The sequence below is a fragment of the Undibacterium sp. SXout7W genome, from assembly GCF_049339385.1.
In the GTDB taxonomy this organism is placed as follows: Bacteria; Pseudomonadota; Gammaproteobacteria; order Burkholderiales; family Burkholderiaceae_D; genus Undibacterium.
Genome location: NZ_JBMPPF010000003.1, coordinates 1 through 230,686, shown reverse-complemented (window position 1 = coordinate 230,686; position 230,686 = coordinate 1). Strand labels below are relative to the sequence as shown.

Here is a 230,686-nt window from a genome sequence, read left to right as displayed (position 1 = left end):
AATGAATTTGTCCAGCCACATTTTGGCAGTTTAGAATTCAGCGTCGATGAGGGATCTGGTCGTCAGGTATTAAAGATTGTTGATAAAGAAACGAACGATGTGCTGATGCAATTGCCATCCAAAGAAGCATTGGCCTTGTCTAAATACATCGGTAAAAACAATGGCAATCTGATCCGCGAATCAGCCTGAGGCTCACTTTCATCCGCTGATATAAGCGTGTCTGCGGTACATGCGTCATCATCTTGCAACAGTGCAGACATAGCGTACCAGGTAGATCTCATCAGCCAGGTACCACACCCATCCAAGTGATCAATGTTGTTTTAGCCGCCATGAGTTGATGCATCTTATGCATCTTATGCATCTTATGTATCATATGAGCCGCTTTTCCAATCACGACTGACACAACATCATCCCAGCTTGGTTGTGACTCCTTGTTGTCCAAGCTGGGACAAAGTTCCTTACCAGCACCGCTGTAATCCCGCACCGCCTTCATCGTCATGCTTTACTCAGACAATATTGCGTCAGTTTTTGTATGCCAACGCCTCAATGAGTTCCACCATTCTGTCGATGGCGACGATGACATTCTTCAGAATCATGCTTGCCTGCTCTGGTTGTTGTGCCGCCACTAATAACGGCGCACTCAGACAGAGCCGCAGCGCGCTGACCGGAACACCATCGCGCTCCCCGCACAATACCGGCTGGCCGAGTGCAATACCGGGGCGTGCAGGTTCTGAGGACGGCTGTTGCAGTTGCAGATATATCCGTTGTGTGTCCTGACGGCTGAGCGGCTTGCGTAGCTTTTGCTGATACATGCAGTCTGGCGTACTCGGTGCATCCAGTGTGCCTGTTGTACTTGCCACGCCAGGGCGGTCTGGTTGATATAGCACGAAGGAAAAAATCGTTTGTTCTTCGTCCCAGCCCGTGTGTGTGTGTAGTGCGGAGCGCCGTAGTGACGTGGTTGGCAACAGGGAAAAATGGGCATCTTCTGCGAGACGCCGACGAATGGTGTCACCAAATTGCCGGATAAAACGGATCGCTGCTGGTTCATCGATTTGCTGAAATGCCCGCAACTCTGCCAGTGCGGCTTCCCAACGCAGCAATAAACCAAAGTTATGACCGGACATCAGCGATTGCGCGGCCGGTAGCGATTCCGGCCAGTCAGCGGCATTGGAATAGGCGCGCACTCCTTCTGGCAAACCTTGTAATTGATAGCGCCGGACGAGAGCCTGCGGCAAGAGCAGGGCGCCTGAAAATGTCGGTCCCGTCATAAATTTTGATCCAGTCAGCGCCAGCATGAAACCTTGTGCCAGATAGGCGCGGATGGTGTACGGTGCGATACGGAATTGACACGCATCCACCAGCACATGCACTTGCCCGGGCCAGCGTTGCTGCAACGCCAGAACAGTGCTGATATCCGGGAAAATCAATCCGGTTTTGCTGACATCCGTGAGAATCAGCAGGACATTTTTTCCAGCATTGGCGGCATCGTCGGTCAGTTGCCGCAAACGTGCGCTGGTCTGCGCGGCATCTGCCAGATCGCCATTCAGTTGTCTGGCAGGTAACAGGCAAAGTTCTGCCTGCCACGTGCTGACCAGATCATGCGCCGGAGCCTGACCGTTGCAGGTGGATTCCTGATTAAAATGTCGTCCCTGCAATGCCGCTGCCAGCCCGCTGCCGGTTTCGCAGCTGTCAATCATGATAGTGCGCTGCACTTGCAACCATTGCGCCAGAATCAGATGAATATCGGTACCCGATGCCGCGATCAGCACTTCTGCTTCGTCTGACGCAGACAAACCGCAACTGGCGGCGATCTCACTCCGCAGTCTGCTCGCATGCTGGCGATAAACAGCCTCTGCATCAGATGAGGGTGTTGCTTGCAATTCCGATGTCAGGCGCTGCTGCAACGCAGTCGCTGCGACCATGCCTCGTTCGGAGATAGTTGATGCGGTCGATGAGCCGAAAGCCAGCACCTGTGGTTCCGGGATATTGCGACAACCATACTTACTTTTGCCCGTCACCGGATCAGGGATGATTCTGGAATCTCCCCCGGCAATCAGCAAACTGGCAGTGTCTGGCAACGTGAATGTCGTCATGAGATGGTCGTCCACATCGTGCATGCGCTCAGGCCCCAGCTTGTGTAACTGATGATGCATCCGTTGTTTGTCGCGCATGTTCGAGCAACTGGCGGAAGGCATCAAACACTTTTTGCATGGCCGGTTTTTTGTACGGATACATATCGATTGGATCCATCGCATGCACGATCATGGCGTTGTCGATTTCAAAAATCAGTAACTCGCCGTGCTGTGTTTCAGCGCAATCAATACCGATATAAGGCAACTGCATACGTTCATCGATGGTTTGCAATGCGGCCGCGTGTCGGGTGGCGAAGGTCTCATCAAAATGCGCCATGCAATCAGCTTCTTCTGCGCGTTTTACTGCACTTTCATTCATGCCCGCGTTCAGATAATGAATCATCCAGTGCGATGACACTGCAAAATGGCAAAGATAAGCCCGACCTTCGATCAGGGCAATTCTATATTTACGGAAGAGGCCATCAGCATTTCTGTAATCGACAAAACGGGATACATAAAAACGATCCGCATCGACCTGTTGCAGATAAGTATGCAATTCCTCAGGTGTTTCTATTTTCTCCAGGTTGGTACCAGCGTGTGATCCTGTCGGGCGAACGATGATAGGAAACTGGTCACCCGGTAGCAGCGCTTCCAGAGTGATTTGTTGGCTGGCGAGTTGTTCCAGCGCGTATCTGTCAGCACGGGCTGTGACTGGCATATCGATACCACGACATTGTTGCAGCGCAGCGCAGACACCATCACGTGACAATTGCGCAATATGCTGGGGCAGATTAATGACCGGACGCGGCCAGTGTTCGACCAGCAAGGCAATCTGCGCCAGTAATGCTTGATTGGCGTCAGATTCTGCCGTTGCCACCAGCATTACGTCGTGATCAGGCACTAATTCTGGCCAGGCAGAGTCCAGTGTCAGATATAAAAACTCCAGTGATACATCAGAGTTTTCGACTAAGAACTCTATCGGTGTGTTCGACATCAGATCGCCAGGACCCATGATAACGAGCAGCTTCAGTCCGGAAGCGCCTTCTTTTTTTGCTGGTAAAGAATACAGTGCCTGCATCTCGATGGCTTGTGCCTGCATGGCCAGTGCTGCATCACGCTGACCGATCAGTTGCAAGACCGTTGAACAGTCCAGATAGGCATTGGCATCGGTTGGATTTTCCTGCGCGCGCTTGAGCAATACGGCACCCAGCGGCTTTAAGTCTTCGTTGGCAAATGCGCGACGCATCAATGGCGCCAGGCCGATCAGCGGTGAAAATGCCACGCTGGCAGTATCAAGTATCTCGGACATGATTTTTCCTGTGAATGTCAAATGCGGCGGGATATCGACGCACGAATATTGCCATGGTGGAGGACTGCGGCAATCAGTGCATCGATATCCTGCTGCATCGTACGATGATTGACGATGGCAGCGCGTATCGCTGCTTTGCCCTGTATGGTGGTGGTCGATGGTGCTGCAATACCTGATTCATGCAGGTCTGCGACGATATCGCGATTGAGTTCGTCGAGTTGTTCCGCCGTGATCTGATGGTTTGGGTGATCTGTACGGTCTGGATGGTAACGAAAACAGACAATATTCAATGTCACCGGCGCGAGTAATTCAAGTTCTGAATGTGCAGCGACTTGTGTCGCCAGATAGCGTGCCAGATAGCAGGTGTGCGCCATGCTTCTGCCCATCTTTTCGGTACCGAATACGGTGATCGTGAACCAGGTTTTGAGCGCCCTGAACCCACGCGATAAATCGGGGCCAAAATCACAGGGCCACGGCGAACCGCCAGCAAGCCCGCGGGTTTCTCGTCGCAGATACGTCGCCGGCGCTGCAAAGGCATCCATATGCAGACTGGCATCGCGTACCAGCAAAAAGCCAGCGTCATATTGTACTTGCCCCCATTTATGAAAATCGAAAGCGATGGAGTCTGCGAGTTGTATGCCTTCCAGTAACGGCGCTATCTCCGGCGACATCATGCCCAGAGCACCATAAGCACCATCGACATGAAACCAGATACGTTCGGTGTTGGCGATGCGGGCAATTTGCGCCAGATCATCAATTGCACCGGTATCGACCGTACCGGCAGTACCTGCAATAAAGAAGGGAAGTAATCCGGCCGCACGATCAGCCTTGATGGCTGCTGTCAGGGCAGTAAGATCCATCTGGTGCTGTTCATTGGTTGGAATCCGGCGCAGGGAGGCGATACCCAGTCCGGACAAATCCATGGCCTGCGCAATGCATCCATGCGCTGCCGCAGACGTATAGGCAACGCAGTGATGACCATTTGCCAGCAGGCCTGTCTGTCTGACAGCCTGTCCCAGGGCGGTTGTTCTGGCAACCAGTACGCTCATCAGATTGGCCATGGATGTACCGGTAACAAACACACCACTGGCGGTATCCGGAAACTGAAACAGTTCACGCATCCAGCGCACGATCTGTCGTTCAACTTCGACGGGCATCTGGTTGCGACCACCCAGATTGGCATTCAATCCTGCTGCGAGTATCTCTGCAGCCATACCAACCGGTGTGCCGCCGCCATGCACCCAGCCCATAAAGCCCGGATGCGCATTGCCCACAGCATACGGCAGAATGTCATGCATAAACTGTGCGTGTGCAGCTGCCAGGTTGCCTTCCTTCTGAGGCAATGGGGCGTGGAAATGAGTGCGAATTTCATCGGGAGCAGCTTGCCATACCGGACGCTCACGAATGTGCTCTATGTAATCGAGCATGTCATCGAGCATGCGATGACTTTGCTGACGGAATGCAGGCCAGTCATCCGGGTCCAGGGTATCTTCGGGCAGCTTGTTCATTGATGCGGCAAGTGAATATCAATAGTTGATTATCGCACCTCGAAAAGCGCTTGAGCAAATTTTCCCGTGGGATGGCCTTGGTCGTGTCTTGTGATGATGCCGATATGGTCGGTTGTTCTTGGTTATTGCTGGTGTTGATGATATGAAAAAAGCCACGCGTTCTGCGTGGCTTTCATTGCTGATCAGATATTGGCTACTGACTTATTCAGCGCTCATTTCTTTGATCAGGCGATCGGCTTTATCAACGTGCTTCATTTGCCATAGCATGTAACGCAAATCGACTTGAATAGAGCGGGTATTGGCTTTATTGAAGTCCCAGTCAGAAATAATGGAATCCAGTGTTCCGTCAAAGGCTAATCCAATCAATTCGCCTTTGGCATTTAACGCCGCTGATCCTGAATTGCCGCCGGTGATATCCAGCGTCGCCAGAAACGCCAATGGTACTGCTTTGAGCGTCGGGTCGATATATTTGCCAAAGTCTTTGGCTTTAATTGCGGCCAATTGTGCTGCTGGAGCATTGAACTCACCGGTGCCCGTCGCTTTGGGCGGAATGCCATTGACGGTCGTGAATGCTGACCATGCAAGTCCATCTGCTGTACCGTGATCACGTCCGGCGACTTTGCCAAAAGTCACACGCAAAGTGCTGTTGGCATCCGGGTATACGGCTTGACCTTTGCTCTGCATGAAGGCGATTTTTGCTTTCATGTAGTTAGCGTAACTTTGCTGGATTTTTCCGCTCAGTTCTTCTTCCTGCGCCTCGCGTTGTCGCCCGCTGTCATAGAGTGCGACCGCCGCCTGAATGAAGCGATCATGGCTGGCCTGGAATTCTGCTGGCGTGCGGCTCAGCCAGACAGCTCGCTGCGCTTTGTCATTCAACTGACTGCCTGCATAGAGTTTGCTGATCAACGCACGGAGTTCGCTTTCAGACATACCCGCTGTCAAACCGAGAACGCGATCAAATTCTGTATAGTGCTCTGCCGCAGGCTGTGCATTGTATTGTGCAAGAAAATGCAGTACCAGCGCCTGATCCACTTTTTCATCGTAATTACGGTCGATTGCATCCACACTGGCTTTGAAGCGCGGCAAATCCCGTACCTGATAACCTGCTTTACGTTCCGTATCTGGTTTGGTGCTTTCGATGGCAAGGCGATACAGGTTGCGTGCCGTGTTTAAAAAGCGCGGTGTGGCGCGATCCAGATAAAAATCTCGCTTTGCCTGAGCATCGCGGCTGGCAATCAATTGTTCTATCTGGCGAATGTCAGCACCGAATTCCCGGGTACGGGCCGGATCAGCGTGGACCCAGTGTTTTAATGCGTCATGTTCGGCAGTTTTACGAGCAAGGAAATCACTTTCTGCATAGCTGTCGAGCATACCCTGGCGGTTTTTGTAGTAATTGTTGATGCCTGCGACCTGACCTGCATATTTGAGACGTGTATCCGGATTGTCTTTGGTTTCTTTGGCGATGATCGACAAGCTTTCACCGGAGGCTTTGACGAAGGCTGGGTAGTTCCAGTCAAACGTATAGGCAACTTCTGACGGCAAACGATGGCGGTTAGTTCTGCCTGGATAGCCAAGTACCATGACGAAATCACCTTCTTTCAGGCCATTTTTTGCCAGTTTCAGATAATGCTTAGGTACGTAAGGCACATTATCCTTGCTGTAATCTGCTGCTTTACCGTCTTTGCTGACATAAGCACGATAAAAACCGTAATCGCCGGTATGACGCGGCCACATCCAGTTGTCGGTATCGCCGCCGAACTTACCTACGCCCTCGGCTGGGGCATGAACCAGCCGTACATCACGGATTTCCAGTTGCTTGATCAGGTAGTACTCAAGACCGCCATAGTACGGATAGACATTGCAGCGATAACCAGCCTCTTTTTCACATTCAGCTACCGTCGTCTTGGAATTGTTTTCGATCGCATCCAGGCGCTGTTTTCCGGTTAATCTTGCCACTGCCGGGTTAATAATCTGCGCGGTGACATGGCGTACTTCACTGGTGACAAAAACACGGGAGCCGGGTGCTGCCGGTAATTCTTCTGCCAGTGTATGTGCGAGAAAGCCATTGGCCAGCAGATTGCGCTCAGGCGTGGAGTTGTGGGCAACACTGTTGTAGACGCAATGATGGTTCGTTACGACCAGACCTTGTGGCGAGACAAAGGATGCTGAGCATCCACCCAGGCTGACGATTGCGCCCATCGGAAACTCCGTCAGTCGCGTCAGATTCGCCGGATCAAGCTTGAGTCCGGCGGCGTTGAGTTGCTGCGCTATTTGTGGCAATTGTTGCGGCATCCACATGCCTTCGTCCGCGTACACGGTCTGGCTCAGGGTGAGAATCGCCAGCGTCATCAGTGTTTTTTTCATTCTTTTTTGAGTAATTTCTGAGTAATAAATGGGAAAATCAAGGTACATGCATCTTGTGAAGCACGTTATTCTGGCAATATCCGGTGGTATCGGTGCGCAGTCTGATGTTATCAGGCACGTTAGTGCGATGCCGGTCTGAAAAGTTCCCGGTGGGCGTTGTTGGCGAAGCGCTTTGTGATGACATTATGCCGCGTTGAGCTGGAGCGGCTGCAAAAAACGATGCAGCTTGATATTTCACAAATCATCTGGGCGATGAAAAGCCAATCATGAAACATCTGACAATAGAATTACTTACATAGTGTAAACTTCCGGTATGCATATTTATCTACCATTGTTAGCCGCTGTACTGTATCTCAGCGCTATTTTGATCCCACCTTCGCAGCGTAAACTGCACTACGGCCTGACGGTATTGGGCTGGTTGTTACACGGCGCGGCGTTATGGTTACTGGCATTTCCTTCTGGCTCTCTCCGGGTAGGTTTTGCGGTCATGCTGTCATCGGCCTTATGGGTATCGGTGTTGGTCTATCTGATTGAAAACCGCAATTTTTCTCTGGATGGATTAAAGTTATTACTGTTGCCACATGCCGCAGTCATGACTGTCTTGCCGGTATTTTTCCCCGGGAGTCTTACGACACTGGCAGGGAAGACTACGATGTTTCCGTGGCATGTCGGTATTGCGTTATTGGCATATAGTACGCTGACTATCGCAGCTTTTCATGCGGTGGTGATGTCAATACAGGATGCACATTTGCATAAGCTCCGCGCCAAACCGCAGCAAAGTTGGATGCATGCGGCGATAGACCGTTTGCCCGCGCTGATGACGATGGAGAAAGTGCTGTTTCGTCTGATTTCATTTGGTTTTGTGTTGCTGACCTTGACGGTTCTGTCCGGAGTCGTCTTTTCTGAGCAGATTCTGGGTGTCGCTTTCAAGTGGGATCACAAGACTATTTTGTCCTTGCTGTCCTGGATACTGTTTGCAGTGCTGTTGGCGGGACGCCACTGGCGTGGCTGGCGTGGAAAAACTGTATTGAGTTTTACCTTGTCGGGATTCATGACGCTGTTGCTGGCCTACGTCGGTAGCCGTTTTGTTCTGGAAGTATTACTGCACAGGAGTCTCGCATGAGAGCCTTGATGTGGCTGGGATTGCTCGTACTGGTGATCCTTGCATTGAAAAAAAAGAGTCAGCCATCCAATCTGCATCAGCAGACCACTCAGAATAATAGTGCCGATGTGCCACGACCAGGTCCGGCGTCGGCCGGTACCATCGAAACTATGGTGTGCTGCGCCCATTGCCAGATTTATCTTCCGGCTTCCGAAGCAATTTATCGCGGTCAACAGGTCTATTGCTCGACGGCGCATGCCGATTTGCATTGACCTCCCACTCACCTTCCGACACTGTGGATCATCCTACCGCCAGCGCTTTGCATTCTTCCCAGGAGATCGCCGCTGACTCGTTGTCGTTTGCACCTCATCCGGGATCTTCATTCTGGCGTTCTTTGCAGACGCTGAATATTTCGCGGATTTTGGTCGCGATCACCTTACTGCTGTTACTGAATTTAAAAAGCACCCGGGAACTCTGGATAGCGGAAGGGGTGTTGCCGGGTGATATTTGTCTGGCCTATGTGCTGGTGAGTATTGGTTTTTTTGTCCTGGCATATCGCTATAAACAGCGTTTTCTGCTGCAACTGATGACCCAGGTCTGGTTTGATATCGTCATCATTTCTTTGTTGTATCTGGCATCTGGAGGCGGCAAGAGCGGTTTTGGCATTCTGTATCTGTTTCCGCTTGCTGGTGCTGCGATCCTCGCGCCATTGTTGTTGGCATTTTTTGTTACGGCATTGGTCACGCTGGTGTTGCTGTCAGAGAGTGTTTTCCACATTCTGGAAACCGGTGATGTTTCTTCTATTTCGCAATCGGGTTTGTTTGGTGCTGCCTTTTTTGCTGTTGTTTATGTAGTGAATCGCCTCGCCAAAAATCTGATCCGGCAAGAGCAGTTGGCAACTCGTCGTGGTGACGAATTGTTGATGCAGCAAGCAATCAACCGGCTGGTGATTGCAGATATGGGCGATGGTATTGTGGTACTGGATCAGGAAGGTTGTCTGTTTGAAATTAATCCTGCTGCGGAACGCATGCTTGGAAGAAGCCTCACTAAGGAGATGGCGGGTGTCCGGTTGGCGGAGGTTGCATCCTTGCATCCTGTCAACGAGACCCTGAATGCGATCCAGAAAAAAAACGAACCCATTGAAAAAATGGATGATGCCATTTCTTTTGTTTCTATTCCTTGTTATCCGGACGCCTCTGAGGTCGAGTTGGGGGAGGGTGCGCTCCGAGCAGAGCGCCCGCATTTTATGACGCATCTGAAATTACGGTTTGTCTTTGTGAATGAGGCAGATATTGGCCACACTGGTGAACAAAAGAGCTCGTATATCATTATTTTTATGCAGGATGTCTCGGATATCGAAAATCAGGCACAGCAATTGAAACTCGCGTCTATGGGACGCCTGACAGCCAGCATCGCGCATGAGGTGCGTAATCCCTTGTCTTCTATTTCGTACGCAGCATCCTTGCTCAGTGAGGACGTAGAAAGTCTGGGTAATAATCCGACGCAGTCCGGACGACTGTTAAAAATCGTTGATGACAATGTACAGCGATTAAATCAGTTGATCGAAGACATTTTAAAGCTGTCTCGCAAAGCGAAAAATGATGTGGAACCCTATTTTTTGATGGGGCAGGTGCAAAGCGTGGTACAGGATTTTATCGAAACCAGATCGCTCGATCATGAATTGATTGTGCTGGATGCAAAACAGGACTTTAAAGTCAGTTTTGACCCTGACCATTTAAGAGAAATTATTTTTAATTTATTATCGAATGCAACACGGTATGCCAGTGGCCAACCTGCCAGTATCAAATTAATATCGCTGATCACAACGAACGGCAGGCACGAGTTACACATTCAGGACGATGGTCCCGGTATTCCTTATGATGTCAGGGCGCATTTGTTCGAACCGTTTTACACCACATCAAGAATGGGCACCGGATTGGGGTTGTACATGGCGCGCGAGCTTTGTCTGAATAATCAAGCTTTGCTTGACTACGAATACCGGAGCGAGGAAGGTGATTCCGGCATACGTGAGGCCAGCGGCCGGTTTGTGATCAATTTTTCAGGGTACAGCACATGAGTACGAATGAGTCTGCAGCTTGTCCACGCATTCTGGTGGTAGATGATGAAGCGCATTTACGTGAATTGCTGGAAATCACCTTGATTAAAATGGGCCTGGATGTGGATAGTGCGGCGTCTCTGGATGCCGCACGCAAGTATCTCCTCAAACACAATTATTCACTGGTGCTGACCGATATGCGCTTACCCGATGGTTCGGGTTTAGAACTGGTACAGGAAGTCGGGGTCCACTATAAAACGACACCGATCGCCGTGATTACCGCGTTTGGCAGTGCAGGAAATGCGGTGACTGCATTGAAAGCTGGTGCTTTTGACTATGTTTCTAAACCGGTGGCACTGGACCAGCTACGCAAACTGGTACGTTCTGCACTGGACGCCAATACCGTTGCGGCGATTGCCACAACAACGCCAATGCAGGATCAGCCCATGCGTACCAGCGCATCTTCCCTGATCGGTCAGTCTGCCGGAATGCAAGAAGTACGTTCGCAGATCCATCGCTTGTCACGTAGTATGGCACCCGTGATTATTACTGGTGAGTCTGGTTGCGGAAAAGAACTTGCTGCGCGTGAAATACATACCAGTAGTGCGCGTGCGAGCAAGCCGTTTATTGCCGTCAACTGCGGTGCCATCCCGGAAACGTTGATGGAGGCAGAATTTTTTGGTTACCGAAAAGGTGCTTTTACAGGTGCTGCCGATGACCGCGAGGGTTTTTTTCAGGCTGCGAATGGTGGGACGCTGATGCTCGATGAGGTTGCAGATTTACCTCTGGCAATGCAGGTCAAATTACTGCGGGCCATACAAGAGCGTCGCATTCGCAAAGTGGGGGCAACGGCTGAAGAAACTGTGGATGTACGTATTATCAGCGCCACACATCAGAACCTTGCTGCCTGCGTGGAAAGTGGTAAATTCCGGCAGGATCTGTATTACCGTTTAAACGTGATTGAATTACATTTGCCACCACTGCGCGAGCGCTTGCAGGATGTGTCTGAGTTGTCTGCTGGCATCTTGAAAAAACTCACTGGTAACGATGTCACTGTGTCTCATAGTGCCTTGAATGCTTTGTTAGCCTACGATTTTCCGGGTAATGTACGAGAACTGGAGAACATTCTCGAACGCGCGATTGCCTTTGCCAACGACGATTGCATCGAAGTACAAGACCTGGCCTTGCGTGGAGCACGTCGGTTTGTGGAGGCAGTTGATCCGCCACCTTCACCAGCAGCCAATACAGGGATTGATCTTGCCATTAAGGACTTACCTGGCAATATTTTTTCTGCTCCGGAACTTCCATTTTCTTTGCCGGAATATCTTGAAAATGTCGAGCGTGAACTGATCCGGCGTGCCTTGGTCAGGACATGCTACAACCGGACACAGGCCGCAGAATTGCTTGGCGTCAGTTTCAGGCAATTACGATATCAAATACAAAAATTGAAAATTCAGGAAACTGAATAGAAACCGAACAAATCCCTCGATTCTCCTTCTCTTTTTCTGCATCGATGATGCACGTCTGACTTAATTGTGTCAGAATCGCGCCCCCGACCCGTGAGGGTGACGATGCGTCATCGACCAGTATCAAAGCCTCTGCTTGCAATATTAGTCAGTATTGTTAATAAATATTTATATTTAAACCATAAAATGTTAGTACTTACTTTCAATATCGCTCCGCGTTTTAGCGGTTTGAAAAAGTCAACTCTGTTACGTTAATTTTTAATAAAAAAACAGGTTGCATCCCCTTATTGGTCGCACTAGAATTAGTCAAAATATTTTTTGTTGCACTATATGTAGTGGTTTTCTTTCGTTATGCGTCTTGCATTAATTTTCCAAATTGAGTAGTAAGTAAATAAAGAAATACGAAAAAAATACGCTGTTTGTGCTGTATTGCGCCTGTTTCCTGACAGGTGCTGCGTAATACCCATGTGTCATCTTCGCCTCGGATAGTGGCGGCGGGATGGCGAATCAAGATATCACTGACCCGGAGGCTTAATGCACTCTTCAATTGACACACCACTTTCCAATCATCCAGACGCGGGTTCCATGCTGAATCCGACAACTCACCCGACAATGACGACAGCGGCGATATACAGCGAATACCGCATCATTCGTCGTAATGGTGCTGTAGTGGGTTTTGAGCCAAGCAAAATCGCTGTGGCAATGACAAAAGCATTTCTGGCGGTGAATGGCGGACAAGGCGCTGCTTCAGCCCGCGTGCGTGAGTTGGTAGAGCAATTGACAGCGAGCGTGGTTGCAGCTTTGATGCGCCGCCAGCCCGCCGGTGGTACGTTTCATATCGAAGATGTACAGGATCAGGTTGAACTGGCGTTGATGCGTTCCGGTGAGCATGATGTGGCCCGTGCTTACGTACTGTACCGCGCCAAACATCAGGAAGAGCGCCGTTTGCAACGCGAAGCGCAACAGGCGACACAGGCGTTGCTGCCTCAGATCCATGTGGTGATTGATGGTGTTCGTACATTATTGGATGTGGAGAAAGTCCGTGCTCTGATTACTGCGGCCTGCGTTGGTCTGGATAAGCTGGCCGATGCGGAAGCGATTCTGACCGAAACACTGAAAAATTTGTACGATGGCGTACCGGTCGAGGAATTGCATAAGTCTGCGATTCTGGCGGCACGTGCGCTGATGGAAAAAGAGCCCGCATATAGTCAGGTAACTTCACGCTTGTTACTGCACACAATCCGTAAAGAAGTCTTCGGCAAAGAAGTGGCACAGCAGGATGCCGCTGCGGCATACATCACGTATTTTCCAGAATTTATTCAAAAAGGGATTGCAGCGGAATTATTGGATACAAAATTAGCAGAATTTGATCTGGATCGTCTGGCTAAATCGTTGGTAGCTGACCGTGATTTGCAGTTCAGCTATATTGGTTTGCAAACATTATATGATCGGTACTTCCTGCATGTACGCGGTACCCGTATTGAAATGCCGCAAGCTTTCTATATGCGTGTGGCCATGGGATTGGCGCTGGAAGAAAAAGATCGTAATGCCCGTGCGATTGAATTCTATAACCTGCTGTCCAGCTTTGACTTTATGAGCTCGACACCAACATTGTTTAATTCCGGCACGCTGCGTTCGCAACTGTCTTCCTGCTACCTGACGACTGTGGCAGATGATCTGGGCGGTATTTATGATGCATTGAAAGAAAATGCCTTGCTGGCGAAATATGCGGGCGGTCTGGGAAATGACTGGACACCTGTACGTTCGCTGGGTGCGCACATTAAAGGAACTAACGGCAAATCCCAGGGGGTGGTGCCGTTCCTGAAAGTGGTGAATGACACTGCTGTGGCAGTCAACCAGGGCGGCAAGCGTAAAGGCGCGGTCTGCGCTTACCTCGAAACCTGGCACATGGATATCGAAGAGTTCCTCGACTTGCGTAAGAATACGGGTGACGACCGTCGCCGTACGCATGACATGAACACCGCAAACTGGATTCCTGATCTGTTTATGAAGCGCGTGATGGAAAAAGGTGACTGGACACTGTTCTCACCTTCCGACGTGCCTGATCTGCATGATAAATTCGGCAAGGCATTTGAGCAGGCTTATCTGGCTTATGAAGTGAAAGCCGCTTCAGGCGAACTGGATTTGTTTAAAAAAATACCGGCGCTGGATCTGTGGCGCAAGATGTTATCGATGCTGTTTGAAACCGGCCACCCATGGATTACATTTAAAGACCCGTGCAATATCCGTTCACCACAACAGCATGTTGGCGTGGTTCACTCCTCTAATTTGTGTACAGAAATTACACTGAACACAAATGAAAGCGAAATCGCGGTATGTAATCTGGGTTCGGTGAACATGCCTGCGCACATGAAAGATGGTCAGCTGGATCATGTGAAACTGCAAAAAACCATACGTACCGCGATGCGGATGCTGGATAACGTCATTGATATTAACTACTACGCTGTAGAAAAAGCGCGTCAGTCGAATCTACGCCATCGTCCGGTCGGTATGGGTATTATGGGTTTCCAGGATTGTTTGCACATGATGCGCGTACCGTACGCCTCGAATGAGGCAGTGCAGTTTGCTGACACGTCGATGGAAGCCGTTTGCTACTACGCTTACCTTGCTTCGAGCGAACTGGCCGAAGAACGTGGCACTTACAGCTCTTACCAAGGCTCGTTATGGGATCGTGGTATTTTGCCGCAGGACTCTCTGAAGCTGTTGGCGGAAGAGCGCGGCGGTTATCTGGAAGCAGATTTCTCCGAGACAATGGACTGGAGTATCGTGCGTAATCGTATCAAGCAATTCGGTATGCGCAACTCAAACTGCGTAGCGATTGCTCCGACGGCGACGATTTCCAACATCATTGGTGTATCAGCCTGTATCGAACCGACATATCAGAACCTGTATGTGAAATCGAACCTGTCTGGTGAATTTACTGAGATCAATGAACATCTGGTGCGCGATCTGAAGGCGCGCGGTTTGTGGGATGAAGTCATGATTTCTGATCTGAAGTATTTTGATGGCAGTCTGGCCAAGATTGATCGCATTCCTGAAGATCTGCGTGAGTTGTATGCCACCGCGTTTGAAATCAGCCCTTCATGGTTGGTAGAGGCGGCATCCCGTCGCCAGAAGTGGATCGATCAGGCGCAATCCCTGAATATTTACATGGCTGGTGCATCAGGTAAAAAGCTCGACGAAACCTACAAACTGGCTTGGTTGCGTGGTTTGAAAACGACGTATTACCTGCGCACGATTGGTGCTACCCATACAGAAAAATCAACATCCAAAACAGGTGCTTTGAATGCTGTTGCAGTTGACGGCGGTAGCAGTTTCAATGCCGCCGCTGTCGCGGCAAGCCAGGTTGCTCCAGAAGCAGAGGGCGCAGCATGTTATTTGCGTCCTGGTGATGCAGGCTTTGAAGAGTGTGAGGCTTGCCAGTAAGCGCTTAGTAAAAGTTGATAAGCGTTCGCCAGATATCGTCTGACAAACATCAAGTGACAGCCGGTGGGCTGTCACTGACATCAAGAAACCGGATGACCAAAGTAGTAAGGCAGCAAACAAGCAAGCGGATCTGCAAATATCCAGCTTCATGTTCGGTTTCACATAATGATTTATCTAATAAGTAAGGAATACCATCATGCTTTCATGGGATGACGAGGAAGTCGCGCCAGTTTCAGCGCCAGCGACATTGCCAAAATTGGCGCAAACGCCAGAGCATATCGACGCGGGTCTGAGCTTGCGAACACAAGAACTCGCCCTGAATCCAGCGGTCGTTACAAAATCTGCCGCTGCTGCACCGGAAGAAATCGCACGCCGTGTCAATGCGGCTGACAAGCGCATCATCAATGGCCAGACAGACGTGAATCAACTGGTGCCGTTTAAATACAAATGGGCATGGGATAAATATCTGGCAGGGTGCGCTAATCACTGGATGCCGCAAGAGATCAACATGCAGCGTGACATTGAACTCTGGAAAAATCCTAACGGACTGACCGAGGATGAGCGTCGTCTGGTCAAACGTAACCTTGGTTTTTTTGTGACTGCCGATTCACTGGCGGCAAACAATATCGTGCTAGGTACGTATCGTCATATTACTGCGCCGGAATGTCGTCAGTATTTACTGCGTCAGGCGTTTGAAGAGGCGATTCATACGCATGCATATCAGTACATCGTCGAATCTCTGGGATTGGATGAAGGCGAGATATTTAATGCCTACAATGAAGTAGAGTCGATTCGCGACAAGGATCAGTTCCTGATTCCGTTTATTGATGTGCTGACGAATCCAGAATTCAAGACTGGCACGACCGAAGCAGATCAGACTTTGCTGCGCTCCCTGATCGTATTTGCCTGCCTGATGGAAGGCCTGTTTTTCTACGTTGGCTTTACCCAGATTCTCGCATTGGGACGTCAAAATAAAATGATGGGTGCGGCAGAACAGTATCAGTATATTTTGCGTGATGAATCGATGCACTGTAATTTTGGAATCGATCTGATTAATACGATTAAGATGGAAAATCCGCATTTGTGGACACCTGCATTTCGGGATGAAATTAAATCGTTGTTTTTGCATGCGGTAGAGTTGGAATATCGTTACGCAGAGGATACAATGCCGCGTGGAGTACTAGGATTAAATGCGCCAATGTTCAAAGGATATTTGCGCTTCATCGCAAATCGGCGCGCACAGCAAATTGGTCTGGATACTTTGTTTCCGCAGGAAGAAAATCCTTTTCCCTGGATGAGTGAAATGATCGATTTGAAAAAAGAACGCAACTTTTTTGAAACGCGTGTAATTGAGTACCAAACTGGCGGAGCGCTCAACTGGGAATAAAAGCTGTAGTGAGCATGCCGTATTCCAGACAAATGGAATCTCATAGTTTGGGCAAGAAATAAAACACGAGAGGCCTCACCAAACTGAATGAACAGTCATCGATTAAATTGCTTTGAACTGTTAGTGCCGCAATACCTGGCAATACCGGGTATTGCGGCTTTTGGTCTTGAACTGCGTGTTTTACAAACAGATACCAACGCCGGCTTGTAATAGCAGGCGTTTTTGAGACTGCAGGTTCATCACAATATGAACGGCAGTCATATGGCTGAAGCGCTGCATCTACTGAGGGGGCGCAGCAGTTCAGCCGGTGCCGGATTCATTAGCGCAAACAACTTTTATGTTTGCGCCGATGAATAATCCGCTTGAATGGATAAAGCGGATTTAATTAATAGAATTTTTTCCATCTCAATTGAAGGAGAAACAAAATGGCAACAGCACCAGATGCCGCAGTAGCAAAAAAAGCGACTGCGAAGAAGGCGGCAGCAAAACCTGCTGCGAAAAAAGCAGTAGCAAAACCAGCAGTAAAAACAGCAACTAAGGCAGCAACGAAAGCAGTTGCAGCAAAGCCAGTAGCGAAAAAGGCAGTAGCGAAGCCAGCAGCAAAAACGGTAACGAAAGCAGTTGCAGCAAAGCCAGTAGCGAAAAAAGCCGCAGCGAAGCCAGCAGCAAAAACGACAGCGAAAGCAGTTGCAGCAAAACCAGTAGCGAAAAAAGTAGCAGCGAAGCCAGCAGCGAAAGCGACAGCGAAAGCAGTTGCGGCAAAACCAGTAGCGAAAAAAGTAGCAGCGAAGCCAGCAGCGAAAGCGGCAACGAAAGCAGTTGCAGCAAAACCAGTAGCGAAAAAAGCAGCAGCAAAACCAGTAGCGAAAAAAGTAGCAGCGAAGTCAGCAGCAAAAACGGCAACAAAGGCAACAACGAAAGCAGTTGCAGCAAAGCCAGCAGCGAAAAAAGTCGCAGTGAAGCCAGCAGCAAAAGCTACAGCGAAGGCAGTTGCAGCAAAACCGGTAGCGAAAAAAGCAGCAGCGAAGCCAGCAGCAAAAACGGCAACTAAGGCAACAACGAAAGCAGTTGCAGCAAAGCCAGCGGCGAAAAAAGCAGCGGCGAAGCCGGCAGCAAAAACGGCAACTAAGGCAGCAACGAAAGCGGTTGCAGCAAAACCTGTAGCGAAAAAAGCAGCAGCGAAGCCAGCAGCTAAGAAGGCTCCAGCAAAAGCAGCGACGCCAGATGCAAAAACAGTCGTGAGCCCAAATGCAGCATGGCCATTCCCGACAGGTGCTCGTCCTGAGTAAGTTGAATTACTTGGAGGCCTGATTTTATTCAGGCACAATACCCACTGCGTGCTCCGTCACCCGGTGGGTTTTTTTTGAGGAATTCTCGTGCTACATGGAATTATTACCTTTGTTATCGATACCGTTACCGGTTTGTTCGCGGGGTTTTTATTACTCCGTTTCTGGATGCAGGTGCAGCGTGTCAGGCCACCACTTGGCCTGGCGCAAGCTATATTCCAGATTACTGACTGGCTTGTGCATCCTATCCGGCGCATTGTTCCCGGATTTGCGGGGTATGACTGGGCTACGCTGATCGGCGCTTTTTTGGTCGCCTTGCTATCCATGTTAGTTGACGTCTGGCTGTTGTCACAGTTTTCTGTGCAGACGATATTTTTACTCGCGATATTCCGGATGTTGCAATGGATCTTGTATGGGTTGATGGCGTTGCTGGTGTTGGAGGCCGTGTTCAGTTGGGTCAATCCGCATGCCCCATTTGCTCCATTTGTCAGGGCCTTGAACGAACCAGTGCTGTCGCCTTTTCGTAAGCTGATCCCACCGCTTGGCGGCTTGGATTTTTCACCACTGGTTGTCTTGATCGTATTGCAGGTTCTGAGCAAAGTGTTGAATGAACTTTTGCTGAAACTCTTTATGCTTTAATCTGGTGCAGCAGAACTGGATTCTCTGATAACGAGTCGTGATGTCAGCATTTCCCTGCGCAAAGGGGCATCCGGATGCGTAATTCGGTTGACCAGAATTTGCGCTGTCATACGCCCGATGTCATGTTTGGGTTGAGCAATCGTTGTCAGCGGTGGCGTACTAAAAGACGCCAATGCAATATCGTCATAACCGACAACGGACAGTTCTTGCGGCACTTTGACGTTTGCCTGATTTGCTGCACACAAGCCGCCAATCGCCATCAGATCATTGCTTGCAAAAATCGCGCTCGGGCGGTGTTCTAACGCCAGTAATGCCTGGAATGCATTAAATCCACCTTGGCTGGTGAAGTCGCTGTGTATCAGATATGCGGGGTTAAATTCCAGACCGGCTTCTTTCAGCGCTCGTAAATAACCCGCAACGCGATCCCCGCTAGGGAGCAGGCTTTCGGGGCCGGCAACACAGGCGATTCTTTTATGACCAAGTTCCGTCAGATAGCGAGTTGCTTCGTAGCCACCTTGCTCATGATCTGCTTCAATAAAGTCGGCGAGTACGCCACTGACTTCCCGGTCTACCAGTACTTTGGGAATGCCTTCATCTGCCAGTAATTGAGTTAATTCTGTATCTGATCCTGATGACACCAGAATCAGTCCATCAATCCGTTTTTCCATCAGTACGCGAATGTAGGCAGCCTGTTTTTTCGGATCATCGTAGGAGTTACACAAAATGATGTTGTAACCAAGTTTGAACGAGGCGTCTTCTATCCCTTGTATGATTTCTGCAAAATAAGGATTGGAGTTATTGGGAATCATCATGCCCAGAGTATGGGTGCGATCATTCTTGAGGCTACGTGCCACCGCGCTGGGGATATAACGCAATTCCCTTATTACAGAGAGCACACGCTCTCGCGCATCATCGCTGACGACCCGGGTATTGTTGATCACATGGGAAACGGTGGTGGTGGAAACGCGTGCTTTCTCTGCGACCTGCTTCATTGTTGCCATAAAGTTCCTGCCTTTCTATGGCAAGATTATGACGCAGGATACTCACCGCAGTAAAATTTTCTGCACCCTGCTTTATTCTTATTGAAAAGGACAGGTATGACAGATCTGATCATTCGTAATGCGCGTTTACCCGATGGACGTAGCAATATTGATATTGCGATTGCAGATGGGCGCATATTCGCGCTTGCCCCGCGTTTGCCTTTGACTGCAAATGCAGAGTTGGATGTTGCCGGAAATCTCGTCACGCCGCCTTTTGTGGATGCTCATTTTCATATGGATGCCGTGCTGAGCTATGGTATACCGAGGGTGAATCAGTCTGGCACGTTGCTTGAAGGCATTGCTTTGTGGGGAGAGTTAAAGCCGCAGTTGACTCAGGATGCCTGGATTAAGCGGGCGTTGCGCTATTGTGACTGGGCTGTAGCGAGAGGTTTGCTGGCGATACGCTCTCATGTGGACATCTGTGATGATCGTTTGCTGGCCGTAGAGGCATTGCTTGAGGTTCGCCGGCAGGTGGCGCCTTACTTGGATTTGCAACTCGTCGCTTTTCCGCAGGACGGTTTATTGCGTAGTCCAACGGCAATGGACAATTTCAGGCGCGCCATCGGGATGGGTGTTGACGTTGTGGGCGGCATTCCTCATTTCGAGCGCACCATGGCAGAGGGCGCCGAATCTGTCAGGTTGTTGTGTGAGTTTGCGTCTGCGAAAGGTTTGCGTGTAGATATGCATTGCGATGAGTCCGATGACCCATTGTCGCGACATATAGAGACGCTGGCGTTTCATACTCAGCGCCTTGGTTTGCAAGGGCGAGTTGCTGGATCGCATTTAACGTCGATGCATTCAATGGATAATTATTATGTCAGTAAGCTATTACCCTTGATAAGGGAGGCTGGTGTGGCAGTGATTGCCAATCCTCTGATCAATATTACCTTGCAGGGACGACACGATAGCTATCCCAAACGACGTGGAATGACCAGGGTGCCAGAATTGATCGCGGCTGGGATTGATGTCGCCTTTGGGCATGATTGTGTATTGGACCCATGGTATAGCCTGGGGTCTGGCGATATGCTGGAAGTGGCGCAAATGGGCTTGCATGTAGCGCAGATGACGGGACAGCAAGCAATGCAGCAGTGTTTTGCTGCCGTAACGGATGTCTCCGCACGTATCTTGGGTTTGGAGGGGTATGGTCTGGAACCCGGGTGTTTTGCCGATCTGGTCGTGCTTGATGCTGGGAGTGTGATTGAGGCCTTGCGCCTGCGATCTGCACGCAGATATGTATTACGTCGTGGTCAGATCATTAGTCAGGCACCGGCACCACATGCACAGCTGTCATTACCCGGTCGCTCTGGTATTGTCGACTTCCGAATATAAATACAGACTGAGTAAATACAGGCTGAGTAAATACAGGCTGAGTAAATACAGGCTGAGTTCAGTCTGTATTTAATGCATATGGCCTGCCTAAGTGAATACACAGGCCATATGGGGGATCGCAAAATGACGGCACTGGGAACATATTTGGCCGCCAACGACGTAATTGAATACCTATCAGAGTTCTGCAAATGCCTTTGCTGCTGCTGCAATGGTGTCCTGAATAATGATGTCGTTATGGCTTGCAGACACAAAACCTGCTTCAAATGCAGATGGCGCCAGATAAACACTCGCATCCAGCATCAGGTGGAAGAAACGGTTAAATGTTTCTTTGTCGCTCGCCATGATTTCAGCATAGGATGTTGGTACTTTGTCAGAAAAATACACGCCAAACATGCCGCCGACGGCATCGGCACTGAACGCCAGACCTGCTTGTTTCGCTGCCGCAGACAAGCCATCAGCTAATGTCCGTGTTTGCTTGGTCAGGTATTCATAAAACCCAGGTGCCTGAATGAGTTTTAATGTCGTCATTCCTGCGGCAACTGCAACCGGATTACCCGATAAAGTGCCTGCCTGATAGACACCGCCCAATGGTGCCATATGCGCCATTAAATCTGCACGTCCACCAAATGCCGCAACCGGAAGTCCGCCACCGATCACTTTGCCCAGACAAGTCAGATCGGCTGAAATGTTGTATAACGCTTGTGCGCCGTGCAGGCCAACGCGGAAGCCGCACATCACTTCATCAAAAATCAGCACGCTACCGTGTTTTGTACACAGATCGCGCATGGTCTGCAGGAATTCCTGGGTAGCGCGGATCAGATTCATGTTGCCGGCGACGGGCTCCACAATCACACAGGCAATCTGATCGCCGATCGAGGCGAATACATCTTCCAGTTGTTGGCTATTGTTATAGTCAAGAACCAGCGTATGTTTGCTAAAGTCCTCTGGCACACCCGCAGACGTGGGATTGCCAAATGTCAGCAAGCCACTACCAGCTTTGACCAGCAAGGAGTCGGCGTGGCCGTGATAGCATCCTTCGAATTTGATGATCTTGTCGCGTTTGGTGGCGCCGCGAGCCAGGCGCAATGCGCTCATTGTTGCTTCGGTTCCACTCGAGACCAGGCGCACTTGTTCAATACTCGGAACAAGTTTGCAAATTTCTTCCGCCATCAGGATCTCACCTTCGGTAGGTGCACCGAAGCTCAGGCCGCGGCTGGCAGCTTCCTGCACTGCCTGAACGACGGCCGGATGAGCATGGCCAACAATTGCTGGGCCCCATGAGCCGATGTAATCAATGTAGCGTTTGTCTTCTGCATCCCAGAAATACGCACCCTCGGCGCGGGTAATGAAGCGCGGTGTGCCGCCCACGGAGCGGAAAGCGCGTACAGGGGAATTGACGCCACCCGGCGTGGTTTTTTGTGCGCGGGCAAACAAGAGATCGTTTTTATCTGTCATGTTAAGAGCTGAAAAGTAAGTTGATAGAGCAAATAGAGAGGTCGGGTATGTCTGCCTTGTCATGTACGGGGCGCACCAGACATTGTTTATTTATTCTGGCTCGCGTGCCCAGAAATAGCGATCTGGAATGAATTTTCCCATTCCCAGACGTTGCGCGTGGCTAATCGCGGCATGTGTGAATTCCTGTGCTTCCATAACTGCATCTGGAATCGGGAGTCCATTGGCTAGCAGCGCCGCAATGGCTGCTGACAAGGTAGAACCGGCACCTGCATGTGAACCAGGAATACGTGCCCAGCGATCATTACGCACCAGACCGGATTCGTTGTAAAGACTATTGGCAATTTCACCGCTGTCACTCGGTGTTCCTGTGACAAAAACATATTCGCAGCCAGAGTCGATAATCGTCATTGCACTGCTCAGCAAATCTGGTGTATCAGCTGCGTCTTCCCATGTTTCTGCTAGCCGCGCTAGTTCGACAGAAGAAATCAACAGGAGTGTTGCCTGCGGAATCAAGAGTTCGCGAATAGCCAGCACCAAATCTTCTGCATCCGGATTTTGTTCGTTAATTGCAGCGTTGAATGGGTCGAGAATCAGAGGTACATCTGGATAGTCAGAAATGATTTCAGCAATGGTAGCGACGTTTTCCACACTGCCGAGTTGACCAGCTTTAAATACCATCACCGGCATATCTTCGAGTACGGTACGTGCTTGCTCATCGACAAGATCGGCATCGAGCGCATGAAGATCGTCAATTTGCGAGGTATCTCCCGTGAGAATGGACGTCATGACCGGCAGACCGTGACAACCCATGGCAGCAAATGTGGCGAGATCAGCATGAATGCCTGTTGCCGCAACAGGATCGGATGCGCCAAAACTTAAAACAAGAGGAGAAATTTGGTTTTGCACGATGGGTAGATTAATATAGCTGACTTCGCTTGACTTGGGGGCTGGATGCTGTCGTGACCATGCTGTCTGGCCTTAAGTTTTGCAGCAATTTTACATTTTACTTGATTGAAGGGTTTTAGTCGTGAGTGATAATGCAGCGGGCAATATGGAATACAAGACGTGGATGTGTCTGATTTGCGGATGGGTCTATGAAGAGGAAAATGGATTACCGGAAGACGGTATTCCTGCCGGAACAAAATGGGAAGATGTGCCGATGAATTGGACTTGTCCTGAATGTGGCGCTCGTAAGGAAGATTTCGAAATGACAGCTATTTGACACGAATAGCAGCTTTTTTGACAATTTGGATGTTTATTCAAGGAAAAAAAGCGCAAAAGTGTTATTTTTTGTTACAGTGGTAAGTGACTTTAATTCTGCCGGGAAGAGATGATTTTATGTCAGTGATATCAGGCAACGAGAATTTGAAAATCATGGTGATCGATGACAGCAGTACTATTCGTCGGTCTGCTGAGATATTTCTTGGACAGGCGGGCTATAAGATAGTTCTCGCTGAAGACGGCTTTGATGCGTTGGCAAAGATAAATGACTCTCACCCGGATTTGATTTTTTGCGATATTTTGATGCCTCGTCTGGACGGTTATCAGACATGTGCGCTGATTAAGAAAAGTGCCAAATTCAGAGAAACTCCGGTTGTCATGCTGTCGTCTAAAGACGGATTATTTGACAGGGCACGCGGCGCCATGGTCGGCTCAGATGAATATCTGACGAAACCATTTACAAAAGACAGCTTGCTCAAAACAGTGCGTAATTACACTGCGGCAACACAGGTTGAATAAATCAGTTAAGTTAATGTGAGGTATAGACAGAATGGCTATTCAAAAAATTTTAGTAGTGGATGACTCTCCGACCGAGCGTTATTTTTTAACCGATGTCTTGGTTAAAAATGGCTTTTCTGTTTCCACGGCAGAAAATGGCGAAGAAGCGATGGGCAAAATCAAAGCAGACAAGCCACAGCTGATTCTGATGGATGTTGTCATGCCAGGACAGAATGGTTTTCAGATTACACGTGCGATTGCCAGAGACCCTGAAACACAGGATGTACCTGTCATTATCTGTACAAGCAAAAATCAGGAAACCGATCGTATCTGGGGATTGCGGCAAGGCGCACGTGATTATCTGGTCAAGCCGATTGACCCGCAGGAATTGCTGGCAAAAATCGCTGCTCTTGGTTAATTATTCTCAAGGTTTTCTACCTATTTTAGATATTCCCGGATTGCCTCATGACCCAGACTTTGAGTGACACCGTTGCGACCAACCTTGAAACGGTTAAATCTGATAGCGGTGTAAGACGTACACGTCTGCGCGAATTCCAGGCGCAGCTGGTTGAGCGTATGCAAGTGGCTCAGCGTGGCGGTTACACAAAAATCAGTCAGCTTGGAGTAATGATCGGTCAGACCCGTTACCTGGTTGACTTACGAGAGTCAGGTGAAATTGTCGGTGCAACGGCAGTCACCAAAGTGCCGTTGACCAAAGACTGGTACATTGGCTTATCTAATATTCGTGGTAATTTGACCAGTGTTGTTGATTTGCCACGATTTCAAGGGCAGGAATCAACAAAACTGGATTCTTCGTGTCGCATCGTCGCATTTGCTCCTGGTTTGGCATTTAATAGCGGTCTGTTAGTTTCCCAGGTTTTGGGGCTGCGCGATGTCGCAGAAATGACAGAAGTGCATGCAATGGTTAACGAGCACACCATTGAACACCCAGGCTGGCTGCAGAAAACTTATCAGGATCGCGATGGTAATGTCTGGCACTCCCTGAGCCTGGCGTCACTGGTGCAGGATCAGAATTTTTTGCAGATAGGTTTATAGTCGGTTTGCCCACATGGTAAAACTGATTGCTTTTCAATCGTTTAGGAGACTCAGTAATGGCATTTAAACTACCGTTCTTGTCCAAAAGAAAAGAAGATACGGAAATTGACGGGGCAGTGGCTGCGGCAAGGTCGTTCGGAAGTGCTGATTCGATTGGAGTTGAAGAAGCAAGTAATGTCAAAATGTTGACGCCAGCTTCACAGGCAGAAGATTCCGCGAAGCCAACAGTGGTCGCTGGTTCAGACGACCACGCCGACGCGACCTTCATTGGTGATGCGCTCGAAAAGGGCGGTGACATTCGTTTGCCATTGATCGGACATCTGTCATTGCAGCAGCAGATGCGCGTTTTGTCGATGACGATGGGTCTGGCCTTATTATTTGGTGCCATATTTGTTTGGTTAAATGCTAGTCAGTCCGCACTGATTTCAACACAGGTGCAGATTTCTGGTGAAGCGCTGATGCACTCGCAGCGTATCGGTAAGGCAGCGCCAAATGCGATTCAGGGTAACGTCGAAGCGTTTAAACAATTGGAAGACAGCCGCAAGGAAATGAATTCCGATCTGAACATTCTGTTAGTCGGTGGTAACTATCAGGGTCGTAATGTGGATAAAGCCGATTCTACGCTGGAACCCGTGTTGAAAGACACGCAAAAAGCATGGAAAAATTCTGATAAGGCAGCTGAAACAATTTTGATGCGCCGTAAAGAGCTGACCGGTTTCGGACAGACATTGCAAAAATTGAATGCCTTATCCCCGGTATTACTCGAATTGACTGAGCAGATTTCGACATTAAAAGTACAGGGCGGTGGTTCTGCACGTGAGATTAATGCTGCTGGTCAATTGGTGATGTTGACTCAGCGTCTGGGTCGTAGTGCGAATGAATTCCTGACATCTGAAGGTGTCAACCCTGAAACTGCATTCTTGCTGGGTAAAGACACGAACACTTTCCGTGATCTGGTTGAGGGTTTTCTGAATGGTAGCGATGTCTTGCGACTGACCGCCACCAAAGATGTCGATACGCGTGACAAACTCACTGAATTACAAAAAGCTTTTAGCGAATATCAGGTATCCGTTTCCAGCATCTTGGGTAATTTGCAAAATTTTATTGCTGCGAAACAATCCGAACAGCTGGTTTTTAATGAAAACGAAGAACTGAAAACCAAGTTAACCAAACTTCAAAAAACATATACCGAGCAGCAGGATTCTTCCAGTATTTATTTCTGGTTAATGCTGGTGAGCGCTGCTACAGCGCTGGCTGGTGCGGTTGGTGTTGCTCTGGTGTTGTTGCAGGATAGCCGTAATCGTGCAAAAGAAGCGAATGAACGCCGTCTGGAAGCGGGCGCGCAGATGATGCAAGCGCAGAAACAAGAAGAAGAGGCGAAAGCTGCGAATGATATGAATCAGGCTGCTATTTTGCGTCTGATGAATGAGTTGCAAGAAGTGGCGGATGGTGACTTGACCGTGCAGGCAACGGTTTCTGAAGATATTACTGGTGCGATTGCCGATTCTGTTAACTACACCGTGGAAGAGTTGCGCGGTCTGGTTGGTCGTGTGACGGCTACGGCGCAGCAAGTTACTTCAGCATCTACACAAGCGCAGGATATTTCTAGCAATTTGCTGGACGCATCTGAGCAGCAATCGCGTGAAATTACCGATGCCGGTCAAGTGGTTCTGACGATGGCAGCTGAAATTACCGACGTTTCCCGTTCTGCGAATGAGTCCGCAGAGGTTGCGCGTCAATCGGTTGCTGCGGCGGAACAAGGTGCGCATGCGGTGGAAAACGCGATCAAGGGTATGAACGAGATTCGTGAGCAAATCCAGGAAACATCCAAACGTATTAAACGACTGGGTGAATCTTCACAAGAAATTGGTGAGATCACCGAGCTGATTTCTGACATTACTGAACAAACCAACGTACTGGCGCTGAATGCGGCGATTCAGGCTGCTTCCGCCGGCGAGGCGGGACGCGGCTTCTCGGTGGTTGCGGAAGAGGTTCAGCGACTGGCGGAACGTTCAGCTGAAGCGACCAAGCAGATTGGTGCGCTGGTGCGTACGATTCAAACGGATACCCATGACGCGGTTGCCGCGATGGAAAAATCCACGCAGGGTGTGGTTGAGGGAGCCAAACTGTCCGATGCGGCTGGTACGGCGTTGTCTGAAATCCGTAGCGTTTCTAACCGTCTGGCTGAACTGATTCAGGGCATCTCGCTGGCGACGGAGCAACAAGCTACTTCCGCTAACGGCGTTGCACAGAATATTCAGCATATCTTGACTATCACGGAACAAACGCAGAACGGTACCCAACAAACGGCAGAGTCCATTAAAGAATTGTCAATGTTAGCTGAGGAACTCAAGAACTCAGTATCCCGTTTCCGGGTTACTGCCTGATTCCCCAGTCCTGGACTGTACATTTTCAGTCTTGCCTATATGCATAATGATGGCCTTCGGGCCATCATCCTTTGAGTTTGCGGAGTACGCATGACGTCCGATTTTTCAAATTCACCCCAACATCCGCAAGAGCAGTTCGATACCGGACCTTTGTCTTGGGTCATGACGGAAGTACGCGAAGCAATCAGCAGCGCAGGAAAAATGTTGACCGATGCACTGGGTCAGGATGATGACACACGTTCCACCAGTCTGTTGCACGCTAAAAGCTATTTGCATCAGGCGCACGGTGCATTGCAGATTGTTGATATTGATGGCGTTTCTATTGTTACGGAAACCATAGAAGAATTACTTGAACGCTTACAAAATAAGCAGTTAGCAATGACGCAGTCCAATGTGGACGTCATTGTCGATGCGTTTCATGCGGTATTGCGTTACCTGGAAGATTTGTTGTCAGGTGCTGCACATCAACCCGTACGTTTGTTTCCATATTACCGTGCACTGCTTGAGATCAAGGGCGCCGAACGAATTCACCCTGCCGATTTATTTTTTCCTTCTCTCGTTGCGCAAGAACAGATTCCGGAACTCACCGTCACAGGACAAGCACCGGCCATCAGTTATGCAGCAGTACGCCAGCGTTTTGAGAAACTATTATTACCGGTTTTAACAGCGAAAGATCCGCTACTGCAGCGGCAGGCTGTACAGGCAATTCATGACTTAATTCTTGAAGTCGCACACGCTCAACCTACTTCTCAGACCAAGGCCTTCTGGGTTGTGATGCAAGCATTTTCTGAGGCAGTTGCTTCGGGTGATATTCCGAATCAGCCTTATGTTAAACAGATATTTGGACGCATTAATTTACAAATCCGTCGCTTGGTTGATGGTGCGACAACTCTCCCTGAGCGACTCTTAAGAGACGCATTATTCTTTTTGGCGCAGGTGGAAACTCCGTCTCCATTAGTGTCGCGAGTGCGTACCGCTTACCAGCTTGATAATCAGGTTCCTGTCGATTATGACCAGAAAAATTATGGAAAAATTGCCGCCGGCGCTTTAGCGACTGCAAAAGAACAGCTATCCGCTGTTAAGAATTTCTGGGGGCGGATTGCGAACGGAGAAAATGGCCTGGCAGAGAAATTCTCCCAAAAAATTAAAGATCTGGCAGATACTGGTTCCGAACTCAATTCTCCTGCGTTAGCTAAATTGTTACGTGAATTAAGTGGCATTGCGCGCCATGTTGCTCATTCACCGGACGGAAGTAAATTAGGCCTGGAGCTGGCGACCAGCTTGCTGTTTGTTGAAAACGCGCTCGACCAGATTTCCAGATTGCCAGCACATTTTTCTGAACGTGCAGATGAAATTACCTCGCGTTTATTGTCCGTTGTATCGGGTGATGAGCCTCAGGCGCAGGCGGCTTGGATAGGCGAAATCTCGCGTGAAGCGCAGCAACGGCAGACGATGGGAGTGTTGGTCTCAGAAATGCAGGCCAGTTTGCGTCAGGTAGAGAAAAATCTGGATGAATACTTCCGTGATCCTTCCAATACTGACAGCTTGAAACCAGTCGATGGTATCTTGCATCAGATTGGTGGTGCTTTGGCGGTACTGGATCAGGATGATGCCATGTTGGCCGTAGAGCATACGCGCAATATGGTGCATCAGTTTGCGAATGCCCCAGCAGGTGCTGTGGATGCAGATAGCGCTGCGGACAGTGTACGGAATGCGAAAGAGCATCATTTGGTGGCGCAAAACATCGGTGCCTTATCTTTCTTTATTGAAACGATGCAAGCGCAGCCCGAAACTGCCAAGAAAAAATTCACGTTTGATCAGGATGCAGGCGTATTCCGTTCAAACTTGCTCGAAGTTCAGGCCAGTAAAGAACTCTTGCCGACGACCAATATCACGGCAGCGCCTGGACATCCGGACGCAGACATGGTGTCGCCAGAAGCTGCCCATACGACCGAACAAGAGTTGCATCAGCAACAGCAGGAATCTGCTCGCTTGGCCGCATCACTTGCTGAAGCGCCGCATAATGAACATTTACAAGCGCAGCTCAAAGAGTCACTGGAATCTGAGCGTGCCGCAGCAACATTGCTCGACGATGCTGATGCCAGCGACAGAGCAAAAGCTGCTATTGATATCTTAGGTAAAACAGATTTTGCCACCGCTCCGCAATCGGCACATGACATTGTCGTTGCAACTTCGTCGGTAGCAGATACTCGGCTCGCCAGTCCGGTGGTTGCGTTACCGCAGAGTGATGAAGCGATTGATGCTGAATTACTCGAAATTTTCCTGTCGGAAGCGGATGAAGTACTTGCATTTGTCCAGCAGACCTTGCCTGCATCGCGACATGATCCTGACAATCAAGAGTATCTGACTAGTCTGCGTCGTTCTTTCCATACACTGAAAGGCAGTAGCCGTATGGTTGGATTGACTGTGTTCGGAGAAGCCGCATGGCACATCGAACAGGTGATGAACATGTGGTTGTCAGAGTCCAGAGATGGCACCGAGACTTTGTACACATTGTTGTCCCGTACCGCTGATGAAATGTTGGTTTGGGTGGATGAACTTAAACGTTATGGCCATTCAGCGAGAACTGGTGCAGCACTCATTGCAGCAGCAGAAAGAATCAAAGCAGGGTTGGATATCGATGATGCCGTTGCTGATGCTTCAGAGTTGCCAACAAGTGTCATACCTGAGTCTTTGACTGAGGTTCTGCCAGAACCAGAAACACAGCTTGCAACTGAATTTTCCGAGGCAGACTTGTCCCTGGATGTTCCTGAGCTCGATTTTTCTTCATCGGAGACACCAACAGTCGATGCCAATACGGATTCCACAATCGACTATATCGCGATTGATGCACCTGAACTTGGTGATGTTGAATCCGTAGTATCCCAGGCTCCAGTACTGCCTGAATTGAACACGGAAACGGTCAAAACAGATTTGGTACTGGATTTTGAGGATGAGTTAGCGCTTGAGCCAGAAGCAGGTGCTGAGAATATTGTTGCTGCTATTTCTACCGAGCTTGCTCCATTTGACATATTGGGTGAAGAGATACCGGGTGATTTGGCGATGTCTGACATACTGACCGATGCGGTCACGAATGTAGGAGAGGAGCCAAGTGCCGTAACGGAAGCAATAGAAGCGGAAGAAGCACCGATAGAAATCACGGCAGAAGTACCGGACATAACAAACGAAACAGTCGAATCAGACGAGTTGATACCTGAATTGATTCCCTCTGAAACAATCGAGGCAACTGTTCCTGACATCGATGTTACAGGTGAGATTGAAGAACTCGGCTTACCGCCAGAAACGCCGCCAGAAACCGGGTTAAAGACAGAATCTATTACTGAATCTGCGCCGACTGTCGTGTCAGGTGATGAGCTGATTGCATCCCTGAATGAAGCAACGCCTGATGCCGGTTTGTTACTGGATGGATTGCCGCTGGTAATCGCTGCCGGCTCAGATGCTACTACTCAAATAACCGTTCCTGATGTTGAGACTGCCGATGTTTTGTCTGATGATCTCGTGTCGGAGATAGATGCGATAGACGTGACGTCTGCCGTGCCGTTGCCAGATCAGGTTGCTGAAACTCTTGCTGAGACTGTAGTCCCAGAAATCACAGAAGGGCGTTCGTCTGCCAAGATTATTGAGTTCCCTGACCTGACCAAGCCGACAGTCTTGCAGGATGACAATGTTAAACGTATCGGTAACATCGAAATCAGCCTTCCTTTGTATTCTATTTACATGGCTGAAACTGATGAAATCGTGCGTTTCCTGGGGCAAGATTTTTCAGAGTGGAGACACGAGCCACATCGCCATGTGTCTACGCATGCGATACATGCGACGCATACGCTGGCAGGCAGTTCGGCTACCGTTGGCCTGAAGCCTTTGCAGGAATTGGCGCATAGTCTTGAATTAGTATTGCAGCGCCTTGAACGGCATCCTGTGCCGCTATTGGCCAGTGAATACGATGTGCTGGATAAGGCATTGGATACCAGTAAACGGATGCTGCAAAAATTTGCTTTATCCGAGATGGCACCTTCGGCACCGACTGAAATTTATTTACTTGAGGCTTTGCTGCAAGAAGTGATTGAACGTTCGGATGCCGGTGCCGATGAAGAATTCATTACCTCGACGAACGAAGCATTGAATTTGTCCGATTTAGCAGATATTTCTGAAGTTGCGTCCGATGTCGCCACCGAAGTTGCCTCTCCAGCTGATATCGCATTGCCCGCTAATGTTGCGGCTCCAGAAGTATTAACGCCTGAGCATGTTGTCGATTCGCATATTCAGATCAAAGATGATCTCGATATGGATTTGTTGCCCGTTTTTATCGAAGAGGGTAACGATTTACTGCCGATGGTCGGGCAATTACTGCGCTCCTGGCAAGAACAACCAGATGACACTGCGACACCTCAGTCTATCGCCCGTCTGATGCATACCATCAAGGGAAGCGCCAGAATGGCCGGTGCGATGGCACTAGGTCAGCATATCCATGACATGGAAACCAGGATTGAAAGTCTGGTACATACCGGCGGCATCGCCAAAATAGCATTACTCGAAGATTTATTGGCACGCCACGATTACAGTATGCAGCTGTTTGATCGTTTGCAAAATCCGGATGCGTATGTTGCGCCACCGCAGGAACAAGCACTGACGGCGGCGCAAGAACTGGATCAGTTCCAGGAAGCAATGCTGGGTAACGAACATACAGCATCGGTTGCGGAGAAGGAATTGATCAATCTGGCTCCAGTCATGCCTGTGATTGACAGAAATGCGCTCAGGACTGTTACTAATACCTCTCTCAGTAATACGGGAAAATCGGGGATAACACCTTCGACTTCAGCCACTTCTGCAACTCCGACGCCGACAGCGCCTGTGCCCTTAGTTCGTGTGCGAGCCGATATTCTGGATCGTCTGGTCAATCAGGCGGGTGAAGTATCGATCTCCCGTTCACGTCTGGAAAATGAGGTTGGTACATTACGCAGTTCATTGACAGAACTGACTGAAAACGTGAATCGTCTGCGTGATCAATTGCGTGAAGTCGAGATTCAGGCAGAAACCCAGATTACGTCACGGATGGCACATTCGGCTGACCGCGAATTTGACCCTTTAGAATTCGACCGATTTACCCGTTTGCAAGAACTCACTCGCATGATGGCGGAAAGTGTCAGCGACGTCGCCACGGTACAGACGAATCTGACCCGGACGATCGACGGTGCAACAAACGATTTGCACATGCAGGCGCGTCTGACGCGTGAATTGCAACAGGATCTGATGCGCGTTCGTATGATTCCTTTCGCCAGTATTTCTGAGCGTTTGTATCGCGTGACTCGCCAGACTTCCAAAGAGGTTGATAAACGGGTGAATCTGGATATCCGTGGTGCGGGAGTTGAGATGGATCGTGGCGTTCTCGAAAAAATGGTCGGACCGTTTGAGCACTTGCTGCGCAATGCGATTGTGCATGGTATTGAGAGCCGTGATGAGCGTCGTCAGCATCATAAAGATGAAACAGGTGAATTGCTGATCGAAGTACGTCAGGAAGGAAATGAAGTTGTTATCCGTTTTTCGGATGACGGTCAGGGACTGGATTTACCCCGGATTCGTGAAAAGGCGAAGGTAGCCGGACTGATTGGTCATGATGCTGAACCGGCAGACATAGAGTTGGCACACCTGATTTTTGAACCAGGTCTATCCACCGCAAATGAAGTGTCGGAACTTGCTGGGCGCGGCGTGGGAATGGACGTGGTTCGTTCCGAGGCGGCGTCGCTGGGTGGGCGTGTTGAGGTCAGTACCACTGATGGCAAAGGCGCAGAATTTACCATTCGCCTGCCATTGACATTAGCAGTGACACAAGTTGTGCTGCTCAATGCCGGTGGCCGTACTTATGCCGTGCCTTCCGTATTGGTCGAGCAGGTACAGCAATTAAAATCCAGCGCGCTTGTCAGTGCATACAATGATGGCGCGGTGATGTGGCAGGGGCAGCGGGTCCCGATGTATTTCCTGTCCACCATGCTGGGGCAGTATGATGTGACGCCAATGACGCAACAATATACGCCATTGCTGATTCTTAAGAGCGGTACTGATCGTGTAGCGATACATGTTGATGATATTGTCGGTAACCGAGAGGTCGTTGTGAAAAACATCGGTCCGCAATTGGCGCGTATGGCAGGTATTGCGGGTGCCACGGTGCTTGGTTCCGGTGAGATTGTCCTGATTTTGAATCCGGTACCTTTGGCACAAAAAATGGAGCAGGAGCATGCTCGCCTGCAACCGCTCGGTATCGACATCAGCCCGGAAATGGGCGCTGTTGCTGATCTGCATAGCAAGGCAAAAGGGGACGACACCAAAGCAGAACCAGTGCAAGGTCTGCGCACCCAACATACGGTGATGGTCGTTGATGATTCATTGACGGTTCGCCGTGTCACGCAGCGTCTGTTGACGCGTGAAGGCTATCAGGTGATTCTGGCTAAAGATGGTATCGATGCACTGGAGCAATTGCAATCGGTGACTCCGGATGTGATGCTGGTTGATATTGAAATGCCACGTATGGATGGTTTCGATCTGACACGTAACGTTCGCAGCGATGCCCGTACTGCGCATATTCCTATCATCATGATTACTTCACGGACAGCGGATAAGCATAGAAACTATGCGAAAGAGCTGGGAGTTAACGAGTATTTTGGTAAGCCTTATCGCGAAGATGATTTGCTGGAGGCCATTACTGGCTTTATTGGCGCCGATCAACTTGTGATTGTTTGAAAACACGATATGTTGTTCATCTGATTTGGATCTGATCTTCAGGTGTTACACAAAAGGCGGGGATAGTTTCCCGCCTTTTTCTGTTTACGTTTTCTTCTTTGTTTGCGTCACTCCGATATTGTTGAAGTGTTGTTGGTATATCGCTCAGGTGTCACTTGTTATTTCTGATTTTTTAACGACGGCGTAACGCATCAAGGTTTGTTTGCGAGCACTGTCGTGATCGATGATGGGATGAGGATAATTGCCGCCTAATATCACTCCGGCCTGCTGCAGGAGTAAGGGGGCTGCTTTCCAGGGAGCATGTATCGAACGTTTGTCCAGTTTCGCTAATTGCGGTAAATAGCGCGCTATGAATTTGCCTTCGGCATCAAATTTTTCTGATTGAGTGACGGGATTAAAAATCCGGAAATAGGGTTGCGCGTCGCAGCCAGAAGATGATGCCCACTGCCATCCACCGTTATTGGCGGATAAATCAAAATCATTTAAATGCAACGCAAAATACGCTTCGCCCCGACGCCAGTCTATCCCTAAATCTTTGATCAGGAAGCATGCGGTGACCATGCGCAGACGGTTATGCATATAGCCTGTCTGGTTGAGTTGCAACATTGCGGCATCCACCAGCGGGTATCCAGTTTTTCCTTCACACCACGCATGAAACAGAGCATCGGCCTGTTCGCCGCTTTCCCATTGAATAGCGTCATAGGCAGGTTTAAATGACGACTGGCAGACATGGGGATGGTGGTACAAAATCATGAAATAAAAATCCCGCCAGATAAGTTCTGCGAGCCAGATTTCTGCACCGTGATTACTGCTGGTACGTATTTGTTGCATGGCTTCACGCACCAGATGGCGAATGGATACCGTGCCAAAGCGCAGATGCACCGACAGATAAGACGGCCCCTTCACCGAAGGATAATCGCGCGCTGTGTCATAGCGTCTCATGCGGTGTATAAAATCCTCCTGCAAGAGTGCTCCGCCGGACATTCCTGCCTTGATTGGCATATTGCTTTCTGATGTGTCTTCAAACCCCATTTCCGCCATAGTCGGGATGCTGTCATCGAGAGCTTGATGCAGCTTATGCGCATAGGTCTCGATAGGATACGGGCGCGCATAAAAATCGCTGCCTTCTGCATAAAATTTCTTCAGCCAGGCATTTTTGTACGGGGTGAAGACAGAAAAAGGCGTTCCGGCCTGAGACAGCACTTCTGATTTTTCAAAGATGACCTGATCTTTGTAGCTAAGCATGTCGCATTGCATCTCCTGCAATCGCGTTTTGACCGCCTCATCACGCAGCAGAGCCTGAGGCTCATAATCATGATTGCAAAATACAGCATTGGTATGCAGTTCCAGTGCTAACGTCGGAATGATCTCTTCGGCATTGCCATAGCGTACGATTAAGTTTCCTCCCAGTTTTTTCAGCTCCTGTTGTAGTTCAAGAATGCTGCGATAGATGAAGGTGACTCGTCTGTCCTTGGCAGGTAAGTGATTCAGAATTTGTTGATCAAAAACAAAAACACAATTCACGGAGTTGCTTTTGCGTAATGCATGATACAGAGCGGCATGGTCAAAACAGCGCAAATCGCGCCGGAACCAGACCAGTGAGCGTTCAAATGGTGAGAGTTGTTCTGGCATGTGAATGAGAATAAGGAAGAGTCAATAGGAGGCGATTACATGACCGCAGAACGACGACGCGTGACTATCTCCGCAATCATCGTAGCAACCGCAGCACTGGCAACCATAGCAACAATCGCAGCGTACGTGCAATGTATGCACAGCGCTCAGCAATCAGCAGGCATTGCTCGCGTATAAAGCTGGCGCGCAGCGAACGTCATACGAGTACAGCACAAGCGCAGCACCTTAGCACACATCGAAAAAGCACGCTAAAAATGCTAAAATGTCGGCATGGCGAAGCAAACAAAATCCCTCCACTCAAATTTGCATGACGATGTATCGGCGTCGGCAAATCTTATTTCCGATATGAAGCCAGCAGACAGTGAATCAAATGATGCATCCTCAGAGTTAAATCTGACACATCATTTCCTGATTGCAATGCCGTCCATGCAAGATCCTGTCTTTGGCGGAACGGTGATCTACCTCTGTGAGCATAGTCCACGTGGCGCAATGGGCGTCGTCATCAACCGTCCTACCGACATGACCGTATCCGGATTGTTCGATCGTATCGAGCTGAAACTGGAAAATATTCCTGACTCTCATCCTATGGGCAAACATCTGGTGCTGTTTGGCGGCCCGGTGCAGGACGATCGCGGTTTTGTTCTGCATGCACCGGCGGGGCAATATACGTCTTCACTCAAAGTTACAGACAACATTGCATTTACCACATCGCGCGATGTGCTGGAGGCTGTTGCCGCGGGTGATGGACCGGAACGGGTTCTGATCAGCGTTGGTTACGCCGGCTGGGGTGCCGGGCAGCTGGAAAAAGAAATTCTGGCAAATGGCTGGCTGACAGTCGCCGCTGATGAGTCGATTTTATTTGATCTGCCGCTGGAAGCGCGTTTTAATGCGGCAATCAAGCTGCTTGGTATCGATCCCCTGATGCTGGCGGCCGAAGCGGGGCACGCCTGATGACTGTTCAGGCAGATGCGCTTCCTGAGGGATCGGTACTCGCCTTCGATTTTGGTTTAAAGCGCATTGGTGTCGCAGTTGGTAATACCGTATTACGACAAGCAGAACCTCTGAACATTATTCATGCTGCGACGAACGACGGTAAATTTGCCGAAGTCGCGGCGTTGATACGCAACTGGCAGCCGGTGTTATGTGTTGTCGGCTTACCGATGCATCCCGATGGTATTCCCCACGAGATGACGCAACGCTGTCAGCGTTTTGCCAACCAGTTACAAGGCCGTTTCAATGTCCGTACCGTGCTGGTGGATGAACGTTATTCGTCCGCTGTGTTGAATGCCCGACGCGGTGAATACATCGACGATGACTCTGCCGCACTGATCCTGCAACAATATTTTGACGAGTCCCTATGAGTACAGTCACTTCTTCTCTCAATGCCGAAGCTTTGTATCAGCAGCTTCTGAACCAAATTAAGCCCCATGTCTTCAATAATGACAAATTAGCCATCATTGGTATTTATTCCGGCGGTGCCTGGATTGCCGAGCGTTTGGTGAATGATCTGGGGCTGAAAAATAAAGCTGGTCTGATCGACGTTTCATTTCATCGCGATGATTATGCCGCCAAGGGATTGCATGCCGATGTCAAACCAACGCATATCCCGTTTGAAGTGGATGGCGCTCAGATTATCCTGGTCGATGATGTCTTGAAAACCGGTCGTACAACCCGCGCCGCGATCAATGAATTATTTGATTATGGTCGTCCGGCTCGCATCATGCTGGCGGCGCTGGTAGATCGTGGTGGCCGGGAGTTGCCGGTGGCCGCGGATTTCGTTGCTCATATTGCCTCTTTTGAACCCGCTGTCTCTGTCAATCTGCAACGTGCAGAAGATGGCACACTCAGTTTTTCTATTGACCATGCATAATCCACAACTCAATAAACACGGAGAGCTTCAGCATTTGCTGACGATTGATGGCTTGCCGAAATCTATCGTGAACCATATTCTCGATACTGCTTCTTCGTTTGTCAGTATCAGCGACCGTGAAGTAAAAAAAGTGCCACTGTTGCGCGGTAAGAGCGTGTTCAATCTGTTTTTTGAAAACTCTACCCGTACCCGCACCACGTTCGAAATCGCCTCCAAACGCCTGTCGGCGGACGTGATCAACCTGAACATCGCAGCGTCCAGCACCAGTAAAGGTGAATCGCTACTCGATACGATTGACAATCTGGCCGCCATGCATGCCGATATGTTCGTGGTGCGCCACGCGACTTCCGGCGCGCCTTTCCTGATTGCCAAACATTTGAACGACACCAAACAGCATCATGTGCATGTCGTTAATGCTGGTGATGGTCGCCATGCACATCCGACCCAGGGTTTGCTGGACATGTACACCATCCGCCACTACAAAAAAGACTTCACTAATTTAACGGTAGCGATTGTTGGCGACGTGTTGCACAGCCGTGTTGCACGCTCCGACATCCATGCATTGACTACGCTGGGCGTGCCGGAAGTGCGCGTGATCGGGCCGCATACGCTGTTGCCGGGCGGGCTGGAGCAGATGGGTGTGCGTGTGTTCACTGACATGAATGAAGGGCTGAAGGGTGTTGACGTGATCATCATGTTGCGCTTGCAGAACGAACGCATGAGCGGTGCGCTGCTGCCATCGGCGCAGGAATATTTCAAAAGCTATGGTTTGACACCAGAGCGACTGGCGCTGGCGCATCCTGACGCAATCGTCATGCATCCGGGGCCGATGAACCGTGGTGTGGAAATTGACTCTGCCGTGGCGGACGGCCCGCAGGCGGTGATTTTGCCGCAGGTGACGTTCGGGATTGCGGTGCGCATGGCCGTGATGAGTATTGTTGCTGGCAACAGTGGCAGCGAGGCTTGAGGAAGACAAGATGAAAATACAGATTAAAAATGGTCGCGTGATCGACCCCGCCAGCGGCATGGATAAAGTGCAGGATGTATTTATTGCTGCCGGAAAAATCCTCGCATTTGGTACTCCGCCAGCGGATTTCAGCGCAAACAAAGTGCTGGATGCCACCGGTCTGATCGTAGCGCCAGGACTGGTGGATCTGAGTGCACGTCTGCGCGAGCCAGGCTTTGAATACAAGGCAACGCTGGAGTCCGAGTTGCAGGCAGCGATGCGTGGCGGCGTTACCAGTCTGGTGTGTCCGCCGGATACTGATCCAGTGCTGGACGAATCCGGTCTGGTGGAGATGCTGAAACAACGTGCCCGTACCCAGAACAAAGCACATGTATATCCACTGGGAGCTCTGACGGTGGGCTTGCAGGGAAAATCATTAACGGAAATGGCGGCATTGACAGATGCTGGCTGTATCGGCTTTTCACAGGCAGAAGAGCCAGTGAAGGATACTAATACTTTGCAACGCGCATTGCAGTATGCCGCCACGTTTGGTTATACAGTTTGGCTGCGACCGCAAGATGCTTATATCGGCAAGGGAGGGGTAGCGCACAGCGGGCCTCTGGCATCGCGTCTGGGCTTGTCCGGTGTGCCAGTGATGGCAGAAACGATTGCGTTGCATACCCTGTTTGAACTCATGCGTGCCACAGGCGCCAGAGTGCATTTGTGCCGCATCTCTTCGGCTGCCGGAATTGAGTTGGTGCGTAAAGCCAAGCTGGAAGGCTTGCCGCTGACCTGCGACGTCGGCGTTCATCATGTCCATATGACTGATGCCGATATCGGTTTCTTCGATTCGAACGCCCGTTTCGATCCGCCGCTACGCAGCCAGCGTGACCGTGATGCCATTAAAACTGCATTGCAGGACGGTACGATTGATGCCATCTGCTCAGATCATACGCCAGTCGATGATGATGAAAAATTACTGCCGTTCGCAGAAGCCTCTCCCGGTGCTACCGGACTGGAATTACTGTTGTCGCTGACTTTAAAATGGGCAGCGGACAGCCGTGGCGAGATCAGTCTGCAACAAGCACTGACTAAAATCAGCCATCATGCCGCCAGCGTTGCTGGCATCGATGCGGGTCGTCTTGAAGTCGGTGGTGCCGCAGACCTTTGTTTGTTTGATGCAGCAGCACACTGGAAAGTAGAAGCCAGTGCGTTGGTCAGTCAGGGCAAACATACACCTTTCCTCGGCTATGAATTGCCCGGCATGGTGAAGGCCACGATTGTGTCCGGACACCTTGCTTTTGAGGCATTACACAGAGCCTAGTATTGCCGTACCACGACCGCTCACCAGACTCGATCTCCGTGAGCGGTCATGTGTATTAAGTACCTACGCTGATGCACTGACGGCAATTTCAAAAGAAATAGAATAAAACAGGGAGTATCGGTATATGTACCTGTTCAGTGCTTTATTTCATTGCGACACATGACAATTTTGATAGATACTCGGTGGGAGTATCTGATGGGGTCAGTATGATAGTTTGGCATTTTTTTCGGGTTTTTGTCCATCTGATGGCAGGATTGATCACATGCGCTCTGGTTTTTCCTTTGACGGGAACGGCGCAACATGAGCGACTGATCCGCCGCTGGTCACACAAATTATTGGCCATTTGCACCGTGGATGTGAACTTCATTGATGCCAGTCAAGGCGCGGTGGCTGAGCGTGCATTGATTGTGTCGAATCATATTTCCTGGTTGGATATCTTTGTGATTAACACCCTGCATCCATGCCATTTTGTAGCGAAAGCCGATATCCGGGGCTGGCCTCTGATTGGCTGGCTATGTGAGAAAGCCGGAACGATTTTTCTGGCACGGGGCAAGCAGCGTGAAGTTCGCCGTATTTACGAAGGTCTGGTACATCAGATCGAGGCGGGTAAGCGGATTGCTTTTTTCCCTGAAGGCACAACTGCACCACAAGGCACGATACAGGCTTTTCATGCCAATCTGTTTGAGGCGGCGATTGAGGCCAAGGTGCCGGTACAACCATTCGTCTTGCGCTATGTTGATGCACAAGGACAGTTTCATCCGGCTGCGGATTTTATTGGTGATATGACGTTCGTGGAAAGCATGCGGATTATTCTGAAAGCACCACGCATGACAGCCGAATTAATTCGCTTACCCTCAGTGTCGACAGACGGTGCGCATCGGCGCGATGTAGCGCAGAAAACGCGTCAGATGGTAAGGCAGCAGCTAGGACTTCCTCAGGATTGAGATGCGCTTTATCCAGAGCCAATCTTCATTGGAAACTGCTGTACGTTCAACTTGCTGATTGTTTTATTGATTGGGATTGATCGGTGGCGATCCTGAGTAATTTGAAATAATTTGGAGTCAATTCTGAAACAAGTCTGTTGTTTCAGAATTCAAAATTCAGGAAGGCAAGCAAACGCTGGGGTAGTCGGGTCAGCCGGGCTTTTGCTGCTGAGGACAGTCAATCTGTACCATCCTGCGTTCGTGCATACTGATGGCGGTGAGTTGTCCGCCCCAGATGCAGCCGGTATCAATCGCCATCAGATTGTTTCTGATCAGCAGACCCAGTGTTGACCAGTGGCCAAAGACGACAGTGCAATCTTCGCTCCGTCGTGGCAAATCAAACCAGGCAGAAAAACCCACCGGTGCGGCAGCGGCACCATCCTTGATCGCGAAATCCATCGTGCCATCAATGCTGCAAAAGCGCATGCGTGTCAGCGCATTCACAATGCAGCGCAGGCGTGCATTGCCTTGCAAGTCATCGCTCCAGGCCGCGGGTGTGTTGCCATACATCTCACGCAAAAATGTCAGCCATTGATCGCTACGCAGCATGTGTTCGACTTCTTGCGCCAGCGAGATGGTCTGTGCTGCTGACCATGTGGGGAATAATCCGGCATGTATCAATAAATGCTGTTCCCGCAAAATCGCCATCGGGCGGTGCCGTAACCAATCCAGCAATTCTTCTCTGTCTGGCGCATTCAGAATTGCTTCCAGAGTATCGCTTTTGTGTGCCGGACGTATTCCATATGCCACTGCCAGCAAATGCAGGTCATGATTGCCGAGTACGCTTTCTGCACGACCAGCCTGCTGTAACTGTTTGATCAGTCGCAGGGTTTCCAGTGATTTGGGCCCTCGGTTCACCAGATCGCCAGCGAAAAGATAGTGGTAATTACCCGGCGTTTTTTCTATCTTAGAAAGCAGTGTGAGTAACTGATCGGCACAGCCCTGAATATCGCCGATGAAGAACGCGGTTGTCATAGTGATAGATAGTGAATGACGATATCAGTGTTCCGCACCCAGACGCTTGGCTTCCGTCTTACTGGTCAATGCCTGCTGTTTTTGTGCCTCGCGCAGGCTGCCTGTCAGCATGGTCGGCCAGCCGATCAGATGTTGCTCTGCAATTTCCGCCATCGCTCGCATCCATGTCGGTGACTCGTTCAGGCAGGGGATATAGTTGAACTCCTTTCCTCCAGCATGTAAAAATTCTTCCCGGACTTCCATCGCGATTTCTTCCAGTGTTTCCAGGCAATCGGCGATGAAACCAGGGCAGATCACATCAATATGACGAATGCCATCTTTCGCCAGTTGCGCCACTGTTGGTGCAGTATAAGGCTGCAGCCATTCTGCTCGCCCCAAGCGCGATTGGAATGTGACGATGTACTGGTCTTTATTCAGCCCCAGTTTTTCGGCCAGTAGCCTTGCGGTTTTATAGCATTCACAATGATAAGGATCGCCGCGCAATAAAAAGGCTTTTGGCAAACCATGAAAACTCATCACTAGTTTTTCAGGACGACCATTGATCAGCCAGTGCTGGACAACCGATTGTTGCAGCGCTTCGATGTACGCGTCATGGTCATGATAATTTTTGACCAGCCGCAATTCCGGAATATTGCGTACTTGCTGAAAGTGACTGAATACCGCATCAAAATTGGATGCCGTGGTGGTTGCCGAGTATTGTGGATAAGCCGATAAAATCAGCAGTCGCTCATAGCCCTCTGCCTTGAGTTGTTGTAAGACGGAAGGGATGGAAGGCGTTCCATAGCGCATGGCATAGCAGACATGGACTTCATGCCCACGCTCCCCCAGATAGCCTTTCAGTAGCGCAGCTTGCTTCATGGTGTGGACTTTAAGTGGCGAGCCTTCTTTGGTCCAGATGGAGGCATATTTTTTGGCAGATTGTCCTGAGCGAAACGGCAGAATAATGCCGTTGAGGATGAGCCACCAGATAGCACGTGGAATTTCTACCACGCGTCTGTCCCATAAGAATTGTTTCAGATAACGGCGCACAGCCGATCTGGTTGGCGCATCCGGCGTACCGAGGTTGATCAGAACGACGGCTGTTTTGCTGATTTTGCCGTGGGAAAATTCGGGTTCTTTGAGGAAGCTCATTGTATGCGTCTGCTTTTGCGTTGTTGTAGCGTTTGTTATTACGTCTATTTTTACGTTTGTGCTTCTTGGTATCGTCGCGTTGACGATGACGTCTCCATTATGACGCCAGCAGTTCTCTGGCATGTTTGCGCGTGGTGGCAGTGATCTCGATACCGCCAAGCATGCGGGCAATTTCCTCCACTCTTTGTTTGTTGTCGAGCGCATCAATGCGGGAGACGGTTTTGCCCTGTTGCTGAGATTTGCTGACCTGAAAATGCTGATTCGCCTGGCTGGCTACCTGTGGTAAATGCGTGACGCACAGGACTTGTCGATCTTGTCCCAGTCGTTTTAACAATCGCCCCACCACTTCAGCCACACCGCCGCCGATGCCACTGTCTACTTCATCAAAAATCAATGTCGGTGTTGCTGTTGCAGAGGAGGTGATGACTGAAATGGCGAGTGAAATCCGGGCCAGTTCGCCACCAGAAGCGACTTTGGACAAAGGTCTTGCCTGCACTCCGGCGTGGCCTGCAACCAGAAATTCGACTTGTTCCAGGCCATAAGCCGCAGGTTCGCATGGCGTCAGGCTGGCAACGAAGCTACCGCCGCTCATGCTCAGATCCTGCATGGCTGTGGTCACCGCCAGACTGAGCGTTTGCGCAACGCTCACCCGCGCAGCACTCAGATCATGGGCGGCCAGCAGATAGTGTTGTTGTGCTTTGTCTTCCTGTTTTTTCAGCGCGTCCAGATCGGTGGCGTCGGCCAGTTGTCTGAGTTGTTCTGAGAGTGACGCGCATTCTTCATGCAATTTGTCTGGCGCGACATGGAAACGGCGTGCTGTAGTATGAATAGCATCGACCCTGTTTTCCACTTCGCGCAAGCGCGCAGGGTCCAGTTCGGTGCGACTCAGGTAATCGTTGATTGCATAGGTTGTCTCTTGCAAATGAATGCAGGCTGATTCGAGTGCATCGGTCACGGGTTTCAGTGCGACATCATAGTCGAGCAGCTTGAGTAGTTTTTGCTGTACGGTGGACAACTGGGACAGCAGTGGATGTTCGGATTCAGAAATCAGCGCAGCGGCTTCTTGTGCTCCATCAAGCAGGCTCGCAGCATGAGCCAGGCGGCTGTGTTCCTGACTGATTGCCTCCCATTCGCCAGCGCGGATTTGCAGCTTGTCGAGCTCACCCACTTGCCATTCCAGTCGTTCTTTTTCCTGTAATACGCTTTTGGCATTGTTTTCAAACTCTTCACGCTGCCTGCGCAGATTGCGCCAGACCTTATGGCGTGTGGCAACTTCAGCCGCCTGATCCTGCAAGCCTCCTTGCATGTCCAGCAAGTTGCGTTGCGCTTCCGATTTCAACAACGACTGATGTGCGTGTTGTCCGTGAATATCAACCAGCAAATCACCGAGTTCGCGCAGTTGGGTGGCAGTGGCAGTAATGCCGTTGATCCAGGCTTTTGAACGCCCGGCATTGTCGATGGTTCGGCGCAGAATGAGTTGCTGGTCAGGATCGTCAAACTCTTGCGCCCTGAGCCATTCGCCGACCGTAGCATGAATGGAAAACTCAGCACTGATGTCGGCTTTACTGGCGGATTCACGCACCATGCTGGCGTCACCGCGCCCCCCCAATGCGAGTGTTAATGCATCTATCAGGATTGATTTTCCGGCACCGGTTTCTCCGGTCAGTACACTGAATCCTGAAGAAAACTCCAGTTCCAGCGTATCAACAATCACAAAATCACGAATGGCAAGCGTACGCAGCATAGAGCAGTGAAAGAAATAAAAAGTGAAAATTCAGAAAATGGCAAATCAGTCTTATGCCGGATTTGCCAGCGCAGACCAATCCGCAGACAAAGCCGATATCTTAGCGGGTATCTTATATCACAGCCACGAGAGCCACCGAGAGCAGATATCGTACCCTCATCGTATCCTGTTTATATGCAGCGTTGATTACATGGTGGTGTCAGGGAAGCTGAATATGGTGAGTATTCGCTGATTGCTGTACGCTGTGCATTCCTTGCGATGATGCCGGTTATCTGTTTGTCGTCTGATTGCTGGTAAGTGCTGCTTAGTTGCTGCTAATTGCTGCCAGGTACTGATCTGTGTTGAGCAGCAATTTTTTGACATCAAAACGATAGCGATATATTGGGCAGCAATATTGTTAACAGAGATCAGTTCAGCGCACCCTCAACGGACGGATACTCATTCCAGTGTAATTTTTCGCGCAAGGTATCGTAATAGTTCCAGCCACGCGGATGTAAAAACGTGACCGTATGGGCGGAGCGTTTGACGATGATCCTGTCGCCGTACATCAGGCTGGCGAATGACTGCATATCAAAATTAACGCTGATATCTCTTCCTGCCACGATCTCGATCACGATTTCACTGCTATCGGGCAAGACAATCGGACGATTGGACAGCGCATGTGGTGCAATTGGCACCATGACAATGCCGCCCAGACTTGGGTGGAGCAGCGGGCCTCCAGCGGACAGCGAGTAGGCGGTGGAGCCCGTTGGAGTGGATACGATCAGACCATCCGAGCGCTGGTTGTACATAAAGTGCGAATCGACATCGACACGCAATTCCACCATGCCAGAGCCGGCACCGCGTGACACCACAATATCGTTGAATGCAGTGCCGCTGAAAATCTGGTTGCCGTCCCGGATCACGATCGCCTGCAACAGACTGCGTTGCTCCGATACGTATTTGCCTTCCAGCATTTCTGTGATGACAGGGATCATCCTGTCCAGCGGAATGTCAGTGATGAAACCCAGACGTCCCTGATTGATACCGATCAGTGGCACTTTGTAAGGAGCCAGCTGGCGGGCAATGCCGAGCATCGTGCCATCGCCGCCGACGACAATTGCGGCATCAGCATATTTGCCAATTTCAGGGACTGGCATGCTGACAAAGCCATGTAAATCAATGTATTGCGCTGTTTCGGATTCCAGTACCACATGATGTCCAGCCTGATCCAGAAAGCTCGCCAGTTCACTCAAAGAGGCGTTAATACCCGCAGCGTTAAATTTACCAACAAGAGCAATAGTTTTTGCCTGAACTGTCATAAGGAACGGAGATGTAACATGATTCACCAGATTAGACCATAATTAGCGTCACAATGAATCAGGACTTACGAAAAATTGTCCCAGCAAGGCATGGCGACGAAGGCAGTACGTGCTTGTACGGCAAGGCGCCATAACGCCGCTGGGGCGGTTTTGCGTAAGTCCTATGAATGAACTGAGTGCTATTTATGACAATTAAAGCAGTGTTGCTGGATCTGGATGATACTTTGTGGCCGGTTGCACCGGTGATCAGGAATGCAGAGGCAGCGTTACAGGACTGGTTGCAGGTACATGCACCGGCAGTGGCAAAAAAATACGATATGCAGACCTTGCGTCAACACAAGGATGATCTGGTGGCAACCAATCCACGTTTTCGATATGACCTGTGGGCGCTGCGCCATGCTTTGCTGAGTAAGGTGCTGGCGGAGCACGACGAAGACGTATCCAAGGCAGATCAGGCAATGGCTGTGTTCGCGCATGCGCGCAATCAGGTGACTTTGTACGACGATGTGGTACCGGCGCTGGAGCTTTTGGGCGGACGTGTGACTTTGGGAACCATCTCTAATGGGTTTGCCGATCTGGGCGCGATTGGTCTGGCCGCGCATTTTCAGGTATCGATTGCAGCGCACAGCTTTGGCTGCGCGAAGCCAGACCCGCGAATTTTTCATGCGGCATGCGATGCCTTGCAGCTATTGCCTGAGCAGGTGCTGTATGTGGGGGACGATTTATTGCTTGACGTGCAAGGTGCTCAGCAGGCTGGTTTGCGTGGCGGGTGGATGAATCGGCATGGGAAAATACCTGATCAGCCGGCATTGCAACAGATCAGACCGGATGCTGAATTTCGCCATCTGCATGATTTGACACAATGGTTATAACTCTTTCTATATTCATGCTGCCTCTGGTCGCATAAAATGAAACCATGCAACTCGATATTCGCGCCCAAACTCTGTTAAAAGCCCTCGTAGAACGCTACATCGCTGATGGTCAGCCTGTAGGTTCGCGGGCACTGTCTAAAATCTCTGGTCTGGAACTCTCGCCAGCGACCATCCGCAATGTCATGGCTGATCTTGAAGATATGGGATTTGTTGCCAGTCCCCACACGTCGGCTGGCCGCATCCCCACCCCCAGAGGCTACCGCGTGTTTGTGGACGAGCTGCTGACGGTGCAGGATATTGACGAGACCGATCTGGAATCGCGCATGCAGCCAGCATTGCTGTCACAACCACCGCAGAAAATTATCGCAAATGCAGCGCAGATATTGTCTTCGTTGTCACAATTTGCCGGTGTGGTCATGACGCCGAGGACAGAATCAATTTTTCAGCAGGTAGAATTTTTACGCCTATCCGAGAAGCGGATACTACTGGTGGTGGTAGCGCCAAATGGCCAGGTACATAATCGTCTGCTCTTGACGGACGTTGACTACAACCTCTCGCAATTGACGCAGGCAGCGAATTATTTAAACCAGAATTTTGGTGGTGTCAGCTTTGAAGAAGCACGTTTGCGTATCAATATCGAATTGCGTCAGTTGCAAAATGACATGACGCGCCTTATGCAGGTTGCGGTGGAGGCGGGCAGTGATGCAATGGCAGAACACGGCGATGAAGTGGTGTTTTCCGGTGAGCGTAATTTATTGAATGTGCAGGATTTGTCGTCGAACATGAACTCCCTGAGAAAATTGTTTGATATGTTCGAGCAAAAGAGCAGCCTGATGCAGTTGCTGGATGTCTCCAGTAAGGCAACAGGGGTACAGATATTTATCGGTGGTGAATCACAACTCGTTCCTATGGATGAAATGAGCATTGTCACTGCGCCATATGATGTGAATGGCAAAATTGTCGGAACGCTGGGAGTGATCGGGCCGACGCGTATGGCTTACGAAAGGGTGATTCCCATTGTCGACATCACCGCCAAATTACTCTCTAATGCTTTGAGTCAATGAACATGAATCCCAACAATCAAAATATTTCTATCCTGCTGGTGGACGACAACGACGTCACCAGAGAAGTACTGCGCGTCGTGCTGCGTAGCGAGGGATATCATGTGGTAGGTGAGGCGACAGATGGCGGGGCGGGGCTGGAAATGGCGCTCAAGCTGAAGCCCAATATTATTTTATTGGATGTCGTCATGCCCAAGGTCAGCGGCTTGGAAATCCTGCCACGGCTCAAGGAACTGGTGCCAGATTCCAGAGTGTTGCTGGTGACCGGCAATAAAGATCAGGAGACCGTGACCGAGGCAGTCCGGGCGGGTATTCATGGATTCATTCTGAAACCGTTTAATGCGCAGAAAATTCTGGATACAGTAGCGGGTATCGTTGCCAAGTTACCCAAGTAAAAGCAGGAATAAGCTTGTAGCTTGTATCTTCTACGCCAATGACCGACACAAGGCGTTACTGTCGTTTAGTTCTTGTGTTCGCAGTTAATTTTGGTGCAGTTGCCGTAAATAGCCAGTGCATGATCGGAAATACGGAAACCGCGTTCGCTGGCAATAGTCTGTTGCCTTTTTTCTATTTCCTCATCGTAGAATTCTTCTACTCGCCCACAGTCCAGGCAAACCAGATGATCGTGATGTGAGCCTTCGTTGAGTTCAAAAATAGCCTTACCAGTTTCAAAATGATTGCGATGCAGCAAGCCTGCCTGCTCGAATTGTGTTAACACACGATAGACGGTTGCCAGACCAACATCCATATTTTCGTTCAGCAGAATCTTGTATACGTCCTCTGCTGTCAGGTGGCGCACTTTGCTGCTCTGAAAAATTTCCAGGATTTTCATTCGTGGCAAGGTCGCTTTCAGGCCGCTTGCTTTCAGGTTTTGGGTGCTGTTTGTCATGTTTTCAGTCAAAAAAGTGCTATCTGCTTTATGATATCGGGTTTTAGGGCATGTTGCTCGATTACTGAGGTACCTATGCGATTGTTGTTATCAGAATCTCTTCAGGGTAAAGCTGGCCGCTTGGCAGGATGTCTGCTGGTTGCATGCTTGTCCGCTTGCGCATCCAAAGCACCATTGCTGGCAGAGACGACAGCACAGCCAGCGGCAGATGCGTCAACCTCCGGCACGCAAGTGATCACGCCGACTGGCGTGAAAAAATTTCTTGGATATATTTCCCCTTATCGCGTCACGATTCAACAGGGCAACTTCGTGTCTCAGGAAATGGTGTCGCAGTTAAAAGTTGGTATGACGCGTGAACAAGTCAGATTTTTGCTCGGTACCGCGTTGCTGACAGATATGTTCCATGAGGATCGCTGGGATTATCCTTTCCGTCTGACAAAGCCCAAGGGCGAGCAAATTGTCAGTTTGGTGACGGTGACGTTCAAGAACAATATTGTCGATAAGTTTGAAGGCGGCAATTTGCCAAATGAAAAAGATTACCTGGCACGTATTACGGAGTCGGCGCTGGGTGTGAATCGCGTCGAGTCAGTCATTGGTGTAGATGGCCCGGTCAAGAAAAAAGACAGTAAATAAGGATTTGGACGTATGACAGTATTAAAAATAGCGGTAGCCGGTGCGTCTGGTCGCATGGGGAAAATGTTGATCGAAGCGATTACCAATGCCGATGATACGGTGTTGGCAGGTGCACTGGATGTTGCTGGGGCCGAGTCCCTCGGAACGGATGCCGCTGCATTTCTGGGTAAGCCTTCCGGTGTGCTGATTGAATCGGACCTGTCAACAGGCCTGGTGAACGCCGAGTATCTGATCGATTTTACCCGTCCCGAAGGAACGCTGAAGCATCTTGCCTATTGTGCTGAGCATGGTATCAAGATGATTATTGGCACGACCGGATTTGATGAAGCTGGCAAGGCGGCGATTGCCGCTGCGGCGCAAAAAACAGCGATCGTTTTTGCACCTAACATGAGCGTTGGTGTCAATGTCACCATGAAATTGCTGGAAATGGCAGCAAAAAGTTTTGCTACTGGCTATGACATCGAAATCATCGAAGCGCATCATCGTCACAAGATCGACGCGCCATCGGGTACGGCATTAAAAATGGGTGAAGTGATCGCTGATGCGCTGGGGCGTGATCTGAATGAAGTGGGTGTTTTTTCCCGTGAAGGCGTGACTGGTGAGCGTGATCCTTCTTCGATAGGTTTTGCGACTATTCGTGGTGGCGATATCGTTGGCGATCACACGGTGTTGTTTGCCGGTATCGGAGAACGGGTCGAAATTACGCACAAATCCTCAAGCCGGGTGACGTATGCGCATGGCAGTTTGCGCGCTGCACGGTTCTTGTCCGATAAAACCACGGGCCTGTTTGATATGTACGATGTACTGGGTCTGAATCACTGACATCAGCATGCCGACTGCGATCAGCCATTACTGGGAGCAATCAGATCAGTTCGGACATCTGATTGCGTATCTGTTGTTGTTGATGTCGATCGTCAGCTGGACGCTCTTGCTCTCAAAAGCGTGGTTTTTCCTTCGGATGCGTCGCGCTTCCGCGATACTTCCGCATTTCTGGGCAGCGCCCGGATTACCTGAAGCACTGGCGTTGTTGAGTGAAGCTGACAGCGAAGTTATTTTTATACGTCTTGCCACTTCAGCAGCAGAGGTCGCCGATGTTACCCCTGCCACCCCGTCCTCCGGATTGTTTGTCAGCCTTGGCGCTGGCACCAGCGTCGAAGCACTGTTGACCCGGCAATTACGACAGGAGTTGCAAGCGCTGACTACTCGACTGGAAAGTGGTCTGAGCATACTGGCATCGGTAGCGGCGACGGCTCCTTTTGTTGGTTTGCTCGGAACGGTCTGGGGAATTTATCACGCGTTGACCGCCATTTCTGCGACCGGAACCATACAAATAGATCAATTGGCGGGCCCCGTGGGGGAAGCGCTGATCATGACGGCATTTGGCCTGATGGTCGCTATTCCTGCCGTATTGGCATACAACGGATTGTCCCGTCGCTGCCGTATTGTTCTGGCGGAACTGGATGGCTTTGCGCATGATCTGCATGCCCATTTTTCGCAAGCATCGAATCATGGCGGGCGTGCAGGTTCGAGGGTGTTGTAATGGCATTTGGTCAGTTTCACTCATCTTCTGCGGAGACCAAGCCACTTGGCAGTATTGCCGATATCAATGTCACGCCGATGGTGGATGTCATGCTGGTATTGTTGGTCATCTTTATTATCGCAGCGCCGCTGATGACATCCGCCATACGTCTGGACTTGCCAAAAACACCCCTGTCTTCACCTGTTCAAACTCCGTCCATCGCACCTTTGCGTATAGCGATTGATGCTACTGGTCAGCTCTACCTGAACGAACAATCCCTTACGCCGGAGGTGCTGGAAAGTCGTCTTGCTGTCATGTCTAAACAAGCAGTATTACCAGAAATTCAACTTCGTGCAGACCAGCAGACACGCTATGAAATCATTGCCAGAATCATGGCGATGGCACAGGCGCAGGGCTTGACCAGTATTACGTTTGTCACTGAATCCGCCGCGCAGCCCAAGGCTGTGTACCCCTGATATCCCAGTCATTGCTCAATATCACCCCTGAACCAGTTATAATCTAAGGTTCTGAGTCATTCCCGCATCTACTTCTGGTCACGTCATGCAAGAAAAATACACGCCCTCCGACGTCGAGCAATCGGCGCAATCCCATTGGAAAAAAATCGACGCCTATAAGGCCGTAGAAAATAATCCACGTTTCCCTAAAGGCAAGTACTACGCCTGCTCCATGCTGCCTTATCCTTCCGGTAAGCTGCACATGGGCCATGTGCGTAACTACACCATCAACGACATGCTGGCCCGCCAGCTGCGTATGAAGGGTTACAACGTGTTGATGCCTATGGGCTGGGATGCGTTTGGTCTGCCCGCCGAAAATGCCGCGATTGCATATAAAAAATCACCGGCAGAGTGGACTTACGCGAATATCGAAGACATGAAGTCGCAGATGGAACCGCTGGGGCTGGCATTCGACTGGTCGCGTGAAGTGGCGACCTGCGATCCCGATTACTACCGTTGGAACCAGTGGCTGTTCCTGAAGATGCTGGAAAAAGGCATCGCTTACAAAAAGACGCAGGTTGTGAACTGGGATCCGATTGATCAGACCGTGCTGGCGAATGAGCAGGTGATTGATGGTCGCGGCTGGCGCTCTGGAGCGCTGGTGGAAAAACGTGAAATCCCCGGTTACTACTTCGGCATTACCCAATACGCCGAGGAATTGCTGAGCAGTATTGATACGCTTGATGGCTGGCCTGAACAAGTGCGCACTATGCAGCGTAACTGGATAGGCAAAAGCGAAGGCGTGCGCTTTGCGTTCAGTCACGAGATCAAAGACGACACCGGTGCGTTGGTACAAGACGGCAAAATGTATGTCTTTACGACTCGTCCTGACACCATCATGGGCGTGACGTTCTGCGCCGTGGCGGCGGAGCATCCGCTGGCGACTGTTGCTGCAAAAAATAATGCGAAACTGGCAGCGTTCATCGAAGAATGCAAAGCCGGTGGCACGACCGAAGCCGAAATGGCGACCAAGGAAAAAGAAGGTTTGCCAACGGGCTTATTCGTCACGCATCCGCTGACCGGTGAGCAAGTCGAAGTCTGGGTCGGCAATTATGTGCTGATGACTTATGGCGACGGCGCTGTGATGGGCGTACCTGCACATGACGAACGCGATTTTGCTTTTGCTAAAAAATACGGCATCACGATTAAACAAGTCGTTGCGGTGGAAGGTGAAACGTTTACGACGGATGCCTGGGCTGAGTCTTACGGTGATAAGCAACGCGGCGTGATGATTAATTCCGGCAAATACGATGGTTTGAATTTTAAAACAGCCGTCGATGCCGTTGCCGCTGATCTGGCCGCGAAGCAACTGGGCGAGAAAAAAACCACCTGGCGTCTGCGTGACTGGGGCATTTCGCGTCAACGTTACTGGGGCACGCCGATTCCTATCATTCATTGCGAATGCTGCGGTGATGTACCTGTGCCTTACGAGGATTTGCCGGTGGTATTGCCAACCGAATGTATTCCTGATGGTTCCGGTAATCCGCTGAAAACGCATGCAGCGTTCCTGAATGTGCCTTGCCCTAAATGCGGCAAGCCAGCGCAGCGTGAAACCGACACCATGGATACCTTCGTCGATTCCAGCTGGTATTTCATGCGTTATACCTGCCCGGATGCGACGACGATGGTCGATGAACGCAATGATTACTGGATGAGTCCTAAGGGAATGGATCAGTATATCGGCGGCGTTGAACATGCAGTATTGCATTTGCTCTACGCCCGTTTCTGGACCAAAGCGATGCGCGATATGGGTCTGGTCAAGATTGACGAGCCATTCAAAAATCTGTTCACGCAAGGCATGTTGCTGAACGAATCGTTCTACCGCGAAGATGCCAGTGGCAAGAAGACCTGGTTCTATCCGAATGAAATCGAAGTCCAGCACGATGACAAAGGCCGTCCGGTATCGGCGAGTCTGAAGTCTGATGGTCAGCCTGTACAGATGGGCGGCATAGAAAAAATGTCGAAATCCAAAAACAACGTGGTTGAGCCAAAAGACATCATCACCCAGTTCGGTGCTGATACGGCGCGTCTGTTCACGATGTTTGCAGGCCCTCCGGATCAAAGTGCGGCCTGGAGCAGCAGCGGTGTTGAAGGTGCCTCGCGTTACCTGCGCCGCTTGTGGGCATCGGCATTGAAATTGTCTGCGACGATTGCCACTGGCGCTGCTAGTGTTGCTGCACCGGCGAATTACGCGGCGGATGTGAAGGTATTGCGCCGTGAAGTGCATCTGACACTCAAGCAGATTGATGCCGATTACGATCGCCTGCAATACAACACCGTGGTCTCCGGTGCGATGAAGTTGCTCAACACGATAGAGTCATTCAAATCGGAAGCGGAAGGCTCGGCTGCAGCATTGCGTGAAGCGTTCAGCGTTTTGTTGCGCGGCCTGTATCCGGTTTGCCCGCACATCACGCATGCGCTGTGGCAAGAACTTGGCTTTGCCGCCGAGCTTGGCGAGCTGATTGATGCGCCATGGCCGCAGGTCGATGAAGCAGCACTGGTGCAGGATGAAATCGAACTGATGGTGCAGGTGAACGGCAAACTGCGCGGCAGCATCAAGGTCAGTAAAGATGCGGATAAAGCCACGATAGAAGCCACCGCACTGGCCAGCGAAAGCGTGCAGCGTTTCATCGAAGGTGCGCCGAAGAAAATTATTGTTGTACCGGGTAAACTGGTCAATATCGTCGCCTGATCAAGAAGTAAAAGGAGAAACTGCATGCGTTCATGGATCACTCACCGAAAAACCTGCTTGCTGGCGTTGTTGGCGATGATGACGTTGTCTGCATGCGGTTTCGCTTTGCGCGGACCAGTCAGTTTTCCGTTTCATAGCATCTATATTGGCTTGCCGGATGCGTCTCCGCTGGGTGGTGAACTCAAGCGCCAGATCCGTGCCAACGGTCAGACGCAGATTGCCAGCGATGCCAAAGATGCAGAAGTGATTCTGGATGTACTCAGTGAAGCGCGTGAAAAACAGATTCTGTCGCTCAACAGTCAGGGGCGTGTCCGTGAATACAGCCTGTTGTACCGGTTTAATTTTCGCTTGCGCAGTGCCGAAGGCAAGGAATTTATGGAGCCAGTCACGATACAGCTGAAACGTACCATCACCTTCAATGAGTCGCAGGTGCTGGCGAAGGAAGCTGAAGAAGCCTTACTGTATCGCGATATGCAGACCGATCTGGTGCAGCAGGTGATGCGCCGCCTGTCAGTTGTGAAGATGGATCAATAAATGCAGTTGCGCTTTGATGCCCTTGACGGCCATCTGGCGAAAACGCTGGCGCCGCTGTATGTGGTGACCAGCGATGAACATCTGCTGGCGCTGGAAGCCGCGGATAAAATTCGTCGTGCGGCCAAAGCGCAGGGGTTTTTCGAACGTGAAATTCTGACGGTAGAGCGCAGCTTCAAATGGGGTGCGCTGCTGGCGGCAAATCAGTCGCAATCGCTGTTCGGCGATAAAAAACTGATTGATCTGCGTATTCCGACTGGCAAGCCGGGCAAGGATGGTGGTCAGGCCTTGCAGGATTATGTTACGCATTTATCGCCTGATAACCTGACGCTGATTACCCTGCCCAAGCTTGATTGGGCAACGCAAAAAGCCGCCTGGGTCAATAGTCTGCAACAGGCGGCGGTGTATATTGATATTCCTCTGGTAGAGCGCCATCATTTGCCGAACTGGATCAGCCAGCGGCTCGCCTTGCAGCAACAAAGCGCAGACCGTCAGAGTCTGGAATTTATCGCTGAACGCGTGGAAGGCAATTTGCTGGCTGCGCATCAGGAAATCCAGAAACTGGCTTTATTGCATCCGGTGGGTAAGCTCAGTTTTGAACAAATCCATGATGCGGTGTTGAATGTGGCACGCTACGATGTCTTCAAACTCAATGAAGCCATGCTGGCAGGCGACGTGAAGCGTTTATCGCGGATGCTCAATGGGCTCAAAGGCGAAGGCGAAGCGTTACCGCTGGTGCTGTGGGCGATGGCAGAAGAAATTCGTACCCTGCTGAAGCTGAAAGCGGGCATGAATCAGGGGCGGCCATTATCCGCCTTGCTAAAAGAGTATCGTATCTGGGGGCCGCGAGAGAAACTCATGAGTCCTGCGCTCAACCGCGTCAGCCAGCAGACTTTGCAGACTGCGCTGCAAGAAGCTGCACAAGTCGATAAGATGGTCAAAGGTTTGCGTGCCCCAGCATTTGCAGGCGATGCGTGGGATGCGTTGTTGCAATTGGGTCTGAAAGTCGCGGCAACGACTGCTTTACGTCGCTGATATGCTGGCATGAGCTGACATCATTTGCCGGCATTTGCGATGTTCTGAAGCGATCAACTGCGCATGAACACGAATGTGTCGCGCTCTCCTGATCAAAAAACAGGGGAGTATCAGTAAAATCTGCTTGTTTCCCGCCATAGAATAAGGCGGCTTTAAAAATACACGGGGGAGTATATTTGCACCTAATTTGCATCTATATTCCCGGTATGGAAAGTGATAGTGAATCATGACGACGATGAACATGAAACAATACATGAGTGATCTTGGCGCCCGCGCCCGCGTTGCTTCGCGTGCGATGGCAAAAGCCAATACCGCAGCAAAAAACAAAGCGCTCAGTCTGATCGCAGCGGCCATCCGGCGCGATGCAGCAGCCTTGCGCGCTGCCAACGAACTCGATCTGGCGGCTGCGCAAGCCGCTGGTATGGAAGCCGCGATGCTCGATAGGCTGACTTTGTCAGATAAGGCAATTGCCACGATGGCCGAAGGTCTGGAGCAGATCGTCAGCCTGGCCGATCCTATCGGTGAAATCTCGAATATGAAGTATCGCCCGACCGGCATACAAGTCGGGCAGATGCGTGTGCCGCTCGGCGTGATCGGTATTATTTACGAAGCGCGTCCGAATGTGACAGTCGATGCGGCGGGTCTGTGCATCAAGAGCGGCAATGCGACGATACTGCGCGGCGGCTCGGAAGCAATTCACTGCAATCAGGCATTGGCAAAATTGGTCAAGGAAGGGCTGGCTGGTGCCGGCTTACCTGCTGATGCAGTGCAGATCGTCGAGACCACTGACCGCGCTGCGGTTGGCGAGCTGATCACCATGCCGCAGTATGTGGATGTGATTGTGCCGCGCGGTGGCAAAGGGCTGATTGCCCGCCTGATGCAGGAAGCGACTGTGCCGATGATCAAGCATCTCGATGGCATCTGCCACGTCTATATCGACGACAAAGCCGATCTGCAAAAAGCACTGGATGTGGCGTTCAATGCCAAATGTCATCGCTATGGCACCTGCAATACGATGGAAACACTGCTGGTCGCGCAGGGTATCGCGGCGCAGGTGTTGCCGCCCCTTGCTGCGTTGTACGAAACCAGGCAGGTCGAGCTGCGCTGCGATCCTGCAGCGGCAGCAATTTTGTCCGGCTATCCTCATCTTGCCGCCGCAACGGAAGAAGACTGGAGCACCGAGTATCTGGCACCGATACTGGCCGTCAAAGTGGTCAGCGACATGGATGAGGCGATCAACCATATCAATGATTACTCTTCCAAACATACAGAATCGATCATCACCGAAGATTACACGCGGGCCATGCGATTCCTGCGCGAAGTAGACTCCGCATCCGTGATGGTGAACGCCTCCACACGGTTTGCGGATGGCTTTGAATATGGCTTAGGTGCTGAAATCGGTATTTCAAATGACAAACTGCATGCCCGCGGCCCGGTTGGTCTGGAAGGGCTGACTTCGATGAAATATGTTGTGTTTGGTCACGGCGAAGTCCGTCAATAAGATAGAAAGTTCGTTGAACCTTCATTGAAATGAGGAAAGTGAGCCATGCTCTGGATTAAAGCGTTTCATATACTCTTCGTGACTTCCTGGTTTGCCGGTTTGTTTTACCTGCCGCGTATTTTCGTCAATCTGGCGATGGAAACCGAGATCGCCACGACCGAGCGCTTGCTGCTGATGGCACGCAAACTCTATCGTTTCATGACGATACTGATGCTGCCCGCCATTGTGCTTGGCGGTATTTTATGGCTGGGTTATGGCATCGGCAAAGGACCCGGCAATGGCTGGATGCATGCCAAACTTTTGTGCGTTGTGTTGCTGATCGGCTATCACCATGCCTGTGGCAGCATCTTGAAAAAATTTGAACAGGCGCGCAATCAGCGCAGCCACGTCTGGTTTCGCTGGTTCAATGAAGTACCAGTCATATTGCTGCTGGCTGTATTGATACTGGTCGTCGTCAAACCATTTTAATTGGCGACACGAGGGAGGCAACACCAGCGTGTTAGCGTCCCGGTTTCAGGGTGAGCAATGCTCGCCCTGTGTTTTTTTGAATGATCACGGATAAAAGGTACCCCATGACACGTCACTCTTATTTTTGCCCTTGCCCGCGCGGCCTGGAAATTGCACTTGCTGAAGAACTCGGCGAAATCGCTGCGATGGACAGCACCATGAGCGTCCATAATCAGGTTCCCGGCGGTGTGCATTGCTCCGGTAGCCTGCATGACGGCTGGCGCATCAACTTGCACTCTCGTATTGCTTCCCGCGTTCTGATGCGCATGGCGCATTCCAGCTATGCTAATGAAAACGATATTTATGATCTGACCCTCGAACAACCGTGGGAAGACTGGTTTGGCTATCATCACACCATACGCGTTGATGTCACAGCAGTGAAATCGCCGTTAAAGAGTCTGGATTTTGCGACCTTGAAGATCAAGGATGCGATCTGCGACCGCTTTCGTGACCAGTTCACGCAGCGTCCTTCGGTGAACACCAAAAATCCGGATATGCGTATCGTCGGTTTTCTGGATGCACGCAATTTCACCCTGTATCTCGATTTATCCGGCGAGCCTTTATTTAAACGTGGCTGGCGTCTGGAAACAGGCGATGCGCCGTTACGCGAAAACCTCGCTGCTGGCTTATTGCGTACTTCTGGCTGGAAACCAGGCGTACCGCTGTTCGATCCTATGTGCGGTTCCGGTACGATTCTGATCGAAGCTGCGCAGATTCTGGCAGGTATTCCTCCTGGTCTGAAGCGTGATTTTGCGTTTGAAAAAATGCATCAGTTCGATGAGGATGCATGGCATGCCATCATGGCCAAAGCGAAGCCGCATCCATTGCCGACAGAGCCGACGATTTTCGGTAGTGATATTTCCGGCGATATGATCGTCATGACCCGTAACAATCTGAATAAGGCGGGCATTCGTTTTGATGTTCCTCTGAAACAGATTGAGGCACAGGAAGTCAAAGCGCCGACGGCACAACCCGGCATTTTGCTGACCAATCCTCCTTACGGTGAACGTATTGGCGTGCGTGGTGACAGTACGCTGGAATCGGATGATCTGGCAAAAGAGTTTTTCAGTGCCTTCAGCACGACGCTCAAGCAACGTTTCGCTGGCTGGAGCGTTTTCCTGTTTACTGCTGATCTGACGTTGCCAAAAATGCTGCGTCTGAAAGAATCGCGTAAAACCCCGTTTTTTAATGGCGCACTGGAATGTCGTTTGTTCCGCTTTGACATGGTGGCCGGATTTAACCGTCGGGAAGAAGCAAAACCCAAAGATACTCCGGCACAGAACTAAGTTAAATTTATTCATGTGAAAAAACAGCCAGGTCAAAGCAGACTTGGCTGTTTTGCTTTAGGCTTCACGGTATTCGTCAATCAACAGGAGACTTAGTCATGTCGTCAGCACAGACAGCCACACCACTTCATTTAAAAGATGCCAGCTTGTTACGGGACGCAGCGTACATCAATGGCGCATGGGTGAGCGGAGAGCATCGCTTTGATGTCAATAATCCTTCGACTGGTCATGTGCTCGGCACCGTTCCCAACCTGACAACACAAGATGCAGCTGATGCAATTGCCGCAGCGCAAGCCGCTTTTCCTGCGTGGGCTGCAAAAACAGGCAAGGAGCGTGCGGCAATCATGCGCAAATGGTTTGATCTGCTGATCGCCAATGCCGATGATCTGGCTGCCATCATGACTGCTGAACAGGGCAAGCCACTGGCCGAAGCCAGAGGCGAAGTTATCTATGGCGCCAGTTTTATCGAGTGGTTTGCCGAAGAAGCCAAACGTGTTTCAGGTGATGTCATGGCATCCACCTGGACAGACAAACGGATGGTGGTGCTCAAACAGCCGATCGGTGTCTGCGCATCGATCACGCCGTGGAATTTTCCTATCGCCATGATTACCCGCAAAGTGGCTCCGGCGATTGCCGCAGGATGCTCCATCGTCATTAAACCCGCCGAACAAACACCATTTTCAGCACTCGCACTGGCAGAACTGGCACATCGTGCTGGCATTCCTGCAGGTGTGATGAATGTTCTGACTGCTGATTCTGAGCAGTCTATCCAGATAGGTAATGTCTTGTGTGACAGCCCTGTGGTGCGCCATTTGTCTTTCACAGGTTCAACGCCAGTCGGACGCATATTGATGCGCCAGTCTGCTCCGACCGTGAAAAAACTGGCGCTGGAACTCGGCGGGCACGCACCATTCATTGTATTTGACGATGCAGATATTGATGCCGCAGTTGAGGGAGCAATTGCCTCCAAATACCGTAATTCTGGCCAGACATGCGTGTGTACTAACCGCTTTTATGCCCACGAATCAGTATATGAGGAGTTTGTACGCAAACTGGCAATCGCCGCTCAGCAAATCAGGGTAGGGGATGGCTTTGCCAGCGGTATTCAACAAGGACCGATGATCGACGCACAGGCAATTGCAAAAGTGGAAGAGCATGTGGCAGATGCGTTGGCAAAAGGCGCGACCTTATGTGCCGGAGGCAAAACACACGACGCCGGTGTCTTATTTTATGAGCCCACAGTGCTGTCGAATGTGGATGCATCCATGCTCATCATGAATGAAGAAACCTTTGGCCCTGTGGCCGCAGTCGTCTCATTCCGCACCGAAGATGAGGTGTTGGCGGCGGCAAATAACACTGATTTCGGTCTGGCATCGTATTTTTATGCCCGCGACATTGGCCGTGTCTGGCGTGTTGCCGAAAAACTCGAATACGGTATGGTCGGCATCAATACTGGCTTGATTTCAAATGAAGTCGCTCCTTTTGGCGGTGTGAAACAGTCAGGCCTTGGGCGCGAAGGATCGAAATACGGTATCGACGAATATCTGGAAATGAAATACCTGTGCATGGGCGGTCTGTAATTTTTCGATCGCAGTTGGCAGGCTGGTACATCATGCGGTGAGGAGCAAGCCAATCATCACGTAATCACGATTGATTCGTTGATTTGCTCTATGCCGCAAGATGCCTGATATTGGACGCGTTTGCCAGCTATGTTTATCGGTTGTGTATTGGTCATGTATCGGCTTTATTTTTCAGCTGAGTTTAGCGACCAAATTTAGCAATCACATTACTGGCTTTGCTGTTGTTATTTACCCCAGGCGCTGCGGCGTCTTTCTCACTTATGTCATCTACTACAAAATTGTCCAATGCCGGATTGGCGACCCTTCTGGCCGGACTGGCCATGTTGGGGCCTTTTGCAATCGATACCTATTTGCCCGCTTTTCCGAACATTCAGGCAACGCTGCATGCAACGCCGCTGGAAGTGCAGCAGACATTGACGGCGTATATGCTGTCTTTTTCGGTAATGACGCTATGGCACGGCGCGCTATCTGACTCTTTCGGGCGCCGTAATGTCATTCTGGTATCGCTTGGCATCTTTGCGGTCGCCAGTTTTGGTTGTGCGTCTGTACACAGCATTCATTATTTGTGGGGCTTCCGGATTTTGCAGGGCGTATCGGCTGGTGCTGGGCTGGTGGTGGGACGAGCAATTATTCGCGATATGTATGCCGGCGCACCTGCTGAGCGTTTATTGTCGATGGTCACGATGATTTTTTCTATCGCTCCTGCTATTGCACCAATACTGGGCGGATGGGTCGTGAGCGCGTTTAGCTGGCGCATGATTTTTTTATTGTTGTTCGCTTATACCGTTCTCTTGTGGTGGGCATGCCTGAAGCGATTGCCAGAATCCTTGCCGGTCGAGCAAAGACAGCCCTTCAGTGCTGAATTTCTCTGGAGCAGCTATAAACGCATCTTGAAATCACCACTGTTTCATCTCAAGGCTGGTACGATTGCATTCAATTTCGCTGGACTATTCCTGTATGTGTCAGCCGCACCTGCATTTATCACCCAGCATTTAAAGCTCGGTCCTGATCAGTTCGGATGGCAGTTTGTTCCCTCGGTCGGTGGGATTTTCTTTGGAGCATTGGCCGCCAATCGACTGGCTGGCAATATATCGGTCTGGAAGCAGGTCAACATAGGCTTTGTTTTCTTATTGAGCGCCTCGATTTTTAATGTGACTTTCCATTTTTTCTCGCCACCGGTGTTGTTGTGGTCTGTTGCGCCGTTGTTTTTTTACACATTTGGAATGTCTCTTGTCGCGCCGGGAGCGACTCTGCTGGTGCTGGATTTGTTTCCGCATATTCGTGGCATTGTCGCCTCTTGCCAGTCTGCTACTGTCACTTTGCTTGGCGCCGTCATCGCCGGGACGGTCGCGCCTGCGCTGGATCACTCGGTATTAGCGTTGGCTTCAGGGCAACTTGCATGTGCAATCATCGCCGCTATACTGTGGTACACAGGCCGTATGTACTGGCGCTCCATGACCGCACAACATCAGAATGCCTGGGAAACGATAGGCTAGACGCAGATTAAGACGATGTGAAAAAAACGGTATAAGCATCGACAATGACATAAGATCACTGCGATATGCCTAAATTTTTGGTGCTCTGCACCATTTTGCAAAAGTGCTTATAATATGTCGCTCACCGTAGCCTCTAAATAATGAATTGATATAAGCATATAGCGATTGAATTATGTATTTCTGCCGCAACATTCGTTAGAGTCCGTGACGGCTTATTACTGATTTCATCAAGTTGTCACTTTCGGCAGGTATCGTGAAACTTGTCATTGGATCATTTTTTGATTCAAGGCTTTAAATTGACCTGCAATCCTGTTTTTGCGTTGCGTTTTTTGTACTGCAGCAAAAACTTAACATTCATTTTTGGATACTAAATAATGAAAAAATCATTCCTTGCGCTTGCTCTGATGGGTGCGTTCTCTGGCGCGGCTTTCGCTCAGTCTTCCGTTACCATCTACGGTATTGCAGATGTCGGCTTCCAAAGTCTGGACAACGGTACAGCAGCTGGTCGTTTCAATAAACTGCAAAGCGGTCAACAAAACGGTTCCCGTCTGGGCTTCAAGGGTACTGAAGATCTGGGTGGCGGTTTGAAAGCTAACTTCGTTCTGGAACAAGGCCTGAATCTCGATGACGGTTCTTCCGCTCAAGGTCGTACATTTGGTCGTCGTTCCACAGTTGGTCTGGCTGGCGACTTCGGTGCTGTTGATCTGGGTCGTGATAAAAGCCCGACATTCAAGTTCTTTGATGCGTATGATCCATTCGGTTCTGGCTACATCAACAGTGGTAATGGCCTGAGCAACCTGTACTTCATCGGTGGTTCTTCCACAGTTGCTGGTACAGCAGCTGGTAGCACTGGTCGTCCCAGCAATTCCATTTTCTACTACACACCAGGTAACCTGAATGGTTTCTCTGCTTCCGCACAATACGGTTTTGGCGAAGCAGCTGGCGATAACACAGCAGGCCGTTCTTTGGGCTTGAACCTGGGTTACACAGTTGGCGCGTTGAACGTTGGCTACAGCTTTGTAAAAGACAATGCACAAGCATTGGCAGCTGGTCCTATCAATGCTAAAAAAGCAAACACAGTTGCTGCTTCTTATGATTTCGGCGTAGCAAAACCAGTCTTTATCTATCAAAAAGTAGAAGACGAAGCAGCATTGGCTCTGGATCAGAAGATTTTCACATTGGGCGTAACAGCACCAATCGATGCTTCTAACCAAGTTATCGCTACATACACAAAAATCAAAGATTCCACACGTTTGTCTACTGCTAACCTGAGCACTGTTGGCGATGCTAAACAGTTCGCAATCGGTTACAGCTATTCATTCTCCAAGCGTACAAACTTGTACGCAGCATATGCAAACACAACACAAGACGCTAACTCTCAAAAAGCTGGCGCCGCTGTTAAGGGTGCAGACGTAAAAGAACTGACTTTCGGCGTTCGCCACCAGTTCTAATGATTGCCGGGCTTAGTGCCCGGTGAAATCATTTGTATAAAAATGGAGTAGCCGTGAGGCTTCTCCATTTTTTTATGACCTACAGTTACCATCTGCATCTGAAGTTTTATTTCTTTAGTTATCTTCCTAAATCCACAGAATTATTGATTTTCAGTTGGCGCGTGAGGATATTCCTGTCCGCTGATGCAGGGCTTTGCTACAATGCAAGGCTACCTAAGCTCATAAAGTTTTAATCATGAAAACGATGTCAAACTTTCCTCCTGTGTTATTCGCGCTGACTATGTTGGTTGCATCGGCAAGCAGTTTTGCGCAAGCGCCAGCAAAAGTCGATCCAGTACCGCCCAAGCTGGAAAAGCTGGAAGAAGGTCCACCTGAGCCTGCTTTGGGAATCAGCAAGCCTGAGCCTAGGAATAAGGTTAGCGAGAAGCGTAATAACGCTGGCAAAGTCACAGAAGTACAGGTGAAGTCGGGTAAGAGCAATTACACGGTCAAGGCAAATCCTGAAGTTGGCAATGCTCCCAAGGGAACTGTGCAAGGTGATGCTAATCGCGCCGCGCAATGGACTATATTAGAATTTGGCGGGAAAAAAGAAGGTAAAGAGGCTGAGCCCTTACCCGTTTTGCCACCTGCGCCAGCAAAAGCTGCTGCATCAGCCAGTTCTTCCGCAAAATAATTTTTGTATTTATCACATTTAATAACATGGCAGTTTTTACACCGGTAACACTGGACGATCTTACGTCCTGGATGCAGCAATTTCCGCTTGGAAAAGCACTTGCAATCAAAGGAATTGCTTCTGGAATTGAGAATAGTAATTTTTTTATTACGACAGAGACCGGTGAATACGTACTGACCATTTTTGAAAATCTGAATTTCCAACAATTGCCGTTTTACCTGAAATTAATGCGCCACCTGGCTGATCGTGGCGTGTTGGTACCAGCGCCTATCGCCAATGATCAGGGTGAGTTGGTAGTGGCTTTGCATGGCAAACCAGCCTCTGTGGTGACTAAGCTGGAAGGGGCATCGCAAATGTCACCACAGCCTGTGCATTGCGCAGAGGTCGGTAAAATGTTGGCAAGTATGCATTTAGCGGCACAAGACTTTACTATTCAACAGCCCAATTTACGTTCGCTGGACTGGTGGCATGAAACTACTCCGAAGGTATTGCCATTTTTAACCGATGAATTGCAGCATTTGTTGCGGGCAGAAGTACATTTTCAGGATGCCTTCGACAGTACGCCGATTTATCAGGCTTTGCCACGTGGCCCGGTTCATGCCGATTTGTTCCGTAACAATGTCATGTTCGACGGAGAAAAACTGACAGGGTTCTTTGATTTTTACTTTGCTGGCTGTGATACCTGGCTATTTGATGTTGCAGTCACCGTCAACGACTGGTGTATTGATATTGAAACTGGTGAGCTTGATTTGGCACGTGTTGACGCGATGCTCAACGCTTACCACTCTGTACGACCTTTTACGTCAGAAGAGCAGGTTGCATGGCAGCCAATGCTGCGTGCCGCAGCGTTGCGATTCTGGTTGTCCCGACTGTATGACTATTATCAGCCGCGTGATGCAGAGATGCTGACGCCACATGATCCTGGCCATTTTGAACGTATCCTGCGTTTGCGGGAATCTCGTCCTGTCCCAGCATTGCCATAATGACTACCGTGACTCCGAAAGAAGGTTGGCATTGGGTTAAGCGAGGATTTCAGTTATTTCGGAAACAACCTGCTGATATTCTGACCTTATTTTTCCTGTATATGTTTGTGAATATGGGAATTGGCTTGATCCCATTTGCGGGACAGTTTTTGCCTTTTATTCTGATTCCTGTCTTTGCGATGAGTTTTATGCAGGCATGTCGCCAGCTTGATGCTGGTCAGCGGGCATATCCGAATGTGCTGTTGTCCGGATTCCGTTCGCGGGCATTGCATCGTTTAGTAGGTTTGGGTGTGTTGTATCTGATTGCCGCAACGCTGGCAATTTTTGCATCCAATTTGGTTGATGATGGTGCGTTCTGGGAGTTTGTCACTAGTCAGAAACCTGTTGACGACAATAGTTTGCCTGAGTCTGGCTTGTTTTTGGGGATGTTATTCTCAGGACTGATGTATCTGCCCGCATTGATGGGGTTTTGGTTTGCGGCACCGCTGATTACCTGGGGTGATATGTCCGTTGGCAAGGCGATTTTTTATAGTTTCTTTTCTGTTTATCGTGCCGGAAAAGCGTTTCTTGTTTACGGTATCTCGTGGCTCTGCATAGGCGTGATCATACCGACGATCATTAGTCTGTTGTTGGCAATTATTGCTGGAAAGGCCATTGTCGTTGTATTGGCGATGATGCCAGTGTCGGCGATTCTGACTGCCGTTATGTATTGTTCGTTTTATCCGACTTACACAGATCTTTTTGGTAAGCCGGATAAGATTGATCAGCTTGCCTGATCGTGTTCAGATGCGAGACTGAGATCATCAATGATTTCGTAGGTATGCGTCATTGAAGCAGTTTTTTCCAGCATGATAGAGGCTGAGCAGTATTTTTCGTGCGATAACTTGATGGCACGTTCTACCAAGTTCGGTTTTAAATTACGTCCGCGAACGATGAAGTGAAAATTGATTTTCGTGAATACCTTGGGCTCCGTCTCTGCGCGTTCTGCACTGAGTTTGACCTCGCAACCACGAATATCCTGTTTGCTTTTACGTAAAATCAGTACAACATCGTAAGCCGAGCAGCCGCCTGTCCCCAGTAATACCATTTCCATCGGACGAGGCGCCAGATTGCGCCCACCTCCATCAGGCGCGCCATCCATTAGCACCGCATGACCAGAGCCTGTTTCGGCCAAAAATGACATGCCCGATAATCCTGTCCAGCGTACCGTTGCTTCCATTGTTACTCCCTAAAAAAATAATAGTGACATGTGCAAGATTGTAGCGCATCAGCTAAAAATCGGCGTTTTGACAGGAATTTAAGAAATTATCTTGCACTGCACCATTTCTTATCCTAATATTGACTCGTCGGTTAGTTATTGATGGTGTTTCATCATATTAACCAAGCAGTTTGTCTCCTCCACCTACTCCTTTGGTGGATTCAACCCGAAGCCAGTCTTCGGGTTTTTTTTGTTCAAACAAGAATCGTTTGCTCAAAAATTAAACAGTTCTTGCACTAAGTCTTTGAAAATACTATAATTTCCGACTCCCTATCAGCCCAACAGGGAAGTTACAAGGCAGAGTCTGTCATATTTACTGACAGAACCACCAAAGAACACAGATTACTGGGCGTTTTTAACTCTTTTAGGATTCAACATGAAAACCTTTTCCGCTAAGGGCCATGAGGTTCAGCGCGACTGGTTCGTGATTGACGCGACAGATAAAGTACTCGGACGTGTTGCCAGCGAAGTGGCACTCCGTTTACGCGGCAAACATAAACCAGAATTTACACCACACGTAGACACAGGCGATTTTATCGTTGTTGTCAATGCAGGCAAACTGCGCGTGACAGGCACTAAAGCTCTGAACAAAACATACTACCGTCACACTGGTTACCCAGGCGGTATCTATGAAACAAATTTCACGAAAATGCAACAGCGTTTTCCAGGTCGTGCACTCGAGAAAGCAGTTAAAGGCATGTTGCCTAAAGGCCCTCTCGGCTATGCAATGATCAAGAAGCTGAAAGTATATGCAGATGCAACACATCCGCACACAGCTCAGCAACCACAAGTACTCGACATCTAAGGATTAGCCATGATCGGTAATTACAACTACGGAACTGGCCGTCGCAAGAGCGCAGTTGCTCGTGTATTCCTGAAATCCGGCAGCGGCAAGATCGTTGTCAACGGCAAACCAGCTAACGAATATTTCTCTCGTGAAACTGGCCTGATGGTTATCCGTCAACCTCTGGAACTGACTAACAATCTCGAAACATTCGACATTATGGTTAACGTTCACGGCGGCGGTGAATCCGGCCAATCCGGTGCAGTTCGTCACGGTATCACTCGTGCGCTGATCGACTACGATGCAACTTTGAAATCTGAATTGTCCAAAGCTGGTTTCGTTACTCGTGATGCTCGTGAAGTTGAACGTAAAAAAGTTGGTCTGCGCAAAGCACGTCGCGCAAAACAATTCTCCAAGCGTTAATTCATTTTCGCTGGAACAAAAAGCCGCCTGGATGGGCGGCTTTTTTATTGCCTGCTGGATATGTAACGAGTTTTATATGAATCCTCTTGTAAGATTCGAGTGCTGTTAAAATGAGAACTAAATTTCTTGCAAGGAACGATCATGATTAAAGTTGGTATTGTTGGCGGAACGGGTTACACAGGGGTGGAACTGTTACGCATATTGGCAACGCATCCTCATGTGCAATTAACGGCAATTACTTCCAGGAAGGAAGACGGGTTGCCGGTGGCGGAGATGTATCCATCTTTGCGCGGACGCGTAGACATTGCTTTTTCATCACCGGATAAAGCCCAATTGACGGAATGCGATGTCGTTTTCTTTGCGACGCCACATGGTGTCGCGATGGCGCAGGCACCTGAATTGCTTGCCGCTGGTGTGAAGGTGATTGATCTGGCGGCTGATTTCCGTATGAAAGACGTTGCACAGTTTGAAAAATGGTATGGAATTCCACATACCTGTACGCACGTGTTGGAAGAGGCTGTCTATGGTTTACCTGAACTGAACCGTGCTGCGATCCGGGATGCGCGTGTCGTTGGTAATCCAGGATGTTATCCGACGACAATGCAACTGGGATTTCACCCCTTGCTCAAAGCCGGAGTGGTAGATGCTGGCAATTTGATTGCTGATTGCAAATCCGGTGTTTCTGGCGCTGGACGCAAGGCAGAAATAGGGATTTTATTCTCAGAATCCAGCGATACATTTAAGGCCTATGCTGTTTCTGGGCATCGTCATACGCCTGAAACGGTGGAGCAATTGCAAAAAATGACAGATCAGACTGTCGATTTGCTGTTTACGCCTCATTTGGTACCGATGATACGCGGTATGCACTCTACTTTGTATGCACGTTTGACGCAGGATATCAGCAATGAAGCTTTGCAAGCATTGTTTGAAGATGCTTATAAAGACGAAACTTTTGTAGATGTGTTGCCATTCGGTTCTCATCCAGAGACGCGTTCTACACGCGCGTCGAATATGCTGCGCCTGGCCTTGCATCGTCCCGGCAATGGTAAGACGGTGGTTGTCTTAGTTGTTCAGGATAATCTGGTGAAAGGGGCATCTGGACAGGCGGTTCAGTGTATGAATCTGATGTTTGGTCTGGACGAAACCACAGGGCTGATGCACGTGCCAGTGTTGCCGTAAGCTGATGCCAAAATCACGTTTCTGGGGGAGGCGTCATCTCGCCTCTAAAATGACAATCACGCACGAACAGCCGTGGCCAGTGCGCTTGGCGATGACTGGTGTCGTGATTGGGATTGCGGCAGCAGTTGCCTGGTGGACTTACGACTTGGGGCGTAGTTTTGCATTTGGTCCAAAAATTGATGAAAAACAGGTAATTGCACTCCAGCAACAGCTCGAACAAGTGACTGCAGAACGGGATAAGCTGGCATCTGTTGCCAATACGATAGAGAGTAAAGTCAATATCGACCGTTCTACGCAAAAACAGCTGGCGGATCAGGTGAAAAGTCTGACATCTGAAAACCTTAAGCTGAAGGATGATCTGGCTTTTTTTGAGAGTACGATGCCATCGGCAGTGGGGCCAGATGGTATTACCCTGCAAAATCTGAAAATAGAACTGGCCGCACAAGGACAAGTTCGTTACCGCGCTTTGGTGATGCAAGGGGGCAAGGGTGGACGTGATTTCAATGGGGAATTACAGTTCAGCCTGAATCTGGTGCAGGCCGGTAAACCTGCTATGATGCAGTTCCCAGATTCCAAGCTCGGTGATGCTGGAAAATTGAAATTATCGTTCAGGCACTATCAGCGACTTGAAGGTGTGATTTCCTTGCCGGATGGTGCGATAGTGAAAGCAGTACAGGCCAAAGTGATGGATAAAGGTCAGGTTCGCGCCCAGCAAACCGTGAATTTTTAACGCTCCAGGAGCATGATGCATAGCATGACGCGCCAGATATCCTGATTCATTCCTCAAAAAAAGGAGTATTCATGTTTAGTCGCAAAAGCAAATCCACCATAGACAGCCTGATCGGTGCTACGACTGTGATTGAAGGCAATTTGCATTTTAAAGGTGGCTTACGTATTGATGGTCATATTAAAGGCAATGTCATTGCTGATACTGAAGCATCGAGTATGTTGGTGATTTCAGAGCAGGCAAAAATTGATGGCGAAGTTAAAGCTGCACATGTTGTGGTGAACGGTTCGATTAACGGGCCTGTTTTTTCCAGCGAATTGTTAGAATTGCAACCGAAAGCCAGAATTTCAGGTGACGTTCACTATAAAACACTGGAAATGATGAGTGGCGCCTTGGTATCCGGGCAATTGACCCATGATCTGACGCAAGAGCCAATGCTGAAACTAGCAGCCTCCAATGCATAGTTTTGCAGTCAGGTCTATAATGGAAGTATCTCAGATTGAAGGAGCATGAAATGAACGCAGTAGCAGAAATGCCAGCACCGATTGTTTTTACTGATAGCGCTGCTTCCAAAGTAGCTCAGTTAATTGAAGAAGAAGGTAACCCAGACCTGAAATTGCGCGTGTTTGTGCAAGGCGGCGGTTGCTCAGGTTTTCAGTATGGTTTTACTTTTGATGAAATCACCAATGAAGACGACACTACCATGACCAAAAATGGTGTGCAGTTATTGATTGATTCCATGAGCTATCAATACCTGGTTGGTGCAGAAATCGACTATAAAGATGATCTGGAAGGTGCGCAGTTTGTGATTAAAAATCCAAATGCCACGACAACATGCGGATGCGGGTCTTCTTTCTCCGCCTGATCTGATTTGTTGTCATCAAGAAGGATGCAAAAGGACGCCATGGCGTCCTTTTTTTCTGCCTGAAAACAATTCAGGTACATCTGATGAAACTATTCATGCCAAGCGCAAGAAAGCTCATTACACTAGAAGAAAATATACGGAGGCGGCTATGGAGCAAGCGAATTCAGGTGTCGTGAGCAGTCAGCATCAATTGGAAGTGGTGTCAGCATTGAAGGCGGTCTTGCCTGCCCATTGCGTGTTATACCAAGAAGAAGATACTCGTCCTTATGAGTGCGATGGATTAGCTGCTTTTCGCCAGCTACCAATGGTTGTTGCCTTGCCGGAAAATGAAACTCAGATCGTCGCGATCATGCATGTGTGCCGTCGGCTGAATGTCCCCATTGTTCCTCGCGGAGCTGGGACGGGTCTGTCAGGTGGTGCTATGCCGATTGCAAATGGGGTCGTGGTTTCAACGGCGAAATTCAATAAAATTATCGAAGTCGATGCCTATGCCCGCACTGCCACAGTTCAGCCAGGCGTGCGTAATCTGGCGATTTCTGAAGCAGTCGCGGTTCACGGTTTGTATTACGCTCCTGATCCTTCGTCGCAGATTGCCTGCACAATCGGCGGCAACGTGGCAGAGAATTCTGGTGGCGTGCATTGTCTGAAATACGGCTTGACCGTGCACAATGTCATGCGTGTCCGTGCTATCACGATAGAAGGCGAAATGATTGAGTTGGGCGGTACTGCACTTGATGCGCCTGGTCTCGATTTGCTGGCTGTTTTCATCGGTTCGGAAGGCATGCTTGGTATTGTGACTGAAGTCACTGTCAAACTGGTTCCTAAACCGCAGGTAGCACGAGTGATCATGGCGTCGTTTGATGATGTGGTCAAAGGGGGGAATGCCGTGGCGAATGTGATTGCTGCCGGCATTATTCCAGCTGGGCTGGAGATGATGGATAAAACGTCCTCCCGCATGGTGGAACCTTTTGTGAAGGCTGGTTACGATATTGATGCCGAAGCCATACTCTTGTGCGAGTCGGATGGCACGATAGAAGAAGTCGAAGAAGAAATACAGCGGATGAGCGCGGTGCTGGAACATGCGGGTGCAACCGCCATTGCTGTGTCGCAGTCAGAGGCGGAGCGTTTAAGGTTTTGGTCCGGTCGCAAAAATGCATTTCCGGCGGCAGGACGTATTTCCCCGGATTATTACTGTATGGATGGAACGATTCCACGCAAACGTCTGGCCGAGGTCTTGATCGGTATTACCAAAATGGAAGCCCGGCATGGCCTGCGTTGTGCCAACGTATTTCATGCGGGCGATGGCAATTTGCATCCCTTGATTTTGTTTGATGCGAATCAACCGGGTGAATTTGATCGTGCTGAAGCATTTGGTGCAGAAATTTTGGAATTATGCGTAGAGGTCGGCGGTACGATTACTGGCGAACATGGTGTGGGGATAGAAAAAATCAATTCCATGTGTGTACAGTTTTCACGCGAAGAACTCGATGCATTTTTTGCGGTGAAGCGTGCTTTCGATACTGCATTTTTACTGAATCCGGACAAAGCCATCCCGACACTGCATCGTTGTGCTGAATATGGTCGTATGCATGTCAAAAAAGGACAACTGAAATTCCCTGAGTTGCCGCGCTTTTGAGTGTATTTCTAAGCGTATTGTTCGAGCGTATCAACAGAAGAGTGCTGTTTTATTCCTCTCTGGATAGCAGCAACAAAGCAGCAACACAGCAACAACAAGCTTCACAGAGAAAAAGACAAGATCATGGAGACTGCAGTGGAAGAAATCGTACAGTCATTTCGAGAGCGCATTCTGGATGCCGGAAAAAATGCAACCCCACTATTGATACAGGGTGGTGGCACTAAACAGTGGTATGGGCATGACGCACAAGGCACTTTGCTTGATACGCGTGCCTATTCCGGCATTTTGGCATACGACCCGACGGAGTTGGTGATTACTGCCAGATGTGGCACACCGCTGGCCGAGATAGAGGCCGTGCTGTCAGAAAAAAATCAGATGCTGGCATTTGAACCGCCTCACTGGGGTGATGCTGCGACGATCGGCGGCACGATTGCTGCTGGTTTGTCAGGCCCGCGCCGGCCTTATGTCGGTGCCGTGCGGGACTTCGTTCTGGGCGCCACACTGATGGATGGCAAGGGACAAACCTTGGCATTCGGTGGACAGGTCATGAAAAATGTTGCGGGCTATGATGTCTCCCGCCTCCTGACCGGATCCATGGGTACTTTGGGACTGATATTGGATGTGTCTGTCAAAGTGCTGCCGAGGCCTTTTTCTGAAACCAGTCTGGTATTTGCTTTATCAGAAGCAGATGCGATTCGCAGAATGAATGAGTGGGCAGGGCAGGCATTGCCTATCTCCGCTTGTGCCTGGCATGTTGGCCGCATGACGGTGCGCTTGTCAGGTGCCGAGGCGGCAGTGCGGGCTGCAAAACTGAAGCTGGGTGGTGAAGAAATCAGTGATGCCAGCGCATTCTGGTCGTCGTTGCGTGAGCAGACGCATGATTTTTTCTCTCAGGATGACAAGCATGGTCTCTGGCGCTTGTCTGTGCCTTCCACGACAGGGCCGTTGCGCCTGACCGGCAAATCTCTGATCGAATGGGGTGGTGCGCAACGCTGGTTATTCAGTGATGAAAACCCGGACATTATCCGTCTGTCAGCGACCGCAGCTGGTGGTCATGCAAGCTTATTCCGTGGTGGCGACAAGCAGATTGGCGTGTTTTCCCGCTTGTCTGCTCCGGTGGAAAAAATTCATCGCCACTTGAAAGAGGCGTTTGATCCAGCCGGTATTTTTAACCCAGGGCGCATGTACAAGGATTTCTAATTCATATGCAAACGAATCTCGCTGACTTCATCAAAGATACCCGTGATGGCCAAGAAGCAGAGGACATACTGCGCAAATGCGTGCATTGTGGATTCTGTACTGCGACTTGCCCGACTTACCAGTTGCTTGGGGATGAGCTGGACGGTCCGCGTGGCCGTATTTATCTGATCAAACAGGTATTGGAAGGCAAACCTGCTACCGTTAAAACGCAGCAACATCTGGATCGGTGTCTGACTTGCCGCAATTGCGAATCAACCTGCCCTTCAGGCGTGAAATATGGCCGGCTGGTGGATATTGGGCGTAAGGTGGTGGACGAGCAGGTACCACGCTCATTCTCTCAGCGCCTGGTGCGCGGCACTCTGAAAGAATTATTACCTCGCCCAGCCTTGTTTTCACCCGCGATGAAGCTGGGGCAGATGGTTCGTCCATTGTTGCCTGCATCCATACAAAATAAAGTGCCGAAGCCAAGGGCAGCGGGGCAACGCCCTCAACGCCAGCATACACGCCAGATGCTCTTGCTGGAGGGATGTGTGCAGCCTTCCATGTCACCCAATATTAACTCCGCGACAGCCCGTGTGCTGGACGCACTCGGTGTGCAATTGTTACCAACACCGAAGGCTGGATGTTGTGGTGCCATCAAATACCACCTGAACGACCACGACGCCGGTCTGGACGATATGCGGCGGAATATTGATGCATGGTGGCCGTTAGTGGAGGCGGGGGCAGAAGCGATCGTGATGACGGCGTCTGGTTGCGGCGCTACCGTGAAGGAATACGGGCATTTACTGGCGCACGATACGGTATATGCCGATAAAGCCAAAAGAATCTCCGCAATAACAAAGGATCTGAGTGAAATCTTGCCAGAGTTTGAAGTTGAGCTGGTGGCTAAAACGACAGGTAAGCTGAAACAGCGGATTGCGTGGCATCCACCATGTACTTTGCAACATGGTCAGCAAATCAGGGGCAAGGTAGAAGGGCTGTTGCGTGCTGTTGGGGTTGACGTACAGATGTGTGCAGACAGTCATTTGTGCTGCGGTTCTGCAGGCACATATTCGGTTTTGCAACCGGAGTTGTCTTATCAGTTACGAGATAACAAACTCCATAACTTGTTGGTCACCAAACCAGAGAAGATTCTGTCCGCCAACATCGGATGCATTACCCATTTGCAATCGGGAACTGATGTGCAGGTACAGCACTGGGTAGAATTGATCGATACTGCCCTGCAATCGTAAATACGCGGAGGCTTACTGGCGGGATTTATTCTGCCAGTAGCTGCTCAATATCACGAATCAGCTCCTGCGGCGCGGTTTGCGGTGCGTAACGCTTAAATACTGTTCCGTCTTTTTTGATCAGAAATTTAGTGAAGTTCCATTTGATTGATTCGCTTCCGAGTAATCCCGGAGCTTTGCTTTTCAAATGCTGGAATAATGGGTGGGCATCGCTACCATTGACATTGATTTTGTCAAACATCGGGAACGTCACACCATAGTTTTTTTCGCAAAACGCGCCTATTTCACCCGCTGATCCCGGCTCTTGATGTCCAAACTGGTTGCATGGAAAGCCGAGGACTTCAACACCTTTATCTTTAAATTGCTGATATACGGCCTCCAGTCCTTTGTATTGGGGAGTAAAGCCGCAGTTACTGGCGGTATTGACGACCAATACGACCTTTCCCAGATATTGTTTCAGATCGACAGGTTTGCCTTGCAGGTTGTTGGCAGTGTAATCAAGAGCGCTCATATCAGACTATTCCTAGGTGACGTGTACCGGCATTCAGATCGCGGTCTTTTGATTCCTTGCCTTGCAACATAATCGCCAGACGCAGTTCATTAACGGAGTCCGCATTACGCAAAGCATCTTCGTAGGTGATTTTGTCTGCCTCATGCAGGTCAAACAACGCCTGGTCAAAAGTTTGCATCCCGAGTTCACGCGATTTTTTCATGATTTCCTTGATTTCATGTACCTGACCTTTGAAGATCAGATCGGAAATCAAAGGTGTGTTGAGCATAATTTCTACTGCAGCAACGCGTCCTTTGCGACCTTTTAACGGAATTAAGCGTTGCGAGATAACACCTTTCAGATTCAGTGACAAATCCATCAGCAATTGTGCGCGGCGCTCTTCAGGGAAGAAGTTGATAATCCTGTCCAATGCCTGATTGGAGCTGTTAGCATGAAGTGTCGCCAGACAGAGATGGCCGGTTTCAGCAAAGGCAATCGCAAAATCCATTGTTTCCCGGTCTCGAATTTCGCCAATCTGTATCACGTCCGGCGCTTGGCGCAATGAGTTTTTCAGTGCAGCGCCCCAGTCCTCGGTATCAATACCGATTTCCCGCTGAGTCACGATGCAATTACCGTGAGGATGAACATACTCAATCGGGTCTTCTACGGTAATGATATGCCCGTAACTATTGGCATTGCGGTGACCAAGCATGGCGGCCAGCGTCGTTGATTTACCCGAGCCAGTCGCGCCCACCATGATGACCAGACCGCGCTTGGTTAAGGCAACTTCTTTTAAATTTTCTGGAAGTCCCAGGTCTTCCAGTTTGGGAATTTCGGTAGTGATTGTACGTAGTACCAATCCCACGCGCCCTTGCTGCATGAATGCAGAGACGCGGAATCGACCCATGCCAGCCGGATTAATCGCAAAATTACATTCTTTGGTCGACTCAAATTCAGCCGCTTGCTTGTCGTTCATAATCGCACGTGCCAGATCAACGGTATGCGCAGAGGTCAGCGGTTGATTTGAGACAGGCGTTACCCTGCCATCGATTTTAAAGGCGGGTGGAAATTCAGCGGTGATAAATAAGTCAGAGCCATTTTTACTGAGCATCAGCCTCAGTAAATCATGCATAAACTTGGTAGCCTGATCGCGTTCCATGATTGTTCTTCCTTATCTGTTTAACCGGGGAAGTTTTCAGGGATTTTTGCCGCAGCCCGAGCCGCACCGACAGAGATCACGTTACGGCGAACCAGATCGGTCAGATTCTGATCCAGCGTCTGCATACCGACATTGCTGCCGGTCTGAATTGCCGAGTACATTTGTGCCACTTTTGCTTCGCGGATCAGATTGCGAATCGCAGGTGTACCGATCATGATTTCATGTGCGGCGACCCGGCCTGAGCCATCTTTGGTTTTGAGTAAAGTCTGGGAAATCACTGCCTGTAAGGATTCGGACAACATGGAACGAACCATTTCTTTTTCTTCCGCAGGGAACACGTCAACAATACGATCAATCGTTTTAGCTGCGGATGACGTATGCAGCGTGCCAAATACCAGATGGCCTGTTTCTGCCGCAGTGAGCGCCAGACGAATGGTTTCCAGATCACGTAACTCACCAACCAGAATGGCATCAGGATCTTCACGCAGCGCCGAGCGCAGGGCGTTATTGAACGACATTGTATGTGGGCCGACTTCACGCTGGTTGATCAGACATTTTTTAGAGTCATGTACGAATTCGATAGGGTCTTCGACGGTCAGAATGTGCCCGTATTCGTTTTCATTCAGATGATTCACCATACCTGCCAGCGTAGTGGATTTGCCGGAACCTGTCGGTCCTGTGACCAGCACCAGTCCACGAGGGCGTAAAGCAAGGTCGGCAAAAATTTTCGGTGCGTTCAGTTGTTCCAGTGACAGAATTTTGGAAGGAATCGTACGCATGACCGCTGCGGGACCGCGTTCCTGATTAAAAGCATTCACACGGAAACGTGCCAGACCTGGAATGGCAAAGGAGAAATCGCACTCCAGAGTCTCTTCGTAGGCTTTGCGCTGCGAGTCATTCATGATGTCATAAATCAGTTCATGGACATCTTTGTGTTCCAGCGGCGGGAGATTAATTCGTCGCACATCGCCATGGACCCGTATCATTGGCGGTAAGCCGGAGGATAAGTGAAGATCGGAAGCGTTATTCTTGACGGAAAACGCCAGTAATTCAGAAATGTCCATTTATAATTCCGGTGGTAGTCATCATTGAATCCGTTGCTGGCAGAGAAGTCTCTCTGGGACGGGAGCAAACCCGTACAACGAAATAAGTAGAGCAAAGTAGAGCAGATACCCTGATTATGTCCTTAATTTCTGACAACTTGCAAGCCGTACTTGCTGATATTCTGGCATCTTCTGTCGCCGCTGGACGTGCGCCAGATGCCGTCAGCTTGCTTGCCGTTTCCAAAACATTTGCCGCGCAGGCGGTTCTCGACGCTGCAAGTGCAGGACAGCGCGCATTTGGTGAAAATTATCTGCAGGAAGCGCTGGAGAAGATACTGACGGTACAAGAGCTTGCCCCCGGCTTAGTGCTTGAGTGGCATTTCATTGGCCCGATTCAGAGTAATAAAACCAGACCGATTGCAGAACATTTTTCGTGGGTGCATTCGGTAGATCGTGAAAAAATTGCGCAGCGCTTATCTGAACAGCGCCCAGAGCATTTGCCGCCGTTAAATATTTGCCTGCAGGTGAATATCAGTCGCGAAGAAAGTAAAAGTGGCGTGTTGCCAGAAGATGCTCTGGGGGTAGCGCAAAAAATAGCCAGCCTGCCGAAGCTGCGTTTAAGGGGACTGATGGCCGTACCTGAGGCCAGTCACGACGAGGAACAACAGCGCCAGGCGTTTCGCCAGTTAAAACAGCTGAGTGATACGATTTGCGCGGCAGGTATTGCTCTGGATACTTTATCGATGGGGATGAGCGGCGATTTGCATGCCGCGATCGCCGAAGGCAGTACCATGGTGCGTATTGGCACCGCTATTTTTGGAAACAGACATTATGCAAAATAAACTCAAAATAGGTTTTATTGGTGGTGGCAATATGGCTGCTGCATTGATTGGTGGGCTGGTGACAGAGTTAACGTCACCAGAGCATGTCCATGTGGTTGATCTGAATCAGACTTCACTGACACGCCTGGAAACGGAGTTCGCTGTCAGCACAGGGCTGAATATGGATGCCACATTGCGTGAGATGGATGTGATTATTCTGGCTGTTAAGCCGCAGCAATTACGAGATGTAGTGGGGGAGCTTGCGCCATATTTGCAGGGGCAACTGGTGTTGTCGATCGCGGCAGGTATACGTGCTACTGATATTGCGCGATGGTTGAACGGCTACGACAAAGTGGTGCGTGCGATGCCGAATACACCCGCATTGATTGGTAAAGGTGTGACCGGATTGTTTGCTTTGCCTGGCGTGTCTGCCGAGCAAAAACAGATGGCCGATAACGTGATGCACGCGGTAGGTACTACGCTCTGGTTGGATGAAGAAAATTTGATTGATACCGTTACTGCGGTGTCTGGCAGCGGCCCCGCCTATGTATTTTATTTTATTGAAGCTTTGCAACAAGCAGCGCAGGAGCTGGGGCTGAATGAAGATCAGGCGACCCAGTTAGCGATCGCTACCTTTAACGGAGCATCCCAGCTGGCCTTGCATTCCAGCGAACCAGTATCCGTGCTGCGGGAGCGTGTTACCTCAAAAGGCGGAACGACCTACGCTGCGTTGACCAGCATGGAAAATAGCGATGTCCGGCAGGCGATTGTGAGTGCGGTCAAGGCTGCTGCTGCACGTGGAAAAGAGTTGGGTGAAGAATTCGGCCGTCAGACTTGATCTGGTTGCTGAAGTAATTGGAGTGGGGGCGAGTCAGCCATAGATCGCCGCTGGTTCAGATTTGTGCATCGTTCATACTGATATTCCGATGTTCGGTATAAACGGGCAATATCAATGTATTGATGATGGTGTTAACTTTGCAAGGCGTTTTTATTCAGCAGGAGTTTTGACTGACGCTGTTTCCGTGCTACGAGCTCGTTGCATTACTGGTGCCAGTTTTTTCCAGGCTTGCCAGCCAAGCAGCGCGGTTTTGGCAAGCGTGAATGCACGTGCAGGCTTAAGTATGGTGACGGCGGCGGCAATGACGATGCCAAGTAAGGGGCGTTTCCTGATCGCGTTGCCGGTGGCTCTGCAGGCAATTGCTGCTAGCTCAACAAGCTCCAGTGATTGCCTGAGTTCACGATATTGCAAGGTGATCAGTTGCCTTTGCGCCTGCGTTTTGAGTAGCAACGCCTGACGTCGCAATGCCAGTTTTTCCCGATGGCTATTCATGCTGGGCACCGGATTCTGTCGCAGCAGGTGTTTCACCACGCAGTGCAGCGCCGTCTTTTTGGAGTTCCGTCAAGGTAGATGACAGCAAACGTGGTTTGTTTTGAAGCGTTGTCCGAATTTTCGTGCTGACGATGACAGCGGCAACGGCGAAAATCCCTGCCAATCCTGCAATCACCGGTATTCTGTAGGTATCCCAGAACAAAACCACCACCAGTGCGACAGCTAGCATGATCGCCATGCACGCAAAGAACAAGGCTGTCAGTGACCACAGTAGCGTGGAAGAAAAACGGTGAAGTTCTTCTTCCAGTTCTACTGAGGCGAGTTCAAGGCGTGTATGGGCAATACTCGCTAGCGTCGCGCCTAACTTACCCAGAGAATCGGTGATAGCCATTGTTCTGTCGTCGTTATTTCATCGTTACTTGTTGCGACCTATCAATAAACCCACTAAGAGCCCAACGCCTGCAGCAATGCCCGCAGATTGCCATGGATTTTCTTTGACATACACATCCGTTGCACGAGCCGCATCTTTGGTGCGGGTAACGACAACGTCTTCTATGCGAGCGACTTCTGCTTTCGCATTTTTCAGAGTTTTTTCAAACCGTGCTTTAGCAGTTTTAAAGCCTTCACCGCTTTGCTGTTCGGTATTTTTCAACATATCTTCTGCATCGCGAATCACCTCGTTCAGATCCTGAATGAGTTGGTCTTTATGCTGTTCTAATGAGCTCATGATGCGTCCTTTGTCGTGATAGATAAATGAATCAATGAATTGAATTTCAGCTGCGCCGATCTTGCAACACTGCAAAAACACTGAATAGCCAGCATGATGGATGATGCTCGCCATCTACTGAAGTATCTCGGGTCAGAACATCAGAATGCAAGGCCTTCCGTCCAGAGTCTAAGCATTGTGATGGCAGTGTATTTGCGGCACATCAATGAAGCGGTAAAACAAATGAGACGAAAAATAACAGATGAAGCAGATTAAAACAGATAGCAATAAAACAAAAGAGGATGCTTTACTTAATGTAGCGCATAGTCAAGCGCAATGCCAGCAAAGATCGCAGCACCCAGCCAGTTGTTATGACGAAACGCCGCGAAGCAGCGCATGCGGTCGCGGTCGCGGATCAGAGTGTAATGATAGACAGCGCAGGCACTGGCAACTGCCATGCCACCGATGAACCAGGTCCGTAAACCGTATTGCCAGCCAACCAGCAAGATCAGGGCAAATGTGACAGCGTAGCAAGTCATGATGGCGAAGACATCATACTGGGCAAAGGTGATGGCCGAGGTTTTAATCCCGATCTTGAGATCATCATCCCGGTCTACCATCGCATACTCGGTGTCATAGGCGACCGCCCAGAAAATATTGGCGATCAGTAATATCCAGGCGCTGGCGGGCACGGTGTTTTGAACCGCCGCAAACGCCATTGGAATCCCGAAGCCGAAAGCAATACCCAGATAAGCCTGTGGAATGGCAAAAAACCGTTTGAAATAGGGGTAACTGCCAGCAATGATGAGTGCCAGCACGGATAATTGCTTGGTGAGCGTATTCAACGGCAGAATCAGGCAAAAAGAAATCAGGGCAAGTACCGCTGTGACAATCAGGGCTTCAGTGCCGGAGATTTTGCCGCTGGTCAGCGGGCGTTCTGCCGTGCGTTTGACATGCAGGTCAAAATCACGGTCGGCATAATCATTGATGGCGCAACCGGCAGAGCGCATCAGGATGGTGCCCAGCGTGAAGATGAAACACAGAGACCAGTCGGGTTTGCCGTCTGAGGCAAGCCAGAGTGCGGCCAGCGTTGGCCACAGCAGCAGCAGGATGCCGATGGGCTTGTCCAGACGTACTAATTTGACATACCACGTCAGACGGGAAATAAGCAGATTCATAAAAGACAGCCGGTAGTTTTGCATGTGCCGCATTATAAATTGTATTGTGAGTGTACTGGCATGATGCCTGTGCCATTTGGTTGTGCTGCCCGATGGCATATTGTCCGTGCTGTTGTACTGTGATGCAGGCCAGCCGGCTGTTATTCCGCGTTTGTGCTTTTAAGAAAATGGTCGCGTATGTGTGCGGATACGCATTGAAACAGGGAACCCGCCAAGCGCATGTAACCGTGCTTTACTGCTGCGGATGTATCAGTGCAGTGAGGACATGATCGCGCCAGACGCCATTGATTTTCAGGTAGGACTTAGCATAACCTTCGCGTTCGAAACCCAGTCGTTGTAATAGCGCAGCGCTACGCGTATTTTCGGGTACGTAATTGGCCATGATGCGATGTAATCCTGCATGTGCAAACATATAGTCGATGCCCGCGGTCGCGGCTTCTGACATAAAGCCTTGTCCCTGATGGGTTTTGGCAATCGAATAGCCCAGATGGCAAGCTTGAAAAGCACCGCGGACGATATTGCTGAAATTACACATGCCGACCATGTCTTCGGTATCGCAAATCGCGAAAAACATACCCAATCCGGCGTGCATGAGTTTGAAATTCGACAGTAGCCTTTCCTGGCACTGTTCGATCGAAAAAAAAGCACTGTCGCGTAGCGGTTCCCAGGGAGCCAGATATTCACGGTTGCGCAACAGATACTGCTGCAACAGAGGTGCGTGTTCAGGTAGCAATATTCGTAATTGCAGGCGGGGAGTATCGATGGGGGCGATCAGCATATGTCTTCTCCTGATGGCTGGAATACATTGCCCTTCGCTTACTGTGCCTGTGGTGACTCATCCAGCATGTTCACGCCCGGCAGATCACACGCCAGCACGGCCTGCCGGATGGCTTCTATGGCTGCCTGGCGGGTAAAACTTTTACGCCATGCAATCACAACCCGCCGATCTGGCGCTGGTGCGGTGAATGGCACGTAGCGCAACATGCCATCTTTACTCTGCAAGTCGGGTACTGATGCCATCGGTAGCACTGTAATGCCGATACCGGAAGCGACCATATGCCGTATGGTTTCCAGCGACGAACCCTCGAATGTACGGGCAATGCCGTCTCCGGTAGTCGAAAAGCGCGCCATTTCCGGGCACACTTCCAGCACCTGATCGCGGAAACAATGACCGTTACCAAGCAATAACATGGTTTCGTTTTTTAATTCTTCCGCCGGGACTTCGCTGCGTTGCGCCCAGTGATGATCGTGCGGCATGGCAACGACAAAAGGCTCATCGTATAACGCCTGCGTCATCAGGCTCTGGTCCGGTAGAGGTAGTGCCATGATGGCAGCATCCAGCTCGCCCTGACGTAATAATTCCATCAGTTTGACCGTGAAATTCTCTTGCAGCACCAGCGGCATTTGCGGGACTTGTCTGATCATGGTTTTGACCAGCGTCGGCAGCAGATAAGGGCCAATCGTATAAATCACCCCGAGCCGGAAGGGACCAGCCAGCGGATCTTTATTTTGTTTCGCGATTTCTTTGATCGCAGCAGTCTGTTCCAGCACGCGCTCTGCCTGTGCAACGATCTGCGCACCAAGCGGCGTAGTGGAAACCTCCGTGCCACCACGTTCAAAGATCGTTACGCCAAGTTCATCTTCGAGCTTTTTAATGGCAACAGAAAGGGTTGGCTGTGCGACAAAGCACGCCTCAGCCGCGTGTCCGAAGTGCTTTTGCCTGGCAACGGCAACGATGTATTTTAATTCTGTCAGTGTCATGCCAATAGTGTGGCACAGACTGCCAACAGCGTCAGCAAGTGCTTGCAGCAGAATTTTAAAATAAGTAAGGTACTTTAGATAATGGCAGGAGTATGTTTGAAGGTGCTATATTTTATGCTGAGGATACGTGGAAAAAATAACATACTCATAGGGAGTATTTATTTTAAATTTGATGAGAACTGACGCAAAATTGCCCTGTTAAGGCGAGACAACACGTGTCGATGACGGCGATATCAATGCCAGACAAGGCGCGATCACATCGCTATTGCGTTGCTGGGATGAACGATTGCCTGGAGGATAAGAGTTCCAATGCCGCCAGATCACCACGCAAAGCAGCACTAACCTGTTCCATATAGACCGAGGCAAAGCGGTGTCCCTGCTTAGAATCGCGCAAGGCCATATGCCAGTGCCCCAGGCTTCCCATCAGTTGCACGTGGTCTTCTGCCCGTTCAACGCGGCGGATGACATCTGCGCCAAGCAAGCCGAGGTAGGTTTGCGCGGTGACGGTCATGAAGTCCTTGATGCTGCGCAATGAAGCTTCATCCAGCATATGAATTGCTGGTGCGGTTATCGTGATGCCGGATTTATCAGCGGAAATGGCAGTCGGCGCGATCACTGTTGCTACGGTCACTTCTGGCGTAATCACGGGTGTCGGCACAGCGGGCGTTACAGCATCAGGTTGCCATGCTGTTGGTGTCTTCGCAGACGTGGAGTCTGCTGAGACTGAGGAGGCAGAGGGCGCAGATGCAAGATCACGGTTGTATTCAATAAAATCCTGCTGACTCAGGAAATGAACAATTTCTTGCAGCTCGTTTTTTGCTACGGGAGTGAGCAGCGCATCCAGTTTTTTGCTGCCATCGAGCATGATCAGTATGCTGCGCTGTCTGGAACTCAGCTCGCCGCTACGTTGAGTAATTTCCAGGCGGCCTTTGCTGGTTTTCGTGAATACACTATTCCAGAACAATGAAGCCTGATTCTGTTGCGTCATTCCGACTGACATGAGCTTTCCTCCCAAAACATATAGCGGGGTAGCCTAAAGGAGTTTTATGACCTTCTTGTGTCATTCTGTTTTGCATTGTGCAATGCGGCAACGTTGAGAGTGACTACGACGACAATCAGTGTGGTATTCGTGGCCTTTTGAGGGCGGCGCTCTCGGCATATTAATGCTGAGAGGTGGACGCAAGCACATCCGGGCATCCGGGCATCCGGGCATCAGAACGCCTGAGCACCATTCTGGAGAGATGAAAAAAAGAAGGCAGATTGGAGGAATTGATATTGTCAGGAGGCAGGTAGCTCCTGACGTGGTTGATGTGTTCACCTGCATTTGCCATGTGAACACATCGGATGCGATCTGGCCTTGTGACGCTGAAATCAGCGTTGTTGCATGGCCTTGGTCAGTTCCAGATGGCCTTGCGCCGCGCCGCTTTCAGGAACGATTTCACCATCACGCTGACGCACTTCTGCCAGTCGCGCAGCGAGTTGTTCCGGTGCATCACCCTGACGCCCGACATAGATACCCTGTGTCATCGTGATATTGGCTGCTTCAAAACTACCCGCGCCAGCGCACAGAATGGTGCGGGTCGGTGCTTGTTCTGCCGCCAGAACCAGCATGGCCGGCACAACATCAGAGGCTTGCAAGGCTTTTAACATTTCTTCGGGGAACAGGCTCTCGGTCATACGTGTCGCCGCCGTCGGCGCCAGGCTGTTGACGCGGATATCGTTTTTGGCACCTTCAATCGCCAGCGTCTGCATCAGGCCAACCAGCGCCATTTTAGCCGCACCATAATTGGACTGACCAAAGTTGCCGTACAGCCCGGAAGAGGATGTTGTCATGACAATACGGCCATATTTTTGCTCATTCATGACGGGCCAGACCGCTTTGCAGCAATTGACCGCGCCCATCAGATGTACGTCCACGACCAGTTTGAAATCATCGATTTCCATTTTGGCAAAAGACTTATCACGCAAGATACCAGCGTTATTGATCAGAATATCGACCCGACCCCATTGTGCGATGGTATCGGCGACCATGGCCTGTACCGCTGCAAAATCGGTGACAGAGGCGCCGTTAGCGATGGCTTCACCACCTGCAGCACGGATTTCCTCCACTACTGCCAGCGCCGCTGCCGAAGAACCGCCCGAACCATCGCGTGCACCGCCGAGATCGTTGACGACCACTTTGGCACCACGTGCAGCCAGCGCCAATGCATGCTCACGTCCCAGACCACCACCTGCACCAGTCACAATCGCAACGCGACCTTTGAAATCAATGCTCGTGTCAATACTCATGTGTTTCCATCCTTGTTTGGCTAGTGAAATAACTGCGACAGATTCTACTTGCTCTACCCCGGCGGCGTGTTCGGATTTTTACTCATGGGCAGATCAATGACGAATAGCCAGAAGCTTACAATTTCTTCTGCATGACCAGTGCCCCGCCCATCGCCGGATTCAGTTCGTAAGGTGCAAAGCCCTGAGCGCGGTACAGTGCTTGTGCCGGAAGATTACCTTCCAGCACTTCCAGAGTGAGCTTGCAATAGCCTTTGTCTATCGCAAGCTGGCTGATGTATTCCATCATCGCTTTTCCTATGCCGCGACCACGGAAATCAGGATGTACCGCAAAATCATGAATATTCAGCAAGGCGCGGCAGGCAAATGTGGAAAAACCTTCCACGCCAATCGAGAACCCGGCCGCTTGGCCATCGACATAGGCCAGTACGGCCACAATATTGTTGCGTTTGCGCAATTCACTGATCAGATTTGCCTTGCATTCATCGGACAGGGGTTCACTTCCTCCCATAGGATCGAGTGCGTAGGCGTTGAGCAGCATCAGCAAATCCTTGCCATGTTGTTCTTGATGCAGATCGGCGGTCATCAGTGTGAGCATAAAATAGTGGGTGAAAAAAGTGGATTGATCAGGAGTGATGCTGGTGAATGGTATTGATGAGATTACTCATTTGTCGTGCTGATGGTAGCTGATCATGATCGTTGTTATTGTCGCTCATTCGCAGGTCTTCTTCAGGACGCAGAGCATCAGACCCGTAAAAACTCTTCCCGGTTCCCCAGCCAGCGCTCCAGATGTGCGGCAACAGTCAGCGGATCATTGCTCAGTAATTCGCAGGCCAGATTGCGTGCTTTTTCTACCAGCCATTGATCAGTGTCGAGATTAGCAAAACGCAACATTGCTTCGCCTGACTGGCGTGCACCGAGAAATTCTCCCGGGCCGCGTAATTCGAGGTCTTTACGTGCAATTTCAAAGCCATCATTGCTTTCACGCATGATCGCCAGCCGCTGTCTGGCGGTTCCACCCAATGGCCCCTGATACAGCAGCAAACATGCACTGGCCGCGGCACCGCGCCCGACGCGCCCGCGCAACTGATGCAATTGTGATAGTCCGAAACGTTCAGCATGTTCAATCACCATCAGGCTGGCATTCGGTACATCGACCCCGACTTCGATCACTGTCGTGGCAACCAGTAATTGCGAGCGATGCTGGATAAAGTCTTCCATCACGGCCTGTTTTTCGGCAGGCTTTAAACGCCCATGCACCAGCCCGACCTGTATATCCGGCAATGCCGCGGCGAGCATGGCGTGGGTATCGGTCGCTGTTTGCAGTTGCAGGGTTTCGGATTCTTCAATCAGCGGACATACCCAATAAACTTGTTTGCCTTCCTGCGTTGCGGCATGAACACGGGCAATCACTTCCTCACGGCGGTTCTGGTCAATCACACGGGTGACAATCGGCGTCCGTCCTGGTGGTAGTTCATCAATAACAGACACTTCCAGATCAGCAAAATAGGTCATGGCCAGTGTGCGCGGTATCGGTGTGGCAGACATCATCAGTTGATGCGGCACTTTGCCTGCTTCTGCCTTGTTCGCCAGATTCAGACGCTGGCTGACGCCAAAGCGATGCTGCTCGTCCACAATGACCAGCCCCAACTTTTTGAACTGTACCGAATCCTGTATTAATGCATGAGTGCCAATGACCAATTGTGCTTCACCTGAACTGATGAGTGCATTGGCAAGGTCTTTTTCTTTCTTTTTTAAACTACCTGTCAGCCACGCTGTTTTGACGCCCAGTGGTTCCAGCCAGGTAGCAATTTTTTTGAAATGCTGTTCTGCCAGAATTTCTGTCGGTGCCATCATGGCAGCCTGAAAACCATTGTCGATCGCCTGCGCTGCCGCCAGCGCTGCGACAATAGTTTTCCCACTGCCGACATCACCTTGCAACAGACGTTGCATGGGAAATTGTTCGCGCAGATCGGCACGGATTTCTGCCAGCACTTTTTCCTGGGCGCCGGTCAGGGAGAAAGGCAGATTCAGTAAAAATGCATTGCTGAGTTCGCCTACGATGGGCAAGGCACTGGCACCTTTACTGCGACGTGTGATCTGGGCGCGTTTGAGCGACAGTTGTTGTGCTAGCAGTTCGTCGAATTTCATCCTTTCCCACGCCGGATGTTCACGCTCAATCAGACTGTGCTGGTCTATGTCTGGCGGCGGATTGTGCAGGGTACGCACACTGGCTTCAAAACTTTGCAAGCCAAGTGCGGCCAGTCTGGAGGCCGATAAGGTGTCTCGCCACTGTATCCGCAGCAGCGCATTGGAAATCGCTTTGCGCAACAGTGCCTGAGGAACACCTTCGGCGGAATGGTAGACAGGTGTCAGCACCGTAGGCAGTGGCGCACCTTCCACCACGATTTTATAGGTGGGGTGTACCATTTCGGCGCCAAGAAAGCCATGTCGCAACTCGCCGCGCGCGCGTATCCGTATGCCCACGGCGAGTTGTTTGATCTGGCTGCCATAGAAATTCAAAAAGCGTAAAACGACTTGCCCGCTATCATCAGCAATGGTCACAACCAATTGACGCCGTGGTCGGTACTGAACGTCGGATTCTGTAATCACGCCTTCTATCTGGACATTGCTGCCGCCGCGGAAGCCGGCATCATGCATGCTGGTGACAACGGTTTCGTCTTCATAACGCATGGGCAGATGCAGGGCAAAGTCCATATCCTTGCGCAAACCTAGTCGGGCCAGTTTCTCGCTGGCTTTGCTGGTATTGTTTTTGGCGGTGCTTTTGGTGTCGTGTTGATTTGCAGCAGTTTTGACAGCGGCTTTTTTACGGGAGGAGCCAGTGGCGGCGGCCGGTGGTGGCAGCGTTTCGGCACATGCATTTTGGTCTTCAGCTGCCATGGGTGTAAAATGGTGGGTTTTGCTGTTGGCTCTATTGATCGAAAAACAATCAGCAGATGAATCTGTGGACGAACCAGCAGACGAATCAGCAAACGTTTTGCAGACAATCATTGTCGGCTTATTCTACTGATTTTTTATACAGTGCGCAGCATTTTGTTCCATTTCCTTTGGTTTTCCACGCATGAAATATTCTTTGAGTGACTTTGATTTTGATCTGCCTGACGATTTAATCGCGCAAATGCCATTGCCGGACAGAACTGCGTCACGGTTATTGCATGTTGACGGCGATCGGCTGGTTGATCGCCACTTTGCCGATGTGATTGATCAGTTGTCGGCTGGTGATGTGCTGGTATTTAACGATACGCGAGTGCTGAAAGCCCGCTTTTTTGGTGTCAAGGAAACCGGTGGTAAGGTGCAGTTGCTGGTAGAGCGCGTCTTGTCGAATACAGATGGCAATCATCGCGTACTGGTGCAGATGCGGGCGTCTAAAGCGCCACTCTCCGGCAGTAAAATCCGTCTGGCAGAGGCGTTTGATGTGACAGTCGGTGAACGTGAAGGGGAGTTTTTCACCCTGTTATTCCCGAGTGACATTTTTACCCTGCTGGAAACCTACGGACGCTTGCCATTGCCGCCGTATATTGAGCATGATGCAGACGATTTTGATGAGCAGCGTTATCAGACGGTGTATAACCGTGCTCCCGGTGCTGTCGCCGCACCAACTGCGGGTCTGCATTTTGATCATGCGCTTTTGCAGGCATGTGAAGCGAAAGGAATCAAGCTCGCCTATGTAACTTTGCACGTCGGTGCCGGTACCTTTCAGCCTGTCAGAACCGAAAACCTGGCAGAACACGTCATGCACAGTGAATGGTATACCGTGCCACAAGAAACCGTGGATGCCATCAGAGCGGCTAAAACGGCAGGGGGGCAAGTGATCGCTGTCGGTACTACCAGCATGCGCGCACTGGAATCTGCCTCCCAGAGTGGTGAATTGCTTGCAGGCAGCGCTGATACGCAGATGTTTATCACGCCTGGTTATGTGTTTCAGACGGTCGATCGCCTGATCACCAATTTTCATTTGCCTAAATCAACGTTGATGATGCTGGTGTCTGCATTTGCCGGTTATGACCGTATCAAAGCGGCTTATGCGCATGCGATTGCGCAGCGATACCGCTTTTTCAGTTATGGTGATGCCATGTTATTGACCAACACTTCTGATGTGAAATGAGTTGGTGTGAAGGGGGATGCTGCGATGTATCCGTGATGTATCTGTGACGCACCAGATACCGCTGGCATCAATGGCATAACGAATGCAGCCCATGTGCACCATGTACTAAATGTATCAGGTCAAATCAGATACCCAGCCCGATTCGCTGAAATTAGACCACTATTTATCCTGCCCCTGATGGGGCAGAAGGAAAAAATATGCTTGAATTTACCTTAATCAAAAAAGATAAAACCACTGCCGCACGGCGTGGTCGTGTCAAAGTCAATCACGGTGAAATTGAAACCCCGATTTTCATGCCAGTGGGTACCTACGGTTCTGTCAAAGCGATGTCACCGCTGGAACTGAAAGAAATCGACGCGCATATTATTCTGGGCAACACCTTCCATCTGTGGCTGCGTCCTGGTCTGGATGTGGTGAATAAATTCGGCGGTCTCCATGACTTCATGGGCTGGGACAAGCCTATCCTGACTGATTCTGGCGGCTTTCAGGTTTTTTCTCTGGGCGCGATGCGCAAAATTACGGAAGAGGGTGTGAAGTTTGCATCACCGATCAGCGGCGAGCGCTTGTTTCTGTCGCCGGAAATTTCTATGCAGATACAGCGGGCACTGAATTCCGATATCGTCATGCAGTTTGATGAATGCACTCCTTACGAAATTGATGGCAGACCGGCTACCACTGAAGAAGCTGGCAAATCGATGCGCATGTCCTTGCGCTGGGCAAAGCGCTCAATTGATGAGTTTCATCAGGGCGAAAACCCCAATGCCTTGTTTGGTATTGTCCAGGGCGGGATGTTCGAGCATCTGCGTGATGAATCGCTGGAAGGGCTCAATGAACTGGGCTTTCATGGCATGGCGATTGGCGGTTTGTCGGTCGGTGAACCCAAAGAAGACATGATGCGGATTCTGGCGCACACAGGACCTAAGCTGCCGGAAAACAAGCCGCACTACCTGATGGGTGTTGGCACTCCGGAAGATCTGGTGGCGGGTGTGGCAAATGGTATTGATATGTTCGATTGTGTGATGCCGACCAGAAACGCCCGAAACGGCTGGATTTTCACGCGTTTCGGCGATGTCAAAATCAAAAATGCGCGTTACAAGGAAGATAAAGAACCTCTGGATGCCACATGTGAATGCTATGCCTGCAAGAATTTCTCTCGCGCCTATCTGCATCATTTGCATCGTACCGGCGAAATTCTCGGTGCACGCCTGAATACGATACACAACCTGCATTACTACCTTGATCTGATGAAAAACATTCGCACTGCACTGGATGAAGAACGTTTCCCTGAGTTTGTTCAACAATTCCATGCTGATCGTGCGCGTGGTATCTAGGTGCGCGAGTGTCTGGAAGTGGTGACTCTGGCCGTGTTTGCCTGCGCCGACACCACAATTTTGTCTGAGTCATGAGACGCAATGCTAGAATGTGGCGCTTTGCTGGTTGAAACTGCCTTCTTTGGCACAATTTACAAGAATCACAGTTGGCTTTGCGCTGGCTGAACTATTTGAATAATGAACGGAGTCTGAACGTGTTTATTTCTAACGCTTACGCACAATCTGCTGGTGGCCTTGGTGGTCTGGGTGGTGGTGAAGGTCTGATGAGTTTTCTGCCTATCATCCTGATGTTCGTGGTGCTGTATTTCCTGATGATACGTCCACAGATGAAGCGCCAGAAAGAACAAAAATCCATGATGGATGCGCTGGCCAAAAATGACGAAGTTGTGACAGTCGGCGGCGTACTCGGCAAAGTCACCAAAGTGACAGATGCGTATGTCACGATCGAAGTTGCCACCGGTACTGAAATCGTCGTACAAAAAGTAGCAGTCACCATGTTGCTGCCTAAAGGCACCATTAAAGCGATTTAATCAGTCCATATCAGCAACGCAGTCCCGATACCAGTGGACTGCGTTGTGCTTTTCAGCTTCCATTTATTTTCCTCACTATGAACCGCTACCCTCTCTGGAAGTACCTGTTGATCCTGATAGCGCTGGTGTTTGGTGGCATTTATACAGCACCAAATTTTTTTGGCGAATCCCCTGCGGTACAGATCAGTAGCGCAAAATCAACGGTCAAAATTGACAATGCCATGACGACACGTGTCGAACAGGCGTTGCAACAGGCCGGTCTCAAAGACAATGGCATCTTCTATGATTTCAATGGATTGCAAGGGACAGTACGAGCACGTTTCGACAATACTGATACCCAATTCAAGGCCAAAGATTTACTGGAAAAAACGCTGAATACCGACCCGGCAGATCCTACCTATACCGTTGCGTTTAACCTGCTGTCGAATACGCCGAAATGGCTGCAAAGCCTGAATGCGTTACCGATGTATCTTGGTCTGGATTTGCGTGGTGGCGTTCATTTTCTGATGCAGGTCGATACCAAGGCCGTACTCAGCAAACGTATTCAGGGTTTGCAGTCGAGCGTGCGCGTCAGCTTGCGTGACAAAGAAATTCGTCATACCGGCATCAGCCGCGATGGTGATCTGCTTACTGTCAAATTCCGTGATGCAGAAACACGCAATGCCGCCAAAGCACTGCTGGCATCGCAGATGACGGACATCAATTTGCAGGATGTGGCGGGTGATAACACGGATTTTGCCATCCAGCTCAGCCTCAAGCCAGAGTCTCTGAAAGCAGTCGTCACAGAAGGCGTCAAACAAAATATTACTGCTTTGTCCAAGCGCGTGAACGAGCTGGGTGTTGCTGAGCCGATTATTCAGCAGCAAGGGCCGGATCGTATCGTGGTGCAGTTGCCGGGTGTGCAGGACGTGGCGCGGGCAAAGGAAATTATTGGTCGTACCGTGACATTGGAAGTTCGTCTGTCGGATGAATCAGTGATTGGCGCGATTGACGATAATACCGCGGTGCCATTTGGTTCTGAGCTGTTCAAGGTCGGTCGCGGTGCGCCAGCTATTTTGTACAAAGACCCTGTCATTACCGGTGACTATATTGCCGGGGCTTCTGCCAGCTTTGATGAGCATCAGCAACCTGCGGTCAGCATTGATCTGAACGGTGACGGTGGACGCAAGATGCGCGAAGCGACACGTAATAAAATTGGCAAAAAAATGGCGATTGTGCTGTTCGAAAAAGGCAAGGGTGAAGTGCTGACCGTGGCGACGATTCAGGATGAACTCGGTTCACGTTTCCGTATCACTGGCATGGGAACACCGGCTGCGTCTGCTGATCTCGCGTTGTTGCTGCGTGCGGGTTCTCTTGCAGCACCGATGGATATTATCGAAGAACGTACGATCGGCCCGCAGCTTGGCGTAGAAAACATTAAGCAGGGACGTAATTCCACACTGTATGGTTTTGCTGCAATCTCGGTATTCATGATCGCTTACTACATGCTGTTTGGCTTTTTCAGCGTGCTGGCGTTGTCCGTTAATCTGTTGTTGCTGGTGGCGTTACTGTCCTTGCTGCAAGCAACGTTAACACTGCCTGGTATTGCTGCGATTGCTCTGGCCCTGGGGATGGCGATTGACTCCAACGTGTTGATTAATGAACGTATCCGCGAAGAGCTGCGCGCTGGTAAATCGCCGCAAAAAGCGATTGAAGAAGGTTTCGGTCACGCATGGTCAACGATTCTGGATTCGAACGTGACGACCTTAATTGTCGGTCTGGCGTTGTTGATCTTTGGTTCCGGTGCGATTCGTGGTTTTGCGGTGGTGCATTGTCTGGGTATTCTGACGTCGATTTTCTCGTCTGTATTCATGTCCCGTGGTGTGGTGAATCTCTGGTATGGACGTCAGAAAAAACTCAGTTCGGTTTCTATCGGACAGATATGGAAACACAGCGATGATGCTGCCAAATAATCGCATTGCCTAGATAACTCAGGAATTTATTATGGAATTATTTCGCATCAAAAAAGACATTCCTTTCATGCGCCATGCGCTGATTTTTAATGTCATTTCCGCTTTGACGTTTGTTGCAGCAGTTTTTTTCTTGTTGCACAAGGGTTTGCATTTTTCTGTTGAATTTACAGGTGGTACCGTGATGGAAGTCACGTACGCCAAAGCAGCAGATGTGGACGCTATTCGTAAAACGGTAGAAAACCTTGGCTATACGGATGCACCGGTGCAGACCTTTGGTAAGGCGCAGGATGTTGTCATCCGTTTGCCTTTGCCGAAAAAAGACGCATCGGCAGCACAGCAAACCGACATCGTGTTGCAGGCACTCAAAGCAAAAGACCCGGACGTGAAATTGCAAAGGGTTGAGCAGGTTGGTGCGCAGGTGGGTGACGAGCTGGCACACGATGGCTTGATGGCATTGCTGATGGTGGTGGTCGGTGTCGTGATTTATCTGGCTTTCCGCTTTGAATGGAAATTCGCGGTCGCCGCGATTGTGGCAAACTTGCATGACGTCGTAATTATTCTCGGCTTCTTCGCCTTCTTTCAGTGGGAATTCAATCTGTCGGTACTGGCTGCGGTATTGGCGGTGCTGGGTTATTCGGTGAATGAATCGGTGGTTATTTTTGATCGTATTCGTGAGAATTTCCGCAAGCAACGCAAAATGTCGGTGAAAGAAGTCATCGATAATGCGATTACCAGCACGATTTCCCGTACCATCATCACGCACGGTTGTACTCAGATGATGGTGCTGTCGATGCTGCTGATCGGTGGTCCGACTTTGCATTACTTTGCGGTAGCGCTGACGATTGGTATTTGCTTCGGTATTTATTCTTCCGTATTTGTGGCCGCCGCAATCGCGATGTGGCTGGGCGTGAAACGGGAAGATCTGATCAAACCAGTAAAAGAAAAAGACGATACTGACGGTGCGGTTGTTTAAGACCGTTTTTAGTAACGGAAAGTATAAAAGAACCAAGCCAGCACTCGTGCTGGCTTTTTCTTTGTTAGCATTTCTGCTCAGAACTTTTAATGCAGAAAACAGTCGAAATGATGCTGCCCATCATGAGCGGCACAGACAGTCATCTGTACAGGATATGAAATTGATATGAGTAAATTGAAAACCTTGATCACAGTTGTGGCAGTTGCTGCAATTGCCGGCGGCGCTTACACAGTACTTTCACCGACACAAAAAAATGAAGGGGACAAGCAAGGCGCGGCCGCGAATGCACAAGGTTCTGGTAGTGGCGCGCAGAATCGTACAGTGGCGGTTTCGACTGTGGTGGCACAACGCCGGGATTATCCTGTCCGCATCACTGCCAACGGTGTTGTATCGGCGTTAAACACAGTCGATATTCGTCCGCAGGTGACGAGCACTGTCAGCAAAGTACATATCAAGGAGGGGCAATTTGTTCGGGCTGGTGATGTGTTGTTCACGCTGGATAGCCGGCCTGATGAAGTCAATTTAGCCAAGGCACAGGCACAATTAGACAAAGATCTGGCGACCCTGGCTGACTTTCAGCGGCAGCTTGTGCGTAGCCGTGATCTGGTCGCAAAAAAATTCATTGCACAAAGTGCTTTGGATACCAGTCAGACTCAGGTAGATGCCCAACAGGCAGTGATTGCCTCCGATAAAGCTGCCATTGCTGCTGCCCGCGTGGCTCTCAGTTACGACAAAATCGTGGCTCCATCGGCAGGGCGTACGGGCATTATCAGCGTGTTTCCGGGCTCGTTGGTACAACCAACGGCGACAGCAAGTCCGCTGGTGACGATCACTCAGATGGACCCTGTCAGCGTGACTTTTACACTGCCTCAACGTAACTTGCCAGATGCGCTGGAGAGCATGAAGCGCAGCGATAGTTATGTGTTGGCGATCTTGCCGGATGGCGCTGGTAAATTCAAAGGCAAACTACAATTTGTCGATAATGCCGTTGATATCACCTCCGGCACGATTAAGGTCAAAGCGGTGTTTGATAACAAAGAGCTCAAACTCTGGCCCGGTGCGTATGTCAATCTGGAACTCAGTGTGCAGACATTGAAAGACGTCGTGGTGGTTCCGCAGGATGCGGTGATCGTCGGCGCCCGCGGCACATCGGTGTATGTCATGAACGCTGAATCCAAAGCAGAAATCAAACCAGTCACGGTGACGAATAGTTTTGGAAATGATGCCGTGATTACCGGCATTGATGCTGGTGCTCAGGTGGTTGTCGAGGGTAAGCAGAATGTACGTCCCGGCGCGATGTTGAAAGTACGCAGTGATGAACCCAAAGACAAAAATAAAAGTAAAAAAGCAGATACAGCAGACTCTGCATCTGCTGCAGGCAGTTCATCGACTCCTGCCGGTTCTGTCAATCCCGCCAGCGTCCCAGCTTCCGCCGCAGCGAGTGCATCATGAATTTGTCTGAGTTGTTTATCCGTCGTCCGGTGATGACGGTGTTGTTAAATATATCGATTGTGATTGCCGGCGTTCTGGCCTATCGCTATATCCCGATTGCGGCATTGCCGAGCTATAACACACCCGTGATCAGTGTCAGTGCCAATTTGCCGGGTGCCAGCCCTGAGACGATGGCGACGTCCGTGGCATTGCCGCTGGAGAAGCAGTTTGCGACGATTCCCGGCCTGTCGGTGATCAGCTCCAGCAACACGATAGGCAATACTTCTCTGACTCTGGAATTTGATCAGAACCGTAACATCGATGTTGCGGCGGTTGATGTGCAGGCGGCGTTGTTGCGCGCTCAGCGCTCGCTGCCGGTGGATATGACATCGCCGCCGTCGTATCGCAAAGTTAATCCGGCAGATGCGCCGGTATTGGTGCTGGCGCTGCGTTCGCCCTCACTCACGCTGTCTGAACTGACCAGTTATGCCGAACACCTGATTTCGCCAAGTCTGTCTACCCTTGACGGTGTGGCGCAGGTGAATATCTTTGGTACCAAGCGCTACGCAGTCCGTGTCAGAGTCAGGCCGGAAGAACTGGCATCGCGCAACATTACGCTGGATGAACTGTCTGCCAGCATACGTACGTCCAATGCGAACACGCCTGTAGGTACCATTGACGGTGATAAACAGACGCTGACTATTCTTGCGAACAAACAGCTGACCAACGCCAAAGAGTTCTCCAATCTGGTGGTCAGCAATAAGAACGGGACGGTGGTTTATTTACGTGACGTGGCGGTTGTCGAAGACAGTTATGAGACGGTGAAATCAGCCTCCAACTATAACGGTGAGCCTTCGATTACGCTGGGGATACAACGTCAGACGGATGCCAATACCGTCAAGGTGGTGGATTCAATCAAGGCGGCGCTGCCGGGCTTTCAGGCGCAGTTGCCCGCGTCGGTCAAAATCGGTCTGGTCAATGACCGCTCGGTTTCTGTACGTGACGCTTTGCACGATGTGAATCTGACACTGATGCTGACCATTGTGCTGGTCGTGATTGTGATTTTTCTGTTCTTGCGAAGAATGGTCGCGACGCTGATACCGACACTCTCTCTGCCAGTCTCGCTGGTTGGTGCGATCAGTTTGTTATGGGGCTTTGGGTACACCCTCGATAACGTGTCATTGCTGGGGCTGACGCTGGCGGTTGGTCTGGTGGTCGATGATGCGATCGTGATGCTGGAAAATATCATGCGTCATGTCGAGAATGGTGAGCCACCGTTCAAAGCGGCTTTGCAGGGATCGCGTGAAGTCGGTTTTACGATTATCTCGATATCGACTTCGCTGGTAGCTGTGTTTATTCCTATCTTCTTTATGCCGGGCGTGATTGGCCAGTTGTTCCATGAATTTGCAGTGATCGTCAGTCTGGCGATTCTGGCTTCTGCTTTTGTTTCGCTGACACTGGTGCCGATGCTGGCCAGTCGGTTTCTGAAGAGCGAGCATGAGATGAAGGCGCCACCGAAAGCCATTGCGTCCATACTGCACGTATTTGAAACCAGCTTTGATTCCTCGTTGCGTTTTTACACCCGCATTCTGGATTTGGCACTGCGTTACAAGCGCACCGTGTTGATGATTGCCTTGCTGACTTTTCTGGCAACGGCGTATCTGTTTAAAACGATACCAAAAGGATTTTTCCCACAAGAAGACATCGGGCAGATCAATGTAACGACCGAAGCAGCTGAAGATACCTCGTTTCCAGCGATGCTGATATTGCAGGAAAAAGCTGCCAAAATTATTCGCGATGATCCGAATATATTGACGGTCGCGTCCTTTAACGGTGGCAGTGGATCACAAAATACCGGGCGCATGTTTGTGAACCTGAAGCCGCGCAACGAGCGTAAGCCCATGAAAGAGGTCGTCGATGGTTTGCGCAATAAGCTCAAAGACGTTGCAGGCATTAATGTTTTCTTGCGTCCTACACAAAATTTGCAGTTGGGTGGCCGGCAAAGTAAAAGTCAGTACCAGTATATTTTGCAAAGTGTGGAAGCGGGCGAGCTGAATAACTGGGCCGATCGCTTGCAGGAAAAATTACGTGCCGATCCGGGCTTCAAGGATGTCACGACCGACTCCCAGCTCAAAGGTTTGCAGGCATCGATTGATATTGATCGCGACCGTGCCAATAAACTCGGCTTGGGGATGGATGGCATCCGTTCTGCGTTGTACAGCGCATTTGGTGAGCGCCAGATTTCTACGATGTACACCAATGTAGATAGTTATCAGGTCATTCTTGAAGTCGGCAGCGACGCCAAGAAAGATGAAGGAGCGATTAATGGTATTTATGTCCGCAGCAATACTGGTGCCATTATTCCACTCTCGAGTGTGGCAACGGTAAAGCGCACAGTAGGACCTACGTCGATTAATCACGTAGGTCAGCTACAGGCAGTGACGGTATCGTTTAACTTGGCGCCGGGTACCGCGCTTGGTGAGGCAACGAAACGGATTGATCAGTATCGTACCGAGATCAAGTTGCCATCGTCGATTATCACCACCTATGGTGGCGATGCGGCTGTCTTTAAAGACTCACAATCCGGGCAGGTCGTGTTGATTGTGGCAGCATTGATGGTGATTTATGTGTTGCTCGGCGTGTTATACGAAAGTTATATTCATCCGATTACCATTCTGGCAGGCTTGCCATCGGCCGCTGTCGGGGCTTTGCTGACCTTGCGCTGGTTTGGCGAAGATCTGACATTGATTGCCACGATCGGTATTTTATTGCTGATTGGTATCGTCAAGAAAAACGCGATCATGATGATTGACTTCGCGTTAGATGCGCAGCGCCATCACCATATGTCGCCAGCAGAAGCAATCCGGGAAGCCTGTATTCAACGTTTCCGTCCTATCATGATGACCACTCTGGCGGCATTGGTGGGCGCTTTGCCTATCGCGCTGGGGCTTGGCGCTGGTGCTGAATTACGGCAGCCGCTGGGTCTGGCCGTTGTTGGCGGGCTGGTGTTCTCGCAAGCGATTACCTTGTTCATCACGCCGGTGATTTATCTGGCACTGGATCGCTTTAGCGGTAGCGGTCCGATCGTCGGAGATCATCTGTAATCAGCATACTCCCCCTCAATATCATCGATTTCGCCTTGTTGTCGGCATAATATAAGGCGGGTTAAAAAATACTGAGGGGAGTATATTTCAGGCTTCAAAGTGCCGTCAGCGTACTGTTATGCGGATGTATCTGGAAAGCTGGTTCGTACAAGAGTAAAACCAGGCGGTAAGGCAAGTTGATAAGGTCGTCTGCTGCGGGCGTTCATGAGCTTCTGACTGGGTGCATGCCGGTTCAAAATTTGAGCCGAAGTTTCATCCGATCTTATCCGATCAGATGCGGAAATTCGCTCTTAAATCCTCTCTTAACTCTGCCCTGTAATCGCTATCTGACTCAGCTGCTCGTTGCTGTTGATACTGCACTCAACGTCAGTTTCAGTTTGCTTAAGGTGCGTTCGAGTTCCAGATAATCGTCTTCGCTATACGATGTAAAACCCCGCGCACCTTCGTCGATGACTTTAGGAAAAATATCGTCAAATGTCGATTCACCTGTCGCCGTCAATTTAACAAATAACTGCCGCCTGTCTTCTCCGCCACGTTCACGTTGTATCAAGCCTTTTTGTTCGAGGCGGTCGAGCACGCCAGTCAGTGTGCCTTTGGTAATCAGGGTTTTTTCACCTAATTCTTTGCATGTCATTCCGGTGGTGTTGCCCAGCGTTGCGATAATGTCGAACTGTGAATGAGTAAATCCCAGTTGATGCGCACGACGGCCTGCGGTATGTTCGAACAACTGCATACACTCCGCCAGCAAGCGTATACTTTTGAGATAACGTTTTCCCATAATGAACCACAATAAAATAGGACTGACGCAAAACTGTCCTGGCAATCCCAGACAAGCTTTGGTGTTTTGGGAAACATCGCTGATCATTGCATTGATCAATGGCAATTGATGCTCGTCTCGCAAGCAGTCAAACTCTTGCCTCAAACTATGGCTATATCTTGGCGACGAAGGCAGTCAGGGCTTGTACGGAACTTGTATTGAGTATGTACAGCGAGGTGCCATCACGCCGCCGGGGCAGTTTTGCGTCAGTTCTGTAAAAAAATCACTGATCCACAACCAGTGGATCAGTGTTGATACTCGTCTCAAATCATCTTTACTGCCTGCGAGAGAAATGCCCTGCGATCAATGCAGATCAATCCTGACAGGCAGTATCTGACAAGATACTGATTAATCCGCTTTGACTGCTTCTACCTGGATGGCCAGTTTGACTTCTGGCGCAAAGCCGTATGCCATGCCATAGTTCAGACCAAAGTCAGAGCGTTTGAATTCAGCGGATGCATCAGCGCCACATACTTCTTTCTTGAGCATAGGATGCTGGATACACTTGAATTTGTTGATTTTCAGTGTCAATGGTTTTGTCACGCCCAGCAATGTGAAGTTACCTTCAACTGCGACTGGTGCATCACCTTCAAATTTGAAGGAAGTACCTTTGAATGTCGCTGTTGGAAACTGTGCAACATTGAAAATGTCTTTGGATTTTGCATGTTCGTTCATTTTTTCATGACCGAAATCGATAGACGATGTGTCGACAGTGATATCAACCGTACCAGTTTTTGCTGCGCGATCCAGCACGACTTTACCGCTGGATTTAGTGAATTTACCGCGCCATACGGAGATGCCCATATGATCAGCTTCAAAACTTGGGTAAGTGTGATTCGGTTCGATGTTATAGGTTTGCGCAAATACAGGTGCAGCACTGACGAGTAAAGCAGCAGCGATCATGTGACGTAATTTCATGGTGATTTCCTTGTTGGTGGGGGGGCGATAGTGAATCAATAGTGGATCAGTGGATTTTATTGCGTGACAACGTGAAACTTGATAATGACTTCATCGGCAACCATGCCGGTATCTTTCCATTCACCTTCGCCAATATTGAAGGTAAGGCGCTTGATTGGCAGACTGCCATCAAATACTTGTGTAGCGCCTTCTTTTTTGACGCTTAATGGAAAACTGACATCCGCTGTTTTGCCTTTGATCGTCAACTTGCCGTTGACTGTCAGATGCCCGGCCGGACCTGCTTTCATTGATGTAGAGACGAAGCTGGCCTTGGGAAATTGCGCAGTATTAAACCATTCTTTTTTCAGCACTTCCTGATTGTATTGTGGGTCGCCCAGATCAAAACTGACCAGATCAATATCCACATTGGCTTTGGATGCCTCAGGCTTGGCTGCATCGTAATCAATGTTGGCGCTGAATTTTTTGAACTTGGCATCGACCGGCACATTCATTTGTTTGAAGACAATCCCGACGGTACTTTTTGCGGCATCCAGTTTAGCGATGGCGGCCAACGCAGGCAGTGCAACAGCCAGAGCCAGGCCGGCAGCAGTGAGAGTTAGCTGGGTAGAAAAACGTGACATGAGAAATTCCCTTTTAAAAAATTACCGACCTGGCAGCATGCGTTGCAGGATGCCGTCTTTGTCGATGAAATGATGTTTGAGTGCTGCAGCAAAATGTAAGCCAACCACGACCAGCATGACAGTCGTCAGCGTTTCATGTACTTCTTTTAAAATTGGCTTCAACTCTGGATTAGGTGCGATGAACGTAGGAAGTTCAAATAAACCCAGATAGACCACAGGGTATCCCGCAGCTGAAGTATAGAAATAACCAGACAAAGGAACTGCGAACATCAACGCATATAATCCGACATGCGTCAGGCTTGCTGCTTTTTGTTGCCATTGGCTCATGCTATCTGGATAGGCAGGAGCAGGACTGAGTAGTCGTGCCAGCAGGCGCAATGCGACCAATCCCAGAACGGTAACCCCCAACCATTTGTGATACGAATAATATTGCAACTTGGTCGGACTGATTTTCATGTCGGTCATGATAGAGCCGAGAGCAAAGGCAGCGATAATCAGCAACGCCACTATCCAATGCAGAGAAATGGTCAGAAGTGAATAGCGTTTTGTAGATTGGGCAGACATGGCATATTCCTGTTAAAAACATTATTAGTTCGAATTAGAACTAATATTAGCAAAAAAAAAGAAATCGTGCAGAGTCTCTTCATTTTTTGCTGTTAGTGCTCTTGACTCGTTCCTGATCCGCTCTTGCTATCCCTCAGTATTTTTCTGGTCGTGGCTTCGCCTGATTCCGATGAGTAAATACCGGCATCACCAAAAGTCTTGAATGTACTCATCAGGCAGAGGCGAGTTTGTTCAGACGATTGTTGGAGGAAGAGGTTTGACGAATATCTTTGTGCAATAAAGAAGACAAAGCTGAAGCCAAGTCAGAAGTCGCGTAAAAAATCGAGTAAAAAATCGACCAACAGGGTGCAGGGACAAAAAAGCCGCTCAACGGTTGTGAGCGGCTTTTATATGGAACGCGGCAGCTTGCTATCGACAGGTAAAACAGGCGAGCAAGCCTTTTGGTGTAGTCTGGCGTTTCAGCTTCAGATGGCTTTTGCCAGTTTGGCGGCAATACCAATATAGTTAGCAGGTGTCATGGCCAGCAAAACGTCTTTGGCTTCTTGTGGAATGGCCAGACCTTCGACGAATTCACGCAATGCTTCTTTGGAAATACCTTTGCCGCGAGTCAGCTCTTTCAGTTGCTCGTAAGGATTTTCAATCGCATAGCGACGCATGACAGTCTGTACCGGTTCTGCCAGAACTTCCCAGGTTGCATCCAGATCGGCAGCCAGACGTTCTGGATTGGTTTCCAGTTTATTCAGGCCGCGCAGGCAGCTGTCGTAAGCCAGTAGGGTATAACCAAGTGCAACACCGATATTGCGCAGGACAGTGGAATCTGTCAGGTCGCGCTGCCAGCGGGATACGGGTAATTTTTCAGACAAATGACGCAGCAGCGAATTGGCCAAGCCAAGATTGCCTTCGGAATTTTCGAAGTCGATAGGATTCACTTTGTGCGGCATGGTTGAGGAACCGATTTCACCTGCTTTTGTTTTTTGCTTGAAATAACCGACGGAGATATAGCCCCAGATATCACGGTTCAGATCCAGCAAAATTGTGTTGACGCGTGCAAACGCATCAAACATTTCTGCCATGTAGTCATGTGGTTCGATCTGGATGGTGTATGGGTTGTAAGTCAAGCCCAGGCGTTGCTCAATCACGTTTTTAGAGAAACTCTCCCAGTCGTGATGCGGGTAAGCGGATAAATGCGCATTATAGTTGCCGACGGCACCGTTCATTTTGCCGAGAATTTCGACTTGTTCAATACGCTTGATCGCGCGCTGTAAACGAGCGACCACGTTAGCCATTTCTTTGCCCAGCGTAGTCGGGCTGGCCGCCTGACCATGTGTGCGCGACAGCATTGGCACATCTGCATTCTGATGTGCCAGTTCAGTCAGGCGTGCAATGAGCTTTTGCAAGGCTGGCACCATCACGCTGTTACGCGCGGTTTTCAGCATCATGCCATGCGAAGTATTATTAATATCTTCGGAGGTGCAGGCAAAGTGAATGAATTCGCTGGCAGCAACCAGTTCTGGCACATCTTTGACTTGTTCTTTCAGCCAGTATTCCACCGCCTTCACGTCGTGATTCGTGACGGCTTCGATTTCTTTAATACGCTGTGCATCTTGTTCTGAGAATTCAGTGGCCACTTTATCGAGCAAGGCATTTGCCGAGGCCGAGAATGGCTTGATTTCGTCAAAGCCAGCTTGCGACAGCGCTTGCAGCCAGGAAATTTCTACTTTAACGCGGTGATGCATAAAGCCGTATTCGGATAAAGTCGCGCGCAGGGCATCAAGCTTGGATGCGTAACGGCCATCAAGAGGGGACAGGGCTGAAAGAGAAGATAGGGACATGTTGGCTAAAAATGAAGAGTAAGAGAAATGCTAGGGCAAAAAAACAACGATATGAACGGGTCGCCCATATCCGCATTGCCATGCAAACCACTGTATTGATGACAATCAGCAGACTTTTGCATGAAATAACAAGATTTTACCATCAGCCGCAAAGCTGCTCGGTAATATTACATGCAAGTTGCAAACTTCAGCCTTGATGATGGGGGCAGGGTTTGCTGCGGTGCAGTGCTATAATCCGCCGAAAACCACCTACCAATATCCTATGAAACTGATCGGTTCCTTAACAAGTCCTTATGTAAGAAAAGTCCGTGTTGTACTGGCGGAGAAAAAACTCGACTACTCTTTTTTACTGGAAGATGTCTGGAGTGCAGATACCACGATTCAGCAATCTAACCCTCTGGGTAAAGTACCTTGCCTGCTGATGGAAGATGGCGCGGCGATGTCAGACTCCAGAGTGATTGTTGAGTACATCGATACTTTGACACCGGTAGGCAAGTTGATTCCGAGCAATGGCCGTGAGCGTGCAGAAGTGAAGTGCTGGGAAGCCTTAGCCGATGGTATTCTGGATGCGGCTGTTCTGGTTCGCCTGGAAAAAACGCTGCGCCCACCTGAGCAACAAAGCGAGCAATGGGTAGAACGTCAGATGCGCAAAGTCAACGCGGGTCTGAAAACGATTGCCAGTAATCTGGGTGATGCTCCTTATTGCGTTGGCACGCATCTGACATTGGCAGATATCAGTGTGGGTTGTGCATTGGATTGGCTGACTTTCCGTTTTCCGGATATCAGCTGGCGTACTGATTATCCTAATCTGGATAAATTGATGGATAAATTATCTGAGCGTTCTTCTTTCAAAGACACGGTGCCTCAGTAACTTCATCACCTCAGTCACGGTGGCTGTCGTCATCCGTTATGAAGCTGAGCATTACCAATAAAAGCAAAAGGGATGTGCTATCGGCGACATCCCTTTTTTTTGTGTTGATTTGCTGATCAGTCGTCGCCAGCCATCTGGGACTGCAGATAATTTTGTATACCAATCTTTTCTATCAGCTCAATCTGAGTCTCAAGCCAGTCGATATGTTCTTCGGTGTCTTCCAGTATCAATTGAAATAAATCTCTTGAGACATAATCCGCACAGGCTTCGCAGATGGCGATGCCTTCTTTCACAGTTTTTTGTGCAGCGTTTTCCAGTTTGAGGTCGCACTGCAACATTTCCTGTGTATTTTCACCGATCATTAATTTGTGTAATGCCTGTAAATTAGGCAAGCCGCCCAGCATCAGGATGCGGTCTATCAACTTATCGGCGTGCTTCATTTCACCGATAGATTCGGCGTATTCTTTTCCGGCAATTTTTTCCAGCCCCCAATGTTTGTACATTCTGGCATGCAAAAAATATTGGTTGATTGCGCTGAGCTCATTCGTCAGTTGAGCATTCAGCATTTTGATGACTTTTGCGTCGCCTTTCATATCGCTCCCATTGTGTGAAATTGATCGTTCTTCCAATATAGAACATCCGCAAGCATTTTAGCTATCGAGGGAGAAATTAATTGTAGCGGTAGCGATCACGGCAAGTGCTTTACCATTTTCGAGATAGGGCTTAAACAGGGCTTTCTGCACAGCGCTGCGTGCGGCTTCGTCGAGGCGTTGAAAACCGGATGACAGATGGACGTCTACTTTCTCTGCATGTCCTTTTTCATTCACAAGAATACGCAGAGTGACTTTGCCTTCTTCGCCCATGCGGCGCGACATGGGAGGGTAGATGGCCTGAGGTGTCTGCAGATATTCGACAGCGCTTAATAGCTTCGGTTGCGGAGCGGGCATGGTTGACTGGGAGCTGACGTTGCTCGCTGCATCTGTTTCCTGACGTGTGTTTATACTATGCGTTGCGGTGCTGGATGACAGGCTGGCGTTATCCGGAGTCACGTTGCTGATTTCTTGCGTACGAGGAACGGGAATGCTCTGATCTGGCTTGATTGTCGATATAGTAGGCATCGTCGGCTTTGTATTGCTTGTTGCAGAGGATGTTTGTACCGAAGGTGTGGCGACACTGGGCTGTATCAGTGTTAAGAATACTTCTTTGGGTAATAACTTGACAGACTCACGCAGCAGCCCATGTGCAATCGCGTAGAAGAAGCCAACATGCAATAGTACGATCAGCGTCAGTGACACCATGCGTGAGGGGGCCGATGTTGTCGAATGTTCAAATTCATTCACTGGTATGGTCATATTCACGCTGGCACCGCATTAACTTGAATATGCAAACGATCCAGTAACGATTGCAGGCTGCCAGTCGCCTGCGTCAGTTGTTGCTGTTCCTGTTGTTTCAGTGTGGTATGCAATACCTGCTTGGCGCAACGCATGCACTTGCCACAACAGGTACCCACGTCGAGTTCTTGACGTAACTCAGCCATCGTATGTATTCCCGCATGGACGGCGGCTTGTATTTTCTTTTCTGATACGTTGTTGCAGACACAGATAATCATGACAAATTTCCTTGGGCCTTCAATGGGTTTTCAATGAGCCTTCAATCATCATTCGTTATTAGACAGAGGCAGTTTTTCGGAAAAATCTGTTGCGCCAATGTGATGTACTTTTCGGTGCAACGTCTTTTTGAACCAGCGCGCTCCAGTGTTCCAGCAATTGCTCACAGGTAGCGCGTAACACGGGCTTCAAATCCGTTCGCCTGGCGAGTAACTCCAGATGCCGTTCAATACTGGAAGCGAGGTGAGCGCGTGTCGCCTGATAAGTTTGCTGATCGTTGCCACCATGGTAGTGCGACATCAGATGCAGGACAGCGGATACCAGTAATTCGGCCTGAGGCGATTGTTCAGGTTCATTCGCATCCGGTGTGTTAGTCAGGATCGTCGTTGACACGTTAGTTCTCCCGATTCAAAAGGGCGTTGCCAGCTATCAGGCGGTCAGAATCAGCTTGTTAAGCTGAGTAATGCGCAGTTTGTAAATTCGACCATCGTGATCGATTTCGATCTCACGCATGTGCTGCATCAGCTCCTGACTGCTCAGACGAAGCAGAGGTTCTTTGGGTGTATGCGGCGGCGTGATATCGCGTGCGTTGTTCAGTGTTTCTGATTTCATCATGATTATCCTGCAAATCTAAACGATAACAATTCTTATTTAGATTATTGTATGCTTGCCGCTAATTTGCAAGTGATTTTTATTGAGTTGTTTCTCGTTTTTGCAGAAAATCGTCAAAAAAAAGCCCTTGATTTTCAAGGGCTTTTTGTATGCTTCGTTGAAGCAGCTAGTCAGAGAAGGTACTGCTGTCGCCTATCAATGACGGATCAGTAATGAATCAGTGTTGAATTCATATTGAATTTCAAGGCTTATTGCCCATAACTTCTCCCATTTTTACGGGTAATGCGGGTGTCCATTGCGGATTGAATGTCAGCGTATTGGCTGGAAATAACATAACAACGGTGGAGCCCAGCATAAATCGTCCCATTTCTTCACCTTTTTTCAGCATGATCGGTTGATCGTCATAGCGCCATTCCTTGATATCGGTGTGTCGCGGCGGGTTGACTACTCCATGCCAAACGGTCGCCATACTGCCAACAATGGTTGCACCTACCAGCGTCATGATAAAAGGGCCATATGCTGACTCAAATACACAGACCACACGCTCGTTGCGCGCAAACAAGCCGGGAACGCCGCGCGCTGTCGTAGGATTGACGGAAAACAAGTCGCCTGGCACATAAATCATGCGTGTCAGGCGACCGTCGCATGGCATGTGTATGCGGTGATAGTCGCGTGGACTCAGATAGATCGTAGCGAAGCTGCCATGTTGAAATTGCGCTGCTAACTGACGGTCGCCACCGACCAACGCGGTTGCCGAGTAGCTGTGACCTTTTGCCTGAAAAATTTCTCCCTGAGCAATGGGGCCAAACTGACTGATCGCACCATCCACAGGACAAACCAGATCGCTACTTGCCAAGGGGCGAGCACCGGGTTTGAGGGGGCGCGTAAAAAATTCATTAAAACTGGCATAACTGCTGATGTCAGAATGAGCGGCCTCATTCATATTGACCTGATATCGCTGCACAAACCAACCGATGACGCTGGTTGTCAGCTTGCCTGCCTTGGCATTGGCAAATTTACCGGCCAAGATTGTCAGTGCTTGTTTGGGGATCAGATATTGTGGGAGGACAGCAAGGCGATCAGACACAGAAATTATCCTTGAAATTGACGAATGGCCGATTATAGCGTTGTGCTGTTGTAAAGGCTGCATTTGCTTTTGTGGAATATTTCAGGGAAAAGCAATAGGTGATAAAGATAAAAAAGTTTCTTAAAAGTAATTTTTTTGCAAAAGAGGTAGCTATATGGTATTGTCAGCAGATTATATTTTGATGACTTAACATGTCGGATGATAGCCAGCTCATTGTTGTAGACCAAGTCAGAATCGGCATGTTTATCAAGCTCGATTTGAGTTGGTTCGAGCACTCATTCCCCATGAATTCGTTCAAAATTACGAGCGAGCAGCAGATCAAAGAGTTGCAGGCATTAAAGCTGAAGCATGTCCGTTATATCCCTTCCAAATCTGATCCCTTAGCTGCCAAGTCTGCTCCACCGCAGGTAGCAGCGAAGACTCCCGATGTCGCAGTCATTGCGGATGGCCCTGTAGTGAAGGTATATGACAACATTATTGAAGCCAAAAAAGCACGTTTTGAGAAATTGAAACGTCAGCGTGAAGAAATTGCGCGTTGTGAGGCTAAATTTGTGCATGCCGCCAGCGTAGTCAGGAACATCAGTAAAACAATTTTTGCGCAACCCAAAGAAACGGTAGAAGAGGCTGGTCGATTAATCGAAAACATGGCAGAAGTGTTTTTGAATGAAAATGATACGGTGATGCATCTGATGCAACAAACAGCTGGAAATGAAGAAATATATTTTCATGCGCTGAATGTCTCTGTGTTGTCGATGATGCTGGCGCACGAAGCCCGTTGCAACCCAGAACAGATTAAACTTGTCGGTATGGCCGGTCTGTTTCACGATCTGGGCAAGGTTCGCATACCTGATGCGATTCTGAACAGAGCTGACGGACTCAATAAGACGGAGCAAAATTTTTATGAATTGCATCCGCAATATGGCGTCGAGATCGGCGCTAAAGCAGGTTTGTCGAAAGAATTACTGGGCATCATTGCCAACCATCATGAACTCATGGACGGTAGCGGTTATCCGAGAAAATTAAAGGGGGACGCGATCAGCATTCCAACCCGGATTGTGACAATCGCCAACATGTATGACAATCTCTGCAATCATGTCGATACCCGGTTGTCGATGACGCCACATGAGGCGCTGTCGACCATGTATGCGCATCGTCGGGCGCAATTTGATCCGGCCATGATGGCGACTCTGGTCAAAAGTCTGGGCGTCTATCCACCAGGGACTCTGGTGCGTCTGTCAAATGAAGTGACCGGTTTGGTGATGAACGTCAATGTGGGCAAGCCTCTGCGCCCACGGGTGTTGGTATACGATGCTGAAATTCCCAAGGAAGACGCGATCATCCTTGATCTTGCTGAAGAAAATAAAGATATCACTATCCGCTCAAGCATCCGTCCGGGTCTGTTACCGAAGGCGATTTTTGAGTATCTGAATCCGCGCAAACGAGTGAATTATTATTTCGATTCCCAATCCAGGAAATCACAGGATGGTGCTGTGTCTGGCAATAGTTGATTGTCGCTAAGGCCATATATGCCAGGTATTTCCAAATCTACACTGAGCGGAGGACTCTTACAGCACATCATCGATCATACGAAAGATGCTGTGCTGGTAGTTTCGCCAGAGAGCCTGACGTTAGTCGATGTGGATCAGCATGCCTGCCGCATGCTTGGCTATTCCCGTGATCAGTTGCAGGGATGCTCGCTGGAAAAAGTAGAGTGTGCATTGCAGGATATTTTCTTTTGGGAAGATCTGAAAGCAACACCTGTCTTTGAAGGCAGTCTGGTGACGGAGGGCGAGTGGCTTGCCAGTGACGGGCGATCATTTCCGGTAGAAAAGCGCGTCTCCAGCTACAGCGAGGCTGGCCAGCATTATTGGGTGATACACGCGGAAGACATTACAGGGCGGCGCCAGACACAAGAGGATCAGGTGCATCTGGTGTCACAGATGCAAAGTCTGCTGGAGGCAACGGCCGAGGGCGTACTGGAAGTTGATCTCAATGGCAGAGTCATTAATCTTAATCGCCGCTTTACGAGTCTCTGGAAATTATCCGATGACGTGCTGGCAGCAAGACGTGCATCGGAGATGTTCGCGTTCTTGACGCCTTTGTTACATGATGCAGATGCTTTTTTTGCCAGTTTGAAACAAGCGGAACAAGAGCCGGAAATCGAAACAGAAGACATGCTTTCGCTAGTCGATGGACGTTTTTTTGTTTGTGTCTCCAAGCCGGAATATTTGCGCGACCATCTGGTTGGTCGGGTTTTCAGTGTCCGCGATATTACTGCAATGAAGTTGGCTGAGCGTGATCTGGTTGATGCCAAAGAAGCCGCAGAAAAAGCGAGTCAGGAAAAAACCCGCATGCTTGACGCACTGAAAGTCAGTGAATCAAGATTGCGTCGGGTACTGAATTCCAATCTCATCGGTATCATGCAGGGCGATATGAGCGGCAGATTAACGGATGCCAATCCTATTTTGTTGCAACTGGCGGGCGTTTCGCGTGAAGACCTTAACGCGGGGCAGCTGAACTGGTTGCAAATGACCCCCCCCGCAAGCCATTATGCACATCAGCAAGCGCTGGAGGAAGTGCGGCTTCACGGGCAGTCCGCATCTTATGAAGGCGAGCTGATCCGGCGCGACGGTGTGTGTATTCCCGTCATGATGGGACTGGCGCAGCTGGATGGTTCGCATGTCGAATGGGTCGGTTTTGTATTGGATCTGACTGAGCAGCGGAAAGCCGACCGTTTAAAAGCGGAGTTTATTTCCGTCGTTAGTCACGAATTACGTACCCCTTTGACCTCAATACGAGGTGCCCTGGGATTGCTGGAAAGTGGTGTCGGCGGGGAGCTGCCCTCCAAAGCGATGCAACTCATCAAAATTGCTCACAAAAATAGTCAGCGTTTAGGAACGCTGGTCAACGACATTCTGGATATGGAGAAGCTGGCATCCGGAAACATGGTTGTGAATATTGAGCGACTGGATCTGGTTGCATTGACCAGGCAAGCGCTGGAGGCGAATGCAGCGTATGCCCAAGCGCTTCATGTCCGTTACCATCTGAGTGAGCATCCACCCCACGCATGGGCAATGGGTGACAGTGCGCGCGTGATGCAGGTATTTGCGAATTTACTCTCGAATGCGGCTAAATTTTCTCCGGCGGGGGAGGTCGTCGATGTACAGATAGTGTTATTAGATGATGCCTTCCGGATTGAAATCAAAGATCATGGTGTGGGAATTCCGCTTGCTTTCCAGTCACAGATTTTCAAAAAGTTTGCTCAGGCTGATAGTACCAACACCAGACAACAGGGTGGCACAGGGCTGGGATTAAATATCACCAAGACCTTTGTTGAAAAAATGGGAGGAGAAATCGGTTTTGACAGCAAAGAAGGTCAGGGTACGACGTTCTGGTTTACACTGCTGGCGGCGACCAGACGACGCGATGATGGTTGATCGTGTTTGCATGCCTGAGTTGCATACCTTTTGCCTAATAGGTTTTTAGTTAAAATCTATTGGATAATTAAAAATCATAGTGATATGCTTCATTCGTTGTAGATGCATTATCTGCCTTGTAATGCTTATTCGCTGCTTATTTGCTGCTCATGTATTGTTTAATCAGGAGAAATTAATGAAAACTGTAGGTCAAAAACTCGACGCGTTCAAAGTAACAGCTGCTAAACCAGGCTTCAATCATCACGAAGAAAACGGCGTATCCGCTTTCGAATGCATCACAGAAGCTTCTTTCCCAGGCAAATGGAAAATCATTTACTTTTATCCAAAAGATTTCACCTTTGTTTGCCCGACTGAAATCGTTGAATTTGCTAAATTGACAAATGATTTCGCTGACCGTGATGCAGTATTGCTGGGCGGCTCTACTGATAACGAGTTCTGCAAACTGGCATGGCGTCGTGAGCATAAAGATCTGGACAAGCTGAACCACTATGCATTCGGTGATTCAACAGGCTCTCTGGTTGATATGCTGGGCGTACGTGATGCATCCGCTGGCGTTGCTTTGCGTGCGACTTTCATCGTTGACCCAGACAACGTGATTCAGCACGTTTCTGTGAACAACCTGAATGTAGGCCGTAACCCAACTGAAATCCTGCGTATTTTGGATGGCTTGCAAACAGATGAACTGTGCCCATGCAATCGCACAGTAGGTGGCGCAACGCTGTAATCAGTCTGAGAACGTTGTACTATGAAACCCGCTACGGCGGGTTTTAAAATCACTTTTTGATAGGAAAATACTATGGAATTCTTGAATTTAATTAAAAGTCTTATTCCTGATTACGCCAAGGATATCCGTTTGAATATCGACGGCACTATTGCACGTTCCAGCCTGGAAGGAAATGATGCTGTTGGCGTTGCGCTGGCTGCTGCTTTTGCTGCTAAAAGTAAGGTGATGATTGATGCAATTAAAAATAGCGGAGCCATTACGCCAGAAGAAATTCATGCTGCACTGACGGCTGCTGCACTAATGGGCATGAATAATGTCTGGTATCCGTATGTTGAGATGGCGGATGATGCCGACCTGAAAACACAAGCAGCACAATTAAGGATGAATGCCTATGCGACCAACGGCGGTGTCGATAAGCGTCGTTTTGAAATGTATGCGCTGGCTGCATCCATTGTCGGTAAATGTCATTTTTGCGTGAAATCACATTTTGAATTGTTGAAAAAAGAAGGCATGTCGACGACACAACTGCGTGACGTCGGTCGTATTGCTGCGGTAGTTAACGCGGCTGCACAAGTAATTGCTGCTGAATAAGCGATCAACGCATTGCTTTGAAAAAAAAGGCACCGTCAAGGTGCCTTTTGATTAGGTAGGATATTTTGCAGGACAAAGCGCTTCTTGCTTATTTGGTCAGATTAATAAACGGAATAGCACCTCCGGTGGTTGTCGGTAAGCGGCCATCCCATTTTTCTATCGCCTTTGCCTGATTTTCAGTTTCCCGTAAGCGCAATAATTCCGGTGTGACTTGCTGGCGTTGGAGGGCCAGTGCTTCTGCTTCCGCCCGGGCACGCGATACTTTTTGTTTAGCTTCTACTTCAATCCGCTGCAGATCGCGCTCCGCTTTCATTTTCAATTGATCTGCCGTGGTTTTGGCCTCAATCGCTTCATTGAACGTACGGCTGAAATTAAAATTGACGATCGAGAATTCATCGACGACCAGCCCGTGTCTTGCCATGCGTTCTTTGAGTGCCAGAATAATTTCGTCCCTGACCTGCGAGCGTTTGGAAATCAGCTCTTCTGCCGTAAAGCGAGCGGTAACTGCTTTGACTGCTTCTTGTACGCTGGGGATGATAATGCGTTCCCCTGGTTCATTCCCTAAGTCGCGGAAAACAGCGACCACGGCATCTGGTCGTACGTGATAGTTGATCGCGATTTTGGTATGAACTGTTTGCAAGTCTTTGGAGGCGGCATCGCCATCGCCTTCTCCTTTTTGGATGGCAACCGATACCTTATTCATTTTTTGCGCTATTGGCCAGACGAAGTGAATTCCTTCGCTATAGACCTCCTCCGATGGCTTACCGAAGGTTGTCAATACACCGCGATGACCTGCAGGAATTGTGGCAAATGGGCTGATGATAAATAACAGGATCAGGATCAGAAATGCGACCGCAATTTTTGGTAATTTTTGCATGATGTCTCTTATGGTGTGAAGAAAACAGCATTATTATAAGAGCGGCAATATTTTAATGGGCGGTAATGATGACAAAAAATAACCGTCGTTCATCTATGACTTACGCAAAACCACCGCGCCGGCGTTGTTGCTTCCTGTCGCAGGCTTGTACGACCTTCGTTGTCATATCTTACTGGGATAATGTTACGAAGCCCTGATACTTTTTTAGAAAGCCTGCAATCCACGCCGTGAATGGACGTGTCATCGTGTAAATACGAATAATGCGGGCTCAAAAGGGACTTCATTTGATGGATACAAGATAGAGCGGCGAGGGAAAAAACATGTACCGCATCACCACAAGCCTGATGACTTGTGGTGGTTCTACATTAGTAGAAGGCTTATGAGCCCCTTATTCAGATGTTACTCACCCTGATCATGGGTGATAATTTTGCTTTCTTGCGCGGCTGCTTTGCGAGTGGAGTTGCCAGGTTCCTGATACAACCATGGCAAGACGAATTTAGTCATTTCTGAAGCGGCATGAACAGGCGCTTTCGCTTGATGGGCAACAGCGCTGCAAATGGCTTCGATCAGACAGAGAGCCGCGCCCTCTGAGTTAGGCGAAAAATGTCTTCTTGTCTGTGCGTACAAAGTAACATTTGCCAGGGATGCTAATGGCGAACTTGGTGCATCGGTCAGTGCCAATACGGGAACGGCTTTTTCGCGTAATTGTTGCAGGATAGTAACCACATCTTCCGCATAACGCGGGAAAGAAATTGCAATTACCAGATCCCTGGAGGTGTATTTGAATAGCTGACGCGCAACATGCGACGGGCCGCCCGAGCCTATGGTCGATTGTACCGTGCCACAGAACGGATCCAGACCATGTGCCATCAGCCCACCCAAAAATGCGCTGGCACCGTAACCTACTACATAGATGCGCTCCGCATTTAAAATCATTCTGACTGCTTGATTGCATAAGTCAGGTGCCAGTCCGCGGCGGGTGGCTTCCAGATTCGCCAGATCCTCATTGAGCGAGCCAGCAATAATTTCAGTGCTGGTAGCCGGACGCTGTACTTCACTGCGCAAATTGTCAATCGGAGCCAGCATGGCTTCAAAACCATATACCAGCTCTGCACGAAATTGCGGGTAACCATCAAATCCCAGTGCCCTGGCAAAACGGTTTGCCGTAGCAACAGAAATGCCTACGGCGTTCGCCAATTCATCAATCGACATAGTGGCCGAACGGAATACGTTGGATAAAACATAGTCTGCCGCTTTTCGATGAGCTTTGGACAGACTCATGTAGACCTTGCCTATGCGTGCATTGACAGTGCCACCAAGGGCTTGCGTATCAGGACGATTCATATTGGGCTGGTATTTCTGGCGAAAAGGAAATGTAAATATAATTTCATCGTTTTAAATTGTAAAGAAATGAATCGTATCAAAACGAAGGGTTTTGTATATCCAAATGCTTATGTGAGGCAAAACTGACTCAAAACAAGCATATCGTTAATACAAAAGAATTATATTTTGCAATTCATTGTATTTCCTTTTATTTGTACTTCTGTTCTGCGTTTATTCTGCTTCTACCCAATACTCTTAATAAGCCACGCTATGTCTGCAAATTTCGCTACGTTGGTGACTTTTTATGGCCTTTTCTGATTGGTGATCTGGCAAGAGCACCGATGAACGGCTGTTTCAGAGCGTACTGGATGCCTGATTGATGATGCCACCGCCAAGACAGACATCGCCATCATATAAAACTGCCGATTGTCCAGGGGTGACAGCCCACTGCTTTTGGTCGAATCGTAACGTGAAGCGTTCTTCGTCACCCTGGAATTGACACGCGACATCCGGCTGGCGGTAGCGTGTTTTGGCCGACAAACTCGCCGTTTCTGGTGCGTGACCGGCGACCCAGCTGACTTGTTGTGCTTCCAGTGATGACGAGAGCAACCAAGGGTGGTCGTGACCTTGTACTGCGTACAAGGTGTTTGCTTCAACATCTTTTTTTGCCACATACCAGGCATCACTGCTGCCATCAGCATTTTGGTGAGATTTAATGCCGCCGATACCGATACCTTTGCGTTGTCCCAATGTGTAAAAGCTCAAGCCCACATGCTGACCGATGACTTCGCCTTCCGGAGTGCGTATCTCACCGGGTTGGTACGATAAGTAACGATTCAGAAATTCGCGGAATGGGCGTTCACCGATAAAACAAATCCCGGTAGAATCTTTTTTCTTCGCATTCGGAAGTTGTAATTTCTCCGCAATTTGCCGGACTTCAGTTTTATGAATTTCCCCTAATGGAAACAGGGTATTTGCCAGTTGAGTCTGGTTGAGTCTGTGCAGGAAATAACTTTGGTCTTTGCTCGCATCAATGGCTTTCAGTAATTGAAACTGGCCATTCATTTCACGGACGCGTGCGTAGTGACCGGTTGCAATATAGTCCGCACCAAGTTTCATGGCATGGTCAAGGAATGCCTTGAATTTAATTTCGGCGTTACATAAAACATCGGGGTTGGGCGTGCGTCCAGCCTGATATTCACGCAGAAACTCCGCAAACACGCGATCTTTATATTCGCTGGCAAAGTTCACAGCCTCAATATCAACGCCCACGACGTCAGCCACACTTACTGCATCTATCCAGTCTTCGCGGGTGGAGCAATATTCGGAGTCGTCATCGTCTTCCCAGTTTTTCATGAACAGACCGATGACTTCATATCCTTGTTCTTTTAGTAACCAAGCGGAGACAGAGGAATCTACACCGCCTGACATTCCTATTACTACACGTTTCTTTGCCATTATTTTTTCTCTTGTTGACTGGAATTGATGCTAGCGGAGGCGAGTGCTGATGGGTGCGTTTTCAGCACAGACAATGGAGCACGTTGTCCCGCCAGATAATCATCTACACATTGCATGACCAGAGGACTCCGGTGTCTTGCCTGTGACGCCTTTAATTCTTCATACGACATCCATAACCAGCGCAAAATTCCGTCATCAAGCGGACGCTGATGTTGTTGGCCAAGTTCACCGCAAAAAGCAAAACGCAGGTAAGTAACGTCTACGCCGTTGGTGGAAGAGATAAAGCGTGAAAGATAGGTGCCAGTCAGAGCCGTTGGGGTAAAGTCAAACGACGTCTCCTCAAGGGTTTCCCGGACGACAGCCTGTTCAAGCGATTCTCCCGGATCGAGATGACCTGCGGGCTGATTGATGCGTACGCCATCGACAGTTTCTTCTTCAATCATTAAAAACTGCTGGTCGCGCTCTATGATGGCGGCGACAGTGACGGAGGGTTTCCAGATGGTAGACATAACTTTTCTCAATAAGTCCGACATTTTACTTTGCCATCAGAATTTGTGTGGCAAACCAGCAAATATGACAGCGAATTAGCTAATGCAGATTTTATCTATATGGGACATTTTGGTGAGTTTTGGGAGATATAAATAAGTGCACCAAATCAGTACTTATTCAAGTTAAATCTGCAAGTGTTTGTTTTTTAATGATATTCTTAACTGAAAATACTGATTCGACAACGTAGAATTACGTAGGGATCATAAAAATACGATCAAAAACACAGAAAAACGAACGGTTGTGCTAAAAAACATTTTACGTGTAATATCGTTGTCGAATACGAAATGTAAGATTCAGGTAAGCATTAGATTTAATCAGTTCAGAGTGTGCGCGCTGTTTCCAAATCAGAAATCAGCGCGATCAGTGTCAGCAGATATCATGTGCGATGGCAAAAGCGGGCAACACAGTTCAGCTTTGATTGACGAAAAAATGAGGAAGCATGTCCAGTCATGCTTCCTCAAATAATAGAATTTATTTACATTAATCAGGGAGCAAATCTATGAAAATCGGCATTCCCGCCGAGACACGGCCAGGGGAGACCCGCGTTGCGGCAACCCCAGAAACCATCAAGAAATACATCGCTGCCAAACATTCGGTGGTGGTGCAGGCCGGAGCAGGTATTTCTTCTAGCATTACTGATGAGGCTTATCATGCCGCTGGTGCTCAAATTGGTTCTGCATCCGATGCGTTTGGTGCAGAGCTGGTCTTGAAAGTACGTGCGCCGAGCGCTGACGAACGGACGTTAATCAAGTCCGGTACAGTCATTGTCGGCATGCTGAATCCATTTGATGCTGAAAACATCGCCGCGATGGCGGCGCATGGGATTTCTGCATTTGCTTTGGAGGCCGCGCCGCGTATCACTCGTGCGCAGTCGCTGGATGTCTTGTCTTCGCAGGCAAATATCGCGGGCTATAAAGCAGTGATGCTGGCAGCCAATACGTATCAGCGCTTTATGCCGATGTTGATGACTGCTGCGGGAACAGTAAAAGCCGCTCGTGTTCTGATTATGGGCGTTGGTGTTGCTGGTTTGCAGGCAATTGCGACGGCAAAGCGTCTGGGAGCTGTGATTGAGGCTTCTGATGTCCGCCCGCCGGTCAAGGAACAAGTAGAATCATTGGGCGCTAAATTTATTGACGTGCCTTATGAAACTGACGAAGAGCGTGAAATAGCCAAAGGTGTCGGTGGTTATGCCCGTCCTATGCCTGCGGCCTGGATGGCTCGTCAGGCAGCACTTGTGCATGAACGTGCCAAACAGGCAGATATCATCATCACGACTGCATTAATCCCTGGTCGTAAAGCACCGATTCTGATTTCCGAAGAAACCGTGAAATCCATGAAGCCAGGTTCCGTGATTGTGGATATGGCGGTAGAGCAGGGCGGAAATTGTCCTTTGTCTGAGCTGGGCAAGACGGTGACTAAATATGGTGTACACATCATCGGTGAGCCAAATCTGGCGACACTGGTGGCGGCCGACGCTTCAGCGCTGTACGCACGCAATGTATTGGATTTCCTCAAATTGATTATCGATAAAGACGCTGCGCTGGCGATCAATCGTGAGGATGAAATCGTCGCCGCGACACTGGTTTGTGCCGGCGGTGAGATTTTGAAGAAATAAATAAGTAAAACAGAAGTACACCAGATTTAAATTTTAAGTTTCAGAGAGTAAAGAACATCATGCAAAGAAATATGCTCCGCGCCAAAATTCATCGCGCAACTGTAACCCAGTGCGATCTGCATTATGAAGGATCTTGTGGGATCGATGAAAATCTGCTCGACGCTGCCGACATCAAGGAGAACGAACAGATTGAGCTGTACAACGTCAATAACGGTGAGCGCTTTTCTACCTATGCCATTAAAGGCAAGCGTGGAAGCGGTGAAATCTCACTTAACGGTGCTGCTGCGCGCCGCGTACAGCTGGGTGATCTGATGATTATCTGTACCTATGCTCCGATGACAGAAGAAGAGGTGAAGACGCACAAGCCGAAAGTCGTCTTTGTCGATAGCAAAAATCAGATGACCAGTCTCAAAGAGTAATTATTTGCATGACGCATTCGGTCGTGTTGTGCGCGTCATTGCACTTGTTATAGGTGTCTGACCCGCGTCTCACGCTGAAACTCATTAGACAAACAGAGAGGATATTATGGAAGTTAGTCATACCCTTACCAATCTCATCATTTTCGTGTTGGCGATTTATGTCGGCTATCACGTTGTGTGGACGGTAACTCCGGCATTGCATACACCACTGATGGCGGTGACCAATGCGATTTCAGCCATCATCATCGTCGGTGCCATGCTTGCTGCCGGACTGACAGAAGGCCTGCTGGCGCAAGTAATGGGCACGGTCGCAGTGGCGCTTGCTGCGGTGAATGTCTTCGGTGGATTTCTCGTCACACAGCGTATGCTGGAAATGTTCAAGAAAAAAGAACCGAAAGCTGCAAAGGAGAATAAATAATGAGCATGAATCTGGTAACGATGCTCTATCTGATTGCATCGGTATGTTTTATTCAGGCCTTGAAGGGTTTATCGCATCCGTCTACAGCCCGTCGCGGTAATACGTTTGGGATGATTGGTATGGCAGTTGCTGTTGCGACGACAATCGCCCTGATCGTGAAGCTGAAATCCGAATCATCCGGTTCTGGTCTCGGTTATGGTCTGGTCGTGCTGGGTGTCGTAGTGGGTGGTGGCATCGGTGCGACGTTGGCAAAGCGTGTTGAAATGACCAAGATGCCAGAACTGGTTGCAGCGATGCACTCCCTGATTGGTCTGGCTGCGGTATGTATTGCTGTTGCCGTGGTGTCTGAACCCTGGGTATTTAACATCGTTGGCAAGGATCAGCCGATTCCGTTTGGTAATCGTCTGGAACTGTTCATCGGAACCTTTGTCGGTGCGATTACTTTCTCTGGATCTGTGATCGCATTCGGTAAATTATCCGGCAAGTACAAGTTCCGTCTGTTTCAAGGCGCACCTGTCAGCTTTAGCGGTCAGCATCAGTTAAATCTGGTACTGGCGATTGCCATGATAGCCTTAGGTATTGCGTTTTGCATCACGCAAAGCTGGACACCTTTTGTGATCATGACTGCGATCGCTTTTGTCCTTGGTGTATTGATCATTATCCCTATCGGTGGTGCTGATATGCCGGTGGTGGTGTCTATGCTCAATAGTTATTCTGGCTGGGCTGCTGCTGGTATCGGTTTTTCTCTGAATAACTCCATGCTGATTATTGCCGGTTCGCTGGTGGGATCTTCTGGTGCGATTCTGTCGTACATCATGTGTAAGGCAATGAACCGCTCGTTCTTCAACGTTATTCTTGGTGGCTTTGGGGGCGAAGCAGCAGCTGCCAGCAGCGGCACTCAGGTTCAACGTAACGTCAAATCTGGTTCTCCGGACGACGTTGCTTTCCTGTTGGGTAATGCAGAAACAGTCATCATTGTTCCGGGTTATGGTTTGGCGGTTGCACGCGCCCAGCATGCTCTGAAAGAACTGACTGAAAAGCTGACCCATAAGGGCATTACCGTCAAATATGCCATCCACCCTGTAGCTGGTCGTATGCCTGGTCATATGAACGTTTTGCTGGCGGAAGCAGAGGTACCTTACGATCAGGTATTCGAGATGGAAGATATCAACAGTGAGTTCGGTCAGGCCGATGTGGTACTGGTTCTGGGTGCGAATGACGTGGTGAATCCTGCTGCCAAAGACCCTAAATCACCCATCGCCGGTATGCCGATTCTGGAAGCGTATAAAGCGAAGACCGTTATCGTCAACAAACGCTCTATGGCTTCTGGTTATGCAGGTCTGGACAATGAATTGTTCTATATGGATAAAACCATGATGGTCTTTGGTGATGCTAAAAAAGTCATTGAAGATATGGTGAAAGCAGTAGAGTAATCAATCAGAGATTGAACTGAAATTGAATTGAATTGAATTGAATTGAATTGAATTGAATTGAATTGATTTTAGCTCCATCACTTGAATGAAAAAAACCACCAGCGTGATCTGGTGGTTTTTTTTATAGATTGCCGTAGTGTGCGCAGGTGCTTTTTTTTGTGCTACAGCCTGACCAAAGTGGATTTTCCAAATAAACTCTCGATCAGATCTACGGCCAGCTCCGCAGTCTGGTTGCGGATATCCAGTGCAGGATTGAGTTCCACCAGATCCAGCGATGCCAGTAGACCCGTATCGGCAATCATTTCCATACATAATTGCGCTTCTCTGTACGTTGGCCCGCCGCGTACTGCAGTACCTACGCCTGGTGCTATAGCGGGATCAAGACAGTCCATATCAAAGCTGACATGCAGGTGTGTGTCGGAATCTAGCCCTGCGAGTACGGAACTCATCACATTGCGCATACCGTATTCATCGATGTAACGCATATCAAAGACTTGCATTCCCATGTCGTGAATGAAACGTTTTTCACCTTCATCAACACTGCGTATGCCGATCAGACGAATATCGCTTGCCTGTATAGCAGGAACTTGTCCTGCATAGTTGACCAATGCTTCCGGGCCATGCCCCATCAGGCATGCAACGGGCATGCCGTGGATATTGCCGGTCGGGCTGATAGACGATAAATTGCTGTCTGCATGCGCATCAAACCACAGTACCCGTAATTTTTTTCCCGTTTGTTTGCAATGTTTGGCAACTGCACTGATAGAGCCAATAGCGAGGCAATGATCGCCTCCCAACATCATGGGCATATGACCCGCTCGTAAGGCCGCATCGACAGCATCAAATACAATCTGGTTCCAGTCGATAGCTTCTTTCAGATGTCGCAAACCGTTGACGGGCGCTTGCCACGGATTGGCTGGACCATGCAAATTGCCGTGATCAACCACACGCATCTGATGCGCTTGCAGGGCCTCGTTGAGGCCTGCGACACGCAAGGCATCGGGCCCCATGCCCGCTCCTCTTACACTGGCGCCGACATCTGTCGGAGCGCCGATAACAGCAATAGTTTTCATTCTTCAGGTGATCTCACGAGTCTGTACTCAAATATTCAGAGCGGATTGTTTTCAGTTACCTTGGTTTTCTCAGTTACTTTGGCTTTTTCTGGTGTTGATGTTCCCGTCGCATCAATGGACATTCCCATGCCAAATAAATCTTTGGGATTGAGCATTTCAGGAATCAGATCCAGTAGTGGTGAATGTGCATGTACAACGTATTTTTCCAGATAACGCATGGCAGAGAAATCTTCCAATGCAAAACCAACAGAATCAAAAATAGTGATTTGTTGCGCGTTTGTACGTATGTCGATGTTTCCGCTCAGGATTTCCCATAACTCGGTCACCGGAAAATCTGCTGGCATTTGTTGTAGCTCACCTTCTATCCTGGATTGTGGCTCATATTCGACGACGACAGAAGCGAGCTTCAGAATATCCGGATGCAATTCTGTTTTGCCAGGGCAATCACCCCCGACGGCATTGATATGCACACCCGGCGACAGCATATCCGCTGTCAATATAGTCGCGTTTGTTTTATCCGCTGTCACTGTGGTGATGATATCCACACCCTGAACAGCATGCGCAACTGAATTACTGCGAATGATCTTGAGTTTTGGATAGCGGCTTAAATTCCGGATCAGTTTCTCTGTTGCGGCGGCATCGGTATCATAAACGTGCAGCTCAGCGATTCCCAGCATAGTGTGAAATGCAATTGCCTGAAATTCACTTTGAGCACCATTGCCAATCAGTGCCATGCTGCGGCTGCCGACGTTTGCCAGATGGCTTGCTGCCAGTGTGGACGTGGCCGCCGTGCGCAATGCGGTTGTTAATGTCAGTTCAGACAGTAGCCGAGGGTAGCCGGTAGCGACATCAGACAAAACGCCAAATGCAGTGACAGTCAGTAAGCCGGATTGCGTGTTGGCAGGATGTCCGTTGACGTATTTGAATGAGTAGTTTTTACCATCGGATATCGGCATCAGCTCAATCACGCCAATAGAAGAATGACTGGCGACGCGCGCTGATTTGTCGAATAAATTCCAGCGCAGATAGTCTTCTCTGATCATTTCCGCCATGCGTGCGATCACTTGCTCTGGACCTGCTTGTCGCAGGTGGGTTTGCATTTCCCGTGTACCGATAAAGGTCACCATGATGTTACTCCGTAAAATGTTCTCTCCGCCAATTGCAGTTGGTAAGGCAGCAACTTACAAGGCAGCAGCGTGAGATATGAATGCTGATGATGTCTGCCAGTTTGAATTCAGGTTTGGAATCGTTCAGCCATGAGACATTGTAGCGATGCGGAGTAAAAATTAGATTGCTAAATGTAATGTAAAATGGTGATTTTTAGAAATTTAAATTCGTTTAATTTTTTTAAAAAGAAATTTAATTTCATATTAATCGTAATTTAAAAATATCAAAAAATGGATACATATGATCTGAGCATTTTGCGATACCTCCAGCAGGATGGCCGCATGAGTAATCTGCATCTGGCCGAAAAAATTCATTTGTCGCCGCCACAGACATTGCGACGGGTTCGTACGCTGGAAGAAAAAAAAGTGATACGTGCCTATGTTGCGCAGGTTGCACCGGAAGCGCTGGGACTTGGAGTGATGGCATTCGTGAATTTATCACTGGATCGGGAGCAGTTTCGCAATGTACGGGAAGTCGAGCGTCAATTGAAAGCATTCCCAGACATTATCGAGTGCCATACGATTTCGGGTGACTTTGACTATATATTGAAAGTTGTGGCAACGGACTTAAAAAGTCTGTCGCAGTTCTTGACGGATACCTTGATGCAAGTGCCTGGTGTGGCATCGTTAAGGTCGATGATTTGTATGGAAGAAATCAAGCCAGTCAGCGGGTTGCCGATTGATTGATGTGATGAATGAATGTGATTGCTGAGTTACAGCAATTGGTAACATTGAGCGAACGAATGAACATGGTTGACATGTATTCAGACATTTGGTCACGTCAGCATGGAGATGTGCAAAGCAAATAGCAGGAGAAAGTGTGCTTTGCTGATCACGACGAACGCCGTATAGCTATATTCATCCTGACGGAGTAAAGATGAATCAGATGAGAACCATGTAGGGGGGAATCGAAGGGCTGATACCCTTCGATAAAAACCCGGGCAGGTGATGTCGCGCGCAACGCGTGCTGCAACAGGTGCAACGGGTGTTATAGCATGTGCGATTAGCGCGTGATAACGAAGCGCAATGCAAATTTTTTGAAATAACGATAGCTGGTGCCAAGTTTTTCCAGTGCATCCAGCGATTCTGCAACAGACTCACCTTCTTTGGTGAAGTTGGCTTTGAAATCCTGAAACGCTGCTTCCAGTACCGTCGCCAGTTGATAGTTGTACAAGCGACCGTAGTTTAATAAGCGTCTTTTTGTGCGTAACTTCATGATGTGTCCTTATGATGAGGAATGAATTGTAGCGAATTGTAGAGGATAGTCGCTGACAGTGGGAATTCGTTGCGGATTATAAAAATAAATCTGGTACGACGGGTTTTGTTTACTACAGCAATCAGCGTATGCCGATATTCGCCCTTAGCTGCGCCAACCGTACATCATTTGTTCTGCCAGTATTTTCTTTGCGCCACTGCAGATATCCAGCGTACCCAGCCCGAGTCCTAGCAATATTTGTGTGAGTGAACCATCCGGCGAACTCGCAAACAGGCGTGCCATGCTGTCGGTCAGACGTATTGTCAGGCGACGATCCGTCTGGCGTTGAGTCAGAAATTGTTGCAATGCGCGATCTGGCTGATCTCTGTTCTGACTCAGACATGTTGCCAGCACAAAACTGTCGCGCAATCCCAGATTCAAACCCTGACCTGCTACCGGATGCAAGGTCTGTGCGGCGTTGCCAATGCTGACGATGCGCGCTGTTGCTTGCGGTTGAGCATTGAGTCCCAGTGGATAAGAAACTCGGGATGAGGTAGCGGTGAATGTCCCCAGACGCCCTCCAAAGGCTTGTTGCAAGGCTAGTCTGAACGCCGGTTCATCAAGCGCCATTAACTGTTGTGCCGTTGCAGGTCGCACACACCAGACCAGTGCATAGCCATCTTCCTGAGGCAGCAACGCGAGCGGGCCTTGTTCTGTAAAACGTTCAAATGCCCGTTCCGCAAGCCGTTGATCGCACAGTACATGTGCAATGATCGCGGTTTGCTGGTAATCGTGATGTTGGTGGCGCACAGACTGATCCGAGAAAGTGCCGCCTTCCGCCTGTACCAGCATATTCGCGCTCACTGTCGAACTTTGACCGCTTTCTGTATGTTGCAGATGTAAGCGCACATGATCGTCAGCTTCGGTGATTTCCTGAACCAGAACAGGTCGATGTATGCGAATAGCCGCTTGTTGTAAGGCGATTTCCATGGGAGTAACGATATCGCCATAACGGGCAACGTATCCCAATGCAGGTACGCCGTATTCTTCTGCCTTGATCAGGCTGCGTCCAAAATGACCGCGCCGCGAGACATGTATTTCACCGATGCGAGTCGCTTTGATGGGCCAGCATCGCGCTTTCTGTAGTAGTTGCTGGCTGCCATAAGACAAGGCAATGGAGCGCGCATCCTGCTGTGCCTGTACACTGGTTTTTGCATCGAACAAGGCAATCCGGTTTGCCGGAACCCCTTGCTGATGTAGCAGTAAAGCGAGCGCCTGTCCTACTGGACCTGCGCCGCAGATGGCAATGTCAATGTCGTTGATGACTTCATTCATGATGGTTGAGCTGGTAGCCTGGTTAATCTGGTCATGCTAGTCGTGCTAGTCGTACGGGTTATGCCGGACATACTGATGTTGCAGAGCGCATTTCTGCTTCTATTTCAGCCACGGTTTTTGGCGTGTCGCGGCTCAGATTCAGATGACCATCCGCAGTGATCAGAATATCGTCTTCAATACGGATCCCGATATTCCAGTATTGTTCCGGTACGTTGTCTGCGGGGCGCACATACATCCCCGGTTCGATAGTGATGACCATCCCTTCCTGCAATCGACGATAAGGTCTTTCATCGCCCATTTTTTGCACGTCACGATACCGGCCAACGTCATGCACATCCAGCCCCAGCCAATGACCTGTGCCGTGCATATAAAACTGGCGATATGCTAGCCCTGCGATGGCGTCATCGACGTTGCCCACGATGTTTTTATCGAGGAGTCCCAGATCCAGCATTCCCTCTGTTAATACGCGTACAGCGGCATGATGACCATCCATATACACAGCACCAGCGCGGGCCCAGGCCATTGCTGCCTGTTGTGCGTTCAGAACGAGGTTGTAAACATTTTTTTGTGCTGCGCTGAACTTGCCGCTGGCAGGGAATGTGCGTGTGATATCTGCGGCATAACTATCGAACTCGCAACCGGCGTCAATCAGGATTAAATCTCCCTCCCGGATTTGTGCCTGATTATGCTGATAATGCAGCACGCAGGCGTTGGCGCCGCTGGCAACGATAGAGCCGTAAGCCGGTGCCTGCGCTCCATGCCGGCGGAACTCATGCAGTAATTCCGCTTCCAGCTCGTATTCGAATTGTCCAGGTCTGGCATGACGCATGGCTCTTGCGTGAGCCGCACCGGAGATGCTGGCCGCCCGTTGCATCAGCGCGATTTCATGCGGGTCTTTGATCAGTCGCATTTCGTCGAGCAACTCGCGGACATCAATGGTGATTGCCGGTGCGCTGATGCCTGAGCGGCTTTTGCCACGTACTGTCTGCATCCATTGTGATAGCTGATGATTCAGATGCGGTTCTGTCTGATTGCTGTAAAACAGCTTGCCTGCATCCGCCAGTAACTCTGGCATTTTGTCATTCAGCGACTCGATCGGATAAGCGAAGTCAAAGCCAAAATTGCTCTGGGCTGCGGTCGGGCCAAAACGAAATCCATCCCAGATCTCGTGTTCGGGATCTTTCTCGCGGCAAAATAAAATACTGCGTTGTTGTTCTGCTTGCGCAATCAGCACGATGACGGCTTCCGGTTCGCTGAAGCCGGACAGGTAATAAAAATAGCTATCGTGCCGGAATGGGAAGTGATTGTCGTTGTTGCGTATCAATTCCCGCGCAGTCGGAATAATCGCGATACCGCCACCTTGCTCCATCATCAGAGCAATCAATTGCTGGCGACGTGCCTGAAACGGGGCAATGGAAGCAGGTGCCATACTATCCTCGGCGTAATGACAGTGGTGCGTTGAGTGCTTCCAGCTGCGCTGGCGTACCGAGGTTGTGCCATTCGCCGCGATACATCTCGCCGCCTATACGTCCGGCGTCGATGTACTCGCGCAGCAGCGGTCCCAGCTTGGCGTGATCACCGGGACGTATGCTGGAAAACATTTCGGGGCGATAGACGCCAATATTGGCAAACGTATGGCGTGGCGTACCGTCGTTTGATAATCCCATCAACGTCATAGCGAAATCGCCGGTTGGATGAAACGAGGGATTTTTAACCATGTACAACCAGGCGATATCACGCTGATCATGCGGATGTGGATTTCCCCATGGATCATTTTCTTCCAGTGTATTCAGACATTCCTTGAAATTAAAATGAGGAATATAAATGTCTGAAGATACGACGATAAACGGCTCATCCCCCAGTAAATGCAAGGCATTGGCGATACCTCCGGCGGTTTCCAATGCCTGTGTTTCGGCAGAGTAAGCAATATTTGCGCCGAATTGACTACCATTGCCGATCGTGTCTTCAATCATGTGACCAAGGTGCGCATGATTGATCACAATGTCCGTAATACCGGCCTTCACCAGATTCAGAATATGCCAGACAATCAGCGGGCGTCCGCGTACTTTGAGCAAAGGCTTGGGACAGGTATCGGTCAGTGGACGCATACGTTCACCGCGGCCAGCGGCAAGTAACATGGCTTTCATACGGTTGACCTCAGAATGTATAACCAACTTGCGGTGCGGTGTTTTCCAGTTCGTCCAGCAAACGCAACAGCGGTACTAACTCTTTGTAACGATGGGATGTTTTACGGACGTATTCCATGACCGTAGGAATATCTGCGAGAAAATTATCTTTGCCGTCGCGATGCGAAAGACGCGCAAAAATTCCGAGAATTTTGAGATGACGCTGTAGCCCCATCCATTCAAAGTCCCGGTAAAAACTGTCGATATCTGTTGGTACAGGCAAGCCTGCGCGTCTGGCCTTTTCCCAGTAGCGTATTGCCCAGTCCAGAACCATTTCTTCATCCCACTGCACATAGGCATCGCGCAACAGTGATACCAGATCATATGTGACCGGACCATACACCGCGTCCTGAAAATCGACGATGCCGGGGTTTCCTTTTTCCGTCCACATCAGATTGCGTGAGTGAAAATCACGATGTACATACACCTGCGCCTGCGCAACGGCACTCGACAGCAGATGATCAAAGACCTTGTTCAGCGTTTTCGTTTGCGCTTCTGTCAGCGTGACGCCCAGATGTTTGCCGATATACCATTCTGTGAAAATGTTCAGTTCGCGTTCCAGGAAGGCGCGATCATATTCAGGCAAGACATCTGGCTGGCTTTGTGCCTGCATCAACACCAGACTGTCGATGGCATCCAGATACAGTTTGTGAGCGGTATCGTTGTTCAACACATGAGCATAGGTGTGCTGCCCGAGATCTGTAGCCAGTAAAAAACCTTGTTCCAAATCTGATTCCAGTACTTCGGGGACGGTCAGACCGATTTCTTTGAAGAGTTTTGCCAACTTGATGTAATTGGCAGAATTTTCAGTTGCCGGTGGGGCATCAACCGCAATGAGGGTCCGTCCATCGCCAGCATCGATTCTATAAAACTGGCGGAAGCTGGCGTCTGCTGAAGCAGGACGCAGACTGTCAGTCTGTAATTCATGATTCTTTAGTGTTGAGAGCCAGTCAAGCAGGCCCAGACGGCGCTGCTCTTTGCTGGGACTGGCAGCAGGGTTCGGAGTCGGTGTGACGGTGGATGTCATGTCTAAATTGCCAAGAGAGTTAGTTTGTATGCACGGTTCAGATGGTTCTGGCAGCATTTCACCTATAATAGGCGACTGATTTCTGGTGGATTGTCTGAAAGACACCGTCCAGCGTGCTTGCAAAAACGCTTACTGACCTCTGAATACATGCGCAGGAAACCCGTATTATCTCACTCACCGCTATTGTTTCCTACTATCCCCGCAATTGTGGCTTCGGTACTCGTACCTGCCTTCTTTGCGCAGGCGCAGGCGCAAACTCTGGTGTCCAGAACCCTGACTGAAACACAAATACAACTTCAGGAATACGATAAGGCGCGTCAGGCGGATAAATCGACTCCCACCATCGTTCACGCAGAGCGCATGAATGGCAGGCCAGAGCGTTTTATTAATCTGGACGAAAATGTCGAGGTCACCAAAGGTGCAGGCCTGAGTCTGAAAGCAGATCAGGCGATGTACCGGAATCTGGAAGACGAAGTCGAGGCGCGTGGCAATATCCGTGTAGAGCGTTATGGCGATTGCTATAAAGGCGATGAGTTGCGCATGCAAATGGACTCTGGCGCTGGCTATGTGACCAATCCTATCTATCGCCTGTTCAAGAACAACGCCAGAGGGCATGCTGAACGGATTGATTTTGAGGATGATGAGCGCTCTAACATTACTCGCGGCACTTACAGTACCTGTGAAGGTCTGGATCCAGACTGGTATCTGAAAGCAGATACCTTCAAGCTCGACAGTGGTCTTGATACTGGCGTTGCGACGAAATCAGTGTTGTATTTTAAAGATATGCCGATATTGGCCGTGCCCTCTATAAGCTTTCCGCTGTCTGGCGCTCGTCACTCCGGTTTCTTACCACCGATTATCGGTAGTTCGTCCAAGGGCGGCCCGGAACTGGCGGTGCCTTATTACTTTAACATCGCACCTAACCGCGATTTGACCGTTTATCCAAAAATGATTGCCCAGCGTGGTTTGCAGCTCGGCCTGGAGGGACGTTATCTTGGCGAAACCTATGCTGGTGAGACCAGCATCGAAGGTATCGCGAATGACCGTCAGACGGGAACGAACCGTTATGCGCTGGCATCGATTCATCAGCAAAAAATATTGCCGCAGCTGGATTTATCCTGGAACATCAATGCCGCATCGGATGATGATTACCCGGCTGATTTTTCCCGCACGATTACCAAGACTGCGCAACGTTTGCTGTTGCGCGATGCGAATCTGATGTATTACGGCTCATTCTGGAACGTCGGCTTGCGTGCATCGAATTATCAGGTATTGCAGGATGTGAATTCGCCAATCACGCGTCCCTATGATCGTCTGCCGCAGCTGCAATTACATGCCGAGCAGCATGATGTCAAAGGACTGGACTGGTCGATGGATGCGATATTGACACGTTTCTGGCATCCGACACTGGTACGCGGAGATCGTTTGGTATTTAATCCACAAGTTTCGTTACCGCTGATACAGCCGGGTTACTTTGTGATCCCCAAAATTTCTCTGCATGCGAGTAACTATCACATCGTCAATCCGGCTCCCGGTCAGGAGTCGGATTTTCACCGGATTGTGCCTACGTTCTCGGTTGATAGCGGCATGGTATTTGAACGAAAAGCACAATTATTTGGTTCGGAAGTCACGCAAACGCTGGAGCCGCGTTTGTTTTATGTGAAAACACCCTATCGTGAACAGTCGGCTTTCCCGAATTTCGATAGTGCGGTGGCTGATTTTAATTTCGCCCAGATTTTCAGCGAAAATCGGTTCACAGGGCAAGATCGCATTGGTGATGCCAATCAGATTACTGCTGCATTGGTATCACGCTACATTGAGGGCAGCGGAGATGAAAGCCTGAAACTGGCGATTGGTCAGCGATTTTATTTTAATACCCAGCGAGTGACGCTGGATGACACGATCAGTCCCAGCCGCTCAGATCTGTTACTGGCTGCGATCGGTAAATTATCCAGCACACTCAGTGGCGAGATGGCATTGCAGGTAAGTCAGACAGACCACCAGTCAGTACGTGCCAACTATGGCGTGCGCTGGCAGCCTGCTCCTAAAAAAGTATTGAACCTGGAATACCGTTTCCAGCGCAATACACTGGAGCAAATTGATGTCTCAACACAATGGCCGGTTGCCGGACGTTGGTATATGGTTGGCCGTAGCAATTACTCGTTGTTGGATAAAAAACTCGTTGATGGTCTGGTCGGATTTGAATATAAGGCAGATTGCTGGTCTTTCCGCTTTGTCGCACAACGGTTTGCGGTGAACGGTTTGTCGAACAGCTCAGGCTTTTCTGCCCAAATCGAGTTTAATGGTTTGGCAAGACTGGGATTTGGCGCCAATCCATTGGAGTCGCTCAAGAAGAATATTTCAGGCTATCAGCCTATCAGTGAACGTTAAGCAGGAAAGATGTCTGGTTCGACATCAGGTGGTTAGTCGGTTTCCATACGGCAATGCGTAGGCATGGTTGTTTGTGAAATGGGTGCTAACGTGTATATTGCAACTTTTGCCCGCGATGAGCACTCACACGGGTATTGCTCAACAAGATTTATAGATCATTATGCGAAATTTATTGCACATGAAACAACGAACTCTATTTTCTGCACTGGCTGTTTCAGCGGGTTTGCTGACAGCAAGTACCGTGTTGGCGCAGACCAAGGTCAGCACAACGGTTGCAGCGCCAGCATCTGCGGCTAAATCGCAACTCGTCAATAGCATCGTTGTTGTTGTGAATGACGAAGTGATTACCCGTCAGGAGCTTAATGAGCGTATCAATCTGATTGAGCGCCGCCTGAAAGCACAAGGAACGGCGTTACCGGAACGTGCGGATCTGCAAAAACAATTGCTTGAACGGATGATATTGGATCGCGCCCAGTTGCAACTGGCCAAAGAAAATGGCTTGCGCGTGGACGATGTTATCCTTGATCGCGCCATGCAGCGCATGGCAGAACAGAACAAAATGTCTTTGCAGGATTTCCGCAATCAGATTGAACGTGAAGGCACTTCTTATGCTTCTTTCCGTGAAGAAATTCGTGACGACATCACGATGCAACGTATTCGTGAGCGCGAGGTGGATAGCAAGATTCAGATTTCAGAGTCTGAAGTTGATAATTTTATTGCCGCCGATGCCAATTCCAAACTGGGTAAACAGGAACTGAATTTAGCGCAAATACTGGTCCGTATTCCTGAAAACGCCACAGCCGAACAGATCGCGTTGCGTCGGGCACGGGCAGAAGAAGTGTTACAAAAATTGCGTAGTGGTGGAGATTTTGCCAAACTTGCAGTGACTTATTCGGATAGTTCCGAAGCATTGAAGGGTGGAGAAATCGGCTGGCGGGAGCAGGATCGTCTGCCGCAGTTATTCCTCGATGCCATCAGCAAGCTGAAAGTCGGAGAAAATTCTGACATTATCCGCAGTTCGAACGGTTTTCATATCATCAAACTCAGTGGCAAGCGCGATGCAGGTGGCACTAAAGCGGGTCCTGCTTCCGTACAGCAAACGCATGTCCGTCACATCTTGATCAAAGTCAGTCAGATCGTCACAGAGTCCGAAGCACGTCAGAAATTGCTTGATCTTAAGCAAAAATTGGATAGCAAGTCTGCAACGTTTGAAGAATTAGCAAAAACCTACTCTGCGGACGGATCCGCATCCAAGGGAGGCGATCTGGGCTGGATTTATCCTGGTGATACCGTACCGGAATTTGAGCAGGCGATGAATAAACTGGCAATCAATGAAGTAAGTGAGCCTGTGCAGTCCACTTTTGGTTTTCATCTGATTCAGGTAACAGAGCGCAAAACGGAAGATGTTTCCAAAGATCGTCAGCGGATGGCAGCACGTCAGGCTGTTCGTGAGAGGAAATCGGAGGAAGCTTTACAAGACTGGCTGCGTGAATTGCGAGACCGCACTTTTGTCGAATTCCGTCTGGAAGAAAAATAATGGCCTTATCCAGATTGCCTGTACTGGCTATCACCGTCGGTGAGCCGGCAGGTATAGGACCGGAAATTTCTATTCGTGCAGCATGGCAATTGCGCCATGAAGTCCGGCCAGTGTTGATCGGTGACGCCGCTTATCTGGCGATGTTGGCAGCAGAAATTGACCCTGAGATACAACTGATGGGAATTTCGCTGGCAGCAGTACGTTATCAGGGGTTGCCTGCTTGTCCGGCTAACCGCATGACGGTGATTGATAGCCCCCTGAATGCACACGTTGTCGCAGGCCAGCTCGATAAACGCAACGGACGTTCAGTTTTGCAGACACTGGATGTCGCGATCGAAAGCATACAGCAGCGCTGGTGCGATGCGATGGTGACGGCACCTTTGCAGAAAAGTACGATCAACGATGCCGGTGTTCCATTCAGCGGTCATACCGAGTATCTGGCAGAAAAAACGCAGACGCCTCAGGTCGTCATGATGCTTGCATGTGAGGCCAATACGCATTTGCCCCAAGCTTTGCGGGTTGCGCTGGCAACGACGCATTTGCCGTTAAAAGACGTTGCTGCCGCAATACAATTCGACGATCTGCTACGCACGATCAGCATTATTCATGCAGATTTGCAAAACAAATTTGCCATCGCCCAACCGCGTATTCTGGTCACTGGGCTCAATCCCCATGCTGGTGAAAATGGATATCTGGGACGTGAAGAAATCGATGTCATTATTCCGGTGATTCAGCATGCACAAACCCTGGGAATGCAGGTCACAGGGCCTTATCCGGCGGATACCTTATTTCAGCAGAAATATCTGGAGCAGGCTGATTGTGTGCTGGCGATGTATCACGATCAAGGCTTACCTGTACTAAAACACGCCAGCTTTGGTCTTGGTGTGAATATCACACTGGGATTGCCGCTGATTCGTACCTCAGTCGATCACGGTACTGCACTAGATCTGGCCGCACAAGGCTTGGGGCATGCCGACATCAGCAGCATGCTGGTTGCCATCCGCGTTGCTGCGGGCATGGCTCATCATCAATAGAAATCATGAAACATATTGCTCGTAAACGTTTCGGTCAGAATTTTCTGACCGATCAGCTGGTATTGAGCCAGATCATTCGCACCATTCATCCGCAACCGGGTCAAACCATGGTGGAAATCGGACCAGGATTGGCGGCGATGACCAGTTTGTTGCTGGAAGGACTGGATCAACTGCATGTAGTTGAGTTGGACCGCGATCTGGTTGCCCGCTTGAAAAAGAATTTTTCGCCTGAGAAATTGATTATTCATGAAGGGGATGCGTTGCAATTTGATTTTGCATCGATCCCTGTTCCTGCTGGTCAGAAATTACGGGTTGTTGGTAACTTGCCCTACAATATTTCCAGCCCGTTGTTGTTTCATCTGGCAGACATTGCGCCGCTGGTAGAAGATCAGCACTTCATGCTGCAAAAAGAAGTGGTTGAACGCATGGTGGCCCCTCCCGGCAGCAAGACCTATGGACGTCTGTCGGTGATGCTGCAATGGCGTTATCACATGGATCTGATGTTTGTCGTGACACCAGAGGCATTCGACCCTCCACCCAAAGTAGACTCCGCTATTGTGCGTATGATTCCAAAACCTCAGCCATTGGAATGCAACGTGAAGCATCTGGAGGCGGTGGTTACCAAAGCCTTTTCACAGCGCCGCAAAGTAGTCAGAAACTGTCTGGCAGGCTTGATTACGGAGCAGCAATTAATTGATGCTGGCGTTGATCCCCAGGCGAGAGCAGAGACGATTCCGCTGGAGCAATACGTTGCTCTCGCCAGACTGCTGGATGTCGCCGCCTGATTCCGTCGTTCAATTCTGATTCGTTTTGCAGGATGATATGAATATTACCCTCACTCCCGAATGGCACGCCTTACTGGCGCATCAGCAAAGGCTGGCAGATCAGCATTTGCGTGATTTATTTGCTGCAGATACCAATCGTTTTAGCCATTTTTCAGTCGAACTGGATGGCTTGCTGGTGGACTACTCCAAGCAACGGATTGATCAGGCTACGCTGGACAGCCTGATTTCGCTGGCGCGGCTGGCGGACGTAGAAACATGGCGCGACAGAATGTTCGCCGGTGAAAAAATCAATCTGAGCGAAGACCGCGCAGTATTACATACCGCCTTGCGTCATACCGATTTCACCCCTTTTCCGAATGCTGCCGAGGATGTGATGCCGGCAGTACGGGCGGTGCGCAAGCAGATGCGTGATATCGTGGAACGTGTGCGTAGCGGCTTGTGGCGTGGGTTTAAAGGCGATGCGATCCAGAATATCGTCAATATCGGTATTGGTGGTTCTGATCTGGGACCTAAGCTGGCGACACGTGCATTGTCGGCTTCGCAGCATCCCGGTCTGGATTTTTATTATGTGTCGAATCTTGATAGTGCACATCTGGCACCCTTGCTCGAAAAACTTGATCCCCGAACCACCTTGTTTATTGTCGCTTCCAAAACGTTCACGACGCAGGAAACCAGCATCAATGCACAGACTGCACGAACCTGGTTGATGGCGGCGGCAATGGAAGAGTGGGCGATTGGCAAGCATTTTATTGCCGTGACTTCCAGTCCGGCAAAAGCGCATGAATTCGGTATTCCCGACAGCAATATTCTTGAAATCTGGGATTGGGTTGGCGGCCGTTATTCTTTGTGGTCAGCCGTAGGTTTATCTGTTGCGCTGGCAATCGGCATTAGCGGATTTGAACGCTTGCTGGTCGGCGCGGAAACGATGGACAAACATTTCCGTCAAGCGCCTCTGGAAAAAAATCTGCCTGTGTTGCTGGCATTGATTTCCGTCTGGAATACCAATTTTCTTGGTGCTGAAACAACCGCGATCTTGCCGTATAACGAATCGATACGACATTTACCCGCCTTCTTGCAGCAGCTGGAAATGGAGTCGAATGGCAAAACCGTCAGCCGCGATGGTGAAGCACTGAATTGCCGGGCAAATCCTATTGTCTGGGGCGAGATCGGCGTGAATGGCCAGCATGCGTTTTTTCAGCTATTGCATCAGGGCGGTTGGCTGATCCCTTGCGATTTCGTGGTCGCGGCTTCCAGCGATTATCCTTTGCCCGGACATCAGGCACCGTTACTGGCAAATTGTCTGGCGCAGAGCGCAGCGCTGGCATTCGGAAAAACAGAAGCGCAGGCACGCGAGGAGCTGTCACAAGCGGGGTTGGATGAAGCGCATATTGCCAAGTTATTGCCACACAAGGTATTTGCCGGCAATCAGCCATCCACCACGATACTGATGCCGAGTCTTGATCCATTCCAGTTGGGAATGCTGCTGGCTTTGTATGAACATAAAGTGTTTGTGCAAGGGGTGATCTGGGGCATTAATTCGTTTGACCAGTGGGGTGTGGAATTGGGCAAGCAACTCGCTAATCGTTTGTTACCTGCGATTCTGGGTGATCAGGCTTACGATGCACATCTTGATACTTCCACGAGTGGCTTAATCGCTTATTTCAGACGCCACGGGCATGTGTAATGCACCTGCTCACGTTAATATCTTTGGTTAGTTTTTTCGGCTAATGTTTTACGTTTTTCTCTATTCATTATGATATCCATCGGTCAATCCCTCGTAAGAGATTATTGAACCGAGGACATTGACACAAATTTCTTTACAAGTTCGATCAGGTCGCAACTACTACATTGAAATACCGTGTCAGTAGTTGTTCTTGTTGTTCGTTTGTGTCGTATTGAGGCCACGTTTTTGTAGTTCCCTCATCGCTCTTTCCCTAACACCTGCTGCCACACCCCTATCCGAGGGCTGGCGCTGTGAATCGGAATTAGTCTGTTGATTTAGTGCCTCCGCATATTGCTGAGAATAAGCATTCTGAGTTCTCTCTTCATTTTTTGGCGATGATTTTGGGGTTGATTGTTCAACATGATTTTCTGGTTCAGAAGGTGCTGGTACCGCCTGAGTATGATCTACTTCGGATGTTTCAGTGGTTTCCACTTTCTTAAAACGAGGAGGGGCAGCGGGAAGTCGAGGTGATTGGATATCCTCCGTGTCAGATTCTTCTTCTTTGGTTTCCTCTTCCTCAAATTCCAAAAAATCAGCAGGAAGTCGTGATAATGATTGCCTATTTTCTACTGAAGATTGATTTGATCTCCTTGGTTCGTTGTTAGTATCACTGAGTCCAAATTCATCTTGCAACGGATAAACTTGACCACCACGAGCTGAAGTGCTGCTGGTTTCTCGGTAAAAAGGAGCAAGAATCGGGTTTCCAAGCCGATCAGAATATCGTCCTGTTTCGAAGCACACGTAGCGGAAAGGATCCCATGTGCTGGAGTTCTGTAGAAGCATCCTGATGCTTTTATCCGCTTCATCCTTCATTTCCTTGTTATTCTGGCGATCCGCAAGATCGCATTGTGCTAAAAGAGCTTCCAGAACCGTTTTAGAATCTCTGTTTATCCAATGCAGTAAGGCAAAAGTCCAGAAATCGGCTTTTTCCGCGCTATCCTTGGTATCTGCTATCAGGCCGTCCAACAATTCGTTAGCAACACGTATTTGCTCTATCGCTGGCATGTCGGGAAACGTTTTTTTCAGTTCCTTGGCTTGAAGATCGATCCAAAACTCGCGCTCCTTTTTAAGATATGGCTCAACTTGTTTCCATGTTTGAAATTCAACGTCAGCGCGCGTTCCGAATGGGTTCACAGCGCGGTGTCTGGTGCTAAGTTTTTCGCGCAAAGTAAAAAATTTACTCGGATTAGTACGTGTGTAGGTATACGCACTTAACCCACCGACTTTAAATGTGTATCCATGATCATCCAATCCTTTTCCATTTTCATCCGCAAGTGACGCACCAGTGGACAATATATTAGCAACCATATTGTCTACAACCATGGTGGTTTCTGCCCTTCTCTCGATTCGCCCGTTACCTATAGTATCTTTTGATGCAATTCGGTCCCGTATTCGCGTTCGTGTCGCAGTAGCGGAGCCTATTGAAACCCCAGGGACCGACACACCTAATGAAGCACCTAATGAAAGACTGCTGGTTTTTTGTGCAAGTGTAGATTGGCTGATTGACAAAGCAGGATTGTCAATAAATAGTTTTGCCATGAGCGGACCGATGCCGTGTATCGATTTCTCTTGAACCGGAGCTGGCGAAGAGATGTTTTGCGCTGGATCCGGGAACAAAATATGCACCACATTTCGTAATTTTTCGAGAGCCTCTTCATCGTTGCCAGTACGTGGAACTCTGATGGTTAAGGTATCCTCTCCTTTTTTTGCCCATTGGCTTGATGCTACGGGACCAAGACTAACAAATGGAATGGGGGCTGACAATTTACCGCCCAAGCCACGTTCTTTTGAGTGATGCTGTGTGATGGCAATTTCTACCCCAGTTGATTGCCAGCCAATATCCATTGTGTACTTTTTAATGTTGTCTGATGACATTGAAATGCGTACCGTACCGGCTGTCAACGTAGTTGAAAAAAACTGCGTCAATGACAGCAAAGGATTAGATCGCCGGGTTCCGGTTTCCACATGCACACGGCTTCCTGGTCCACTGGTATTGAGAATTTGCATTAAGAACTTTTTTACATCTTCCGGTGATTTCATATCAATGTTGAACTCTGGATCAGATGAACTATCCACCGTTAAATGCGCCTTACGTAAGGACTGCAATAATTCCTGTCCTTTTTCTGGACTACCAAACATCCGTTCCATTGTTTCGTCGGGAGTGCCAGTGAGCCGGGTTATTAATTTATCTCCAATGTTCACAAAGTCACGCTCGGTTGTCATTGATTCCATATCGAGTGATCTGTTGTTACTCTCAGAGGTACTTTCGCTGATGGTACCAAGCTCTTTTTGCCGTTTACTCTGAGTCCAGCTCTCCATGATCCCGATGAATTCTGCATCAATGATCTTGCCCCGATCCGCGTCATTTTTGTTAGATAACACTTCCATAAAGTGTTGCCCACTATCTATTTCCGCGAGACTTTTATATAAAAGTACATAAAGTTCTCTATCTTGATTCAATTGATATGGATAAATGAGTGCAGCGCGCCCGTATCGGGCAGTCGTCGTTTTTCCTTGGTGAATGCCTTCTTCTACTGGAATTTCCGTTTCTTTTTTTTCGTCGATTTTTATTGATTTAAAATGACCAGTAACTGTTACCTCGTCATCTTTTTCTGCTTTCCTGTACTTCATATCGGCAAAAAACATGGCGGCAAGTTGCATTTGCTCATCTTTACTTAATGCTGCGCAAAAATGCCGAATCTTTGCACCTTGTTTCGCAAAATGCAAAAGGTCTTGATTGCCTGGTTTCGCGTAAGGCAACACTAATGTGGATGGAACTAAGGTATCAAATAATCCACTTAAGTTGCGTAATCTCTCATCGGCCACATGCATCGATGTGAAGGGTTTTACGCCTCCGGGTAAATAACTTTGTCTTAATGCATTCGCTGATTTTCTTCTAAATAAATTGAAACTTTCAGCCGTTTCCCGTGGGTCTTGCGACTTAAATTTTGTTCGTCCGAATAGGTTAGGCATGACTGGTTTGCCTTCCAGTGCATCGCCGGAACGTTGAATATACGTTAAGCTGTCTTCACACCACTTGACAGAATGGCTGATAGCCGGATCGCTGGTGTCCAGCCCATTTCCCACCAAGCTAAAAGCGACTGCTTCATGACTTGCAAGGTCTGTGTGTATGTCAAGTTCAGAATGTATGTTTTGTAATTCTTTTATTACTGCTTTAAGACGTTCTTTGTCAGGGGGAGAGTTGGACAAAAGTGCAGTCATATCGGGTATCTGCATGGTCTCACGCACACTTTGTAAACACTGATCAGCTTGCACTATGCCGTTGCTCTCGATGAGTTTCTTCAGAACTTCGCAGGCATTTATCAGATGATCTTTATCATGTGTTTCTTGCAAATGCGTCTTCACTTTGACTATCTCATCGCTTGAGCCTGTTGTTAAGTCACCCAACTCCCGTAATAGTGCATTAGCGGTTGCTATTGCGTCTGTAGGATTGTCATTTTGTAATAAATCAAAAATTTCTATGATTTTTTCTTTATCTAGTTCATTGTGCAAATTTTTGAAAGCCATTGAGATAGAGTAGCTATCATGCACATTTTGTAGAATTCTCTCAGCACCGGCGATGGCATCGCTGTAAAGTGCAATCGCTTTATTTTTATATTCCTCTGCCACTGAGCCAGACTCGCCCATCGTGATTTGTTCAATTGTTTCAAGTTTTGTCTTTGCTGTACATAAAGTGACCAGTGCTTGAAAATCAATTCCCTTCGGATTCAACCCTTTAGCACCTTGTGAGTCCATATTGAGATTGAACAAGCAATTCAAACCCGGAGCACCGCCAGTGAGCGATCCGTAATGATAAAAAAGCTTTTTTGTCGCTTCGGAAAGCGTATATCCATCCTTCGGTCGTGTATGGCTCCTGAAAAGATTCAAGTCGTTCATCGATGCTTCTTCTCGAGCCTGACAAGTTTGAATGTCTTTCGCGACTTGACGAACCTCATCCGCAGAAAAATGGGCAAGTATTCCGACAGTGGTTTGTATCGTTGGTGCAAGAATATAAAAGTGAGTACCTGTTTTGAATTCCGGATTTTCCTGTATTGCCTTAAATACATCCTTCAGCTCTGCTAAAGCGGTTTCTATATCCGCAGGATTTTCGGCGGCCATCGTTTTCTGACATTGAGACAAAGAGCTATCCAATGCGTAATTTTGCTGAATTTCCAAATCAGTGATTGCTGAAGTTAAATCATTTTCCGCCTGTTCTTGCCCCGATTTTATATTCGTGATTAACTCATCAAGCCTTTGCGCTAAATCAGAGTCAGGAAATTTAAATCCCCTCTCTGGTACATCAAGCAAATTTTTGAGTTCTTCGGCACGTTCTAAATACAATTTTTTCTTTTCGACTTGATTCTTCAATACATGCGAAGCAAGGTATGGCTGTGGGTGCGTGGCGGATTCAAGGGGATTGTCTGATTCGCTTTGGAGTTTTTTCTCGCGCTGCTTTAGGGCAGAAAATACTTTGTTTTCGCGGTGATATGCCGTTTTATCTCCGCTTACTGATTTAGGTGTGAAACCCCTGACATCCATATGTTGAGGTAGCTTTGAAGACAACGGGTCACTTCCCACTCCAAAAGACAGTAATTTACGCGTACCGCTTGTAAATTTTTTCCATGCTCCCTCAAAGGTAAAAAATCTGACGGGACTTGTGTTTTTTTGGGGGGATTGCAATGTTTCATAGTCTCTGTTCCACCCTCTTTCTAAATGTTCCAGTGTCGCTGTCGCAGCTTCAAGGGTGATTCCGCTACGCAATTTTTGTTCGTCTTTAATAAACCTTACCTGAGGCGTTTCTACTTTTTCTGCGCGGAAAGCTCGTTTTCCAGCATCTTCAAAACGCATGTTATTACCCCGGTATTTATATTGTTGGTAGATGCCGAGAAACGCATGCGTACTCTGTCTTTTGACGTGGTCGGGGCCATTCGAGTTTTTTTGCCCCGCTTTTTTGGGCTCCGGCAGATAAAATCGCGGATCATTATTTTTTATTTCCGACCCGGATGATGTAGATGGAGAAACCGATGGTCGTTCTGAGCGAACTGGTGGTGTATTGTTCGGTACTCTTGGTTCGATCTCTCGTGCTTTAAGCAGTCCACTTGTGCTGGGGATGGTGCCTGGCATTGAAAGAGGCGAATTAAAAAACTTAGAAATCATAAGGTCTTTCCTATTAGTTACTTATTTGTTTTGGATGTGCTCTCCTAAAAATACTGAAATTCGCACCATCGAACACGACTCCTTTTGCTACGCTACTTTGAATGCATCCGTTACATTCAAAAAATGAGCACATCCACGATAACGGCTTCATCGGTTTGGGCATCTTTTGGATTTGATTTGGTCAATTCATGTAATAAGCGAGGAGAGGAATTGATTGTCATGTTTTCGATTAAAAAGGTGATGTTGCTCGATTGTTAAAATACAGTACTACATTCGGACACTCTCCGATTAGTATCAGCGATTCTAAAGTTGTTCCAATTAAGCGATAAATGTCATCATTTTGTCATTAACGGCATGCAATTTTCTCTTGCTTTCGTAGAAATTCTTTTACTTCTGGCTTGTAACTTCTCGAATGGTGACGGACTCACAAATCAATCATCAGGGGTAATATTGCATATTTGACATTGATATTATTCAAGGCTTAAGCGGACTGAAACGTTGTACGATAGTGCCAATTTGTATCACGTCACTGCTATCGACTTGTGATGCAATCATCATATTTAAATTTCGCCAGATGCTGGAGACGCATCAGTTCGCCGATCACCTGTTCGCGGACATGTCGGAGTGGATCTCTAAAATGCGGGTAGTGCATCACGGCATTGGCGTTGGTCAATATTCATCTGATGCATCATCTTTTGATGGCGCAGGGGCATCCATCATGAGATAAGGCGGGTTAAAACGCCCGCGGATGCGTCAGTAAGGGCAGCGAAACACGCTGAACATGCTGTCTGGGAGTGGGTGTCGGTGAAGTTGATTTAAAGCCGGATATGGATGGCTTGTTCAGCGTTGCTTTAATTCTGCCTTAGTGTCTTGCTTTCATACTTTTCAATTCTCACAAGACGGCTTCATAGTGTGACTTCGGATGATTTTTCTATCAGTTCAATTTTGTAGCCATCCGGATCCTGCACGAAAGCGATGACAGTCGAGCCGCCTTTGACGGAGCCAGCCTCGCGCGTCACGTTGCCACCGCGTGCACGTACTGCATCACATGCCTGATACGCATTGGGTACCGCAATCGCGATGTGACCGTAAGCGGTGCCGTGATCATAACTTTCTACGCCATAGTTATAGGTCAGTTCCAGTTCTGCATGCTCAGGATTGCTGCCATAGCCCAGAAATGCCAAGGTATATTGATATTCCGGATTGTCGCTCTGGCGCAGTAACTTCATGCCCAGTACCTGCGTATAAAAATCAATTGAGCGTTGCAGGTTGCCGACGCGCAGCATAGTGTGAAGTATTCTCATTGCATATCCTTTATTGATACTGAGGGGGAGTAAGTTAAGTAACAGGCTGGTACGCCTTTATTTTCAATGATTGGGAGGCATCGTAGCAGATACTCCCTTAAATTTTGGGAAGATCCGCGGCATTGTGCTGACGTAGCTGACGCCTTGCGGATTCGACCTCCGGAAAAACCGATTTGACGATGGCCCAGAATTGAGGACTGTGATTCATCTCACGCAAATGCGCGAGTTCATGCGCGACCACATAGTCAATCATCATCGGAGAAAAGTGAATCAGTCGCCAGTTCAGACGAATTTTTCCAGCGGAATTGCAGGAGCCCCAGCGCGTTGTGGCCGAAGACAGCGACATGCTGTGATAGCGTACATGCAGTTGCTCGGCAAAAATCGGCAGGCGTTGCAGAAATACTCGTCTGGCCTCTTGCTGCAACCAGTGGCGCATGCGGGCTTTCAATTGCTGCTCACCGCCATCGAGCGGCAGATGGATAGTCAGTTCTCTGGATTCCGGATTGAAATGGGTACCGGCTGATGATCCCAGTGTCATTCTGACAATGATGTCCTCACCCAGATAGCGAAGTTTGCTGCCATCGCCCCAAGGCAGATGCTTAGGCTGTTGTTGTACACGCTCTTTGCGTTCATTGAGCTTGCGCTGTATCCAGCCTCGTTTTTCCTGAATGGCATTTTCTATATCTGCAATCGTGACCCAGCGCGGTGCAGTAATACGCAGGCCGTTGGCGTTAATCAGAAAGCCGATGCTACGTCGTGTTGAGCGTTGTAAATCGTATTCCAGCAGCTGATCGTCGATCAGAATGCGACGTTTGTTCTGTGGAGTATCAGTTGATCGTGGCGGTTGCTTGCCCGTTGATTGCTGATCATCATGCTTGTTCGTGACAGGCGATGGACGTGGCGGGAACACGGTTGCTGGCCCGGACTGACGAAGACTGTCCGGCACAAGAAAATCGCTGAACAAATCCATTTGCAGCGCGCGCTGAATGACTTGGTTCACGGAAGGAAATCGGGATTTCATTTCAATGATTAAAATGGAGATTCACATCAACAGAAAAAAGAGTCATCGACAGTGTGACTGATTTTGCAGATTTGTGTTTTTTCCGACTTCCTTCGTGAGGCAGAATTTATTTTGTTTGCTCGTGACGATATACCTGAGGCGAAATCACACGCATTTCAGCTTCTATCCAATGCTCGACCTTTTGCATCAGCTCAGGAGCCGTCAGGCCTTCCGGTGAGATAGGTGCGCCGACCGAAACAGTGACAACGCCTGGTTTTTTGATGAAAGAATTTTTAGGCCAGCATTCACCAGAGTTCAGCGCGATCGGAACGACAGGCGTATTGGTTTCCACGGCCAGTCTTGCGCCGCCACCTTTATACTGACCTTTTTTACCCACAGCAATTCTGGTGCCTTCTGGAAACATGATAATCCACTGACCATCTGCCAATCGTTTTCTGCCTTGAGTGACTACCTGCGCAAAGGCATCTTTTCCCTTGTTGCGATCAATCGGGATCATGCGCAACATAGAAATTGCCCAGCCAAAAAAAGGGATGTAAGTGATTTCTTTTTTGAACACAAACACCAGAGGGCGTGGCGTTGCCATCAGTAAAAAAATCGTTTCCCATGCAGACTGATGCTTGGCCAGTAAAATGACGGGCGCATCCGGGAAATTTTCAAACCCTTTGGTCTGGTAATGAATGCCGCAAACGACTTTGGCTGCCCAGATGACAAAAACATTCCAGCGAGCAGTAATGTAATAACGCTGGTTGTAAGGCAAAAAAGCAAACAGCATACTGATAGGCGCCCAGACGACGGTCACCAGTATCATCAGCAGGGTGAAGATCAGGGAGCGGATAAACGGAATAACACGAAGCATGAAGTCTCCAGATTGTGCGATGCTGCGTATTCAGATCGCAATATTGATATCAGCGATGGTCGCACCGAGTAATTTATCGACCATGGATGCCAGATCAGGATAAACCTGTGTACCCGGTGGCAGACCGCCTTTTTCCTGCGTCTTATGACCTTTGCCGGTCAGCACCAGATGTGGAATACAGCCCATGACAAAGCCGGATTGCAGATCACGTAAAGAGTCACCGACGCTATGCACGCCTTTTAAGCTGATGTCGTAGCGTCGGGCGATCTCTTGCAGCAGGCCAGGCTTTGGTTTGCGACAATCACAGCTGTCATCTGCCATGTGCGGACAGAAAAAAACAGCATCAATCGTGGCACCCACTTGTTGTGCCGCCGTATGCATTTTGTGATGTATCGCGTTCAGCGTTGCCATATCAAATAATTTGCGGCCAATACCAGACTGGTTTGTTGCTACCACGACCCGATAACCAGCCTGATTCAGGCGCGCGATTGCTTGCAGCGAGCCTGGAATGGGCGTCCATTCATCCGGTGATTTAATGAACGCGTCTGAATCAAAATTGATGACGCCATCTCGATCAAGGATGATGAGTTTCATCGCTTGTCCTTTTTCTGCGCCCACGATTATGCTGCCAGCTTGGAAATATCCGCTACCTGATTCAACATCAGGTGCAGACTGGCCAATAACGCCAGACGGTTGTTACGCAAAGCCGGGTCTTCTGCATTCACCATCACATCGTTAAAGAAGCTGTCGACTTCTGCCCGTAACGCAGCCAGAGTTTTCAGTGCGCCGGTGAAGTCGTTGCCAGCAAAGGCCGCATCTACCTGTGGCTTCACGTCTGCCATAGCTTTGGCCAACGCCTGTTCTGCTGCTTCCTGCAGTAGTGCCGGATTTACATCGCCAGGCGTACCTTCTGCTTTTTTCAGGATGTTGGTAATTCGTTTGTTGGCGGCTGCCAGCGAAACGGATTCTGGTAATGCGGCAAATGCCTGCACTGCCTGCAGACGCTCAACGATATTGGACAATGTGTCAGGGCTTTGAGCTACGATGGCTTCGACTTCATTCTGCGCAAAGCCACGTTCACGCAACTGACCACGCAGACGGTCGAACAGGAAATTCAGCACATCCACACTCGGGTCTTTGAAATGACTATTGCCAGCAAACAGACTGACCGTGTTTGCCAGTAACTGGTTCAAGGACAAAGAGAGACGTTTTTCTACCAGCATGCGCAAGATGCCAAGTGCATGACGACGCAACGCAAACGGATCGCGGTCGCCTGTTGGTTGCAAGCCTATGCCCCAGATACCGACCAGTGTTTCCAGCTTGTCTGCCAGCGCCACTGCCGTGCCTGTAAGCGTTGCAGGCAATGTATCACCAGCAAAACGTGGCTGGTAATGCTCAGATGCTGCCGCAGCGACATCGGCGTATTCGCCATCATGCAGCGCGTAATACGTTCCCATGATGCCTTGCAACTCTGGGAATTCGCCAACCATATCGGTCAGTAAATCAGTCTTCGCCAGCAGCGCGGCGCGTTCTGCGAGCGCAACATCGGCATTCAGTGATGCGGCGATGTTGCCTGCCAGTGTTTTAACACGTTCTGCTCGCTCTGCCTGTGTGCCGAGTTTGTTGTGATACACCACGTTGGCCAGCAAAGGTATGCGTGATGCCAGGGTTTTTTTCTTATCTTGCTCGAAGAAAAATTTCGCATCCGACAAACGTGGGCGCACCACGCGCTCGTTACCCTGAATGATGTGTTCTGGTGTTGCTGTTTCCAGATTCGAGACGATCAGAAAGCGTGAACGCAGTTTGCCGTTTGTATCTGTCAGCGCAAAATACTTCTGATTGGTTTGCATGGTCAGAATCAGACACTCTTGCGGTACGGCGAGGAATTCTTCTTCGAAATGGCATTCATACACGACTGGCCATTCGACCAGAGCGGTAACTTCGTCTAACAGCGATTCTGGCATCAGCACCAAATCAGTCCCCGCTTTCGCCAGCAGGGCAGTGCGGATTTGTTCTTTACGTTCGCTGACGCTGGCAATGACTTTGCCTTCAGTTTTCAGCGCAGCAGCATAGCTATCGGCGTTACTGATGCTGACTTCACCGGCGGACAAGAAGCGGTGACCTTTGGTAATGCGGTCACTGTTCAAGCCGAGTAAGGACAACGGAATAATGTCGGCACCATGCAAGGCGATGATCTTGTGAACCGGGCGCACAAAATGCACAGTATCGCCATCAGGACGCTGATAACTCATCACTTTAGGAATCGGTAATTTGCTGATCGCCTCTTCCAGCACGCTTTGCAGGGCCGTACCCAGTACTGAGCCAGCAGAGGTATAGCTGTAAAAGAAGCTTTCGGCTTTACCATCGACGGCGCGTTCGAGTTGGCTGATCTGTACGTCAGAAAAACCCATCGCAGTCAGTTTTTTCAATAATGGTGCAGTCGGCTGACCAGTTGCATCCAGTGCGACAGAGACCGGCAATACTTTGTCGCGTATCAGTTTGTCAGGTGATGTGCCGCGTACATTCGTGATGCTGACTGCCAGACGGCGTGGTGACGCATAGCTGGTCGCAACAGAGTCGGCTTCCAGAAAATCACGCGATGTCAGTCCTGCCACAATGCCTGCAGAAAATGCTTCACCCAGTTTGGCCAGTGCCTTTGGTGGCAGTTCTTCAGTGAGTAATTCAACTAATAATGTTTGATTCATGTTGGATGTTCCAGTCAATTCGGTCTTAAGCAGCCTCAGGCGCAGCGGTGGATGCAACAGTAGGTGCCGGCTTATGCTTGTCGTCAGCAGCGCACATCGGGAAGCCCAGCGCTTCACGCGACGCGTAATAGGCGGCGGCAACGGCACGGGACAGATTGCGGATCCGGCCAATATAGGCCGCACGCTCGGTCACCGAGATAGCGCCGCGCGCATCCAACAGATTGAATGTATGTGCTGCTTTCAGAATCATTTCGTAAGCAGGTAATGCCAATGATTTTTCTGTTACTTCCAACAAGCGCTTTGCTTCCGATTCATAATTGCTGAACAGGGAAAACAGAAAATCTGTGTTGGAATATTCAAAGTTGAAGGTCGATTGTTCGACTTCGTTCTGATGGAACACATCACCATATTTGAGTGTAATGGTTTTGCCGTTTTCTTCGCGCTCTGTCCAGACCAGATCATAGACATTTTCAACACCTTGCAAATACATGGCCAAGCGCTCGATACCGTAAGTGATTTCACCCAGAATCGGTTTGCAATCAAGGCCGCCAACTTGCTGAAAATAAGTAAATTGCGTAACTTCCATACCATTGAGCCAGACTTCCCAGCCCAGACCCCAGGCACCCAGCGTCGGGTTTTCCCAGTCGTCTTCAACGAAGCGAATATCGTTCTGCTGTAAATCCAGTCCCAGCGCTTTCAGCGAACCCAGATACAGATCCAGAATGTTTTCCGGCGCCGGTTTCAAGACCACCTGATACTGATAATAGTGTTGCAAACGATTCGGGTTTTCGCCATAACGGCCATCTTTGGGACGGCGCGAAGGCTGTACGTAGGCTGCGCGCCAAGGCTCAGGGCCGATTGCGCGGAGAAACGTACCTGTGTGCGAAGTTCCCGCGCCCACTTCCATATCGTAAGGTTGCAACAGGGCGCAGCCTTGCTTGTCCCAGTAGTCTTGTAATGTCAGGATGATTTGTTGAAATGTGAGCATCGTGCTATCTGCCTTTATCGTCACCCCAAAGGGCGCGAGGAATAATGTTTGCCAAACCTTCGATTTTAACCTAGAAATGCAGGCAAAAACGCCAGCAAGGCCGACTTAAGCACACAGTTTTGCTGCAATGCGCAATGAATAGATGAGGCTTTTAGCTCATAATGAGCCATGTTTTATTGCATGAATATTATTTGCAGAGTATAAAAACTTCCTCAAAGCAACTTTCTACGGCGATGGCTATAACACTTGAACCGATATGATAAAAAAAGACACACCGGATACGCTGGATGCTGAATCTCAGCGCTTGGAAGAGTGGTACTTATTACTGGGCGAGTTATCTCATTGTCTTTGGTATCCGGCTGATATCGCCGGGATGCTCGGTGGCTTTTGCCGGATTCTGGTCGAGCGCGCTGGTTATCAGACGGCATCGCTGGAGCTGGATTTCGGCGATAAAACAGAAACCTACCGCGCCATCGATCCAGCGCATGCAGAGCGCAAAGAACATGAAGATCGTCAGGCAGCGGTGCCGTATCATCTGGTCTTGCCGGTCAGGCATCCTTCCTGTGTTCAGGTGCTATTACGTGTCAGTGCCGAATTTGATCTGAGTCCGCATTCACCTGCGCGGGTCATTCTCCAACGGTTTGCCTATGAGTTGTCTGATGCAATCTATGCCCTGTTGACGACGCATGACCATCATGATTTACAGGACAATATCGAGTTTCTGGCATTATCAGTGCAGCAAAGTCCGTTCTCTGTTGTGATTACCAATGCTGCCGGGGAGCTTGAATATTGTAATGCTGCGTACAGCGCCACCTCTGGTTACAGCATGCGCGACGTGTTGAAGAAAGCAGTGCTCTGGGATATCGGTGGCACAACTGATGAAGCCCGGAAGCAGGAATTGCTGGCACTGAAAATTGGTCAGCACTGGCATGGCGAGGTGTTGTATCAGCACAAGAGCGGACGCTCGTATTGGGAAAGGCAGATTGTCAGCCCGTTATACAACGATGAAGGTGCGATCACACACCTGGTCGCCGTAAAGCAGGATATTACCGAGAGCCAGTTCCAGCTCAAAGAAGTGGAGCAGGCATTGCTGTTGCGGGAACAAGCGTTGGTGTCAAGCAGCAATGGCATCATGATTACGCGCAGTGATGAACATGACCATTCGATTGTGTATGTGAATCCGGCATTTGAACGTATTACCGGCTACGAGGCCGCGGAAGTGATTGGTATGGAGGGGCGTTTTCTGGTGCGCGAGGATTTGGCGCAACCTGATCTCGAAGAAATCCGCGCAGCTTTGCGTGAGAAGCGCGAAGGACATGCCTTGTTGCGTAATTACCGCAAAGACGGCAGCCAGTTCTGGAATGAATTGCATATTTCTCCGGTCAAGGATGCGCAGGGCGCAGTCACCACGCATTTTGTCAGTGTGATCAATGATGTCAGTGAGCGTGTTAATTATCAGAAAGAGCTTGAATATCAGGCCACACATGACAGCCTGACCGGTCTGGCAAATCGTAATTTGCTCAATGATCGTATTGCGCAGGCGATTGCCTGGGCCAAGCGTCAGGATTTATCGGTCGGCGTGATGTTGCTGGATCTGGATCACTTTAAGCTGATCAATGATGCATCGGGGCATGGTGCTGGTGATGAAATGCTCAAGCAGGTGGCGCAGCGCCTCAATCAATGTGTACGCGAGACCGATACCGTGGCGCGCCTCGGCGGTGATGAATTTGTCATCGTCCTGACCGATTTGCCAGAAACCAGCGACGTTGATGTCGTTGCAGAAAAAATCCTTCAATCGCTGTCGCGCCCGATTAACATCCACGGGCACGACGTATTTGTCACGACCAGTATCGGCATTTCTTTGTACCCGCGAGACGGTGATCATGGCGAAATTCTTTTACGCTATGCAGATATCGCGATGTACCGTGTCAAAGAACACGGTCGCAACAGCGTGCGTCAGTTTGTGCCTGAAATGGGACTGAGTGCGATCAGTCGTATGAACATGGAGGGGGCGTTGCGCCGCGGTCTGGAGCGCAATGAATTCTTTTTGCATTATCAACCCAAAATCGATTTGCTCACCAATCAGATTGTCGGTGCAGAAGCGCTGGTGCGCTGGCAGCATCCACAGATCGGCTTGATTCATCCTGTTGAATTTATTCCACTGGCGGAAGAAACTGGCTTGATTTTGCAACTCGGAGAATGGGTGCTGGCTGAAGCCTGTCGCCAACAGGTCATCTGGAATCAGCAAGGTCTGTCGGGTCTTAAAATTGCCATCAATGTATCTTCGCGCCAGTTCCGCCAGGATGATCTGACGGAACGCGTGGGAGCCATTTTTGCCGAAACCGGTGCTAATCCCGCTAACGTCGTACTGGAGTTGACTGAGAGCATGGTGATGCAAGATGTCAGTAGCACCCTGATTGCATTGCGTGCGCTCAAAAGTCTGGGCTTGTCTATCTCGCTGGATGATTTTGGTACTGGTTATTCCAGCTTGTCGTACTTGCGGCGCTTTCCGATTGATGAACTCAAAATTGATAAGTCTTTCATCAATGATATTCATCTCAACCCTGATGATGCCGCCATTGCCAGTGCGATTATTGCGATGGCACTGAGTTTGGGACTCAATGTCGTGGCAGAGGGCGTGGAGCGTCAGGAACAGGCAGATCTGCTATTGACGATGAAATGTAGTCAGGTACAGGGATATTTTTTTGGAAGACCGATGGACGTATCGGCATTTACCAAACGTTTCAGCCATCTTCAGGTGCAATGAATATGACAAAGTTATTGTGGAAACAGGAAACGGTGCATGAGGTCGCTCAGTTGCTTGTCGGTGCAAGGTTAGAAAAGTCTGCCGCTATCGGCAATGCGACGGTCTACCACGTCTGGGACGAGGGGCAGGAAAAAATTGCCGTGTCCCTACCCGATGGTCAGGCACTGGTGATCGAGCTTGCCGGAATAACGGCACCACGTCGTCGGCGTCGTCTCGATGCATCAGGTGATCATGACAAATCTGCGCTGTCTGGCGCATAAGTATTGTTGTATTGTCTCATTGTCGTTAAAGCGTATCGCAGTTCGCCCGAGTGATGGCATATGGTTGGGATGATATCAAGGGCTCACTGAAGCTGATCATCAACGTTAATTTCATACAGATTCAATGCCGATTCAGCGGTGATTGAATGTTTATGGATATCATCAGACATATTCGCTTATGATTTCGGTATGAATCCCGACATCGATAGTTCTCTCCCCGCGCCCCGCATTTCTCCGGTATATCCAGCATATCCAGGTATTCGACCGGAAAACATCCACGTCATTCAACATGCAGCTCAGGCGGATGCTGCCTACGCGCAGATGAAAAATGTTCCGGTGCTGGGTTTTGATACGGAATCCCGACCCGTATTTTTAAAAGGGCAGCATTCCGATGGACCGCACCTGATTCAGCTGGCAACGGAGGATGCGGTATTTTTGTTTCCTGTCGTTCGCCCTATCAACACTGATGTGGTCAAAGCTTTGCTGGAATCGGACCAGATACTTAAAGTAGGTTTTGGGCTCAGCGATGATATGAAGTACCTGCATCGTAAATTGGGTATCAGCGTGCATCACGTGCTCGATCTGGCGCGCGCGTTACGAGAAAATAAGCAACATGATATGGGAGCCAAAGCGGCAGTTGCTAAATTTTTCGGAATGGAACTGCAAAAATCAAAAAAAACATCGACCTCCAATTGGGCCAGCAGTTCATTGACTGAAAAGCAGATGTTATATGCCGCCAATGATGCGCAAGTCGCCTTGCTGATTTATCTGCATTGCCAGAAGGCGCAACTGGATTTGAAATCACTTCCTTTTAGCTATACGCATACTAAAAAAGGCTGAACTCTTCAGATTGATTGTAGTCTTAATTTCCATTCTCTGTGCTGCGTTACTCTTATAAGGAATCACGCAGCGTTTTTCTTTTAACGGTTTCTTTCTGAAAAACAGTCAGAGACAGGCAAAGCATTAAGCGCAGACAGGACTTTATACCGATGATCAAGCCGACTATTTCACAGCATGACGACAGACTGCGTTCTTTGTGGACGCTGTACACCACAACGATGCTCATGACGACTTTGTGTGGTGGTGCAGCGCATGCTGCCAGTGTTGTGCAGGCGCCCACTGTTGCGGTGACACCAGATTCTGTTACCAGCCAGAAGAAAATAATTACCCATGATGTTTATGCTAACTGGCGTAGCATTCAGCATGAAATACTCAGTCGTGATGGTCAGTGGGCAGCCTATGCACTGATCGCACAAGAAGCGGATGGCGAGGTCGTATTTCGTCATATCAAGGATGCCCGTGAATGGCGAGTTGCTCGTGGAACTGCACCTGCATTCAGTGCAGATGGTCGTTATGCTGCCTTCGCCATAAAAGCAACTCAGCTTGAATTGGATCAGGCAAAAAAGGCAAACAAAAAAGCCGATGAATTACCTAAATCGGGTTTAGGAATCATTGATTTGCAGACGGGTATCGTTCAGCGTATTGAGCATGTCAGGCAGTTTGCATGGCCGGAAGAGGGTGGTGATTTTCTGGCCGTGTTGTCAGAGCCTGTCGTGGCCTCCAAAAATAGTCCGGCGGTCAATGCCGTTATCAATAATCAAACGTCGCAGACATTACAGATACCGCAGACAACAAAGACAGAAATCAGGAAAACGCTAGTAACTGACCCTGCTACAGCACCAGTGACAGTTCAGTTGGTAGATGCTTTGGAAGTGACTGATGTGACCGGAGTTTCCGATGCGGCTGATCAGTCGCTCCCTGTGGCCGATAGCAAGAAAAAAATGATTGCCACAGAATTGACTCTGATCGATATTGCTCAGAATCGGCGGACCGTATTTCAGAATGTCACAGAGTTTGCGTGGGCAAAAAATGGCAGCCGTTTATCGTTCAGCGTGAATAATAAAAACAAGGAAGTTGATTCCAAGGTTGCGAAAAATGAGAAGACTGGTCAGGAAGTCATCGCCGCACCAATAGTCAGGCCATCTGTAGAAAATGGGGGGCGTTTGCAAGATGGTGTGTATGTGGTGGTCCCGTCGGTAGCACGGGCGGTTGCCGTCATCACCGGCGCTGGCAGCTATAAATCTCTGCGATTTGACGACGCTGGTGAACAACTGGCATTCATCAGTAATCGTGAGCAATTGGCTGCAAAAAATATATCCAAAGAAAATACAACGCAATCGACACAATCAACACAGTCAACATCCTCAGCCACGGATGCAACACAGAAAAAAGAGACAATTGCCAGTCAGGAAAAAGACAAATCACCAGATCTGATGGATCTGTACTACTGGCGTGACCATCAGCAAATCGCCAGTGTACTGGTCAGTCGCACAAGTGCAGGAATGCCAGTCGGATGGAGTGTAAATGAATATGCTGAAATAGGTTTTAGCAAAGATGGACAACGCTTGTTTTTAGGTACGTCAGCATTACCTCTGAACGAAGCGATTGATGCACCAGATGCGCCAGAAGCGATGAAAGTCGATCTCTGGCACTGGCAGGACCCTGAGCTGCAATCCATGCAAAAAGTGAAGGCAGAAAAAGAAAAACAACGGAGTTACAAAGCGGTTGTCCATATCGCGACTCAGCGGTTTGTACAACTGGCTACACCCCAGATTCCACAGGTGATGGTGAATGAAAATGCAGAATTTGCTATGGGCATCAGCGATGTACCCTATCAGATGTTGCAATCCTGGGACGCTTTGTATCGGGATGCTTATGCCGTGAATCTGAATACCGGAGACGCTCGACTGCTGATTAAAAAATCGCGCTTTTTACCCGGTTTGTCCCCCGCAGGAAAATATCTGTTTGTGTTTGATGCTGCGAGCAGCCAGTGGCTGGCGTGGACCACAAAAGAAGGTACGCGCCTGAATCTGACCGGACACATTCGTTCTGCTTTTTTTGACCATGAACAGGATACCCCAGAACCGCGCTCCGCTTACGGGTATGCAGGTTGGACGGCCGACGATCAGCATTTTGTTGCGTATGATCAGTTCGATTTATGGGAAATCAATCCGCTGACAAACGCCAGTCGTATGCTGACGCAAGGGTATGGTCGTCAGCATCAGTTGCAGTTGCGTTATATCGATTTGCTAGCGGAGAAAAAAATTCCCGCAGAAGAAGTGATTCCGGTGGCGGAGATGAAGGCATTGCCTCAGGGACGCTGGCTGTTGAGCGCGACGCATCAATTGAATCGTTCTACGGGTTTTTATCAGCAGGATTCTGTGGGCAACATGCCTGTGCGTTTACTGCAGGCAGACAATATGTTTGGTAATGTCAGTAAGGCTAAACAGGCTGAAACCTTGTTATACACGCGTCAGAGTTTTACGGAATTTCCTGATCTTTGGGCCAGTGATTTGCAACTGCAAGCGCCTCAGAAAATCAGCAACGCCAATCCACAGCAAACGCAATATAACTGGGGAACGCAGGAGCTGATGTCCTACACCAGCGCCGATGGAAAAAAGCTCAAAGCATTGCTGGCTAAGCCAGAAAATTTTGACCCGTCTAAAAAATATCCGATGATGGTGTATATCTACGAAAAAATGTCGGATAACCTGCATCGTTATGTTCCGCCCGCACCCAGCCAGAACATCAATGTCACACGCTATCTGAGTAATGGATACATCGTATTGCGGCCAGATATTGTGTATCAGACCGGGCATCCGGGTAAGAGCGCGATGCGTGCCGTGATACCTGCCGTAAAAAAGGTATTGGCTCTATCGTATGTTGATCCGGCGCGGGTTGGAATTCAGGGGCATAGCTGGGGGGCGTATCAGATCAATTACATGATTACCCAGACCAATATGTTTCGTGCTGCTGAAGCGGGAGCATCGATGGCGAACATGATCAGTGGCTACGGTGGAATCCGCTGGGGCAAAGGCATGTCGCGAGCTTTTCAGTATGAGACAGGGCAGAGTCGTATCGGTGGTACGCCTTGGAACAAGACGGCAGAATTTATTGAGAATTCTCCGATATTTTATGTTGATAAAGTGCAGACGCCTTATCTGACGAAACACAATGACGACGATGATGCCGTCCCCTGGTATCAGGCGATTGAGTTTTTTACTGCCATGCGCAGGCTGGGAAAAGAAGCTTACTGGTTTAACTACAATGGCGAAAAACATGGGCTGAAAGACCGTGACCATGTGAAACATTACACGGTACATATGGCTGAATTTTTTGACCACTTCTTATTGGGGCAGCCTCGTCCAGAATGGATGATCAAACCTATCCCTTATCTGGAGCGTGGTAAGCGTGATGTGATGGGAATGTTCAAGCCGCCGGTTGTGGCGTCCGAGGTGATGCCAGTGGCAGATGTACAGAAATAAAAATCTGTGGCAGCGGTGCGCTGCATCGACTTTATGCAGGTGTCTGTGAATAAAAAAGCCGCTGATGTTCAGCGGCTTTTTGTACGTTACTCAACGTCGGTCAAGTAAATTGATGTAGCGTGATTGCTATGTTTTTTCAGTTTGCACTAATCAAAAATCATCAGACTTTGGTCATCCAGTGGAAACTGTCTTCTTCTATTCCTTGTTGAATATTGTTCAGATATTGGCGCAGACGTTTTGAGTTGACAGGATCTTTATCTTGATTAACGACATGCGTTTTTTCCTGGTATACGATTTCACCGACAGGTGCCAGAACAGCGGCTGTGCCTGACAATGCAACTTCACCAGTTTTGATCCATTCGATCAGTTCATCGGCGCTGATATTGCGTTCGCTGATTTTATAGCCCAGTTTGGCACCGGCTTTCAGCAGTGAGTCACGCGTAATGCCTGGCAGGAATTCGCTGTTCAGCGGCTTGGTCAGGATTTCATTATCGTTGATCAGCAGGCAATTGGCTGCACCTGTTTCCTGCACATCACCATGTGGAGCAAAAATGACTTGAGCGGCATTGTATTTTTCTTTTGCTTGCTGGATCAGGCCGAGCGCACTTGCATAATTACCGCCGGATTTGACGGTGCCAAAGTGCGGGGCGCAACGTTGGTTTTCGGTATCGAGCAAGACGCGCATTTTGGTGTCTGCTGAGAAATAGTCGCCCACAGGAGATACCAGCACGTACAGCAGCGCTGTGCGTGTAGGTGCTGCCGCGCGGCCGATGGCAGGATCAGTGCCGATCAGGGTAGGGCGGATATAGGCAGAACCCGGAAACGCCGGAACCTGATCTTTGAATTTGCGCAACAGATCAATAATCATGGCTTTCAGTTGCGCTGCATCAGGGATAGGCAAGTGCAGGGAAGCTGCGCTGTTTTGCATGCGCTGAACGTGATCATCAATGCGGAAGATGTTGACCGATCCATCGTTACCACGGAATGCTTTCATGCCCTCAAAGCAAGTGCTGGCGTAATGCAGTACGTGCGCCGCCGGATGCATGGGCAGGCTGTCGCTGGGGACGAAACTGGTGTCAGACCATTTGCTGCCGTCAAAGCTTGCCAGTGTCATTTCACTAAAAAATACAGTACCGAATTCTGCGTTTGCCATTTTCTTCTTTCAATCAATGAGGTATGCGGTGAATGCTGAAACCTGTTTCTCTTTTCCAGCCGAGCAACAAATGCAGCACAGTGGCAATATTTTATTCCAATTTCACAGGTATGCGCCTTGTGGTTTTGGGATTGTGTGCAGGATGCTTCCCAATAAACTTCTTATGCAGCGGGCTTAATACGCTACAGTTACCCGATAGTTGTACGATATGTGCGTCATATTCAGCTTCCTGACCAGTGTTCTAATCAGTGTTGTAATCAGCACAATAACCACGATCATCCCCAACCTGCGGCCAGCGCTGTAGATGCTTGTTTTACTTTGTGTTCCTGGCAAACCATTGCTCGCGGCTGATGCCATAGACCGAGGTATCCATGTCGTGCCAGCGTTCGATTCCACGATACAGCATGCCCAGCTTCTTCATGACATGGGCCGATGCGGTATTTTCTGGGTCGCAAATGGCGACCAGTTCTTTGCCTTCGAGCGTATCAAAAGCAAAGGTTGCCATTCTGTTGGCTGCTTCGAATGCGTAACCTTTTCCCCAGCAGTCCTTACGCAGACGCCAGCCGATTTCTAGCGGGTTCGCTGCATCTCGCCCCAGATGCTGTATGCAGCCTGCGCCGATCAGGTCGTTGCTGCTGGTGTCGATCAGGCTCCACCACGAGTATCCCCATTCCAGCCAGCGTGCTTTGACGCGCTCTATCATGGCGATGGTCTCTTCGCGCGTTTCGGCTTTGCCGGTGATGTAGCGCATGACTTCGGGATCGCTGTTAAGACGGAAAAGGCCATCGAGATGGGTGTCTTGAATTGGTTCCAGACGCAGGCGTTGTGTGTGCAATATCGTCATGATCATTGAAATAAAAATGTCGTCAGGGACTTTGTCGGTTACTCCTGGCGATAGTAAGCAGGTCTTGGGTACTCGCCGTCTGTCCTTGTTGCTAGCGTCGTTGTGTTGTCTCGATGTAGCGACAAGCATCTGCAAGGCGCGTGTAATACCTCTTCAAGGTGCTACTTCGCCGTTGCCGGGTTGCTATGAGCGGGGGAGTGACAAAGAATTGTACTTCTTTTACGACATGAGTCCTTATGCCTTTGTTGATAAGCAATGCCGGATATTCGCTTGAATTGTCCTTGATTCAGGTTCTGAATGAATGCTCTTTGGTAGGGCATCTAAAATATACTCCCCCCATTTTAGAGGAAAACTGGCCGTCAGTCATTGTAAATAAAGTGCAGAAAAATAATACTCGGAGGGAGTATTATTTTGTTCGGTAAGGGAAGTAATCGCATAAAAAGAAAATTAATGGAAGATGAAGTGTAAATAAATATTAAATGAGCGGAGTAGCATGGAGATGTTTAGATGATATGTGTATCGAAAAAATTGTCCTGTGCTGTCAGCACCTGCAATGGCTTTGTTGGTCGGGTATCTGTGTTGCTGTGTGCCGGATGGCACATATAAAATCAATGGTGTGCATTCATCAATCTTGGCTTTAGTATATGATGACCTGTCAGCGTAAACATTGAATGACCTGATGTACCGTGGTGTTGCAGAGTGTCGGCAACAGGCAGCCATTTCGCACAGGCATGATGCAGACAGAGTCGCATACTACCCATGCATATTGATGGACACCTACCCTTTATATGAGCCTGGAAACTTTTACTATGCGCCTTGATCATGAGCAGCAAATGCTGGCTATGTACCGGGCAACTGTGGCCAATATTCTCCGTAATGCCCCGCTGACCTCGACCCTGGAATTGCTGATTCGCGGCATAGAAGAACAGGACGATAGTTTATCGGCGGCTATTTTGCTGTTTCCTGAAGAAGATCAGCCGGGTGACAAGACACAGTTCATTGTTTCCGGCTTGCATCCCGAGTGTGTACAGGCGATCAGACACCTCTCTGAAAATGGTACAGGATTGAATTCCGATGCCGACAGCCACGAACATCTTTCACAGACGCTGGAGCAGAGTTCGCATTGGCAGCAACTGACGCAGATCGCAGAGCAATTTCAGTTAAGTCCGCGTGTCGTACTGCCGCTGTTAAATAGCAATGAAACGATGTTCGGTATGCTATTTGTTTTTGTGTCCGCAGCGCAGACGCTCAGCCCGGAACAACATCAACTGATTACCGAAACCGCGAGACTGGCAGTCATGCCCGTGGCACATGACCGGCAACAGCGGAAAATTCTGACAGCGACCCTGGCCGCAAGGCAGAGTGAAGACAGCATGTCACGCATGGCATTAGCAATCGAGGGGAGTGCTACAGGCATCTGGGACAGGAATATCGTCACCGGTGAAATTCATTATTCTCCGGGCTGGAAAGCCTTGCTTGGCTATGCCGAGCACGAAGTGTCGCATCATATTGAGGACAGCTATCAACGAGTGCATCCGGATGATTTGGCGGCGGTCAGAGCCACCATGCAGGCCCACTTTGACGGCAGAACGAAACAATATGCAGTAGAGCACCGTGTGCGTTGCAAGGACGGTAGTTATCGCTGGATATCGAGTCGTGGCAAAGTCGTGAGTCGTGATGAAAATGGCAAGCCGTTGCGTATGATAGGAACCACGACCGATATCACTACCATGCGGATGTTGTCCGAGAGTCTGCAAGAAAGTGTCGATCTGGTGACCTGTCTGACCAACGAAGTCCCTGGATTAGCGTATCAGTATCGTTTGTCTCCCGATGGCGACGAATATTTTTCGTACGTCAGCGAAGGTGTGCGCGATATTTATGAGTTGACGCCTGAGCAGATGCAAATGGAAAACAGTGTGGAGCGCATACATAGTCTGATACATGCAGATGATCTCGATCACTACCGTACTGCCATCATGAATTCTGCCGAAGCATTACAGCACTTACATCTGGAATACCGTGTCAGCTTGCCGCAACAGGGTTTGCGCTGGCGCCAGATGGTCGCGCGACCACGGCGGTTGCCGGACGGTGGCACCTTATGGCACGGATTGATTACGGATGTCACCGAGCACAAACGTATCGAGAGTGAACTGCAGGAATTTGCCACGATCGATTTTCTAACGCAGATGCCAAACCGCCGCTATTTCATGGGACGTATGGAGCAGGAGTTGGCGCGCATACAGCGTTCGAACAGCAAGCCATGTGCAGTCTTAATGTGCGATCTGGATTATTTTAAAGTCATCAACGATACCTACGGTCATGCCGTTGGCGATATGGTGCTGAAACATTTTGCTGCCATTTTGCACAATGCTTTGCGTAAAAGTGATTCTGCAGGGCGCGTTGGTGGCGAAGAGTTTGCTGTGATTCTCTCAGGTGCTGATATCGATGATGCACAAATGTTTGCGCAACGCATACAAAAGCAACTGTTGGACAGTCCCATCAAAACAAACCACAACCTGATTTCGGTGACAGTCAGTATCGGCATTACCATGATGACGAGTGACGACCTTAATGTGGATGCACCGCTGTCACGCAGTGATATGGCGTTGTACAGCGCAAAGGAAAACGGCAGAAATCGCTTTGCGGTTGTGGATGCATAGCACCGATCACAGCGAAGGCCGTGTCATATCGGTCTTCGCATTTCGCTTTCGTCTCTCGCCTTCATCTCTTTATTTCTGCCATTCGCCTGGACTGCAGGTTGTCGTGGATTCAGTACATCAAAACCATGTAACGCATGTAGTGATATGAAGTGATATGGAGTGACATGAGTACAGAAGTACGCTGGTCGTGGCGCAACAAATGTGAGTCAGGACGATTTTCTGAGATGACTCATTTACAGTGTCATACTGCGATTACGGCCGTTATTTTTGGCAGCATATAACGCATGGTCAGCCAGATTGACTAATTCCAGCGGCAGATTGACGTGACGTACCGGCGTCATTGCGCTGACGCCAGCGCTCACCGTGACGATCCCTGCCTGACTGCTGCTATGTGGAATCTGCAGATCCTGAATGGCGATGCGGATTTTTTCTGCGACTTCCAGGGCACCTTTCACATCGGTATCAGGCAAAATCAGACACATTTCTTCGCCACCATAACGCGCTGCCAGATCTGCTGAACGTAGGGGGGCTTTCAGAATGACCATGGAAATTTTACGCAGGCATTCATCACCTTCAGTATGGCCATACATATCATTGAATTGCTTGAAATGATCAACGTCAATCATGATCAGCGCAAGTGGCCGGTTGTTGCGCGTTGCCCGGCGAAATTCTTCACTTAACACCAGATCAAAGTGGCGCCGGTTAGCAAGGCCGGTTAATCCATCCTGGAACGATAATTTTTCGAGTTGTTGATTGACTTTTTTCAGGGCAGTATGCGCCTCGACAAGTTCGTTTTCTGCATCCGCCCGTAATTTAATCTGACGTATCAGATGAAATCCAAATGCCCCCTGAGCAATCAGTAAAACAATGACACCGGCAGCATGAAGATACGTATCCGTGCGCCAATGTGCCAGTATTTCATCTTCCGATAAAGCGGCTGAAATAAACAGGGGATATTGTTCCAGATGGCGGAAACTATTCAGTCGCCGTACGCCATCTTGTGCCGATTTGACGGTAAACGAACCAAAGGTTCTTTTGCGCATGTATTCATGAAACAAAGTAGTTTCAGTCATGTCTTTACCGATGGAGTCTGCCAGCAGTGGCCTGCGCGTCAGTAATACACCGGCGTCTGATGCCAGCACAATCGCCCCCGCTTCACCAACGTTGAAACGGTCATAAAATTTATTGAAATAATCAATACTGATCGTCGCTAGTGCGACACCGGCAAAACTGCCATCCGGATGATTAATTCGGCGTGATAAGGTAATGATCCATGCGCCGGTAGAACGGCTTCTGATCGGCAAACCGATATAAGGTCGGGAATCTTGCTGGTTACGATGATAAAGGAAGTAATCACGATCAGCATTGTTGGCATGCACTGGTGTGGTCGGCTGAGAATGCACCATCCAACGACCTTGTTCATCAAAGATGAATAAACCATTCAATTGCGGCAATGACTCCACCCGCATTGCCAGAAAAAGGTGGAGGCGCTTCAGTGCTGCGGGGCGGGTTCCATCTTTTTCGATTCGCTCCACCATGCCAATCAGTGCAGTATCTGCACCTTTGATGGTGTCGTCTGCATGCTGGGCAATCGCACGTGCCATATTAAATGTGGATACTTCCATCTCCTGCAATTGATTTTTTCTGGCTTCCCAGCTTCGCCAGCCATCAAGGGCCACAAAAGAAAGGCAGACCAGCGTAACAAAAAGAATCGCAAATAATGTCAGGGACGAACGCTTTTTAGCATAGTCATTGCGAAAGGAAGAAGAGTCCGGAAGTGTCATTATGTCAGGATTGGATAACTCGTTTTTGGCAGATGAAATACCAATCTGACGAGCAATAATAGTCATTTTTTAATCAATTACCTGTCTGAATAACAGAATTGATGTAATTTTTATGTGTTTTTTGTTCTTTTTATCGCCGCTATTATAAATCAAGCGCTATTTTTATTACTTCTGCGCAGATATTGAAGTGAGAATTGTCTCTTCATACACACACATTGTGCATGACATAAATTTTTCTGCAAGTTTAATGTAAACCCGTATTCATCATGAAATCCACTTTATATCAACTCAGAATTGCCCGCCCCGTGACTCATCTTCAGCGCAGCAGTGCGATGTATTGTGAGGGTTTGCAGTGGATGGTGTTAAGCACATTTGTCGACCATCAGGGGTTTGATGGTGTGATCGTCGGATCTGAGGGATTACCCTATCATTTAGAACTGACCTACTGTCGGCGGCATTCTGTCACGCCGCAACCGACCGCCGAGGATTTGCTGGTGTTATATATTGCCGATGCACAGGAATGGCAATCTGCGTGCGACCGGATGTCGGCGGCTGGATTTCTGGCAGTCCAATCGCTGAATCCTTATTGGGACGATAAAGGGCGAACGTTTTCCGATCCGGATGGCTACCGGGTGGTGTTACAAAATGCGCGCTGGATGCCAACCTGAAGGCAGGTCGTATCATATTCCTTGGAATAGGCGGTTCAGGCAGACTGATGGATATGGGTCAACTGTTGTTTGATCATTGACAGCAAATGTGTGGCGGATATATGTTGTATCGGGCATATCCGGTGTTTCCCATGCTATCCCCTGTTACTCCTTGTATCCCATGCTGAATGGCGTGTCAGCGCACACTGCAAGTTGCGCTGACACGCCATTCAGATTGCTGTCACTGATTATTGTTTAAATCGGGCTTCGGCGATCTGGTCAGCAATGATGCTGGTTGCCATACCTTCGACATCGGCACGAACAAAAATTTCCGTTAAGGTTTCGCCGATGCGACGAACATGCGCATCCATGCCGTCTTCTGGCGTATTCAGATATTCATAACATACCTTGATGATGCCACCTGCGTTGATGACGAAATCCGGTGCATACAGAATTTCTTTACGGCGCAACACATCACCCAGATCGGCCGATGCCAGTTGATTATTGGCTGCACCAGCAATCACCTTGGCTTTCAGGCGTTGTATGGTGTCCGCATTGACGGTGGCACCGAGGGCACATGGCGCGTAAATGTCAGCATTGACATCGTAAATGGCATGAATGTCGACAACCTCTGCGCCAAGTTCGTCCTGGGCGCGTTGCAATGCTGCCTGATCGATATCTGCGACAACGAGTTTTGCCCCCGCTTGTTTCAGGCGACGTGCATAGTCGTATCCGACATGTCCCAGACCCTGTAACGCGACCGTCAGTCCTTCCATGCTGTCGCGCCCAAAGCGATGCTTGACTGCCGCCTGCGCGCCAACGAAGCAACCGAGCGCGGTGAACGGCGATGGATCTCCGCGATCGCCCAGACCAGCAACATAGCTGGTTTTTGCGGCAACATTCGCCATATCTGCCGGACTGGTGCCGACATCTTCGGCAGTCACGTACCGGCCACCAAGGCGCTCCAGTGCTTCGCCCAGTGCTTCAAACAGTGCAGGACTCTTTTCTGTTTTGGGATCGCCAATAATGACACTTTTTCCGCCGCCGATAGGCAGGCCGGCAACTGCGTTCTTATATGTCATGCCACGCGAGAGGCGCAGTACATCGCGTACGGCATCGGCTTCGCTGGCGTAGTTCCACATACGGCAACCGCCCATGGCCGGGCCAAGATGGGTGTTGTGGATCGCGATAATGGCTTTCAGGCCAGATTTGGCTTCTGAGGCGAAGACAACCTGTTCGTGGTTGTCGAAATTGATTTCGTTAAATACAAAGGCGGTCATGCTTATGGCTCCGCGCGGAAAGATGAGCGCACCTTGCCTGGTAGGCAGTGGCGGCGATTCCGCAAAAATAGGTTAAGGTAATAATGTCAAAAAAAAACAGTCAGACGATTTCAGTCAGTTCAGCAAACTCAATAATCTGACCAATACAACGACCCCTGAACGCGTTTGAACGCTCAAAGGTATTTGGCGGTGATTGTGTCACGCGTTGCGAAGTATAGGGGATGGTCTTGGGAAACTCAATCGTTGAACTTCCCGCTGTGGAATTTGTGGGCAGCGATCAGGCGGCAGAGCGCAATGTGGGGTGTTGCAACATAGCGACCAGTTCGTTGATGTAATGCGTTTGTGTTTTAACGCATGATCCACGCGAGTAGGAGTTCATGAATCCGTGCGAGGTACCTTTGGCAATTTCCGCGCGATGTCCTGCCAGTTTGAGCTCGGCGACCAGATCGGCAGGTTTGAAGGCGGCTTCTTTTTCTGGGAAAACCAGACGTACTGGACAGGTGGGTTGTAGCTGGCGGTAGTCTCGTATGCGTGAACCATAAAACAGCATCGCGCAACGCAACTGCGCCATCAGATCATTGGAACTATTGAGCCACAATGCACTGGCTCCAGCACTAAACCCGATCGCATACCGGATTGTCGTTTGATGTTCGAGCAACTGCTGACTGACTTTTTCGGCAAAACGAGCAACGCCTCCACCGGCAATAAATGCCTGATACGCATCCTGTTCTGAACGCATGCTTCCATCATCGATTTCAAACGGTGAGACTACCAGACAAGGGCTGGCCAGCTGGCGCACTAAACCGGCCACCGCAGGCGTATGACCAAAGACATCAGTGGCAATTAAAACAAGAGGCGACGTTACAGTTTCAGACACAGTGAAATACAAAATAGCAAGCAGCGGAAGAGGCGCGAGACTACCGGAGTTACACCGCAAATGCAAGTAAACCGACGCTTTTGCGATGCTACTGTAGCGCACTCTTTGATTCATCTTTGACCGAAAGCCATACTGAAAAAAACGACAGCCCATGTTATTTTCGAGTGTTTCATCGAATGTTATCTGTCTTGCTAATGTTAATCTGATTGTCTTTGAACGACGCAGTTCCTCTGCATATGCCCACTATTCCAACGTATGGTGCGCTCACTGGTAGCAATAATATGATCACGCGAGTTGTTGGCGAGCTTCAATGTCAGTGCAGCGATGCTCACGATGTACTCTGTCATGGGATCTGCACGAGGCCAGCCCCAGGCTTGACGTTCCGTTTTCAAATCCGGATACTTCGCTCTCTGTTGCTGTGATTATCCATTGCGGCAGCACATACTAACTGGCATCGAAAGTCCATCGGCTTCGATGCTTATTACATTTGTTTGCCTATCGTGCAAAGACAAATCTACAGGAGAAATGATGACCCAGCCTGCACATCATGCTGACCATACTGACAAGGCAATAATGCCACCGCAGATTCCTTACATTATCGCCAACGAGGGATGTGAGCGTTTCAGCTTTTATGGCATGCGCAATATTCTGACACCGTTTCTGATCACCAGCCTGTTGTTGTCGATGCCGGAAAGTATGCGGGCAGGCATGGCGAAGGAGGTGTTTCATACCTTTGTGATTGGCGTGTATTTTTTCCCCTTGCTGGGCGGTTGGCTGGCGGACCGGTTTTATGGCAAGTACAACACGGTATTCTGGCTGAGTCTGGTGTATTGCTGCGGACATGCCTGTCTGGCCTTATTTGAAAACAACCGGCAAGGATTTTATACAGGCTTGTTTCTGATCGCACTTGGCTCTGGCGGTATCAAGCCATTGGTGACATCGTTTGTTGGCGACCAGTTCGATCAGTCCAACAGGAAATTAGCGCAAAAGGTATTTGATGGCTTTTACTGGATCATCAATTTTGGTTCTTTCTTTGCCTCCTTACTGATGCCCATTTTTCTTAAGCAATTCGGTGCCAGTATCGCTTTCGGGATTCCGGGATTGTTGATGTTGATCGCCACCATCGTTTTCTGGAGTGGGCGTCACCAATATGTGCACGTGGCACCCGTGGCAAAAAATCCGCATTCGTTTTTGAATGTCGTGCGTACTGCATTGAGTATTCAGGTGCCGGGACAGGCACGAACAGGTTATTTCATTGCGATTTTGGGCGCTGGATTGGCTTTGGCTTCTTTGTTTCTGATTCCTGGCATCGGCATTGTCGCAGCGCTTTGTCTGGCATTGGTACTGGTGCTGGGTTTTGGGGGCATGGGAGCTTGGCTGCAACTGGAACGGGCGCGCGGCTTTCACCCGGATGAAGCCGTTGATGGCGTGCGTTCCGTGCTGCGTATTCTGGTGGTGTTTGCGCTGGTCACACCGTTCTGGTCTTTATTTGATCAGAAGGCCTCCACGTGGGTGTTGCAGGCAGACCAGATGACCAAGCCATCCTGGTTCCAGTCCGCACAAATGCAGGCGCTTAATCCCATGCTGGTGATGTTGCTGATTCCTTTCAATAATCTCATTTTGTATCCGTTGCTCAAGCGGATGGGTGTTGAACTGACTGCGTTGCGTCGTATGGGGCTGGGCATTGCTTTTTCCGGAATTGCCTGGATTGTCGTCGGCTTTATGCAGCTCGCCATTGATGGTGGAAATGCCTTGTCGATTACCTGGCAGATTTTGCCGTATGCCTTACTGACGTTTGGCGAAGTGCTGGTGTCGGCAACCGGGCTGGAGTTTGCTTATAGTCAGGCTCCATTGGCAATGAAAGGCGTGATCATGAGTTTTTGGAATTTATCCGTCACCATTGGTAATCTGTGGGTGCTGCTGGCAAATTCCAGTGTTAAGAGCAATGCAGTGACGGCACAGATTAAGACGACGGGGATCAGCGTTACCGCATTTCAGATGTTTTTCTTTGCCGGATTTGCGCTATTGGCTGCGGCGTTATTTGCGCTGTACAGCCGTCATTACAAGATGTTGAATAATTACCGGCAGAGTTAATCGATATTGGTGGCAGGCGAGCGCTGATCATTTGTGTAAGCCCGATATCATCAAAAATAAAAAAGCCGCATGAAACTTCATGCGGCTTTTTTTGCGTGGGAGTGAACAACAACTGCCAGCAGATCAGCGCAGTGTTTCTGCCAGAATCCGTCCTTCAGATCCGGATGGTGGGCGTACATGCAGCAGATGTGCGAGTGTCGGAGCGATATCCATCACTTCTGCGTACTGCGGATAATTGCCTGGTTTTATCCAGGATTTCCCCATCAGCATCAGTGGCACATTTGTATCGTAAGTGTAAGGAGACCCATGCGATGTACCGCTGTTGCCGCTGCCAAAATACCAGTAAGGTTTGGTCACCAGCACGACATCGCCAGATAACTGGCGGTGCCAGGAACGTTGCATCAGCTTGCCAATACGAGTTGCCGGCACGTTGCCATTTTCGAGTTGTGTGCGTGTGAAGGCATGGGCAATACCGTCTGTGTTCATGGCAAAACGGGCGACAGCGTTTTCGACATCTTCATGCTTCAGATTCTTTTTATCGATCAGGGCATAGTTCAGCAAAATACTTGGCGCCGACCATTTGGACACCAGTTGTTCAACGCCGAATTGTTCTGCCAGTTGTTTATTCAATGCAGTCAGATTATTTTTAAAATCCAGGCGCTTGGCATCAAATTTATTTGCTTGTGAAAATTCAGGTACATTCGGAAAGCCATGATCGGCAGTGAATACGACCAGCGTATTATCCAGACCCACGCGCTTATCCAGATAGCTAAAGAAATTTGCCAGCAGGCGATCCAGTCTTTGCAGGTGATCATGCGACATTTTGCTTTCCGGACCGTAGGCATGATTGACGTAATCATGGCTCGACAAACTCACGCCCAGCACATCGGGTACCGCTGCCGGATTTTTACCAAGCTGCTCTCCTTCGATGGCAGCACGGGCAAAGTCCAGCGTCAGTTCATCCAGATACGGGCCGGTTTTCAGCTTGTTGTAATAGTCAGCATCGGGTTTGCCATTTTCGCTGTAATACGGAAACGGGAAACGATCTTGTTTGCCCGTACTTGCCGCCGTGCCTGATGGCAGATCATCCCGTACATCGTTCACATAAGCATAGTCTGCCAGTAACGGACGCCATTCTTTGCCGTAAAAACGGTCTTGTGGCTTGCTCGCCTGATAGCTTTGCACCCATTGCGGATGGTTTTGCATGTAGTAGGTTGAGCTGGCGAAATTGCCGGTTTTATCCATGTACATATACGCAGTGCCGGTTTTTCCTGCCAGCAGGATCGCGCCACGATCCTTGCCGGAAACCGTGATCACCTTCGATTGCTTACCGGTGGCATAACGCAGCTCATCACCAAGTGTGCTGACTTTTAAATTCGCAGGAGATGTACCGTCGCTGGGTTTGGTTTCTTCCCCGATGTAGGTATTGTTGCGATCTTCGGTGCAATACACGGACGCCAGTGTTTTGGGATCAATCCAGTTATTACCGATAATGCCGTGCTGATAGGGATAGGCACCAGTCAGTATGGCGGAATGTCCGACAGCCGTCACGGTCACGCCATGCGCCTGATGAGCATCGCTGAACCAGGCACCTTGATCGAGCAGGCGGCGCAATCCTCCCTGGCCAAACTGGTCACGATAGCGCACGACCTGCTCCTGTGGCAGTCCATCAACCACCAGCACCACGACCAGCTTGGGCTGCGCAGGTTTTTCGGCTGCCATCAATGGCAATGCTGTGAGAGTGCAGGAGGCGGCTGCGGTGGTGATGCAAAGATGTAAAACAGTGCGGCGCATGGCATGCCACGTCGTGGGAGTACGCATTTTCATAGGAGGATTGTCGCTATCGTGGTAGATGAGGTAGATGAGGTAGAGGACTAGGGGAAATCAGATATCAGTAATTTAAATATTCGTGAAACTCATGAAAATTCATGAGAAATCGGCCGGAAGTGAACAGGAACTTTCTATTCATGAACGGTTTGATAATGATTCGTGCAAGAATACTGCAATATTATTTCAGGAAAATGTCTGATGATCTGATTTTGCCGGGAAAAATTGCGCGGTATCAAAAGGACGTCGCTTGTTTGCTTTAGGCTTGAGCTGTAAGGGATGTTGCCGTATTCCTTACCGTATTCATTGCAATATGCGGCAATATTTTTTTATATTTCTCACTTCTGGAGCAAGCATGAGTCTGACATCCAACGAACAACAGCAACTGACGCAGGCACTCGCCGCTTTGCAACAACAGATTCATGACGAATTACGTCGTCATCAGCCGCAATATTTTCAGGTGGAAGCTGGTGCTGGCGATGATGCCATTGCCGACGTACTTAGTCACGATGCTGTTGCCCAGTATCTGCATCAGCATACAGAGTGGCAAGCCTTGCAGCGTGCCCGTGCCCGCCTGAGCGAAAATGTCTCGGATGTCTGTATCGAATGCGGCGAGACGATTCCTTTTGTACGCTTGCAGGCCGAGCCAACAGCCGAGCGCTGCATCGCTTGCCAGACAGCGCTGGAAGCCAATGAACACCGCTTACATCTGCACCCGCACTCCAGCATGTAACTGCCCGCAAAGACGTCTCGCATCCAGAGTAGTATGTCGGATACCGGTATTGTAAGGAAATAGTGGGTGCAGGCGACCAAGAGACTGTTGGCAGTTACGTTGCGCCTGATGGCGATACTATGGCTGGATGGTTGGGTGGCTGCTAGCTGAGTGATATGTTGCCCTTACTTTATTTTTATCACAGTTCATTCATGACCAAGGACGATATGCGAATACTTCTCAGCATCTGTGCATTGAGTTTGTCGATCAGCCAGGGCTTTGCTGCTGATGCCGTTAAATCACGTGCGGTGAAGGGCGCAACTGCTGCAACTGCTGCAACTGCGGCATCTGCCGCGCCGACAGTCGAATTACCTTTGTTGGCAGGTTGGTATCAGGGGAAATTGTTGTATTACATTTCAACTGACATGTCGGATCAGGCGATGGCGCAACAAACTGGTACCAATTATGTACCGCGTTTGTCGGCGCTGATCAGGGCGCCTCAACCTGCGCAACCCGGGCAGCCAGGGCAACCATCTGCACTTGACCGTGTGTATAAATTTACCAACGCAGAGCAGGGAAGTGTTTTTGGTTCCGCACCAGAACCACTGGGGGCGCGTAGTACCAGCGATTCTTATACTCCCTTATGGCAGGTCTATATGGTGACATGGCGCACTGGTGTGACGCCACACGTACTGCATTCTGAAGAAGAAATATTGGAAGCAGAAGAAAAGAGACGCATTGATCTCGTGCCCACACCGATTATTGTGAACTGCCCGATTGTATACTCCCCCAACGATGGTGCGCTGAGCGGTGTTCGGGTGCATGGCAAATTGCCGGTGCGCTGATGTGTTGATCAATCCATCGATATGCATGATTCAGTCGCTGACCGTGTGCAGCTGACTGAGTCAGGTATTTGATTCGGGTATTTTCGGGTATTAACAGGATCGGCAGGGATTAGCAGGCATTAACTATTTGTGGTGATTTTAAAGGTATATTGAAAATACATATTTAATCGGGTAAGATATTTCCCGTCACCTGTTTTTATTCTTCGCTGATTGTATCCTCAGTTTTTGTCCGTCTTGGTGATGACGGAGCATCAGGATGTTTCATCGTGTTCAGCAAGAAAGCAGGTCATTTTTTTGTTTTTAAACATGCATTTTAAATATATTTAAAAAGGATTTTTATGCTGGACATGCCGACCAAAGAGTTGATCAAAGCGACGATACCTGTGCTTCGGGAGCATGGTGTGACACTGACGCGTCATTTTTATGCACGCATGTTCACCCATAATCCTGAATTGAAATCCATCTTCAATCAGGGCAATCAGCAAAACGGTAGCCAGCAGCAGGCGTTGGCCATGGCCGTGCTGGCATATGCTGAACACATCGAGAACCCCGGTGTCTTACAGCCGGTATTGACGATGGTCGCGAATAAGCATGCCAGTCTGGGAATACGTGCTGAACATTATCCTATCGTCGGTAAGCATTTGTTGGCATCCATCCGCGAAGTGTTAGGTGACGCCGCCAACGATGAGCTGATTGCCGCCTGGGCTGCTGCTTATGGGCAACTGGCCGACATTCTGATCGCTCAGGAACAGGCAATTTATCAGCAGGCGGCGACTCAGGATGGTGGCTGGACGGGTTGGCGTAGTTTCCGTGTGCAACAAAAAGTGGCCGAGAGTGAAGAAATTACGTCGTTTTATCTGGTACCCGCCGACGGTGGTGTGGTGCCGGATTATCGTCCCGGCCAGTACCTTTCAGTACGGGTGATGGTGCCTGAACTGGGACTGATGCAGCCGCGTCAATACAGTTTGTCTGCGGCGCCTGGTAATGCCTATCTGCGTATCTCGGTAAAAAAAGAAACTGGTGCCACGAATACGCCGGGCGGTATGGTGTCGAAAGTATTGCATGACAGCATTGCTGAAGGTGCGTTGATTGATGTTGCGCCACCGATGGGCGATTATTTTCTGCATCAGGATCGTGATACCCCGGTGGTGCTGATCAGCGCCGGTGTGGGCGTGACACCAAAATTATCGATGTTGGAATATCTGGCAAAGACGCAGCCAGCGCGGTCGGTGCAATTTATTCATGCATGCCGTCATGGTGGTGTTCATGCATTCAGGCAGCGTGTGCGTGAATTACAGCAGCAATATCCCGGCATGAACAGCACGGTCTATTACGAAACACCACGCGAGCAGGACGTGCGTGACCGCGATTACGATCGCACAGGTCGCATTGATCTGATGGCAATTGCAGAGTATGCGATACAACCGCAGGCCGACTACTACGTATGCGGTCCTAAGCCATTCATGCAGGCGCAGATTGCCAGCCTGAAAGCACTGGGTGTTGATGCACAGCGCATCCATATGGAAGCTTTTGGCAGCGGTGGTGTTGCGGCATAATAGAAGATATTATCAGGCCGGCAGGTGATGGTAGACGGTGACTTAAATGATCCCGGTGATCTCAATTAAGCCACCTAAGCCACCTAAGCCGCCTAAGTCACTGATGTCGGTAATGTTCCGCTCGCTGGCCTGATCTCTTTTTCTTTTTGCCATTTTCGTAAAGACGATAACGCATGCAACTTACTCACTTTACTGATCTGGGATTACGTGTACTGATTTATCTGACGTATCCAGATCGTGATGAGCCTGTCACCATCAGTGAAATCGCGGAGCAGTTTGCGGTATCGCGCAATCATCTGGTCAAGGTCGTTCATTTTCTGGCGCAGCAGAACTGGATCGTGACGACGCGCGGTAAAGGCGGAGGCATGGTGCTGGCGCAGGCAGCGCACACCTATCGGCTGGGGCAGATTATCCGCCAGCTAGAGGGCCATACAGAGTTGATTGATTGCAGCAAACCAGCCTGCAGCCTGAAAGGGAATTGTCAGTTGAAAGCGATTCTGGATAAAGCCCAGCAAGCCTTTTATGACGCGCTCGATATCTACACATTAAAAGATGCCATCGCCTCACCAACGCACGAGGCAATTATCCAGTTACATCAATTGCATTTGCACTCATCAGCGCAGAAGCGTCCGCACTGATGAGTTTCCGGATATCGTGTTCATGCTGAAATTACGGAATCCCGGAATGAACAGTCTCAGGCGCGTGCATCACGCGATTTTTCTGTCCGTCGTTGCAATACAAAAATCGGTTGCGCCCATTCTGTATCCTTTTTCTTTTTGCTGGTGATCAGCGTCAGTTCTGAAGGATCATAGACATCAGTGTTGTGCGTCAACGGTGTGGTCATCAGATATTGCGCATCGGTGTTTTTCAAAAACTCACCGACTAGCTGAATGTTACGGATATCCAGATGAGCAAACGGTTCGTCGATAAATACAAAGCCGCCGGAGCCATCTTCTGATTTCAATAATCCAATCAACAGAATCAGTGATTTCATCACTTGCTGACCACCCGACGCTTCGCCATCGTTCATGCCGATCGGGCCTTTTCCATCGAATTTGAAACGCACATGCAGACCCGCTTGTGCCAGCTGGATATCATCATTTTCGAGTTTGACCGGATCGGTATGTACCTCAATACCCGCCAGTTCTCCGAGTTGCCGGATATTTTTGCTATACGTTTTGATCGTGAAACGCAGCCTGTCCATATACGCGGCACGGGCATTGATCGTCGCCTCCATTGCGCGGTTGTTTTGATAGCGGCGCTCGTCGGTTTCTGCCTGGCGACCTTGTAACAAGGCATTCAGACGAGTGTACTGATCCACCACGGTGGCATCGGTTTCCCAGTCATCGCGTGCCAGATTGTTGGCGAGACTGCGCAGACGCAATTCTATCTGGTGCACGTTTTCATGCTCCGCCACCAGTTCTTTGCGATGCGAGGCCCGCTTCCAGTTTGGTGGTAGCGTATGCCAGGTGTGGCGCATACTCTTCAGCGTTTCAAACTGCACCCGGCGTTCTTCAGCGTGGCGTTTTTCGGAGGTGCTTAATTGCGATTCTGCATCCGCGATAGCAGCCTTGGCCTGTTCCCATTTCAGATGGGCGACGGAGCGTTGTTCTGTCGCTGCTTTCAATAGCGGCGCGATCTCTCCGAGGCGGCTGCCGACTTCCATGCGCTGCTGCTTTAACGGTTGTGTATTGCGAGCCGCTTCTTCAAACTCGGGATGCCGCGCACTCAATTCTTTCGCCGCATCAACACCCGCCAGACGCGCCTTGTACGCGCTGATGTCACCGGCAAGTTTGCTGATGTTCATGGTCAGCACATCTTCTTGTGATTGCAGGCGCGGCAAGGATTTTTGCAACGCTTCCAGACGTTGTGTGCGACCTGCATGACCAAAGCGGTAGCGTGAAGCTTCGACAAATAAAGAGCGTCCGCCGCGACGTTCAAAATGATACGCATCCGGTGTAATCCACTCTTGTGAGCGTGGCAGTTTCATTCCCGCGTCGACCGAGAGAACGGTATCAATACGTTGTAATTGCTCAATCAGCCAGGCCGGTGCCTGTGCCGTAAAATTAATGACTGATAGCAGGCTGCCGTTTTTGACAACCGGTGCGCTGATTCTGTCTGGAACAATAAAATGACTGTATTTTTGTTTTTCACCGATGCGATATGCCGCTGACGCATCGCTGGCTTTATCGAGCAAGATGATCGAGGTATACGCACGCAATACACCTTCGACCGCGCCTTGCCATTGCGGGTTGGTGACCTCAACAATATCCGGCAACATGCAATGTGCGATACCTGCATCGTTCAATGCGCGGCGCATATGCCGCACATTCTCTGGATCGGGGAGGGACGACTTTCCTTGTAGCGCGGCAATGGTATCCATGTCGCTGGCAATCCGCTGGCTCAAGGCATCGCGTTCTGATTTCAGACGTGAGAGTTCGGCTTCTTTTTTTTCCAGATCATCGGCAATATGCGCGACATCAGCATCTGCTTCGGCCGCTAATTTTTGCAGTCGTGCTTTTTGTTCCAGCAGGCTTTCCTGTGGCTTGAGTTTGGCATTGATCTGTTGCAGTTTTTCACGCAATGCAGATTCTTCTGCTTCCAGCGCGGCCTCTGCTTGTCTGGCTTCACTGACCTGTTGTGCCTGTTGCGCCAGTTGCTGACGACGATCGGATAATGCCTGATCCTGTGTCGTCAGAAAACGTTTGCTGGCGCGCAGCGACTGGCTGGTAGCCGCAGCTTGCGCCAGTGCTTCGTGATATTGCAGGGTAGGTAAAATCTCTTCCTGCAAATCGCGTTTTTCTTTGTTCAGGCCTTCCCACTGATGATAATTGGCAACGCGCAGACGCAAGCCTTCGAGATTGGTTTTCGCGCTTTCAAGTTCCGTCTCAAAGCGTTGCAATTCGGTTTCGGTATCACGTTGATGGCGTTTCGCATCATCATAGGCATCGAGCACTTCTTTATCGCCAAATACCTGGAATACCAGGTCGAGTAATTGTCGTGGCGCGTATTCGCACAGCTTGTCGGTTTCGCCCTGTTCGAGCGCGAGTACCTTGCCCATCGCATTGGATAAACCAGCATGGGACAGGCGTTTGCGATAGCTTTCCACGCCCAGCCAGTCATTGGCTTCCTGAATTTCTTCGATCTCGGTTTTGCCGCTGCGCATCAGGTATTGACGTTTCCAGTCGCCACCATTTTTTTCTATTTTACAAAACAGGGTGACTTCGTCTTCATACAGACCCGACATGCGGAAAGGGCGGTTAGAAATTTGCGGACCGACCGCGCTGTTATCCACGACCGCGCGTATCCACGCCGTTTGCTGGCCAGAATGGCGGGCGTAATGTTTATAGGAGCGGCCCATCGAACACTCCAGTCCGAACAAGGTGCGCAAGGCGTCGAGCAGCGTGGTTTTCCCTGAACCGTTTTGTCCGGCAATGGTGATGATCTTGGCATCGAGCGGAATATTTTTAATGCGCTGCCAGTAATCCCAGTGCACCAGTTCCAGTGATTTGATGTGAAACATGTCGGTTATTCTTTTTCAGGGTGAATATCTGCGCTGCTATCCGCGGCAGTGTTTTCAGAAATATCGGTGAGGGTTTCTGCGGTGGTTTTCACATCAATTTCCGCAACGCCAGGATCGATTTCAGTATTCATTTCAGTATCAATGACGGAATCGATTCCGTCATTGATTTTTTCATTGATTTCGTCATTGATGCCGGCGTCGACTTCGACTGGCAGATTGCCATCACGGACCAATGCCGGATGGATGACGGCTGGCGTGCGTGCTGCCGGAATCTGGAAAATATCCGACAGCGCGCCATTGATGATGCGGTCTTTCAGCGTATCGGTATCCATCATTAAATCCAGCAGCGGGCCTTCGACGATCAGATCACCTTTACGCTCCACAAAACCGTAGCGTACCAGTTGTCCCAGGTTCATATCCATGCGGGTTTTTTTGCCGAGCTTGTCGCCAAAATCTGCCAGCAGGGCGCGATAGGAAATACCAATCGAGGTATCTTCTGCGCGTGGCATGGGTTTGTCTTTGCCGAACATATCATTCTGGTCTTCGGCGGCGAGTTGATGGGCTTCCTGACGTTCGCGCTTGGGCAGAATGATCAGCGACCACAGCACGACCAACAGTGCCACGCCATCGCGCGCCAGACTGAAATTATTGTTTTGCCAGGTCTCACGGGTGCCGAATACTTTAGACTCGCTATCGCGTGTCAATGCCAGCGTGACATGGTCTGCATAGACGTTGTCGATGAATTTCATGCCGCACGCTTTCAGACGGGCATCCACATCGGCGCGGAATAATTCATCCGATAAAGCGCGTTTGACGAGTTTGTCTTCACGGCGCAAAGTTTGGTGCGCCAGCAGGCGGGCGATCAGGAATTGTGCGTCTTCGGTCATTCTGTTTTGTTCAATGCTGTGAGGGGGGCAACGGCTGTTGCGGGTGCCATAGGGTCATTAGGTGTAATGCGTGCAATGGGTGCAAGCGTGGCAACGGAGATCGCGGCAATGTGGGGATCTGCAATGCGTTGCATTTTATCTTCGGACTGAAATGACAGCGGTAAGCGCGCCAGTGCGGCAGTTGCGCCTTGCAGGGCGGATTCGTTGGCATCGCCGAGCAAGGGCAGCAGCGAGGCGCGATACGATGCCACCGAAAAACTGGATGGTAACAGTACCTCTTGTAGCGCAACACCGTGCTTGCCGGGTTGTATCTGCTGTAGCTTGCTCAGGCGTGCCAGCCAGTGATCGAGTTCGAGCAGGGCATCACCATCGTCACCGGCAATTTCTGGCGCATTTTCACCCGCAGGAAGGGCATTGGCAACGGCGGATACGCGGTGGGCCAGCAATTCGCTTTCTGCTACGTCGATCATCTCCGAAGGGGTGATGAACAAGGGCGTCATCGGGTAAGCCAGTGCATCGTCTGCGAGTGATGCCAGATCGGGGTGATGCAGCAGCCAGGTTTTAATATCGGTGGTGGATAAACCGGATTGCCCCAGATGGACGCGCTGCCGCTCGATCTGGTTCAACGCCCGGGAAAACATGCCCTGCATATTCAGCAACGCGCTCTGCGCCCGTCCGATGGCTTGTGCGGCGCGGTGTGTCGCCGCGTCGGCGCGGCTATCGTTGGTGATGGCGTGAATAATCTGCGAGCCTTTTTCTACCCAGTCGCAGGCGGTATGCCATTTTTGTTGTGCTGTGCGCAGTTGAAATTCTGAGCCGGAGGCGATGGCATCGGAAAATTCTTCGGTCAACTCGATCAGTCGTCCCAGCAAATGATGCAATTGTTCTACCGACACGCCGCCGACGGCTTGTGCGCCCGCCACCTGCGTCAGCATATAGCTCATCTCTGCCTGATCGCCGTGGTCGTCCACCTGAATCAGGGATTCGAGAGCCGCCAGCACATTTCTGGCCAATGGCGAAATCCGGTATACCGACTGGCTGGCATCCCAGCTCAGCAGGCCGGTGGAGCGTAAGCGTGACAATACGGTGTCGAGGCTGTCCGCTTCCAGATAGGCGAGTTTGCTATTGATGTCCGCGCGCGTCAGCGAGGGCGTATCGACATCGGCGGTCAGTTCGCGCAAGACCAGCAGGCGCAGCAAGACGCTGTTGAATCCGCCGTGGAACAGCGCTGTGAATGCCTGCAATAAAGGCTGGGCGCGTTTCAGCAGAAAAACAGGGGCAACGTCGTCTGGGGATATGCCGGGTTTGAAAAACGTCTGCAGAGCGAGTTCGTCGTCGGTCTGGACGTGAGGTTCATCACTAAAATTTTGCATGCGGCATTTTACCCGCTTGCAGCCTGCTTGAATATTGCCAATAGTGCCATTTGCTGGTGATCGCGCCAATCGGCAGTCGATGTGGGAAATCGCATTTCTGCTGCTAACGGTGCTGTAGGGTAGCTTGGGATACTAAAATATACTGGGTAGAGTATTTTTGAAGGTGCCTTTTATTCTCACGACAATGGGGCGATTTATCTACATACTCCCCCTTTATAGATGAAATTCAGGCGGAATTCAGGCGTGATGTTTGCGACTGTAGCGGTAGTCCAGAATTTGCTGATGCAGTTGTTCCCGTTCTTCTGTGCTGGCATGCAGCAGGCGCTGCACGGCTTTGCGTGGAACTTTGTAGTAACGACGACGGTTGATGCGTTGGTCCATGGTGCGCCAGCCTTTGTGCGTCAGCCATTCCCATTGCTCGTAATCAATCGAGACAAATAGCTGGATTTTCAGGTTGTTCAATACAATCGTGCTGCCAAACGCGGGTTTTGGCCCCGGCGGCGGTAATTCACGCGGCTTGCGTATGCGCAGCAGCGTCCGGATGAAGTCCTGCAATTCATTCAGTATCAGTTTTGCTTCATTCATCATGACATGATCGTAAGTAACAGCAGGCGTAATGCCAACGGACAACAAGATGACATGGCCAATGTGCTGCTTGCCAGCTTATTGAGCGGTCGTGTGGATATTGCTTCTTTGTGTTCGAGAAATATGGTCGTCATTGATTCTACGGCTCGATGTTATGAAATTAATAAAATGATACGTAATAAAATGTAAAAATCATGACGATACGTAATAAGGATTGCCGTATCAACACAAGGTATCTGATATTGGTCGCCTCGCGGTTCAGTCATATCGATTTGGGGCGGTGAACTTCTTCTGGTCAGGAGAAACTACGAGGAGAAACGCAGGAAAGAGGGCAACCGGAGAGGACGTTTCATGTACTCAATGGCATTCAGTTCGGCGTGTGCGATGGCGCTTGATCACGTCAGCGGACGGGTTTTTTATCCGCAAGGTGTAGCTTGATCGGCAATGCTGAAATATAAATGTTGTTTTGCGGCAACTAATAATATAAAAAATCTGACATACTCCGGGTTAAATATTTCCATGTGGAAATAAATTAACTTCTTTCCCCGAGGTGTCCCGTGAAAAAATCATGCTTCCCAAGAATGGTATTGAGCTTGTCCGTTGCCCTTTATTGTTCGCAGGGATGGGCGCAAAGCGTGAGTTTTACGGTGGATACGCAACTGGAAAGAAAATCCATCAGCCCATTGATCTATGGTTACAACGCTTATGCGGATGGTACCAATCGGGCGGGGTGGGATAATCAGGGCGGCTTGTCGCAGTTGCAGTCATTGAACCTGCGTTCACGCCGTCTGGGTGGTAATACCATGACCAGCTATAACTGGGAAAATGGCGTCAGCAATTCTGGTGCTGACTGGTGCAATTCGTCCAATGCGGCTGTCAGCGCCACCTCAGGCGCCGGTAGCCCGAGTCAGAACAACGGCCTGGCATATTACGCTCCCGGCGCCGCCTTAAAAAGTTTTCAGGATCAGTCGCTGACACTGGGCGTCTACTCCTTGCTGCAATTACCCGCTGCCGGTAAATTGCCCAAAGATATTATCAATCTTTATCCGCCATCCACTTGTCAGGGCTATGACCTCTGGCAAAGCAGCGCAGGTCCATCGAATGTCGATACTGCGCGCTGGGTGTCGATTATCAACGACAAGCCAGCCAGCGCCGGAACCTATACTTCCACGCCGTCGTTGACGGATGGCGTTGTTTATATTGATGAAGAATTACAGTTTTTATTGCAGCAATATGGTTCTGCCGCCACTGCCCGTGGCATCAAGGCATATGAGCTGGATAATGAGCCGGATCTCTGGCATCACTGGGCAACTGCCAGTGGCGATGCCGGAACGCATGCCAACCTGTATCCCACACTCACAACGGCGAGCGACGTGATACAGCGCAATTCTGCCCTGGCAACCACCGTCAAACGCGTGGACGCCAGCGCAGAAACCTATGGGCCGGCGCTGAGCGGTTATCTTGGTTTGTTCAGTTTGTGGTCGATCTGGGACGGTAGTCAGTCGCATCAGCCCGCTGACTGGAATCAGTACAATGCCGAACCCTATCTGACCAATAATACCGGCGATCGTTATCGCTATAACGGCATGACCTTTGCCAATGCGTATCTGGCAAAAATGCGCCAGGCATCGACAACTGCCGGTAATCGTTTGCTGGATGTTTTCTCGTTCCACTATTATCCGCAAGCCTCGTCGAATGCGGCTGACCGCGTTCAGGCCGCACGCAGTTTGTGGGATGCCAGTTATGTGGAACCGAGCTGGATCACGCAGTCGGGAAATGGATTCACCGATGGACGGGGTTTGCAGATGTTACCGAAATTGCAGCAGGCGATTAATGATTTCTATCCCGGAACCAAGCTGGCGGTCACCGAATACGATTTTGGTGGAAAAACGGATATCACCGGTGCCATTGCGCAGGCGGATGCACTGGGTGCGTTTGGTAAGCAAGGCGTCTATCTGGCGACCTATTTTGGCGATGCCGAGGGATTTATTGCGTCAGGGTTTAAAATTTTCCGTAACTATGACGGTGCTCAGTCGATATTTCCTGAACTCTCTGTACGAGCTATTTCCAGCAATAACACCAGCGCCAGCATCTACGCAGCCGTCAGTGCGAATGACCCTAATACGCTGCATATCGTGGCGATCAATCGTCAGAACAGTAACTTGACCAGCAGTATTCAGATCAATAACCCTGTCAACTTCAAGTATGCGCAAGTTTGGGGTGTCAGCGGCACGAATACCGCGATTACGGCCAGAACTTCCGTGAGTAATATCAGCAAAAACAAATTCAGCTATACCTTGCCAGCCCGTTCCGTATTGCATTTTGTGATCAAACCGTAAGCAGGATTTTGCGCCGGCAGATCAACATGCATGATATTTTGCATCAAACCCGATCAATATACTCCTCTCCAGTATTTATTTTCTGCCTTTATTTACATGGACAAACGGCCGAAAAATAACAAATAGCAGGGGAGTATATGAAAAGCATCGAATATCAGAATTACGAAGCTGGCGATTTTGAGCGCTTAGTGAGGGATGACTGAGGGATGATTGCGGGGTTGATATCGGGTAACTGATATCGAGTGACCGCTATTGCTTGCGGAAGATGGAACGTCACTATTCCGCAAGCGATATGGATTCAAGGCTACACCAACGCATGACCAATGCACGATCGAAGCACGATGAATATGCCATCAAAGCATCATCAACGTGGCACCAACGTAGCATCTACGCGGCATCTACACGGTATTCACGCGTGATCAACACATCTCCTATTCAGCGCCCGATATTTCGCTGTAAAAATTGCTCGGTACGCGTCCAGAAATCCACATTGTTTTTCAGTACGCGAAAGCCATGCCCTTCTTCCGGATACACAATCCACTCGACAGCAGGGTTGTGATCTTTGACCGCACGATAGAATTTTTCTCCATGTTCAATCGGCACCCGATGATCTTTTTTCCCGTAGGCCATGAGGAGTGGTTGAGTGACCCGTGCCGCATTTTCCAGCGGTGAGCTGGCTTTGAGCTGGGCGGCATCCGTTTTCTGATCTCCGATCAATACCGGCATGCCGTAGCGTTTCCACTCGTCAGACATATCGCTCCATTGAATGTCGTAGAGCAGATTAATATCCGTGACGCCCACCCAGTTCACTCCACAGCGAAACAGTTCTGGATTGCGGATCAGCCCCATCAGCACAGAATAACCGCCGTAACTCGCACCGGCGATACAGATGCGCTGTGGATCGGCAACGCCTTGCGCGATTGCCCATTGCGCACCGTCGGCAATATCATCCTGCATTGCCAGCCCCCATTGCCTCATGCCGGCACGGAAGTGTTTGTCGCCATAACCAGTACTGCCACGAAAATCCGGTTCCAGCACCGCATAGCCACGCGATGCCAGAAACTGCACTTGCGGATCCCAGCTCCAGTGTCCTCCGCGCACGTAAGGACCGCCATGTACCAGCACAACCATCGGTAAATTTTTCCCCTGACTACCGTTTGGCAGCGTCAGGTAAGCCGGAATCTCCAACCCGTCACGGGCACGATACCGGACCATATTTTTTTCTGACATCTGCTCTGGCACAATCTCTTTTTTAGTAACGCCGAGACGAATCTGCGTTTTCTTGTCCAGATCAAACAAATACCAACTGCCCGGATCGACATCTGAAAACGCGTGAACCAGCGCCAGTCGCGCATCTGCCCTATCCGCGAACGACACCTGATTGATGGTGGCAGGTAACATCGCATCAATCTGCTGCTGCATTTCCTTCAACGCGGGGTCGAACCAGACAGTCGATATTTTGCTCATTTCATAGTGCATGCCCAGCACTTTCTTTTGCCGCTCGCTGTACACCAGATTGGCTGCGAGGTCATAGCCTTTCAGCGCAATCACGGGTTCAGCATCCAGCTGGCTGGTATCCAGATTCATCCGGTACAGTGCTCTGGTATCTTTACCATTGTTTGCACGGACATATAACTCCTTATCCGTACTGAACAGTACAGGATCAATTCTGTCGCTGGAAGCCCAGATGGATGTTGCCAGTTTGCGCCATTCATTCTTTTTTGGGTCGCGATAGAACAGATGCGCTTGCGGCCCGTCTATCGTTTCTACCACACTCGGCACACCATCTCTGTTGATCACCCATTTGGTGACTTTGCCCGGACGCGGAATCAATTGCATATTGCCGGTCAAGGTATTCAGGCGATATAAATCGACCACATTGGAGCCGGATTCAACACTTTGCACGACATAAATATCCGGTGTGGCAGAACCACTCACAACGTCAAGAAAAAACGTGTACCAGGCCAATGCAGAACCGCTGACACTCGTTGCTCCTCCTGTAAATTGATGTGTGACCAGGCGCAGTCGTTTGCTGCGATCTTTGTTGACTGCATACAGACCGGGGCCGAAGAAGGTGCTGCTTTCCTTGAGTTGCAGATCGGTCAGATCATAAATCAGCCGTTCGTTATTGACCCAGTGAAAAGAGCGCACATCTTTATCTTCATAGTTTGCAATCAGCGTTGGCTGAGTGCTACCGATGTCGAGGACAAATAAAGAAATCCGGCCATTGGTTCCGGGCATAAGCATGCCGATGCTGCGCCCATCAGGTGAAAAATGGGCAGCGCTGAAGTCCCGAGTCTTGAAAAAATGTTCTACCGGAATGCTGGCAGTCTGAGTGGCTGCCAGAGTGGTTGCAAATGAGGAGGGTGACAGGCAAGCAAGCACCAGCAGAAAATAAGCAGGTGCCCTGACAATGAAGGAGAAAATGCATCGCATAAAATAGTGGTGAATGTGAAAACATTCATTGTATCTATTCCAACATTTTTTGCGATGACTATTTAATTAAATAATAACAAAGCAACTGAAGATGCAGGCGATGAATTGCCTGCATCACAGCCTGTGAGATTATTTTTTCAATTGCTGCAAGACTTCACGCAACATCGCCAGCATCTGATCCAGCTCATCTTTTGTGACATTCAGCGCTGGCATGAAGCGCAGCAGATCAGGACGTGGCGAGTTCAGCAACAGTCCGACAGGCGCCATATTCCGCGCCGCTTCAACAATCTGGGCACCGATATTCGAACCGAGTTTCAGCGCGCGCAGCAAGCCTTCGCCACGCTCTCCCTGCAAGCCGAATTCTTCCGAGAGTTTCAACAGTTCAGCACTCAGATACGCAGCTTTTTCTTTTACCGAAGCCAGAAATTCTGGTTTGCTGACTTCTTTCAACACCGCAATACCGACCGCAGTCATCAGCGGTGCGCCGTTGTATGTACCACCTTGATCGCCAGGAACAAAGCAGGCGACTGCTTCGCGGCACAGCAAGGCACCCAGAGGAACGCCGCCACCTATGCCTTTTGCCAGTGTCATGATGTCGGGCTCAATGCCAGACAATTGATAGCCGAACAGCTCGCCAGTACGTCCCATACCTGTTTGCACTTCGTCCACGATCAGCAAGATACCGTGTTCTTGAGTCAGTGCACGCAATTGCTGCATGAACTCTGGCGAGGCAGGAATCACGCCACCTTCACCTTGTACTGGCTCCAGCATGACAGCAACGGTTTTATCTGTGATCAGTTGTTTAACGGAATCGATATCGTTCAGATCCGCTTTGGGAAAACCAGTGACTTGCGGTGCAAAGATGGTATCCCAGCCCGGTTTGCCGGAAGCTGACATCGTTGCCAGAGTACGACCGTGGAAACTGTGATCAAAAGTGATGATTTCAAACGCGCCGTTTTTGTTCAACTGACCCCATTTGCGTGCCAACTTGATCGCGCCTTCGTTTGCTTCTGCACCACTGTTGGTAAAGAATACACGGTCAAAGCAAGATTTCTCGGTCAGCATCGTGGCCAGCTCTATCATCGGTGCATTGTAGAAAGCCGGTGAAGGATTAAGCAATTTTTTCGATTGCGCTACCAGTGCGTCGTGGATCACCGCTGGGCTGTGGCCCAGACAATTGACCGCCCAACCTTGCAGAAAATCAAGATAGCGCTTGCCATTGTTATCCGTCAGCCACATGCCACTGCCTTCCGTAAAGACGATTTCTGGGCGCGGTGTGATGTACATCAGAGCGTTAACGTTGTACTGGCTGAATTCCATTTCAAGACTCCTAAAGTCGTAAAAGCAGGGGTGAAAAAGAGGGGTAAGGGCGAATAAAGAGTGATATCAGGTGCTGAATAACAAAAAAGCCACAGGTGATGCCTGTGGCTTGATACTTGTGGTGCTGCTCATCTTCCGCGCACGCTCACTCGTACATAGTCCCAGGCTCGAATAGCGAGCTGCGACGTCGCGCGATATTTGGTGAGGACATGTCGGCAAAAATTTTCATAAAGCGGATAGTAGGACTTTTTGCGCACTGCGTCAAAATAAATTTACGCGCAGCGATAAAAAATATTTCAGAAAAAATTCAGAGAAAGTTCTGTTGTCGGCAGAGTCAGGATTTTAAGCGCGGTCGGCCAACAACGATATTCCAATCGGTCAGATGAGGATGAAATTTTGCTTTATCAAAACTGAAGGCGATGCCTTTGATATCGCCATTTGCATCCGCGTAGAAGCGGATATGGCCGCGGCCAACGCCTTTGTGATTCGGGCTTGCCATCGAACCGCGCTCTTTGCCCTTTGCCTCATTTTCGTCGCGTAACGCGGCGTCACTGACATAGCGTGTGTCGTCCCGGCTCTTTGCTTCCTGGGAGGTATCAATAATGGCAACTTCGTACTGATCCAGACCGTCAACTTGTGGTTTTCTTGGCTTGATTTTAACGGGTTCAGAATCAATGAATAAAATATGACCTGGCAAGGTGTGCACTGTCATATTCGTATACAACCATGCAGCAACATCACCCGGGTGCACATCGGTTATTTTTTTGATGAGCGTGAATGCTTCTTCTTTTTCTATACTTGGATGCCAGTCGTGAATACTGAAGCGGTGCTTAAATTTTTTGGTTTTGATCTGTTCGAGGACACCTGATTGAGTGCGCCGGAACATATCTTCAACAAAGCCGCCGCAGTCTGTTGAAACAATATATTCACTGACAAACAAATCACCCGGCATTTTGGTGTAGATGTGGCTGTTCGAATAGTGATTATTTTCTTGTTTGGTATAACTGACAAAATCTCTCGCTAACTGAAGATATTTTGGTGCTTCTTCCGCATATGCAACTGAACTCAGTAGCGTCGCAGTCAAAACCAAGCCCAAGAAATGATATTTTTTCATAAAATCACCAGAGAATTGAGTAGTTGAGTTGAATAATTATGCAAGGTATAAAAACCGTTACCCAATTGACTGCGAAAGAATAAGGAATGGTTTGGCTTTGTATTAGCGGGAAGTGGGAGGCGTTACCCTCCCGATGAGCAGCATTCGTTTAATTCGCCAAATCCGCTTCCGAGGTAAAGGAGTCGGCGTAAAACTCATCCACGGGTAACTGGCACTGGGCTACAAAATCGCGCTTGGCGGAATCCACCATGACTGGTGCGCCGCAGGCATAGACCTGATAACCAGATAAATCAGCGTGATCGGCGATGATGGCCTGATGAACAAAACCAGTGCGACCGCTCCATTGATCTTCTGCTTGTGCATCGGAAATGACTGGCACATAGGTAAAGCCAGGTAGTTGCGCAGCCCATTCCTTGCACAGCGCGTCCATGTACAGATCAGCAGGACGACGACCACCCCAGTACAACGAGACCGGACGTGTTGATTCGGTGTGAATCAATTGTTCGACCAATGCCTTGATCGGCGCAAAGCCCGTGCCGGAGGCGAGCAGGATCAGCGGCTTGTCGCTGTCTTCACGCAGATAAAACGTGCCTTGCGGGCCTTCAAAGCGCAGGATGTCGCGCTCTTTCAATGTGGAAAATACCTGATCAGTGAACAGGCCGCCCGGCATGTGGCGGATGTGCAGGGTAATGTGCTCAGCATCGTGTGGCGCATTCGCCATGCTGTAGCTGCGGCGCTTGCCATCTTTGAGCAGGAATTCTATGTATTGACCCGCGCGGTATTTCAGCTTTTCGTTGGCGGGTAATTGCAGTGCTATGAGCATCACGTCATCGGATAATTTTTCCAGCTTAGCGATGCGGGTCGGCATTTTTTTGACAGGGTATTCGTCATTGGACACCAGTTCACGGGCTTCTATCGTCAAGTCGCTTTGTGGTTTTGCACAACAGAACAGCGACATGCCTTGCGTAGCTTCTTCGTCGGATAATGCACGTTGCTGGTGATTGCCGTGTACCACAGCACCTGTGGTCACTTTACCTTTACAGGAGCCACAGGCACCATTTTTACAGCCGTAAGGCAGAATGACACCCGCACGCAAAGCGGCGGATAATACGGTTTCATCTGCATCGCAGTTAAATTGGCGACCGCTGGGGGTCACAGTTACTTGAAAAGTCATACAATCCTGAGCATGAAAAAACAGTTAAATAAAATCGGCAAGCCGCGCTTGCTGCTTATCGGTTGCGGTGATGTCGGACTGCGTCTGCTTCCCTTGATTCGCGATCATTTCCGCGTGTTTGCAGTGACAAGCCAGCCTGCCCGCTGCGCGCAACTACGGGCGGCAGGTGCTGTACCTGTGGTCGCCGATCTGGATCAGCCCGACAGTCTGGCCAGATTGTCGGGTCTGGCGACGTACTGCGTCCATCTGGCACCACCGAGATCCGAAGGCATGTCGGATATCCGCAGCCAAAATTTGACCGCCATTTTACCTGACAAGAGCCGCCTTGTTTATGTTAGTACGACCGGCGTGTATGGCGATTGCGGTGGCGCAGAGTTTGATGAGACGCGTCCCGTACGGCCGCAGAATGCACGCGCCGTGCGTCGGGTTGCTGCTGAGAAATGGCTGCGCCAATGGGCACAGCGCAGTCAGTCCAGTTTGGCGATCCTGCGGGTGCCGGGTATTTATGCCGCAGATCGCCTGCCGATGGAGCGTTTGCAGAAAGGCACACCGGCCCTGCTAGATGCTGATGATGTGTATACCAACCATATTCATGCAGAGGATCTGGCGCAGTTGATCCGGGTGGCTTTATTTCGAGCCAGACCACAACGTATTTACCATGCAGTAGATGATAGTGACCTGAAAATGGCAGCTTATTTTGATCAGGTCGCCGACGCATTCGGGCTGGCGCATCCGCCACGGCTGCCTCGTGCCGAACTGGCAAAGCAGGTGTCGCCGATGCTGTTGTCATTTATGTCGGAGTCGCGTCGCATCCGCAATCAGCGCATCAAAACGGAGCTGCGATTCCGTTTCCGTTATCCTACGGTCGCCGATGGTCTGGCTGCTGCCGTTGCAGCGCTACGATAGGATCATTCTATCATCCAATGTTTCTTAGGTCAGTTCAGCCCAGCACAACCCAACCCACCTTAGATCAGTGCTGAGGTGACTTTCAGCACTTCGTCTGCGGTTGTTTCGCCTTCTAGAATTTTATACGCGCCGGCAATCCGTAAAGGTTTCATGCCATCTTTGATGCTCTGAATACGCAGGCTGTGCACATCAGATTCCTGCTTGATCAGCTTGCTGAAGGGCAGGCTGACCGTCAGTAATTCATACAGGCCGGTACGGCCAAGAAAACCAGTTTGCCTGCACTCTGGACAGCCAACGGGGCGATACACAGTCTTGGGTTTTTCAATTCCCCAGTTTTCTACCAGCGTCTCCCAGATAGCTTCATGCATTTCGCCGTCAGGTGCTTTGCAGTGAACGCACAGCGTTCTGACCAGACGTTGCGCCAGAATGCCGATGATGGTGGCTTCCAGCAAATAATACGGAACGCCGAGTTCGAGCAGGCGCATGATCGCCGAAGGCGCATCATTGGTATGCAACGTGGATAACACCAGATGGCCGGTCAATGCCGCCTGAATGGCCATTTCTGCCGTGGGTAAATCGCGGATTTCACCAACCATGATGATGTCCGGATCTTGTCGCATCAGCGCACGGATACCATCTGCAAAATCCAGATCAATCGAACTTTGCACCTGCATCTGGTTGAACGATGCTTCCACCATTTCAATGGGATCTTCGACAGTACAGACATTCACATCGGAAGTCGCCAGCGCTTTGAGCGTGGTGTACAGCGTCGTGGTTTTACCCGAACCGGTTGGTCCGGTCACCAGGATGATGCCGTGTGGCTTACTGGTCAGATGCGACCAGCGTTGTGCGTCTGCCGCCGGAAATCCCAGCTCTGGCAAGGTTTTGACCACGACTTCAGGATCAAAAATACGCATCACCATTTTTTCACCGAACACGGTAGGCAGCGTTGATAAGCGCAGCTCCACTTCCTGACCATCAGCCGTGCGGGTTTTGATACGACCATCCTGAGGGCGACGTTTTTCAATCACATCAATACGACCCAGCAATTTGATCCGTGCAATCATGGCGATCATGACCGTCGCTGGCACCTGATATACCTGATGCAACACGCCATCAATCCGGAAACGGATGACGGCGATATCCCGTTTGGGTTCCAGATGAATATCCGACGCACGCTGATCAAAAGCAAATTGCCATAGCCAGTCGACGATATTGATAATGTGCTGATCGTTGGCGTCGACTTGTTTATTCGCCTTGCCAAGTTCAACTAATTGTTCAAAATTCTGGCGTAAGGCAATGTCGTTTGAGCTGGATTTGCGGGCGTCCTTGATCGATTTTGCCAACGAAAAAAACTGTACGATGTATTGTGAAATATCCAGCGGATTCGCAAATACCATCCGTATTTCTTTACGTGAAATCCTGGTGATTTCATCCAGCCATTCGGTATTATAAGGATCTGTTGTTGCCACCACGATCGTGTTGCCGACGAGCTCTACCGGCAAAATATTAAAGCGGGTTGCATACGACGCCGACATCACATCAGATACAGTCGTGAAATCAATTTTGAGTGGGTCAATACGATAAAAAGGTAACTTTACTTTGCCAGCCACATACTCAGTCATCCAGTCCAGCGTCAACAAAATATGCGGTGTCATTGCAGAGTGAATTTTTGCCTGTGCAATGGCTGTCAAAGGATGCATATTGGCAATGCCGTTTTTGAGTATGCCCTGCGTTGCGTGAAACTGTATCTTTGCGTCTTCTTTTTTGACAATGCCATCTGCCATTAACCAGGTAAAAATTTGTTGCAGATTCAGACTGCGGTGCGCATGAGGAGTCATATTTTTCTGGTGAAGGGCAGATGTTGAATAAATGGTTATGCAGGATCGCAGGCAGCTTTGAGCCCGTTGACCCAGGATTTGGCGGGCAAACGGGTTGCTTCCTTGATCTGATTGGCACGGTCATAGAGTGCCGTAAAGTCGAGCTTTTGCCTTTGTTTAAACGCAATCGCAACGACATTGCCATCGTGTACTTCGGGCAGACACAGCACCTCATCAAAAGCAAAACGCAAGGCTTTCAGATTGCGTGCATAACTAGGATGATCACCAAATAAATTGACTGTCAGGATGCCGTTTTCTTTCAGGCAAGCGGCACAAGCCTGATAAAACTCGGCGCTATCGAGAACCGGGCCACGTGCCGTCGCGTCGTATAAATCGACTTGTAAGACATCGAGTGTACCGTGGTGATGTTCATCGTTGACAAAGTCCATCGCATCCATTTCGATGACGTTCAGTCGCTCATCATTTTGTGGCAGCTTGAACATACTTTCGCAAATCGCGATCACAGACGGATTCAGTTCCACCGCAGTGACGAGTGATTCCTCGAATTGGCGATAACAGAACTTGGTCAGCGCACCGGTTCCTAATCCTAGCTGTGCCAGATGCGTCGGCTGCTCGATAAACAACATCCAGGTCATCATTTGCTGGGCATATTCCAGCTCAATCGCATCAGGTTTGCGCAAGCGCATCGCACCCTGTACCCATTCGGTACCGAAATGCAGGAAACGCACGCCATCGAGTTCAGACAAGGTGACAGGTGCAAACTTGGGTTTGCGGGGCTTTTTAGCGGCCGAGGCGGCTTTGGCGGGGCCGGAGCGATGATTCCCTTCGGCTTCTATGGATTTTCGTTTGATTAGCATCCCGTCATTTTACCGAGTCAGACGATGCTCTTAAAGAAAATTTACCCGGATTTTCCGTTGTTACAAATAAATGCAGCAAAAAAACAGGATTGAGGCGCCACTGGAAACGATGAATGTCCTGTTTTAGTCACTGCATTGGCTAAATTTATGAACCATGTAGTTTCAGTAACCTCTGCAATTTTTGTTGACATTGGCCGCCGCAACGCAGAGGAGATTCATCGTACTTAACGCATGGACAATTTATATGCAGTTGCTGTGGGATTGAGGGGAGATTGAGGGGGGGATTGATGAGCAATGGAGTGCTGCTTGCCAATAGGATAATTTTTCTTCAAAGCGCATTGCGGCGTAGGCGGGTGAAGAAGATGGCAGAACCAGCGTTTGATAACCGCGCTGTTGAAAATGCCGTTCAATTTTTGCGGCTGTTTTACCATTGAAACATAAGCGTCGCACACCCGGATAGCGCAGTTGTAATGACCCAAAATCATTGAGCTGCCCGTCCCGGATGGCAGAATCCAGGCTACCTTGCCTGACACAACTGCGGAACACATCCCACAAACCGATTCCATGCACATTCAGGTGGATGATGCGTTCTGCATACGGCAATGTTTGCAGATCACGCTCTAACACGGCAGAGAGCAAACGCCAGAACTGGTTATGCCGGAACGCATAGTATTGCTGCGCTTGCAGCGATGCCTGTCCCGGAAAGCTACCCAGGATCAGCGTATGAGTATGTTCGCCGATAACAGGAGGGAAACCTTGCAGAACAGGAAGTTGAATCTCGGTTTCTTGTGGTGAGTTGGGGTCAGTCATGCTGGAAGAGTCTTGCAAGCGAGAGGCGGAATACGGTCATCACTTATGATTTGCATCTGTCCGTAAAGTTGCCATATTGTGAAGATATGGGACAGGAATATCAAGCGATGTTCATCAGGCGCTATCGACTTTGCCGAATGCTGAAATGCATTAAGTCAGAAATGATCAAACATGATCAAACATGATTAAAAATGACAAAAAGTGGCGCAGGCAGTAGTCGATACGGTATGTAGCACTCCATCAGATATCGTATGAAGTACCGTCCTATGCATCGTATCAATGAGAGGGGAACATGAGTAAGCGATCAGCGGTTGGAATTGTTGCAGCAATCTTCTGTGCGTTGACGCTCAATGCGCAGGCAGGCGAGGTCAGGGTGAACTGGCAACAGCCAGAAAAATATACAGACATCCGGGCTGGTAACGGTTCGCAGGAATACTTTACGGCGCATGTCATCAAAGAACTGTCACTGGTTCTGGTTGAGCTGGCCAAAAAAATACCAGATGACATGACTTGGAATGTGACCATCACCGATCTTGATCTTGCCGGCGATGTGCATCCTGTGACGCGGATGGGAGGTCATGATATTCGCATCATCAAGGATTTATACTGGCCACGCATGTCTTTGAATTACACGGTGACAGATCAAAACGGCACCGTGGTGGCAGAAGGTAAAGACGATATCAGTGATATGAATTTTCTGTCAGGTGCGTATTTGATACCGATGACAAGTGATTTCCGGTATGAGGAAAAAATGCTCCGCACGTGGTTTGCTCGCCAGCAGCGCGATAAAAAAATCCCCCAACGCTGATAAAAAATACAAGAGGAGAGACGTATTGTTTTTCTGATGAAAAAAGCCCGGCGACTTTACAGTGACCGGGCTTTTTGATGACTAGTCTTTGCAGACTGATCATGTTGTGTGACCGAGACAAACCGGTCACTGCGTATTACTTTTTGATTACTTATTGATTACTTATTCAGCAGCATTTCATTCAGACGTTTCACAAAGCTGCTAGGGTCAGCCAGGTTACCGCCTTCAGCCAGCAAGGCTTGATCGAACAGAATGTGCGACCAGTCTGCGAATTTGGCTTCTTCGTATTTCAGCTTCTGCACTAACGGATGATCTGGGTTCACTTCCAGAATCGGTTTGGATTCCGGTGCAGCCTGACCAGCGGCTTTCAGCATACGGGCGAGGTTGCCGGAGAGGTCATGCTCATCGGCAACCAGACAAGCTGGCGAGTCGGTGAGGCGGAAAGTGACGCGCACATCTTTGGCTTTATCCGTCAGTGCCGCTTTCATTTTTTCGACCAGATCCTTGAACTCGGTTTCGGTTTCTTCGTGCTGTTTTTTCTCTGCTTCATCTTCGAGCGTGCCGAGATCGAGTCCGCCTTTGGCAACAGAAGCCAGTTCCTTGCCTTCAAATTCAGTCAGGAACGACAACATCCATTCATCGACGCGATCGGTCAGCAGCAATACTTCCACGCCTTTTTTACGGAAAATTTCCAGATGCGGGCTGTTCTTGGCGGTCGCATAGCTTTCAGCGGTCACATAGTAAATCTTGTCCTGACCTTCTTTCGCGCGGGACAAGTAATCTGCCAGAGACACGTTTTGTGCATCGCTGTCGTTGTGTGTCGATGCGAAGCGCAGCAATTTGGCGATGCGGTCTTTATTGGTCGCGTCTTCGCCTACGCCTTCTTTCAATACCTGGCCAAATTCTTTCCAGAATGTGGCGTACTTGTCTTTCTTCTCTTGTGCGTCGTCACCGTCAGCATTGGCGAGGTCTTCCAACATGCCGAGTACGCGCTTGGTCGAACCATCGCGGATCGCTTTGATATCGCGGCTTTCCTGAAGAATTTCACGTGATACATTCAGTGGCAAGTCGTTGGAGTCGATCACGCCTTTGACGAAACGCAGATAGACTGGCATCAGTTGTTCGGCGTCGTCCATGATGAATACGCGTTTCACATACAGCTTGATGCCGCCGCGCTTGTTGCGATCCCACAGATCGAACGGCGCACGCGCTGGGATGTACAGCAATTGCGTGTAGTCGCTGCGGCCTTCGACCCGGTTGTGTGTATGCGTCAGCGGTGATCCGAAATCATGCGAAATATGTTTGTAGAATTCGTCGTACTGTTCCGGCGTGATGTCGGATTTGCTGCGCGCCCACAAGGCGCTGGCCTGATTCACGGTTTCCAGTTCGTCGGTCAGTACCTGTTCTTTTTTCTCTTCATCCCATTCTTCTTTCTGCATTTTGATCGGCAGAGAAATATGGTCAGAGTATGTGCGGATGACGGACTTCAGTTTCCATGCCGACAGGAATTCATCTTCGCCTTCGCGTAAATGCAGAATGATGTCGGTACCACGGTTGGCTTTGGCGATGTCTTCGACGCTGAAATCACCTTCACCGGCAGATTCCCAGCGCACGCCTTCGCTGGCGGGCAAGCCTGCGCGGCGAGATTCCACCGTAATGCGGTCGGCGATAATGAAGCCGGAATAAAAGCCAACGCCGAACTGACCGATCATGGCCGCGTCTTTTTGCTGATCGCCGGAGAGCTTGCCGAAAAATTCTTTGGTGCCGGATTTGGCAATCGTGCCCAGATGCGCAATCGCATCTTCTTTGCTCATGCCGATACCGTTATCGGAAATCGTGATTGTGCGGGCCGCTTTGTCGAAACTGACTTTGATACTCAGTTCAGGATCATTTTCAAATAAGGCGGCGTTGTTGATCGCTTCAAAACGCAATTTGTCGGATGCATCAGACGCATTCGAAATCAGTTCACGCAAGAAAATTTCCTTGTTGGAATACAAGGAGTGAATCATCAATTGCAATAACTGTTTGACTTCGGCCTGAAAGCCAAGAGTTTGTTTTTCTGACATATTTTTCCTCAAAGATTTCAATATTGTGATGATCTGGTCACGCTGATTCCCGTGCAGACGTGGGCGGATAATTCGCTCTCAACGAAATGAGGCTGATTCTGGCGATTTCAAGATGTATGCTGGTGTGCAGTGCAAACAATATAAAAATTGCATTTATATAAAGTTTTGCCTACACTCACAATGATATATCTTGTCGTAATTTGCGCTTGCCGCTCGTTTTTTGGGGCAGGATTTATGCAAAACCGCATCAGTTGCGTTCATCATTTTGCGTAAATCCTGTCAGCTTGCTTTTCCTTTGAGGAAGAAAAAAATGTGCAAACTCCTGTTCCGGCTTTGGATTGTTGTGATATTACTCGTCACGGCACCGCTTGCAGGTGCAGTACGTCTATATTTGACGGAGGTGGCGCCGTTTGCCTTCATGCTTGAGGGAAATGGTCGCTACGACGGCATCAATATCCGTATTGCCAATGAGTTGCAAAAGCGTACCGGCATACCTCTTGAGGTGATAGTCGTCCCCAGCCCGCGGCATGTCGTGCTGTTTCCTGCTGACACTGAGGCTTACAGTATTTCTCATCGTGAAAATTTTACCGATGATGATGGCCTTATTCTGGCTGACGTAACGCAGTATCCGGTGGTTGTGGTGGCGAAGAGCGGTGTCGTGATGACGAATTTTGACGATGTGATTGCGCAATCGCAGGACAAGGGAATCGGGATGTTACGCCGTATGACCTACGGCACCTTCGGACAGGACGAACGGGTGAAAAAGGTGGATATCAGTACGCTGGAAAATGGTTTGCGCATGCTGGAAATCGGACGTATTTCAGGTGTGGTCGGCAGTTTGCCCGCAATTCTGGCTGCGGCAGAAAAAAATGGCAGCACGCATTTAATCGGTTCACGACTGGTAATTACTCATGGCACGCATGTGTTGCGCGTCCGACCGGATTTTGCTTTGAGCCGTACCTCAAAAGCACTGACGACAGCGTTAGCTGCGATGCGCAACGACGGCACCATTGCCCGTATCATGAGCGATTTTCTGAATGATCCTAAAACAGGAGCGCCGCGTAGTAAATAAGCCTTTAATGCATTGCATCCAGCGCACAGATATTGAATAAAAAAGTCCTATCAACGCCGTAAAATCTCCCTCGGGAGTTTAAATATACTGGTGGGTGTATATATGTGAAGCCTTTGTTTATCAAGACATTGGGAGGAAATGAGCCGATACTCCCCCTGAATTGCAAAATTCTCCTGATTCTGAAGCTTGGGATACGCGTTGCACATCTGCTTGTTTCATCTCTGTCCTGGTTCGATTATCTGCCTTTGTTTTCTTGCGACGCAATGCCATGCATGAGGTATTTTCACCCCGCTAGCCTGTTGGATTTTTTTCCGTTATTTCTCCGTTTGTTCCTGAATGCAACGTAAAATGCCAGTATTGATATATTGCCAATACTGCATTGCTCACGCACTATGTTTACCTGTTCACTGATGCCTTTTCGCTTTTGCCCGCACTCTCTCGCAGACCGCTTCCTGTCTCGTTATCCGCTTTGTCTTTCTCCTCGTCTCTCTACTCCTATCTCTCCTTTTTTATTGCTTGCGCTATCGGTGACATTGCCGCTTGCTGCGAGTGCGGCAGATGAAGAAAAACGGCCTGAGCAAAAACGAGGCGAACAAACCCCTGAGATGTCCGCCGAAAAAATACAGAGCGTCGAAGTCAGTGCGCCGGGCGCCGCCAACCAGCGGCGCAATGATACGGCGGCGCGGATTGTGGTGAACCGTGACGAGTTCTTGTCCTTCGGTGATACGGCGGTGGCAGATGTATTAAAACGTCTGCCCGGTGTTTCCGTCGTCGGCAGTGACATTCGCATGCGCGGTCTGGGGGCGGGTTATACGCAAATCATGGTGAATGGCGAGCCGGTGCCGAGCGGATTTTCTATCGACAGTTTGTCACCGGATCTGATCGAGCGCATAGAAATCCTGCGCACAACGACGGCAGAATTCAGCACGCAGGCGATTGCCGGCAGTATCAATATCGTCTTGCGTAAAGGTGTTTTCCGTGCATCTAGACAGATTAAGCTTAGTGCGACTCACGCCGACGGTGCGACAACGCCGGGCGTGAGCCTGGAACTGGCGGATAAGGACGCCGGTTTTTCATACTCACTGAATGCGAATCTGAATCAGAGCCGCAACCGGTCTGAACCAGTGACCACGGAAACGCTGCGCGATGCCGCCGGGAATGTAACGGACTTGCGCCAGTTTCATGAGCATATCGAATTTAAAACCAATAAAATCAGTCTGGCGCCGCGTCTGAACTGGACGATGGCAGAAGGCGATCAACTGACCTCACAAAGCTTGCTGGAATTCAGCCAGAGCACGATGGCCGGACGCAATGCCGAAACCACCTTGTCTGGTTCGTCGTCCACTTATCCGCGCAACGATTACCGTTCCAGCGCCGACATCAGTGGCATCCGCAGCGACCTGAGCTGGAGCCATCGTTTCAGCCCTGACGCGCGACTCGACAGTAAGCTCGGTCTGAACTACAACAAGCGCGTCAGTGATTATTATTTTGACGGCTATTCAACAACGGTGAATTCACCGTTTGTGCGCAACGTGGTGTCCGATGCGATTGATCAGAGTCTGACTGCCAGCGGCAAATATCTGTGGCGTTTGAATGATGAACACAGCCTTGCCTTCGGCTGGGATGGCGGGCTGATACGCCGCAGCGAGCAACGCCTGCAATACGATCACAACGCGCCGGACAGCCTTCCCGGTAGCATCGCTTTTCTGGATGAAAACTACCGTGCCGATGTGCGTCGTTTGGCCTTATTCGTGCAGGATGAATGGGATATTTCAGCGCAATGGCAAACGTATCTGGGACTGCGCTGGGAAGGTTTGCACACAGCGATACAAGGACGCACCATTGCCGATACCAACACCAGTTCCAGCGTTTTGAGTCCTGTCGTGCAGGTAGTATGGAAATTACCGGGCACAGAAAAAGACCAACTGCGATTTGCCTTGTCGCGCACGTACAAGGCACCGACAACACGTAATCTGGTGCCGCGCCGCTACACCGTCAACAATGACAATAATCCGAATAACTCTGATTTTCAGGGTAACCCGCACTTGTTGCCTGAACTGGCGTGGGGACTTGATACCGCGTATGAACATTACTTCTCTGCTCAGGCGATGTTCAGCATCTCTGCATTTTTGCGCAGGATTCAACATGTGACCACCTATACCTTATTCCAGCAGGACGGTGTCTGGATCACGACGCCGGATAACCGGGGCAGCGCGCAGGTGTATGGGCTTGAAATGGACAGCCGGTTTCCTCTCTCATTGTGGTTCCCTCAGGCTCCGGCGATTGATCTACGTATCAACGCAGCACGTAACTGGTCGCGTCTGGACAGCGTACCCGGTCCGGACAATCGTCTGAATAGCCAGGTGCCGCTGACCGCTAATCTGGGGCTGGATTACCGGCGCAGCGATACCCATCAGCTCGGTATGAATTTCAATCTGCAGACTGCTGGCCGGGTGCAGGATTCTGCGGCGCTCAGTACCTATAAAAACGTGACCCGTAATCTGGATTGGTACAGCTTGTGGAAACTCAGAAAAGGCACACAGATCAGACTATCAGTCAGCAATGTACTACATCAGCCCGCGATTTCCGGCCAGACTTATCTCGACCCGACAACGCATGACAACATGCAACGGACTTCCCAGACGCCTGTCCAGACTACACTGAAACTAATGTGGGAGCAGGAGCTGTAGTGGTTTTTGGTTTTTTTCACTCGCTTTGATTTTTTTTAAATCACGTGCATCCACGTGAGATCCATTCATTAGATGAAAGCAAAGCAGTGAATATTGTCGTAATCATTGTAGTCGTCATGATCGGCTATATACTGGCTATACAATGTACTGCCGAATCGATGATCGCTGGCGCACTGAGTTCTTCCTTTGTGTCGGTATCATTTCTTGTCTCATGTAGTGGATGGCAAAAGAATGACCCCAGATTGCCTGACCTGATTGGAGCGAATATGAAGTCCCATTTTTTACGCAGCGTTTCTCTCAGTAAAATATTGACGATAACTACGTTGATGTCCGCACTCGTCGCTGGCTGTGGCGGCGGTTCTTCCAATGCTCCTGTTACGCCCGTGGTCACGCCAGACGTAGCTAATCCCTTGGGGAGCGGGCACTTTGAGGCGGCGACTTTTATTAAAACCGTCAATGTCGCAGACGTCGCCGCTGCGCTTCCGACAGACGTGGCTGCCGCAGTGAAACCACTGTATTCCGTTGACACATACAAGATTACTTACACAACGACTGACGCTGCTGGGCGCAGTGTGATTGCCTCCGGTTTGGCGGCTATTCCGCGCAAGGCCACGAGCATTGCCAGCCCAGTATTGAGCTACCAGCACGCGACGATCAAAATCGATGCTGGCGCACCAAGTAATCATGCCACGGCGGATGAACCTGCGGTGTTGTTTGCCTCGCTCGGTTATCTGGTCAGTGCTACTGATTATGTCGGTTATGGCGCAAGCAAAGGATTACCGCACCCGTATTTGCTGGCGACGCCGACCGCCGTTTCTGTGATTGATTTCATGACGGCGACTTCGCGCTGGCGTCAGATGAAAGCAATCGCTGACAATGGCCAGGTGTTTTTAACAGGCTATTCAGAGGGTGCTTATGCGTCGATGGCGACGCTGCGTTTGCTGACGCAAAATAAGACGGCAAGCACCATACTGCCAGTCAGCACCTATATCGGCGCTGGCCCGTATGACGTGGTGTTGACATTGAACGCCACACTGGACGCCATTCGAAAGGATAACCCCATCCTTGGCGCGCTGATCAGTCCGGGGTTTCTGAAAATATTAGGGGCCAATGACAGGGCGAATGTGCGCAATCTGTTGCTGTTGTCAGCTTTGGGCACTCAAAGTGATATCAGTTTCGATCCGACATTTTTAGACAATTTTCTCAATGATGACTATTCCAGCATCACTGTACAAAGCAATGTCTATGACTGGACACCACAATCACCGATTCAGTTTTTTCATGGACGGGATGATACGACCGTTCCGTATGCCAATACCGATTTAGCGTTTCATACTATGACAAAACGTGTCGCACCATCATTGACGGAGCTGACGGATTGTCCGGCCAAGCCATCGGAACACCTTGCCTGTGTTCCCTCATTTTTGATTAACGACATTACCCGGCTTAGTGCTGTTGCGCGAGGATTATGATGGATCTATTCGGCCTTCGAAAAAAGCCGACATGATGGATACGCTATGGCATGCCGTATTCCTATATTCCCGCCATATCTGATGTGCGGGAATATGACACGCTACGGCAAATGAGTTTGATGATGCAGCGTGCGTTTGTCGTGCGCTGATTTACTTCAGTGGAATAATTCCGGTACGCTTCACTTCTTTCATGACGAAGCTGGTGGAGATTTCTTTGACTCCGGGCAGACAGCGGATTTGATAGTGCACCAGATGCGAAAACGCTTCCAGATCAGCCGCGATGACTTCCAGCATATAGTCGTAGTGACCGGATAAATTCACGCAACAGACGACCTGCGGTAACGCAGCAACTTCGCGCTCAAACGCCAGTATCCGCTCCGGAGTATGGTTCTCCATTTGTATGTGGATAAATCCCGTGGTACCAAAGCCGAGACGTTGCCGGTTCAGATGCGCATGGTAGCCCTCGATCACGCCGGATTCTTCCAATTGATGCACGCGTCGCCAACAGGGTGATTGCGACAGCGAGACTTGTTCGGCCAACTCCGCCATTGTCTGGCGGGCATCCTGTTGCAGGCACAGTAAAATCTTGCGATCAGTGGCGTCAAAATTCTTCAAGGGTGAATTCTTCCAAGGCTAGGTATATTTTTAGATAAATTTTCTAAATACGTATTATTTATTCACTGATTTTACCAAATTTATTCTCGGCTTTTGCCAGAAAATAATCAGGCCGCGACACACACAAAGTAACATGCACAGCATGAACAGGGCTTACGCAACATCGTTCCAGTAAGGCGTCATCACATCGCTGGAACATGTTGTGTTAGTCCCGACGAATAACAAAGTGGTCGGGCAAACATTGCAGGCAAAGTTTTCAGCCGGCTTTCTATTTTCCCGTTTCCATGAGGTGTTATATGCATCAGTCGCATCAGTCGCATCAGTCGAATTCCGTTTCCTGCGAAGTTTCCCCATCCACAGACGCAGCACCGACAAGCGCGCAGCGCGAGGCGGGTTTCAGCACACGCGCTATCCATCTGGGATATCAGCCACAAGACCATCATGGCGCGCTGGTGCCGCCAATTTATGCAACAGCAACCTTCGCGTTTCCGGATGTGGCTTACGGTGGACGCTGTTTTGCCGGCGAAGAACCAGGTCATTTTTACACGCGCATTTCCAATCCTACACTGGCATTGCTGGAAACCCGTATGGCCAGTCTGGAGCAGGGTGCGGGCGCGGTCGCTTTTGGCTCTGGCATGGGTGCGGTGACTGCGACGCTGTGGAGTATGTTGCAACCTGGTGATGATCTGATTGCTGACATCACCTTGTATGGCTGCACGTTCTCATTTTTTAATCATGGACTGGCGCGTTTCGGTGTCAATATCCGTTACGTTGATATGTCTGATCTGAATGCTTTATCGGCAGCGCTTCAACAAAGCACCGGCGCAAACCGAGTCCTGTATTTTGAAACGCCTGCCAATCCGAATATGCGCATGGTCGATATCGCTGCCGTGTGCGCATTGGCGCGACAACATACGGCCAAGGTCGTGGTCGATAATACGTATTGCACGCCTTACCTGCAATTGCCATTGGTGCTGGGGGCTGATGCTGTTGTCCATTCAGCGACCAAATATCTCGGTGGTCATGGTGACCTGACCGCAGGTATCGCTGTCTTTGCCGACGCAGAACTCGCCATGCATGTCAGGCTCTATGGTTTGAAAGACATGACCGGTGCTGTCATGTCGGCACAAGACGCGCATCTGATTATGCGTGGTCTGAAAACGCTGGCACTGCGTCTGGAACGTCATTGTGATAGTGCCGAAATTGTGGCGCAAGCATTAGAGGCGCATCCGCAAACGGAAGTCGTGCATTTCCCTGGTCTTGCCAGCTTCCCACAGCATGAACTCGCAAAGCGTCAAATGAAGCGTTACGGCGGCATGATCGCATTTGAGCTGAAAGGCGGTATGCAGGCAGCGATTCGTTTTATGGACGCATTGAAATTGATCACGCGCGCAGTCAGTCTCGGCGACGCAGAATCACTGGCACAACATCCTGCCAGCATGACGCATTCGACTTACACACCCGAAGAGCGTGCCGCACACGGCATTACTGATGGCTTGGTTCGCTTGTCAGTCGGTCTGGAAGAAGTCGATGATATTCTGGCTGATATTCATCAGGCACTTGATCAGTTGCGTAATTAATCCGGGGAGAACAACATGCAAGCGAATGTCGCTCCAGATTCAATGCCCGAGATCGATCCTGATCCACAGGAAACGGCAGAATGGCAGGCTGCCTTTGACTCTCTGATCGCCGCAGCAGGACCTCAGCGCGCACGTCAGATGCTGACGATGCTGGTGCAACAGGCGCATAGTGCCCGCTTGCATTGGAAGGCCAACCTGAATACGCCGTATCGCAATACGATAGGTGTTGATCAGCAAGCCCCTTTTGCCGGTGACCTGGCGCTGGAAGAAAAACTGGGCGCAATCATTCGCTGGAATGCGTTGGCGATGGTGGTGCGAGCCAATCAGGCTTATGGCGAGCTTGGCGGACATGTCGCCAGTTATGCCAGCGCAGCAGATTTATTTGAAACAGGCTTCCATCATTTTTTTCATGCGCGTAATACAGAGCACGGCGGTGATCTGGTTTTTTTTCAGCCGCACAGCGCGCCCGGTGTCTACGCACGGGCATTTCTTGAAGGTCGTTTAAGCGAGCAGGATTTAATGCACTACCGCCAGGAAATCGTCGCGCAGAACAACGGTGCCCGTGGTCTGAGTAGTTATCCGCATCCTTGGCTGATGCCGGATTTTTGGCAGTTTCCTACTGGTTCCATGGGACTGGGGCCGATCAGTTCGATTTATCATGCGCGCTTTATGCGCTATCTGACGCATCGCCAGTTATTGGACTGCAAAGAGCGTAAAGTCTGGGGCGTTTTTGGCGACGGCGAAATGGATGAACCGGAATCCATGAGCGCACTGACGCTGGCAGCACGCGAGAATTTAGACAATCTCGTCTGGGTGGTGAATTGCAATCTGCAACGCCTTGATGGTCCGGTACGTGGTAATGGTCGCATTATCGATGAGCTTGAACGTTTGTTTTCCGGCGCAGGCTGGAATGTCATCAAATTGGTCTGGGGTTCAGATTGGGATGGTCTGCTGGCACGTGACAGTGACGGTGCATTACAACAGGCACTGGGCGAGACTGTCGATGGTCAGATGCAGACGTTTGCAGCAAAAGACGGTAGTTTCAATCGTGAGCATTTTTTCGGACAAAATCCGGCGTTGGCCGCCTTGGCACAAGGTATGACCGATGAGCAGATCGACAAACTCAAACGAGGGGGTCATGATCCAGTCAAGATTTTTGCCGCCTATGCTGCTGCACAACAACATCAGGGGCAGCCAACCGTGATTCTGGCTCATACCAAAAAAGGTTACGGTATGGGTACTGCCGGACAGGGCAAGATGACGACGCACAGCCAGAAAAAATTGGATGCGGATGAGTTGATCGCATTCCGTGATCGTTTTCATTTACCGCTCACCGATCAGCAAGCGATGAATCTGGAGTTCTTCAAGCCTGATTCCGACAGTCCGGAAATGCGTTATCTGCACGCTCGGCGCGACACACTGGGCGGATTCCTTCCAGCCCGTCAAAGCAAAGCCGATACGATACCAGTACCGGATTTGTCGGCGTATGGCGGATTTGCCCTGCAACCGGGCGGCAAGGAAATGAGCACGACGATGGCCTTCGTGCGCATCCTCGGCAATTTGCTGAAAGACCCGCAATTGGGGCCGCGCATTGTCCCTATCGTAGCGGATGAGGCGCGTACCTTCGGTATGGCGAATCTGTTCAAGCAAGTCGGCATTTATTCCAGCGTCGGACAACGGTATGCACCGGAAGATATCGGTTCGGTATTGAGTTATCGTGAAGCGATGGATGGGCAGATACTGGAAGAAGGCATTAGCGAAGCCGGAGCCATTGCCAGCTGGACGGCGGCGGCGACCAGCTACAGCGTGCATGGTCTGGCGATGCTGCCGTTTTATATTTACTACAGCATGTTCGGTTTTCAGCGTGTCGGCGATGCTATCTGGGCGGCAGCCGATCAGCGTTCACGCGGCTTTCTGCTGGGTGCAACTTCTGGTCGCACGACGTTAGGCGGAGAAGGATTGCAACATCAGGATGGTTCCAGCCATCTGGTCGCAGCGACGATTCCCAACTGCAAAGCTTACGATCCGGCTTTCGCAGGTGAGCTGGCAGTGATACTTGACCGCGGTATGCGCGCGATGCTGATCGAAGAACAAGACGTGTTCTACTACATCACGCTGATGAACGAAAACTATGCTCAACGCGATGTCTCCGTCGAGGAAGAAGATCACATTATTCGTGGCTGTTATCTGCTCGACAGTCTGGGCAGTACAGCACCGGATGCGCCCGCTGTGACTTTGCTCGGTTCTGGTGCCATCCTGATGGAAGTGCTTCAGGCTGCGCAACAATTGGCAGATGCCGGTGTGCATGTTGACATCGTCAGCGTGACCAGTTGGAGCGAACTGGCGCGTGATGGTGCACTGGTCGAGCAAATGTATTTGCAGAATCCGGTGTTAAAGACATCCTCTTTTGTCGAGCAACAATTGTCCCGGACTCGTGGCCCTATCATCGCTGCCAGCGACTATGTGCGTGCTGTACCGGAAAGCATCCGCGCCTACTTGCCGCGAAGCCGCCGTTATCTGACGCTGGGAACGGATGGTTTTGGTCGCAGCGATACACGTCAGGCACTGCGCGAGTTTTTCGGCGTGGATGCCAGCCACATCGCTGCCGTGGCGAAGCAATTATTGCAGGAAACCGAGACGTAAAAAGCGGCTCACATCAATCAAATGATGCAGCCCGCTTTGTATAACAAAAAGCACCGGACAGTAAAGTCACGGTGCTTTTTTATAACTCAAACTGATATTGATGCTGATACAGAAGATTACAAACGCTTGATATTCATGCTGCCTGCTTTATCTTCGACCTCGAATCCGAGTGCATGCAGTTCAGCGCGCAGGCGATCGGCTTCCGCCCAGTTCTTGGCGGCGCGGGCGGCGAGGCGTTGATCGGCAAGGCTTTGTACTTCGGCAGGAATTTCCAATGCGCGCGGTTCCCAGTTGGCGAGCCCGAGTCCAAAGACGCGATCAAATTCAGCAACCGTCGCTTTTTTATCGGCATCGCTGAGATCTGCTTTCAGCATTTCCCAGACCAATGCCAATGCACGCGGCACGTTCAGATCTTCATTCACAAACGTGGTGAATTTTTCTTTGAATCCGGCATTGACGCTGCCGCCAGCTGGCCATGCATAAAACGTGTCGCGCAGACGCTGCAAGGCGGTTTGCGCTGATAGCAAAGCCTCAAAACTGAATTGCATCTGGCTGCGGTAATGTGCAGTCAGGCACAGATAGCGATAGGCCAGCGGATCGATATGCTGGTCAAGCAGGGTTTGCAGACGCAGGAAATCGCCGCTCGATTTCGACATTTTGCCGGAATCGATTTGCAGGAAATAACCATGCATCCAGAAGTTCGCCAGACGGGTGCCGTGGCAAGCCTGATTCTGTGCGATCTCATTGCTGTGATGAATCGCGATGTGATCTTCGCCACCGCAATGAATGTCGAACCACGGCGTCAGATATTTGGCCGACATCGCCGAGCATTCGATATGCCAGCCCGGAAAACCGCGTCCCCACGGGCTATCCCATTCCATCTGGCGCTGTTCGCCTTCAGGGCTGAATTTCCATAACGCGAAATCGGTGGCATGGCGTTTTTCACCAAGCTCCACGCGGCTGCCTGCCTTGATCGCATCGCGTTTGATACGTGCCAGATAGCCGTAGTCATCCTGCTTGCTGGTGTCGAAATAAATACCGTCGCTGGTGCGATAGGTGTAGCCGTTTTTTTCTATGCAAGAGATGAAATCAATCTGCTCGGCAATGTGGTCAGTCGCTTTGCACCAGATGGCCGGTTCTAGCACGTTCAGGCTGTTCAGATCGTTTTTGAAAGCGATGGTGAAACGGTCAGCGATCTGCCATGCCGATTCACCAGCTTTGCGGCTGCCTTTTTCCATTTTGTCTTCGCCATCGTCGCCATCGGATACCAGATGGCCGACGTCGGTGATGTTGATCACATGGCGCACGTTGTAGCCGTTCCATTCGAGCGTGCGGCGCAGAATGTCTTCAAACAGATAGGTGCGCAGGTTGCCGATGTGTGCGTAGTCATACACGGTCGGGCCGCAGCAATACAGTCCGACCCAGTCATTCCGCAAAGGTGTGAAAGGGCGCAATCGGCGTTCCCAGTTATCGTAAAGCTGTATGTCCATCATGTTGTAAAAATAAGAATAATAAGAAGAAGCCGCAGCAGAAAGCTAATTGCGCTACCTGATCGGGATCAGAACCGCAGATAATTGTGCAGAATCAACAACAGTCAATATGTCGTCTTGAATGTGCCAGAAAATCAGCAACGCTCAGGCCGCAAACTGGCAACGTGCCAGTGCAGAAATCGTTTGCTGATATGGAGTCCAGAGACATGATGCCGTCGCAGATCGAGAGAAAGTCAGGACGTGAATGTAGCATAGATATCGCTTCTGATACTACTCTGAGGCCGCACAGAGGCGGGGTGGCAGATGTATATTGATGTGATGATGGCAATATTGTTGATCATTGTCGTGGCTATTTAAATATTCATAGGGCTGATGCAACATTGTCCTGGCAAGACAGACGAAGGCAGTGTGCATTTGTACGGAGCTTGTACAGTAAGGAGTCATCACCCTGCTGGGGCGGTTTTGCGTCAGTCCTGATTCAGTAAAGGTAAACGGACACATGTTTTATAAAGACGTCAGCGAAGAACATTACCGGGCGCATTACCAGAAGCAGGACCGGGCGCAAGCGCGCAAGGTTGTGCGTGTGGCGATGTGGGCGTTTGTGCCACTGGTATTGGTGGATATCAGCTTTCATTCCCTTGGCGTCTGGCTGAGTATGTTGCTGCTGATGCGTGCTGCTGTATTTGCCTTTTCATGGCGGCTATTAAGTGAATTGGGACGAGCGACGCATTCTCCGGAATTGGATCAGGGAATTTTTCGTTGGATGGTGTTGATCTTTCTGATGCAATTCATCAGTAATGCGAGTCTGCCTCGTGATTACTATGGACATTACATGGTCGATATCTGGGTCAGCCTGATGACATTCATCGTCGTGCCACTGCCGTTAGCGATGCTGCGGCCTCCGGTAGCGGGTTTTGTAATCGCCTCCGTGCTGCTGTTGTTTTATAAGCAGTCGGAAGTGTTTACGTATGCAGCCAGCGCTGCATTGATGTTACCGGCATCCGCCATTACGGGACATGCTATTGCCAGTTATGTGCATCGTTATCGCCGTAAATTGTTGAGTGCTGAACAGGCAATAGACAAACAGGCGAGCACTGACCCTGTGACCGGTGTTGCCAACTGGCGGGAATTTATGCGTATGGCTGATGCACAGGTGCAACAGCATGTGAGGCAAGGAGGTACTTTGTCGGTGCTGATGATACAGATAGAGAATTTTAAGGAAATTATCCAGACACAAGGGCCGCAGGCAGGTGACGTGATACTGGTGGAAGTGACCCGGCGGATTCATCGGGTCATGCGTAGCCATGATTGCCTTGCACGTTATGGCGCTGATGAGTTTTGTTTGATGTTGCCAGAGGCGGATGGCGTAGCAGCAGAAAAAATTGCACAACGCACCTGCGCCACAGTTATTGCACTGCCCGTGGCGGTGCATGGTAAGGAAATCAAAATTACTGCCAGCAGTGGCGTCGCCAGCCTGCAAAGCGCGGATACCGCAGACAGTCTGCTGAAGCGCGCTAACGCTTCCAGGCGCTGATTGCACTCATTGTTGCTATTGATGATATGGAATCGTCAGCGATGTGGCGAATCGCTGGCATCGTGATGCATGGCTGGGTGGAGGACGTGGTTGCCCGTTTCAGGTCTGCATTTCCCGTTGCAGAAAATCCCAGATGCCAGGATCAGACATGGCGGCGATGTTGATTCGCATTTTCGTCGAAGGAAGCTGGTTTGGGGAGAACAGGCTGCCGGGCGCCAGCAGATAACCTTGTTCTATGGCTTTTTCAGCCAGCTTATTGGTATCCATGAATGTTTCGGTCCAGACAAACATTCCGGCAGGCGTTCGGTAATCAATTTTCATACCGAGGTTTTCCAGACGTTTTGTCGTGTGATCGCGCACGCTGTCGAGTTTGACGCGGATGCGGTCAGCATGTTTGCGATAATGTCCTTCGGAGAGAATTTTATACACCACCCGCTCACCGATTTCGGTGGTTGTCAGCGTAGACAGCATTTTCCGGTCGGACAAGCGTATCGCCAGATCGTGCGACGTTGCGATGAAGCCGACACGCAGATTGGCGGCGAGTGTTTTGGAAAAACCGCCCAGATAAATCACCCGTTTTAACTGATCAAGCGCCGCGATGCGGGTTGCTGCCTGCACTGCGGGGCCAGGATGCATATCGCAATAGATGTCATCTTCCACGATCATGAAGTCGTGTTCTTCAGCGGTTTTCAGCACCTGAAACGCTTTTGCTGCCGACAACGACGTTGAGGTCGGATTATGCATCACTGAATTGATGATATACAGCTTAGGTTTATGTAAAGCGGCCAGTTCTGCCAGTTTGGCAACATCCGGGCCGTCATGCAGGCGTGGAATGCCAATGACCTTCACACCCAATATGGCAAAGGACGCAAACATCAGAAACCAGGCAGGATCATCGACAAAAATGGTGTCGCCGGGCTGTGTAAACTCGCGTGCCACCAGATCAAGTGCCTGCGTCACGCCGGAGCTGGTCAGAATTTGTTCTGGCGTCGCGGCAATTTCCAGTTCAGCCAGTTTTAGTTGCAGCTGTTGTCGCAAAGGTAAAAACCCTTGGGGTGTGCCGTAGTGCAACAATAAATTCTGATTCAATCGGCTGATGGAGCGCAGGCCATTTGCCACCAGATCGCCATCAAGCCAGTCATGCGGCAGAACGCCGGAACCGGGCATTTTGTGAGGCGGTAACTGGCGGAACATATTGCGTACTAGCCAGACGACATCGAGTTGTTGCGAGGAGGGTACTAATTGTGTGCTGACGGGGGCCTGATGCAGCATTGATGCCCGTTCACGGACAAAAAAACCAGCGCCGCGCCGTGATTCCAGATAGCCCTTGGCAACCAGCCTATCGTAGGCTTCCACCACCGTAAAACGCGACACTTTCTGTTCATCCGCAAACTGCCGGATGGATGGCATACGGGCGCCGGTGCGCAGGAGTTTGTCGTCAATGCGGTTGGCAACTGCATGAAAAATCTGTTCCACCAATGAATCACCTGAGTCGCGGGAAATGTAAAAAGTGGGTGTCTGCATCAACGCTCTCCGGGTGTGTATTGGGCAAATGACCGGAACAGTAAGAAAATTATCGTTTTTAGTGTACTGGTACTGTACCGGTTTTTGCGTTTAGGATAGCACAAACACTCATCAAAAAGCACGAAGATACTTTTTATGCCAATGGATGCTCACTGTCAGCAGACAGTGGTAAGCAGGCAGTGTTTTCAGGCGTATGCCAACTACAACAGGAGCTATTATGCAGACAACAGAACCGATTACTCAACTTCATCTTGCCGCAGGTGCCGTATATGCCGTGACATCTGAGGAGATGATCTGTGTCTGCATTCGCTCCGGGCTGGTTTGGGTGACAGTCGAAGCTGATACGAACGATTACTGGTTGCGAGCGGGCGACCATCTGCATGTTCCCAAATCACGTTTGTTAGTTATTGAGGCCGATGTGGCTCGTGGTCATGATCGAAATGATTGTCAGCTTGATCTGATACGCATTGATCAGCACAGTACTGCCTTATTGACAGGATTGACATTGACTCAGCCTCATTCGGCATTGTCTTTGGCGGTCTGATGTCTATAAAAAATTCAGAGGAGATGAATTGATGAGCATGACGACGCATCAGGAAACACGTGGAATGTGGCTGGGGCTGGCGGGTGTCGCCATTTTCAGCCTGACTTTACCCTTCACACGCATGGCGGTTGCCGAGTTGCATCCTGTTTTTGTGGCATTGGGACGCGCAGTTGTCGCCGCCGGATTATCCGCTGCATTGTTGTATATGCAAAAAGCAGTCAGGCCTGATCGCCAGCAATTACGGGCGCTGCTGATCATCGCGGTTGGTGTCGTGATCGGCTTTCCGCTGCTGACATCGCTGGCTATGCAGCATGTGCCGGCGATGCATGGGGCGATCGTGTTAGGCATCTTACCTTTGGGGACGGCCTTATTTGCTGCCCTGCGTTTTCACGAGCGACCTTCTGTGGGTTTCTGGACGATGGCTATTATTGGCAGCGCCCTGGTTGTGGTGTTTGCGTTGATACAGGGCGCTGGTGAATTTCAATGGGCTGATCTGGCACTGTTTGGTGCGGTGATTGCAGCGTCCATGGGCTATGCGGAGGGCGGGCGTCTGTCGCAGGTCATGGGCGGGCAGCGAGTGATTTGCTGGGCATTAGTGATCAGTATGCCTGTTCTGCTGCCACTGACAATATGGCTGGCACTGCATTACGGCCTGGCGGCCTCAGGGAAGGCCTGGTTTGGGTTTGCCTATGTTTCGGTATTTTCGATGTTTATCGGATTTTTATTCTGGTACAAGGGACTGGCAATGGGAGGGATTGCCAGAGTGGGGCAGGTTCAGTTATTGCAACCATTTTTATCTTTGTTAGGCGCGGCAGTCCTTTTGGGGGAAGGTTTAAGCTGGATGAACATCGGGTTTGCGATTGCTGTGATCGGTATTGTGGCGATTGGCCGTCGCATGAATATTCGACGGTAGGATGGAGAAAATGATGATTTCCTCCAAATTAAATCAATACATCGTTTCGATTTTGGGGGTGTTAATCGTGATGGGGCAGGCATACAATACGTGTCTGTTCAGGATATTCACATCCTGTAAGCGATGAATAACTATAAGCACGCGATTATTGAGGAATTAATGGGTAATGCCAGCAATTCCAGCAACGTCGGCCAATAGCAGTATTGGCAGGTATGGCCACTCAGATATGCTTGCTTTTCTGAGAGGGGCCGCGCAGGTGTTTACACCATGCATGATCAGCGTAGCCATCATCATTTAATTTCTGTGTGTCAGTGAGGGCTGGCATACTTTTCTTTGGAAAAAATATGTCTTTTTACGAAAAATTACAAGCGTTGAATATTGAATTGCCTGCAGTTGCTGCACCTGCAGCGGCGTATGTCATGTATGCCCAGACTGGCAATACTGTGTTTTTGTCTGGTCACATTGCCAAAAAAGACGGCAAAGTATGGGTTGGACAGTTAGGTAAAAATATCACTACCGAAGAAGGTAAGCTGGCAGCACGCGCAGTAGCGATTGATTTGATTGCCACATTGCAGGCAGCTTGCGGCGGCGATCTGAATCGCGTTCAGCGCATCGTTAAAGTCATGAGTTTGGTGAATTCTACTGGCGACTACACTGAACAACATCTGGTGACAAACGGCGCATCTGAGTTGTTTGGTGAAATTTTTGGTGAGAAAGGCAAGCATGCCCGTTCCGCTTTTGGCGTGGCACAAATCCCGATGGGTGCATGCGTAGAAATCGAACTGATCGCTGAAATCGCCTGATCTGTTCGTCTTCATCTGCCTTTGCACCATCATTGAATGATTATTGTATTGAGGATGGTGCAGACTTTGCCAATATCGACCTGTTTCATGAAGCAGGTCGCCATACTTCTAGTGAGAACAGCATGAAACTTGAAAATCCGACACCGATTGAATGGAAATTTTCTGAACGGGCAGAACAACTGCAAAGTTCGGCCATTCGCGAAATCCTGAAGGTGACCATGCGTCCGGAAGTGATTTCATTTGCAGGCGGCTTGCCATCTCCAGAAACTTTCCCTGTTGAACGCATGCAGGCCGCTTTCGACAAAGTGTTATCGCAGCAAGGCAAGTCAGCATTGCAATACGGCCCTACAGATGGCTATGCACCGTTGCGCGAGTATCTGGCTGACTCTCTGTCTGTCAATGGTTCACAGATTTTGCCGGAACAAATCCTGATGGTTTCCGGATCGCAACAAGGGCTGGATTTGTTGGGCAAAGTGCTTGTTGATGAGGGCAGCAAAGTATTGGTCGAAACTCCCAGCTATCTTGGTGCGTTGCAGGCATTTTCCGTTTATCAGCCAAAGTTTGAATCCGTCGATACCGATGAGCATGGTTTGATCCCGGCTTCGGTTGCAGCGAAAGGTGAGGGGGCTCGCCTGATGTATGCATTGCCAAACTTCCAGAATCCTACTGGTCGTACATTGCCTATGGAACGCCGCGTTGAGCTGGTGGAAACTTGTGCCCGCATGGGTATTCCGCTGGTCGAGGACAATCCTTATGGCGACCTGTGTTACACAGGTGAACCTTTGCCGAAAATGCTGAATATGAACCCGGCTGGCGTGATTTACATGGGATCTTTTTCTAAAGTCCTGACGCCAGGTATCCGACTTGGATATGTTGTCGGCCCGGCGACACTGATCCGTAAATTAGAGCAGGCCAAACAAGCCGCCGATCTGCATACCGCACAATTGACGCAAATGGTGGTGTATGAAGTTATCAAGGATGGATTCCTGGGACAGCATATCCCGACGATTCGTACATTCTATGCCAAGCAATGTCAGGTGATGCTTGATGCGATGAGCCAATATTTTCCTCAGGGAGTGGAATGGACGCGGCCTGAAGGGGGAATGTTCATCTGGGTGACTCTGCCGCGACATATCGATAGCAATCAGTTGTTAGCGGAAGCCATTCAGCAGAATGTCGCGTTTGTCCCTGGCGCTCCGTTTTATGCCAACAATCCGGAAACGAATACCTTGCGCCTGTCGTTCGTCACGGTCTCGCCAGAACGTATTCATGAGGGAATAAAAAAACTGGGTACGTTGATTCGTTCCAAGCTATGACTGTTATTTTTTAAATAAAACCCGCCTGATTGGCGGGTTTTTTTGTTGCATGATAGTAATCGTGATAAATTGCAAATCCAGTAATCGAAATACATTTTGAGCCGTTATCTGATATGAGGAATAAAATCGTGTCACTGATCGTGCATGATCTTGCCCATATTTGCCGAAATTCGCCATTCAACTTATAAGTCGGATGGAATGACAAATAGTTTATTCAACTCCGTTTCTTCACACGTGCGAGTCTTAATCGTATTGACGGAGCCTTTTGTATTGCCGTTTTCCTATTTTTCAGGAGTTTGATAATGAAAAAAAAATTATTTTTAATCAGCATGATGTTTGTTGCCACCAGCAGTGCATGGGCACAAGGTTCGTTGAACAAACAGCAGTATGCAGAAGATAGCAAACGTGCTGCGACCAGATATGCCGATGATAAAAAACTCTGTGCAGACGAAACCAGTTCTGCATCCCGCATGCAATGTCTGCGCGACGCCAAAACGGAATATAACAATGCACTCGCTACCGCAAAAGCAAACGCCACTCAGACTGCTGTAAAGCCTCTCAGTAGCAAATCGGAGCCAATGTGTGCAGACTGCGGTAAGGTCATCGCTGTAGATGTGAGCGATAAAGAAGGTGATGGCAGCGCGTTGGGCGTGATTGCGGGCGGTGTGGCTGGAGCGTTGCTGGGCAATCAAGTCGGTGGGGGCACCGGGCGTGACCTGGCCACGATTGCTGGAGCAGCTGGCGGTGCGTTTGCCGGGCATAAAATCGAACAAAGAGTGAAATCCAGTAAAGTCTGGACTGTGACCGTGCAATATGACAACGGCAGTAAAAACTCATTTCAGTTTGATCATGAGCCAGGTTTAATCTCTGGTGATCTGGTAAAAAACAATGGAAATACTATCGTCAGACGCTGATTTGCTTACGTGACCGGTCTGCTCTGGATAGCGATACACTAACCCGCAATGGCATTGTGACAGGATGACTTTGTGGGTGCTGCAATCGTTTTCATTTCTCTTCCGATTTCTTGCCAAGTGTTGTAGCAGCAGTTAGACTAGTTCGTCTAAACGTGTTGCAGGGATAAAAGGTTGCTCATGAGTACATACGGTAGTCTCGCAACATCGACGATATTGCGCTGGGTGTGCGCAATATTTCTCGTATTTACCTGCGTGCTCAGTTCGCAGGTTTCTGCTAATGAGGCCTGTAAAAATCTCAGTGCAACCGGGAATCCTGAATATCCTCCTTATCTGTGGCGCGATCCCAAAGATGAAAATCATCTGATCGGCGCAAATGCTGATCTGATGCAGTTGCTGGCGAAAGAGCTGGGCGTGACGATTGAAATTAAGTATCTTGGCCCGTGGGGCCGTGTTCAGGAAGAAGCTAAATTAGGGCATGTCGATTTATTGGCAGGTGCATTTTTTACCTTACCAAGACTTGATTACATGGATTATTTTTATCCTGCATTTAGGGAAACCCGGACGGTAATTCTGACCAAAGAGACCTATCACTTTCCGTATAAGAAATGGTCGGATCTGGTCGGGCGTCAGGGTATTACGGTGATCAACAACAGTTTTGGTGAGCAGTTTGACCGTTATGCCAAAGAGTCGCTCAAGATATCGATGGTGCCTAGCCTGGAGCAGGCATTAAAAATGCTTTCGATGTCGAGAGCAGATTATGTCATTTACGAAGAAGATCCGGCGTTGGCTTATGCAGCCAAACTAAATATCGGTGGTATCAGAGCCATCAGCTCGGCGATCACCAATGAAGGTTTGCATCTGACGATGTCACATAAATCACCATGCAATACGCCTGACATGCGCGGCCGGATTGCCAAGGCAATTTATAAATTAGAAAAACAGAATGTTATGGGAAAACTGATTGCCACCAATATGCAGTTATGGCGTCAGCAACAGGTTAAATAAGTCGATCGTACTTTTACACAGGGACAATATTGCGCAAGTTATCTTTAAGGCAAATTCTTGTTTTAGGCGTGGCGCTTGGAATTATTTTGCCTGCAATATTGTTTGGTCGTTTCTTAATCAATGACCGTTATGAGCGCGAATTGCAGTTGCGGGTTCGCGACCCGATGTCGCAATATGCCGACATGTTATCTCGTGCCATGAGCATCACGTTGTGGAATGTTGACAAGGATGTGGCAAATCAATTTGTGCAGGCGGTAATGCGTGCACCAGAAGTGACCAGCGTTGTGGTGCTGGATGAGGCTAAGAACGTCTTTGTGCATAATGAAAAAGTCCGTACGCCTGGCGCCAAGATTTTTCATGAAGAACGCAATATCTATCTGAATAATCAGGTGATCGGCAAAGTCATTATTGAATTGACGAGTGAGTATGTCGAGCATGCCTTGTGGGACGATTTCCTGAAGCTGGTTGCGGCATTAGCCGTGCAGGTGATTATTTCTTTTATCTTTATCTGGCGCTTGTTTGAGCAGCGTATTGTTCAACCGCTGCACGAGCTGCAAGTGGCCACCGCACAGCTCGCCAGAGGCAAGCTGGATCAGGCACTGGAATGGAAGCGAGAGGACGAAATTGGTATTCTTGCTCAGGGGCTGGATCGTATGCGCCTGAATCTGGGTCATCTGATCACGGAGCGGGAACTGCACAACGTTACCTTGCAGCAAGAATTAAATGATCGTTTGCGTGCTGAGCAGGCATTGCGACTGACGGAAGAAAAATTTATCGCTATTTTTCAGGCCTCACCAGTGGCGATGGCCGTTATGCGTAAATCCCAGCGTTTTGTCATGATCGATGTGAATGATGCCTGGGTGCGGCAGTTTGCGTGGTCGCATGATGCAATTTTGGGAAGCGTCGAGGCACAGAATGATCTTTGGCGTAATCCGGATGATCTGGCTGAAGTGTTGCGTATCATTGAGCGTGACGGTGAAATCCACGATTACGAAGCTTGGCTACGCTGCGGTTTTGAAGAAAAGTTGTTGCTGTGCCAGATTTCTGGTCGCACGGTCAAATTCGGTGATGAGCCTATGCTGATTTTGGTACAGGAAGATATCACCGAAAAACGTCAGAATGAGCAGGATATTCGTAATATGAATACCACGCTGGAAAGGCGCGTTTCGGAGCGCACCAAGGCATTGGAAGTAGCGAATAGCGAGTTGACGGTGGTGCTTGAGAATTTGCAGCGTGCGCAAAGAGAATTGCTGAGAACAGAAAAAATGGCAGCGCTTGGTTCTCTGGTCGCAGGTATTGCACATGAACTTAATACGCCGATTGGTAACAGTGTGACAATTGCCAGTACGTTGCAGCAGCACACAGATGAGTTAATGAAAACATTTGCTCAGGGCTTACGTCGCTCAACACTGGAAGAATATCTGACGAGTGCAAAAATGGGGACAGATATTCTGATGCGCAATCTGAGCAAAGCATCTGAATTGGTGATCAGCTTTAAACAAGTGGCTGTTGATCGTACCAGTGCGAATCGCCGCGTGTTTGATCTCGATGAAATGCTGACAGAAGTTGTAGTCACACTGGGGCCGATGATCAGAAAAACCCGCCACGAAGTCAATTGTAGTATACCGCCTAAAATCCGCATGGACAGTTATCCAGGCTCATTGGGTCAGGTACTGACAAACTTAATCAATAACGCGTTTATCCACGCTTTCGATGGCGATGTCAGAGGACTGGTGACCATTCAGGCGCGGTTACTGAATGATGATATGGTCGAGCTGGTCATTAAAGATAATGGCAAAGGTATTCCGTCTGATAATCTGGGACGTGTCTTTGATCCCTTCTTCACTACACGTCTTGGACAAGGCGGAAGCGGTTTAGGTCTGAATATTGTCTACAATCTGGTCACCGGCGTTTTGGGCGGGAATATCATCGTCGAGAGTGAATTTGGTCAAGGTACCACCTTTAAAATCACTCTGCCATGCTCACCCAAAGTCACTCATTCGAAGCAAAGCTGAACACTGAAGCCAATCTGTGCTTTGACAATTCTTTGGTTCACTTCGTTACACTCGCTGGCATTCTGGCCACATCATCTGATACAGTCGCATTATGAGTAAATTATCCCTAGATCGTATCCTGCAATCGCAGGGCTTTGGTACCCGCAAATATTGTCGTGAGCTGATAGAAGATGGTGAAGTCAGTATCGCTGGTGAGGTTGTACGTCAATACAAACAAGCCATCGAAACAGATGGCCTGCGTTTCCATATCTTCGATGAAGAATGGGAATATCGTGAGCACCTTTATATTGTCTTGAATAAGCCAGCCAATTTTGAATGTTCACGCAAACCTAGTCATCATCCTGGTGTTCTGACCCTGTTGCCTGAACAGTTCAGTTGGCGGGATGTGCAACCTGTCGGACGTCTCGATCATGATACGACGGGTATGTTGCTGATGTCAGATGATGGCCCTTTCATTCATTCTCAATCCTCGCCGAAGCGACATATTCCCAAGGTCTATGTTGCCACGACAGCTGATCCAGTCACAGCAGAACTGGTGAATGCGTTGCTGGCAGGTGTACAACTGCACGATGAGCCAGCACCGCTGGCAGCCCTGTTATGTCGCCAACTTGATACCAACTCAATAGAAATCATACTGGAACAAGGTAAATATCATCAGGTTAAACGTATGCTGGCGGCTGCCGGTAACCATTGCTCCTTCTTGCGCCGCACGGCGATTGGTCAGCTAACGCTGGATTCGCTTGAGCTGGAAGAGGGCGAATGGTGTTATCTGACGCCAGAGCAACTGGCCTTGCTAGTTCCGCATTCCTTACCTTGATGCTGCACTCCTGATTGACTGGAAATACAGGCTGTGCTGATGACCTGACTCCATCAACAGGTGAATAAGTGTCTTTGACGCTGAAGATTTATTTCCTTTGGCGCATATACCTCTCTATAATGCCGTTTGCTTTGAGAGAAGGCGAATTTCTCTTTTGCTATCAAAGACTTACAGCATGCATTTAACTATTTTTGAAACTCCTTTGATTAATACCCTGATGCGCTGGCTGTCTGTGCTGGTGCTGCGGCTGATGGGGTGGCGGATTGAGGGCCAGGCTCCCGCTGTGCAGAAATATGTCCTGATTGCGGCGCCGCACACCAGCAACTGGGATTTTCCCGTCACGTTAATGGTGTGTTTTGCCATGCGTTTGCGTGTTTATTGGATGGGGAAGGCTAGTTTGTTCCCACCCGTGTTTGGTCTCGTGATGCGTTGGCTTGGCGGTATTCCTGTCGATCGCAGTAAAGCAGGCAATCTGGTTCAAAGCACTGTCGATGCGTTTCATCGTAGCGAACGACTGACTGTGATCGTGCCGCCTGAAGGCACCCGCGGCAAGGTGACTCATTGGAAAACAGGTTTCTACTATATTGCTGAAGGCAGCGGAGTGCCGATTGCATTGGGGTATCTGGATTTCAAGAAAAAGCTGGCTGGCATAGGGAAGATGTTTACACCAACCGGAGATATCAACGCTGACATGGAAGAAATCAAAGCTTTTTACAATGGCATTACCGGGAAAAATCCCAAACAATTTGATGCGGAAAATATCCAGATCAAATAAATCCGATGGTTACCAAGTACAAGTAATATCAGATCCAATATGGTCAGACATTACTTGAGAAGATCAGCTCAGTTTTTTTGCTGGGCCACTTTTTCTGCCAGCACCGGAGACTGTTGCTCTTCGGGATTATCAGGGTAACGAAGGATGAACCAAGTCAGTGGCCGCAGTATGATTTTCTGTGTCAGCGATTCACAGCGTGGGTGTGAGCAGAGCCATACAATGACGGCGCTCGATGTCAACGATAGTAACAGCGCTGCAGTATCTTCCATCTGAAAAATACTGTTCAGCAATCCAAATTCCTCCATGGCAATCAAGGCAGCGCCATGCCATAAAAATACATAAATAGAACGTTGACCTATTCTTGCCAGGCCCCAGTCACGTCTTGCCAGTAAATTCAGGACTGCAAGACCTATGACGGTGGATAGACCGTATTGCAGCAGCTGGTAGGCCGTACCCGTCAGATTTGCCATTTGCAGTCGATGCAGAGAAAAGCTGCCATATAACCAACGATAGTCGAAATCACTTTTCAGTAAAAAGGACGCAACGATTGCGACTCCGACAATGCCTGGATTGATCAGCAGCCAGGATTTTTTTTCTGATAAAAATAAGCCCGAGCCAAATTTCCAACCTAACAGAAAAAAGGGAAAAAACATGAATGTACGGGACAGACTCAGCGTATAGCCAATGTGTTCAGAATACGTGGTCACTAAAGCCAGAATCAAGGAAAGCACGACTGGAAATTGCAAGCGCGCAAACAACGGCAAAAGCAAGCGCCAACTCAATAAACTCAGCAAATACCAAAGCATCCAGTAGGGAGCTATCAGCCCGCTGTAAATACTGAGTTCGCCATGCAGCAAACATTCCACCACTTCATATAAGACTTCAAAGGCAATTAAGGGCGCAACAATATTTTTGACCAGTTGACCAATCTGGCGTTCATCCAGTGACGCTTTGGAAAACATCCCAGATACAAGCGCAAACATAGGCATGTGGAATGCATAAATCGCTATCCAGATGGAGCGCAGGAAATGATCATTGCCTATATGTAATTCAATCAAATGACCAAACACCACCATAAATATCAAAACGGCCTTGATATTGTCTATAGGTATATTTCTTTTGCTACTTGGGGGAGTGGGATTCATGACAAAAAGACTCAATTCTGCGCGGATGGCGAATGATAGCGAAACATTGCTTGCCAGAGTATTCTTAGTTTGTAACGAAATGAGAATCTGAAGAAGTCCATCCGTATTTTTATTGTCATCATAGTCATGTTATTCAACATACCATGTTAAAAAATTAGTAATGTACTACTATTGGTGGAAGATGCATGATGTTGCACGGGTATTCTGTATAGCTTATAAATATTTCTTCTTGGAAATAAAACCAAGCTACAATGCCAACTCGCCATATTTTCCTGGATTCCGCCTATGTCCTCAGAAAAGAGCAAGCCTGGCTTGTTAACTGAAAAGTTAGATTTTGAAGCAGTCGATAGTCCTGTTGGTCACGCGGAGTTTGATTTTGCCAGCTTATTTGATGCTCCGGTAACGCCAGCAGAAGAGCAGTCCTCTGCGACCGCCCCCCCCGGGGCTGCCGCGATACAAGATGCCGCGAATAAACCTTCTGTGCTCGCAGCAACACCTGGTCCCGGTATTGACGATTTCAAATGGCCGGAAAAAAAGAAAACAGCCTCAGTCGCCAAAGAAAAAAATGATCATTTTGGACGGTATGCCGCCATCATTGCGTTGATTGGCTTTATTGCCGTGTTTCTCGCTATTTTTTATGTGCGTAGCAATAATGATGCTGTTGCCAGTTATATTGTGCTGCCTCAGACCGTGGCGAATATTAATGATCAGGTGATTCGTATCCAGGTCACCATTCAGGTAGCACCGAATGATCGTGACTGGTTGCAGGATAATAAAAAATTATTAACAGATTTATTTAAGATTGAAGCCGCGAATATTGATCCTGATGACCTTCATTCTGAAGAGGGATTTGATAAGGTCAGGGAAGCGATTAAAGTTGAGCTGAATAAAAAAATGAACACCGACAAAATTGAATCGGTGCTGATTAATCAATTGCTGACGCAGAGCAGGTGAGCGGATACCCACACTGCTTTCTGCATTTTTTGCCGCTATATAGTGATGTGAGTTATGCGCTGACAGAAATGTTTGTTGTATTGCTCTGAGTATTCTGGAATGGATCGCTATACGCATGCAGCAGCTGCATGACCTTTTTGAACATGGCTGCGTCGGTCGTTGTTGAGCTACTGGATGAGTCCGACGAGGATGCGTTACTTGACGTGCTTGTCGACGAGCTGCTGCTGGTGCCGGAACTACTTGTGTTGCTTGTACTGCCTGTAGAGGCAACTGCCGTACTGCTGCTTGTATCGTTGCTGCTCGTACTCTGTGTGCTGGTTCCAGACGTAGAGGCGACTTTTTCCAGATAGGCAAGTGTTTCTTTGAGTGATACCTTGCCATCCTGATTGGTATCTGCTGCGTCAAAATTCTTAGCAACTGTCGATAAACTGCTACCGGCAGCACTGTCTGTGTTGCTCACCTTGGTGGCCAGATCACTGAGTTGTGATTGACTTAAACCAGCGTCACCGGCACCACCGGCACCACCAGTGCCAGTAGCACCATCCGGCGGTGGAGGCATTTGACCGCCGCCGTTGCTGCTGGTGCGGCGAGCATTGAATTGAGATTCAAGCGCATCACTGAGTTTTTTCAGACCGGAGCTAAATTCGTCTTTAGTGACTTTGCCATCACTGTTGCTGTCGAGTGTTTTAAATAAATTGCTGACGGTGCTGCTGTCAGTGGTGTTGCTGGTAGCACTGCTATTGCTCTTGCTACTGGTGCTGCTTGTATTATTCGTACTAGTCGTACTAGTCGTACTATTTGTGTTGCTGCTGATTTTGCTGAAGGCTGATTCGAGATCAGAAACCTCCAGATAGCCCTGACCCTTGGTATCCAGTTTTGAAAATACACTATCCGCCATGGCGGCCGGGTCGGGACGTTGCTTTTGTATTGTGCTGGAATAATTGGAATATCCAGAATTGCTGATGCTTCCGATGGTGCTCATGATGTTCTCCATTCAAAGTAGGCGGTGCGATGAAATGGCAAGAATCCATGGCGCATGCACCGGATGTAGTTGCCGTGATTGCATCGTCTGACAGTGTCCTATGGCGACATTGCCAGCTTGTGTCCTCTTTGTATCAATATGGATATATTGTTACGTCTGTGCATTTGCATCACATGGCAGGCTGGCTGCACGTGGCAAATGAATTAGAGCGATTAAGCCGCTTGCTTTGGCGTTATTGTGCAGCGACAGACTTCCTTGATGCTGACGTATGATTTCCCTGGCAATACTCAGACCCAGTCCAACGCCACCACTGTGCCGATTTCTGGAGTCTGCGAGTCTGAAAAATGGATCAAATACCCTGTCCAGATGTGCTTCTGGTATTCCCGATCCCTGATCCAGAATGCGTATAGTCAGTCCAGCAGGTGTATCTATCAGCGTTATCTCTGCGCTTTTACCATAGAACACCGCATTTTCAATCACATTGCTGATACCACGCCTTAACTCATTTGGCATGGCAGACAAAGGTTGCGCAGTTCCAGCCAACTGCACGGCTTTGCCTTCTTCTTGCATGTTGTCAATAATGGCTTCGAGCATTGCTTGTATATCCAATATCTGCATGCTCTCTGAGCTGCCGCGAAGGTAATCCAGGGTGGCATCGAGCATCGCGCGCATTTCATCAACATCTTGCAGAATTTTTTCACTATCCTGGGAGCCTGATTGCTCGGTTCTGAGTTTGATGCGCGTCAGCGGTGTTCTCAGATCGTGTGAAACTGCAGCCAGAAAGCGCGCTTTTTCTTCTGTCTGCTGATGTATTCTGTCCTGCATCAGATTGAACATTCGTGCTGTTTTGCGTGTTTCTTCCGGGCCTGTTTCTGTCAGCCGCGCAACAGTGGACCCACCTGAGTGTTGTGCGGCTGACGCCAGTTCCTGCATGGGACGTGCCAGATTACGAGAGCTGATCCAGGTAGCGAGTCCGAGCAGAAACAGTTGCAACAGCATACTAACGGCAAAACCTAAGAAAGGGCCATGCAACATATCTGGTGCTGAATGCGCTCCGGGCAGCATGTTGATGGCAGGCGGTAGTTGCGGTGGCGGTGGTGGCCTGTGATCACCAAGGAAAGTAAACAGAAGAATAAAAGTGGCGACATGACTTATGAATACCGCAGCCATAGACAGGCCGAATAAACGATTGAAGATCGTATCGGCAAACAGACGTTTCATATCACGTTGGTGTTGAGCATGTAGCCTTCCCCGCGAATCGTTTTCAGCAGGTGGGGCTGACGAGGATCGTCTTCAAGTTTTTGACGCAAACGTGACACCAGAAGATCAATACTGCGATCAAATGCATCAGAACTTTTTCCTCTGGCAAAATCGAGTAACTGGTCACGGCTCAGTACCCTGCCCGGGTGATCGAGAAATGCCTTCAGCAATCGAAACTCGGCATTGGACAGTGGAATCACCATATTTGCCGGGCTGGTAAGCTGACGCGTCAGACAATGCAGTTTCCAGCGTTGAAAGCGAATCTCATTTTGGCGAGTAGTGTTGAACGCAGTCAGTGTGTTGGTCTTATTTGCAGTGGAATGTGCACTACGACGCAGGACACTTTGTATGCGTGCCACCAGCTCTCTGGTGTCAAAGGGTTTGATGATGTAGTCATCGGCACCGAGTTCAAGGCCGAGTATCTTATCGGCGAATTCGTCTCGTGCTGTCAGCATGATGACAGGTGTTTTATGTTCTGCCCGTAGCTGTCGTAATAAGCTCATCCCATTTTCTCCCGGCAGCATCAGGTCGAGCAGGATGACATCGAAGCTGTTTTGAGATAATTCCCTGCGCATGACATGACCATCTTCTACTGCCACGCACTGTATGCCAAATTTTTCCAGATAGGAGACAAGCAGTATTCTGATCTCCGCATCATCATCAACTAATAATGCGGATAACCTATGAGACGAATCAGACAATTCAGAGTTCCTTGAGATAGCGCAGTAGTTTATCCAGCGCATGAGCGACTGTTTGTTCGCGGACCGCATGTCGGTCGCCACTGAATACCAGACGTTCGGTATGCGTGACTCCGCCAACAACCCAACCAAAGCAGATAGTGCCTACCGGCTTGCCGGGAACAGCTCCGGTCGGACCGGCGATACCAGTGGTAGACAATGAGACATGTGCTTCGGAGTTAGCGATAGCTCCCTGCGCCATGGCAGCTGCAATCTCTTCACTGACTGCGCCATGTTGTGCAATCAGCGACGCGGATATATCAAGTAACTCGGTTTTTGAGGAGTTGGAATAGGTGACGAAGCCACAGTCAAACCATTCAGAAGAACCGGCGATTTCAGTGATGGCCTGAGACACGCCGCCTCCTGTGCACGATTCTGCGACGGAAAGCAGTAATTTCTTTGCTTTGAGTTCTTCGCCGACTTGAGTTGAGAGTTCAATGATATTTTTCATGGTATGTCTCCTGTCTGGTGTTTCGAACATGAACCTGTGCAGGATTACTTTACCACCATGTTTGCATCGAAGTGAAGTAAAAGGAAAGCGCTTTTACGCCGATTTACATCCGGCCATCAGATGACTTTCCATAAAGCGAAGACCAATAAGGTAAAAAAGGCTGCCACGATGTCATCCCACATCACACCGAAGCCGCCTTTAAAGCGGCGATCGAAGTAACCAATAGGGGGCGGTTTGACCATATCAAAAAAACGAAACCAGATAAATGCCCAGCATTGTGTCCTGAAATCAGCCGGCGTCAGTAGGAGCAGAACCAGCCAGAATGCGACGATCTCATCCCATACCATGCTGCCATGATCCGCGACGCCCATATGTTTGCCGGTGACTGCACACGCCCATATGCCAACCAGAAAACTGATCAATAGCAGAAGTGTCCAATGATGAGCGGTCATGAACGTCGGAAATGCTCTGGACAGGTAAATGAAACTCACCCAACCAAATAAAGTACCGCTGGTACCAGGCATGACGGGTGACAAGCCGCTGCCAAATCCCTGTGCAAGCAGATGTGCAGGATGCTGGATCATAAAACGCCAGGTTGGTTTCTGAATCAGTGCTGATTGTCCGGATTCTAGTGTCGTCATGGCGTTTTGAAATGGTCGAAAGTTTGTATGTCCATCTGCAATGGCTGCATGTGCTGATCGAGTACTGTTAATCCCTTGCCCTCGACAATTTTGCCTACGCGGCTGACCGGTGTGCTGGTGTGAGCACCAGCAGCCATCACGGCATCTCGCTTCTCCTCTGGTGCAGTGAAGCATAATTCATAGTCATCGCCGCCGGTCAGGGTGAACTGGCGGCGTAATTCTCTGGATTGTCGTTGCAATATCAAACCAGCAGGCAGGAGATCGATTTCCATGATCGCGCCGACGTCAGAGCGTTCCAGAATATGGCCAAGGTCTCCTGCCAGTCCATCAGAGATATCCAACGCTGCATGCGCAATGCCGCGCAGAGCGACGCCCAGAGCGTTGCGTGGCGTTGGCATGTGCATGCGCAATGCCGCCTGTTGATGATCAGCCTGTTCAAGTTTGATGTCGTTCCAGTAGCCAGCAAGCGCCAAACGGGCATCACCAAGATCACCTGAAATCCAGATGTCGTCACCCACTTGTGCCGCGTCTCGCCGTAAGGCTTGACCAGGTGGTATTTCTCCGAAAATGGTAATACAGATGTTGAGCGGGCCTTTGGTCGTATCGCCGCCGATCAGGTAGCAGCCATGCTGCTGTGCCAGTTGAAACATCCCGCGTGAAAAACCACTGAGCCATTTCGGATTAGCTTCCGGTAATGATAGCGCCAGAGTGAATGCTAATGGCTGCGCACCCATGGCGGCGAGATCGGATAAGTTCACAGCGAGACATTTGTGTCCCAGCATGTGCGGATCAGCATCAGCAAAAAAATGTCGCCCTGACACCAGCATGTCGCTGGAGATTGCCAATTGCATGCCGGGTGTCGGTTGCAATAACGCACAGTCATCACCGATTCCCATTGCTATACGGGAGTCGGTGATCAATTGTTTTACAAAATAATTTTGGATGAGGTCGAATTCTGAAAGCATGTGCGCATTGTACTCAATGCGTCGCCGCTTTTGTGTTTGTTGCCCATTCCGGTTGTCGCGACTGCAAATGTTACTGCAGCCGTCGCTGTAATTAAACTGCAGCGATAAATGATGGTGTCAGCGGTTGTAGCTCAAGATCGCTTTCGTGTTTTCCAAGCGCTGCCAACAGTGCATTTCTTTGCTTGTTATCTTGCGGCGCAAGCGCAAATCCACGCAGGACTTGGTTCTCATCAAAGAAACGACTGGTCGTCACACTGCTTTGCTGTTCTGTTTTCCATGTTCCTTGCGAACGTGCATTGACCGGTGCTGGTATCAGAGCAATGGGGTAACTGGGCGTTTTCACCAAGACAGCACTGGGCTTTAGTTCAATGACACTTGGATTGCCAGTCAAGCTTTGTGCGATGGCTCTGGCTGCTGTCATGATCGGTGCCACGTAAGGCAATGCCTGATAGCTACCATCACTCATCGTATATTGAGCACAATCACCGACGGCAAAAATATGATTGTCACTGCTGAGTCCAAATTGATCTACGAGGATGGCTCTGTCCGTTGCCAGTCCGGCTGCCTTTGCCAGGCTGATGTCAGCACGCAATCCGACTGCAGATAACACTACGTCCGTATCAAAGTACTTGCCACTACTAAGACTGATGCGTATTTTCTGTTCATGGTGATCAATAGATGCGGCAGTTGTCTGCATTTTCAGCGTAACACCTTTGCCTTGCAAGGCCGTCTGTAATCCAAGAGAAATTGCATGTGGGGCGAGGCTAGCCAGTGGCAAAGAACCCGGATCAATCAACGTTACCGCATATCCTGCACTGGCAAGATCATCCGCGAACTCGCAGCCAATCAATCCGGCGCCAAGGATCGTGATATGTGCGTTGTTACCGGCCTGGCGGATTTTTCCACGGAATACTGCATAATCTGCAAGAGTATTCACCGATACAACCTGTTCGGCAGCATCGCCAGTAAGAGGCAGGCGTATTGGCTGCGCACCAACTGCCAGCACTAACTTGTCGTATTCGAATTCACCCGCATGTGTTTGTACGGTTTTGTTGTGCACGTAAATACCTGTTACCTGCATTGTTGTCAGGATGTTGGCATTTAATTGTGCCGCCATTTGCTCTGCACTCTGGTTAATCAGTTGGTCAGCCGCTTTGCCTTGGGCGTAGGCATTCGAGAGCATAGGCTTAGAATAAAATGCGCCATCATCTCCCGTGATTATCAGCAGTGGCGTTGTTTTGTCCAGTTTGCGAAACTCACGAGCCACTGTATAGCCGGCGAGTCCGGAACCGATGATGGCAACAGGTTTCATGCTTAGATCTCCACCATATCAAAATCAGATTTCGCAACGCCACAATCAGGGCATTCCCAGTCTTCTGGAATATCATCCCAGCGTGTGCCGGCCGCGATTCCTTCTTCTGGCAAGCCAATGGATTCGTCATAAATAAAACCGCATACGATACATTGATAAGTTTTCATTATTTCCTCTGTTTTATAGTGAATATTGCGCTAGATTTTTTTACTGTTGTGTATTTGCTTAAGCTTCAAACTTGAGCTCTAAATTTAAGCTGAACGGCGATGCCTTAAAAGTTTCAGGCAAGTATCAGACTTTGGAGGATTCCAATACAGCACGGTAATGGTTCGCGTGACGCTCTTCGACCTTGGCTAATGCGGCAAAGCGTTTGGCTGCCATTTCCAGAGTGCGCTTAAAGTTTTCCGCATGCTCTTTCGACTCAGCAATTTGTTCGTCGTATTCAGCAACTGCGGCGTGATTACCTTCTTCTACTGCCAAGTGGCGGAATTTGGGGTACATCTCGGTATATTCATATGTTTCACCGTCAATCGCGATTTCCAGTGCACGTTGTGGCGTCATCTGTTTTTTGGGATACAACAAATCGAGGTGACCAAATGCATGCATTACTTCTTGATCTGCTGTTGCTTCGAAGGCTTTTGCAATATCTTCTGCACCTGCTTCGCGCGCCAATTTCGCAAAATACCGGTATTTAATATGCGCCATGGATTCCCCGGCAAATGCAGCTTCAAGATTCTGGATCGTAACGGAAGGGTTTGTTTGGGTGCTCATGTGTTTCTCCTCAGGGTGATTATTCAACATCAACTAAAATTAATTGCTATCAACTTGAGTTGAATCATAAATTTATTTAATTAAAAATGAAAATTGATTGTATTTACTGAATCGATAGTTAATGACTATATTGAGTCCCTTACTCTAAAATTTTGCATTTGGTTATGCATGAAAAGCATAAGAGTCGTACAAATACGTATAAAGTTAGAGTGTTGCCTCTGCTAGAATCACAGACCACAGTAAGTTTTCCGTAAGCAAAAAAGAAAGAGCTGACCCTATGGATTCGTCTTCAGATCAAAAAGAGCAAATGCGTCAACAGTTGCGCTTGGCCGCGTTGGAATATCATGAATTTCCAACGCCCGGCAAAATCAGCGTTACTCCCACCAAACAATTGACCAATCAGCGCGATCTGGCTCTGGCGTATTCCCCTGGCGTTGCTGCACCTTGTGAAGAAATCGTCGCTGACCCTACTGCTGCTTTCAAATACACAGCACGCGGTAATCTGGTTGGTGTCATCACCAATGGCACAGCAGTACTGGGACTGGGTAATATCGGTCCTCTGGCATCCAAGCCTGTGATGGAAGGTAAAGGCGTTTTATTCAAAAAATTTGCCGGGATTGATGTGTTTGATATCGAAATCAATGAATCAGATCCGGATAAACTGGTAGATATCATTGCGTCGTTGGAGCCTACCTTCGGTGGTATTAATCTTGAAGACATCAAGGCACCAGAATGTTTTTACATTGAACGCAAATTGCGCGATCGAATGAAAATCCCCGTTTTCCATGACGATCAGCATGGAACGGCTATTATTGTCGGTGCAGCAATCATCAACGGTCTGAAAGTCGTTGGCAAAGATAAAAAAGAATGCAAACTTGTCGTATCCGGTGCCGGTGCTGCGGCGCTTGCATGCCTTGATCTGATCGTTGATCTTGGTTTCCCGATCGAAAATATTTTTGTGACTGATCTGGCTGGTGTCGTTTATAAAGGCCGTGCCGAATTAATGGATCCGGATAAAGAGCGTTTTGCTCAGGAAACATCGGCCCGCAGCTTGCGCGACGTGATGCCGGATGCGGATATTTTCCTTGGGCTTTCTGCTGCCGGTGTATTAAAGCAAGATATGGTCAAGTTGATGGCCCCGAATCCATTGATTCTGGCATTAGCGAATCCAACACCGGAAATTTTGCCAGAAGAAGTGAAAGCGGTACGGGATGACGCCATCATGGCGACCGGACGTTCAGATTTCCCGAATCAGGTTAACAATGTATTATGTTTCCCGTATATTTTCCGTGGCGCACTCGACTGTGGCGCCACTACCATTACGCGGGAAATGGAAATTGCGGTCGTATATGCCATTGCGGAGCTGGCGCAAGCAGAGCAATCAGACATCGTGGCTTCCGCCTATGGCATCAGTAATTTGTCATTTGGCCCTGAATACCTGATTCCGAAACCGTTTGATCCACGCTTGATGATCAAAATTGCACCTGCTGTTGCGAAAGCGGCAGAGGAATGTGGCGTCGCCGCGCGTCCGATCAAGGACATGCAGGCTTATATCGAAAAATTGCAGCAATTTGTCTACCATAGTGGCACATTCATGAAGCCATTGTTCCAGATTGCGAAAAAAGCACCTGCGGAGCGCAAGCGCATCGTATTTGCGGAAGGCGAAGAAGAGCGCGTATTGCGGGCAGTACAAGTCGTTGTAGACGAAAAACTGGCGTCACCGATCCTTGTTGGCCGCCCGCACATCCTGGAACAGCGTATTGAAAAATTTGGTCTGCGCATGAAAGCAGGCGTCGATTTCAAAGTAATCAATCCGGAATTCGATCCACGTTATAGAGAATATTGGCAGACGTATTACCAGATGACATGCCGCAAAGGCGTTACGGAACAATATGCCAAGCTGGAAATGCGTCGCCGTCATTCATTGATTGGTTCCATGATGATCCACAAAGGTGATGCGGACGGCATGATCTGCGGTACTTTCGGTACAACTGGTTTACATCTGAATTACATTAATCAGGTATTAGGCAAGCGCGATGGTGTCAACGTTTATGCTGCCATGAATGGCCTCGTTCTGCCGGACCGCCAATTAGTGTTGGTTGATACGCATGTGAATGAAAATCCGACAGCGGAACAGATTGCCGAAATTACCATTTTGGCAGCAGAAGAAATGCGTCGTTTTGGCCTGATGCCAAAAGCAGCTTTGTTATCTCATTCTAATTTCGGTTCTAGTAACAGCGAATCTGCCCAAAAAATGCGTGCTGCCCTGGCAATTATTCAGCGCGATGCGCCGGATCTTGAGATTGATGGCGAAATGCATGGTGATACAGCGCTCGATGCTGATTATCGTAAGAAAATGATGCCGGGTTCAAATTTGAAAGGCGATGCTAATCTGCTGGTGATGCCAAATATTGATGCAGCAAATATTGCCTACAATTTATTGAAAACGACAGCCGGTAACAATGTTGCGATCGGACCTATTTTGCTGGGTTGTGCAAAACCAGTTCACATTCTGACGCCATCGGCGACGGTACGACGCATCGTGAATATGACGGCCTTATGTGTTGTTGACGCGGTCGCTCAACGATAATTGAGTTTCTCCCGTTATACGGACATTGAAATCCAATCCCGTTACTGAAAGGTAGCGGGATTTTTTTATGGGTTATGCGATGGGTTGTTTGCTCAAAACCCTGCCAGTTGGCACAACCATGCTGGCATGGCTGCAATGGCCATGTTGATCATCAAAAAACATGTGGGGTTTGAATGCTTCCAGAATTGCGGATTTATTCACTCCACCCATAAAAAACGTTTCATCAATCGTAATATTCCATGCCCTGAGAGTGCGAATGACACGCTCGTGCGCGGGGGAGGAGCGGGCGGTTACTAGTGCGGTACGTAATGGGAAGGCAGTACCATCTGCGGTTTTGAAATTATTTTGCAAATAAGACAAAGCCATCAAGAGAGGCGCAAAAGGTCCTTCTGGCAGTGGCCTTTTCGCATTTTGCCGCTCATGTTGCTCGAAAGCTTCAACACCTTGTTCCTGGTAGATGCGTTCTGATTCGTCTGAAAAAATAACTGCATCCCCATCGAACGCAATACGTATTTGCTCCAGATCAACAGCATTCTCAGGCATTTTGTAAAGTAAAGCAGATGCAACTCCCGAATCGGTTGCTGCTTGAACATCATCTTCATGTAACGATAAAAACAGGCTGACATTGAATGCTTTTAAATATGGGGCTAGTGATGCTCCTCCAGAGAGTGCTGCTCGCGTGATATCAAGTTGGTAGTGTTCTATGGAATTGAAAATTCTTAACGATGTTTCCGAGGAGTTTCTGGACATCACGACGACTTCTGTGATTCGCTGGTCTGTCGCTAGTGAGTTCAGTTTTAACAGAGCTTTTACGAGACTGAACCCGGCACCGGGTTTCAGTATGGCATTTTCGTTAGCGAGTTGATGCTGGCGATATGCTTCTAGTCCTTGCTTTTGATATATCGCTTCTTCTGCTTCCAAATTAAACAGTGCCCGTGACGAGATGCCAATAACCAACAGCTTATCTAATGAAAAGGCCATATGAAGTAATTAAAAAATAAGATTGATCGATGACTTGCAGAGTGACATAAAGCGATCATTACTTCAATGCATCAATACAGGGTTGACATGCCTGGTTAGATCCTGCATAATCTCGCTTCTCTGCTGCTGACGAACACAACGCTTCGAAGCAAAAGCAGAAAAGAATACGGTTCTTTAACAATTAACAGTCAATAAATGTGGGCACTTGATAAAAGCGCAC

The 230,686-nt window shown here is 49.5% G+C and carries 195 protein-coding genes and 1 pseudogene (1 of these 196 cut by a window edge); 107 read left to right on the top strand and 89 right to left on the bottom strand.

The window, feature by feature from the left end:
• Positions 1-189: the final stretch of a flagellar protein FlaG gene (locus tag ACO0LB_RS04975; RefSeq protein ID WP_423047087.1), read on the top strand. The gene continues 249 nt to the left of window position 1, outside the view; 189 of the gene's 438 nt are visible here — the last part of the coding sequence; the start codon falls outside the window, past its left edge; it ends in the stop codon at positions 187-189.
• Positions 190-280: 91 nt separating this feature from the next.
• On the opposite strand, the gene ACO0LB_RS04970 is transcribed toward ACO0LB_RS04975, so the two are convergent.
• The 5 genes from ACO0LB_RS04970 to ACO0LB_RS04950 form a co-directional block, all read right to left on the bottom strand.
• Positions 281-499, bottom strand: coding sequence for a hypothetical protein (locus ACO0LB_RS04970; RefSeq protein WP_423047085.1), 219 nt, complete (start codon positions 497-499; stop codon positions 281-283).
• A 22-nt stretch (positions 500-521) separates the two neighbouring features.
• On the bottom strand, positions 522-2,171 hold the full coding sequence (locus tag ACO0LB_RS04965) for a hypothetical protein (protein ID WP_423047083.1): 1,650 nt from the start codon (positions 2,169-2,171) through the stop codon (positions 522-524).
• Positions 2,122-3,381: an ATP-grasp domain-containing protein gene (locus tag ACO0LB_RS04960; protein ID WP_423047081.1), complete on the bottom strand. Its 1,260-nt coding sequence runs from the start codon at positions 3,379-3,381 to the stop codon at positions 2,122-2,124. The genes ACO0LB_RS04965 and ACO0LB_RS04960 overlap by 50 nt, the downstream gene beginning before the upstream one ends.
• A 17-nt stretch (positions 3,382-3,398) precedes the next feature.
• Complete coding sequence (locus ACO0LB_RS04955) at positions 3,399-4,889, bottom strand: pyridoxal phosphate-dependent decarboxylase family protein (RefSeq protein ID WP_423047079.1); 1,491 nt, start codon at positions 4,887-4,889, stop codon at positions 3,399-3,401.
• 201 nt (positions 4,890-5,090) lie between these two features.
• Entirely contained in the window at positions 5,091-7,253 is a 2,163-nt protein-coding gene (locus ACO0LB_RS04950) for a S46 family peptidase (RefSeq protein ID WP_423047077.1), read from the bottom strand.
• A gap of 313 nt (positions 7,254-7,566) precedes the next feature.
• Here ACO0LB_RS04950 and ACO0LB_RS04945 point away from each other — a divergent pair, with 313 nt between their 5' ends.
• The 8 genes from ACO0LB_RS04945 to ACO0LB_RS04910 all read left to right on the top strand — a co-directional run bounded on the left by ACO0LB_RS04945 (position 7,567) and on the right by ACO0LB_RS04910 (position 18,636).
• Positions 7,567-8,376, top strand: coding sequence for a cytochrome C assembly family protein (locus tag ACO0LB_RS04945; protein WP_423047075.1), 810 nt, complete (start codon positions 7,567-7,569; stop codon positions 8,374-8,376).
• Entirely contained in the window at positions 8,373-8,627 is a 255-nt protein-coding gene (locus ACO0LB_RS04940; protein WP_423047073.1) for a PP0621 family protein, read from the top strand. The genes ACO0LB_RS04945 and ACO0LB_RS04940 overlap by 4 nt, the downstream gene beginning before the upstream one ends.
• Positions 8,624-10,432 carry a sensor histidine kinase gene (locus ACO0LB_RS04935; protein WP_423047071.1) on the top strand — a complete coding sequence of 603 codons (1,809 nt, stop codon included), beginning with the start codon at positions 8,624-8,626 and terminating at the stop codon, positions 10,430-10,432. Before ACO0LB_RS04940 ends, ACO0LB_RS04935 begins: the two co-directional genes overlap by 4 nt.
• Entirely contained in the window at positions 10,429-11,880 is a 1,452-nt protein-coding gene (locus ACO0LB_RS04930) for a sigma-54-dependent transcriptional regulator (RefSeq protein WP_423047070.1), read from the top strand. Before ACO0LB_RS04935 ends, ACO0LB_RS04930 begins: the two co-directional genes overlap by 4 nt.
• 582 nt (positions 11,881-12,462) lie before the next feature.
• Positions 12,463-15,324, top strand: coding sequence for a ribonucleoside-diphosphate reductase subunit alpha (locus ACO0LB_RS04925; protein ID WP_423047200.1), 2,862 nt, complete (start codon positions 12,463-12,465; stop codon positions 15,322-15,324).
• Positions 15,325-15,520: 196 nt separating this feature from the next.
• Positions 15,521-16,711 (top strand): ribonucleotide-diphosphate reductase subunit beta, encoded by a 1,191-nt coding sequence (locus tag ACO0LB_RS04920; RefSeq protein ID WP_423047068.1) that lies wholly within the window; start codon positions 15,521-15,523, stop codon positions 16,709-16,711.
• 425 nt (positions 16,712-17,136) lie between these two features.
• Positions 17,137-18,000 (top strand): histone, encoded by an 864-nt coding sequence (locus tag ACO0LB_RS04915; RefSeq protein ID WP_423047066.1) that lies wholly within the window; start codon positions 17,137-17,139, stop codon positions 17,998-18,000.
• A gap of 87 nt (positions 18,001-18,087) precedes the next feature.
• Complete coding sequence (locus ACO0LB_RS04910; protein ID WP_423047064.1) at positions 18,088-18,636, top strand: YggT family protein; 549 nt, start codon at positions 18,088-18,090, stop codon at positions 18,634-18,636.
• Here ACO0LB_RS04910 and ACO0LB_RS04905 read toward each other — a convergent pair.
• Positions 18,633-19,637 (bottom strand): LacI family DNA-binding transcriptional regulator, encoded by a 1,005-nt coding sequence (locus ACO0LB_RS04905; RefSeq protein WP_423047062.1) that lies wholly within the window; start codon positions 19,635-19,637, stop codon positions 18,633-18,635. The genes ACO0LB_RS04910 and ACO0LB_RS04905 overlap by 4 nt on opposite strands.
• Positions 19,638-19,733: 96 nt before the next feature.
• Between ACO0LB_RS04905 and ACO0LB_RS04900 the strand changes: the two genes are divergently transcribed.
• Positions 19,734-21,005 carry an amidohydrolase family protein gene (locus tag ACO0LB_RS04900; protein WP_423047060.1) on the top strand — a complete coding sequence of 424 codons (1,272 nt, stop codon included), beginning with the start codon at positions 19,734-19,736 and terminating at the stop codon, positions 21,003-21,005.
• A 174-nt stretch (positions 21,006-21,179) separates the two neighbouring features.
• Here the strand turns inward: ACO0LB_RS04900 and hemL are convergent, their stop codons facing one another.
• Positions 21,180-22,460 carry a glutamate-1-semialdehyde 2,1-aminomutase gene (gene hemL / locus ACO0LB_RS04895; RefSeq protein ID WP_423047058.1) on the bottom strand — a complete coding sequence of 427 codons (1,281 nt, stop codon included), beginning with the start codon at positions 22,458-22,460 and terminating at the stop codon, positions 21,180-21,182.
• Positions 22,461-22,550: 90 nt separating this feature from the next.
• The gene (gene thiD, locus ACO0LB_RS04890) at positions 22,551-23,366 is read right to left on the bottom strand and encodes a bifunctional hydroxymethylpyrimidine kinase/phosphomethylpyrimidine kinase (RefSeq protein WP_423047056.1); all 816 of its coding nucleotides are present in this window, start codon (positions 23,364-23,366) and stop codon (positions 22,551-22,553) included.
• A 145-nt stretch (positions 23,367-23,511) separates the two neighbouring features.
• Here thiD and ACO0LB_RS04885 point away from each other — a divergent pair, with 145 nt between their 5' ends.
• The 6 genes from ACO0LB_RS04885 to ACO0LB_RS04860 all read left to right on the top strand — a co-directional run bounded on the left by ACO0LB_RS04885 (position 23,512) and on the right by ACO0LB_RS04860 (position 34,378).
• Entirely contained in the window at positions 23,512-23,682 is a 171-nt protein-coding gene (locus ACO0LB_RS04885; protein WP_423047198.1) for a rubredoxin, read from the top strand.
• A 116-nt stretch (positions 23,683-23,798) separates the two neighbouring features.
• The gene (locus tag ACO0LB_RS04880) at positions 23,799-24,200 is read left to right on the top strand and encodes a response regulator (RefSeq protein ID WP_423047196.1); all 402 of its coding nucleotides are present in this window, start codon (positions 23,799-23,801) and stop codon (positions 24,198-24,200) included.
• A gap of 31 nt (positions 24,201-24,231) precedes the next feature.
• Positions 24,232-24,597: a response regulator transcription factor gene (locus ACO0LB_RS04875; protein WP_423047054.1), complete on the top strand. Its 366-nt coding sequence runs from the start codon at positions 24,232-24,234 to the stop codon at positions 24,595-24,597.
• 47 nt (positions 24,598-24,644) lie between these two features.
• The gene (locus ACO0LB_RS04870; protein WP_423047052.1) at positions 24,645-25,235 is read left to right on the top strand and encodes a chemotaxis protein CheW; all 591 of its coding nucleotides are present in this window, start codon (positions 24,645-24,647) and stop codon (positions 25,233-25,235) included.
• 56 nt (positions 25,236-25,291) lie between these two features.
• A complete protein-coding gene (locus ACO0LB_RS04865; RefSeq protein WP_423047050.1) occupies positions 25,292-27,622 on the top strand; it encodes a methyl-accepting chemotaxis protein in 2,331 nt (776 codons plus the stop codon).
• 90 nt (positions 27,623-27,712) lie between these two features.
• The gene (locus ACO0LB_RS04860) at positions 27,713-34,378 is read left to right on the top strand and encodes an Hpt domain-containing protein (protein ID WP_423047048.1); all 6,666 of its coding nucleotides are present in this window, start codon (positions 27,713-27,715) and stop codon (positions 34,376-34,378) included.
• 144 nt (positions 34,379-34,522) lie between these two features.
• Here ACO0LB_RS04860 and ACO0LB_RS04855 read toward each other — a convergent pair whose 3' ends face one another.
• Positions 34,523-36,010: a cryptochrome/photolyase family protein gene (locus ACO0LB_RS04855; protein WP_423047046.1), complete on the bottom strand. Its 1,488-nt coding sequence runs from the start codon at positions 36,008-36,010 to the stop codon at positions 34,523-34,525.
• A 39-nt stretch (positions 36,011-36,049) separates the two neighbouring features.
• Between ACO0LB_RS04855 and ACO0LB_RS04850 the strand changes: the two genes are divergently transcribed.
• From ACO0LB_RS04850 to ACO0LB_RS04820, 7 genes are all read left to right on the top strand, one after another.
• The gene (locus ACO0LB_RS04850; RefSeq protein ID WP_423047044.1) at positions 36,050-36,187 is read left to right on the top strand and encodes a hypothetical protein; all 138 of its coding nucleotides are present in this window, start codon (positions 36,050-36,052) and stop codon (positions 36,185-36,187) included.
• A 168-nt stretch (positions 36,188-36,355) separates the two neighbouring features.
• Positions 36,356-36,961, top strand: a complete 606-nt coding sequence (locus ACO0LB_RS04845) for a YqgE/AlgH family protein (protein ID WP_423047043.1) — start codon at positions 36,356-36,358, stop codon at positions 36,959-36,961.
• Entirely contained in the window at positions 36,961-37,371 is a 411-nt protein-coding gene (gene ruvX / locus ACO0LB_RS04840) for a Holliday junction resolvase RuvX (RefSeq protein ID WP_423047041.1), read from the top strand. The genes ACO0LB_RS04845 and ruvX overlap by 1 nt, the downstream gene beginning before the upstream one ends.
• Positions 37,368-37,880: a bifunctional pyr operon transcriptional regulator/uracil phosphoribosyltransferase PyrR gene (gene pyrR / locus ACO0LB_RS04835; RefSeq protein ID WP_423047039.1), complete on the top strand. Its 513-nt coding sequence runs from the start codon at positions 37,368-37,370 to the stop codon at positions 37,878-37,880. Before ruvX ends, pyrR begins: the two co-directional genes overlap by 4 nt.
• The gene (locus ACO0LB_RS04830; protein ID WP_423047194.1) at positions 37,873-38,847 is read left to right on the top strand and encodes an aspartate carbamoyltransferase catalytic subunit; all 975 of its coding nucleotides are present in this window, start codon (positions 37,873-37,875) and stop codon (positions 38,845-38,847) included. Before pyrR ends, ACO0LB_RS04830 begins: the two co-directional genes overlap by 8 nt.
• A 10-nt stretch (positions 38,848-38,857) precedes the next feature.
• On the top strand, positions 38,858-40,150 hold the full coding sequence (locus ACO0LB_RS04825) for a dihydroorotase (protein ID WP_423047037.1): 1,293 nt from the start codon (positions 38,858-38,860) through the stop codon (positions 40,148-40,150).
• A gap of 245 nt (positions 40,151-40,395) precedes the next feature.
• Positions 40,396-41,094, top strand: coding sequence for a lysophospholipid acyltransferase family protein (locus ACO0LB_RS04820; protein ID WP_423047035.1), 699 nt, complete (start codon positions 40,396-40,398; stop codon positions 41,092-41,094).
• A gap of 189 nt (positions 41,095-41,283) precedes the next feature.
• On the opposite strand, the gene ACO0LB_RS04815 is transcribed toward ACO0LB_RS04820, so the two are convergent.
• From ACO0LB_RS04815 to ACO0LB_RS04800, 4 genes are all read right to left on the bottom strand, one after another.
• The gene (locus tag ACO0LB_RS04815) at positions 41,284-42,108 is read right to left on the bottom strand and encodes a symmetrical bis(5'-nucleosyl)-tetraphosphatase (RefSeq protein ID WP_423047033.1); all 825 of its coding nucleotides are present in this window, start codon (positions 42,106-42,108) and stop codon (positions 41,284-41,286) included.
• Between the two features lie 24 nt (positions 42,109-42,132).
• Complete coding sequence (gene hemH, locus ACO0LB_RS04810) at positions 42,133-43,239, bottom strand: ferrochelatase (protein ID WP_423047031.1); 1,107 nt, start codon at positions 43,237-43,239, stop codon at positions 42,133-42,135.
• Between the two features lie 97 nt (positions 43,240-43,336).
• A complete protein-coding gene (gene recN / locus ACO0LB_RS04805) occupies positions 43,337-44,983 on the bottom strand; it encodes a DNA repair protein RecN (RefSeq protein WP_423047029.1) in 1,647 nt (548 codons plus the stop codon).
• 407 nt (positions 44,984-45,390) lie between these two features.
• Entirely contained in the window at positions 45,391-46,284 is an 894-nt protein-coding gene (locus ACO0LB_RS04800; RefSeq protein WP_423047027.1) for an NAD kinase, read from the bottom strand.
• Positions 46,285-46,469: 185 nt separating this feature from the next.
• On the opposite strand from ACO0LB_RS04800, the gene ACO0LB_RS04795 reads away from it, so the two are divergent.
• From ACO0LB_RS04795 to ACO0LB_RS04785, 3 genes are read left to right on the top strand one after another with little or no spacing between them, the layout of a single operon-like run.
• Positions 46,470-47,156: an HAD family hydrolase gene (locus ACO0LB_RS04795; protein ID WP_423047025.1), complete on the top strand. Its 687-nt coding sequence runs from the start codon at positions 46,470-46,472 to the stop codon at positions 47,154-47,156.
• A gap of 44 nt (positions 47,157-47,200) precedes the next feature.
• Positions 47,201-48,220, top strand: a complete 1,020-nt coding sequence (hrcA, locus tag ACO0LB_RS04790; protein ID WP_423047023.1) for a heat-inducible transcriptional repressor HrcA — start codon at positions 47,201-47,203, stop codon at positions 48,218-48,220.
• Positions 48,221-48,222: 2 nt separating this feature from the next.
• Positions 48,223-48,612 carry a response regulator gene (locus ACO0LB_RS04785; protein WP_423047021.1) on the top strand — a complete coding sequence of 130 codons (390 nt, stop codon included), beginning with the start codon at positions 48,223-48,225 and terminating at the stop codon, positions 48,610-48,612.
• 65 nt (positions 48,613-48,677) lie between these two features.
• Here the strand turns inward: ACO0LB_RS04785 and fur are convergent, their stop codons facing one another.
• Entirely contained in the window at positions 48,678-49,106 is a 429-nt protein-coding gene (fur, locus tag ACO0LB_RS04780) for a ferric iron uptake transcriptional regulator (RefSeq protein WP_423047019.1), read from the bottom strand.
• A gap of 75 nt (positions 49,107-49,181) precedes the next feature.
• Here fur and ACO0LB_RS04775 point away from each other — a divergent pair, with 75 nt between their 5' ends.
• The 16 genes from ACO0LB_RS04775 (at position 49,182) to ACO0LB_RS04700 (ending at position 66,284) form a co-directional block, all read left to right on the top strand.
• Positions 49,182-49,739 (top strand): outer membrane protein assembly factor BamE, encoded by a 558-nt coding sequence (locus ACO0LB_RS04775; protein ID WP_423047017.1) that lies wholly within the window; start codon positions 49,182-49,184, stop codon positions 49,737-49,739.
• A 12-nt stretch (positions 49,740-49,751) separates the two neighbouring features.
• Positions 49,752-50,561 (top strand): 4-hydroxy-tetrahydrodipicolinate reductase, encoded by an 810-nt coding sequence (gene dapB / locus ACO0LB_RS04770; protein ID WP_423047015.1) that lies wholly within the window; start codon positions 49,752-49,754, stop codon positions 50,559-50,561.
• 7 nt (positions 50,562-50,568) lie between these two features.
• Positions 50,569-51,279, top strand: a complete 711-nt coding sequence (locus tag ACO0LB_RS04765; protein ID WP_423047013.1) for a MotA/TolQ/ExbB proton channel family protein — start codon at positions 50,569-50,571, stop codon at positions 51,277-51,279.
• Positions 51,279-51,734, top strand: a complete 456-nt coding sequence (locus tag ACO0LB_RS04760; protein ID WP_423047011.1) for an ExbD/TolR family protein — start codon at positions 51,279-51,281, stop codon at positions 51,732-51,734. The genes ACO0LB_RS04765 and ACO0LB_RS04760 overlap by 1 nt, the downstream gene beginning before the upstream one ends.
• Positions 51,735-51,819: 85 nt before the next feature.
• Complete coding sequence (leuS, locus tag ACO0LB_RS04755; RefSeq protein WP_423047009.1) at positions 51,820-54,465, top strand: leucine--tRNA ligase; 2,646 nt, start codon at positions 51,820-51,822, stop codon at positions 54,463-54,465.
• A 24-nt stretch (positions 54,466-54,489) separates the two neighbouring features.
• Complete coding sequence (lptE, locus tag ACO0LB_RS04750; protein WP_423047007.1) at positions 54,490-54,999, top strand: LPS assembly lipoprotein LptE; 510 nt, start codon at positions 54,490-54,492, stop codon at positions 54,997-54,999.
• Positions 55,000-56,031 (top strand): DNA polymerase III subunit delta, encoded by a 1,032-nt coding sequence (holA, locus tag ACO0LB_RS04745; RefSeq protein ID WP_423047005.1) that lies wholly within the window; start codon positions 55,000-55,002, stop codon positions 56,029-56,031. It begins immediately after the preceding gene.
• A 235-nt stretch (positions 56,032-56,266) separates the two neighbouring features.
• Complete coding sequence (locus ACO0LB_RS04740; RefSeq protein ID WP_423047192.1) at positions 56,267-57,532, top strand: glutamate-5-semialdehyde dehydrogenase; 1,266 nt, start codon at positions 56,267-56,269, stop codon at positions 57,530-57,532.
• A 45-nt stretch (positions 57,533-57,577) separates the two neighbouring features.
• Positions 57,578-58,000 (top strand): CopD family protein, encoded by a 423-nt coding sequence (locus ACO0LB_RS04735; protein WP_423047003.1) that lies wholly within the window; start codon positions 57,578-57,580, stop codon positions 57,998-58,000.
• Positions 58,001-58,104: 104 nt separating this feature from the next.
• Positions 58,105-59,325 carry a THUMP domain-containing class I SAM-dependent RNA methyltransferase gene (locus ACO0LB_RS04730; protein WP_423047001.1) on the top strand — a complete coding sequence of 407 codons (1,221 nt, stop codon included), beginning with the start codon at positions 58,105-58,107 and terminating at the stop codon, positions 59,323-59,325.
• A 98-nt stretch (positions 59,326-59,423) separates the two neighbouring features.
• Positions 59,424-60,905, top strand: coding sequence for an NAD-dependent succinate-semialdehyde dehydrogenase (locus ACO0LB_RS04725; protein ID WP_423046999.1), 1,482 nt, complete (start codon positions 59,424-59,426; stop codon positions 60,903-60,905).
• A gap of 260 nt (positions 60,906-61,165) precedes the next feature.
• A complete protein-coding gene (locus ACO0LB_RS04720) occupies positions 61,166-62,401 on the top strand; it encodes a multidrug effflux MFS transporter (protein WP_423046997.1) in 1,236 nt (411 codons plus the stop codon).
• Positions 62,402-62,775: 374 nt separating this feature from the next.
• Entirely contained in the window at positions 62,776-63,852 is a 1,077-nt protein-coding gene (locus ACO0LB_RS04715; protein ID WP_423046995.1) for a porin, read from the top strand.
• Between the two features lie 244 nt (positions 63,853-64,096).
• Positions 64,097-64,525, top strand: coding sequence for a hypothetical protein (locus tag ACO0LB_RS04710; protein WP_423046994.1), 429 nt, complete (start codon positions 64,097-64,099; stop codon positions 64,523-64,525).
• Positions 64,526-64,551: 26 nt separating this feature from the next.
• Positions 64,552-65,508, top strand: a complete 957-nt coding sequence (locus ACO0LB_RS04705; protein WP_423046992.1) for a homoserine kinase — start codon at positions 64,552-64,554, stop codon at positions 65,506-65,508.
• Positions 65,508-66,284, top strand: coding sequence for a BPSS1780 family membrane protein (locus tag ACO0LB_RS04700; RefSeq protein WP_423046990.1), 777 nt, complete (start codon positions 65,508-65,510; stop codon positions 66,282-66,284). Before ACO0LB_RS04705 ends, ACO0LB_RS04700 begins: the two co-directional genes overlap by 1 nt.
• Here ACO0LB_RS04700 and ACO0LB_RS04695 read toward each other — a convergent pair.
• Complete coding sequence (locus ACO0LB_RS04695) at positions 66,272-66,727, bottom strand: OsmC family protein (protein WP_423046988.1); 456 nt, start codon at positions 66,725-66,727, stop codon at positions 66,272-66,274. The two genes, ACO0LB_RS04700 and ACO0LB_RS04695, sit on opposite strands and share 13 nt — an antisense overlap.
• A 415-nt stretch (positions 66,728-67,142) precedes the next feature.
• Here ACO0LB_RS04695 and rplM point away from each other — a divergent pair, with 415 nt between their 5' ends.
• From rplM to glcF, 9 genes are all read left to right on the top strand, one after another.
• On the top strand, positions 67,143-67,571 hold the full coding sequence (gene rplM, locus ACO0LB_RS04690) for a 50S ribosomal protein L13 (protein ID WP_423046986.1): 429 nt from the start codon (positions 67,143-67,145) through the stop codon (positions 67,569-67,571).
• Between the two features lie 9 nt (positions 67,572-67,580).
• A complete protein-coding gene (rpsI, locus tag ACO0LB_RS04685) occupies positions 67,581-67,973 on the top strand; it encodes a 30S ribosomal protein S9 (RefSeq protein ID WP_162039944.1) in 393 nt (130 codons plus the stop codon).
• A 141-nt stretch (positions 67,974-68,114) separates the two neighbouring features.
• Positions 68,115-69,152 carry an N-acetyl-gamma-glutamyl-phosphate reductase gene (argC, locus tag ACO0LB_RS04680; protein ID WP_423046984.1) on the top strand — a complete coding sequence of 346 codons (1,038 nt, stop codon included), beginning with the start codon at positions 68,115-68,117 and terminating at the stop codon, positions 69,150-69,152.
• Positions 69,153-69,201: 49 nt separating this feature from the next.
• Complete coding sequence (locus ACO0LB_RS04675) at positions 69,202-69,882, top strand: DUF6776 family protein (RefSeq protein ID WP_423046982.1); 681 nt, start codon at positions 69,202-69,204, stop codon at positions 69,880-69,882.
• A gap of 71 nt (positions 69,883-69,953) precedes the next feature.
• Positions 69,954-70,343 carry a bactofilin family protein gene (locus ACO0LB_RS04670; protein WP_423046980.1) on the top strand — a complete coding sequence of 130 codons (390 nt, stop codon included), beginning with the start codon at positions 69,954-69,956 and terminating at the stop codon, positions 70,341-70,343.
• 50 nt (positions 70,344-70,393) lie between these two features.
• Entirely contained in the window at positions 70,394-70,744 is a 351-nt protein-coding gene (erpA, locus tag ACO0LB_RS04665) for an iron-sulfur cluster insertion protein ErpA (RefSeq protein WP_423046978.1), read from the top strand.
• A 148-nt stretch (positions 70,745-70,892) separates the two neighbouring features.
• The gene (locus tag ACO0LB_RS04660) at positions 70,893-72,380 is read left to right on the top strand and encodes an FAD-linked oxidase C-terminal domain-containing protein (protein ID WP_423046976.1); all 1,488 of its coding nucleotides are present in this window, start codon (positions 70,893-70,895) and stop codon (positions 72,378-72,380) included.
• 123 nt (positions 72,381-72,503) lie between these two features.
• Complete coding sequence (gene glcE, locus ACO0LB_RS04655; protein ID WP_423046974.1) at positions 72,504-73,580, top strand: glycolate oxidase subunit GlcE; 1,077 nt, start codon at positions 72,504-72,506, stop codon at positions 73,578-73,580.
• Positions 73,581-73,585: 5 nt separating this feature from the next.
• Positions 73,586-74,812: a glycolate oxidase subunit GlcF gene (gene glcF, locus ACO0LB_RS04650; RefSeq protein ID WP_423046972.1), complete on the top strand. Its 1,227-nt coding sequence runs from the start codon at positions 73,586-73,588 to the stop codon at positions 74,810-74,812.
• Positions 74,813-74,837: 25 nt separating this feature from the next.
• Here the strand turns inward: glcF and ACO0LB_RS04645 are convergent, their stop codons facing one another.
• From ACO0LB_RS04645 to ACO0LB_RS04635, 3 genes are read right to left on the bottom strand one after another with little or no spacing between them, the layout of a single operon-like run.
• The gene (locus tag ACO0LB_RS04645; RefSeq protein ID WP_423046970.1) at positions 74,838-75,320 is read right to left on the bottom strand and encodes a glutathione peroxidase; all 483 of its coding nucleotides are present in this window, start codon (positions 75,318-75,320) and stop codon (positions 74,838-74,840) included.
• 1 nt (position 75,321) lies between these two features.
• Positions 75,322-76,458 (bottom strand): PilT/PilU family type 4a pilus ATPase, encoded by a 1,137-nt coding sequence (locus ACO0LB_RS04640; protein ID WP_423046968.1) that lies wholly within the window; start codon positions 76,456-76,458, stop codon positions 75,322-75,324.
• Between the two features lie 20 nt (positions 76,459-76,478).
• Positions 76,479-77,522 (bottom strand): type IV pilus twitching motility protein PilT, encoded by a 1,044-nt coding sequence (locus ACO0LB_RS04635; protein WP_423046966.1) that lies wholly within the window; start codon positions 77,520-77,522, stop codon positions 76,479-76,481.
• Between the two features lie 116 nt (positions 77,523-77,638).
• Between ACO0LB_RS04635 and ACO0LB_RS04630 the strand changes: the two genes are divergently transcribed.
• Positions 77,639-78,343, top strand: coding sequence for a YggS family pyridoxal phosphate-dependent enzyme (locus tag ACO0LB_RS04630; protein ID WP_423046964.1), 705 nt, complete (start codon positions 77,639-77,641; stop codon positions 78,341-78,343).
• The gene (gene proC / locus ACO0LB_RS04625) at positions 78,333-79,160 is read left to right on the top strand and encodes a pyrroline-5-carboxylate reductase (protein ID WP_423046962.1); all 828 of its coding nucleotides are present in this window, start codon (positions 78,333-78,335) and stop codon (positions 79,158-79,160) included. The genes ACO0LB_RS04630 and proC overlap by 11 nt, the downstream gene beginning before the upstream one ends.
• A 150-nt stretch (positions 79,161-79,310) precedes the next feature.
• On the opposite strand, the gene ACO0LB_RS04620 is transcribed toward proC, so the two are convergent.
• From ACO0LB_RS04620 to recG, 10 genes are all read right to left on the bottom strand, one after another.
• Positions 79,311-79,652 carry a YqjK family protein gene (locus ACO0LB_RS04620; RefSeq protein WP_423046960.1) on the bottom strand — a complete coding sequence of 114 codons (342 nt, stop codon included), beginning with the start codon at positions 79,650-79,652 and terminating at the stop codon, positions 79,311-79,313.
• A complete protein-coding gene (locus tag ACO0LB_RS04615) occupies positions 79,645-80,043 on the bottom strand; it encodes a phage holin family protein (RefSeq protein WP_423046958.1) in 399 nt (132 codons plus the stop codon). The genes ACO0LB_RS04620 and ACO0LB_RS04615 overlap by 8 nt, the downstream gene beginning before the upstream one ends.
• A gap of 24 nt (positions 80,044-80,067) precedes the next feature.
• A complete protein-coding gene (locus ACO0LB_RS04610; protein ID WP_423046956.1) occupies positions 80,068-80,379 on the bottom strand; it encodes a DUF883 family protein in 312 nt (103 codons plus the stop codon).
• Positions 80,380-80,669: 290 nt separating this feature from the next.
• Entirely contained in the window at positions 80,670-81,536 is an 867-nt protein-coding gene (gene ubiA, locus ACO0LB_RS04605; protein WP_423046954.1) for a 4-hydroxybenzoate octaprenyltransferase, read from the bottom strand.
• Positions 81,537-81,768: 232 nt separating this feature from the next.
• Complete coding sequence (rimJ, locus tag ACO0LB_RS04600) at positions 81,769-82,314, bottom strand: ribosomal protein S5-alanine N-acetyltransferase (protein ID WP_423046952.1); 546 nt, start codon at positions 82,312-82,314, stop codon at positions 81,769-81,771.
• A 38-nt stretch (positions 82,315-82,352) separates the two neighbouring features.
• Positions 82,353-83,297: a hydrogen peroxide-inducible genes activator gene (locus ACO0LB_RS04595; RefSeq protein WP_423046950.1), complete on the bottom strand. Its 945-nt coding sequence runs from the start codon at positions 83,295-83,297 to the stop codon at positions 82,353-82,355.
• 262 nt (positions 83,298-83,559) lie between these two features.
• Complete coding sequence (locus ACO0LB_RS04590; RefSeq protein WP_423046948.1) at positions 83,560-84,297, bottom strand: hypothetical protein; 738 nt, start codon at positions 84,295-84,297, stop codon at positions 83,560-83,562.
• 371 nt (positions 84,298-84,668) lie between these two features.
• Positions 84,669-85,586 (bottom strand): SDR family NAD(P)-dependent oxidoreductase, encoded by a 918-nt coding sequence (locus ACO0LB_RS04585; RefSeq protein WP_423046946.1) that lies wholly within the window; start codon positions 85,584-85,586, stop codon positions 84,669-84,671.
• Between the two features lie 115 nt (positions 85,587-85,701).
• Complete coding sequence (locus ACO0LB_RS04580) at positions 85,702-86,181, bottom strand: GNAT family N-acetyltransferase (protein ID WP_423046944.1); 480 nt, start codon at positions 86,179-86,181, stop codon at positions 85,702-85,704.
• Between the two features lie 146 nt (positions 86,182-86,327).
• A complete protein-coding gene (recG, locus tag ACO0LB_RS04575; RefSeq protein WP_423046942.1) occupies positions 86,328-88,484 on the bottom strand; it encodes an ATP-dependent DNA helicase RecG in 2,157 nt (718 codons plus the stop codon).
• A 181-nt stretch (positions 88,485-88,665) separates the two neighbouring features.
• On the opposite strand from recG, the gene queA reads away from it, so the two are divergent.
• The 7 genes from queA (at position 88,666) to ACO0LB_RS04540 (ending at position 99,030) form a co-directional block, all read left to right on the top strand.
• Entirely contained in the window at positions 88,666-89,709 is a 1,044-nt protein-coding gene (queA, locus tag ACO0LB_RS04570; RefSeq protein WP_423046940.1) for a tRNA preQ1(34) S-adenosylmethionine ribosyltransferase-isomerase QueA, read from the top strand.
• A 197-nt stretch (positions 89,710-89,906) separates the two neighbouring features.
• Entirely contained in the window at positions 89,907-91,040 is a 1,134-nt protein-coding gene (gene tgt / locus ACO0LB_RS04565; protein ID WP_423046938.1) for a tRNA guanosine(34) transglycosylase Tgt, read from the top strand.
• A 194-nt stretch (positions 91,041-91,234) separates the two neighbouring features.
• On the top strand, positions 91,235-91,570 hold the full coding sequence (gene yajC / locus ACO0LB_RS04560) for a preprotein translocase subunit YajC (RefSeq protein WP_423046936.1): 336 nt from the start codon (positions 91,235-91,237) through the stop codon (positions 91,568-91,570).
• Positions 91,571-91,647: 77 nt separating this feature from the next.
• Positions 91,648-93,522, top strand: coding sequence for a protein translocase subunit SecD (gene secD / locus ACO0LB_RS04555; protein ID WP_423046934.1), 1,875 nt, complete (start codon positions 91,648-91,650; stop codon positions 93,520-93,522).
• Positions 93,523-93,553: 31 nt separating this feature from the next.
• Positions 93,554-94,495 (top strand): protein translocase subunit SecF, encoded by a 942-nt coding sequence (gene secF, locus ACO0LB_RS04550; RefSeq protein ID WP_423046932.1) that lies wholly within the window; start codon positions 93,554-93,556, stop codon positions 94,493-94,495.
• Between the two features lie 165 nt (positions 94,496-94,660).
• Positions 94,661-95,947, top strand: coding sequence for an efflux RND transporter periplasmic adaptor subunit (locus ACO0LB_RS04545; protein WP_423046930.1), 1,287 nt, complete (start codon positions 94,661-94,663; stop codon positions 95,945-95,947).
• Positions 95,944-99,030, top strand: coding sequence for an efflux RND transporter permease subunit (locus ACO0LB_RS04540; protein ID WP_423046928.1), 3,087 nt, complete (start codon positions 95,944-95,946; stop codon positions 99,028-99,030). Before ACO0LB_RS04545 ends, ACO0LB_RS04540 begins: the two co-directional genes overlap by 4 nt.
• Positions 99,031-99,361: 331 nt before the next feature.
• Here ACO0LB_RS04540 and ACO0LB_RS04535 read toward each other — a convergent pair whose 3' ends face one another.
• From ACO0LB_RS04535 to purB, 5 genes are all read right to left on the bottom strand, one after another.
• Entirely contained in the window at positions 99,362-99,913 is a 552-nt protein-coding gene (locus tag ACO0LB_RS04535; RefSeq protein WP_423046926.1) for a MarR family winged helix-turn-helix transcriptional regulator, read from the bottom strand.
• A gap of 282 nt (positions 99,914-100,195) precedes the next feature.
• Positions 100,196-100,765 (bottom strand): YceI family protein, encoded by a 570-nt coding sequence (locus ACO0LB_RS04530; protein ID WP_423046924.1) that lies wholly within the window; start codon positions 100,763-100,765, stop codon positions 100,196-100,198.
• Positions 100,766-100,821: 56 nt separating this feature from the next.
• A complete protein-coding gene (locus ACO0LB_RS04525; protein WP_423046922.1) occupies positions 100,822-101,385 on the bottom strand; it encodes a YceI family protein in 564 nt (187 codons plus the stop codon).
• Between the two features lie 21 nt (positions 101,386-101,406).
• Positions 101,407-101,949 carry a cytochrome b gene (locus tag ACO0LB_RS04520; protein ID WP_423046920.1) on the bottom strand — a complete coding sequence of 181 codons (543 nt, stop codon included), beginning with the start codon at positions 101,947-101,949 and terminating at the stop codon, positions 101,407-101,409.
• Between the two features lie 464 nt (positions 101,950-102,413).
• The gene (purB, locus tag ACO0LB_RS04515) at positions 102,414-103,781 is read right to left on the bottom strand and encodes an adenylosuccinate lyase (protein WP_423046918.1); all 1,368 of its coding nucleotides are present in this window, start codon (positions 103,779-103,781) and stop codon (positions 102,414-102,416) included.
• A gap of 262 nt (positions 103,782-104,043) precedes the next feature.
• On the opposite strand from purB, the gene ACO0LB_RS04510 reads away from it, so the two are divergent.
• Entirely contained in the window at positions 104,044-104,652 is a 609-nt protein-coding gene (locus ACO0LB_RS04510) for a glutathione S-transferase N-terminal domain-containing protein (protein WP_423046916.1), read from the top strand.
• A 116-nt stretch (positions 104,653-104,768) separates the two neighbouring features.
• On the opposite strand, the gene bfr is transcribed toward ACO0LB_RS04510, so the two are convergent.
• From bfr to asd, 6 genes are all read right to left on the bottom strand, one after another.
• Positions 104,769-105,245 carry a bacterioferritin gene (gene bfr, locus ACO0LB_RS04505; RefSeq protein WP_423046914.1) on the bottom strand — a complete coding sequence of 159 codons (477 nt, stop codon included), beginning with the start codon at positions 105,243-105,245 and terminating at the stop codon, positions 104,769-104,771.
• Positions 105,246-105,302: 57 nt separating this feature from the next.
• On the bottom strand, positions 105,303-106,004 hold the full coding sequence (locus ACO0LB_RS04500; protein WP_423047190.1) for an energy transducer TonB: 702 nt from the start codon (positions 106,002-106,004) through the stop codon (positions 105,303-105,305).
• A gap of 2 nt (positions 106,005-106,006) precedes the next feature.
• Positions 106,007-106,261, bottom strand: coding sequence for a (2Fe-2S)-binding protein (locus tag ACO0LB_RS04495; RefSeq protein WP_423046912.1), 255 nt, complete (start codon positions 106,259-106,261; stop codon positions 106,007-106,009).
• A 58-nt stretch (positions 106,262-106,319) separates the two neighbouring features.
• Entirely contained in the window at positions 106,320-106,652 is a 333-nt protein-coding gene (locus tag ACO0LB_RS04490) for a hypothetical protein (RefSeq protein ID WP_423046910.1), read from the bottom strand.
• A gap of 36 nt (positions 106,653-106,688) precedes the next feature.
• Positions 106,689-106,874 carry a hemin uptake protein HemP gene (gene hemP / locus ACO0LB_RS04485; protein WP_423046908.1) on the bottom strand — a complete coding sequence of 62 codons (186 nt, stop codon included), beginning with the start codon at positions 106,872-106,874 and terminating at the stop codon, positions 106,689-106,691.
• A gap of 238 nt (positions 106,875-107,112) precedes the next feature.
• Positions 107,113-107,958 (bottom strand): archaetidylserine decarboxylase, encoded by an 846-nt coding sequence (asd, locus tag ACO0LB_RS04480; RefSeq protein WP_423046906.1) that lies wholly within the window; start codon positions 107,956-107,958, stop codon positions 107,113-107,115.
• A 191-nt stretch (positions 107,959-108,149) separates the two neighbouring features.
• On the opposite strand from asd, the gene ACO0LB_RS04475 reads away from it, so the two are divergent.
• The 4 genes from ACO0LB_RS04475 to ACO0LB_RS04460 all read left to right on the top strand — a co-directional run bounded on the left by ACO0LB_RS04475 (position 108,150) and on the right by ACO0LB_RS04460 (position 112,710).
• Positions 108,150-109,466, top strand: coding sequence for an HD-GYP domain-containing protein (locus tag ACO0LB_RS04475; RefSeq protein ID WP_423046904.1), 1,317 nt, complete (start codon positions 108,150-108,152; stop codon positions 109,464-109,466).
• 18 nt (positions 109,467-109,484) lie between these two features.
• The gene (locus ACO0LB_RS04470) at positions 109,485-111,395 is read left to right on the top strand and encodes a PAS domain S-box protein (protein ID WP_423046902.1); all 1,911 of its coding nucleotides are present in this window, start codon (positions 109,485-109,487) and stop codon (positions 111,393-111,395) included.
• A gap of 175 nt (positions 111,396-111,570) precedes the next feature.
• Positions 111,571-112,119 carry a peroxiredoxin gene (locus tag ACO0LB_RS04465; RefSeq protein ID WP_423046900.1) on the top strand — a complete coding sequence of 183 codons (549 nt, stop codon included), beginning with the start codon at positions 111,571-111,573 and terminating at the stop codon, positions 112,117-112,119.
• A gap of 72 nt (positions 112,120-112,191) precedes the next feature.
• Complete coding sequence (locus tag ACO0LB_RS04460) at positions 112,192-112,710, top strand: carboxymuconolactone decarboxylase family protein (RefSeq protein ID WP_423046898.1); 519 nt, start codon at positions 112,192-112,194, stop codon at positions 112,708-112,710.
• A gap of 88 nt (positions 112,711-112,798) precedes the next feature.
• Here ACO0LB_RS04460 and ACO0LB_RS04455 read toward each other — a convergent pair whose 3' ends face one another.
• The 4 genes from ACO0LB_RS04455 to ACO0LB_RS04440 form a co-directional block, all read right to left on the bottom strand.
• Positions 112,799-113,587 carry a prohibitin family protein gene (locus tag ACO0LB_RS04455; RefSeq protein WP_423046896.1) on the bottom strand — a complete coding sequence of 263 codons (789 nt, stop codon included), beginning with the start codon at positions 113,585-113,587 and terminating at the stop codon, positions 112,799-112,801.
• 399 nt (positions 113,588-113,986) lie between these two features.
• Complete coding sequence (locus ACO0LB_RS04450) at positions 113,987-114,931, bottom strand: MurR/RpiR family transcriptional regulator (RefSeq protein ID WP_423046894.1); 945 nt, start codon at positions 114,929-114,931, stop codon at positions 113,987-113,989.
• A 333-nt stretch (positions 114,932-115,264) separates the two neighbouring features.
• Positions 115,265-116,368 (bottom strand): tRNA 2-thiouridine(34) synthase MnmA, encoded by a 1,104-nt coding sequence (gene mnmA / locus ACO0LB_RS04445; protein WP_423046892.1) that lies wholly within the window; start codon positions 116,366-116,368, stop codon positions 115,265-115,267.
• Entirely contained in the window at positions 116,368-116,877 is a 510-nt protein-coding gene (locus ACO0LB_RS04440; RefSeq protein ID WP_423046891.1) for an NUDIX hydrolase, read from the bottom strand. The genes mnmA and ACO0LB_RS04440 overlap by 1 nt, the downstream gene beginning before the upstream one ends.
• A 539-nt stretch (positions 116,878-117,416) precedes the next feature.
• Here ACO0LB_RS04440 and ACO0LB_RS04435 point away from each other — a divergent pair.
• The 4 genes from ACO0LB_RS04435 (at position 117,417) to ACO0LB_RS04420 (ending at position 120,802) form a co-directional block, all read left to right on the top strand.
• Positions 117,417-118,532 (top strand): Re/Si-specific NAD(P)(+) transhydrogenase subunit alpha, encoded by a 1,116-nt coding sequence (locus ACO0LB_RS04435; RefSeq protein ID WP_423046889.1) that lies wholly within the window; start codon positions 117,417-117,419, stop codon positions 118,530-118,532.
• Between the two features lie 59 nt (positions 118,533-118,591).
• The gene (gene panD, locus ACO0LB_RS04430; protein WP_423046887.1) at positions 118,592-118,951 is read left to right on the top strand and encodes an aspartate 1-decarboxylase; all 360 of its coding nucleotides are present in this window, start codon (positions 118,592-118,594) and stop codon (positions 118,949-118,951) included.
• 106 nt (positions 118,952-119,057) lie between these two features.
• Positions 119,058-119,369 carry a proton-translocating transhydrogenase family protein gene (locus ACO0LB_RS04425; protein ID WP_423046886.1) on the top strand — a complete coding sequence of 104 codons (312 nt, stop codon included), beginning with the start codon at positions 119,058-119,060 and terminating at the stop codon, positions 119,367-119,369.
• Positions 119,369-120,802 carry an NAD(P)(+) transhydrogenase (Re/Si-specific) subunit beta gene (locus tag ACO0LB_RS04420; protein WP_423046884.1) on the top strand — a complete coding sequence of 478 codons (1,434 nt, stop codon included), beginning with the start codon at positions 119,369-119,371 and terminating at the stop codon, positions 120,800-120,802. The genes ACO0LB_RS04425 and ACO0LB_RS04420 overlap by 1 nt, the downstream gene beginning before the upstream one ends.
• Positions 120,803-120,963: 161 nt before the next feature.
• Here the strand turns inward: ACO0LB_RS04420 and rocF are convergent, their stop codons facing one another.
• Entirely contained in the window at positions 120,964-121,875 is a 912-nt protein-coding gene (gene rocF / locus ACO0LB_RS04415; RefSeq protein ID WP_423046882.1) for an arginase, read from the bottom strand.
• 35 nt (positions 121,876-121,910) lie between these two features.
• Complete coding sequence (locus ACO0LB_RS04410) at positions 121,911-123,002, bottom strand: ornithine cyclodeaminase (RefSeq protein WP_423046880.1); 1,092 nt, start codon at positions 123,000-123,002, stop codon at positions 121,911-121,913.
• Between the two features lie 270 nt (positions 123,003-123,272).
• Between ACO0LB_RS04410 and ACO0LB_RS04405 the strand changes: the two genes are divergently transcribed.
• A complete protein-coding gene (locus ACO0LB_RS04405; RefSeq protein ID WP_423046878.1) occupies positions 123,273-123,728 on the top strand; it encodes an Lrp/AsnC family transcriptional regulator in 456 nt (151 codons plus the stop codon).
• Positions 123,729-124,044: 316 nt separating this feature from the next.
• On the opposite strand, the gene ACO0LB_RS04400 is transcribed toward ACO0LB_RS04405, so the two are convergent.
• The 5 genes from ACO0LB_RS04400 to ACO0LB_RS04380 form a co-directional block, all read right to left on the bottom strand.
• Entirely contained in the window at positions 124,045-124,257 is a 213-nt protein-coding gene (locus tag ACO0LB_RS04400; protein ID WP_423046876.1) for a hypothetical protein, read from the bottom strand.
• A 144-nt stretch (positions 124,258-124,401) separates the two neighbouring features.
• On the bottom strand, positions 124,402-125,571 hold the full coding sequence (locus tag ACO0LB_RS04395) for an FAD-dependent monooxygenase (protein WP_423046874.1): 1,170 nt from the start codon (positions 125,569-125,571) through the stop codon (positions 124,402-124,404).
• 58 nt (positions 125,572-125,629) lie between these two features.
• The gene (locus ACO0LB_RS04390) at positions 125,630-127,000 is read right to left on the bottom strand and encodes an aminopeptidase P N-terminal domain-containing protein (protein ID WP_423046872.1); all 1,371 of its coding nucleotides are present in this window, start codon (positions 126,998-127,000) and stop codon (positions 125,630-125,632) included.
• Position 127,001: 1 nt separating this feature from the next.
• Complete coding sequence (gene murU, locus ACO0LB_RS04385; RefSeq protein ID WP_423046870.1) at positions 127,002-127,718, bottom strand: N-acetylmuramate alpha-1-phosphate uridylyltransferase MurU; 717 nt, start codon at positions 127,716-127,718, stop codon at positions 127,002-127,004.
• A 10-nt stretch (positions 127,719-127,728) separates the two neighbouring features.
• Positions 127,729-128,784, bottom strand: a complete 1,056-nt coding sequence (locus tag ACO0LB_RS04380; RefSeq protein ID WP_423046868.1) for an aminoglycoside phosphotransferase family protein — start codon at positions 128,782-128,784, stop codon at positions 127,729-127,731.
• A 147-nt stretch (positions 128,785-128,931) separates the two neighbouring features.
• Here ACO0LB_RS04380 and ACO0LB_RS04375 point away from each other — a divergent pair, with 147 nt between their 5' ends.
• The 5 genes from ACO0LB_RS04375 to pgi all read left to right on the top strand — a co-directional run bounded on the left by ACO0LB_RS04375 (position 128,932) and on the right by pgi (position 136,215).
• Entirely contained in the window at positions 128,932-131,175 is a 2,244-nt protein-coding gene (locus ACO0LB_RS04375) for an LPS-assembly protein LptD (protein ID WP_423046866.1), read from the top strand.
• A gap of 178 nt (positions 131,176-131,353) precedes the next feature.
• Complete coding sequence (locus ACO0LB_RS04370) at positions 131,354-132,712, top strand: peptidylprolyl isomerase (RefSeq protein WP_423046864.1); 1,359 nt, start codon at positions 131,354-131,356, stop codon at positions 132,710-132,712.
• Positions 132,712-133,746 (top strand): 4-hydroxythreonine-4-phosphate dehydrogenase PdxA, encoded by a 1,035-nt coding sequence (gene pdxA, locus ACO0LB_RS04365; protein WP_423046862.1) that lies wholly within the window; start codon positions 132,712-132,714, stop codon positions 133,744-133,746. Before ACO0LB_RS04370 ends, pdxA begins: the two co-directional genes overlap by 1 nt.
• 5 nt (positions 133,747-133,751) lie before the next feature.
• Entirely contained in the window at positions 133,752-134,531 is a 780-nt protein-coding gene (gene rsmA, locus ACO0LB_RS04360) for a 16S rRNA (adenine(1518)-N(6)/adenine(1519)-N(6))-dimethyltransferase RsmA (protein WP_423046860.1), read from the top strand.
• Positions 134,532-134,568: 37 nt separating this feature from the next.
• Positions 134,569-136,215 carry a glucose-6-phosphate isomerase gene (pgi, locus tag ACO0LB_RS04355; RefSeq protein ID WP_423046858.1) on the top strand — a complete coding sequence of 549 codons (1,647 nt, stop codon included), beginning with the start codon at positions 134,569-134,571 and terminating at the stop codon, positions 136,213-136,215.
• 177 nt (positions 136,216-136,392) lie between these two features.
• Here the strand turns inward: pgi and ACO0LB_RS04350 are convergent, their stop codons facing one another.
• The 7 genes from ACO0LB_RS04350 to glyQ form a co-directional block, all read right to left on the bottom strand.
• Positions 136,393-141,411, bottom strand: coding sequence for a hypothetical protein (locus ACO0LB_RS04350; protein WP_423046856.1), 5,019 nt, complete (start codon positions 141,409-141,411; stop codon positions 136,393-136,395).
• A gap of 905 nt (positions 141,412-142,316) precedes the next feature.
• Complete coding sequence (gene gloA / locus ACO0LB_RS04345) at positions 142,317-142,715, bottom strand: lactoylglutathione lyase (protein WP_423046854.1); 399 nt, start codon at positions 142,713-142,715, stop codon at positions 142,317-142,319.
• A 97-nt stretch (positions 142,716-142,812) separates the two neighbouring features.
• Positions 142,813-143,736: a M48 family metallopeptidase gene (locus ACO0LB_RS04340; RefSeq protein WP_423046852.1), complete on the bottom strand. Its 924-nt coding sequence runs from the start codon at positions 143,734-143,736 to the stop codon at positions 142,813-142,815.
• A 106-nt stretch (positions 143,737-143,842) separates the two neighbouring features.
• Positions 143,843-144,592, bottom strand: a complete 750-nt coding sequence (locus ACO0LB_RS04335) for a lysophospholipid acyltransferase family protein (RefSeq protein WP_423046850.1) — start codon at positions 144,590-144,592, stop codon at positions 143,843-143,845.
• Positions 144,593-144,622: 30 nt separating this feature from the next.
• The gene (gene gmhB, locus ACO0LB_RS04330) at positions 144,623-145,186 is read right to left on the bottom strand and encodes a D-glycero-beta-D-manno-heptose 1,7-bisphosphate 7-phosphatase (RefSeq protein ID WP_423046848.1); all 564 of its coding nucleotides are present in this window, start codon (positions 145,184-145,186) and stop codon (positions 144,623-144,625) included.
• A 26-nt stretch (positions 145,187-145,212) separates the two neighbouring features.
• Complete coding sequence (gene glyS / locus ACO0LB_RS04325) at positions 145,213-147,297, bottom strand: glycine--tRNA ligase subunit beta (protein ID WP_423046846.1); 2,085 nt, start codon at positions 147,295-147,297, stop codon at positions 145,213-145,215.
• A gap of 25 nt (positions 147,298-147,322) precedes the next feature.
• Positions 147,323-148,285: a glycine--tRNA ligase subunit alpha gene (glyQ, locus tag ACO0LB_RS04320; RefSeq protein ID WP_423046844.1), complete on the bottom strand. Its 963-nt coding sequence runs from the start codon at positions 148,283-148,285 to the stop codon at positions 147,323-147,325.
• Between the two features lie 256 nt (positions 148,286-148,541).
• Here glyQ and ACO0LB_RS04315 point away from each other — a divergent pair, with 256 nt between their 5' ends.
• From ACO0LB_RS04315 to ACO0LB_RS04300, 4 genes are all read left to right on the top strand, one after another.
• A complete protein-coding gene (locus tag ACO0LB_RS04315; protein WP_423046842.1) occupies positions 148,542-151,052 on the top strand; it encodes a putative bifunctional diguanylate cyclase/phosphodiesterase in 2,511 nt (836 codons plus the stop codon).
• A gap of 2 nt (positions 151,053-151,054) precedes the next feature.
• Positions 151,055-151,312, top strand: coding sequence for a hypothetical protein (locus tag ACO0LB_RS04310; protein WP_423046840.1), 258 nt, complete (start codon positions 151,055-151,057; stop codon positions 151,310-151,312).
• Between the two features lie 189 nt (positions 151,313-151,501).
• Positions 151,502-152,152 (top strand): 3'-5' exonuclease, encoded by a 651-nt coding sequence (locus tag ACO0LB_RS04305; RefSeq protein ID WP_423046838.1) that lies wholly within the window; start codon positions 151,502-151,504, stop codon positions 152,150-152,152.
• Between the two features lie 149 nt (positions 152,153-152,301).
• Positions 152,302-155,637: an alpha/beta hydrolase family protein gene (locus ACO0LB_RS04300; RefSeq protein ID WP_423046836.1), complete on the top strand. Its 3,336-nt coding sequence runs from the start codon at positions 152,302-152,304 to the stop codon at positions 155,635-155,637.
• A gap of 160 nt (positions 155,638-155,797) precedes the next feature.
• Here ACO0LB_RS04300 and ilvE read toward each other — a convergent pair whose 3' ends face one another.
• A complete protein-coding gene (gene ilvE, locus ACO0LB_RS04295; RefSeq protein WP_423046834.1) occupies positions 155,798-156,790 on the bottom strand; it encodes a branched-chain-amino-acid transaminase in 993 nt (330 codons plus the stop codon).
• A 313-nt stretch (positions 156,791-157,103) separates the two neighbouring features.
• Positions 157,104-157,634 (bottom strand): GNAT family N-acetyltransferase, encoded by a 531-nt coding sequence (locus ACO0LB_RS04290; RefSeq protein ID WP_423046832.1) that lies wholly within the window; start codon positions 157,632-157,634, stop codon positions 157,104-157,106.
• Between ACO0LB_RS04290 and ACO0LB_RS04285 the strand changes: the two genes are divergently transcribed.
• Positions 157,633-157,908 carry a hypothetical protein gene (locus ACO0LB_RS04285; RefSeq protein ID WP_423046830.1) on the top strand — a complete coding sequence of 92 codons (276 nt, stop codon included), beginning with the start codon at positions 157,633-157,635 and terminating at the stop codon, positions 157,906-157,908. The genes ACO0LB_RS04290 and ACO0LB_RS04285 overlap by 2 nt on opposite strands.
• A 535-nt stretch (positions 157,909-158,443) precedes the next feature.
• The gene (locus ACO0LB_RS04280) at positions 158,444-160,294 is read left to right on the top strand and encodes a sensor domain-containing diguanylate cyclase (protein WP_423046829.1); all 1,851 of its coding nucleotides are present in this window, start codon (positions 158,444-158,446) and stop codon (positions 160,292-160,294) included.
• A 233-nt stretch (positions 160,295-160,527) separates the two neighbouring features.
• On the opposite strand, the gene ACO0LB_RS04275 is transcribed toward ACO0LB_RS04280, so the two are convergent.
• Entirely contained in the window at positions 160,528-162,144 is a 1,617-nt protein-coding gene (locus ACO0LB_RS04275) for a sensor domain-containing diguanylate cyclase (protein ID WP_423046827.1), read from the bottom strand.
• Positions 162,145-162,344: 200 nt separating this feature from the next.
• Between ACO0LB_RS04275 and ACO0LB_RS04270 the strand changes: the two genes are divergently transcribed.
• The gene (locus ACO0LB_RS04270) at positions 162,345-162,746 is read left to right on the top strand and encodes a VOC family protein (protein ID WP_423046825.1); all 402 of its coding nucleotides are present in this window, start codon (positions 162,345-162,347) and stop codon (positions 162,744-162,746) included.
• 227 nt (positions 162,747-162,973) lie between these two features.
• Here ACO0LB_RS04270 and ACO0LB_RS04265 read toward each other — a convergent pair whose 3' ends face one another.
• Positions 162,974-164,005, bottom strand: a complete 1,032-nt coding sequence (locus tag ACO0LB_RS04265) for a Leu/Phe/Val dehydrogenase (RefSeq protein WP_423046823.1) — start codon at positions 164,003-164,005, stop codon at positions 162,974-162,976.
• Between the two features lie 277 nt (positions 164,006-164,282).
• The gene (locus ACO0LB_RS04260; RefSeq protein WP_423046822.1) at positions 164,283-164,882 is read right to left on the bottom strand and encodes a hypothetical protein; all 600 of its coding nucleotides are present in this window, start codon (positions 164,880-164,882) and stop codon (positions 164,283-164,285) included.
• A gap of 525 nt (positions 164,883-165,407) precedes the next feature.
• Between ACO0LB_RS04260 and ACO0LB_RS04255 the strand changes: the two genes are divergently transcribed.
• Positions 165,408-166,976, top strand: a complete 1,569-nt coding sequence (locus tag ACO0LB_RS04255; protein WP_423046820.1) for an oligopeptide:H+ symporter — start codon at positions 165,408-165,410, stop codon at positions 166,974-166,976.
• Positions 166,977-167,099: 123 nt separating this feature from the next.
• Here the strand turns inward: ACO0LB_RS04255 and ACO0LB_RS04250 are convergent, their stop codons facing one another.
• Positions 167,100-168,797, bottom strand: coding sequence for an alkaline phosphatase family protein (locus tag ACO0LB_RS04250; RefSeq protein WP_423046818.1), 1,698 nt, complete (start codon positions 168,795-168,797; stop codon positions 167,100-167,102).
• Positions 168,798-169,158: 361 nt separating this feature from the next.
• On the opposite strand from ACO0LB_RS04250, the gene ACO0LB_RS04245 reads away from it, so the two are divergent.
• The 4 genes from ACO0LB_RS04245 (at position 169,159) to ACO0LB_RS04230 (ending at position 172,554) form a co-directional block, all read left to right on the top strand.
• Entirely contained in the window at positions 169,159-169,536 is a 378-nt protein-coding gene (locus ACO0LB_RS04245; protein WP_423046816.1) for a TraR/DksA family transcriptional regulator, read from the top strand.
• Positions 169,537-169,742: 206 nt separating this feature from the next.
• Entirely contained in the window at positions 169,743-170,360 is a 618-nt protein-coding gene (locus tag ACO0LB_RS04240) for a DUF7482 domain-containing protein (RefSeq protein WP_423046814.1), read from the top strand.
• 338 nt (positions 170,361-170,698) lie between these two features.
• Positions 170,699-171,916, top strand: coding sequence for an NO-inducible flavohemoprotein (hmpA, locus tag ACO0LB_RS04235; RefSeq protein ID WP_423046812.1), 1,218 nt, complete (start codon positions 170,699-170,701; stop codon positions 171,914-171,916).
• 173 nt (positions 171,917-172,089) lie between these two features.
• Entirely contained in the window at positions 172,090-172,554 is a 465-nt protein-coding gene (locus tag ACO0LB_RS04230; protein ID WP_423046810.1) for an RrF2 family transcriptional regulator, read from the top strand.
• Between the two features lie 56 nt (positions 172,555-172,610).
• Here the strand turns inward: ACO0LB_RS04230 and ACO0LB_RS04225 are convergent, their stop codons facing one another.
• The 4 genes and pseudogenes from ACO0LB_RS04225 to ACO0LB_RS04210 form a co-directional block, all read right to left on the bottom strand.
• Positions 172,611-175,439 (bottom strand): ATP-binding protein, encoded by a 2,829-nt coding sequence (locus ACO0LB_RS04225; RefSeq protein WP_423046808.1) that lies wholly within the window; start codon positions 175,437-175,439, stop codon positions 172,611-172,613.
• Positions 175,440-175,675: 236 nt separating this feature from the next.
• Positions 175,676-176,326, bottom strand: a pseudogene (locus ACO0LB_RS04220) (hypothetical protein); the annotation flags it as partial.
• Positions 176,323-177,699, bottom strand: coding sequence for a hypothetical protein (locus ACO0LB_RS04215; protein WP_423046807.1), 1,377 nt, complete (start codon positions 177,697-177,699; stop codon positions 176,323-176,325). The gene ACO0LB_RS04215 and the pseudogene ACO0LB_RS04220, both read right to left, overlap by 4 nt.
• Positions 177,700-177,936: 237 nt before the next feature.
• Positions 177,937-178,287: a hypothetical protein gene (locus ACO0LB_RS04210; RefSeq protein ID WP_423046805.1), complete on the bottom strand. Its 351-nt coding sequence runs from the start codon at positions 178,285-178,287 to the stop codon at positions 177,937-177,939.
• 590 nt (positions 178,288-178,877) lie between these two features.
• On the opposite strand from ACO0LB_RS04210, the gene ACO0LB_RS04205 reads away from it, so the two are divergent.
• Positions 178,878-180,623 carry a glycoside hydrolase family 44 protein gene (locus tag ACO0LB_RS04205; RefSeq protein ID WP_423046803.1) on the top strand — a complete coding sequence of 582 codons (1,746 nt, stop codon included), beginning with the start codon at positions 178,878-178,880 and terminating at the stop codon, positions 180,621-180,623.
• 435 nt (positions 180,624-181,058) lie between these two features.
• On the opposite strand, the gene ACO0LB_RS04200 is transcribed toward ACO0LB_RS04205, so the two are convergent.
• The 4 genes from ACO0LB_RS04200 to ACO0LB_RS04185 all read right to left on the bottom strand — a co-directional run bounded on the left by ACO0LB_RS04200 (position 181,059) and on the right by ACO0LB_RS04185 (position 186,667).
• On the bottom strand, positions 181,059-183,059 hold the full coding sequence (locus ACO0LB_RS04200; RefSeq protein WP_423046801.1) for an alpha/beta hydrolase family protein: 2,001 nt from the start codon (positions 183,057-183,059) through the stop codon (positions 181,059-181,061).
• A 129-nt stretch (positions 183,060-183,188) separates the two neighbouring features.
• The gene (locus tag ACO0LB_RS04195; RefSeq protein WP_423046799.1) at positions 183,189-184,379 is read right to left on the bottom strand and encodes an acetylornithine transaminase; all 1,191 of its coding nucleotides are present in this window, start codon (positions 184,377-184,379) and stop codon (positions 183,189-183,191) included.
• Positions 184,380-184,713: 334 nt separating this feature from the next.
• The gene (locus ACO0LB_RS04190) at positions 184,714-185,493 is read right to left on the bottom strand and encodes a hypothetical protein (protein WP_423046797.1); all 780 of its coding nucleotides are present in this window, start codon (positions 185,491-185,493) and stop codon (positions 184,714-184,716) included.
• A gap of 148 nt (positions 185,494-185,641) precedes the next feature.
• A complete protein-coding gene (locus ACO0LB_RS04185; RefSeq protein WP_423046796.1) occupies positions 185,642-186,667 on the bottom strand; it encodes a CDP-6-deoxy-delta-3,4-glucoseen reductase in 1,026 nt (341 codons plus the stop codon).
• A gap of 12 nt (positions 186,668-186,679) precedes the next feature.
• Between ACO0LB_RS04185 and ACO0LB_RS04180 the strand changes: the two genes are divergently transcribed.
• Complete coding sequence (locus tag ACO0LB_RS04180; RefSeq protein ID WP_423046794.1) at positions 186,680-187,573, top strand: SDR family oxidoreductase; 894 nt, start codon at positions 186,680-186,682, stop codon at positions 187,571-187,573.
• Positions 187,574-187,632: 59 nt separating this feature from the next.
• On the opposite strand, the gene ACO0LB_RS04175 is transcribed toward ACO0LB_RS04180, so the two are convergent.
• From ACO0LB_RS04175 to ACO0LB_RS04165, 3 genes are all read right to left on the bottom strand, one after another.
• Positions 187,633-189,414 carry a GspE/PulE family protein gene (locus ACO0LB_RS04175; protein ID WP_423046792.1) on the bottom strand — a complete coding sequence of 594 codons (1,782 nt, stop codon included), beginning with the start codon at positions 189,412-189,414 and terminating at the stop codon, positions 187,633-187,635.
• Positions 189,415-189,449: 35 nt separating this feature from the next.
• Positions 189,450-190,271, bottom strand: coding sequence for a spermidine synthase (locus tag ACO0LB_RS04170; RefSeq protein WP_423046790.1), 822 nt, complete (start codon positions 190,269-190,271; stop codon positions 189,450-189,452).
• 240 nt (positions 190,272-190,511) lie between these two features.
• Positions 190,512-191,081 (bottom strand): DNA-deoxyinosine glycosylase, encoded by a 570-nt coding sequence (locus tag ACO0LB_RS04165; RefSeq protein ID WP_423046788.1) that lies wholly within the window; start codon positions 191,079-191,081, stop codon positions 190,512-190,514.
• 292 nt (positions 191,082-191,373) lie between these two features.
• Between ACO0LB_RS04165 and ACO0LB_RS04160 the strand changes: the two genes are divergently transcribed.
• On the top strand, positions 191,374-191,889 hold the full coding sequence (locus ACO0LB_RS04160; RefSeq protein ID WP_423046786.1) for a DUF3016 domain-containing protein: 516 nt from the start codon (positions 191,374-191,376) through the stop codon (positions 191,887-191,889).
• 158 nt (positions 191,890-192,047) lie between these two features.
• On the opposite strand, the gene htpG is transcribed toward ACO0LB_RS04160, so the two are convergent.
• Positions 192,048-193,955 (bottom strand): molecular chaperone HtpG, encoded by a 1,908-nt coding sequence (htpG, locus tag ACO0LB_RS04155; protein ID WP_423046784.1) that lies wholly within the window; start codon positions 193,953-193,955, stop codon positions 192,048-192,050.
• Between the two features lie 310 nt (positions 193,956-194,265).
• Between htpG and ACO0LB_RS04150 the strand changes: the two genes are divergently transcribed.
• The 3 genes from ACO0LB_RS04150 to ACO0LB_RS04140 all read left to right on the top strand — a co-directional run bounded on the left by ACO0LB_RS04150 (position 194,266) and on the right by ACO0LB_RS04140 (position 199,189).
• Entirely contained in the window at positions 194,266-195,027 is a 762-nt protein-coding gene (locus ACO0LB_RS04150; RefSeq protein ID WP_423046783.1) for a hypothetical protein, read from the top strand.
• A 410-nt stretch (positions 195,028-195,437) separates the two neighbouring features.
• On the top strand, positions 195,438-197,717 hold the full coding sequence (locus tag ACO0LB_RS04145; protein WP_423046781.1) for a TonB-dependent receptor plug domain-containing protein: 2,280 nt from the start codon (positions 195,438-195,440) through the stop codon (positions 197,715-197,717).
• A 266-nt stretch (positions 197,718-197,983) separates the two neighbouring features.
• Entirely contained in the window at positions 197,984-199,189 is a 1,206-nt protein-coding gene (locus ACO0LB_RS04140; protein WP_423046779.1) for an alpha/beta hydrolase family protein, read from the top strand.
• A 150-nt stretch (positions 199,190-199,339) separates the two neighbouring features.
• On the opposite strand, the gene ACO0LB_RS04135 is transcribed toward ACO0LB_RS04140, so the two are convergent.
• Positions 199,340-199,804: an Lrp/AsnC family transcriptional regulator gene (locus ACO0LB_RS04135; RefSeq protein ID WP_423046777.1), complete on the bottom strand. Its 465-nt coding sequence runs from the start codon at positions 199,802-199,804 to the stop codon at positions 199,340-199,342.
• A 296-nt stretch (positions 199,805-200,100) separates the two neighbouring features.
• Between ACO0LB_RS04135 and ACO0LB_RS04130 the strand changes: the two genes are divergently transcribed.
• Positions 200,101-201,384: a methionine gamma-lyase gene (locus ACO0LB_RS04130; protein WP_423046775.1), complete on the top strand. Its 1,284-nt coding sequence runs from the start codon at positions 200,101-200,103 to the stop codon at positions 201,382-201,384.
• 15 nt (positions 201,385-201,399) lie between these two features.
• The gene (mdeB, locus tag ACO0LB_RS04125; RefSeq protein WP_423046773.1) at positions 201,400-204,027 is read left to right on the top strand and encodes an alpha-ketoglutarate dehydrogenase; all 2,628 of its coding nucleotides are present in this window, start codon (positions 201,400-201,402) and stop codon (positions 204,025-204,027) included.
• Between the two features lie 116 nt (positions 204,028-204,143).
• Here mdeB and cysS read toward each other — a convergent pair whose 3' ends face one another.
• A complete protein-coding gene (gene cysS, locus ACO0LB_RS04120) occupies positions 204,144-205,517 on the bottom strand; it encodes a cysteine--tRNA ligase (protein WP_423047189.1) in 1,374 nt (457 codons plus the stop codon).
• A gap of 499 nt (positions 205,518-206,016) precedes the next feature.
• Between cysS and ACO0LB_RS04115 the strand changes: the two genes are divergently transcribed.
• Positions 206,017-207,051 (top strand): GGDEF domain-containing protein, encoded by a 1,035-nt coding sequence (locus ACO0LB_RS04115; protein ID WP_423046772.1) that lies wholly within the window; start codon positions 206,017-206,019, stop codon positions 207,049-207,051.
• 99 nt (positions 207,052-207,150) lie between these two features.
• Here ACO0LB_RS04115 and ACO0LB_RS04110 read toward each other — a convergent pair whose 3' ends face one another.
• Entirely contained in the window at positions 207,151-208,575 is a 1,425-nt protein-coding gene (locus ACO0LB_RS04110; protein ID WP_423046770.1) for a PLP-dependent aminotransferase family protein, read from the bottom strand.
• 217 nt (positions 208,576-208,792) lie between these two features.
• Between ACO0LB_RS04110 and ACO0LB_RS04105 the strand changes: the two genes are divergently transcribed.
• The 9 genes from ACO0LB_RS04105 (at position 208,793) to ACO0LB_RS04065 (ending at position 217,677) form a co-directional block, all read left to right on the top strand.
• Positions 208,793-209,119 carry a DUF2917 domain-containing protein gene (locus tag ACO0LB_RS04105; RefSeq protein ID WP_423046768.1) on the top strand — a complete coding sequence of 109 codons (327 nt, stop codon included), beginning with the start codon at positions 208,793-208,795 and terminating at the stop codon, positions 209,117-209,119.
• Between the two features lie 31 nt (positions 209,120-209,150).
• Positions 209,151-210,032, top strand: a complete 882-nt coding sequence (locus tag ACO0LB_RS04100) for a DMT family transporter (protein WP_423046766.1) — start codon at positions 209,151-209,153, stop codon at positions 210,030-210,032.
• 344 nt (positions 210,033-210,376) lie between these two features.
• Positions 210,377-210,835 (top strand): RidA family protein, encoded by a 459-nt coding sequence (locus tag ACO0LB_RS04095; RefSeq protein WP_423046764.1) that lies wholly within the window; start codon positions 210,377-210,379, stop codon positions 210,833-210,835.
• Positions 210,836-210,957: 122 nt separating this feature from the next.
• Positions 210,958-212,151 (top strand): PLP-dependent aminotransferase family protein, encoded by a 1,194-nt coding sequence (locus tag ACO0LB_RS04090; RefSeq protein WP_423046762.1) that lies wholly within the window; start codon positions 210,958-210,960, stop codon positions 212,149-212,151.
• Between the two features lie 302 nt (positions 212,152-212,453).
• Positions 212,454-213,065 carry a glycine zipper 2TM domain-containing protein gene (locus ACO0LB_RS04085; protein ID WP_423046760.1) on the top strand — a complete coding sequence of 204 codons (612 nt, stop codon included), beginning with the start codon at positions 212,454-212,456 and terminating at the stop codon, positions 213,063-213,065.
• Between the two features lie 177 nt (positions 213,066-213,242).
• The gene (locus tag ACO0LB_RS04080; RefSeq protein ID WP_423046758.1) at positions 213,243-214,070 is read left to right on the top strand and encodes a substrate-binding periplasmic protein; all 828 of its coding nucleotides are present in this window, start codon (positions 213,243-213,245) and stop codon (positions 214,068-214,070) included.
• A 29-nt stretch (positions 214,071-214,099) separates the two neighbouring features.
• Entirely contained in the window at positions 214,100-216,085 is a 1,986-nt protein-coding gene (locus ACO0LB_RS04075; RefSeq protein ID WP_423046756.1) for an ATP-binding protein, read from the top strand.
• Between the two features lie 91 nt (positions 216,086-216,176).
• Positions 216,177-216,902: a pseudouridine synthase gene (locus ACO0LB_RS04070; RefSeq protein ID WP_423046754.1), complete on the top strand. Its 726-nt coding sequence runs from the start codon at positions 216,177-216,179 to the stop codon at positions 216,900-216,902.
• A gap of 175 nt (positions 216,903-217,077) precedes the next feature.
• The gene (locus ACO0LB_RS04065; RefSeq protein ID WP_423046752.1) at positions 217,078-217,677 is read left to right on the top strand and encodes a lysophospholipid acyltransferase family protein; all 600 of its coding nucleotides are present in this window, start codon (positions 217,078-217,080) and stop codon (positions 217,675-217,677) included.
• Positions 217,678-217,745: 68 nt separating this feature from the next.
• On the opposite strand, the gene ACO0LB_RS04060 is transcribed toward ACO0LB_RS04065, so the two are convergent.
• Positions 217,746-218,822 (bottom strand): acyltransferase family protein, encoded by a 1,077-nt coding sequence (locus ACO0LB_RS04060; protein ID WP_423046750.1) that lies wholly within the window; start codon positions 218,820-218,822, stop codon positions 217,746-217,748.
• A 285-nt stretch (positions 218,823-219,107) separates the two neighbouring features.
• Here ACO0LB_RS04060 and ACO0LB_RS04055 point away from each other — a divergent pair, with 285 nt between their 5' ends.
• Complete coding sequence (locus tag ACO0LB_RS04055) at positions 219,108-219,776, top strand: flagellar basal body-associated FliL family protein (protein ID WP_423046748.1); 669 nt, start codon at positions 219,108-219,110, stop codon at positions 219,774-219,776.
• 52 nt (positions 219,777-219,828) lie between these two features.
• On the opposite strand, the gene ACO0LB_RS04050 is transcribed toward ACO0LB_RS04055, so the two are convergent.
• The 9 genes from ACO0LB_RS04050 to ACO0LB_RS04010 form a co-directional block, all read right to left on the bottom strand.
• Positions 219,829-220,758, bottom strand: a complete 930-nt coding sequence (locus ACO0LB_RS04050) for an EF-hand domain-containing protein (RefSeq protein WP_423046746.1) — start codon at positions 220,756-220,758, stop codon at positions 219,829-219,831.
• Positions 220,759-220,908: 150 nt separating this feature from the next.
• A complete protein-coding gene (locus tag ACO0LB_RS04045) occupies positions 220,909-221,979 on the bottom strand; it encodes an ATP-binding protein (RefSeq protein WP_423046744.1) in 1,071 nt (356 codons plus the stop codon).
• A complete protein-coding gene (locus tag ACO0LB_RS04040; RefSeq protein WP_423046742.1) occupies positions 221,976-222,719 on the bottom strand; it encodes a response regulator in 744 nt (247 codons plus the stop codon). Before ACO0LB_RS04040 ends, ACO0LB_RS04045 begins: the two co-directional genes overlap by 4 nt.
• Position 222,720: 1 nt before the next feature.
• Positions 222,721-223,206, bottom strand: a complete 486-nt coding sequence (locus ACO0LB_RS04035; RefSeq protein WP_423046740.1) for a CinA family protein — start codon at positions 223,204-223,206, stop codon at positions 222,721-222,723.
• 116 nt (positions 223,207-223,322) lie between these two features.
• The gene (locus ACO0LB_RS04030; RefSeq protein ID WP_423046738.1) at positions 223,323-223,847 is read right to left on the bottom strand and encodes a phosphatidylglycerophosphatase A; all 525 of its coding nucleotides are present in this window, start codon (positions 223,845-223,847) and stop codon (positions 223,323-223,325) included.
• On the bottom strand, positions 223,844-224,812 hold the full coding sequence (gene thiL, locus ACO0LB_RS04025) for a thiamine-phosphate kinase (protein WP_423046736.1): 969 nt from the start codon (positions 224,810-224,812) through the stop codon (positions 223,844-223,846). The genes ACO0LB_RS04030 and thiL overlap by 4 nt, the downstream gene beginning before the upstream one ends.
• Before the next feature lie 91 nt (positions 224,813-224,903).
• Complete coding sequence (locus ACO0LB_RS04020) at positions 224,904-226,124, bottom strand: FAD-dependent oxidoreductase (RefSeq protein WP_423046734.1); 1,221 nt, start codon at positions 226,122-226,124, stop codon at positions 224,904-224,906.
• Between the two features lie 2 nt (positions 226,125-226,126).
• Positions 226,127-226,291, bottom strand: coding sequence for a rubredoxin (locus ACO0LB_RS04015; RefSeq protein ID WP_423046732.1), 165 nt, complete (start codon positions 226,289-226,291; stop codon positions 226,127-226,129).
• Positions 226,292-226,415: 124 nt separating this feature from the next.
• On the bottom strand, positions 226,416-226,895 hold the full coding sequence (locus ACO0LB_RS04010) for a rubrerythrin family protein (RefSeq protein WP_423046730.1): 480 nt from the start codon (positions 226,893-226,895) through the stop codon (positions 226,416-226,418).
• A 277-nt stretch (positions 226,896-227,172) separates the two neighbouring features.
• Between ACO0LB_RS04010 and ACO0LB_RS04005 the strand changes: the two genes are divergently transcribed.
• Entirely contained in the window at positions 227,173-229,485 is a 2,313-nt protein-coding gene (locus tag ACO0LB_RS04005; protein WP_423046728.1) for an NADP-dependent malic enzyme, read from the top strand.
• A gap of 72 nt (positions 229,486-229,557) precedes the next feature.
• Here ACO0LB_RS04005 and ACO0LB_RS04000 read toward each other — a convergent pair whose 3' ends face one another.
• On the bottom strand, positions 229,558-230,466 hold the full coding sequence (locus ACO0LB_RS04000) for a 5'-nucleotidase (protein ID WP_423046726.1): 909 nt from the start codon (positions 230,464-230,466) through the stop codon (positions 229,558-229,560).
• Between the last annotated feature and the right edge of the window lie 220 nt (positions 230,467-230,686).

What these genes read in the sequence shown, in the direction of transcription:
- ACO0LB_RS04970 (WP_423047085.1), bottom strand. Translation starts at nt 499, where the DNA reads ATGACGATGAAGGCGGTGCGGGATTACAGCGGTGCTGGTAAGGAACTT.
- ACO0LB_RS04965 (WP_423047083.1), bottom strand. Translation starts at nt 2,171, where the DNA reads ATGCGCGACAAACAACGGATGCATCATCAGTTACACAAGCTGGGGCCT.
- ACO0LB_RS04960 (WP_423047081.1), bottom strand. Translation starts at nt 3,381, where the DNA reads ATGTCCGAGATACTTGATACTGCCAGCGTGGCATTTTCACCGCTGATC.
- ACO0LB_RS04955 (WP_423047079.1), bottom strand. Translation starts at nt 4,889, where the DNA reads ATGAACAAGCTGCCCGAAGATACCCTGGACCCGGATGACTGGCCTGCA.
- ACO0LB_RS04950 (WP_423047077.1), bottom strand. Translation starts at nt 7,253, where the DNA reads ATGAAAAAAACACTGATGACGCTGGCGATTCTCACCCTGAGCCAGACC.
- ACO0LB_RS04945 (WP_423047075.1), top strand. Translation starts at nt 7,567, where the DNA reads ATGCATATTTATCTACCATTGTTAGCCGCTGTACTGTATCTCAGCGCT.
- ACO0LB_RS04940 (WP_423047073.1), top strand. Translation starts at nt 8,373, where the DNA reads ATGAGAGCCTTGATGTGGCTGGGATTGCTCGTACTGGTGATCCTTGCA.
- ACO0LB_RS04930 (WP_423047070.1), top strand. Translation starts at nt 10,429, where the DNA reads ATGAGTACGAATGAGTCTGCAGCTTGTCCACGCATTCTGGTGGTAGAT.
- ACO0LB_RS04925 (WP_423047200.1), top strand. Translation starts at nt 12,463, where the DNA reads ATGCTGAATCCGACAACTCACCCGACAATGACGACAGCGGCGATATAC.
- ACO0LB_RS04920 (WP_423047068.1), top strand. Translation starts at nt 15,521, where the DNA reads ATGCTTTCATGGGATGACGAGGAAGTCGCGCCAGTTTCAGCGCCAGCG.
- ACO0LB_RS04915 (WP_423047066.1), top strand. Translation starts at nt 17,137, where the DNA reads ATGGCAACAGCACCAGATGCCGCAGTAGCAAAAAAAGCGACTGCGAAG.
- ACO0LB_RS04905 (WP_423047062.1), bottom strand. Translation starts at nt 19,637, where the DNA reads ATGGCAACAATGAAGCAGGTCGCAGAGAAAGCACGCGTTTCCACCACC.
- ACO0LB_RS04900 (WP_423047060.1), top strand. Translation starts at nt 19,734, where the DNA reads ATGACAGATCTGATCATTCGTAATGCGCGTTTACCCGATGGACGTAGC.
- hemL (WP_423047058.1), bottom strand. Translation starts at nt 22,460, where the DNA reads ATGACAGATAAAAACGATCTCTTGTTTGCCCGCGCACAAAAAACCACG.
- ACO0LB_RS04885 (WP_423047198.1), top strand. Translation starts at nt 23,512, where the DNA reads ATGGAATACAAGACGTGGATGTGTCTGATTTGCGGATGGGTCTATGAA.
- ACO0LB_RS04880 (WP_423047196.1), top strand. Translation starts at nt 23,799, where the DNA reads ATGTCAGTGATATCAGGCAACGAGAATTTGAAAATCATGGTGATCGAT.
- ACO0LB_RS04875 (WP_423047054.1), top strand. Translation starts at nt 24,232, where the DNA reads ATGGCTATTCAAAAAATTTTAGTAGTGGATGACTCTCCGACCGAGCGT.
- ACO0LB_RS04870 (WP_423047052.1), top strand. Translation starts at nt 24,645, where the DNA reads ATGACCCAGACTTTGAGTGACACCGTTGCGACCAACCTTGAAACGGTT.
- ACO0LB_RS04865 (WP_423047050.1), top strand. Translation starts at nt 25,292, where the DNA reads ATGGCATTTAAACTACCGTTCTTGTCCAAAAGAAAAGAAGATACGGAA.
- ACO0LB_RS04860 (WP_423047048.1), top strand. Translation starts at nt 27,713, where the DNA reads ATGACGTCCGATTTTTCAAATTCACCCCAACATCCGCAAGAGCAGTTC.
- ACO0LB_RS04855 (WP_423047046.1), bottom strand. Translation starts at nt 36,010, where the DNA reads ATGCCAGAACAACTCTCACCATTTGAACGCTCACTGGTCTGGTTCCGG.
- ACO0LB_RS04850 (WP_423047044.1), top strand. Translation starts at nt 36,050, where the DNA reads ATGACCGCAGAACGACGACGCGTGACTATCTCCGCAATCATCGTAGCA.
- ACO0LB_RS04845 (WP_423047043.1), top strand. Translation starts at nt 36,356, where the DNA reads ATGAAGCCAGCAGACAGTGAATCAAATGATGCATCCTCAGAGTTAAAT.
- ruvX (WP_423047041.1), top strand. Translation starts at nt 36,961, where the DNA reads ATGACTGTTCAGGCAGATGCGCTTCCTGAGGGATCGGTACTCGCCTTC.
- pyrR (WP_423047039.1), top strand. Translation starts at nt 37,368, where the DNA reads ATGAGTACAGTCACTTCTTCTCTCAATGCCGAAGCTTTGTATCAGCAG.
- ACO0LB_RS04830 (WP_423047194.1), top strand. Translation starts at nt 37,873, where the DNA reads ATGCATAATCCACAACTCAATAAACACGGAGAGCTTCAGCATTTGCTG.
- ACO0LB_RS04825 (WP_423047037.1), top strand. Translation starts at nt 38,858, where the DNA reads ATGAAAATACAGATTAAAAATGGTCGCGTGATCGACCCCGCCAGCGGC.
- ACO0LB_RS04820 (WP_423047035.1), top strand. Translation starts at nt 40,396, where the DNA reads ATGGCAGGATTGATCACATGCGCTCTGGTTTTTCCTTTGACGGGAACG.
- ACO0LB_RS04815 (WP_423047033.1), bottom strand. Translation starts at nt 42,108, where the DNA reads ATGACAACCGCGTTCTTCATCGGCGATATTCAGGGCTGTGCCGATCAG.
- hemH (WP_423047031.1), bottom strand. Translation starts at nt 43,239, where the DNA reads ATGAGCTTCCTCAAAGAACCCGAATTTTCCCACGGCAAAATCAGCAAA.
- recN (WP_423047029.1), bottom strand. Translation starts at nt 44,983, where the DNA reads ATGCTGCGTACGCTTGCCATTCGTGATTTTGTGATTGTTGATACGCTG.
- ACO0LB_RS04800 (WP_423047027.1), bottom strand. Translation starts at nt 46,284, where the DNA reads ATGACAGTTCAGGCAAAAACTATTGCTCTTGTTGGTAAATTTAACGCT.
- ACO0LB_RS04795 (WP_423047025.1), top strand. Translation starts at nt 46,470, where the DNA reads ATGACAATTAAAGCAGTGTTGCTGGATCTGGATGATACTTTGTGGCCG.
- hrcA (WP_423047023.1), top strand. Translation starts at nt 47,201, where the DNA reads ATGCAACTCGATATTCGCGCCCAAACTCTGTTAAAAGCCCTCGTAGAA.
- ACO0LB_RS04785 (WP_423047021.1), top strand. Translation starts at nt 48,223, where the DNA reads ATGAATCCCAACAATCAAAATATTTCTATCCTGCTGGTGGACGACAAC.
- fur (WP_423047019.1), bottom strand. Translation starts at nt 49,106, where the DNA reads ATGACAAACAGCACCCAAAACCTGAAAGCAAGCGGCCTGAAAGCGACC.
- ACO0LB_RS04775 (WP_423047017.1), top strand. Translation starts at nt 49,182, where the DNA reads ATGCGATTGTTGTTATCAGAATCTCTTCAGGGTAAAGCTGGCCGCTTG.
- dapB (WP_423047015.1), top strand. Translation starts at nt 49,752, where the DNA reads ATGACAGTATTAAAAATAGCGGTAGCCGGTGCGTCTGGTCGCATGGGG.
- ACO0LB_RS04765 (WP_423047013.1), top strand. Translation starts at nt 50,569, where the DNA reads ATGCCGACTGCGATCAGCCATTACTGGGAGCAATCAGATCAGTTCGGA.
- ACO0LB_RS04760 (WP_423047011.1), top strand. Translation starts at nt 51,279, where the DNA reads ATGGCATTTGGTCAGTTTCACTCATCTTCTGCGGAGACCAAGCCACTT.
- leuS (WP_423047009.1), top strand. Translation starts at nt 51,820, where the DNA reads ATGCAAGAAAAATACACGCCCTCCGACGTCGAGCAATCGGCGCAATCC.
- lptE (WP_423047007.1), top strand. Translation starts at nt 54,490, where the DNA reads ATGCGTTCATGGATCACTCACCGAAAAACCTGCTTGCTGGCGTTGTTG.
- holA (WP_423047005.1), top strand. Translation starts at nt 55,000, where the DNA reads ATGCAGTTGCGCTTTGATGCCCTTGACGGCCATCTGGCGAAAACGCTG.
- ACO0LB_RS04740 (WP_423047192.1), top strand. Translation starts at nt 56,267, where the DNA reads ATGAACATGAAACAATACATGAGTGATCTTGGCGCCCGCGCCCGCGTT.
- ACO0LB_RS04735 (WP_423047003.1), top strand. Translation starts at nt 57,578, where the DNA reads ATGCTCTGGATTAAAGCGTTTCATATACTCTTCGTGACTTCCTGGTTT.
- ACO0LB_RS04730 (WP_423047001.1), top strand. Translation starts at nt 58,105, where the DNA reads ATGACACGTCACTCTTATTTTTGCCCTTGCCCGCGCGGCCTGGAAATT.
- ACO0LB_RS04725 (WP_423046999.1), top strand. Translation starts at nt 59,424, where the DNA reads ATGTCGTCAGCACAGACAGCCACACCACTTCATTTAAAAGATGCCAGC.
- ACO0LB_RS04720 (WP_423046997.1), top strand. Translation starts at nt 61,166, where the DNA reads ATGTCATCTACTACAAAATTGTCCAATGCCGGATTGGCGACCCTTCTG.
- ACO0LB_RS04715 (WP_423046995.1), top strand. Translation starts at nt 62,776, where the DNA reads ATGAAAAAATCATTCCTTGCGCTTGCTCTGATGGGTGCGTTCTCTGGC.
- ACO0LB_RS04710 (WP_423046994.1), top strand. Translation starts at nt 64,097, where the DNA reads ATGTCAAACTTTCCTCCTGTGTTATTCGCGCTGACTATGTTGGTTGCA.
- ACO0LB_RS04705 (WP_423046992.1), top strand. Translation starts at nt 64,552, where the DNA reads ATGGCAGTTTTTACACCGGTAACACTGGACGATCTTACGTCCTGGATG.
- ACO0LB_RS04700 (WP_423046990.1), top strand. Translation starts at nt 65,508, where the DNA reads ATGACTACCGTGACTCCGAAAGAAGGTTGGCATTGGGTTAAGCGAGGA.
- ACO0LB_RS04695 (WP_423046988.1), bottom strand. Translation starts at nt 66,727, where the DNA reads ATGGAAGCAACGGTACGCTGGACAGGATTATCGGGCATGTCATTTTTG.
- rplM (WP_423046986.1), top strand. Translation starts at nt 67,143, where the DNA reads ATGAAAACCTTTTCCGCTAAGGGCCATGAGGTTCAGCGCGACTGGTTC.
- rpsI (WP_162039944.1), top strand. Translation starts at nt 67,581, where the DNA reads ATGATCGGTAATTACAACTACGGAACTGGCCGTCGCAAGAGCGCAGTT.
- argC (WP_423046984.1), top strand. Translation starts at nt 68,115, where the DNA reads ATGATTAAAGTTGGTATTGTTGGCGGAACGGGTTACACAGGGGTGGAA.
- ACO0LB_RS04675 (WP_423046982.1), top strand. Translation starts at nt 69,202, where the DNA reads ATGACAATCACGCACGAACAGCCGTGGCCAGTGCGCTTGGCGATGACT.
- ACO0LB_RS04670 (WP_423046980.1), top strand. Translation starts at nt 69,954, where the DNA reads ATGTTTAGTCGCAAAAGCAAATCCACCATAGACAGCCTGATCGGTGCT.
- erpA (WP_423046978.1), top strand. Translation starts at nt 70,394, where the DNA reads ATGAACGCAGTAGCAGAAATGCCAGCACCGATTGTTTTTACTGATAGC.
- ACO0LB_RS04660 (WP_423046976.1), top strand. Translation starts at nt 70,893, where the DNA reads ATGGAGCAAGCGAATTCAGGTGTCGTGAGCAGTCAGCATCAATTGGAA.
- glcE (WP_423046974.1), top strand. Translation starts at nt 72,504, where the DNA reads ATGGAGACTGCAGTGGAAGAAATCGTACAGTCATTTCGAGAGCGCATT.
- glcF (WP_423046972.1), top strand. Translation starts at nt 73,586, where the DNA reads ATGCAAACGAATCTCGCTGACTTCATCAAAGATACCCGTGATGGCCAA.
- ACO0LB_RS04645 (WP_423046970.1), bottom strand. Translation starts at nt 75,320, where the DNA reads ATGAGCGCTCTTGATTACACTGCCAACAACCTGCAAGGCAAACCTGTC.
- ACO0LB_RS04640 (WP_423046968.1), bottom strand. Translation starts at nt 76,458, where the DNA reads ATGGAACGCGATCAGGCTACCAAGTTTATGCATGATTTACTGAGGCTG.
- ACO0LB_RS04635 (WP_423046966.1), bottom strand. Translation starts at nt 77,522, where the DNA reads ATGGACATTTCTGAATTACTGGCGTTTTCCGTCAAGAATAACGCTTCC.
- ACO0LB_RS04630 (WP_423046964.1), top strand. Translation starts at nt 77,639, where the DNA reads ATGTCCTTAATTTCTGACAACTTGCAAGCCGTACTTGCTGATATTCTG.
- proC (WP_423046962.1), top strand. Translation starts at nt 78,333, where the DNA reads ATGCAAAATAAACTCAAAATAGGTTTTATTGGTGGTGGCAATATGGCT.
- ACO0LB_RS04620 (WP_423046960.1), bottom strand. Translation starts at nt 79,652, where the DNA reads ATGAATAGCCATCGGGAAAAACTGGCATTGCGACGTCAGGCGTTGCTA.
- ACO0LB_RS04615 (WP_423046958.1), bottom strand. Translation starts at nt 80,043, where the DNA reads ATGGCTATCACCGATTCTCTGGGTAAGTTAGGCGCGACGCTAGCGAGT.
- ACO0LB_RS04610 (WP_423046956.1), bottom strand. Translation starts at nt 80,379, where the DNA reads ATGAGCTCATTAGAACAGCATAAAGACCAACTCATTCAGGATCTGAAC.
- ubiA (WP_423046954.1), bottom strand. Translation starts at nt 81,536, where the DNA reads ATGAATCTGCTTATTTCCCGTCTGACGTGGTATGTCAAATTAGTACGT.
- rimJ (WP_423046952.1), bottom strand. Translation starts at nt 82,314, where the DNA reads ATGCTGATCGCCCCCATCGATACTCCCCGCCTGCAATTACGAATATTG.
- ACO0LB_RS04595 (WP_423046950.1), bottom strand. Translation starts at nt 83,297, where the DNA reads ATGACACTGACAGAATTAAAATACATCGTTGCCGTTGCCAGGCAAAAG.
- ACO0LB_RS04590 (WP_423046948.1), bottom strand. Translation starts at nt 84,297, where the DNA reads ATGTCAGTCGGAATGACGCAACAGAATCAGGCTTCATTGTTCTGGAAT.
- ACO0LB_RS04585 (WP_423046946.1), bottom strand. Translation starts at nt 85,586, where the DNA reads ATGAGTATTGACACGAGCATTGATTTCAAAGGTCGCGTTGCGATTGTG.
- ACO0LB_RS04580 (WP_423046944.1), bottom strand. Translation starts at nt 86,181, where the DNA reads ATGCTCACACTGATGACCGCCGATCTGCATCAAGAACAACATGGCAAG.
- recG (WP_423046942.1), bottom strand. Translation starts at nt 88,484, where the DNA reads ATGGCAGCTGAAGACCAAAATGCATGTGCCGAAACGCTGCCACCACCG.
- queA (WP_423046940.1), top strand. Translation starts at nt 88,666, where the DNA reads ATGAAATATTCTTTGAGTGACTTTGATTTTGATCTGCCTGACGATTTA.
- tgt (WP_423046938.1), top strand. Translation starts at nt 89,907, where the DNA reads ATGCTTGAATTTACCTTAATCAAAAAAGATAAAACCACTGCCGCACGG.
- secD (WP_423046934.1), top strand. Translation starts at nt 91,648, where the DNA reads ATGAACCGCTACCCTCTCTGGAAGTACCTGTTGATCCTGATAGCGCTG.
- secF (WP_423046932.1), top strand. Translation starts at nt 93,554, where the DNA reads ATGGAATTATTTCGCATCAAAAAAGACATTCCTTTCATGCGCCATGCG.
- ACO0LB_RS04545 (WP_423046930.1), top strand. Translation starts at nt 94,661, where the DNA reads ATGAGTAAATTGAAAACCTTGATCACAGTTGTGGCAGTTGCTGCAATT.
- ACO0LB_RS04540 (WP_423046928.1), top strand. Translation starts at nt 95,944, where the DNA reads ATGAATTTGTCTGAGTTGTTTATCCGTCGTCCGGTGATGACGGTGTTG.
- ACO0LB_RS04530 (WP_423046924.1), bottom strand. Translation starts at nt 100,765, where the DNA reads ATGAAATTACGTCACATGATCGCTGCTGCTTTACTCGTCAGTGCTGCA.
- ACO0LB_RS04525 (WP_423046922.1), bottom strand. Translation starts at nt 101,385, where the DNA reads ATGTCACGTTTTTCTACCCAGCTAACTCTCACTGCTGCCGGCCTGGCT.
- ACO0LB_RS04520 (WP_423046920.1), bottom strand. Translation starts at nt 101,949, where the DNA reads ATGTCTGCCCAATCTACAAAACGCTATTCACTTCTGACCATTTCTCTG.
- purB (WP_423046918.1), bottom strand. Translation starts at nt 103,781, where the DNA reads ATGTCCCTATCTTCTCTTTCAGCCCTGTCCCCTCTTGATGGCCGTTAC.
- ACO0LB_RS04510 (WP_423046916.1), top strand. Translation starts at nt 104,044, where the DNA reads ATGAAACTGATCGGTTCCTTAACAAGTCCTTATGTAAGAAAAGTCCGT.
- bfr (WP_423046914.1), bottom strand. Translation starts at nt 105,245, where the DNA reads ATGAAAGGCGACGCAAAAGTCATCAAAATGCTGAATGCTCAACTGACG.
- ACO0LB_RS04500 (WP_423047190.1), bottom strand. Translation starts at nt 106,004, where the DNA reads ATGACCATACCAGTGAATGAATTTGAACATTCGACAACATCGGCCCCC.
- ACO0LB_RS04495 (WP_423046912.1), bottom strand. Translation starts at nt 106,261, where the DNA reads ATGATTATCTGTGTCTGCAACAACGTATCAGAAAAGAAAATACAAGCC.
- hemP (WP_423046908.1), bottom strand. Translation starts at nt 106,874, where the DNA reads ATGATGAAATCAGAAACACTGAACAACGCACGCGATATCACGCCGCCG.
- ACO0LB_RS04475 (WP_423046904.1), top strand. Translation starts at nt 108,150, where the DNA reads ATGTCGGATGATAGCCAGCTCATTGTTGTAGACCAAGTCAGAATCGGC.
- ACO0LB_RS04470 (WP_423046902.1), top strand. Translation starts at nt 109,485, where the DNA reads ATGCCAGGTATTTCCAAATCTACACTGAGCGGAGGACTCTTACAGCAC.
- ACO0LB_RS04465 (WP_423046900.1), top strand. Translation starts at nt 111,571, where the DNA reads ATGAAAACTGTAGGTCAAAAACTCGACGCGTTCAAAGTAACAGCTGCT.
- ACO0LB_RS04460 (WP_423046898.1), top strand. Translation starts at nt 112,192, where the DNA reads ATGGAATTCTTGAATTTAATTAAAAGTCTTATTCCTGATTACGCCAAG.
- ACO0LB_RS04455 (WP_423046896.1), bottom strand. Translation starts at nt 113,587, where the DNA reads ATGCAAAAATTACCAAAAATTGCGGTCGCATTTCTGATCCTGATCCTG.
- ACO0LB_RS04450 (WP_423046894.1), bottom strand. Translation starts at nt 114,931, where the DNA reads ATGAATCGTCCTGATACGCAAGCCCTTGGTGGCACTGTCAATGCACGC.
- mnmA (WP_423046892.1), bottom strand. Translation starts at nt 116,368, where the DNA reads ATGGCAAAGAAACGTGTAGTAATAGGAATGTCAGGCGGTGTAGATTCC.
- ACO0LB_RS04440 (WP_423046891.1), bottom strand. Translation starts at nt 116,877, where the DNA reads ATGTCTACCATCTGGAAACCCTCCGTCACTGTCGCCGCCATCATAGAG.
- ACO0LB_RS04435 (WP_423046889.1), top strand. Translation starts at nt 117,417, where the DNA reads ATGAAAATCGGCATTCCCGCCGAGACACGGCCAGGGGAGACCCGCGTT.
- panD (WP_423046887.1), top strand. Translation starts at nt 118,592, where the DNA reads ATGCAAAGAAATATGCTCCGCGCCAAAATTCATCGCGCAACTGTAACC.
- ACO0LB_RS04425 (WP_423046886.1), top strand. Translation starts at nt 119,058, where the DNA reads ATGGAAGTTAGTCATACCCTTACCAATCTCATCATTTTCGTGTTGGCG.
- ACO0LB_RS04420 (WP_423046884.1), top strand. Translation starts at nt 119,369, where the DNA reads ATGAGCATGAATCTGGTAACGATGCTCTATCTGATTGCATCGGTATGT.
- rocF (WP_423046882.1), bottom strand. Translation starts at nt 121,875, where the DNA reads ATGAAAACTATTGCTGTTATCGGCGCTCCGACAGATGTCGGCGCCAGT.
- ACO0LB_RS04410 (WP_423046880.1), bottom strand. Translation starts at nt 123,002, where the DNA reads ATGGTGACCTTTATCGGTACACGGGAAATGCAAACCCACCTGCGACAA.
- ACO0LB_RS04405 (WP_423046878.1), top strand. Translation starts at nt 123,273, where the DNA reads ATGGATACATATGATCTGAGCATTTTGCGATACCTCCAGCAGGATGGC.
- ACO0LB_RS04400 (WP_423046876.1), bottom strand. Translation starts at nt 124,257, where the DNA reads ATGAAGTTACGCACAAAAAGACGCTTATTAAACTACGGTCGCTTGTAC.
- ACO0LB_RS04395 (WP_423046874.1), bottom strand. Translation starts at nt 125,571, where the DNA reads ATGAATGAAGTCATCAACGACATTGACATTGCCATCTGCGGCGCAGGT.
- ACO0LB_RS04390 (WP_423046872.1), bottom strand. Translation starts at nt 127,000, where the DNA reads ATGGCACCTGCTTCCATTGCCCCGTTTCAGGCACGTCGCCAGCAATTG.
- murU (WP_423046870.1), bottom strand. Translation starts at nt 127,718, where the DNA reads ATGAAAGCCATGTTACTTGCCGCTGGCCGCGGTGAACGTATGCGTCCA.
- ACO0LB_RS04380 (WP_423046868.1), bottom strand. Translation starts at nt 128,784, where the DNA reads ATGACATCCACCGTCACACCGACTCCGAACCCTGCTGCCAGTCCCAGC.
- ACO0LB_RS04375 (WP_423046866.1), top strand. Translation starts at nt 128,932, where the DNA reads ATGCGCAGGAAACCCGTATTATCTCACTCACCGCTATTGTTTCCTACT.
- ACO0LB_RS04370 (WP_423046864.1), top strand. Translation starts at nt 131,354, where the DNA reads ATGAAACAACGAACTCTATTTTCTGCACTGGCTGTTTCAGCGGGTTTG.
- pdxA (WP_423046862.1), top strand. Translation starts at nt 132,712, where the DNA reads ATGGCCTTATCCAGATTGCCTGTACTGGCTATCACCGTCGGTGAGCCG.
- rsmA (WP_423046860.1), top strand. Translation starts at nt 133,752, where the DNA reads ATGAAACATATTGCTCGTAAACGTTTCGGTCAGAATTTTCTGACCGAT.
- pgi (WP_423046858.1), top strand. Translation starts at nt 134,569, where the DNA reads ATGAATATTACCCTCACTCCCGAATGGCACGCCTTACTGGCGCATCAG.
- ACO0LB_RS04350 (WP_423046856.1), bottom strand. Translation starts at nt 141,411, where the DNA reads ATGATTTCTAAGTTTTTTAATTCGCCTCTTTCAATGCCAGGCACCATC.
- gloA (WP_423046854.1), bottom strand. Translation starts at nt 142,715, where the DNA reads ATGAGAATACTTCACACTATGCTGCGCGTCGGCAACCTGCAACGCTCA.
- ACO0LB_RS04340 (WP_423046852.1), bottom strand. Translation starts at nt 143,736, where the DNA reads ATGAAATCCCGATTTCCTTCCGTGAACCAAGTCATTCAGCGCGCGCTG.
- ACO0LB_RS04335 (WP_423046850.1), bottom strand. Translation starts at nt 144,592, where the DNA reads ATGCTTCGTGTTATTCCGTTTATCCGCTCCCTGATCTTCACCCTGCTG.
- gmhB (WP_423046848.1), bottom strand. Translation starts at nt 145,186, where the DNA reads ATGAAACTCATCATCCTTGATCGAGATGGCGTCATCAATTTTGATTCA.
- glyS (WP_423046846.1), bottom strand. Translation starts at nt 147,297, where the DNA reads ATGAATCAAACATTATTAGTTGAATTACTCACTGAAGAACTGCCACCA.
- glyQ (WP_423046844.1), bottom strand. Translation starts at nt 148,285, where the DNA reads ATGCTCACATTTCAACAAATCATCCTGACATTACAAGACTACTGGGAC.
- ACO0LB_RS04315 (WP_423046842.1), top strand. Translation starts at nt 148,542, where the DNA reads ATGATAAAAAAAGACACACCGGATACGCTGGATGCTGAATCTCAGCGC.
- ACO0LB_RS04310 (WP_423046840.1), top strand. Translation starts at nt 151,055, where the DNA reads ATGACAAAGTTATTGTGGAAACAGGAAACGGTGCATGAGGTCGCTCAG.
- ACO0LB_RS04305 (WP_423046838.1), top strand. Translation starts at nt 151,502, where the DNA reads ATGAATCCCGACATCGATAGTTCTCTCCCCGCGCCCCGCATTTCTCCG.
- ACO0LB_RS04300 (WP_423046836.1), top strand. Translation starts at nt 152,302, where the DNA reads ATGATCAAGCCGACTATTTCACAGCATGACGACAGACTGCGTTCTTTG.
- ilvE (WP_423046834.1), bottom strand. Translation starts at nt 156,790, where the DNA reads ATGGCAAACGCAGAATTCGGTACTGTATTTTTTAGTGAAATGACACTG.
- ACO0LB_RS04285 (WP_423046830.1), top strand. Translation starts at nt 157,633, where the DNA reads ATGATCATTGAAATAAAAATGTCGTCAGGGACTTTGTCGGTTACTCCT.
- ACO0LB_RS04290 (WP_423046832.1), bottom strand. Translation starts at nt 157,634, where the DNA reads ATGACGATATTGCACACACAACGCCTGCGTCTGGAACCAATTCAAGAC.
- ACO0LB_RS04280 (WP_423046829.1), top strand. Translation starts at nt 158,444, where the DNA reads ATGCGCCTTGATCATGAGCAGCAAATGCTGGCTATGTACCGGGCAACT.
- ACO0LB_RS04275 (WP_423046827.1), bottom strand. Translation starts at nt 162,144, where the DNA reads ATGACTATTATTGCTCGTCAGATTGGTATTTCATCTGCCAAAAACGAG.
- ACO0LB_RS04270 (WP_423046825.1), top strand. Translation starts at nt 162,345, where the DNA reads ATGAAATCCACTTTATATCAACTCAGAATTGCCCGCCCCGTGACTCAT.
- ACO0LB_RS04265 (WP_423046823.1), bottom strand. Translation starts at nt 164,005, where the DNA reads ATGACCGCCTTTGTATTTAACGAAATCAATTTCGACAACCACGAACAG.
- ACO0LB_RS04255 (WP_423046820.1), top strand. Translation starts at nt 165,408, where the DNA reads ATGATGACCCAGCCTGCACATCATGCTGACCATACTGACAAGGCAATA.
- ACO0LB_RS04250 (WP_423046818.1), bottom strand. Translation starts at nt 168,797, where the DNA reads ATGCGTACTCCCACGACGTGGCATGCCATGCGCCGCACTGTTTTACAT.
- ACO0LB_RS04245 (WP_423046816.1), top strand. Translation starts at nt 169,159, where the DNA reads ATGAGTCTGACATCCAACGAACAACAGCAACTGACGCAGGCACTCGCC.
- ACO0LB_RS04240 (WP_423046814.1), top strand. Translation starts at nt 169,743, where the DNA reads ATGCGAATACTTCTCAGCATCTGTGCATTGAGTTTGTCGATCAGCCAG.
- hmpA (WP_423046812.1), top strand. Translation starts at nt 170,699, where the DNA reads ATGCTGGACATGCCGACCAAAGAGTTGATCAAAGCGACGATACCTGTG.
- ACO0LB_RS04230 (WP_423046810.1), top strand. Translation starts at nt 172,090, where the DNA reads ATGCAACTTACTCACTTTACTGATCTGGGATTACGTGTACTGATTTAT.
- ACO0LB_RS04225 (WP_423046808.1), bottom strand. Translation starts at nt 175,439, where the DNA reads ATGTTTCACATCAAATCACTGGAACTGGTGCACTGGGATTACTGGCAG.
- ACO0LB_RS04215 (WP_423046807.1), bottom strand. Translation starts at nt 177,699, where the DNA reads ATGCAAAATTTTAGTGATGAACCTCACGTCCAGACCGACGACGAACTC.
- ACO0LB_RS04210 (WP_423046805.1), bottom strand. Translation starts at nt 178,287, where the DNA reads ATGATGAATGAAGCAAAACTGATACTGAATGAATTGCAGGACTTCATC.
- ACO0LB_RS04200 (WP_423046801.1), bottom strand. Translation starts at nt 183,059, where the DNA reads ATGCGATGCATTTTCTCCTTCATTGTCAGGGCACCTGCTTATTTTCTG.
- ACO0LB_RS04195 (WP_423046799.1), bottom strand. Translation starts at nt 184,379, where the DNA reads ATGGAATTCAGCCAGTACAACGTTAACGCTCTGATGTACATCACACCG.
- ACO0LB_RS04190 (WP_423046797.1), bottom strand. Translation starts at nt 185,493, where the DNA reads ATGAAAAAATATCATTTCTTGGGCTTGGTTTTGACTGCGACGCTACTG.
- ACO0LB_RS04185 (WP_423046796.1), bottom strand. Translation starts at nt 186,667, where the DNA reads ATGACTTTTCAAGTAACTGTGACCCCCAGCGGTCGCCAATTTAACTGC.
- ACO0LB_RS04180 (WP_423046794.1), top strand. Translation starts at nt 186,680, where the DNA reads ATGAAAAAACAGTTAAATAAAATCGGCAAGCCGCGCTTGCTGCTTATC.
- ACO0LB_RS04175 (WP_423046792.1), bottom strand. Translation starts at nt 189,414, where the DNA reads ATGACTCCTCATGCGCACCGCAGTCTGAATCTGCAACAAATTTTTACC.
- ACO0LB_RS04170 (WP_423046790.1), bottom strand. Translation starts at nt 190,271, where the DNA reads ATGCTAATCAAACGAAAATCCATAGAAGCCGAAGGGAATCATCGCTCC.
- ACO0LB_RS04165 (WP_423046788.1), bottom strand. Translation starts at nt 191,081, where the DNA reads ATGACTGACCCCAACTCACCACAAGAAACCGAGATTCAACTTCCTGTT.
- ACO0LB_RS04160 (WP_423046786.1), top strand. Translation starts at nt 191,374, where the DNA reads ATGAGTAAGCGATCAGCGGTTGGAATTGTTGCAGCAATCTTCTGTGCG.
- htpG (WP_423046784.1), bottom strand. Translation starts at nt 193,955, where the DNA reads ATGTCAGAAAAACAAACTCTTGGCTTTCAGGCCGAAGTCAAACAGTTA.
- ACO0LB_RS04150 (WP_423046783.1), top strand. Translation starts at nt 194,266, where the DNA reads ATGTGCAAACTCCTGTTCCGGCTTTGGATTGTTGTGATATTACTCGTC.
- ACO0LB_RS04145 (WP_423046781.1), top strand. Translation starts at nt 195,438, where the DNA reads ATGCCTTTTCGCTTTTGCCCGCACTCTCTCGCAGACCGCTTCCTGTCT.
- ACO0LB_RS04140 (WP_423046779.1), top strand. Translation starts at nt 197,984, where the DNA reads ATGAAGTCCCATTTTTTACGCAGCGTTTCTCTCAGTAAAATATTGACG.
- ACO0LB_RS04130 (WP_423046775.1), top strand. Translation starts at nt 200,101, where the DNA reads ATGCATCAGTCGCATCAGTCGCATCAGTCGAATTCCGTTTCCTGCGAA.
- mdeB (WP_423046773.1), top strand. Translation starts at nt 201,400, where the DNA reads ATGCAAGCGAATGTCGCTCCAGATTCAATGCCCGAGATCGATCCTGAT.
- cysS (WP_423047189.1), bottom strand. Translation starts at nt 205,517, where the DNA reads ATGGACATACAGCTTTACGATAACTGGGAACGCCGATTGCGCCCTTTC.
- ACO0LB_RS04115 (WP_423046772.1), top strand. Translation starts at nt 206,017, where the DNA reads ATGTTTTATAAAGACGTCAGCGAAGAACATTACCGGGCGCATTACCAG.
- ACO0LB_RS04110 (WP_423046770.1), bottom strand. Translation starts at nt 208,575, where the DNA reads ATGCAGACACCCACTTTTTACATTTCCCGCGACTCAGGTGATTCATTG.
- ACO0LB_RS04105 (WP_423046768.1), top strand. Translation starts at nt 208,793, where the DNA reads ATGCAGACAACAGAACCGATTACTCAACTTCATCTTGCCGCAGGTGCC.
- ACO0LB_RS04100 (WP_423046766.1), top strand. Translation starts at nt 209,151, where the DNA reads ATGAGCATGACGACGCATCAGGAAACACGTGGAATGTGGCTGGGGCTG.
- ACO0LB_RS04095 (WP_423046764.1), top strand. Translation starts at nt 210,377, where the DNA reads ATGTCTTTTTACGAAAAATTACAAGCGTTGAATATTGAATTGCCTGCA.
- ACO0LB_RS04090 (WP_423046762.1), top strand. Translation starts at nt 210,958, where the DNA reads ATGAAACTTGAAAATCCGACACCGATTGAATGGAAATTTTCTGAACGG.
- ACO0LB_RS04085 (WP_423046760.1), top strand. Translation starts at nt 212,454, where the DNA reads ATGAAAAAAAAATTATTTTTAATCAGCATGATGTTTGTTGCCACCAGC.
- ACO0LB_RS04080 (WP_423046758.1), top strand. Translation starts at nt 213,243, where the DNA reads ATGAGTACATACGGTAGTCTCGCAACATCGACGATATTGCGCTGGGTG.
- ACO0LB_RS04070 (WP_423046754.1), top strand. Translation starts at nt 216,177, where the DNA reads ATGAGTAAATTATCCCTAGATCGTATCCTGCAATCGCAGGGCTTTGGT.
- ACO0LB_RS04065 (WP_423046752.1), top strand. Translation starts at nt 217,078, where the DNA reads ATGCATTTAACTATTTTTGAAACTCCTTTGATTAATACCCTGATGCGC.
- ACO0LB_RS04060 (WP_423046750.1), bottom strand. Translation starts at nt 218,822, where the DNA reads ATGAATCCCACTCCCCCAAGTAGCAAAAGAAATATACCTATAGACAAT.
- ACO0LB_RS04055 (WP_423046748.1), top strand. Translation starts at nt 219,108, where the DNA reads ATGTCCTCAGAAAAGAGCAAGCCTGGCTTGTTAACTGAAAAGTTAGAT.
- ACO0LB_RS04050 (WP_423046746.1), bottom strand. Translation starts at nt 220,758, where the DNA reads ATGAGCACCATCGGAAGCATCAGCAATTCTGGATATTCCAATTATTCC.
- ACO0LB_RS04045 (WP_423046744.1), bottom strand. Translation starts at nt 221,979, where the DNA reads ATGAAACGTCTGTTTGCCGATACGATCTTCAATCGTTTATTCGGCCTG.
- ACO0LB_RS04035 (WP_423046740.1), bottom strand. Translation starts at nt 223,206, where the DNA reads ATGAAAAATATCATTGAACTCTCAACTCAAGTCGGCGAAGAACTCAAA.
- ACO0LB_RS04030 (WP_423046738.1), bottom strand. Translation starts at nt 223,847, where the DNA reads ATGACGACACTAGAATCCGGACAATCAGCACTGATTCAGAAACCAACC.
- thiL (WP_423046736.1), bottom strand. Translation starts at nt 224,812, where the DNA reads ATGCTTTCAGAATTCGACCTCATCCAAAATTATTTTGTAAAACAATTG.
- ACO0LB_RS04020 (WP_423046734.1), bottom strand. Translation starts at nt 226,124, where the DNA reads ATGAAACCTGTTGCCATCATCGGTTCCGGACTCGCCGGCTATACAGTG.
- ACO0LB_RS04015 (WP_423046732.1), bottom strand. Translation starts at nt 226,291, where the DNA reads ATGAAAACTTATCAATGTATCGTATGCGGTTTTATTTATGACGAATCC.
- ACO0LB_RS04010 (WP_423046730.1), bottom strand. Translation starts at nt 226,895, where the DNA reads ATGAGCACCCAAACAAACCCTTCCGTTACGATCCAGAATCTTGAAGCT.
- ACO0LB_RS04005 (WP_423046728.1), top strand. Translation starts at nt 227,173, where the DNA reads ATGGATTCGTCTTCAGATCAAAAAGAGCAAATGCGTCAACAGTTGCGC.
- ACO0LB_RS04000 (WP_423046726.1), bottom strand. Translation starts at nt 230,466, where the DNA reads ATGGCCTTTTCATTAGATAAGCTGTTGGTTATTGGCATCTCGTCACGG.